General features: G+C 66.5%; 210 protein-coding genes, 4 pseudogenes and 3 riboswitches (2 of these 217 cut by a window edge). Of the genes and pseudogenes, 56 read left to right on the forward strand and 158 right to left on the reverse strand.

The window, feature by feature from the left end; genetic code table 11:
- From QZM35_RS11415 to QZM35_RS11470, 12 genes are all read right to left on the reverse strand, one after another.
- Positions 1–131, reverse strand: partial view of a hypothetical protein gene (locus tag QZM35_RS11415; RefSeq protein WP_006497261.1) — the 5' portion only. The gene continues 82 nt to the left of window position 1, outside the view; 131 of the gene's 213 nt are visible here — the first part of the coding sequence; the start codon lies at positions 129–131; its stop codon lies off the left edge, out of view.
- A gap of 290 nt (positions 132–421) precedes the next feature.
- On the reverse strand, positions 422–859 hold the full coding sequence (locus tag QZM35_RS11420) for a hypothetical protein (RefSeq protein WP_089425443.1): 438 nt from the start codon (positions 857–859) through the stop codon (positions 422–424).
- A 122-nt stretch (positions 860–981) separates the two neighbouring features.
- Positions 982–1,914 carry an ABC transporter permease gene (locus tag QZM35_RS11425; RefSeq protein ID WP_089425442.1) on the reverse strand — a complete coding sequence of 311 codons (933 nt, stop codon included), beginning with the start codon at positions 1,912–1,914 and terminating at the stop codon, positions 982–984.
- On the reverse strand, positions 1,914–2,786 hold the full coding sequence (locus tag QZM35_RS11430; RefSeq protein WP_089431089.1) for an ABC transporter permease: 873 nt from the start codon (positions 2,784–2,786) through the stop codon (positions 1,914–1,916). Before QZM35_RS11430 ends, QZM35_RS11425 begins: the two co-directional genes overlap by 1 nt.
- 37 nt (positions 2,787–2,823) lie before the next feature.
- Entirely contained in the window at positions 2,824–3,909 is a 1,086-nt protein-coding gene (locus QZM35_RS11435) for an ABC transporter ATP-binding protein (RefSeq protein ID WP_089425440.1), read from the reverse strand.
- A gap of 49 nt (positions 3,910–3,958) precedes the next feature.
- Positions 3,959–5,125 carry an ABC transporter substrate-binding protein gene (locus QZM35_RS11440; RefSeq protein WP_089425439.1) on the reverse strand — a complete coding sequence of 389 codons (1,167 nt, stop codon included), beginning with the start codon at positions 5,123–5,125 and terminating at the stop codon, positions 3,959–3,961.
- Between the two features lie 317 nt (positions 5,126–5,442).
- The gene (locus tag QZM35_RS11445; protein WP_174972885.1) at positions 5,443–6,018 is read right to left on the reverse strand and encodes an alpha/beta hydrolase; all 576 of its coding nucleotides are present in this window, start codon (positions 6,016–6,018) and stop codon (positions 5,443–5,445) included.
- Positions 6,015–7,343 carry an MFS transporter gene (locus tag QZM35_RS11450; RefSeq protein ID WP_174972887.1) on the reverse strand — a complete coding sequence of 443 codons (1,329 nt, stop codon included), beginning with the start codon at positions 7,341–7,343 and terminating at the stop codon, positions 6,015–6,017. Before QZM35_RS11450 ends, QZM35_RS11445 begins: the two co-directional genes overlap by 4 nt.
- A gap of 160 nt (positions 7,344–7,503) precedes the next feature.
- Entirely contained in the window at positions 7,504–8,559 is a 1,056-nt protein-coding gene (locus tag QZM35_RS11455) for a 3-keto-5-aminohexanoate cleavage protein (protein ID WP_089431087.1), read from the reverse strand.
- 120 nt (positions 8,560–8,679) lie between these two features.
- Positions 8,680–9,528 (reverse strand): TauD/TfdA family dioxygenase, encoded by an 849-nt coding sequence (locus QZM35_RS11460; protein ID WP_089425435.1) that lies wholly within the window; start codon positions 9,526–9,528, stop codon positions 8,680–8,682.
- A 10-nt stretch (positions 9,529–9,538) separates the two neighbouring features.
- Positions 9,539–10,519: a quinone oxidoreductase gene (locus tag QZM35_RS11465; protein WP_089431086.1), complete on the reverse strand. Its 981-nt coding sequence runs from the start codon at positions 10,517–10,519 to the stop codon at positions 9,539–9,541.
- An 18-nt stretch (positions 10,520–10,537) separates the two neighbouring features.
- Complete coding sequence (locus QZM35_RS11470) at positions 10,538–11,485, reverse strand: universal stress protein (RefSeq protein WP_301775928.1); 948 nt, start codon at positions 11,483–11,485, stop codon at positions 10,538–10,540.
- Positions 11,486–11,728: 243 nt separating this feature from the next.
- Here QZM35_RS11470 and QZM35_RS11475 point away from each other — a divergent pair, with 243 nt between their 5' ends.
- The 3 genes from QZM35_RS11475 to QZM35_RS11485 all read left to right on the forward strand — a co-directional run bounded on the left by QZM35_RS11475 (position 11,729) and on the right by QZM35_RS11485 (position 16,666).
- On the forward strand, positions 11,729–14,431 hold the full coding sequence (locus QZM35_RS11475) for a LuxR C-terminal-related transcriptional regulator (protein ID WP_301775929.1): 2,703 nt from the start codon (positions 11,729–11,731) through the stop codon (positions 14,429–14,431).
- Positions 14,432–14,654: 223 nt separating this feature from the next.
- Positions 14,655–15,779: a porin gene (locus QZM35_RS11480; RefSeq protein WP_089425431.1), complete on the forward strand. Its 1,125-nt coding sequence runs from the start codon at positions 14,655–14,657 to the stop codon at positions 15,777–15,779.
- A 182-nt stretch (positions 15,780–15,961) separates the two neighbouring features.
- The gene (locus QZM35_RS11485; protein ID WP_089425430.1) at positions 15,962–16,666 is read left to right on the forward strand and encodes a glutathione binding-like protein; all 705 of its coding nucleotides are present in this window, start codon (positions 15,962–15,964) and stop codon (positions 16,664–16,666) included.
- 179 nt (positions 16,667–16,845) lie between these two features.
- Here QZM35_RS11485 and QZM35_RS11490 read toward each other — a convergent pair whose 3' ends face one another.
- Positions 16,846–17,763, reverse strand: coding sequence for a LysR family transcriptional regulator (locus QZM35_RS11490; RefSeq protein ID WP_089425428.1), 918 nt, complete (start codon positions 17,761–17,763; stop codon positions 16,846–16,848).
- A gap of 139 nt (positions 17,764–17,902) precedes the next feature.
- On the opposite strand from QZM35_RS11490, the gene QZM35_RS11495 reads away from it, so the two are divergent.
- Entirely contained in the window at positions 17,903–18,667 is a 765-nt protein-coding gene (locus tag QZM35_RS11495; RefSeq protein WP_089425427.1) for an SDR family NAD(P)-dependent oxidoreductase, read from the forward strand.
- 80 nt (positions 18,668–18,747) lie between these two features.
- Positions 18,748–19,455 carry a pirin family protein gene (locus QZM35_RS11500; RefSeq protein WP_089431083.1) on the forward strand — a complete coding sequence of 236 codons (708 nt, stop codon included), beginning with the start codon at positions 18,748–18,750 and terminating at the stop codon, positions 19,453–19,455.
- Between the two features lie 217 nt (positions 19,456–19,672).
- Here the strand turns inward: QZM35_RS11500 and QZM35_RS11505 are convergent, their stop codons facing one another.
- Complete coding sequence (locus QZM35_RS11505; protein ID WP_089425425.1) at positions 19,673–20,188, reverse strand: MarR family winged helix-turn-helix transcriptional regulator; 516 nt, start codon at positions 20,186–20,188, stop codon at positions 19,673–19,675.
- A gap of 131 nt (positions 20,189–20,319) precedes the next feature.
- Here QZM35_RS11505 and QZM35_RS11510 point away from each other — a divergent pair, with 131 nt between their 5' ends.
- Positions 20,320–21,498, forward strand: a complete 1,179-nt coding sequence (locus QZM35_RS11510) for an MFS transporter (RefSeq protein ID WP_301775930.1) — start codon at positions 20,320–20,322, stop codon at positions 21,496–21,498.
- Positions 21,499–21,718: 220 nt separating this feature from the next.
- Here QZM35_RS11510 and cobM read toward each other — a convergent pair whose 3' ends face one another.
- From cobM to QZM35_RS11535, 5 genes are all read right to left on the reverse strand, one after another.
- Entirely contained in the window at positions 21,719–22,447 is a 729-nt protein-coding gene (gene cobM, locus QZM35_RS11515; protein WP_301775931.1) for a precorrin-4 C(11)-methyltransferase, read from the reverse strand.
- 43 nt (positions 22,448–22,490) lie between these two features.
- Entirely contained in the window at positions 22,491–23,222 is a 732-nt protein-coding gene (locus tag QZM35_RS11520) for a cobalt-precorrin-6A reductase (protein ID WP_301775932.1), read from the reverse strand.
- Positions 23,219–24,307 (reverse strand): cobalt-precorrin-5B (C(1))-methyltransferase, encoded by a 1,089-nt coding sequence (locus QZM35_RS11525; RefSeq protein WP_301775933.1) that lies wholly within the window; start codon positions 24,305–24,307, stop codon positions 23,219–23,221. The genes QZM35_RS11520 and QZM35_RS11525 overlap by 4 nt, the downstream gene beginning before the upstream one ends.
- The gene (gene cbiE / locus QZM35_RS11530; protein ID WP_301775934.1) at positions 24,307–25,560 is read right to left on the reverse strand and encodes a precorrin-6y C5,15-methyltransferase (decarboxylating) subunit CbiE; all 1,254 of its coding nucleotides are present in this window, start codon (positions 25,558–25,560) and stop codon (positions 24,307–24,309) included. The genes QZM35_RS11525 and cbiE overlap by 1 nt, the downstream gene beginning before the upstream one ends.
- A gap of 141 nt (positions 25,561–25,701) precedes the next feature.
- Positions 25,702–25,998, reverse strand: coding sequence for a hypothetical protein (locus tag QZM35_RS11535; RefSeq protein ID WP_144025191.1), 297 nt, complete (start codon positions 25,996–25,998; stop codon positions 25,702–25,704).
- 142 nt (positions 25,999–26,140) lie between these two features.
- Positions 26,141–26,332, forward strand: a riboswitch (cobalamin riboswitch).
- A gap of 106 nt (positions 26,333–26,438) precedes the next feature.
- Here QZM35_RS11535 and cobG point away from each other — a divergent pair.
- Genes cobG through cobJ form a run of 4 tightly spaced genes read left to right on the forward strand, consistent with a single transcriptional unit; the run spans position 26,439 to position 30,859 of the window.
- Positions 26,439–27,803 (forward strand): precorrin-3B synthase, encoded by a 1,365-nt coding sequence (gene cobG, locus QZM35_RS11540; protein WP_301776058.1) that lies wholly within the window; start codon positions 26,439–26,441, stop codon positions 27,801–27,803.
- A complete protein-coding gene (locus QZM35_RS11545; protein WP_046545711.1) occupies positions 27,796–28,422 on the forward strand; it encodes a precorrin-8X methylmutase in 627 nt (208 codons plus the stop codon). Before cobG ends, QZM35_RS11545 begins: the two co-directional genes overlap by 8 nt.
- On the forward strand, positions 28,419–29,153 hold the full coding sequence (locus QZM35_RS11550; protein WP_301775935.1) for a precorrin-2 C(20)-methyltransferase: 735 nt from the start codon (positions 28,419–28,421) through the stop codon (positions 29,151–29,153). The genes QZM35_RS11545 and QZM35_RS11550 overlap by 4 nt, the downstream gene beginning before the upstream one ends.
- Complete coding sequence (gene cobJ / locus QZM35_RS11555) at positions 29,150–30,859, forward strand: precorrin-3B C(17)-methyltransferase (protein WP_301775936.1); 1,710 nt, start codon at positions 29,150–29,152, stop codon at positions 30,857–30,859. Before QZM35_RS11550 ends, cobJ begins: the two co-directional genes overlap by 4 nt.
- A 6-nt stretch (positions 30,860–30,865) precedes the next feature.
- Here the strand turns inward: cobJ and QZM35_RS11560 are convergent, their stop codons facing one another.
- The gene (locus tag QZM35_RS11560) at positions 30,866–32,074 is read right to left on the reverse strand and encodes an MFS transporter (RefSeq protein ID WP_089431077.1); all 1,209 of its coding nucleotides are present in this window, start codon (positions 32,072–32,074) and stop codon (positions 30,866–30,868) included.
- A 94-nt stretch (positions 32,075–32,168) separates the two neighbouring features.
- Here QZM35_RS11560 and QZM35_RS11565 point away from each other — a divergent pair, with 94 nt between their 5' ends.
- Positions 32,169–33,071 carry a LysR substrate-binding domain-containing protein gene (locus tag QZM35_RS11565; RefSeq protein ID WP_301775937.1) on the forward strand — a complete coding sequence of 301 codons (903 nt, stop codon included), beginning with the start codon at positions 32,169–32,171 and terminating at the stop codon, positions 33,069–33,071.
- Between the two features lie 250 nt (positions 33,072–33,321).
- A complete protein-coding gene (locus tag QZM35_RS11570) occupies positions 33,322–34,677 on the forward strand; it encodes a chitinase (protein ID WP_301775938.1) in 1,356 nt (451 codons plus the stop codon).
- Positions 34,678–34,793: 116 nt separating this feature from the next.
- On the opposite strand, the gene QZM35_RS11575 is transcribed toward QZM35_RS11570, so the two are convergent.
- The 4 genes from QZM35_RS11575 to QZM35_RS11590 form a co-directional block, all read right to left on the reverse strand.
- Positions 34,794–35,537: an IclR family transcriptional regulator gene (locus tag QZM35_RS11575; RefSeq protein WP_301775939.1), complete on the reverse strand. Its 744-nt coding sequence runs from the start codon at positions 35,535–35,537 to the stop codon at positions 34,794–34,796.
- A 60-nt stretch (positions 35,538–35,597) separates the two neighbouring features.
- Positions 35,598–36,764 (reverse strand): acyl-CoA dehydrogenase family protein, encoded by a 1,167-nt coding sequence (locus QZM35_RS11580; RefSeq protein WP_089425411.1) that lies wholly within the window; start codon positions 36,762–36,764, stop codon positions 35,598–35,600.
- A 142-nt stretch (positions 36,765–36,906) separates the two neighbouring features.
- Complete coding sequence (locus QZM35_RS11585) at positions 36,907–38,208, reverse strand: CitMHS family transporter (protein WP_089425410.1); 1,302 nt, start codon at positions 38,206–38,208, stop codon at positions 36,907–36,909.
- A 106-nt stretch (positions 38,209–38,314) separates the two neighbouring features.
- Positions 38,315–39,493: a CaiB/BaiF CoA-transferase family protein gene (locus tag QZM35_RS11590; RefSeq protein WP_301775940.1), complete on the reverse strand. Its 1,179-nt coding sequence runs from the start codon at positions 39,491–39,493 to the stop codon at positions 38,315–38,317.
- A 274-nt stretch (positions 39,494–39,767) separates the two neighbouring features.
- Between QZM35_RS11590 and QZM35_RS11595 the strand changes: the two genes are divergently transcribed.
- Together QZM35_RS11595 and QZM35_RS11600 are read left to right on the forward strand one after the other, a co-directional pair.
- Positions 39,768–40,028, forward strand: a complete 261-nt coding sequence (locus QZM35_RS11595) for a hypothetical protein (protein ID WP_089425408.1) — start codon at positions 39,768–39,770, stop codon at positions 40,026–40,028.
- 150 nt (positions 40,029–40,178) lie between these two features.
- On the forward strand, positions 40,179–40,601 hold the full coding sequence (locus tag QZM35_RS11600) for an NUDIX hydrolase (protein WP_089431072.1): 423 nt from the start codon (positions 40,179–40,181) through the stop codon (positions 40,599–40,601).
- A gap of 21 nt (positions 40,602–40,622) precedes the next feature.
- On the opposite strand, the gene QZM35_RS11605 is transcribed toward QZM35_RS11600, so the two are convergent.
- From QZM35_RS11605 to cobW, 7 genes are all read right to left on the reverse strand, one after another.
- Entirely contained in the window at positions 40,623–40,949 is a 327-nt protein-coding gene (locus QZM35_RS11605) for a low molecular weight protein tyrosine phosphatase family protein (protein WP_089431071.1), read from the reverse strand.
- 31 nt (positions 40,950–40,980) lie between these two features.
- Positions 40,981–41,553, reverse strand: coding sequence for a DUF1993 family protein (locus QZM35_RS11610; protein WP_089425405.1), 573 nt, complete (start codon positions 41,551–41,553; stop codon positions 40,981–40,983).
- A 174-nt stretch (positions 41,554–41,727) separates the two neighbouring features.
- Entirely contained in the window at positions 41,728–42,180 is a 453-nt protein-coding gene (locus QZM35_RS11615) for a YaiI/YqxD family protein (protein WP_089425404.1), read from the reverse strand.
- A gap of 61 nt (positions 42,181–42,241) precedes the next feature.
- Positions 42,242–42,850, reverse strand: a complete 609-nt coding sequence (locus QZM35_RS11620) for a VWA domain-containing protein (RefSeq protein ID WP_089425403.1) — start codon at positions 42,848–42,850, stop codon at positions 42,242–42,244.
- 68 nt (positions 42,851–42,918) lie between these two features.
- Positions 42,919–44,004 carry an ATP-binding protein gene (locus QZM35_RS11625; protein WP_089431069.1) on the reverse strand — a complete coding sequence of 362 codons (1,086 nt, stop codon included), beginning with the start codon at positions 44,002–44,004 and terminating at the stop codon, positions 42,919–42,921.
- A complete protein-coding gene (cobN, locus tag QZM35_RS11630) occupies positions 44,001–47,810 on the reverse strand; it encodes a cobaltochelatase subunit CobN (RefSeq protein ID WP_301775941.1) in 3,810 nt (1,269 codons plus the stop codon). Before cobN ends, QZM35_RS11625 begins: the two co-directional genes overlap by 4 nt.
- 6 nt (positions 47,811–47,816) lie before the next feature.
- Entirely contained in the window at positions 47,817–48,905 is a 1,089-nt protein-coding gene (gene cobW / locus QZM35_RS11635) for a cobalamin biosynthesis protein CobW (RefSeq protein WP_089431067.1), read from the reverse strand.
- 328 nt (positions 48,906–49,233) lie between these two features.
- Positions 49,234–49,501, reverse strand: a riboswitch (cobalamin riboswitch).
- Positions 49,502–49,614: 113 nt separating this feature from the next.
- A riboswitch (cobalamin riboswitch) is annotated at positions 49,615–49,852 on the forward strand.
- A gap of 169 nt (positions 49,853–50,021) precedes the next feature.
- On the opposite strand from cobW, the gene cobA reads away from it, so the two are divergent.
- Genes cobA through QZM35_RS11655 form a run of 4 tightly spaced genes read left to right on the forward strand, consistent with a single transcriptional unit; the run spans position 50,022 to position 53,092 of the window.
- On the forward strand, positions 50,022–50,771 hold the full coding sequence (cobA, locus tag QZM35_RS11640; protein ID WP_089431066.1) for a uroporphyrinogen-III C-methyltransferase: 750 nt from the start codon (positions 50,022–50,024) through the stop codon (positions 50,769–50,771).
- Positions 50,768–51,145: a cobalamin biosynthesis protein gene (locus QZM35_RS11645; protein WP_301775942.1), complete on the forward strand. Its 378-nt coding sequence runs from the start codon at positions 50,768–50,770 to the stop codon at positions 51,143–51,145. Before cobA ends, QZM35_RS11645 begins: the two co-directional genes overlap by 4 nt.
- A gap of 37 nt (positions 51,146–51,182) precedes the next feature.
- The gene (gene cobO / locus QZM35_RS11650; RefSeq protein ID WP_089425397.1) at positions 51,183–51,785 is read left to right on the forward strand and encodes a cob(I)yrinic acid a,c-diamide adenosyltransferase; all 603 of its coding nucleotides are present in this window, start codon (positions 51,183–51,185) and stop codon (positions 51,783–51,785) included.
- A gap of 2 nt (positions 51,786–51,787) precedes the next feature.
- Positions 51,788–53,092, forward strand: a complete 1,305-nt coding sequence (locus QZM35_RS11655) for a cobyrinate a,c-diamide synthase (RefSeq protein ID WP_301775943.1) — start codon at positions 51,788–51,790, stop codon at positions 53,090–53,092.
- Between the two features lie 70 nt (positions 53,093–53,162).
- Here the strand turns inward: QZM35_RS11655 and QZM35_RS11660 are convergent, their stop codons facing one another.
- The 3 genes from QZM35_RS11660 to QZM35_RS11670 form a co-directional block, all read right to left on the reverse strand.
- Positions 53,163–53,462 carry a type II toxin-antitoxin system RelE/ParE family toxin gene (locus QZM35_RS11660; RefSeq protein ID WP_089425395.1) on the reverse strand — a complete coding sequence of 100 codons (300 nt, stop codon included), beginning with the start codon at positions 53,460–53,462 and terminating at the stop codon, positions 53,163–53,165.
- A complete protein-coding gene (locus QZM35_RS11665; protein WP_089425394.1) occupies positions 53,452–53,697 on the reverse strand; it encodes a type II toxin-antitoxin system ParD family antitoxin in 246 nt (81 codons plus the stop codon). The genes QZM35_RS11660 and QZM35_RS11665 overlap by 11 nt, the downstream gene beginning before the upstream one ends.
- A 116-nt stretch (positions 53,698–53,813) precedes the next feature.
- Entirely contained in the window at positions 53,814–54,977 is a 1,164-nt protein-coding gene (locus tag QZM35_RS11670; protein WP_089425393.1) for a M20 aminoacylase family protein, read from the reverse strand.
- 341 nt (positions 54,978–55,318) lie between these two features.
- Here QZM35_RS11670 and QZM35_RS11675 point away from each other — a divergent pair, with 341 nt between their 5' ends.
- The gene (locus QZM35_RS11675; protein WP_301775944.1) at positions 55,319–56,389 is read left to right on the forward strand and encodes a type IV toxin-antitoxin system AbiEi family antitoxin; all 1,071 of its coding nucleotides are present in this window, start codon (positions 55,319–55,321) and stop codon (positions 56,387–56,389) included.
- A complete protein-coding gene (locus tag QZM35_RS11680) occupies positions 56,358–57,263 on the forward strand; it encodes a nucleotidyl transferase AbiEii/AbiGii toxin family protein (protein ID WP_089425391.1) in 906 nt (301 codons plus the stop codon). Before QZM35_RS11675 ends, QZM35_RS11680 begins: the two co-directional genes overlap by 32 nt.
- A gap of 48 nt (positions 57,264–57,311) precedes the next feature.
- Here the strand turns inward: QZM35_RS11680 and QZM35_RS11685 are convergent, their stop codons facing one another.
- The 9 genes from QZM35_RS11685 to QZM35_RS11725 all read right to left on the reverse strand — a co-directional run bounded on the left by QZM35_RS11685 (position 57,312) and on the right by QZM35_RS11725 (position 79,557).
- Complete coding sequence (locus tag QZM35_RS11685; RefSeq protein WP_301775945.1) at positions 57,312–57,728, reverse strand: type II toxin-antitoxin system VapC family toxin; 417 nt, start codon at positions 57,726–57,728, stop codon at positions 57,312–57,314.
- Positions 57,725–57,991 carry a type II toxin-antitoxin system VapB family antitoxin gene (gene vapB / locus QZM35_RS11690; RefSeq protein WP_175239827.1) on the reverse strand — a complete coding sequence of 89 codons (267 nt, stop codon included), beginning with the start codon at positions 57,989–57,991 and terminating at the stop codon, positions 57,725–57,727. Before vapB ends, QZM35_RS11685 begins: the two co-directional genes overlap by 4 nt.
- A 234-nt stretch (positions 57,992–58,225) precedes the next feature.
- Positions 58,226–59,242: a GNAT family N-acetyltransferase gene (locus QZM35_RS11695; protein ID WP_301775946.1), complete on the reverse strand. Its 1,017-nt coding sequence runs from the start codon at positions 59,240–59,242 to the stop codon at positions 58,226–58,228.
- Positions 59,242–60,081: a formyltransferase family protein gene (locus QZM35_RS11700; RefSeq protein ID WP_089425922.1), complete on the reverse strand. Its 840-nt coding sequence runs from the start codon at positions 60,079–60,081 to the stop codon at positions 59,242–59,244. The genes QZM35_RS11695 and QZM35_RS11700 overlap by 1 nt, the downstream gene beginning before the upstream one ends.
- Before the next feature lie 86 nt (positions 60,082–60,167).
- On the reverse strand, positions 60,168–62,429 hold the full coding sequence (locus QZM35_RS11705) for a TonB-dependent siderophore receptor (protein WP_301775947.1): 2,262 nt from the start codon (positions 62,427–62,429) through the stop codon (positions 60,168–60,170).
- A 22-nt stretch (positions 62,430–62,451) separates the two neighbouring features.
- The gene (locus tag QZM35_RS11710; RefSeq protein ID WP_301775948.1) at positions 62,452–63,828 is read right to left on the reverse strand and encodes a lysine N(6)-hydroxylase/L-ornithine N(5)-oxygenase family protein; all 1,377 of its coding nucleotides are present in this window, start codon (positions 63,826–63,828) and stop codon (positions 62,452–62,454) included.
- A gap of 32 nt (positions 63,829–63,860) precedes the next feature.
- Complete coding sequence (locus QZM35_RS11715; protein WP_301775949.1) at positions 63,861–64,895, reverse strand: GNAT family N-acetyltransferase; 1,035 nt, start codon at positions 64,893–64,895, stop codon at positions 63,861–63,863.
- Positions 64,885–69,885 (reverse strand): non-ribosomal peptide synthetase, encoded by a 5,001-nt coding sequence (locus tag QZM35_RS11720; protein ID WP_301775950.1) that lies wholly within the window; start codon positions 69,883–69,885, stop codon positions 64,885–64,887. The genes QZM35_RS11715 and QZM35_RS11720 overlap by 11 nt, the downstream gene beginning before the upstream one ends.
- Positions 69,886–69,894: 9 nt before the next feature.
- Positions 69,895–79,557: a non-ribosomal peptide synthetase gene (locus tag QZM35_RS11725; RefSeq protein WP_301775951.1), complete on the reverse strand. Its 9,663-nt coding sequence runs from the start codon at positions 79,555–79,557 to the stop codon at positions 69,895–69,897.
- A gap of 274 nt (positions 79,558–79,831) precedes the next feature.
- Here QZM35_RS11725 and QZM35_RS11730 point away from each other — a divergent pair, with 274 nt between their 5' ends.
- A complete protein-coding gene (locus QZM35_RS11730) occupies positions 79,832–81,577 on the forward strand; it encodes a cyclic peptide export ABC transporter (RefSeq protein ID WP_089425385.1) in 1,746 nt (581 codons plus the stop codon).
- Positions 81,578–81,892: 315 nt separating this feature from the next.
- Here QZM35_RS11730 and QZM35_RS11735 read toward each other — a convergent pair whose 3' ends face one another.
- The 7 genes from QZM35_RS11735 to QZM35_RS11765 form a co-directional block, all read right to left on the reverse strand.
- Positions 81,893–82,930 (reverse strand): ABC transporter substrate-binding protein, encoded by a 1,038-nt coding sequence (locus QZM35_RS11735; protein ID WP_301775952.1) that lies wholly within the window; start codon positions 82,928–82,930, stop codon positions 81,893–81,895.
- The gene (gene fhuF / locus QZM35_RS11740; protein ID WP_089425383.1) at positions 82,927–83,730 is read right to left on the reverse strand and encodes a siderophore-iron reductase FhuF; all 804 of its coding nucleotides are present in this window, start codon (positions 83,728–83,730) and stop codon (positions 82,927–82,929) included. The genes QZM35_RS11735 and fhuF overlap by 4 nt, the downstream gene beginning before the upstream one ends.
- Complete coding sequence (fhuB, locus tag QZM35_RS11745; RefSeq protein WP_301775953.1) at positions 83,727–85,817, reverse strand: Fe(3+)-hydroxamate ABC transporter permease FhuB; 2,091 nt, start codon at positions 85,815–85,817, stop codon at positions 83,727–83,729. The genes fhuF and fhuB overlap by 4 nt, the downstream gene beginning before the upstream one ends.
- On the reverse strand, positions 85,814–86,662 hold the full coding sequence (locus QZM35_RS11750; protein ID WP_089431057.1) for an ABC transporter ATP-binding protein: 849 nt from the start codon (positions 86,660–86,662) through the stop codon (positions 85,814–85,816). The genes fhuB and QZM35_RS11750 overlap by 4 nt, the downstream gene beginning before the upstream one ends.
- Entirely contained in the window at positions 86,662–87,669 is a 1,008-nt protein-coding gene (locus tag QZM35_RS11755; protein WP_089425380.1) for a TauD/TfdA family dioxygenase, read from the reverse strand. The genes QZM35_RS11750 and QZM35_RS11755 overlap by 1 nt, the downstream gene beginning before the upstream one ends.
- A gap of 44 nt (positions 87,670–87,713) precedes the next feature.
- A complete protein-coding gene (locus tag QZM35_RS11760) occupies positions 87,714–87,956 on the reverse strand; it encodes an MbtH family NRPS accessory protein (RefSeq protein ID WP_301775954.1) in 243 nt (80 codons plus the stop codon).
- A gap of 86 nt (positions 87,957–88,042) precedes the next feature.
- Positions 88,043–88,699 carry an RNA polymerase factor sigma-70 gene (locus tag QZM35_RS11765; protein WP_089425379.1) on the reverse strand — a complete coding sequence of 219 codons (657 nt, stop codon included), beginning with the start codon at positions 88,697–88,699 and terminating at the stop codon, positions 88,043–88,045.
- Between the two features lie 320 nt (positions 88,700–89,019).
- On the opposite strand from QZM35_RS11765, the gene QZM35_RS11770 reads away from it, so the two are divergent.
- Both QZM35_RS11770 and QZM35_RS11775 read left to right on the forward strand, forming a co-directional pair.
- Complete coding sequence (locus tag QZM35_RS11770; RefSeq protein ID WP_046545673.1) at positions 89,020–89,259, forward strand: hypothetical protein; 240 nt, start codon at positions 89,020–89,022, stop codon at positions 89,257–89,259.
- A 47-nt stretch (positions 89,260–89,306) separates the two neighbouring features.
- Positions 89,307–89,444, forward strand: a complete 138-nt coding sequence (locus QZM35_RS11775; RefSeq protein ID WP_163008971.1) for an HHHH-motif protein — start codon at positions 89,307–89,309, stop codon at positions 89,442–89,444.
- Between the two features lie 65 nt (positions 89,445–89,509).
- Here the strand turns inward: QZM35_RS11775 and QZM35_RS11780 are convergent, their stop codons facing one another.
- The 8 genes from QZM35_RS11780 to QZM35_RS11815 form a co-directional block, all read right to left on the reverse strand.
- Positions 89,510–90,820, reverse strand: a complete 1,311-nt coding sequence (locus QZM35_RS11780) for a calcium-binding protein (RefSeq protein ID WP_254600238.1) — start codon at positions 90,818–90,820, stop codon at positions 89,510–89,512.
- A 114-nt stretch (positions 90,821–90,934) separates the two neighbouring features.
- Positions 90,935–91,960: a fimbrial protein gene (locus tag QZM35_RS11785; RefSeq protein ID WP_089425377.1), complete on the reverse strand. Its 1,026-nt coding sequence runs from the start codon at positions 91,958–91,960 to the stop codon at positions 90,935–90,937.
- A complete protein-coding gene (locus QZM35_RS11790) occupies positions 91,957–92,703 on the reverse strand; it encodes a molecular chaperone (protein ID WP_089425920.1) in 747 nt (248 codons plus the stop codon). The genes QZM35_RS11785 and QZM35_RS11790 overlap by 4 nt, the downstream gene beginning before the upstream one ends.
- A gap of 16 nt (positions 92,704–92,719) precedes the next feature.
- A complete protein-coding gene (locus QZM35_RS11795; protein WP_089425376.1) occupies positions 92,720–95,173 on the reverse strand; it encodes a fimbria/pilus outer membrane usher protein in 2,454 nt (817 codons plus the stop codon).
- Positions 95,174–95,291: 118 nt separating this feature from the next.
- A complete protein-coding gene (locus tag QZM35_RS11800) occupies positions 95,292–95,804 on the reverse strand; it encodes a fimbrial protein (protein ID WP_089425375.1) in 513 nt (170 codons plus the stop codon).
- A gap of 838 nt (positions 95,805–96,642) precedes the next feature.
- Positions 96,643–98,100 carry an efflux transporter outer membrane subunit gene (locus QZM35_RS11805; protein ID WP_301776059.1) on the reverse strand — a complete coding sequence of 486 codons (1,458 nt, stop codon included), beginning with the start codon at positions 98,098–98,100 and terminating at the stop codon, positions 96,643–96,645.
- Positions 98,100–101,237 carry a multidrug efflux RND transporter permease subunit gene (locus QZM35_RS11810; RefSeq protein WP_174974545.1) on the reverse strand — a complete coding sequence of 1,046 codons (3,138 nt, stop codon included), beginning with the start codon at positions 101,235–101,237 and terminating at the stop codon, positions 98,100–98,102. The genes QZM35_RS11805 and QZM35_RS11810 overlap by 1 nt, the downstream gene beginning before the upstream one ends.
- Before the next feature lie 20 nt (positions 101,238–101,257).
- Positions 101,258–102,457, reverse strand: a complete 1,200-nt coding sequence (locus QZM35_RS11815; protein WP_089461018.1) for a MexX/AxyX family multidrug efflux RND transporter periplasmic adaptor subunit — start codon at positions 102,455–102,457, stop codon at positions 101,258–101,260.
- 150 nt (positions 102,458–102,607) lie between these two features.
- Between QZM35_RS11815 and QZM35_RS11820 the strand changes: the two genes are divergently transcribed.
- On the forward strand, positions 102,608–103,255 hold the full coding sequence (locus tag QZM35_RS11820) for a TetR family transcriptional regulator (protein WP_089425370.1): 648 nt from the start codon (positions 102,608–102,610) through the stop codon (positions 103,253–103,255).
- 339 nt (positions 103,256–103,594) lie between these two features.
- Positions 103,595–104,863: a M23 family metallopeptidase gene (locus QZM35_RS11825; RefSeq protein WP_301775955.1), complete on the forward strand. Its 1,269-nt coding sequence runs from the start codon at positions 103,595–103,597 to the stop codon at positions 104,861–104,863.
- Positions 104,864–106,052: 1,189 nt separating this feature from the next.
- On the opposite strand, the gene QZM35_RS11830 is transcribed toward QZM35_RS11825, so the two are convergent.
- The 6 genes and pseudogenes from QZM35_RS11830 to QZM35_RS11855 all read right to left on the reverse strand — a co-directional run bounded on the left by QZM35_RS11830 (position 106,053) and on the right by QZM35_RS11855 (position 118,327).
- The gene (locus tag QZM35_RS11830; protein WP_174974551.1) at positions 106,053–107,810 is read right to left on the reverse strand and encodes a ShlB/FhaC/HecB family hemolysin secretion/activation protein; all 1,758 of its coding nucleotides are present in this window, start codon (positions 107,808–107,810) and stop codon (positions 106,053–106,055) included.
- Positions 107,807–108,175: a hypothetical protein gene (locus QZM35_RS11835; protein ID WP_174974553.1), complete on the reverse strand. Its 369-nt coding sequence runs from the start codon at positions 108,173–108,175 to the stop codon at positions 107,807–107,809. Before QZM35_RS11835 ends, QZM35_RS11830 begins: the two co-directional genes overlap by 4 nt.
- Positions 108,176–108,214: 39 nt before the next feature.
- Positions 108,215–108,461: pseudogene (locus QZM35_RS11840) on the reverse strand (ShlB/FhaC/HecB family hemolysin secretion/activation protein); the annotation flags it as partial.
- A gap of 30 nt (positions 108,462–108,491) precedes the next feature.
- Entirely contained in the window at positions 108,492–108,902 is a 411-nt protein-coding gene (locus tag QZM35_RS11845; protein ID WP_143329829.1) for a hypothetical protein, read from the reverse strand.
- A 62-nt stretch (positions 108,903–108,964) separates the two neighbouring features.
- On the reverse strand, positions 108,965–109,288 hold the full coding sequence (locus tag QZM35_RS11850; protein ID WP_089431048.1) for a DUF6572 domain-containing protein: 324 nt from the start codon (positions 109,286–109,288) through the stop codon (positions 108,965–108,967).
- Complete coding sequence (locus QZM35_RS11855; protein WP_301775956.1) at positions 109,289–118,327, reverse strand: hemagglutinin repeat-containing protein; 9,039 nt, start codon at positions 118,325–118,327, stop codon at positions 109,289–109,291. It lies immediately after the preceding gene.
- Between the two features lie 726 nt (positions 118,328–119,053).
- Between QZM35_RS11855 and QZM35_RS11860 the strand changes: the two genes are divergently transcribed.
- Positions 119,054–119,371, forward strand: coding sequence for a hypothetical protein (locus tag QZM35_RS11860; RefSeq protein ID WP_301776064.1), 318 nt, complete (start codon positions 119,054–119,056; stop codon positions 119,369–119,371).
- 97 nt (positions 119,372–119,468) lie between these two features.
- Here QZM35_RS11860 and QZM35_RS11865 read toward each other — a convergent pair whose 3' ends face one another.
- From QZM35_RS11865 to QZM35_RS11940, 16 genes and pseudogenes are all read right to left on the reverse strand, one after another.
- Complete coding sequence (locus tag QZM35_RS11865) at positions 119,469–120,194, reverse strand: amino acid ABC transporter permease (protein WP_174974555.1); 726 nt, start codon at positions 120,192–120,194, stop codon at positions 119,469–119,471.
- Between the two features lie 2 nt (positions 120,195–120,196).
- Positions 120,197–120,919 carry an amino acid ABC transporter permease gene (locus tag QZM35_RS11870; RefSeq protein ID WP_174974557.1) on the reverse strand — a complete coding sequence of 241 codons (723 nt, stop codon included), beginning with the start codon at positions 120,917–120,919 and terminating at the stop codon, positions 120,197–120,199.
- Between the two features lie 94 nt (positions 120,920–121,013).
- Positions 121,014–121,829, reverse strand: a complete 816-nt coding sequence (locus QZM35_RS11875) for an ABC transporter substrate-binding protein (RefSeq protein WP_301775957.1) — start codon at positions 121,827–121,829, stop codon at positions 121,014–121,016.
- A 179-nt stretch (positions 121,830–122,008) separates the two neighbouring features.
- Complete coding sequence (locus QZM35_RS11880) at positions 122,009–123,184, reverse strand: fimbrial protein (protein ID WP_089431043.1); 1,176 nt, start codon at positions 123,182–123,184, stop codon at positions 122,009–122,011.
- A 59-nt stretch (positions 123,185–123,243) separates the two neighbouring features.
- Positions 123,244–126,249 carry a GLUG motif-containing protein gene (locus QZM35_RS11885; RefSeq protein ID WP_301775958.1) on the reverse strand — a complete coding sequence of 1,002 codons (3,006 nt, stop codon included), beginning with the start codon at positions 126,247–126,249 and terminating at the stop codon, positions 123,244–123,246.
- Positions 126,250–126,327: 78 nt separating this feature from the next.
- A complete protein-coding gene (locus tag QZM35_RS11890; RefSeq protein ID WP_256976595.1) occupies positions 126,328–127,044 on the reverse strand; it encodes a molecular chaperone in 717 nt (238 codons plus the stop codon).
- A gap of 88 nt (positions 127,045–127,132) precedes the next feature.
- Positions 127,133–129,847: a fimbria/pilus outer membrane usher protein gene (locus QZM35_RS11895; protein ID WP_301775959.1), complete on the reverse strand. Its 2,715-nt coding sequence runs from the start codon at positions 129,845–129,847 to the stop codon at positions 127,133–127,135.
- Positions 129,848–129,935: 88 nt separating this feature from the next.
- Complete coding sequence (locus QZM35_RS11900; RefSeq protein WP_301775960.1) at positions 129,936–130,229, reverse strand: molecular chaperone; 294 nt, start codon at positions 130,227–130,229, stop codon at positions 129,936–129,938.
- The gene (locus QZM35_RS11905) at positions 130,195–130,656 is read right to left on the reverse strand and encodes a fimbria/pilus periplasmic chaperone (protein ID WP_301775961.1); all 462 of its coding nucleotides are present in this window, start codon (positions 130,654–130,656) and stop codon (positions 130,195–130,197) included. The genes QZM35_RS11900 and QZM35_RS11905 overlap by 35 nt, the downstream gene beginning before the upstream one ends.
- 60 nt (positions 130,657–130,716) lie before the next feature.
- Positions 130,717–131,391: a fimbrial protein gene (locus tag QZM35_RS11910; RefSeq protein ID WP_301775962.1), complete on the reverse strand. Its 675-nt coding sequence runs from the start codon at positions 131,389–131,391 to the stop codon at positions 130,717–130,719.
- A 592-nt stretch (positions 131,392–131,983) separates the two neighbouring features.
- Positions 131,984–132,253 (reverse strand): annotated as a pseudogene (locus QZM35_RS11915) (alpha/beta fold hydrolase); the annotation flags it as partial.
- Between the two features lie 271 nt (positions 132,254–132,524).
- On the reverse strand, positions 132,525–134,051 hold the full coding sequence (locus tag QZM35_RS11920; RefSeq protein ID WP_301775963.1) for an agmatine/peptidylarginine deiminase: 1,527 nt from the start codon (positions 134,049–134,051) through the stop codon (positions 132,525–132,527).
- Between the two features lie 150 nt (positions 134,052–134,201).
- Positions 134,202–135,314, reverse strand: coding sequence for an agmatine/peptidylarginine deiminase (locus QZM35_RS11925; protein ID WP_301775964.1), 1,113 nt, complete (start codon positions 135,312–135,314; stop codon positions 134,202–134,204).
- Positions 135,315–135,390: 76 nt separating this feature from the next.
- A complete protein-coding gene (locus QZM35_RS11930; RefSeq protein ID WP_301775965.1) occupies positions 135,391–136,503 on the reverse strand; it encodes a polyamine ABC transporter substrate-binding protein in 1,113 nt (370 codons plus the stop codon).
- 10 nt (positions 136,504–136,513) lie between these two features.
- Positions 136,514–137,428, reverse strand: a complete 915-nt coding sequence (gene aguB, locus QZM35_RS11935) for an N-carbamoylputrescine amidase (RefSeq protein WP_089431036.1) — start codon at positions 137,426–137,428, stop codon at positions 136,514–136,516.
- 46 nt (positions 137,429–137,474) lie between these two features.
- Positions 137,475–138,512 (reverse strand): agmatine/peptidylarginine deiminase, encoded by a 1,038-nt coding sequence (locus QZM35_RS11940; protein WP_301775966.1) that lies wholly within the window; start codon positions 138,510–138,512, stop codon positions 137,475–137,477.
- 101 nt (positions 138,513–138,613) lie between these two features.
- On the opposite strand from QZM35_RS11940, the gene QZM35_RS11945 reads away from it, so the two are divergent.
- The gene (locus QZM35_RS11945; protein ID WP_301775967.1) at positions 138,614–139,543 is read left to right on the forward strand and encodes a LysR family transcriptional regulator; all 930 of its coding nucleotides are present in this window, start codon (positions 138,614–138,616) and stop codon (positions 139,541–139,543) included.
- A gap of 85 nt (positions 139,544–139,628) precedes the next feature.
- Here QZM35_RS11945 and QZM35_RS11950 read toward each other — a convergent pair whose 3' ends face one another.
- The 4 genes from QZM35_RS11950 to QZM35_RS11965 all read right to left on the reverse strand — a co-directional run bounded on the left by QZM35_RS11950 (position 139,629) and on the right by QZM35_RS11965 (position 146,159).
- Positions 139,629–140,933: an MFS family transporter gene (locus tag QZM35_RS11950; RefSeq protein WP_089425357.1), complete on the reverse strand. Its 1,305-nt coding sequence runs from the start codon at positions 140,931–140,933 to the stop codon at positions 139,629–139,631.
- 233 nt (positions 140,934–141,166) lie between these two features.
- The gene (locus QZM35_RS11955; protein WP_089425356.1) at positions 141,167–142,846 is read right to left on the reverse strand and encodes a SpoVR family protein; all 1,680 of its coding nucleotides are present in this window, start codon (positions 142,844–142,846) and stop codon (positions 141,167–141,169) included.
- Entirely contained in the window at positions 142,843–144,111 is a 1,269-nt protein-coding gene (locus QZM35_RS11960; RefSeq protein WP_039358726.1) for a YeaH/YhbH family protein, read from the reverse strand. Before QZM35_RS11960 ends, QZM35_RS11955 begins: the two co-directional genes overlap by 4 nt.
- Before the next feature lie 125 nt (positions 144,112–144,236).
- Positions 144,237–146,159 (reverse strand): PrkA family serine protein kinase, encoded by a 1,923-nt coding sequence (locus QZM35_RS11965; RefSeq protein ID WP_011351905.1) that lies wholly within the window; start codon positions 146,157–146,159, stop codon positions 144,237–144,239.
- 376 nt (positions 146,160–146,535) lie between these two features.
- On the opposite strand from QZM35_RS11965, the gene QZM35_RS11970 reads away from it, so the two are divergent.
- Positions 146,536–146,694, forward strand: a complete 159-nt coding sequence (locus tag QZM35_RS11970) for a hypothetical protein (protein WP_174974573.1) — start codon at positions 146,536–146,538, stop codon at positions 146,692–146,694.
- 18 nt (positions 146,695–146,712) lie between these two features.
- Here the strand turns inward: QZM35_RS11970 and QZM35_RS11975 are convergent, their stop codons facing one another.
- The 12 genes from QZM35_RS11975 to QZM35_RS12030 all read right to left on the reverse strand — a co-directional run bounded on the left by QZM35_RS11975 (position 146,713) and on the right by QZM35_RS12030 (position 160,720).
- Positions 146,713–148,479 carry a methyl-accepting chemotaxis protein gene (locus QZM35_RS11975; RefSeq protein WP_301775968.1) on the reverse strand — a complete coding sequence of 589 codons (1,767 nt, stop codon included), beginning with the start codon at positions 148,477–148,479 and terminating at the stop codon, positions 146,713–146,715.
- Positions 148,480–148,756: 277 nt separating this feature from the next.
- Positions 148,757–149,686 (reverse strand): ribokinase, encoded by a 930-nt coding sequence (gene rbsK, locus QZM35_RS11980; protein ID WP_089425355.1) that lies wholly within the window; start codon positions 149,684–149,686, stop codon positions 148,757–148,759.
- Entirely contained in the window at positions 149,683–150,714 is a 1,032-nt protein-coding gene (locus tag QZM35_RS11985; protein WP_039358736.1) for a LacI family DNA-binding transcriptional regulator, read from the reverse strand. Before QZM35_RS11985 ends, rbsK begins: the two co-directional genes overlap by 4 nt.
- A 35-nt stretch (positions 150,715–150,749) precedes the next feature.
- Positions 150,750–151,769 carry an ABC transporter permease gene (locus QZM35_RS11990; protein WP_301775969.1) on the reverse strand — a complete coding sequence of 340 codons (1,020 nt, stop codon included), beginning with the start codon at positions 151,767–151,769 and terminating at the stop codon, positions 150,750–150,752.
- On the reverse strand, positions 151,766–153,379 hold the full coding sequence (locus QZM35_RS11995) for a sugar ABC transporter ATP-binding protein (RefSeq protein ID WP_301775970.1): 1,614 nt from the start codon (positions 153,377–153,379) through the stop codon (positions 151,766–151,768). Before QZM35_RS11995 ends, QZM35_RS11990 begins: the two co-directional genes overlap by 4 nt.
- Positions 153,380–153,524: 145 nt before the next feature.
- Positions 153,525–154,475: a sugar ABC transporter substrate-binding protein gene (locus QZM35_RS12000; RefSeq protein ID WP_089425352.1), complete on the reverse strand. Its 951-nt coding sequence runs from the start codon at positions 154,473–154,475 to the stop codon at positions 153,525–153,527.
- A 278-nt stretch (positions 154,476–154,753) separates the two neighbouring features.
- A complete protein-coding gene (locus QZM35_RS12005; RefSeq protein ID WP_301775971.1) occupies positions 154,754–155,140 on the reverse strand; it encodes a DUF805 domain-containing protein in 387 nt (128 codons plus the stop codon).
- A gap of 511 nt (positions 155,141–155,651) precedes the next feature.
- Complete coding sequence (locus QZM35_RS12010) at positions 155,652–156,578, reverse strand: CysB family HTH-type transcriptional regulator (RefSeq protein WP_006484201.1); 927 nt, start codon at positions 156,576–156,578, stop codon at positions 155,652–155,654.
- 75 nt (positions 156,579–156,653) lie between these two features.
- The gene (locus tag QZM35_RS12015) at positions 156,654–157,715 is read right to left on the reverse strand and encodes a sulfate/molybdate ABC transporter ATP-binding protein (protein WP_089431032.1); all 1,062 of its coding nucleotides are present in this window, start codon (positions 157,713–157,715) and stop codon (positions 156,654–156,656) included.
- A gap of 13 nt (positions 157,716–157,728) precedes the next feature.
- Positions 157,729–158,673 carry a sulfate ABC transporter permease subunit CysW gene (gene cysW, locus QZM35_RS12020; RefSeq protein ID WP_089425349.1) on the reverse strand — a complete coding sequence of 315 codons (945 nt, stop codon included), beginning with the start codon at positions 158,671–158,673 and terminating at the stop codon, positions 157,729–157,731.
- Positions 158,670–159,560 (reverse strand): sulfate ABC transporter permease subunit CysT, encoded by an 891-nt coding sequence (gene cysT / locus QZM35_RS12025; protein ID WP_089425348.1) that lies wholly within the window; start codon positions 159,558–159,560, stop codon positions 158,670–158,672. The genes cysW and cysT overlap by 4 nt, the downstream gene beginning before the upstream one ends.
- A gap of 122 nt (positions 159,561–159,682) precedes the next feature.
- Positions 159,683–160,720: a sulfate ABC transporter substrate-binding protein gene (locus tag QZM35_RS12030; protein ID WP_011351893.1), complete on the reverse strand. Its 1,038-nt coding sequence runs from the start codon at positions 160,718–160,720 to the stop codon at positions 159,683–159,685.
- A 264-nt stretch (positions 160,721–160,984) separates the two neighbouring features.
- On the opposite strand from QZM35_RS12030, the gene lexA reads away from it, so the two are divergent.
- Genes lexA through QZM35_RS12045 form a run of 3 tightly spaced genes read left to right on the forward strand, consistent with a single transcriptional unit; the run spans position 160,985 to position 162,734 of the window.
- The gene (lexA, locus tag QZM35_RS12035) at positions 160,985–161,632 is read left to right on the forward strand and encodes a transcriptional repressor LexA (RefSeq protein WP_089425347.1); all 648 of its coding nucleotides are present in this window, start codon (positions 160,985–160,987) and stop codon (positions 161,630–161,632) included.
- A gap of 26 nt (positions 161,633–161,658) precedes the next feature.
- A complete protein-coding gene (locus tag QZM35_RS12040) occupies positions 161,659–161,994 on the forward strand; it encodes a hypothetical protein (RefSeq protein WP_006476078.1) in 336 nt (111 codons plus the stop codon).
- Positions 161,995–162,023: 29 nt separating this feature from the next.
- A complete protein-coding gene (locus tag QZM35_RS12045; protein ID WP_301776060.1) occupies positions 162,024–162,734 on the forward strand; it encodes a DUF2939 domain-containing protein in 711 nt (236 codons plus the stop codon).
- 106 nt (positions 162,735–162,840) lie between these two features.
- Here the strand turns inward: QZM35_RS12045 and QZM35_RS12050 are convergent, their stop codons facing one another.
- Complete coding sequence (locus QZM35_RS12050) at positions 162,841–163,338, reverse strand: universal stress protein (RefSeq protein ID WP_039358765.1); 498 nt, start codon at positions 163,336–163,338, stop codon at positions 162,841–162,843.
- A gap of 336 nt (positions 163,339–163,674) precedes the next feature.
- Here QZM35_RS12050 and nodI point away from each other — a divergent pair, with 336 nt between their 5' ends.
- The gene (gene nodI / locus QZM35_RS12055) at positions 163,675–164,589 is read left to right on the forward strand and encodes a nodulation factor ABC transporter ATP-binding protein NodI (protein ID WP_244115410.1); all 915 of its coding nucleotides are present in this window, start codon (positions 163,675–163,677) and stop codon (positions 164,587–164,589) included.
- Between the two features lie 6 nt (positions 164,590–164,595).
- A complete protein-coding gene (locus QZM35_RS12060) occupies positions 164,596–165,429 on the forward strand; it encodes an ABC transporter permease (protein WP_089425344.1) in 834 nt (277 codons plus the stop codon).
- 36 nt (positions 165,430–165,465) lie between these two features.
- Here the strand turns inward: QZM35_RS12060 and QZM35_RS12065 are convergent, their stop codons facing one another.
- The 4 genes from QZM35_RS12065 to QZM35_RS12080 form a co-directional block, all read right to left on the reverse strand.
- Positions 165,466–165,888 carry a hypothetical protein gene (locus tag QZM35_RS12065; protein WP_021157006.1) on the reverse strand — a complete coding sequence of 141 codons (423 nt, stop codon included), beginning with the start codon at positions 165,886–165,888 and terminating at the stop codon, positions 165,466–165,468.
- Positions 165,889–165,989: 101 nt separating this feature from the next.
- On the reverse strand, positions 165,990–167,048 hold the full coding sequence (locus QZM35_RS12070) for a permease (protein WP_089472718.1): 1,059 nt from the start codon (positions 167,046–167,048) through the stop codon (positions 165,990–165,992).
- Positions 167,045–168,172 carry a tRNA 2-selenouridine(34) synthase MnmH gene (gene mnmH, locus QZM35_RS12075; RefSeq protein WP_089431028.1) on the reverse strand — a complete coding sequence of 376 codons (1,128 nt, stop codon included), beginning with the start codon at positions 168,170–168,172 and terminating at the stop codon, positions 167,045–167,047. The genes QZM35_RS12070 and mnmH overlap by 4 nt, the downstream gene beginning before the upstream one ends.
- Before the next feature lie 64 nt (positions 168,173–168,236).
- Positions 168,237–169,190: a LysR family transcriptional regulator gene (locus QZM35_RS12080; RefSeq protein WP_089425341.1), complete on the reverse strand. Its 954-nt coding sequence runs from the start codon at positions 169,188–169,190 to the stop codon at positions 168,237–168,239.
- A gap of 166 nt (positions 169,191–169,356) precedes the next feature.
- Here QZM35_RS12080 and QZM35_RS12085 point away from each other — a divergent pair, with 166 nt between their 5' ends.
- The gene (locus tag QZM35_RS12085; protein ID WP_174974592.1) at positions 169,357–170,778 is read left to right on the forward strand and encodes a M20 family metallopeptidase; all 1,422 of its coding nucleotides are present in this window, start codon (positions 169,357–169,359) and stop codon (positions 170,776–170,778) included.
- A 35-nt stretch (positions 170,779–170,813) separates the two neighbouring features.
- The gene (locus tag QZM35_RS12090) at positions 170,814–172,100 is read left to right on the forward strand and encodes an MFS transporter (protein ID WP_089431026.1); all 1,287 of its coding nucleotides are present in this window, start codon (positions 170,814–170,816) and stop codon (positions 172,098–172,100) included.
- 87 nt (positions 172,101–172,187) lie between these two features.
- On the opposite strand, the gene QZM35_RS12095 is transcribed toward QZM35_RS12090, so the two are convergent.
- Entirely contained in the window at positions 172,188–173,240 is a 1,053-nt protein-coding gene (locus tag QZM35_RS12095; RefSeq protein WP_124584208.1) for an NADP(H)-dependent aldo-keto reductase, read from the reverse strand.
- A 147-nt stretch (positions 173,241–173,387) separates the two neighbouring features.
- Positions 173,388–173,825 (reverse strand): PaaI family thioesterase, encoded by a 438-nt coding sequence (locus QZM35_RS12100; protein ID WP_039358790.1) that lies wholly within the window; start codon positions 173,823–173,825, stop codon positions 173,388–173,390.
- A gap of 178 nt (positions 173,826–174,003) precedes the next feature.
- Between QZM35_RS12100 and QZM35_RS12105 the strand changes: the two genes are divergently transcribed.
- Positions 174,004–174,492: a helix-turn-helix domain-containing protein gene (locus QZM35_RS12105; RefSeq protein WP_301775972.1), complete on the forward strand. Its 489-nt coding sequence runs from the start codon at positions 174,004–174,006 to the stop codon at positions 174,490–174,492.
- 344 nt (positions 174,493–174,836) lie between these two features.
- The gene (locus QZM35_RS12110; RefSeq protein WP_034201824.1) at positions 174,837–175,460 is read left to right on the forward strand and encodes a phospholipase D family protein; all 624 of its coding nucleotides are present in this window, start codon (positions 174,837–174,839) and stop codon (positions 175,458–175,460) included.
- A 106-nt stretch (positions 175,461–175,566) separates the two neighbouring features.
- Here QZM35_RS12110 and QZM35_RS12115 read toward each other — a convergent pair whose 3' ends face one another.
- Positions 175,567–175,785, reverse strand: coding sequence for a hypothetical protein (locus QZM35_RS12115; RefSeq protein WP_089431024.1), 219 nt, complete (start codon positions 175,783–175,785; stop codon positions 175,567–175,569).
- A gap of 264 nt (positions 175,786–176,049) precedes the next feature.
- On the opposite strand from QZM35_RS12115, the gene QZM35_RS12120 reads away from it, so the two are divergent.
- Positions 176,050–177,021 carry a diguanylate cyclase gene (locus tag QZM35_RS12120; protein WP_089425335.1) on the forward strand — a complete coding sequence of 324 codons (972 nt, stop codon included), beginning with the start codon at positions 176,050–176,052 and terminating at the stop codon, positions 177,019–177,021.
- 74 nt (positions 177,022–177,095) lie between these two features.
- On the opposite strand, the gene QZM35_RS12125 is transcribed toward QZM35_RS12120, so the two are convergent.
- From QZM35_RS12125 to QZM35_RS12145, 5 genes and pseudogenes are all read right to left on the reverse strand, one after another.
- Positions 177,096–177,569, reverse strand: a complete 474-nt coding sequence (locus tag QZM35_RS12125) for a VOC family protein (RefSeq protein ID WP_301775973.1) — start codon at positions 177,567–177,569, stop codon at positions 177,096–177,098.
- A 162-nt stretch (positions 177,570–177,731) separates the two neighbouring features.
- A pseudogene (locus QZM35_RS12130) lies at positions 177,732–178,277 on the reverse strand (aspartyl-tRNA synthetase).
- 178 nt (positions 178,278–178,455) lie between these two features.
- Positions 178,456–178,698, reverse strand: coding sequence for a hypothetical protein (locus tag QZM35_RS38150; protein ID WP_367620782.1), 243 nt, complete (start codon positions 178,696–178,698; stop codon positions 178,456–178,458).
- 207 nt (positions 178,699–178,905) lie between these two features.
- Complete coding sequence (locus QZM35_RS12140) at positions 178,906–179,214, reverse strand: phosphatidylserine/phosphatidylglycerophosphate/cardiolipin synthase (RefSeq protein ID WP_046546333.1); 309 nt, start codon at positions 179,212–179,214, stop codon at positions 178,906–178,908.
- Positions 179,215–179,260: 46 nt separating this feature from the next.
- Positions 179,261–179,644, reverse strand: a complete 384-nt coding sequence (locus tag QZM35_RS12145) for a VOC family protein (protein ID WP_301775976.1) — start codon at positions 179,642–179,644, stop codon at positions 179,261–179,263.
- A gap of 86 nt (positions 179,645–179,730) precedes the next feature.
- On the opposite strand from QZM35_RS12145, the gene QZM35_RS12150 reads away from it, so the two are divergent.
- Positions 179,731–180,474 carry a DUF695 domain-containing protein gene (locus tag QZM35_RS12150; protein WP_301775977.1) on the forward strand — a complete coding sequence of 248 codons (744 nt, stop codon included), beginning with the start codon at positions 179,731–179,733 and terminating at the stop codon, positions 180,472–180,474.
- 430 nt (positions 180,475–180,904) lie between these two features.
- On the opposite strand, the gene QZM35_RS12155 is transcribed toward QZM35_RS12150, so the two are convergent.
- Positions 180,905–181,462, reverse strand: a complete 558-nt coding sequence (locus QZM35_RS12155; protein ID WP_301775978.1) for a hypothetical protein — start codon at positions 181,460–181,462, stop codon at positions 180,905–180,907.
- 278 nt (positions 181,463–181,740) lie between these two features.
- The gene (locus QZM35_RS12160; protein WP_174974600.1) at positions 181,741–182,136 is read right to left on the reverse strand and encodes a hypothetical protein; all 396 of its coding nucleotides are present in this window, start codon (positions 182,134–182,136) and stop codon (positions 181,741–181,743) included.
- A 324-nt stretch (positions 182,137–182,460) separates the two neighbouring features.
- On the opposite strand from QZM35_RS12160, the gene QZM35_RS12165 reads away from it, so the two are divergent.
- Complete coding sequence (locus tag QZM35_RS12165; RefSeq protein ID WP_089425330.1) at positions 182,461–182,925, forward strand: hypothetical protein; 465 nt, start codon at positions 182,461–182,463, stop codon at positions 182,923–182,925.
- A gap of 75 nt (positions 182,926–183,000) precedes the next feature.
- Here QZM35_RS12165 and QZM35_RS12170 read toward each other — a convergent pair.
- Positions 183,001–183,249 (reverse strand): annotated as a pseudogene (locus QZM35_RS12170) (GNAT family N-acetyltransferase); the annotation flags it as partial.
- Positions 183,250–183,886: 637 nt separating this feature from the next.
- On the opposite strand from QZM35_RS12170, the gene QZM35_RS12175 reads away from it, so the two are divergent.
- Positions 183,887–184,405 (forward strand): VUT family protein, encoded by a 519-nt coding sequence (locus QZM35_RS12175; protein WP_089425329.1) that lies wholly within the window; start codon positions 183,887–183,889, stop codon positions 184,403–184,405.
- 122 nt (positions 184,406–184,527) lie between these two features.
- Here the strand turns inward: QZM35_RS12175 and QZM35_RS12180 are convergent, their stop codons facing one another.
- On the reverse strand, positions 184,528–185,415 hold the full coding sequence (locus tag QZM35_RS12180; protein WP_174974602.1) for a phosphatase PAP2 family protein: 888 nt from the start codon (positions 185,413–185,415) through the stop codon (positions 184,528–184,530).
- Positions 185,416–186,015: 600 nt separating this feature from the next.
- Here QZM35_RS12180 and QZM35_RS12185 point away from each other — a divergent pair.
- Positions 186,016–186,285 carry a hypothetical protein gene (locus tag QZM35_RS12185; RefSeq protein ID WP_301775980.1) on the forward strand — a complete coding sequence of 90 codons (270 nt, stop codon included), beginning with the start codon at positions 186,016–186,018 and terminating at the stop codon, positions 186,283–186,285.
- A gap of 841 nt (positions 186,286–187,126) precedes the next feature.
- Here the strand turns inward: QZM35_RS12185 and QZM35_RS12190 are convergent.
- The 3 genes from QZM35_RS12190 to QZM35_RS12200 all read right to left on the reverse strand — a co-directional run bounded on the left by QZM35_RS12190 (position 187,127) and on the right by QZM35_RS12200 (position 190,007).
- On the reverse strand, positions 187,127–187,819 hold the full coding sequence (locus QZM35_RS12190) for a hypothetical protein (protein WP_301775981.1): 693 nt from the start codon (positions 187,817–187,819) through the stop codon (positions 187,127–187,129).
- Between the two features lie 27 nt (positions 187,820–187,846).
- Positions 187,847–189,115 carry an AAA family ATPase gene (locus QZM35_RS12195; protein WP_301775982.1) on the reverse strand — a complete coding sequence of 423 codons (1,269 nt, stop codon included), beginning with the start codon at positions 189,113–189,115 and terminating at the stop codon, positions 187,847–187,849.
- Between the two features lie 205 nt (positions 189,116–189,320).
- Positions 189,321–190,007 carry an SOS response-associated peptidase gene (locus tag QZM35_RS12200; RefSeq protein WP_301775983.1) on the reverse strand — a complete coding sequence of 229 codons (687 nt, stop codon included), beginning with the start codon at positions 190,005–190,007 and terminating at the stop codon, positions 189,321–189,323.
- An 81-nt stretch (positions 190,008–190,088) separates the two neighbouring features.
- On the opposite strand from QZM35_RS12200, the gene QZM35_RS12205 reads away from it, so the two are divergent.
- On the forward strand, positions 190,089–190,544 hold the full coding sequence (locus QZM35_RS12205; RefSeq protein ID WP_301775984.1) for a hypothetical protein: 456 nt from the start codon (positions 190,089–190,091) through the stop codon (positions 190,542–190,544).
- Positions 190,545–190,559: 15 nt separating this feature from the next.
- Here the strand turns inward: QZM35_RS12205 and QZM35_RS12210 are convergent, their stop codons facing one another.
- From QZM35_RS12210 to QZM35_RS12225, 4 genes are read right to left on the reverse strand one after another with little or no spacing between them, the layout of a single operon-like run.
- The gene (locus tag QZM35_RS12210) at positions 190,560–191,042 is read right to left on the reverse strand and encodes a DUF2514 family protein (RefSeq protein WP_301775985.1); all 483 of its coding nucleotides are present in this window, start codon (positions 191,040–191,042) and stop codon (positions 190,560–190,562) included.
- Complete coding sequence (locus QZM35_RS12215) at positions 191,039–191,587, reverse strand: hypothetical protein (protein WP_301775986.1); 549 nt, start codon at positions 191,585–191,587, stop codon at positions 191,039–191,041. Before QZM35_RS12215 ends, QZM35_RS12210 begins: the two co-directional genes overlap by 4 nt.
- Positions 191,584–192,081: a lysozyme gene (locus QZM35_RS12220; RefSeq protein ID WP_301775987.1), complete on the reverse strand. Its 498-nt coding sequence runs from the start codon at positions 192,079–192,081 to the stop codon at positions 191,584–191,586. Before QZM35_RS12220 ends, QZM35_RS12215 begins: the two co-directional genes overlap by 4 nt.
- Positions 192,074–192,256: a hypothetical protein gene (locus tag QZM35_RS12225; protein ID WP_006495243.1), complete on the reverse strand. Its 183-nt coding sequence runs from the start codon at positions 192,254–192,256 to the stop codon at positions 192,074–192,076. Before QZM35_RS12225 ends, QZM35_RS12220 begins: the two co-directional genes overlap by 8 nt.
- Positions 192,257–192,382: 126 nt before the next feature.
- Between QZM35_RS12225 and QZM35_RS12230 the strand changes: the two genes are divergently transcribed.
- Positions 192,383–193,489, forward strand: coding sequence for an acyltransferase (locus QZM35_RS12230; RefSeq protein ID WP_301775988.1), 1,107 nt, complete (start codon positions 192,383–192,385; stop codon positions 193,487–193,489).
- On the opposite strand, the gene QZM35_RS12235 is transcribed toward QZM35_RS12230, so the two are convergent.
- The 6 genes from QZM35_RS12235 to QZM35_RS12260 form a co-directional block, all read right to left on the reverse strand.
- A complete protein-coding gene (locus QZM35_RS12235) occupies positions 193,486–193,686 on the reverse strand; it encodes a hypothetical protein (RefSeq protein WP_301775989.1) in 201 nt (66 codons plus the stop codon). The two genes, QZM35_RS12230 and QZM35_RS12235, sit on opposite strands and share 4 nt — an antisense overlap.
- A 2-nt stretch (positions 193,687–193,688) precedes the next feature.
- Positions 193,689–195,923, reverse strand: a complete 2,235-nt coding sequence (locus QZM35_RS12240; RefSeq protein ID WP_301775990.1) for a hypothetical protein — start codon at positions 195,921–195,923, stop codon at positions 193,689–193,691.
- 61 nt (positions 195,924–195,984) lie between these two features.
- Positions 195,985–196,647, reverse strand: a complete 663-nt coding sequence (locus QZM35_RS12245) for a DUF2612 domain-containing protein (RefSeq protein ID WP_301775991.1) — start codon at positions 196,645–196,647, stop codon at positions 195,985–195,987.
- Positions 196,647–197,828, reverse strand: a complete 1,182-nt coding sequence (locus tag QZM35_RS12250; RefSeq protein ID WP_301775992.1) for a baseplate J/gp47 family protein — start codon at positions 197,826–197,828, stop codon at positions 196,647–196,649. Before QZM35_RS12250 ends, QZM35_RS12245 begins: the two co-directional genes overlap by 1 nt.
- Positions 197,825–198,178 carry a hypothetical protein gene (locus QZM35_RS12255; protein WP_301775993.1) on the reverse strand — a complete coding sequence of 118 codons (354 nt, stop codon included), beginning with the start codon at positions 198,176–198,178 and terminating at the stop codon, positions 197,825–197,827. Before QZM35_RS12255 ends, QZM35_RS12250 begins: the two co-directional genes overlap by 4 nt.
- Before the next feature lie 7 nt (positions 198,179–198,185).
- Positions 198,186–198,935, reverse strand: coding sequence for a Gp138 family membrane-puncturing spike protein (locus QZM35_RS12260; RefSeq protein WP_301775994.1), 750 nt, complete (start codon positions 198,933–198,935; stop codon positions 198,186–198,188).
- A 3-nt stretch (positions 198,936–198,938) separates the two neighbouring features.
- Between QZM35_RS12260 and QZM35_RS12265 the strand changes: the two genes are divergently transcribed.
- Positions 198,939–199,316: a hypothetical protein gene (locus QZM35_RS12265; protein WP_301775995.1), complete on the forward strand. Its 378-nt coding sequence runs from the start codon at positions 198,939–198,941 to the stop codon at positions 199,314–199,316.
- On the opposite strand, the gene QZM35_RS12270 is transcribed toward QZM35_RS12265, so the two are convergent.
- The 7 genes from QZM35_RS12270 to QZM35_RS12300 all read right to left on the reverse strand — a co-directional run bounded on the left by QZM35_RS12270 (position 199,313) and on the right by QZM35_RS12300 (position 206,100).
- Positions 199,313–200,281 (reverse strand): hypothetical protein, encoded by a 969-nt coding sequence (locus QZM35_RS12270; protein ID WP_301775996.1) that lies wholly within the window; start codon positions 200,279–200,281, stop codon positions 199,313–199,315. The genes QZM35_RS12265 and QZM35_RS12270 overlap by 4 nt on opposite strands.
- Positions 200,278–200,595: a hypothetical protein gene (locus QZM35_RS12275; protein WP_089472924.1), complete on the reverse strand. Its 318-nt coding sequence runs from the start codon at positions 200,593–200,595 to the stop codon at positions 200,278–200,280. Before QZM35_RS12275 ends, QZM35_RS12270 begins: the two co-directional genes overlap by 4 nt.
- Complete coding sequence (locus tag QZM35_RS12280) at positions 200,595–201,170, reverse strand: phage baseplate protein (RefSeq protein ID WP_089472925.1); 576 nt, start codon at positions 201,168–201,170, stop codon at positions 200,595–200,597. Before QZM35_RS12280 ends, QZM35_RS12275 begins: the two co-directional genes overlap by 1 nt.
- On the reverse strand, positions 201,167–203,419 hold the full coding sequence (locus QZM35_RS12285; RefSeq protein WP_301775997.1) for a mannosyl-glycoprotein endo-beta-N-acetylglucosamidase: 2,253 nt from the start codon (positions 203,417–203,419) through the stop codon (positions 201,167–201,169). The genes QZM35_RS12280 and QZM35_RS12285 overlap by 4 nt, the downstream gene beginning before the upstream one ends.
- A gap of 183 nt (positions 203,420–203,602) precedes the next feature.
- Positions 203,603–204,166 (reverse strand): phage tail assembly chaperone, encoded by a 564-nt coding sequence (locus QZM35_RS12290; RefSeq protein ID WP_301775998.1) that lies wholly within the window; start codon positions 204,164–204,166, stop codon positions 203,603–203,605.
- A gap of 2 nt (positions 204,167–204,168) precedes the next feature.
- A complete protein-coding gene (locus tag QZM35_RS12295; protein ID WP_089472927.1) occupies positions 204,169–204,609 on the reverse strand; it encodes a phage protein in 441 nt (146 codons plus the stop codon).
- 15 nt (positions 204,610–204,624) lie between these two features.
- Entirely contained in the window at positions 204,625–206,100 is a 1,476-nt protein-coding gene (locus QZM35_RS12300) for a DUF3383 domain-containing protein (protein WP_301775999.1), read from the reverse strand.
- Between the two features lie 202 nt (positions 206,101–206,302).
- Here QZM35_RS12300 and QZM35_RS12305 point away from each other — a divergent pair, with 202 nt between their 5' ends.
- On the forward strand, positions 206,303–206,776 hold the full coding sequence (locus tag QZM35_RS12305; RefSeq protein ID WP_301776000.1) for a hypothetical protein: 474 nt from the start codon (positions 206,303–206,305) through the stop codon (positions 206,774–206,776).
- Between the two features lie 40 nt (positions 206,777–206,816).
- Here QZM35_RS12305 and QZM35_RS12310 read toward each other — a convergent pair whose 3' ends face one another.
- The 14 genes from QZM35_RS12310 to QZM35_RS12375 form a co-directional block, all read right to left on the reverse strand.
- Positions 206,817–207,362 (reverse strand): hypothetical protein, encoded by a 546-nt coding sequence (locus QZM35_RS12310; protein ID WP_301776001.1) that lies wholly within the window; start codon positions 207,360–207,362, stop codon positions 206,817–206,819.
- On the reverse strand, positions 207,359–207,736 hold the full coding sequence (locus QZM35_RS12315) for a hypothetical protein (RefSeq protein WP_367620783.1): 378 nt from the start codon (positions 207,734–207,736) through the stop codon (positions 207,359–207,361). Before QZM35_RS12315 ends, QZM35_RS12310 begins: the two co-directional genes overlap by 4 nt.
- Before the next feature lie 61 nt (positions 207,737–207,797).
- Positions 207,798–208,277 (reverse strand): hypothetical protein, encoded by a 480-nt coding sequence (locus QZM35_RS12320; RefSeq protein WP_089472932.1) that lies wholly within the window; start codon positions 208,275–208,277, stop codon positions 207,798–207,800.
- A gap of 28 nt (positions 208,278–208,305) precedes the next feature.
- Positions 208,306–208,689, reverse strand: coding sequence for a DUF4054 domain-containing protein (locus QZM35_RS12325; protein ID WP_089472933.1), 384 nt, complete (start codon positions 208,687–208,689; stop codon positions 208,306–208,308).
- Positions 208,690–208,752: 63 nt separating this feature from the next.
- Positions 208,753–209,226 (reverse strand): hypothetical protein, encoded by a 474-nt coding sequence (locus QZM35_RS12330; RefSeq protein ID WP_301776003.1) that lies wholly within the window; start codon positions 209,224–209,226, stop codon positions 208,753–208,755.
- 1 nt (position 209,227) lies between these two features.
- Positions 209,228–210,319 carry a DUF2184 domain-containing protein gene (locus QZM35_RS12335; protein ID WP_206136320.1) on the reverse strand — a complete coding sequence of 364 codons (1,092 nt, stop codon included), beginning with the start codon at positions 210,317–210,319 and terminating at the stop codon, positions 209,228–209,230.
- Positions 210,320–210,388: 69 nt separating this feature from the next.
- Complete coding sequence (locus tag QZM35_RS12340; protein ID WP_059584227.1) at positions 210,389–210,895, reverse strand: hypothetical protein; 507 nt, start codon at positions 210,893–210,895, stop codon at positions 210,389–210,391.
- Between the two features lie 10 nt (positions 210,896–210,905).
- The gene (locus QZM35_RS12345) at positions 210,906–212,279 is read right to left on the reverse strand and encodes a DUF2213 domain-containing protein (RefSeq protein ID WP_301776004.1); all 1,374 of its coding nucleotides are present in this window, start codon (positions 212,277–212,279) and stop codon (positions 210,906–210,908) included.
- Between the two features lie 247 nt (positions 212,280–212,526).
- The gene (locus tag QZM35_RS12350; protein WP_301776005.1) at positions 212,527–213,048 is read right to left on the reverse strand and encodes a hypothetical protein; all 522 of its coding nucleotides are present in this window, start codon (positions 213,046–213,048) and stop codon (positions 212,527–212,529) included.
- 80 nt (positions 213,049–213,128) lie between these two features.
- Positions 213,129–213,884, reverse strand: coding sequence for a phage minor head protein (locus QZM35_RS12355; RefSeq protein WP_301776006.1), 756 nt, complete (start codon positions 213,882–213,884; stop codon positions 213,129–213,131).
- Positions 213,881–215,347: a DUF1073 domain-containing protein gene (locus tag QZM35_RS12360; RefSeq protein WP_301776007.1), complete on the reverse strand. Its 1,467-nt coding sequence runs from the start codon at positions 215,345–215,347 to the stop codon at positions 213,881–213,883. Before QZM35_RS12360 ends, QZM35_RS12355 begins: the two co-directional genes overlap by 4 nt.
- A gap of 20 nt (positions 215,348–215,367) precedes the next feature.
- Positions 215,368–216,921: a phage terminase large subunit gene (gene terL, locus QZM35_RS12365; protein WP_301776008.1), complete on the reverse strand. Its 1,554-nt coding sequence runs from the start codon at positions 216,919–216,921 to the stop codon at positions 215,368–215,370.
- Positions 216,872–217,351 carry a DUF2280 domain-containing protein gene (locus QZM35_RS12370; protein WP_301776009.1) on the reverse strand — a complete coding sequence of 160 codons (480 nt, stop codon included), beginning with the start codon at positions 217,349–217,351 and terminating at the stop codon, positions 216,872–216,874. Before QZM35_RS12370 ends, terL begins: the two co-directional genes overlap by 50 nt.
- Before the next feature lie 20 nt (positions 217,352–217,371).
- Positions 217,372–218,028, reverse strand: coding sequence for a putative metallopeptidase (locus QZM35_RS12375; protein WP_301776061.1), 657 nt, complete (start codon positions 218,026–218,028; stop codon positions 217,372–217,374).
- A 91-nt stretch (positions 218,029–218,119) separates the two neighbouring features.
- On the opposite strand from QZM35_RS12375, the gene QZM35_RS12380 reads away from it, so the two are divergent.
- Entirely contained in the window at positions 218,120–218,380 is a 261-nt protein-coding gene (locus tag QZM35_RS12380) for a hypothetical protein (RefSeq protein WP_301776010.1), read from the forward strand.
- A 276-nt stretch (positions 218,381–218,656) separates the two neighbouring features.
- Here QZM35_RS12380 and QZM35_RS12385 read toward each other — a convergent pair whose 3' ends face one another.
- Genes QZM35_RS12385 through QZM35_RS12415 form a run of 7 tightly spaced genes read right to left on the reverse strand, consistent with a single transcriptional unit; the run spans position 218,657 to position 223,012 of the window.
- A complete protein-coding gene (locus QZM35_RS12385; RefSeq protein ID WP_301776011.1) occupies positions 218,657–219,250 on the reverse strand; it encodes a DNA-binding protein in 594 nt (197 codons plus the stop codon).
- Positions 219,247–219,573: a hypothetical protein gene (locus QZM35_RS12390; protein ID WP_301776012.1), complete on the reverse strand. Its 327-nt coding sequence runs from the start codon at positions 219,571–219,573 to the stop codon at positions 219,247–219,249. The genes QZM35_RS12385 and QZM35_RS12390 overlap by 4 nt, the downstream gene beginning before the upstream one ends.
- Before the next feature lie 11 nt (positions 219,574–219,584).
- Entirely contained in the window at positions 219,585–220,055 is a 471-nt protein-coding gene (locus QZM35_RS12395; protein ID WP_301776013.1) for a RusA family crossover junction endodeoxyribonuclease, read from the reverse strand.
- Positions 220,052–220,312, reverse strand: coding sequence for a hypothetical protein (locus tag QZM35_RS12400; RefSeq protein WP_301776014.1), 261 nt, complete (start codon positions 220,310–220,312; stop codon positions 220,052–220,054). Before QZM35_RS12400 ends, QZM35_RS12395 begins: the two co-directional genes overlap by 4 nt.
- Entirely contained in the window at positions 220,309–221,643 is a 1,335-nt protein-coding gene (locus QZM35_RS12405; protein WP_301776015.1) for a hypothetical protein, read from the reverse strand. Before QZM35_RS12405 ends, QZM35_RS12400 begins: the two co-directional genes overlap by 4 nt.
- Positions 221,640–222,110, reverse strand: a complete 471-nt coding sequence (locus tag QZM35_RS12410) for an XF1762 family protein (RefSeq protein WP_301776016.1) — start codon at positions 222,108–222,110, stop codon at positions 221,640–221,642. Before QZM35_RS12410 ends, QZM35_RS12405 begins: the two co-directional genes overlap by 4 nt.
- Positions 222,107–223,012 carry a hypothetical protein gene (locus QZM35_RS12415; protein WP_301776017.1) on the reverse strand — a complete coding sequence of 302 codons (906 nt, stop codon included), beginning with the start codon at positions 223,010–223,012 and terminating at the stop codon, positions 222,107–222,109. The genes QZM35_RS12410 and QZM35_RS12415 overlap by 4 nt, the downstream gene beginning before the upstream one ends.
- 65 nt (positions 223,013–223,077) lie before the next feature.
- Between QZM35_RS12415 and QZM35_RS12420 the strand changes: the two genes are divergently transcribed.
- Positions 223,078–223,563: a hypothetical protein gene (locus QZM35_RS12420; RefSeq protein WP_301776018.1), complete on the forward strand. Its 486-nt coding sequence runs from the start codon at positions 223,078–223,080 to the stop codon at positions 223,561–223,563.
- A gap of 2 nt (positions 223,564–223,565) precedes the next feature.
- On the opposite strand, the gene QZM35_RS12425 is transcribed toward QZM35_RS12420, so the two are convergent.
- From QZM35_RS12425 to QZM35_RS12440, 4 genes are all read right to left on the reverse strand, one after another.
- Positions 223,566–223,730, reverse strand: coding sequence for a hypothetical protein (locus tag QZM35_RS12425; RefSeq protein WP_301776019.1), 165 nt, complete (start codon positions 223,728–223,730; stop codon positions 223,566–223,568).
- Positions 223,724–223,945 carry a hypothetical protein gene (locus tag QZM35_RS12430; RefSeq protein ID WP_301776020.1) on the reverse strand — a complete coding sequence of 74 codons (222 nt, stop codon included), beginning with the start codon at positions 223,943–223,945 and terminating at the stop codon, positions 223,724–223,726. The genes QZM35_RS12425 and QZM35_RS12430 overlap by 7 nt, the downstream gene beginning before the upstream one ends.
- Positions 223,942–224,316, reverse strand: coding sequence for a hypothetical protein (locus QZM35_RS12435; protein WP_089472952.1), 375 nt, complete (start codon positions 224,314–224,316; stop codon positions 223,942–223,944). The genes QZM35_RS12430 and QZM35_RS12435 overlap by 4 nt, the downstream gene beginning before the upstream one ends.
- A gap of 117 nt (positions 224,317–224,433) precedes the next feature.
- Positions 224,434–224,745, reverse strand: a complete 312-nt coding sequence (locus QZM35_RS12440; protein ID WP_301776021.1) for a YdaS family helix-turn-helix protein — start codon at positions 224,743–224,745, stop codon at positions 224,434–224,436.
- Between the two features lie 84 nt (positions 224,746–224,829).
- Here QZM35_RS12440 and QZM35_RS12445 point away from each other — a divergent pair, with 84 nt between their 5' ends.
- From QZM35_RS12445 to QZM35_RS12480, 8 genes are all read left to right on the forward strand, one after another.
- Positions 224,830–225,174 carry a helix-turn-helix domain-containing protein gene (locus QZM35_RS12445; protein ID WP_301776022.1) on the forward strand — a complete coding sequence of 115 codons (345 nt, stop codon included), beginning with the start codon at positions 224,830–224,832 and terminating at the stop codon, positions 225,172–225,174.
- A 1,143-nt stretch (positions 225,175–226,317) separates the two neighbouring features.
- Positions 226,318–226,536: a hypothetical protein gene (locus QZM35_RS12450; RefSeq protein WP_301776023.1), complete on the forward strand. Its 219-nt coding sequence runs from the start codon at positions 226,318–226,320 to the stop codon at positions 226,534–226,536.
- A gap of 137 nt (positions 226,537–226,673) precedes the next feature.
- A complete protein-coding gene (locus QZM35_RS12455) occupies positions 226,674–227,102 on the forward strand; it encodes a hypothetical protein (RefSeq protein ID WP_301776024.1) in 429 nt (142 codons plus the stop codon).
- A gap of 48 nt (positions 227,103–227,150) precedes the next feature.
- Positions 227,151–227,480: a hypothetical protein gene (locus QZM35_RS12460; RefSeq protein ID WP_301776025.1), complete on the forward strand. Its 330-nt coding sequence runs from the start codon at positions 227,151–227,153 to the stop codon at positions 227,478–227,480.
- On the forward strand, positions 227,477–227,722 hold the full coding sequence (locus QZM35_RS12465; protein WP_301776026.1) for a hypothetical protein: 246 nt from the start codon (positions 227,477–227,479) through the stop codon (positions 227,720–227,722). Before QZM35_RS12460 ends, QZM35_RS12465 begins: the two co-directional genes overlap by 4 nt.
- Positions 227,722–227,898 carry a hypothetical protein gene (locus QZM35_RS12470; RefSeq protein ID WP_301776027.1) on the forward strand — a complete coding sequence of 59 codons (177 nt, stop codon included), beginning with the start codon at positions 227,722–227,724 and terminating at the stop codon, positions 227,896–227,898. Before QZM35_RS12465 ends, QZM35_RS12470 begins: the two co-directional genes overlap by 1 nt.
- The gene (locus tag QZM35_RS12475) at positions 227,895–228,269 is read left to right on the forward strand and encodes a hypothetical protein (RefSeq protein WP_301776028.1); all 375 of its coding nucleotides are present in this window, start codon (positions 227,895–227,897) and stop codon (positions 228,267–228,269) included. The genes QZM35_RS12470 and QZM35_RS12475 overlap by 4 nt, the downstream gene beginning before the upstream one ends.
- Positions 228,266–228,379: the 5' portion of a hypothetical protein gene (locus tag QZM35_RS12480; protein WP_272545673.1), read on the forward strand. 54 nt of this gene lie beyond the right edge of the window; 114 of the gene's 168 nt are visible here — the first part of the coding sequence; it begins with the start codon at positions 228,266–228,268; the stop codon falls past the right edge of the window. Before QZM35_RS12475 ends, QZM35_RS12480 begins: the two co-directional genes overlap by 4 nt.

The following is a 228,379-nucleotide window of genomic DNA, read 5'->3' on the forward strand; positions in this document are numbered from 1 at the left end:
GCTTCGCCTTCGTGCAGCGCGATCTTGATCTCGGGGTGACGCTCGTACGCGAGGAAGGCCGAGCACACGACGGCGGACATCACGACGAGGGAAAACACAAATTTTTCAAGGGTTTGGAAACGTTCAGGCATGGTTCGACCTATCTCTTAGGCCGTGATTATATCTCGAAATAAGGGTTTTCCCTATAACGTGGCCCACATACCGAGGATGCGTTCGGTCTTTGGGGTCAGGTGTTCGCACCCCTTTTCAGTGAATCGGTGTCGAACGCGGGTCGCGCCGGTCGAATGGCGCCACCCCGCCGGCCGTGGTCGCGCCTGCACGGGGCGATGGTCATCGATGGCTTGAAGAAACGGGACGATCGCGGCCCGCAAGGACGAAGTCGCATGCCCGCGGAATCCGGGCGCGCCGTGCCGCCGGCGCGTCACTGCGGCGCCGACGCGCCGCTCGCCGCATTGCCCGGCCACGCCTTGCCGATTTCGTCGACCAGCGACTTCGCGGTGCCGGTTACGATCGCGGCGTCGACGCCGGACGTCTGCCACGCGCCGTCGGCGGCCTGCACGAAGGTCAGGTTCGCGCGCGAAGGCTTGTAGTCGGCATTGCGCCACGTGACCACGACGTCGCACGAGTAGGTGCGATCGCCGAGCTTCTTGCAGTCGCCGTCGGGCTTCGCCGACACGACATCGGCCGAGACGGGCAGCGGCTGGCCGAACAGCGCGTTCAGGCCGCCGTGGTTTTCCGCCTCGAGCGCGCGGCGCACGGCGGCGTCGACGTCGCTCGACCCGGGGCCGTCGTGGAGCAGGTTGCAGGCAGCCAGCAGCGTCGATGCACCGGCGAGTGTCAGCAGCGTGTGGAACTTCATGGATATCCGTTATCGGGGGAACGCCGCGTAGTCTGCAACGTCCGCGCGCGGTGCGCGGTATCCATTTGTAACCAATTGCACGGAGGCGCGAGCGGCATCGCGTGCCCGTGCGTCGCCCTCGCCTATTGCCGCTCCTGCTTCACGCGGCTGACGAGCTGCGTCGGGCTCACGAACTGCAGCGCGATCACGACCCACACGAGCGTGATGGCCATGTAGATCATCGCCATCGCGTCGATCGACTGCGGCGCGCGCACGCCGGTCGAGAACACCGCGTAATACAGCGCGACGACGAGCGTCTGCGTGCTCGGCCCCGCGGTGAAGAAGGTCAGCTCGAACATCCCGATCGTGCGCACCAGCACGAGCAGCCCCGCCGCGAGCATGCCGGGCACCAGCAGCGGCAGCAGCACGTAGCGGAAATAGCGCCACGTGTTCGCGCCGAAGATGCGCGCGGCGGCTTCGAGATTCGGGTCGATCTGCTCGATGAACGGCGTCATCACGAGGATCACGAACGGCAGCGCCGGCACGAGGTTTGCGAGGATCACGCCCGGCAGCGTGCCCGCGAGCCCGACCTTGTACATCACGGTGGCCATCGGGATCCCGTACGTGACGGGCGGCACCATCAGCGGCAGCAGGAACACCAGCAGCGCGAAGCGCTTGCCGCGAAACTGCACGCGCGCAAGCGCATACGCGGCCGGCACGCCGAGCGCGATCGACAGCAGCACGACCGCGCCGACGACCTCGACGGTCACCCACAGCACGCTCGCGAGCTGGAAGTCCTCCCACGCCTTCGCGTACCAGTGCAGCGTGAAGCCCTGCGGCAGCGGCGTGCCGAACCAGCGGGTCGCGATCGAATTCACCGCGACGGTCGCGATCAGCAGCATCACGTTCAGCAGGAAGAACGCCATCAGCCCCCACACGAGCGCCTTCCACGCGCGGCCGGCGAGATTGCTTGTCATCTTCTGCGGTTTCCTCGCGTCGACGGGGCGCGCATCGGGCGCATCGGGCGTGTCGTGCTTCGGCGGCCAGGTGCGCGCGGCATGATTGTCGGTCGCCATCAGCCCTTGCCTCCCGTCACCGCGCCCGTATAGAAGAAGCGGCGCGCGCCGAGCATCGACGCGACCACCAGCAACTGCACGAAGCCCATCACGATCGCGATCGCCGATGCGAGCGAATAGTCGTAGCTCTCGAACGCGGCTTCCGCCGCCGCGATCGAGATCACGCGTGTGGGGCCGGCCGGCGCGCCGAGCAGCACGGCCGACGGGAACACCGAGAACGCCTGCACGAACGACAGGCACGCGGCCATCGTCAGCCCCGGCACGAGCAGCGGCAGGTAGATCTGCCGGAACTGCTGCCACGGGTTCGCGCCGAGCGTCGCCGCTGCGCGCGCGAGCGTCGGGTCGATGCCGCTGATGTACGACAGCATCAGCAGGAACGCGAACGGAAAGCCCGACACGATCAGCGACAGCAGCACGCCCCAGTAGTTGTGGGTGAGGCGCACTTCGTCGGTGTACAGGTGCAGCCCCTGCAGCGCCTGCGGGAACCAGCCGTTCGGCCCGAAATACGTGAGCATCCCGTCGGCGACGAGCACCGTGCCGAGCGTGACGGGAATCACGAGCAGCGTCGTGACGAACTTCTGGTACGGCGAGTGGCGGCGCAGCGCGAATGCGACGGGCACCGCGATGCCGACGTTGAGCAGCGTCGCCGGCACCGCGAGCTTCAGCGTGACGAGCACGGTCGGCCACATCGCCGCGTCGGTGAAGAACTGCACGTAGTTCGCGAGCGCGCCGCCGCCGTTCATCGGCTGGAACGACAGCACGAGGCCGTACGCGAACGGATAGATGAACAGCGCGACGATGAATGCGAGCGCGGGCGTGACGAGCCACGCTTTCGCGTCGCGCGGCGTGCCGCCGGATGCGACCGTGCTCATGCGGTCTCCCGGTATGACGGCGCGGCGGCCACGCCGCTCATGTCGGCGCTCCCGGGTAGACGAGCGTGCGTGACGGCGCAACGCGCAGCCGCAGCGGCTCGCCTTCCGTGAATTCGCCGGCGACGCGCGCCCAGATCGGGCCGAACGGCGTGACCGCGCGGATCAGCGAATCGCGGCCGCCGTACTCGACCGTTTCGACGGTCGAGTCGAACGCGTTCGTGTTGTCGCCCGCATCGTCTGCCCGCTCGATGTCGTCGGGGCGCAGCGCGACCACGACCTCCTTCGTATCGAAGCCGGCCATCGGCACGCCCGTGACGCGCACGCCACCGGCCGCGACGTTCACGTAATCGCCGGCCATCCCTTCGAGCGTGAACGGCAGCACGTTGCGATAACCCATGAAGCGCGCGACGTGCAGGTTGTGCGGGCGCGTGTAGACGTCCTTCGGCGTCGCGACCTGCTGCACGACGCCCTCCTTCATCACGACGATGCGGTCGGCCATCGACAGCGCTTCGTCCTGGTCGTGCGTCACGTAGATCGTTGCGCGTTCGAGCTGTGTGTGGATGCGGCGGATCTCGGCGCGCATCTCGATGCGCAGCTTCGTGTCGAGGTTCGACAGCGGCTCGTCCATCAGCACGAGCGGCGGCTCGATCACGATCGCGCGTGCGATCGCGACGCGCTGCTGCTGCCCGCCCGACAGTTGCCCGGGCAGCTTGCCCTCGTGGCCGACGAGCTGCACGAGTTCGAGCGCCTGCTGCGCGCGCCGCCGCGTTTCCTGCTTCGGCACGCCGCGCATCTTGAGGCCGAAGCCGACGTTGTCGAGCACCGACATGTGCGGAAACAGCGCGTAGTTCTGGAACACCATCCCGAAGCCGCGGCGCTCGGGCGGCAGCACGTCGATGCGCGTGTCGTCGAGCCAGATGCCGCCGCGCGTGAGCGGCTGCAGCCCCGCGATGCAGTTGAGCGCGGTCGACTTGCCGCAGCCCGACGGGCCGAGCAGCGCGATGAATTCGCCGCGCCGGATCTCGAGATCGAGACCGTTCAGCGCGGCGACCTGCGCGCCTTCCGCATTGGTGAAGCTGCGGCACACGCCATCGAGCCGCAGCCGTTCGAAACTGTGCTTCATTGCGCGAACTCCCTCGACGCGGGCGCCGCGGCGCCCGCCGGTTCCTGCGTCACTTCGACTTCTGCGATCCGATCTCGCGATCCCACTTCTGGAACGCGGCGACCATCGCCTGCGCGTTGAGCGGCTGCACGTGCGGGCGCTCCGCGAGCAGCTTCGCGTACTCGGGGCGGCCGAATTTCTTGATCACCTCCTGGCTGTGCGCGGGCGCCATCTCGAGCGTCACGCCCTTCACCGCCGGGCCCGGATAGAAGTAGCCGTCGTCGTAGGTCATCGCCTGTTGCGCCGGTTCGAGCAGGAAGTTCATCAGCTTGAACAGCACGTCGAGCTTTTCCTTCGGCACACCCTTCGGGATCACCATGTAGTGCGCGTCGTTGACCCACGTCATGTTGTCGAAGGCCTGGACCTTGAATTCCGCCGGCACGATGCCGAGGGCGCGCGGGTTGAGGTCCCAGCCGGTGACGGTCACGGTCATGTCGCGCGTGCCCTCGCCGAGTTCCTTCATCACCGCCGACGTGCCGCCCGGGTAGTACGGCACGCAGTCGTTCAGCGCCTTCAGGAACGCCCAGGTCTTGTCCCAGCCGTTGATCGGATCCTGCGGATTCTTGTCGCCGAGCACGTACGGCAGCCCCATCAGGAACGTGCGGCCGGGGCCCGAGTTCGCCGGGCGCGCATAGATCAGCTTGTTCGGGTGCGCCTTGCACCAGGCGAGCAGCTGATCGGGTGTCTTCGGCGGGTCGCTGACCTTCGCCGGGTTGTATTCGAGCAGCGGGCCGGCCGGCATGTAGGTGACTTCGAGGCCGTAGCCCTGCGCGAGATCCTGCATCTTGCGCGGGCCGGGCGCGTATTTGTCGAGTACGCCGGGGAGCGCGGCCGCGTCGTCGGGCAGCAGCTTCTGCCACAGGTTCTGCTCGATGCCGGCGGCCAGCGCGTCGGTGCCCGTCAGCACGAGGTCGATGTCGGCGCGCCCCGCCGCCTGCATCGCCTTGATCTTGCCCGGCAACTGCGGCGCGGGCGCGTTCGTGAACGTGACGTTCGAGACGAGGTTCGGGTTCTTGTCCTTGAAGGCTTCGATGGCCTTCTGCGTGAGCTGAAGGTTCCCCGCGACATCGACGATGTTCAGCGAGACGGGGGCGGCGACGGCGGCCGTGGCAGACAGCGTGAAACCCACGGCGAGTGCGATCCGGCGGACACGGCGAGCGATCGGGGTGGCGTTCATGTCTCCTCACTTCGGTCGGTGGATGGGACCTTTCTTTTCAGGAAATCATGACGGCGTTATACGATGTCGGTCAACAAAAAACCACGGCGCGCGGGGCGGGACTTTCCCTGACAAATACCTTCCGTTTGTTGACGATTTGGGTGCCGACCGATGCTGGGGCGTCGTGCCGGGTCGATTGTGCTGCGTGTTAAGACGTCGTATCTCGGCGAGCGGCGAAATGGAATCGGTTCGAGGTCGCATCGCGACCCGACGGTGACGGCGCGCGCGCCGGGCGCCCGGTCGGGCGCGGCGCGCGAAAGGCGGGAATATTCAGTCAGTCAGGCCGTGCCGAGAGCGGCCACTTCTTCGATCAACCGCTCTGCATCCCGCCACTCGCCATACCCCGACGCCGGGTTCAGGTGCCCGACCTCCCCCAGATCGACCAGCTTGCTGCCCCACCCTGCCGCCAGCGCCTCGACGCGTTCGAAACCCGCGAGCGGATCGTTGCGGCTCGCGGCGACGATGCTCGGAAACGGCAGCCGTCCGATCGGTATCGGCGTCCAGCCGTTCGCGGCGATCGCATCGGGCGCCGGATAACCGGCGGGCATCGGCGACTCGAGATCGGCCGGCGCCGCGAGCAGCGCGCCGTGGATCTGGCGCGTGGCCTGCCGTGCCCAGTGCACCGTGATCATCACGCCCGCGCTGTGCGCGACGAGGATCACCGGGCCGTCGATTTCGGCCAGCGCCGCATCGAGCGCCGCGACGCGTGCGGCGCGGCTCAGCTTGTCGGCTTCGAGCGGCGCGACGGCGCGTGCGTTCGGCAGGCGCCGTTCGAGGTGCGTCTGCCAGTGGTCTTCGACGTGATCGCGCAAGCCGGGCACGATCAGGATGGTGGGGGTGGTCGTCAGGGTCATGCAGTCTCCGAAACGTTCAGGAAAGGTGGGACGCGCGCGAGGTCGGACACATAGCTCGCTCGTCCGATGGCGAACAGCACGGCGGCCATGAGCGGCACGACGGGAATCCATTGCAGTGCGCCGACGAGCCCGGCGCGATCGGCGACCCACCCCGTCAGCAGCGGGCCCGGCGCCATGCCGAGCAGGTTGTTGGCGAGCGTGAGCGTCGCGAACGCCGACGCGTGGATCGCGGCCGGCGTCAGGTTCGCGACCATCGCGCCCGATGCACCGGACGCACCCGCGCCGACCAGCATCCCCGCGCAGATCAGCGCGAGCTGCAGCGGCCCGGGCGGCAGCCGGAACGCAATCGCGAGGCACACGCCCGTGAGGACGCAATACGCGATCGCGGTCAGCCACTTGCGCTTGCCGTCGGTCTTGCCGACGCGGTCGGTGACGATCCCGCAGCCGACCATCCCGACGCCCGCGAGCAGCACGAAGCCGGCCGCGAGCACCGCCGCGCGGTCGGGCGCCATCGCGTAGTAGCGGTTCAGGTAGCTCGGCAGCCACGCGAACAGCGCGCCCGGCACGAACAGGTGCAGCCCGCTGCCGAGGTACGCGCAGATCACCGAACGCGATGCGAACAGCCCCGACATCAGCGCGCGCACGTTGCCGCGCAGGTCGCGCGGCACGCCGGCGTCGCGCCGGCACGGTTCGATCCGATACGCGGCGAGCCGCCGTTCGGTCACGACGCAGCGATACGCGACGAGCAGCACGATGCCGAGCGCGGCCATCACGCCGAACGACCAGCGCCAGCCGAGATGCGCACCGACCAGCCCGCCGAGCGCCATCCCGAACACGGAGCCGAATGCGCCGCCGGCCATGAACGCGCCGGTCAGGGTCGCGCGCAGCCGTGCCGGAAAGATGCTGAGGATCAGCGCGACGCCGACGCTGCCGTACGCGGCTTCGCCGAGCCCGACGAGGCCGCGTGCGACGAGCATCTCCGCGTAGTTCGTCGACAGCGCGCAGCCGAGCGTCGCGATGCTCCACAACGCGGCCATCAGCACGATGCTGCGCACGCGCCCGAAGCGGTCGGCGAGTACCGACAGCGGGAACGTCAGCAACCCGACCAGCAGCGCGACGACGCCGGACAGCGAACCGAGCTGCGTGTCCGACAGCGCCCACGCGTGCTTGAGCAGCGGGAACACGGCATTGAGCACCTGCCGCGACATGTAGTCCGACAGCAGCAGGCCGACGGTCAGGCCGAACACGAGCCACGCATACGCGGGCGCGCGCCGGCCGGCGGCGGCGACGTCCTGCATCGACGGCTCGACTTGATGGATCAGCATGCGTGTCTCCTCCGGCGCCGGAGGTCGTGCTTCGGCGCGGCTTGCGTGGCACCGCTCCGTTGACCGGAGTCCGCTCCCGCGCGCTGCGCAGGGGTGGTGCCACGCCACAACGATCGGCGGGCGGCGGCCGTCACGGCCGCTTACCCGGGTGCGCGGCGCGTCAGGCGGCCCGCAGCGGCACGTTCACCTGGCCGGCGCGGCGGTTCGGCGCCATCCCGAGGTGCGCCAGCGTTTCGTCGATGCCGTCGTACTGCACGCCGATCCGGTAGATCGCCTTCGCCTCCTTGCCGGTGGCGATGTCGCGGCCGAGTTCGCGCGCGATCCGTGCGCACTGCTCGACCTGCTGCACCGACGTCATCCGGTTGCCCTTCTGGTCGATGATCGTGTCCTCGATCCCGCAGCGCGGATGCAGGCCCAGCGCCATCGCGACCGTGTTGATCGGCAGGACGTTCTTCATCAGCGATTCGAGCGTGATGCACGCGCCGTCCGGGCAGCGCCGCACGAATTCCATGAAGTTGTACGGATTCGGGCCGTCGAAGCCGCCGCCGATGCCGACCCACGTGACGTTCAGCGGGCCGCGATAGACGCCGCGGCGGATGATCCGCTCGAGCGTTTCCAGCGCGTGCATGCCGGTGAGCTGGAAATGCGGCTGGATGCCGGCCGCCTGCAGGCGGCGCAGGTGCTCGTCGACCCAGCCGGGGCCGGCCGGCACGGTCATCTCGCGGTACGCGTCCCAGTACGCGGCTTCGTTCAACGACGTGCCGGCGATGTCCTGGCGGTTCATCAGCTCGGTGATGTTCATCTGCACGGTGTTGATCGCGACCGTCACCTGGTCGGGCTTCGGCGTCAATTCGGCAAGCATGTGGCGCGTGTCGTCGGACAGCCATTTCGCGTCGGCGCCCTCGCCTTCCGGCGCGAACGAGATCGAGCCGCCCACCTGCAGGATCATGTCGGGCACCGCCTCGCGCAGCCGGCCGAGCAGTTCGTTGAACTTCGACAGGCGCTTGCTGCCCTTGCCGTCGAGTTCGCGCACGTGCAGGTGCAGCACCGTCGCGCCCGCGTTGTAGCAGTCGACGGCCTTCTGCACGTGCTCGTCCATCGTCACCGGAATGTCTTCCGGAAAATCGGCCGGCATCCATTCGGGGCCGTACGGCGCGACCGTGATGACCACCTTGTCCTGGTTTTCCGGGTGCAGCGAATCGTCGAGAAATTGCATGTCGTCCTCCAGTGGAAATCGTTGTATTGCGGGCGTACGGGCGTGCGTATCCCGCCGCGCCGGGCGGCGGGCCCGGCGCGTTGCATGGGGTTTCAGAGATGGGCTACGGTGTTGGCGGGCTCAGAACGGCACGTCGCCGACGATGCCCGCGCGCTCCATCTGGCGCACGCACGGCGGGTAGTCCATCACCGCGTAGTGCTGGGTGCTGCGGTTGTCCCAGATCGCGACGCTGTGCCTCTTCCAGCGCCAGCGCACCTGGTACTCGGGGATGTACGCCTGGCTGACCAGGTATTGCAGCAACTGGCCGGCGCCGGGATTCGCGTCCTGCCCGACCCGCACGCGCGCCGGCGTGTGGAAGTTGGTGAAATGCGTGGTGAACGCATTCACGTACAGCACTTTCTCGCCGGTTTCAGGATGCGTGCGCACGACCGGATGCTCGGCGTCCGGGTACTGCGCCTTCAGCGCGAGGCGCTTGTCGATCGGCATCGCCGCGCCGAAGCTCGCCTCGATGCTGTGGCGCGCGCGCAAGTCGTCGATCTGCTGCTTCACGTGTTCAGGCAGGCGCTCGTAGGCGAGCACCATGTTCGCCCACATCGTGTCGCCGCCAACCGGCGGACCGTCGATGCAGCGCAGTACGCAGCCGAACGGCGGCGCCACGCGCCAGCTCGCATCGCTGTGCCACGCATTCTCGTAGCGGTCGTTCGGCTGGTCGGGCGACTTGTAGATCCGCACGAGCCCCGGATGCTCGGGATCGCTGCCGGCCACCGGATGATCCTCGAGCTCGCCGAAGCGCCGCGCGAACGCGACATGCTCGGCGCGCGTGATGTCCTGGTCGCGCAGGAACAGCACGCGATGGCGAAGCAGCTGCACGCGGATCTCGGCGAACAGGCCGTCGTCGTGCACAGCGTCGGCGAGGCTCACATCCAGCAGTTCCGCGCCGATCGCGCAGGTCAGGGGTTCGACTCGCATGCGCGTCTCCTCAGACGATGAACACCGACGAACCGGTCGTCTTGCGCGATTCGAGATCGCGATGCGCCTGCGCGGCGTCCTGCAGCGCGTAGCGCTGGTTGATCTCGATCCGGATCCGGCCGGCCGCGACGTGCGCGAACAGTTCGCCGGCCAGGTCGTTCTTCTCGGCCGGATCGGCGATGTAGTCGGCCAGCGCCGGGCGCGTCAGGTATAGCGAGCCTTTCATCGCGAGGCGCTGCGGATCGAACGGCGGGATCGGGCCCGACGCGGTGCCGACGCATACCATCAGCCCGCGCCGCTTCAGCGAATCGAGTGAGCCTTCGAAGGTGTCCTTGCCGACGCTGTCGAACACGACGTCGACGCCCGCACCGTCCGTCAGCTCGCGCACGCGCTTCGCGACGTCCTCGCGGCTGTAGTCGATCGTGTGATCGCAACCGTGTGCGCGGGCGATTTCGGCCTTGTGCTCGCTGGAGACGGTGCCGATCACCTTGAGCCCGAGCAGCTTCGCCCATTGCGACACAATCAGCCCGACGCCGCCGGCGGCCGCGTGCAGCAGGATCGTGTCGCCCGGTGCGAACGCATGGATGCGGCGCAGCAGGTAGGCCGACGTCAGGCCGCGCATCGTCATCGCCGCGGCCGTTTCGCACGTGATGCCGGCCGGCAGCCGCACGAGCGGCGCGGCGGGAATCAGCCGTTCGGTGCTGTACGCGCCGAGCGTGTTCAGGAAGCCCGTGTAGGTCACGCGGTCGCCGACGGCGACGTTCGTCACGCCGGGGCCGACCGCTTCGACCACGCCGGCCGCCTCGACGCCGAGGCCGGCAGGCAGCGGCACCGGATACAGGCCGCTGCGGAAGTACGTGTCGGCGAAATTCAGGCCGACCGCGTCGTGGCGCAGGCGCACCTGGCCGGGGCCCGGGTCGCCGACGTCGACTTCCTCCCAGCGCAGGACCTCGGGGCCGCCGGTTTCGTGGAATCGCACTGCATGTGCCATGGTGTTCTCCGTAGGGTGTCAGTCGGATGCGCGCCGCGCATCGTCGGGTTCGTTCGGTTCGTTTGCGCGTGGCGGCGTCGCGGCTGCGCCGTCCGCCAGCGATTCATCTAGCTCTGCCCAGTCCGCGTCGCCGAGATAGCGCCGCGCGGCCGGGAAAATCACGCCTTCCATCCGTCCCATCTGCTCGAACGCGCCGTGCGCATAGCGGGCGAGCGCCGTGTCGAACGCGGCCGACGGCAGCCTTTCCGCGGCGATCCGCATGAGCGCATCGAGCGCTTGCGCGTCGCGCTGCCGCTGGCGGTCGAGTTCGTCCAGTTCGGCCGCGACGCACTCCGCACGGATGCGCAATGCCGCGAACAGGCGCGCTTCGGCGGCCGTGCCGACCCGGGCGTGCTGCAAGGCGGCGAGCGATGCCAGCGCCTCCTGCATATCGGCCGCTTGCCGCTGCGGCGCGTCCACGTTTGCGGGTACGCCGGTCGTCATCAACGCATGCAGCCACCCTTCGACCGCACGATGCGCATCGAGGCAACGCGCCATCACGCGCGCCTCGGCAGGCGTGCGCCGCGACGTGCACACGAGCACCGGCACGCCGCTCATCGCGAGCAGGTGCTGCCGTTGCGCGCAGGCCGCCGCATCGGCATCGTGCGGCAGCGCCGCGACGCCGATCAGGTCGCAGCCGAGTTCGGCCGCCAGCGCACCGGGCGCTGCGTCGCCGGCCCCCGGATGGCCGGCCCCCGGATGGCCGGCCCCCGCGATCGCATGAGACAACCCCTGTGCCCGCGCGGCGGCTTCCACTTTCGCACCGTGCTCCGGCAGCCGCGCTCCGGATAAACGCGAGTCCGGCGCGGCGCCGGTCAGCATGAACGTGACCCGGGCGCCGACCGCACGCGCCAGTTCGAGCGCATGGCCGATCGCGTCGATGCCGCCGGGCGAGCCGTCGACCGTCACGAGCAGATGGCGGTACATCGTGCCGCTCCGCTTATCCGGCGAGCGGCGCGCTGCGCCGCGTGCCGGTCGATACGATCTTCATGGGTGGGCTCCTCGTGGTGTTCGTCTTGCATCGGAACCCATGCTATCGACGCCGTGCCGGCGCGGCCCCACTCGTCGCGGGGGGGATTGACGCGCGAACGCGGTTCGGCCGATCCTTCCCCCCACACCCACCCCGGACGCTGGCCCCCACGGCACCGCCGGATTCCGACTGCTGCCCCGATGGCTCACCCACCCGATCGCGCCGACGCGCCTCCCACCGAACTGGTCCTGAAGACGACCGCGCCGCGCGTGCCGGCGCAGTTGCTGGCCCGCGCGCGGCTGAGCCTTGCCGCACCCGCTTTCGACGGCCGGCCGGTCACGCTGGTGCAGGCGCCGGCCGGTTACGGCAAGACGTCGCTGCTCGCGCAATGGCGTCGCGAAACCCTCGCGCTCGGTCGCGCGGTCGTGTGGCTGTCGGCCGACGAGCGCGACGATGCGGCGCGGCTGCTGCAAGGGCTCGTGCAGGCGGTGCGGACCGGTTGCGCGCGGCCCGGCTTCGGGCGCCTGATCCCGGTCGGCACGGCCGACGCGGCGCGCGCGCTGGAAGGCGTGACGGCGTGGCTGGCCGAGGTCGCGCAACTGTCGATCGATGCGCTGCTGATCGTCGACGATGCGGAGCGGTTGCCGCCCGCCGGCCTCGATGCGCTGACCTACGTGCTGCACAACGCGCCGCAAAACCTGCATGTCGTGGTTGCCGCGCGGCGCGGGCTCGATCACGTGGCCGGCGACCTGCTCGCCGGCGGGCAGTGCACGCTCGCGGGCCCGGACTGGCTGCGCTTCACGCTCGACGAGACGATCGCGCTGGTCGGCGGGCGCTTTGCGCAGCGGGTCGACGCCGACGCGTGCGCGCGGCTGTTCGAACGCGTCGACGGCTGGCCGCTCGGCCTGCAGCTCGCGATGGCCGCGATGGCGCGCTCGGCCGATCCGCGCCAGGCGGTCGACGCACTCGCCGCCCGCGTGGACGGCACGCGCGACCGGCTCGTCGAGCTGCTGCTCGCGAACCTGTCGGCCGACGACACTGTGTTCCTGACGCGCACGAGCGTCGCCGATCGCCTGCATCCGTCGCTGTGCGCCGCGTTGCTCGACGACGCAGGCGCACCCGACCGTCTCGCCCGACTCGCACGCGACACGCCGCTGTTCATTGCGTCGGACGATTCGGACTGGTGCCGGCTGCATCCGCTCGTGCGCGACACGCTGCGCGACCGCCTGGCCGCGGGCCCGGACACCGAGCGCAGCGCGCTGCATGCACGGGCGGCTGCCTGGCTCGACGCGCACGGGATGACCGAGGAAGCCGCGCGCCACGCGTATGCGGCCGGCCAGTTCGAGGTCGCGTACGCGCTCGCGCAGCGCTGCCTCGAGGATGCGATCAAGCAGGGCCGCATCAACGACGTGCTCGACTGGCTCGCGCTGCTGCCCGATGCGGAGCTCGACAAGCGCCCGACGCTGCGTGTCGCGGTGGCCTGGGCGCTGGCGCTCGGCGAGCGCCATGTCGAGGCGCAACGCCAGATCGCGGGCATCCTCGCGGACTCCGGCACGCCCGCGGCGATGCGCTACGAATGCGCGCTGATCCTCAGCGCGGCCGCGTATTACGCCGACGAAATCGACCGCTTCGTCGAGCTGTTCGAGCCGTGGGCCGACTTCACGCCGCCGGCGGCGACGTGGCTCGCGCAAATGCACGCGAACCGGCTGTCGGCGCGCGCGATCATCGTCGGCGAACCGGCGCAGGCGCGCCGCTTCCAGCACGCGGCGCCGCGCGGCGAGACGGCGGCCGGGTTCGGCTACGTCGCACGCTGGGGCGAGCTGATCACGGGCCTGAGCTACCTGCGCGAGGGCCAGGTGCGGCTGGCCGACGACGCGCTGTCTCCGGCGCTGGCGCGTGCGGAAGCCGATCTCGGGCGCCGCCATCCGCTCACCTGCATGCTCGCGGCGATGTGCGCGGCGCTCGCGTACGAGGCCGACCGTGTCGACCAGGCCGCCGCGCTGCTCGCGAACCGCCTCGATGTGCTCGAACATGCGGGCACGCCCGACACCGTGCTGCTCGGCTATCGCACCGCCGCGCGCATCGCGCTGCTGCGCGGCGTCGAGCACCGCGCGATCGACCTGCTCGAAGCGCTCGACGCGATGGGTGTCGCGCGCCGCCTGCCGCGCCTGTCGGTCGCGAGCCTCGCCGAACAGGTGCGCATTCATGCGGCGCGTTATCGCGAGGCGACCTGCCACGCGCTCGTCGAGCGGATCGATGCAATCGCCGCGGCCGAGTTTCCGTCGCACGGGCCGTTGTGGCGGCGCCCCGTCGTGCTGCTTCAGGCCACCGCGCACGCGGGTGCCGCGCTGGCCGCGCGCCGCTGGGACGACGCAAGCGCAGCGCTCGACGAAGCCGCCGTGCTGGCCCGCGAAATGAGCATGGGGCAGGCGCGCATCGAGATCATGGCGCTCAGCGCGTTCGCGCGCGAACAGTCGTGCGGCGGCGGCCGTGCGTTGCTCGACGAAGCGATGAACCTGGCCGACCTGTTCGGGCTGACGCGCACGCTCGCCGACGCGCATCCGGCCATCGCCGACTGGGCGCGCCGTGCCGGCGACGAAGCGGTCGCCGGCGCCGGCCCCGCGCGGCACGCGCTGCCGCAGCCACGCATCGTGCCGCCGGCCCCGCGCGTCGCGGCCAGCCCGCGCGCGGTGCCGAGCGTCGTGCTGACGCCCAAGGAGCGCGCGATTCTCGAGCTGCTTGCGCGCAACCTGTCGAACAAGGAGATCGCGGTGGCGCTGGCCGTTGGCGAGGAAACCGTGAAGTGGCACCTGAAGAACCTGTTCGGCAAGCTCGACGCCAGTTCGCGCAAGCATGCGGTGCGCCGCGCGCTGGTGCTCGGCCTGCTCGAAAGCGCGCCCTGACGTCGTAACGCCGGTTTCGCCAGTCGGGCGCATCGTCGCGCCCGCTTTCCTTCGATTCTCCGCAACCCTGCCCCCCGCGCATGGGGGGGAGCGGCCGCCCGCCGTTGCGTAGTCTTTCCGCACGGCTCAGGCGGGCGTCGCCTGTCACACCCTCCCGCTAGCCTCCCTGCTTCACCCGGACGGGCTCGACCCCGTCCGGTCCAATACGACCCTGGAGACTTCGATGAAGACGAAACTGGCCGCGCTCGCGGCGCTTGCCGGCTGTTCGGCGCTCGCGCATGCCCAATCCTCCGTCACGCTCTACGGCGTGATCGACTCGGGCCTGCTGTACCAGAGCACGTCGGCGGCGTCGTTCAGCCCGACCGCGCCGAATACCGGCAAGGTGTTTCGCATGAAGGACGGCGGCATCTACTCGAGCTTCTGGGGCATCAAGGGCAGCGAGGACATCGGCGGCGGCTACAAGGTCAACTTCAAGCTGCAGGGCTCGTTCGACAGCGGCAGCGGCAAGCTGCAGTTGAGCGACACGCCGGGCGCCGTCGCGATCTTCAACCAGGTCGCGTCGCTCGGCGTGTCGGGCCCGTTCGGCACGTTCACGGCCGGCCGCCAGATCGTGCCGATGATCTACGCGATGGCCGACACCGACGTGCGCAACGCGCAGTTCTTCGGCAGCGTGCTGATCGCGTGGCTCGGCCTGAACACGGCAGCCGGCTGGTCGGGGACGAGCACCAACGCAGCGATCGGCGCGCTGTACGACAGCAATGCGCTCGTCTACCAGTCGCCGACCTTCGCGGGTGCGTCGATCGCGCTCGAATACGCGCCGGGTGGCGTGGCCGGGCAGTTCCAGGGCGGCACGCGCGAGTCGGTCGTGCTCAGGTATGCGAACGACGGGCTGAACGCTTCGGCCGCCTACTACAACGGCCACGACACGAGCCCGGTGCCGGGCGTCGCGCCGACCGGCGTCGACAATAACCGTTTCATCTACGTCGGCGCGAAGTACACGATCCACGGTTTCTCGGTGTCGGCGTCGTACGGCAACGGCAGGAATCCGTCGCATGCGGACAAGGTGAACCTCGACATGCTGTCGGCCGGCATCGGCTATCGCTTCACGCCCGCGCTGCAGGTGACGTCCGCGGTGTATTACCTGAAGGATCGCAACGTCTCGACGAACAAGTCGACGGCGGTCGTGCTCGCGGCCGACTACAGCCTGTCGAAGCGGACGATGGTCTATGCGCAGGTCGGCCACGTGAACAACCGCGGCACGATGGACCAGATGCTCGTGTACGGGCAGCCGGTTGCGCCGGGCGTCGGCACGACGGCCGCGATGATCGGGCTGCGGCACACCTTCTGACGGTTGCCGGCGGCGCCTGACGATGCCGCGGCGGTCGCGCGTGGCCACCGCCTGCATCGATCCGCGGGATCGGCTACAGTGGGCGTTTTCGGCGCGCTCCGCCCTGCCGTCTCGTCATCGACCGTGGCGCGTGCGGCGGCAGGAACGGGGCGCGGATCCTTCACTTCGACGAGCGACCCTCCATGTCCGACCTGTCCGCCTTCCCGATCACGCAAAAGTGGCCGGCCCAGCATCCCGACCGTCTCCAGCTCTACTCGCTGCCGACGCCGAACGGCGTCAAGGTGTCGATCATGCTCGAGGAAACCGGCCTGCCGTACGAGCCGCACCTCGTGCGCTTCGACACGAACGACCAGCTGTCGCCCGCGTTCCTGTCGCTGAACCCGAACAACAAGATCCCGGCGATCATCGATCCGAACGGCCCGGACGGCAAGCCGCTGCCGCTGTTCGAATCGGGCGCGATCCTGATCTATCTCGCGGACAAGACGGGCCAGTTGATCCCGAAGGATCTCGCGGGCCGCTACGAGACGATCCAGTGGGTGATGTTCCAGATGGGCGGCATCGGGCCGATGTTCGGCCAGGTCGGGTTCTTCCACAAGTTCGCCGGCCGCGACTTCGAGGACAAGCGTCCGCGCGACCGCTACGTCGATGAGTCCAAGCGCCTGCTCGGCGTGCTCGACGCGCATCTCGCGAATCGCCAGTGGGTGATGGGCGATACCTACACGATCGCCGACATCGCGATCTTCCCGTGGGTGCGGAACCTCGTTGGCTTCTATGAAGCGGGTGATCTCGTGGGCTTCAGCGAATTCCGGAACGTCAAGCGGGTGCTCGACGCGTTCGTTGCGCGGCCGGCTGTCGAGCGTGGGCTGAATATTCCGGCACGGGGCTAAGAGGCTACGCGGGCGCACGTTGCGCGGGCCGCGATCTGAAAAACCCGCCGCATTGCGCGGCGGGTTTTTTATTTGAAGGTCTTCGCGAATTTTCCGGGAGCGCCGTGAAGAATGTCGTTGTTCGGCGCGGCGGCGAACGTCCGAGTTGCCGAGGTAGCGGTGCCAGTCACGCCAGCGCGTCACGTGGGCCACCGCCACGACGGATCGGACAGGTGTTCCGCAAAGTAATCGGACAGCGCCGCCACCTTGGCCGGACGGGCGCGCGCGGACGGCGTGACGAAGTAAAGGCCGCCCTTCGTCAACGACCAGTCGGTCAGGAGCGCTTCGAGGCGGCCATTGGCCAAATATTCGCCGGCGATGAATTCGGGCAGCTCTGCAATCGCGAGGCCATCGAGCAGCGTGGGCAGCAACGCATCGGCATTCGTCACGCGCAGCGGTCCGGTCGGCATGACCGGTTCCTCCTCACCCGCGTCGTTCGTGAACCGCCACACATCGCCGCGTGCGCGATACGCATAGGAAAGGCACGGCCGATCCACCAGTTCGCGCGGATGGGCGGGCCGTCCTTCCCGCTTCAGATACGCGGGCGACGCCACGACGAACTGGGTAACCGCGCACAGCCGGCGCGCGACCAGCGACGAATCCGGCAGCGCGGCGATGCGCAGCGCGGCGTCAAAACCGTCGGCGACCAGATCGACCGACGCATCGGAAAGATGCAAGTCGATCGACACCTCGGGATACGTGCGAAAGAAGCCGGGTAACAGTGGCGCAACCCAGCGCAGCCCGAACGACATCGGCACGGCGAGCCGCACCAATCCACGCGGCTGCGACGACATTTCGCGCGCGGCGTTTTCCGCCTCCTCGGCCCGACGATAGATCTCGCCGGCCGTCTCGCAAATGGTCCGGCCGAACTCGGTCAGCGCGAGCTGTCGCGACGTGCGATTGAAGAGCCGCGCACCCAGCCGGTCTTCCAGACGGGCGACGCCCCGCGAGACCGTCGCGACGGACACCCCCATCGCACGCGCCGCCGCCGCGAACGATCCTTCCTCGGCGACCTTCGCGAACATCGCGAGTCCTTCGAAATCCGGCAGCTTGGCCATCGCCCCTCATCTTTTCATTTATGCAACGTTAGGTTGCAATCAATTCTATTTCGAAATGATCGGGGCGTCGATATTCTCCTCACATCGCAGCACGCAACACCGAACGCAGTCCCACTTATCGAACGCAAGGAGAAGCAAAATGGCACGCAAACTCGACAGCAAGATCGCCCTCGTGACCGGCGCAACCAGCGGCATCGGCCTGGCCACCGCCCAACGTTTCGCGGCAGAAGGCGCGCACGTCTATCTCACCGGTCGCCGTCAGGCCGAACTCGATGCCGCCGTGAACGGGATCCAGGCCGCGGGCGGGAACGCGACCGGCGTCCGCGTCGACTCCACGAAGCTCGATGAACTCGACGCGTTGTACGCGCAGATCAAGGAAGAACAGGGGCGCCTCGACGTGCTGTTCGCGAACGCCGGCGGCGGTTCGATGCTGCCGCTCGGCGACATCACCGAAGAACACTACGACGACACCTTCGATCGCAACGTGAAGGGCGTGTTGTTCACGGTGCAAAAAGCGCTGCCGCTGCTCGCCGAAGGCGCATCGGTGATTCTCACCGGCTCGACCGCCGGCAGTGCCGGCACCGCTGCCTTCAGCGTGTATTCGGCGTCGAAGGCCGCGGTGCGCGCCTTCGCACGCAGCTGGATTCTCGACCTGAAGGACCGCCGCGTCCGCGTGAACACGATCAGCCCGGGGGCGACCCGCACGCCCGGCCTGCTCGACCTCGCCGGTGACGACGCCGCCCAGCGCCAGGGTCTCGCCGATTACCTGGCGGCCCAGATCCCGATGGGGCGCCTCGGCGAACCGGGCGAGATCGCGAGTGCCGCGCTGTTCCTCGCGTCGGACGACGCGAGCTTCGTGAACGGCGTCGAGCTGTTCGTCGATGGCGGCCAGCAGCAGATTTAAGCATTGCGCCGGGCGCGGATGCGATCGTCGATGATCGAGCCCGCGCCCGGCGCATACGCGCATTTGAACCCGGACCCCTCATGATCGAACATCGATCGTTTCAGTTGCTTGGCGCGACCCGCAGTGACCGGCGCGACACGCGGATGCATTTCCGCGTCGGCGCCTGCGGACGCCCCGATCACGGTTCGCTCGGCGCGCTCTACGCTTGGGACGACGAAGCGATCGCACCGCATGCCGCCTTTGGCCTAGACGCTCACCGGAACGTCGAGATCGTGACCTGGGTGCGCTCGGGCGCGATCACGTTCGAAGACGACGCGGGCAATCGCACGCGGCTGGTTGCCGATTCCATGCAGGTGATGCATGCCGGCGCCGCTATCCACCTTGCCGAGCGCAACGAGGAGAACGTCGCTGCGCGGCTGTTCCAGATCTGGCTGCATCCGCGCACGCCCGGCGGCACGCCGCGTTCGGCGACGCGAACCTGTTCGCGCGAATGTCGCGAAGGCCGCTTCGTCACGCTGGCGAGCGGCGATCCCGATGACGTGTGCGCGGGTGCGCTGCCCATCCACGCCGACGCGCGCGTGCGCATCGCGACGTTACGCCAGGGCACGACGGTGCATCACGTGTTGCCGGGGTCAGGCGTGGCGTATCTGGTTGCAGATCATGGCCGGCTCGATGTCGGCGAAGTCCGGCTCGCGCCGCGCGACGGGGTTGCCGTTCGCGACGAAGCGCGGCTCACGTTGGTGGCACGAGACGACACCGATGTCGTGATGGTCGAGCTTTTGCGGTAAGGGAGCCGTACCTTCGGGCTCGACCGCAACGACATGCTTCAATGGTTATGCGTCGTACGAAAAGCTCGGTTGGGTCGCTTTATGGGCCGTTTTGCGGTGAGGGGCAGACGTGGATCCGCGTGACGGGGTGTCCGCCACCGGGCGGCAAGCGGCGTCCACGTAAATCATGACGATTTTTTTGCCCGCCTCGTGCGTTCGCCTCACGCATGCTGCGGTGCTACTTCCCCTCCGCCCCTTTCGACGCCCCCTCTCCCAACCCCGCCAGCAACTTCCCCAGCAGTTCAGACAACTGCGCCTGCTCCGCATCCGACAATACGGCCAGCAACTCCCGCTGGTTGTCGATGTGCGCGACGACTGCCTCATCGATCAGCGCGCGGCCGGTCTCCGTCAGCGCGACGAGCGTGCCGCGCCCGTCGGCCGGGTTCGGCCGGCGCTCCACCCACCCGGCCTTCTGCAACCGGTCGATGCGCGCGGTCATCCCGCCCGACGACATCATCAGCGCGTCGTACAGCGCCGTCGGCGTCAGCGCGAACGGCGCTCCGCCGCGCCGCAGCGTGGCCAGCACGTCGAACTCACCCGGCTGCATCCCGTAGCGCGCGAACAGCGGATTGAGACGGTCGCGCGCGATCACGAGCGCCGCCTCCTGCAGGCGCCCCATCACCACCATCGACGACGCGTCGAGATCCGGACGCTCGGCGCGCCATTGCGCGAGCGCATGCGCGGCTCGATCCATTAACCCTCCTCGGCTCACTAGTTATCTTGACGTCGAGATAAATCAGCATTTATCTTGATGTCGAGATACTTTACATGAAAAGCGCGGCACCTCACCGGAGGGCGCCGCGCACCGATATCGAGGGCCTTGCAATGAATCGCTTCACTTCCCCCGGATGGCGGCTTGCCGCCATCGTCCTGGTCGGGCTGAACCTGCGGCCGGCGCTCGCCGCGGTCGGCCCGCTGCTCGACATGATCCAGCGCGCGACCGGCATCAGTGACGGCGCGGCGAGCCTGCTGACGACGGTCCCGATCCTGCTGATGGGCCTCGGCGCACTGAGTGCGCGGCGCCTGCAGCGCCTGACCGGCATCGCGGGCGGCGTCTGGCTCGGCGTCGCGTTGATCGGGCTCGCCTGCGTGTCGCGCATCGGCGCGCAGCACGCGTGGCTGCTGCTCGCGAGCGCCTGCTGCGCGGGCGTCGGGATCGCGATGGTGCAGGCGCTGCTGCCCGGCTTCGTGAAGGCGCATTTCGCGACGCGGATCGGCGGTGCGATGGGCGTCTACTCGACGTCGATCATGGGCGGCGCCGTGCTCGCGAGCGTCGTCGCGCCGTTCGCCGCGGCCCAGTGGGGCTGGCTCCCCGCGCTCGCGGGCTGGGCGCTGCCGGCCGGGGTGGCCGCGCTGGCGTGGCCGCTGGCCAGTCGCGGCGGCGACGCGCTCGCCGCCGGGCCGACGTCGGCGTCGAACGCGCAACCGTCGCGCTCGCCGCGCGCGTGGCGACTCGCGCTGTTCTTCGGCATCGCGACGGGCGCGTACACGCTCGTGCTCGCGTGGCTGCCGCCGTATTACATGCGGCTCGGCTGGTCGCCGACGGCGGCCGGCAGCCTGCTCGGCGGCGTGACGCTCGCGGAAGTCGTCGCGGGGCTGACGATCTCGGCGACGATCGACCGCCTGCCCGATCGCCGGCCCGCGCTGCATGCGGCGATCGCGTCGCTGTTCGTCGGCTTGCTGGTGATGCTGGCCGCACCCGAGGCGCTGGCGTTGCCGGCCGCGCTGCTGATGGGCGCGGGGATCGGCGCGCTGTTTCCGCTGTCGCTGATCGTCACCGTCGACCATGCGGCGACGCCGGCCGATGCCGCGTCGCTGACGGGGTTCGTGCAGGGCATCGGCTACCTGATCGCCGGGCTGTTTCCGTTCGCGGCGGGCATCGTGCGCCAGCACCTCGCGGATCTGACGCCCGCATGGATCGCGATGGCCTGCCTGTGTGTCGCGCTGTTCGCGCTGGCGGCGGGGTTTGCGCCGAAGCGGGTGCTGCACGCCGCGCGTGCGTAGCGCGTGTCCCGCGCAATGTTGCCCCGCCGCGATCGGACAGGGCTGTGGTCGTGCTCAACTGCTCAACCTGATCCCTGTCGTCGGCATCGCCGCGTCGATCCTGATCCTCGGCGAATCGGCGTCGCCGATCTGCTTCGTCGGGGGCGCGATCACGATCGGCGCGGCGCCCGACACGCCCCTGCGTGAACGCCGCACCGAACCCGGGCCGGCCCGCGCGTGCTCAGCCCGCGCTCGCGTACAGCGTCGAATCCGCGAACCCTTCGGCGTCCAGCACGCGCCCGATCAGGATCAGCGCGGTGCGCTCGATCTGCGTGCCCTGCACCTGGCCGACGATGTCGGCGAGCGTGCCGGTCACACGCTCTTCATCCGGCCAGCTCGCGCGATAGATCACCGCGACCGGGCAATCTGCGCCGTAATGCGGCAGCACTTCGTCGACGATGCGGGCGAGATGGCGCACGCCGAGATGGATCGCGAGCGTCGCGCGGTGCGCGGCGAGCGCGCCGAGCGCTTCGCCTTCCGGCATCGTCGTCTTGCCCGCGAAGCGCGTGAGGATCACCGTCTGCGCGACACCGGGCAGCGTCAGCTCGACGCCGAGCGTTGCCGCGCACGCGGCCGTGGCCGTGACGCCGGGTACGATTTCATACGGAATCCCGAGCGCTTTCAAGCGGCGAATCTGCTCGCCGATCGCACCGTACAGCGACGGGTCACCCGAATGCACGCGCGCGACGTCCTGCCCTTTCGTATGCGCGTCGGCGAGCAACGCGACGATGGCGTCGAGGTCGAGTTCGGCGGTATTGACGACCTGCTCCGCGCGATGGCCGTCGAGCACGGCCGCCGGCACGAGCGAACCCGCATACAGGATCACCGGGCACGTGCGCACGAGGCGCTGGCCCTTCACCGTGATCAGCTCCGGGTCGCCGGGGCCCGCGCCGATGAAATACACCGTCATCGAAAAATCTCCGTCAATTCATGGGGTGACCGGCCGCGCGGCGTCATGCGCGCGCGGCGGGATCGAGCGCGTCGATGAGCGCCGCGGCGGAATCGAACGCGCGGTCGGCGTCGGGTAGCGGCGGCCGGCGCAGCATCACGACCGGCAGCCTGCGTTCGCGCGCGACGTCGAGCTTGGCTTCCGTGGCCGCGCCGCCGCTGTTCTTGCTGACGACGACGTCGATGCCCATCAGCGCGAACAGCGCGCGCTCGCCGTCGAGCGTGAATGGCACGCGCGCGGCGACGATCTGCGCATGGGCATTGCCGGGATGCGCGTCGAGGCAGCGCACGAGCCAGAACTGGTGCGGCGGGATCGCGTCGAGATGCGCGAGCGGTTCGCGGCCGAGCGTGAACAGCGGCCGCCTGAACGGCGCGAGCGCGGCCTCGATGCCGGCCCAGTCGTCGACCATGCGCCAGTCATCGCCGGGTTGCGGCACCCACGGCGCGCGGCGCAGCGCCCACAGCGGCACGCCCGCTTCACGCGCAGCGGCTGCGGCATTCGCGCTGATTTGCGCCGCATACGGATGGGTCGCGTCGATCACGAGGCCGATGCCGGCGTCGTGCAGATACGCGGCCAGGCCGGCCGCGCCACCGAAGCCGCCGACGCGCACGTCGCAGCGCAGGTCGTCGGGCACCTTGCCGAGGCCGGCCAGGCTGTACACGTGGTGAGGACCGAGTGCACGCGCGATCTTCAGTGCGTCGCCGGTGCCGCCGAGCAGCAGGATGCGCACGCTCATCGCGCCTCCCCGACGAAGCGGCCCTGCCGGTCGATCGCGAACATCTCGACGGCGACCGACGGCGGCACGATGTCGCGCGCGACGCGCAACGCCTGTGCACAGACGAGATCGCCGAGCGGCACGCCGTCGGCGTGTGCGAGCTTCAATGCTTCCTGGCTCGTGTTCGCGGCGCGCATCGCGGCCTGCAGCGTGTCGCTTGCGCCCGCCTCGGCCGCCCACTGCGCGAGCAGCGGCAGGTCGATGCTCGAATGGCGGCTGTGCAGGTCGAGATGGCCGGCCGCGAGCTTGCTGAGCTTGCCGAAGCCGCCGCACATCGACAGCCGCGCGACCGGCGCGCGCCGCAGGTGCTTGAGCACCGCGCCCGCGAAATCGCCCATCTCGATCAGCGCCATGTCGGGCAGTTGATAGTGCGCGCGCATCGCGTCCTCGCTCGCGTTGCCGGTGCAGGCGGCAATGTGCGCGATGCCGTTCGCGCGGGCGACGTCGATGCCCTGGTGGATCGACGCGATATAGGCCGAACACGAGAACGGCCGCACGATGCCGGTCGTGCCGAGGATCGACAGGCCGCCGACAATGCCGAGGCGCGGGTTCATCGTCTTCAGCGCGAGCGCTTCGCCGCCTTCGACGCCGATCGTCACGTCGAAGCCGCCCGCATAGCCGTGCTCGGCCGCCAGCGCGTCCAGGTGCGTCGTCATCATCTGGCGCGGCACCGGGTTGATCGCCGGTTCGCCGACCGGCAGCGTCAGCCCCGCGCGCGTGACCGTGCCGACGCCCGGCCCCGCATGAAACCGCACGCCGGGCACCGCCGCGAGCGCGACGCGCGCGAAGATCAGCGCGCCGTGCGTGACGTCCGGATCGTCGCCGGCATCCTTGATCGTGCCGGCTTCCGCACCGTCGGCGGTCGCCCGGCAGAACTCGAGCCGCATCATCACGCGCTGCCCCTTCGGCAGCACGATCTCGACCGCGTCGTCCGCACTACCCGCGAGCAGCAGTCGCGCGGCGGCGAGCGACGTCGCGGTCGCGCAGCTGCCGGTCGTATAGCCGAAGCGTAGCGGCGCGGGCTGTTCGGGAGTCTCGTCGCGCATCACGCGTCCGTTGCGTTCGTCGTGGCCGGCGCTGCGGACGTGTCGGCCGCGTCGGGCTTGCGCACGTCGTACAGCGTGACCGGCAACGGTTGTCGCCACGTATCGAAGCGGCCGAGCGGCTCGGCGTGGGCGAGCGACACGCGCGTGAGCGTGCCGCCGTGCGCCTCGCGCCAGGCGGCGAGCGTCATCTCGCCCTGCAGCGTGACCGCGTTCGCGACCAGCCGGCCGCCGGGCTTCAGCGTTGCCCAGCACGCGTCGAGCACGCCGGGCGCGGTCGCCCCGCCGCCGATGAAGATCGCGTCGGGCGCGGCGAGCCCCGCGAGCGCGTCGGGCGCGCGGCCCGCGACGAGCTGCAGGCCCGGCACGCCGAGCGCGTCGCGGTTGTGCTCGATGAAGCGCTGCCGCTCCGCATGCGCTTCGATCGCGATCGCCTGGCATGACGGATGCGCGCGCATCCATTCGATGCCGATCGAGCCGCTGCCGGCGCCGACGTCCCACAGCAGCTCGCCGGGCGCGGGCGCGAGACGCCCGAGCGTCATCGCGCGCAGGTCGCGCTTGGTGAGCTGGCCGTCGTGACGGTACGCATCGTCGGGCAGGCCGGGCGTGAGCGCGCGGCGCGGCGCGTCGGGGCCGGCCTGGCAATCGAGCGCGACCAGGTTGAGCGCGGCCGTTTCGTCGATGCGCCAGTCCTGAGCGAGAGCGTCGAGACGGCGCTCGAGCGAGCCGCCCAGATGTTCGAGCACGCTGATGCGCGTCGGCCCGAAGCCGCGTGCGACGAGTTCGGCCGCGACGGCGGCCGGTGTGCGGCCGTCGGCGCTCAGCACGAACAGGCGGCGGCCGGGCAGCAGATGACGCGCGAGCGTCGCCAGCGGCCGGCCGACGAGCGAGACCGCGCCGACCTCCTGCAGCGCCCAGCCGAGGCGCGCGGCCGCGAGCGACAGCGACGACGGCGCGGGCAGTACGCGCCATTCGTCGGGGGAAAGCTGGCGCGCGAGCGTGGCGCCGACACCGAACAGCATCGGGTCGCCGCTGGCGAGCACGCAGACGGGCGACGCGCGCCGCGCCAGCACGCCCGCGAGGTCGAACGGCGACGGCCACGCTTCGCGCGCGGCCGGCAGCCGCGCGGGCAGCATGTCGAGATGCCGCTTCGCGCCGACGACGAGCGTCGCGTCGAGCAGTGCGCGACGCGCACTGCGCCCGAGCCCCGCGTAACCGTCGTCGCCGATGCCCACTACCGTCAGCCACGCCGTCATGCACCCTTCCCCATCGTTCGATTTCCTACCGTGTGTTGCGATGCGCGGCGGCTGGGCTGCCGCGCGTTGATTCGTTGACGATCCCGATCCGCTCCCGCGCCGTGCGTGTCGCCCGCCCGCCGGTGCGATACGGCGACGACGTCAGCCGAGCGGCACGCCGACGACAAACGTCAGCAAGGCCAGAACCATCCCGCCGATCGACGCGATCAGCAGCCAGCCGAGCAGCAGCCACATGAGCGAGCGTGCATCGGTTTTCCGGTACAGGAACGTGCCGCCCGCCGCGATCGGCACGCCGAGGCCGGCGAGCCCGACATTCTTCGGCCACTCGGCCGACGGCGCAAGCGGGATCAGTATGCACGCGAGCAGCATCCAGGCCGGGATGGCCAGCAGGCCCAGCGCGATGCCCATGCCGAACAGCTCCGTCCTGCCGAGTGTCATCGCGGATGCCGGCGGTCGCCGATCGGGTGTCGAGCCGCCAATCGTACCATTTGCGAGATAGCGCCAAACCGGCTGCGACCGCGCTGTGACGCGGTTGCGCGGCATATCGACAATGCCGGATCGTCTCGAAAATCGGGTATCCTACGGCCGTTCGTTCGCCGGTGCCCTTCGGGGCCGAAGAGGGAACACAGGGCGCGCCACGCGCCGCTGTGGCTGCCCCCGCAACTGTAGACAGCGAGCCGATCTCCCCCTCATGCCACTGGTTCCACCGGGAAGGCCGGGAGCCGGCGCCGACCTGTCAGCCAGGAGACCTGCCGGCCAGAAAGTGCGTGCGTGCCAGTCGGCGTCGGGCGGGGTGTACCGATGCGTTGGCCGCGGCCCGACACTGTCCCGGTACCCCGTTGAGCTCCGCCCCCGTTTCGATTCCTGCGTCGCCCGTCGTGCGCCCGTCGGCCTGCCCGGGGCTCGTGCGCGTGGTCGCGGCCGCCGACGGCGGGCTGTGCCGGATCAAGCTGCCGGGCGGCCGGCTCGATGCGCGCCAGGCGCGTGCGATCGCCGCCGCCGCGCGCGCCTTCGGCTCCGGCACGATCGACGCCACCAATCGCGCGAATCTCCAACTGCGCGGCATTCGTGACGGCGCGGCCGACGCGCTGACGCGTGCGTTGCTCGAAGCGGGTCTCGGCCCGCCCGTCGACGCCACCTCGAATGCAGACGCCGATGCAGCCGCGCTCGCCGCGAGCGACGACGTGCGCAACGTGCTGCTCAGCCCACTCGCCGGCCACGACCCTGCCGCGCTCGTCGACAGCCGCGCGCTTGCCGCGCCGCTCTTCGACATGCTGGCGCGCGAGCCCCGCCGCGGCGAGCTGTCGCCGAAATTCTCGATCCAGCTCGACGGCGGCGAATCGGTTGCGGCGCTCGATCATCCTCACGACATCTGGCTGGCCGCCCGGCGTCGCGGCGACGGCGCGGTGCGCGTCGCGGCCGGGCTGGCCGGTTGTCCGCCGGTCGCGCACGATGACCCACCCGCTTCTGTCGATGTCGCGCCCGATCAAGCTGCTGCGCTGGTCCGCGCGCTGCTGCTCGCGTTTCTCGATCTCGCACCGGCCGACGTCACGCGGATGCGCGCGCTGCTCGCAACATGCGGCGAACGCGCGCTGCTCGAACGCGCGCAGCACTACCTGCCCTTCCCGCTTGAAGCCGATCCGGCACTCGCCGGCTGGCGTCGCACGTGCACCGACCCGACGCTGCGTTTCGGCGTGCGCCCGTCGCTCGATGCGACGCGCTGCAACGTCGGCGCGCAATTCGTGCTCGGCCGACTCGATGCCACCCAACTGGAACGGCTCGCGGCGCTGGCCGAAACCGACGGCGACGGCACGCTGTCGATGACGCCATGGCAAGGCGTGTTCTTGCATGACGTCTCGCGCGAACGCGCACCGGCCACGCTCGATGCGCTCGCGTCGCTTGGCCTCGTCTGCGCGTCGTCGGACCCGCTGGCGACGCTCGTCGCGTGCACCGGCAGCGCGGGCTGCGCGAAAGCGCGCGCCGACACGAAGCACGACGCACGCGCGCTCGCCGCCCGCATCGGCCATGCAGTCGACGTGCACCTGACCGGCTGCGAACGCCACTGCGCGCTGCCGCATCCCGCGACGCACACGCTCGTCGCGGTGGCGCCCGCGCACTACGACCTTTACCGGCGCGACGCCGCCGCGGGCCTTGGCGCCCCGCTCGCGCGCCATCTGACGATTGACCAGGCCGCGGCCCGACTGACGGGCGCGCGGCACAGCCAGGACACCACCGATGCTTGACTACATTCGCGACGGGCAGGAAATCTACCGCCAGTCGTTCGCGACGATCCGCGCCGAGGCCGACCTGTCGCAGGTTCCGCCCGACCTCGAGAAACTCGCGGTGCGCGTGATCCATGCGTGCGGGATGGTCGACGTCGTCTACGACCTGCGCTTCTCGGCCGGCGCCGGCACGGCGGGCCGCACGGCGCTCGCCGCCGGCGCGCCGATCCTGTGCGATGCGCGGATGGTCGCCGAAGGCATTACGCGTGCGCGGCTGCCTGCCGACAACCGCGTGATCTGCACGCTCGGCGAGCCCGAGGTGCCCGATCTCGCGCGGCATCTCGGCAACACGCGTTCGGCCGCCGCGCTCGAGCTGTGGCGTCCGCATCTCGCGGGCAGCGTCGTCGTGATCGGCAATGCGCCGACCGCGCTGTTCCACCTGCTCGACATGATCGACGCCGGTGCGCCGCGCCCCGCGCTGATCCTCGGTTTCCCGGTCGGCTTCATCGGCGCGGCCGAATCGAAGGCGCTGCTCGATGCCGACAGCCGCGGCGTGCCGTACGTCGCCCTGCTCGGCCGGCGCGGCGGCAGCGCGATGGCGGCGGCAGCGGTCAACGCGCTCGCGACGGAGGTCGAATGACGACCGCGCGCGGACGCCTGTTCGGTGTCGGTGTCGGCCCCGGCGATCCCGAACTGATGACGATCAAGGCGCTGCGCGTGCTGCAGGCCGCGCACGTGGTCGCGTATTTCGTCGCGAAGGGCAAGAAAGGCAATGCGTACGGCATCGTCGAAGCGCACCTCCAGGACGCGCAGACGCAGCTGCCGCTCGTCTATCCGGTGACGACCGAGGCCTTGCCGCCGCCGCTGTGCTACGAGACGGTGATCGCCGACTTCTACGACACGGCCGCCGAGGTCGTTGCCGCGCACCTCGACGCGGGGCGCGACGTCGCGGTGATCTGCGAAGGCGACCCGTTCTTCTACGGCTCGTACATGTACCTGCACGACCGCCTCGCGCCGCGCTACGACACCGAGGTGATTCCGGGCGTGTGCGCGATGCTCGGGGGCACCGCGGTGCTCGGCCAACCGCTCGTCTATCGCAACCAGAGCCTGTCGGTGCTGTCGGGCGTGCTGCCCGAGCATGAACTGCGCGAGCGGCTCGCGCGGGCCGACGCGGCCGTCGTGATGAAGCTCGGGCGCAATTTCGACAAGGTGCGGCGCGTGCTCGACGAGCTGGGGCTCGCGAAGCGCGCGCTGTATGTCGAGCGCGCGACGATGGCGAGCCAGCGCATCGTGCCGCTCGACGAAGTCGACCCGATGGCGTCGCCGTATTTCTCGCTGCTCGTCGTGCCGGGGGAAAAATGGCAAGGATGACCACGCTGCCCGCGATCGTGATTCTCGGCGCGGGCGCGCTCGATACCGCGCGGCGCATCCAGGCGCGTTATCCGGGTGCGCTCGTGCATGGCCTCGCATCGCGTGTCGCGGCCGACGTGCCGTTCGACGATCTCGGCGCGCATCTGCGTGAACTCTATGCGCGCGGTGTGCCGATCGTCGCGCTGTGCGCGGCCGGCATCGTGATCCGCTGCATCGCCCCCGCGCTCGCCGACAAGGGCATCGAGCCGCCCGTGCTCGCGGTGGCGGAAGACGGCTCGGCGGTCGTGCCGCTGCTCGGCGGGCTGACGGGTGTCAACGTGATCGCGCGGGAAATCGCCGCATGCGTCGGCGTCGCGCCGGCGATCACGACGAGCGGCGAACTGCGCTTCGGCGCGTGCGTGCTCAATCCGCCGGAAGGCTATGCGCTTGCCGATCTCGGCCAGGGCAAGCGCTTCGTCTCCGATCTGCTCGCGGGCGCGTCGACGCGCATCGACGGCGCGGCGCCGTGGCTCGACGATGTTGCGCTGCCGCGCGACGAAGCCGCCGCGCATGCGATCCGCGTGACCCCCGACGCATGGCGCGGTACGCGCGACGAACTCGTGATTCATCCGCGCAGCGTCGTGGTCGGCGTCGATGCGCGGGCTATCCACGCGGATGAAGTGCTTGCCGCACGCATTGATGCAGCACTCGATTCGCAAGGTCTCGCGCGGCTGGCGCTCGCCGCGATCGTTGCGCCCGCATCGGCAATCGGTGATGGCGTACTGGAAGAAGCGGCGCAAACGCTCGACGTGCCGCTGCGCTTCGTAGATGCCGACGCTGACGCGACAGATGATGCGGCCACCCTGCTCGGCCGCGCGTTGCGCGTCGCGCACACGCTGCGCGCCCCGACGAACGGCATCGCATGCGCGGTCGCGTCGCATCCGGTCGATCCCGCCACGCTCGGCCGTGCACGCGGCCGACTGACGGTGCTCGGCCTCGGCCCGGGCGGCGCCGAGTGGCTCACGCCGGCCGCGCGCGCCGCGCTCGAGGACGCGACCGACATCCTCGGCTACACGACCTACGTGAACATGGCCGGCCCGTTCCGCGCCGACCAGCGCGTGCACGGCACCGACAATCGCGAGGAGATGCAGCGCGCGCGCCATGCGTTCGAGCTTGCAGCCGAAGGCCGGCGCGTCGCGGTCGTGTCGTCGGGCGATCCGGGCGTGTTCGCGATGGCCGCGGCCGTGCTCGAAGCGCTCGACGAAGCGCGCGATCCGCACTGGGCCGCGGTCGACCTGCGCGTGGAGCCCGGCATCTCGGCGTCGCTCGCGACCGCCGCGCAGGCCGGTGCGCCGCTCGGTCACGACTTCTGCGCGATTTCGCTGTCGGACAACCTGAAGCCGTGGGACGTGATCGAGACGCGCCTGCGGCACGCGGCGCAGGCCGATCTGGTGATGGCGTTCTACAACCCGATCTCGCGTGCACGGCCGTGGCAGCTCGATCGTGCACTCGATGCCGTGCGCGCGCACCGCAGCGCCGAGACGGTGGTCGTGCTCGGCCGCGACATCGGCCGGCCGGGCGCGACGCTCACGACGACGACGCTCGGCGCGTTGCGCAGCGACCAGGTCGACATGCGCACGATGGTGATCGTCGGCTCGTCGACGACGCGGCGCCTCGCAATCGGCAACGCACGCGAGTGGGTCTATACGCCGCGCTGGTATCGCTGAACCCGGTCAGCGCGTCGGCGTGACGCCGCGTGCGTCGGCCTGCGCGGTGCCGGCTGTGCCGTCGGCGCGCCAGAACCGGTACACGAGCACGCCGACGATCGCTTGCGTCGCGACCACGAACGCGACGCAGCCGGCCCATCCCCACCGATGCCAGCCGGGCACCGGCAGGATCGAGCCGAGGCTGCCGCCGAAGTAATAGCAGGACAGGTAGATGCCGATCGCCGTCGAGCGCGCGCTCGACGCCGCCTGCGAGATGAACGTGTTGGCCGACGCCTGTTCGACGAACACGGCGGTCGAGCTGAGCGCGAGGCCGGCCAGGATCACCGGCACGTGGTTGGACAGCGTGAGCAGCGCCCCGCCGATCGCGAGCGCGGCCGCGGCAAGCCCCGGCGCGCGCGGGCCGCGATGCCGCGCGAGGCGCCCTGCCAGCGGGGTCACGACCACCGCCACCAGAAACACCGCGTAGATCGCGCCGATCCCGACCGTGCCGAAGTTGAACGGCGCGCGGGCCAGGCGCAGGCCGACGAACGTGAACGTCGCGACCTGCGACGCGAGCACGCATGCGCCGATCGCGAACGATGCAAGCAGCGGGCCGCGCGTGACGATGCGCCAGGACGGCCCCGCGCCGCTATCCGCAACGTGCTCGACGCGCCGCGCGATCGCGCCGGACGCCGGCAGGCTCGCGTAGATCGCGACGCCCGTGACGAGACACAGCGCCGCGACGACGTCGAGCGCATGCCGCCAGCCCCAGATCGACGTCATCAGGTTGGTCGCGAAGCGGCCGGCGAAACCGCCGAGCGTCGTGCCGGCGACGAACAGCGCGCTGATCTCGGCGGAGGTGCCGCGATCGAAGCGCTCGGCGATATAGGCGATCGACAGCGCGAAAATGAAGGGCATGACGAGACCGGCTGCAAAGCGCGCGCCGAGGAACGACGTGAAACCGCCCGCCTGCGCGGACCACACGACCGGCAGCGCGACGGCCACCGCCGCGAGCGAGATCGCGACGCGCCGCTCGATGCGCGCGGCCAGCATGCCGACGAACGGCGCGATAATGGCGACGGCCGTCGTGGTGGCGCTCACGCCCTGCCCCGCGCGCTCCGCGCTGACACCGAAGGTGGCCGCGAGTTCGTGCAGGATGCCCTGCGTCGAATACAGATTGAGAAACGCGGCGAAGCCGCAGAGAAAGAACGCGATGCGCGTGGTCCTGTCGTTCATCGGAGCGGCCTGGTCGTCGATACCGACAGTCTGACGAGCGCGCCGCGTGCACGCCAATACCGTTTTCATCGCGATTGATACCGGAACGACAACAATGCTCGACCTGCGCCGCCTCCGCTATTTCGTGGTCGTCGCCGACGAACTGCACTTCGGCCGCGCGGCGTTGCGCCTGCGGGTCGCGCAGCCGCCGCTGACGCGCCATATCGCTGCACTCGAAAGCGAGCTCGGCGTCCGGCTGTTCGAGCGTTCGACGCGCGCGGTGCGGCTGACGCCGGAAGGCGCCGCGTTCCTCGACCATGCGCGCCACGTCGTCAGCGCGGCCGCCGAGGCCGAGGCGAGCGCGCGCAAGATCGCGCAGGGCGTTGCCGGGCGAATCGTGATCGGCTATGCGAGCTCGATCCCGATGTCCGACACGTTCCCGGACGTCATCCGCGTCGCGAGCCGGACGATGCCCGACGTCGAGCTGGCGTTCCGCGAGGCGGCGACCGCGAGCCAGCGCCAGCAGATCGCGGACGGCACGATGGACATCGGTTTCGGCTGGGCATGGCACGGTGCGCCCGGCGTGCCGGTGGCATCGCTCGTCGTGTCGCGCGAACCGCTCGTCGCGGCCGTGCCGGCCGGCGATCCGCTCGCGAGCCGTGCGAGCGTCGACGTCGCGGCGCTTGCGCACGCAACCTTCGTCACCTTTCCGCCCGGTTACGGCTCGGCATTGACCGCGGCACTGGACGACCTGCGCGCGCAAGCCGGATTCACGCCGCGGATCGGCGCGACCGCCGCACAGATCACGACGCTCGTGTCGCTGGTGGCCGCCGAACGCGGCATCGCGATCGTGCCGGGTTTCACGGCCACGCTGCCGCGTCCGGGCGTCGTCTACGTGCCGCTCGCCGGCACGCGCGCGGTCGAGCAGATCGTGTCGTGGAACGAGCCGTTCGCGTCGGCGTGCGTCGAGCGCTTCGTCGCACTGGCGCGCTCGCTCGTGCAGCCGCCATCGGCTTGAAGTGCGACGAGCGACACGCGTCGGGCCTCTCCCGGTCGATCGGAAAAATCACCCGTGTCACGCATTCAGGAACTGTGTCGAATCGGCAAGATCGTTACGTATCGGGAATCAAATAACAAAAAGAACTCCTGACTATTCACTATTCGACGCGAATCCTCCAAGATGAGCACGCCGTCGGCCGGGCATGCCCGGTCGCCCGACCGGCGGCGATACGCGGGCCAGCGTATCCCTCTTCCACTTGGAGAACACAATGAACAACAATGTGTTGCCGCGTTTCATCCCGCGCGCACTTGCAGCGGGTTGCCTGCTTGCCGTGGCGAGCGTGTCCCAGGGCGCCGGCGTCTATGCGCCCTACGTCGACGTGACGCTCTATCCGACGCCGCTCGTCGACCAGATCGGCGTCCGGCAAGGCATCCAGCAGTTCACGCTCGCGTTCGTGGTCGCGGGCAACGGCTGTGTGCCGTCATGGGGCGGCGTGCAGCCGATCGGCAACGGCGCGAGCGGCGGCCTGCTGACCGCGCTGTCGACGTCGATCGCGAGCTATCGCGCGAAAGGCGGCGAAGTCGCCGTGTCGTTCGGCGGTGCGAACGGCACGCCGCTGATGCAGGCGTGCTCGACGGTTCCCGCGCTGGCGAGCGCGTACCAGACCGTGATCGACACGTACGGCCTCACGCACGTCGACTTCGACATCGAAGGTGCGTCGCAAACGGACACGGCCGCGGTCGCACGCAACTTCCAGGCGGTCACGCAGCTGCAGGCGAGCTATGCGGCGAAAGGCAAGCCGCTGCACGTCACGCTGACGCTGCCGACGATGCCGACCGGGCTCACGCAGGACGGCCTGAACGTCGTCAACGCGGCGATCTCGAACAAGACCGCGTTCGATGCGGTGAACGTGATGGCGATGGACTACGGCCCCGCGAACCTCGACATGGGCGCGGCCGCGATCAGTGCCGCGCAGGCGCTGTATTCGCAACTCGATACGGCCTTCAAGTCGGCCGGCCAGCCCAAGACCAACGCGCAGCTCTGGCAGATGGTCGGCGTCACGCCGATGATCGGCGTGAACGACGTGCAAGGCGAAACCTTCACGCTCGCGAATGCGCAAAGCGTGCTGAACGCGGCGGTCAGCAACGGCTACGGCTTCTTCGGCAACTGGTCGGTCGGCCGCGACCAGGCGTGCCCGTCGGGCGGCACATATGCGTCGCCGACCTGCTCGGGCGTCGCGCAGCAGCCGTACGCGTTCGCGACGATCTTCAAGCGGCTCGACGGCAAGTGGGGCACGGGCGTCACGCAGGATCCGAACTACGGCGGCGGCTCGGACGGCGGCACGCCGCAACCGGGCGCGCCCTGGGCGGCCGGCCAGGTCTATACGGCCGGCGCGACGGTCACCTACCAGGGCACGACGTACCAGGCGCAATGGTGGACGCAGGGCGACGTGCCCGGCCAGGCCGCCGTGTGGAAAGTGGTCGGCGGCGGCACGCCCACGTGGTCGGCCACCACCGCGTATTCGGGCGGCACCTGCGTGATGTACCAGGGCGCGAAATACTGTGCGAAATGGTGGACGCAAGGCGACAACCCGAGTGCGGGCGGCGTGTGGGTGAAGTCGTGATGCGGCGCAGCGGCCGGCGCTAGGCGCGAGGCCTGCGCATCCGGGGCCGTTCACGGCGATCGCCCGCTACCGGATCGCCGGCGGACGGCCCGCTGGGCGGCGCGCCCTGCCCGCTTTCAGTCGCGCGCGTGCTCGGCCAGCAGCCTGGCCTTCGCGTCGACGAGCAGCGCCGCATGCGTGTCGCGATGCTGGCGAATCCGCTCGGTCGGCCCGACCACCGACAGCCCGTACCAGTCGCCGTCGAGCGTCAACGCAACCGCGATCGCCGACAGCTCGGGCGCGCTCTCGCCGAAGTTCTCGGCCCAGCCGAGTTCGCGAAACCAGGCGGTTTGCGCGACGAGCGCGGGTAGATCCTCCACCGTCGCATCGGTGAAGCGCTCGAACGGCAACTGCGCGCCGAGCGCCTGCTGTGCGTCGCCGGCCAGTTCCGCGAAGATCGCCTTGCCGATCGAATTCGCATGCAGCGGGCGCAGTTCGCCCGGCGCGCGCGTATAGCGGATCGCCTGCTCCGACTCGACGACGTCGAGATACGTGACCGCTACACCCTGGATCTTGCCGAGCACGGCCGTCTCGCGGCTCGCGTCGCGCAGCGCGACGAGATGCGGATGGACGATGTCGACGACCGGGTCGGTCGCGTCGATCGCGGCGGCGATCGTCTGCAGGCGGCGCGTCGGGTAGTAGCCGCCGCGCTTGCGCACTTCGTACAGGTAGCCGCGGCTCACGAGCGTGCGCGCCATCGCGAGGCAGCTCGACGCCGGCACATTGAGCAGGCGCGCGAGTTCGGTGAGCGGCAGCGGCCGCCGTTCGGCGGCGAACAGCTCGAACAGGTCGAGCGTGCGGGCAACGAGTTTGACGTCCATGACGAGTGCTTGAATCGGAACGGGAAACCGCGCACCGGGCCGGCTGCCGGGTCGGACCGGTCAGTACGACTTCGGCAGCCCGAGCACCTTCTCCGCGATGTAGCACAGGATCAGTTGCGGACTCACGGGCGCGAGCCTTGGAATCATACACTCGCGCAGGTAGCGCTCGACATGGTATTCCTTCGCATAGCCCATCCCGCCGTGCGTCGCGACCGCCGTCTGGCAGGCCTGGAACGCGGCTTCCGCGCCGAGGTATTTCGCGGCGTTGGCCTCGGCGCCGCACGACTGCCCCGCGTCGTAGCGCGTCGCCGCCTTCATCACCATCAGCCACGCGGCCTCGAGCTGCATCCACGCCTGCGCGAGCGGATGCTGGATCGACTGGTTCTGCCCGATCGGCCGGCCGAACACGACACGCTCGCACGCGTACTGCGTCGCGCGCCGCAGCGCGGCCTGCCCGAGCCCGATCGCCTCCGCGGCGATCAGGATCCGTTCGGGATTCAGCCCGTGCAGCAGGTAGCGGAAGCCGTCGCCTTCGTTGCCGATCAGGTCGCCTTCCGGCACGCGCAGGTTGTCGATGAACAGCATGTTCGAATCGACCGCCTTGCGGCCCATCTTCTCGATCTCGCGCACCTCGACGCGCGAGCGGTCGAGGTCGGTATAGAACAGGCTCAGCCCGTCGGTCGGCTTCGCGACCTGGTCGAGCGGCGTCGTGCGCGCGATGATCAGCATCTTGTTCGCGACCTGCGCGGTCGAGATCCAGATCTTGCGCCCGCTCAGCACGTAATGGTCGCCGTCGCGGCGCGCCTGCGTGGTCAGGTGCGTGGTGTCGAGGCCCGCATCGGGTTCCGTCACCGCGAAGCACGCCTTGTCGCGCCCGGCGATCAGCGGCGGCAGGAAGCGCGCCTTCTGCGCGTCGGTGCCGAACACCTGCACCGGATTCAGCCCGAAGATGTTCATGTGGACGGCCGACGCGCCGGACAGGCCGGCGCCCGAGGCGCTGATCGTGCGCATCATCAGCGCGGCCTCGGTCATCCCGAGCCCGGCGCCGCCATGGGCCGGGTCCATCGCGATGCCGAGCCAGCCGGCCTCGGCGAGCGCCGCGTGGAAATCGGCCGGAAACCCGCCCGCGCGATCGCGTTCGAGCCAGTAATCGTCGCCGAAGCGCGCGCATATTTTCTCGATCGCGCTTTCGATCGCGCGCTGGTCATCGGTCAGGTCGAACTGCATGGCATGCACTCCTGGAAAAGGCCAAGCGGCTACGCCGCTTTCAAGAAGGAAAACGCCCGGCGGCGTCGAGGCTTCCACTCCGACGCGCGTCCCCTTGCGGGATCGCCCGGCGGGTTGGCACGAAGCGGCAGGTCTCGCACGCTCACAACGGAAACACGCCCACGATCACGGCGGCGAACACCATCAGCACGGTGGCGGCGAACAGGAACGGAATCGTGAATTTCTGGTGCTCGGCCAGCTCGACGCCGGTCAGGCCGACGATCAGGAACGTCGCGGGGGTGAGCGGGCTCACCGGAAAGCCCGTCGTCATCTGGCCAAGCAGCGCGGCCTGCGCCATCTGGATCGGCGGCACGCCGAGCAGCTTCGCGCTTTCCGCGAGCACCGGCAGCACGCCGAAGTAGAACGAATCGGGGTCGAACAGCAGGCTGAGCGGCATCGACAGCAGCCCGAGCACGAACGGCATGTGGCGCGCATGCTCGACCGGCACGTGCGCGACGACCACGTCCGCCATCGCCTTCAGCATCCCGGTGCCGGACATGATGCCGGTGAATGCGCCGGCCGCGAGCAGCACGCTCGCCATCATCAGCGCGGCCTTGGCATGCGCGTCGATCCGCTCGCGCTGGGCCTGCACGTCCGGGTAGTTGATCACGAGCGCGGCGACCGTGCCGAGCATGAACATCACCATCGGGTCGACGATGCCCGCCACGAGCGTGACGAGCACGACGAGCGTCAGCACGAGATTGATCCGGAAGCGCTCCGGCCGGCGCAATGCGCGCTCGTCGTCGGTCAGCGCCCGCGGCGCGATCGCGAGCGACGCCGCGCCGGCACGATCGAGCCCGAGCCGCTTTGCCTCGCGCACGCCGAGCACGTAGGCGGTGCCGAACACGAACACGAGCCCGACGATCTGCACCGGAATCATCGGCATGAAGATCGCCGAGCCGGGAATGTGCAGCGCCGCCGATGCGCGCAGCATCGGCCCGACCCACGGCAGGAAATTGACGCCGGCCGCCATCGACGCGACGCACGCGAGGATGCGGCGATCCATCCCGAGCCGCGTATAGAGCGGCATCATCGCGGGCAGCGTGACGAGAAACGTGACGGCGCCCGAGCCGTCGAGATGGATCAGCAGCGCGAGCAGCGCCGAGCCCATCACGATACGCGGCGGATGGCAGCCGATCACGCGCAGCACGCCCGCGATGATCGGATCGAGCATCCCGGCGTCGGTGAGGATTCCGAAAAAAAGAATCGCAAAAACGAACATCCCGGCGATCGGGCCGATGTTCTGTACGCCGTGCACGATGAACTTGCCGGTCGCGAGCCCGAACCCGGCCGCGAGCGACGCGGCCACCGGCACGACGATCAGCGCGACGAGCGGCGATAGCCGCTTCGTGATGATCAGGCCGAACAGCGCGACGATGGCGATCGCGCCGATCCATGCAAGCATGATGCGTCTCCTCTTCAGCCGGTGCGCGCGTCGTCGCCCGGCGTGGTGTTCGAGTGGCCGTGCGGCGCCGTCGGGCGCGCGACACGGCCGGCGGCCGCGATGCGGGTCAGTCCCGGCGTGTGTCGTGGTCGCGGTCTTCAGTGTTGGGCTCGGCGTCGGCAAACACCTGCGCCGCGTGTTCGTTCAGCGCGGGCGGCGGTCGCCGGTACGTGGCCGGCGTGCGGCCGAGCTTGATCGGCGACGCGATGCCTCGATGCCGGCCCAGCTCGACCTTCATCTGCCGATGCGCGACATGCGGATGGTCGAGCGCCGCATCGAGCCCGAGCACCGGCGCGCACGGCACGCCGCGCCGCATCAGTTGCTCGGCGAGCGCCGCGCCGTCGTGTCCGGCCAACGCCGTTTCGAGCAGCGTGCGCAGCGCGGCGCGGTTCGCGCTGCGCGCGCGGTTGTCCGCGAAACGCGGATCGTCGAGCCAGTCGCGCGTGCCGAGCACGTCGCACAAGCCCGCGAACTGCCCGTTGTTTCCGACCGCCAGAAAGATGTCGACGCTCGCCGTCGGAAAGCTGTCGTACGGCGTGATGTTCGGATGCGCGTTGCCGGTGCGCACGGGTGCTTTCCCAGAATGGAAGAAGTTCGGCGTATGCGGATGCAGGATCGACAGCGCGCAGTCGAACAGCGTCGATTCGACGAACTGGCCGCGGCCGCTCGTGTCGCGCTCGCGCAGCGCCATCAGCACGCCGAGCGCCGCGTTCAGCCCGGTGACGAGATCGACGATCGGCACGCCGACCCGCAGCGGCGCGCCGCCGGCTTCGCCATTGACGCTCATCAACCCCGCGAGGGCCTGCACGGCCGCGTCGTAGCCGGGCAGCCCGCCCAGCGGGCCGTCCGCGCCGAAGCCCGACACGCGGCAATGGACGAGGCGCGGAAACCGCGCATGCAGCGCGTCGAAGCCGAGCCCCCAGCGCTCCATCGTGCCGATCTTGAAGTTCTCGACGATCGCGTCCGCATGTTCGAGCAGGCCGAGCAGCCGCTCGCGGTCGGCCGGTTGCGTCAGGTCGAGCGCGATACCGAGCTTGTTGCGGTTCACGCCGAGGAAGTACGACGCGGTATCGCCGTCGAACGGCGGGCCCCAGGTGCGCGTCTCGTCGCCGGACGGCGGTTCGACCTTGATCACCTCCGCGCCGTGGTCGGCCAGGATCTGCGTCGCATACGGGCCACCCAGCACCCGCGACAGATCGATGATGCGCAATCCCGCCAGCGCGCCCTGCTGCTCGTGTTCCGCCATGCGTCCCGCTCCTGGTTCCGTTGATCGGCCTGCCGGTCCCGGTAGGCCGGCGCTTGGGCGCGGCCGTCCGGATTCGACGAATAATTCTTGTATGTGAATTTATATTCACACTCAGGAAATTCGTTGTCAACCCCGGCGGCACCCTGAGGCGAAGCGAAAGACGCCGCCGTGCGCAAGTCGGGGCGACACCGAACCCGGGCCGGTTGCGGTGGCATCCCGCCTTTCGTTAAGCTGGCGGGCAATCTTCATCTCAAAAAAATCGGACGGATCATTCATGAAACGGATGCTGCTGGCGGCCTTCATGCTGGCGTCGACGCTGGGCGTCGGACATGCGCAAACCCAGACGTTCCACTTCGGCGAAGGACAGACCGGGATGCCGGGGGGAGCGCCGCAGTCGTCCTCACCGACCGCCCGGCCCGCGCCCGCGCGCCGGCACGTCACGCCGCCGCCGTCCCACCATCGGCGGGCTGTTCACAAGCGCCGCCAGCCGCGTCACGTGAAGCCCGCGCGCAGCGGCATCTATACGCACGCGTGACTCGGCGTTTGCCCCGCGAAGGCGTGCATGGAACTGTCATGAACGGCCGCTAAGATCGGTACGGCGGCCTCTACGCCGTTGCGGCCGGCTGGCGGGTCGCGCGCCGCCGACATGCATTTCCTCCACGATTCAGCACCTGTTTGACCGAACATGCGTACCGGGCCGGACACTCTCGCCGTCATCAAGGAACGCGCCACGATCGTGTGCCGTCAGCGCAGCAGCGTGCTGCTGGTCGCCCGCACCGCATCGCGCTGGTCGCTGCCGGGCGGCACGATCCGGCGTGGCGAGACGCCGCTCGATGCTGCACTGCGGGAGCTTGCCGAGGAAACGCGGCTGGAGGGGCTCGCGCTCGACTACGCGGTGCAGTTCGGCGGGCTGACGAAGCTCCATCATGTGTTCGTGGCCGACGTGCCGGCACACCTGACGCCGCGCGCGAGCAACGAGATCGCCCGCTGCAAGTGGTTCACCGTCGACCGGCTCGACACGCTGCGTGCGAGCGTGCCGACGCGCAAGATCATCGAGCTGCTGCGTCTCGACTGTTTCTCGGCGATCGCAAGCGGCCGGCTGCGCTGACGTCGATAGCGCTCCCGCCGGTCATGCGCGCAGCAACGGGCCGGCCTTGCGTTCGAGCAACGTGACGAGTTCCGGCTGCATGTAGGCGTACCGGTCGGGAATATCGAGGCACACGATCTTCTTGTCCCGCAGATGCGCACCGAATTGCGCTGCCAGCCGCGCCTTGTGCGCACGCTCCATCACGAATACGACATCGGCCCAGTCGAGCTGCTCGGCGGACACGCGCGTGTCCGCATCGGGCGCGAGGCCCGCGGAGTCGGTTTCGACGCCCGGCCACGCGGCGAACACCGCTTCGGCCGTCGGGCTGCGCAGCCGGTTGCGGCTGCAGAGGAAGAGTGCCCGCGTCATGTCGCTTCGCGGTTGCCTGGCGCCTGCCTGCTCACCCTTGCGGAATCGTGCCCGGCCGGACGTACGCGAGCATGTGCGGCACGTAGTCGGCCTTGCCGAGTTCGACGCCGTGGTGGCGCAGGATTGCGTACGCGGTGATCGCGTGGAAATAGAACTGCGGCAGCGCCCAGTCGCGCGCGTACTGCTCGCCCGTCATGTCGAATGCGATCCCGTTCGGCATGTCGAGCGCGATCGGCCGCGCGGCACCGCCATCGAGCGCATCCGGCGCGAGGTCGCCGAGAAACGTGAGCGTGCCGGCGATGATCGCCTGCGCATCGGCGAGCGTGCCGGGCTGCGCATCCGCATGCCATCCCGCCTCGCGCAATGCGAGCAGTGCGGCCGGCAGCGGTTCGCCGCGCAGCCGGTGGATGGGCTCCATCGCCTGGAAGCACGAGAAGCGCACCTGTGCCGCGAGCGGATACATGTCGGGCGCCAGCTTCAGCGACATCGCCGCGTCGGGCGCGTCGCCCGCGGCCTGGCGGTGTGCGGCAGCCTTGTCGAGCCACGCGGACTGCGCGCGCAGCATCTGGGAGAAGGTCGGAACGAGAAGTTGAGTCGGTGACACGCGTGCGCTCCTATGCTGTGTTGTGGTTTGCGCCACGATAGCAGCGTAGGGACAAACCTGCATCCTCGCAGCAGCGATGCGCGCGATTGAATGCGGATTCGGTGATATAGCGCATGGCGCGCAGGTGTCGCCCCGCGCAGGGCGATCACGACACGCGGCGGCCGCGACACAACCTCAAGGCTTGCCCTGTCGCGCCAGGAACCGGTCGAACTGCGCGGCAAACGCCTTGCCGTCGCGTGCGCTGAACGGCGCCGGCCCGCCCGTGTCGATGCCCGCGCTGCGCAACTGATCCATCATCGCGCGCGTCGACAGGCGTTCCTCGATGTTCTCGCGGCTGAACCAGTTGCCGCGCGGGTCGAGCGCATGCGCGCCCTTGTCGAGCACGGCGGCGGCCAGCGGAATGTCGGCGGTGATCACGAGGTCGCCCGCTTCCACCAGCTCGACGATGCGCGCGTCGGCCACGTCGAAGCCGGCCGGCACCTGCACCGCCTTGATGAACGGCGATGGCGGCGTGCGCAGAAACTGGTTCGCGACCAGCGTCACGCAGATTTCGGCACGACGCGCGGCGCGAAACAGCATGTCCTTGATGACGGCGGGACACGCGTCGGCATCGACCAGTACTTGCATGGCGGGTTGTTCCAATGGGTTGAAGCAGAAACGGCGATCATAGCGTACCGCCGGCCGGCCATCAGCCGGCGCGGCCCGTGCACAGCGCGTCGGCCGTCACCCACTGCGCGCCCCACGCCGCGGCCAGCCGCGCGCCCTGCCCGATCCGCACGGCCGCATCGTCGAAGTCGACGAACACGACGTGATCGGCCGCCGCGGGTTTCGCGGGCGTCTCGCGCGTGCGGCCGTCGGACAGCACCCACAGCCAGCGCTGCTTGGCCGGCGCGCGCCGCGCCGCGCGTGCGAGCATTTGCGCGGCGGCCGCGATGCCGTCCGCGAGCGGCGTGCCGCCGCCGCCTTCGACCGGTTCGAGCCAGCGCGCATTCCACCAGCGCGGCACGGCCGGGCCGAAGCGGCGCACGGCGCCATGGCCGCCGAAACAGATCAGCGCGGTTTCGACACGGTCGCGCGCGGCCTGGTCGAAATACGCGACGATCAGCCCCTTCGCCAGTGCGAGCCGCTCGTGCGACAGCATCGACGCCGAGCAGTCGAGCACGAAGCAATGCAGTGCGTGCGGCGTGCCGGCGCGTTGGCGAAAGCGCAGATGGTCGCGCTGCAGCGGGCCGCCGCGCTTCGCGGCGAGCGTCGCCGGCCACGCCACGGCCGTGCCGGCGCGCACCGTGCCCGGCACGCGCGCGGCTGCGCCTGATTGCCATCGAGGACCGCGAACAGTGTTCGCGGCGGCGCCGGCTCGATGGCTCAGCGTTTTTTTAGCGGCAGCGGCACCACGCCTTTCACGTCGCGCAGCCCGGCCGGCTCGGGCGGCAGGTAGCCCCAGTCGCCCTGGGATGCCGTGGCATCGTTCTTCGTCACATCGGACGAATCGTCGGGGCGACCGCGCGTGTCAGGTGCATTGGGCGCAGAGCGACCGTCGCGTTCGTCGTTGGGTTGCTGCGCGCCGGACGACGGCGGCGGCCCCGCGTGGCGCCGATGCCGCAGCACCGCGTCGGCCACCCGCTCGACATGCGACACCGTCACCGCGTCGGCGTGCTCCAGCGCGGCGAGCGCACGCGCCGCGCGCAGCATCACGAGATCGGCGCGCAGCCCGTCGACGGCCGCGTCGATGCACAGCGCGCTGACGCGCGCATGAACCGTATCGTCGAAATCGAGCGCCGCGAGCCGTGCGCGTGCCGCGTGAATCCGGTCGCCGAGTGCGCGTTGCGCGGATGCATGACGTGCGCGGAATGCATCGGAATCAAGATCGAATGCAAGCCGCGCCTTCACGATCCGCTCGCGCTGCGCGGCGTCGAAGCAGTTCTCCAGCTCGACCATCAACCCGAAGCGGTCGAGCAGTTGCGGACGCAGCTCGCCCTCCTCCGGATTCATCGTACCGATCAGCACGAAGCGCGCATCGTGCGCGTGCGACACGCCATCGCGCTCGACGATGTTCACGCCGCTCGCGGCGACGTCGAGCAGCGTGTCGACGAGCCCGTCGGCGAGCAGGTTCACTTCGTCGACGTACAGCACGCCGAGATGCGCCCGTGCAAGCAGGCCCGGCCGGAAGCGCACGCCGTTTTCAGCGAGTGCATGCGCGAGATCGAGCGTACCCGTCACCTGCTCGTCGCTCGCCGACAGCGGCAGCGTGACGAACTGCCCTTCGGGCAACAGCTCCGCCAGGCCGCGCGCCGCGGTCGATTTCGCGGTGCCGCGCGGCCCGCTCACGAGCACGCCGCCGAGCGACGGGTCGATCGCGGCGAGCAGCAGCGCCTGCTGCAATGCGTCCTGCGCGACGAGCGCCGCAAACGGAAAAACCGCGCGGGCGCGGTGCGTCGTCGGATCGGTCATCGCCGTCCCCCTTCCTGGAGTTGTTCGCTCGCGAGCCAGACCGCTTCGATCCGTTCGCGATAGTCGCCCGACTGCTGCCACAGGCCGCGCTGCATCGCCTCGACGAAGCGTTCGCAGATGCCGTGCAGCGCCTTCGGATTGTGCCGTTCGAGGAACGCGCGGGTGGCGTCGTCGAACAGGTACGCGTCGGCGACGAGCGCGTATTGATGGTCGGACAGCACGCGCGCGGTCGCGTCATAGCCGTACAGGTAGTCGACCGTCGCGGCCAGCTCGGCCGCGCCCTTGTAGCCATGACGCTTCACGCCGTCGAGCCATTTCGGGTTGACGACCCGCGAGCGGATCACGCGCGCAATTTCCTCGCGCAGCGTGCGCATCTTCGGCGCGACCGGGTTCGCGTGGTCGCCGTGGTAGATGCTCGGCTGCTGCCCGGACAGGTGCCGCACGGCCGCCGTCATCCCGCCCTGGAACTGGTAATAGTCGTTCGAATCGAGGATGTCGTGCTCGCGGCTGTCCTGGTTCTGCACGACGACGTCGATCGTCGCGAGCCGCTCGCCGAACACGTCGGCCGCCGCATCGCCCGCGCTGTTCTGTGCGTACGCATGGCCACCCCACTGGCGGTAGGCATCGGCGAGATCGGCGTCGGTCTGCCAGCGGCGCTGGTCGATCAGGTCCTGCAGGCCCGCGCCGTAGCTGCCCGGCCGCGCGCCGAATACGCGCCAGCCGGCACGGCGCCGCGCTTCGTCCGGCGGCACGCCCTGCGCGACCCATTTCTCGCGTTCGCGCTCGATGCGCGCGCGGACCGGGTTCAGTGCCTCGGGTTCGTCGAGCGCGGCCACCGCCTGCACGGCCGCGTCGAACAGGTGCATCAGGTTCGGAAACGCGTCGCGGAAGAAGCCCGACACGCGCAGCGTCACGTCGATGCGCGGCCGGTCGAAGATCTCGATCGGCAGGATCTCGAAGTCGGTCACGCGATGGCTGCCGTGCGCCCATTTCGGCCGCACGCCGAGCAGCGCGAACGCCTGCGCGATGTCGTCGCCGCCCGTGCGCATCGTCGCCGTGCCCCAGACGGACAGGCCGATCGCGCGCGGATAGTCGCCGTGATCCTGCAGATGGCGCTCGATCAGTTGCTGCGCGGATTTCAGGCCGAGCGACCACGCGGCCTGCGTCGGCACCGCGCGTGTATCGACCGAATAGAAATTGCGGCCGGTCGGCAGTACGTCCGGGCGGCCGCGCGACGGCGACCCGCTCGGCCCCGGTGGCACGAAGCGGCCATCGAGCCCGCGCAGCAGCTGGCGCATTTCCTCGCCGCCGCACGCGTCGAGCGCGGGCAGCAGCGTCGCGCGGACTCGCGCGATCACGGCGAGCGTGTGCGGCCAGTCGCCGGGCGGTGTCGCGTCGTTGCCCGTTCCGCCGCCGTCCGCTGCGCACAGCCCGTCGAGCCATTGCTGCGCGAGCCGTTCAAGCCGCTCGCGCGTATCGCCCGCGTGGCGCCACGGCGATGCATCGAGCGCCTGCAGGATCGCCGGTCGTGGGCCAACCCACGGCGCGGCCCAATCGGCCACGAGCGGATCGAAGTCGTCGCCGAGTGCGAGATCGCGCGCCAGCGCACCAATTAACCCGGCGCGCGCACCCTTGCCGTCGCCCACCGGAAAGCGCGCAAGCGCGAGCAGCGTATCGCGCCGCTGGCGCTCGGCCGGCGACACGCCGAACACGTGCAGCCCGTCGCGGATCTGCGCTTCCTTCAGTTCGCATAGCCACGCGTCGACGCGCGTGAGCAGCGCATCCTCGTCGCCCGTATCGCGCGGCGGCGACACGCTCAGTTCGTCGTGCAGCCGATGCTCGGCGATCGTCGCGAGGATCGTCTTGCGCAGCAGCTTCGCGCGCCGCGCATCGACCATCAGTGCTTCGTAGTATTCGTCGACCTGCCGTTCGAGATCCTGCAGCGGGCCGTAGTTTTCCGCGCGCGTGAGCGGCGGCATCAGGTGATCGATGATCACGGCCTGCGCGCGGCGCTTCGCCTGGCTGCCCTCGCCCGGATCGTTGACGATGAACGGATACAGGTGCGGCAGCGGCCCGAGCGTCAGGTCCGGCCAGCACGCGTCGGACAGCGCGACGCTCTTGCCCGGCAGCCATTCGAGGTTGCCGTGCTTGCCGAGGTGGATGACCGCGTCGATGCGGTACGCATCGCGCAGCCAGAAATAGAACGCGAGATACGCGTGCGGCGGCACGAGATCCGCGTCGTGGTAACTCGCGTAGTCGTTCTCGCCGCGCGAGCGCGACGGCTGGATGCCGACGAACACGTTGCCCGCGCGCCAGCCGGCGATCGTGAAACGGCCTTGCCGCAGCGTCGGGTCGGCTTCGGGCGCGCCCCAGCGTTCGTTCAGCGCGTCGCGCACGGCCGTCGGCAGCCGCGCGAAACGCGCGACGTAGTCCGCCAGCGGGAAGCTCTGGAATGCGGGGCGCAACGCATGCACGGCCGCGTCGTTGGTCACGCCTTCGGTGAGCCGCGCGATCAGCGCGTCGCCGTCGGGCGGCAGGTCGGCCACCGCGTAGCCCGCGTCGCGCAGCGCCGCGAGCACGCGCAGCGCGGACGCCGGCGTGTCGAGCCCGACCCCGTTGCCGATCCGCCCTTCGCTTTGCGGATAGTTCGCGAGAATCAGCGCGACGCGCTTGTCGGCGTTATCGAGCGTGCGCAGCCGGCACCAGCCGCGCGCAAGCGCCGCGACGAACGCGATCCGCTCGGCATCCGGCTGGTAGCGCACGACGTCGACCTCGGTGTGCGGGCAGCGGTACGCGAGCCCCTTGAAGCTCACCGCACGCGTGACGATGCGGCCGTCGACCTCGGGCAGCGCGATGTGCATCGCGATGTCGCGCGCATGCAGGCCCTGGTTGTCGGCCACCCACGCGTCGCGATTGCCTCCGGACAGGATCACCTGCAGTACCGGCGCGTCGCCGGCGAGCACGTCGTGCTCGGGGCTGTCGATCGCACCCGCCGCGAATGCGGTCGTGTTCAGCACGAGCGCGACGCCGTGCGTGTCGCAGAGCTGCGTGATGACTTCGCGGCTCACCGCGTCCTTCAGCGACGTGACCGCGATCGGCAGCGGATTCAGCCCTTCGTTGATGAGCGCGTCGGCCAGCGCGTCGAACACGGCCGTGTTCGCGGCCTGCCAGTGCGCGCGATAGAACAGGATCGCGACGACGGGCGCGCCGGGCGTCCAGCGCGGCCGCCAGTCGTCGACGCTCGCGCGGTCGCGCGCCGGGTGATACAGCGCGGCGGCCGGCAGCGGGCGCGGCAATTCGGGTTCGTCGCCGAAGCCGAGCGTGTGGAAGGCGATGCTGCGTAGCAGCGCCTCGGCGTTGTGCACGCCGCCTTCACGCAGGTAGCGCCACCACAGCCGGCACAGGTCGGGCGCGACGGTGCTTTTCGCGACGAGGTTCGGGTCTTCCTGCAGGTCGCCCGAGAACATCGCGAGCTGCTGCCCGCGCTTCGACGCGAGCGACACGGCCTGCTCGATCCCGTACGGCCAGTACGCCTCGCCGCCGAGATGATCGATCACGACCGACTTCGCGTGCTGCAGCACGTCGTCTACATAGAAGTCGACCGACGCCGGCTGCCGCAGGAACGTGACGTTCGCGAGCCGCACGCTCGGGAAGCCGGCCGGCAGATGCGGCACGACGCTCGCGAGCAGCGACAGCGTCGTGTCGGCCGAGCTCAGGATCACGATGTCGGCCGGTTGCTGGTCGATCCGGACGACGCCCTGCGTATCGTCGACGAAACCGCCCGGCGTGGTGCGCAGCAGATGCATCGTGCGTTACGCCTGTTGCGGCTCGGCCGCGCACGCGGCATCGAACGCGCGTTGCAGCGCGGCCGCGTCGAGATCCTCGCCGATCAGCACGAAGCGGCTCGCGCGCGTTTCGCCGTCCTGCCAGCGACGGTCGAAATAGCTGTCGAAGCGGCGGCCGACGCCCTGGATCACGAGCCGCATCGGCGCGCCGGGCAGCGCGGCGAAGCCTTTTGCGCGGTAGATCGTGTGCGCTTCGACGACGCGCTGCAGCGCGGCGATCGTCGCTTCGCGCGTGCCGGCGTCGCCCGACACGACCACCGAGTCGAAATCGTCGTGATGGTGATCGTGATCGCCGTCGTCGGCCGAGCCGTGATGGTCGTGACGCAGGTGGATCGTTTCTTCGGATGCCGATTCGAGGCCGAGCAGCATCGCGAGATCGAGCTCGCCGCGCGTCGCGCGCACGATCTTCACCTGCGACGGGATTTCTTCGCGGATCGCGGTTTCGATCTGCGCGAACTCGGCGTCGCCGACGAGATCGGCCTTGTTCACGATCACGAGGTCGGCGGACGACAGCTGATCGGCGAACAGCTCGTGCAGCGGCGATTCGTGGTCGAGGTTCGGATCGGCGCGGCGCTGCGCGTCGACGGCCTGCGGGTTTTCCGCGAACTGGCCGCTGGCGGCAGCCGGCCCGTCGACCACGGTCACGACCGCATCGACCGTGAAGCTGTTGCGGATCGTCGGCCAGTTGAACGCCTGCACGAGCGGCTTCGGCAGGGCGAGGCCGGACGTCTCGATCAGCACGTGGTCGATGTCCGCGCGGCGCTCGACGAGCGCTTCCATCACCGGATAGAACTCTTCCTGCACGGTGCAGCACAGGCAGCCGTTCGCGAGTTCGTACAGCTGGCCCGCCGCTTCGCCCTGCGCGCCGTCGGCATCCTCGCAGCCGATGCCGCAGCCCTTGAGGATTTCGCCGTCGATGCCGAGCTCGCCGAATTCGTTGACGATCACCGCGATGCGGCGGCCTTCGGCGTGCTGCAGGATGTGGCGCATCAGCGTCGTCTTGCCGCTGCCGAGAAAGCCCGTGACGATCGTGACGGGAAGCTTGCGTAGGGTCATGGTAGGTCCTGTGTCGAAAATGGAATCAGCCCGGGATCGTCGCGTCGAGGGCGGCGTGGCAGTTCATCGGGTGGATCGCGGGCATGCCGCCGCGCGATCCGCACGGACAGTCGCGGGACGGGCGGGACGACGAATCGGACATGGTGCTTCCTTGCGAACGGTCGACATCGTGAATGCCAACACGGCTGCCGCCGGCCCGCTCGCGCTGCCTGCCATTCGCCACGCCGGCCGGTGCGGGTTCGCGCGGGGACGGATCGGTGGAGGAAGCGGGCAATACGCGGGCGTCGGGCCGGCTGCGGCCGTGGACGATGCGCCGCCTCCCCGCGGCGCTGAACCCCAACGTTTCGGCCGGTATCCGGGCTGACGAACACGCCGCTTCGCCTTCCCGGATGCGCGCGGCATCCAGTGGCGGTCGTCCGCATGCGCGCGGCATGCGGCGAAGCGGCGTTGCGTGGCGCTTCTCGCGCGACGCGTTCGCTTACCGTTGCGGGGGCAGCACAGGTTGGCTCGACTGCGGCGCAGGCAGGCTCCCTGTTTCCCGTTTAACTGCGCGCACCGGAGCGGCGCGCGCGAGCACCAAAACGCGTGCGAGTGTAGGCGGCGGTGCGGGGAGCGTCAAGGCGGAGCGGGCCGCCGGGCCCGGTTCCGGATGGCCGCCGCGTGTGGCCGGAAGCCGTGCGCGGCGGTTCGCGCGGGGGAGTCGCTGTGCTATCGTAGCGCCGCGTTCGGTGCCCGCATGCGCATTCCGCGCGTGCAGTTAAACGGGAAACAGGAGGCGGACCCCCGCCCGGCCTGTGCTGTCCCCGCAACGGTACACCGCCCGCGCGACGCGCTTCCCCGCGCACGCGCCCAGGCCGCCCACGATGCCACTGCCCGTCAGCCGGGCGGGAAGGCTGCGGCCTGGCAAGCGGCCAGCCCGGATACCGGCCGACGCAAGGGGCGAGCCCGATGCTTGCCGAACGCCCGATCCGCGGGGGACGGATGAGGTGCGCTTTCCGCCCGCGTCCGCGCGGGCTTCGTTCGATCCGTCATGGCTTACCTGTCCGCTGGCCGCCGCCGTGCCGCCCGCCTGCCCTTTTCCACTGTGACGACATGGCGCGCGCCGTGCCGCGCCCGATGAGCCGCGCCTGGCTCGTCGGCGCCGGCCCCGGCGACGCCGACCTGCTGACGCTCAAGGCCGTCCACGCGATCGGCGCGGCGGACGTGCTGCTCGTCGACGATCTCGTGAATCCCGACGTGCTGCGCCATGCGCGCGCCGATGCGCACATCGAGCACGTCGGCAAGCGCGGCGGTCATGCCTCGACGCCGCAGGAGACGATCGTCGCCGCGATGCTCGCGCATCTGCGCGCGGGGCGCAGCGTCGCGCGGCTCAAGGGCGGCGATCCGTTCGTGTTCGGCCGCGGCGGCGAGGAGCTGGCCGCGCTCGGCGCGGCGGGATTCCCGGTCGAGGTCGTGAACGGCGTCACCGCGGGCATCGCCGCGCCGGCCGCAATCGGCATCCCGGTCACGCAGCGCGGCGACGCGCAGGGCGTGATCTTCGTCACGGGCCACGGCGCGGGTGCCGACGAACCCGACTGGCGCGCGCTCGCGGCCACGCGCATGACGATCGTCATCTACATGGGCATCCGCCGGCTCGACGCGATTGCCACCGCGCTGCGCGATGGCGGCCTGCCCGGCGCGACGCCGTGCGCGGCGATCGAGCATGCGACGCGCGCCGAACAACGCCACGTGCTCGCGACGCTCGACACGCTCGTCGAACGCATCGGCACGACCGGCATCGGTTCGCCGGCGATCATCGTGATCGGCCGCGTCGCGGCGTTCGCCGACGATCCCGCGGTACGGGCCGCGCTCGGCGGCGGCGCATGATGCGTGTCGCACTCGGCATCGGTTTTCGTGCGGGCGTGACGGCCGCGCAACTCGATGCCGCGATCCGCGCGGCGCTGATGCCGTACCCGGCCGCCGAACCCGCGCTCGTGGCCACGCTCGCCGACAAGGCGTGTGCCCGCGCGCTGCGCACGCTCTGCGCGCGACGCGGCTGGCCGCTCGTCGCGTTTGACGTGGCGCAACTCGCGAGCCGCCCGGAACTGGCCGCGAGCGGCCCGTCGGCTGCCGCGCTCGCCCGCTTCGGCGTCGCGGGCGTGGCCGAGCCGTGCGCGCAGCTCGCGGCGCCGCGCGGCCGGCTGCTGGGCCCCAAATCCATCCGGGACGGCGTGACGGTCGCATTCGCCGGCCCGCTCTGAACCTTTTGTTTCGCTTTCTTTCGACAGGACGAATCCGATGAAAACCGACGCTGAATCCCATCAACGGATGACCGAACGCCGCCGTGCCGGCCACGAGAAGAAGCAGGCCGCCGCCGTCAACGAAAAGGGCCTGCTGATCGTCAACACCGGCAACGGCAAGGGCAAGAGCACGGCCGCGTTCGGCATGGCCGTGCGCGTGCTCGGCCACGGCATGCGGCTCGGTGTCGTGCAGTTCATCAAGGGCGCGCTGCACACGTCCGAGCGCGACTTCCTCGGCGCGGTGGCCGAATGCGACTTCGTGACGATGGGCGACGGCTATACGTGGAACACGCAGAACCGCGACGCCGACATCGCGACCGCGCGCAAGGGCTGGGACGAGGCGCGCCGGATGATCGAGAGCGGCGATTACCGGATGGTGATCCTCGACGAGCTGAACACGGTGCTGAAGTACGAATACCTGCCGCTCGACGAAGTGCTCGCGACGCTGACTGCGCGGCCCGAGTCGGTGCACGTCGTCGTGACCGGGCGGCATGCGCCCGATGCGCTGATCGACGCGGCCGACCTCGTTACCGAAATGCGGCTCGTCAAGCATCCGTACAAGGAGCAAGGCGTGAAGGCGCAGCGCGGCGTGGAGTTCTGAGCATGCCCGCCTGCCCCGCGTTGTTCGTCAGTGCGCCCGCGTCGGGCCAGGGCAAGACGTCGGTGACGGCCGGCCTCGCGCGGCTGCACCGCCGGCTCGGCCGGCGCGTGCGCGTGTTCAAGACCGGGCCCGATTTTCTCGATCCGATGCTGCTGGCGCGCGCGAGCGGCGCGCCCGTGCATGCGCTCGACCTCGGGATGGTCGGCGAGGCCGGCTGCCGCGCGCTGCTGGCCGACGCCGCGCGCGACGCGGACCTGATCCTGATCGAAGGCGTGATGGGGCTGTTCGACGGCACGCCGAGCAGCGCCGACCTCGCGGCCGCGTTCGGCGTGCCGGTCGTCGCGGTGATTTCGGCGAAGTCGATGGCGCAGACCTTCGCGGCGATCGCGTTCGGGCTCGCGCGGTTCCGGCCGGGGCTGCCGTTTCACGGCGTGCTGGCCAACCGCGTCGGGTCGGCCCGGCATGCGGAACTGCTGCAACAGGCGTTGCCCGGCGACCTGCGCTGGCTCGGGCACGTGCCGGCCGATGCGGGCATCGCGCTGCCGGAGCGGCATCTCGGCCTGCATCAGCCGGGCGACATCGACGATCTCGACGCGCGGCTCGATCGCGCGGCCGACGTGCTCGCGCAAACGGCGCTTGCCGAGTTGCCGCCGGCTGTGGCGTTCGCGGAACCGGACGCCACGGCGCCGCTGCCACGTGCGCTCGCCGGCAAGCGGATCGCGGTGGCGCGCGATGCGGCTTTTTCGTTCACTTATCCGGCGAATCTCGCGTTGCTCGACACGCTCGGTGCGCAGGTGCGATTCTTTTCGCCGCTCGCCGACGAACCCGTGCCGGACGACTGCGACGCACTGTTCCTGCCGGGCGGCTATCCGGAATTGCATGCGGCGGCACTCGCGGCGAATGCCGCGACCGCGCGGTCGATTCGTGCGCACGCAGCGGCTGGCCGGCCGATCGTCGCGGAATGCGGGGGGATGGTGTATCTGTGTGAATCGCTGACCGATGTGGACGGCGTGACGACGCCGATGCTTGGGCTGTTGCCGGGTCACGCGACGATGCAGCGCCGGTTCGCGGCGCTCGGCATGCGGCAGCTCGACACGCGCAGCGGGACGATGCGGGGGCATACGTTCCATTATTCGCGGCTCGCGACGCCGCTGGAACCGGTCGCGCATGCCGCGCGTCCCGATGGCGCGCCGGGCTACGGCGAAGCCGTCTATTGTCGCGATGCGATCGTCGCGACGTACATGCACATGTACTGGCCGTCGAATCCGGATGCGGTCGTGGCGTTGTTCAGCGGGGAAGCGTTCTAGATTCGGGATCGCACGAGTCATACCGGGATTGCATGCCCCGTCGCAACGATCACACGCCTGCCTTGTGCGATTACAAATGTTGTTCGATGTCCATGCGTTGATGCAGGACCCGAATCACATCGATCGTGTATTCCGTTTCACGATAGAACACGACGTGGGAGCCCACGGCGTACCGGAAATATCCATCGCGAACAATGCAAGTCCGGCCGACCTTTTCACCGCGCGCCAGCGCTTCCATGGTTCCGATCAGATCGCGATGGTAAAGGTCGGCTTGCTTGAGTGACCAACGCCCGACGGTATAGCGCCAAATGTCTTCGAGATCGAGTTCGGCCAGCGGTGTGAGCTGAAGCTGTCTGCCTTTAACCGCCATGCGTCGCCCGCATCCGGGCCAGGAAGGCCTCGTTGTCGAATGGTTGGGGTGTTCCCGATGCCTCACCAGCCTTCAACGCTTCCTGCAATGCGCGCACCTGCGTTTCATGTGATTCGAGAAGTCGCAAGCCAGCTCGTACGACATCGCTCGCGGAACTGTATCGTCCCGACTGGACTTGAGCGTCGACGAATTCGGCAAAGTGGTCGCCCAGGGAAACGGATGTGTTTCGCGACATGAGTCACCTCCTGTTTCAATGCGGCCATCATATACCAAAGTTTGGTACTTCAGGCACTCGGCCGCTGCGGCAACGTTGCCGAGGTCCAGCCTCGCGCCGCCTGTGCCGTTCCCTGATCACACCAGGAACGTCTCCGCCAGCTTCACCCAGTACGACGCGCCAGTCGGTAGCGCCGCGTCGTTGAAGTCGTAGCCGGGGTTGTGCACCATGCAGCCGCCCTCCCCGTCGCCGTTACCGATGATCAGGTAGCAGCCCGGCCGCTTCTCGAGCAGGAACGCGAAATCCTCGCTGCCGGTGAGCGGCACCATCCCGTCGATCAGGTTCGCATCGCCCACCCACTCGCGGGCGACGTTGCGCGCGAACGCGGTCATTTCCGCATCGTTGACGAGCACCGGGTAGCGGCGCTGGTAGTCGATCGTCGCGGTCGCGCCGAACACGGCCGCCTGCGCATGCACGACTTCCTTGATGCGCGTCTCGAGCAGGTCGCGCACCTCCGGCTTCAGCGCGCGCACCGACAGGCGCATCTGCGCGCGATCGGGAATCACGTTCGGCGCTTCGCCCGCGTGGATCGCGCCGACCGTGACGATCGCCATGTCGAGCGGCGACACGTTGCGCGACACGATCGTCTGCAGCGCGATGACGATCTGCGCGCAGACGACCACCGAATCGACCGCCTTGTGCGGCACCGCGCCGTGGCCGCCCCGGCCCTGCACGTCGACGATCACCGTATCCGACGACGCCATGAACGACCCCGGCAGGAACCCGAACTTGCCCGTCGGGAAACCGGGCATGTTGTGCATCGCGAAGATCGCGTCACACGGGAACAGCTCGAACAGCCCTTCGTCGAGCATTTTCTTCGCGCCGCCGAGCCCTTCCTCGGCCGGCTGGAAAATCAGGTTCAGCGTGCCGGAGAAACGGCGCTCGCGCGCCAGATGCTTCGCGGCCGCGAGCAGCATCGCCGTGTGGCCGTCGTGGCCGCATGCGTGCATCTTGCCGGCGATCCTGCTCTCGTACGGCAGGCCCGTGGCCTCGTGGATCGGCAGTGCGTCCATGTCGGCGCGCAGGCCGAGACGCTGGGCGCCGCTGCCGACCTTCAACTGCGCGACGACGCCCGTGCCGCCCAGCCCGCGATGCACCGTGTAGCCCCACGACTGCAGTTGCTCCGCGACGAGGTCGCTCGTCGCGAATTCCTCGAAACCGAGCTCGGGGTGGGCGTGGATGCGGTGCCGGATCTCGATCATTTCGTCGGCGAGGCTTGCGGGAATCACGCTGTGCGTCACGGTGTCGTCTCCTGTCCTGTGGGGAATATGCAGGCAAGGATAGTGGGTTCGACGGCAACCGGGCAGATGGAAAGTCGTCGCGGTAGCAACCGGCGGTTGCCATATTCAGCATGATGCGCGGCACGCGCAAGCCGGCCGTCCGGACGACTGCCGCGCGGAAGCCGAACGCGCAAAACTGTGTGCCACCCATCGATTTCTTGCGCATGAGGGCCCCGGTGACTATCGTTCAGAATCAAAAAATAGTTCCGATACATCAATATCTTGGGAATTCTTGTTCACTTTTTGACGCTTGTACATTTTTTGTGTACGCTGATAAAAAGGTGAACAAGCGATTCCCTTTGATGCCCGTGAACACTTCCCTCCCCGTGTCGGAACAGCACGTGCTCGACGAAGCCTGCGCCGCGTTCGAAAGCGCGACCCGGCGCTTTCGTGCCCGGCCCGTGCGTGTGCCGGCCGCCTGCGAGGCGCGCGCCGACGCCATGATCCGCTTCGACGTTGCCGGGCAGGCATTCGAGATGCCGGTCGTCATCAGCCTGCGCGTCGAATCGCTGGCGGGCGCACTCGCGGAATTGCGCCGCCGCGGCGACACCGCAGCGCCCGGCGAACGGCCGCTGATGCTGGTCGCACCGTATCTTTCGGCGGAACTGGCCGCCGGCCTGACCGACCAGGGCATCCCGTTTCTCGATACCGCCGGCAACGCATGCCTGATCGAACCGGAGGCGACCGTGATGATCGCGGGCCGGCCGAAGCCCGCACGCACACCGCGCCGACAGGCGTCGCGCGCGACGACGCCGAAGGGGCTGGCCGTGATGTTCGCACTCGCGACACAGCCGGGCCTGGTCGAGCAACCGTATCGGGCGATCGCCGCTGCATCGGACGTCGCACTCGGTACGGTCAATCTCGCGATGGACGACCTGATCGCGCGTGGCCTCGTCGGGCAACGCCGCAACGGCGAGCGCCTGATGCCCGACTGGCCGCGCTTCGTGCACGAATGGGTCGCGCTCTATCCGAGCCGCTTGCGCGCGAAACTGCCGAGCCGCCGGTTTGCCAGCCTCGCGCCCGACTGGTGGCGCGGCGTAGATTTCGCGGCATTCGATGCGCGATTCGGCGGCGAGCCGGCAGCCGACCTGCTGACGCACGGCCTGAAACCCGCCTCGATCACCGTCTATACGCACGGCACCGCGTCGAACCGGCTGCTGCTTCAGGGCCGCCTGCGTCCGGACGAGCGCGGCGATGTCGAGATCGTCGAAGCGTTCTGGCCGCGGTCCGCGGAGCTTGCCTGGCGCGAGCAGGAAGTACCGGTCGTACCGCCGCTGCTGATCTACGCGGATCTCGTCGCGTCCGGCGACAGCCGCAATCTTTCCATCGCCGATCGCATCCATGACCGATACCTCGCCCAACCGCCCGCTTGAGGTCGACGCACGCCGGCCGCTGGAGCCCGCGGCGGTCGCGTTGCTGCAGGCCGTCGGCTCGGCCTGCGCGCGCCTCGACACGGCGTTCGTGGTCGCCGGCGCCACCGCGCGCGACATCCTGATGTGGCACGTGCACGGCATCCGGCCGGTGCGCGCGACGCGAGATGTCGACGTCGCAGTGTGCGCGGTGAGCTGGCCGTTTCACGCGCAACTCGTCGAGGCACTTGTCGCGACCGGGCAGTTCACGCGCGCACCGAAACAGCAGCAGAAACTGCTGTTCGACAGCGGCGCGCACGGTTTTCGCACGGAGCTGGATCTCGTGCCGTTCGGGCCGCTCGAAACGCCTCCGGGCGAAATCGCATGGCCGCCCGACGGTGAATTCGTGCTGAACGTGCTCGGGTTTCAGGAAGCCGTGGACACCGCACAGCCTGTGTCGATCGATGCGCGCACCGTGGTACCGGTGGCCAGCCTGCCGGCACTGGCGCTGCTGAAGCTGCTCGCCTGGAAGGACCGGCGTGCGCGCCAGAACAGCGATGCGTACGACCTGCTGTTCCTGCTGCGGAATTTTCACGACGCGGGCAATCGCGAACGTATCTGGGATGCCGCGCCGGACCTGCTCGAGATCCACGCGTTCCAGCCGGGACTCGCCGCTGCCGCGCTGCTCGCGCGAGAGGCGAAACGCATCGCTTCGCCGCAAACGCGTGACGCGATCCGTGCGCTGTTGTCGGACGAAGCAACTTATGCCGTGCTCGGCCAGGATCTGCTGGCACGTGCCTTTGCGCTGTTACCCGGTGAATTCAGCGATGACGCCGACCGGTATCTCGACGCATTCCGCAACGCCTTTCTCGCAGATGAACCCGCGTCGCGCGCTTGACGCGCCGATGCGCAACAGCCGAGCGATCGAACAGATCCCGAACGGCGCTCACGCCGCCCAGTCTTCGAGCGACAACCCGGCGACACGACCGAACTCGCGGCTGTTGTGCGTGACGAGCACCGCGCCGGCCGCGATCGCATGGCCGGCGATCGACGCGTCGTTCGCGCCGATCGGCGTGCCGCGCACGGCGAGATCGGCACGAATCTCGGCCATTGCATCGACGGCCGCCGTGTCCCACGACAGCACGCCGTCCAGCCGCGAAACAAAGGCCGTCACGAGTTCCGCATGCTTCGGCGACGCCTTCCTGCCGACCGCGCCGAACCGCATTTCGGCATAGGTGATTGCCGAGACGACGATCCGGTGCTGCGCATTGACGCACGATTGCAGCCGCGACAGCACCACGGGCGGCCGCTCGCGCATGATGAACGAACAGATGTTCGTATCGAGCATGTAGAGCGTGGTCACTGGCCGGACTCCGTCGGTGCGGCGCCACCGCCATCGGACAGGTCGAAGCGGCCGGACTCGATGACGGCCGGGCGTTCGGCGAGGAAGTCGGCGTCGGCCGGCGGTTCGCTCGCGAACGAGAGCCACGTGGGCCGCACCGGCCGCAGCAGCAGCGTGTCGCCTTCGCGGCGGATCTCGAGTTCCGTCACCCCCTCGAACTCCATGTCCTTCGGGATGCGGATGGCCTGGTTACAGGCGTTCTTGAAAATGGAAACGGTGCGCATGAGCCACTCCATGGGAGTACGATGCGTCCATTCTGGGCATATGCCGGCATATGTCAATGCGGGCGCGCGCAAACCGAATGTCGCGCCCCATGCTGTCGCGGATGTTTTTGCCATGTCGCGGGCCTGTCGTCGATGAGGAGAGCGATCCATCCTTCACGACGCAGGCCGCGCGGTCCATATCCCGGACGGCCGATGCCCGCGCGCCACCTCGCGCCGCACCGCACCCCCGCGCCGTCACGGCAATTTGAAAGTGTCGAAGAATGTATCGCGCTCGATCACGGTGAGCGCCGCGCGCTTGTGCGGGAAGTCGAACTCCTTCAGCGTGTAGAACCCGAGCCGGTGCATGTACGCGATGTGCCGCACGTGATCGACGCGCGGCTCGCCCACGAGCCGCTGCGTGCGCGGTTCGTCGACGAACATGTAGTGCAGCACCCCGCTCCACCACGCATGCAGCTTGCCGGCGCTCTGGAAGCGCGAATCGCCGATCAGCAGATGCAGCCCGCGGTCGTAGTCGTGCGCGTCGTAGAACGGCGCGAGACGGTCCTCCTTCGCCCAGTAGAACTCGAAATAGCCGAACGGCGTGTCGTCGAAATAGCCGATCATCGGGTGCATGTGCGGATCGGCGAGCCGCTCGGCGAGATACGCCGCGTGCTCGTCGCGCGTGCCGCGCTGGTTCCAGAAGTGCGCGACGCGATCGAGGTTCATCCAGCCGCTGAACAGGTCCGCGTGCGCGTCGACATCGACGGTGCGCAGGCTGAACGTCATCCCGACCTGCGGCATGGTGCGTGCGTAGATCTCGCCGGCCGGCGACGGCGGCCGCACCGGGTGGCGGTGGCCGTTCGTGATCACATGGCGCAGCGGCATGCCACCCGACGCGGGCGCCTTCAGCCACGGCCGCGGGTTCTGCCAGAACGTCGCACGCGATACGGTGAAGCGCAGCGCGTCGCCGGCAACCTGCGCGCCGTCGATCACGCCCTCGCGCACCGCGCGCGCGACGTACGCCGCCACGGCGGCCGCGTCGGCGTCGCCGAGCGGCACCGTGATCGTCGCCGCGTCGTAGCGCGTGTCGGTGTTGAACAGCGCGACGAACGCCGCGAGCAGTTCGTCCGGCGAGTCGTCGGGCCGCCACGCGTCGAGCGTATGCTCGGCGACGGCCATCGCCTGCCCGTGTGCGGCGCCGTCGAGCGCGGCGGCCACTTCACCTTCGACGGCGTCCGCGGCGCCGGCCGGTTTCGTCAACGTGTCTTCCATCACAGTGCTCCCGCGTCGTGGCGGTCGGCGAGGACGTGCAGCCCCCGCTCGAGTGCCGGAAACAGGCTGCGCTGGAAGTTGTTCCAGCGCAGTTCGAGAATCGTGTCGTCCGGCGCGATCGGCGTGTCGAGCACGTCGCAGATCACCTCGCCGGAATCGATGCCGTTGTCGACGTAGTGAAACGACGCGCCCGTCATCATCACGGGCTCGACGGACGACGTCGTGCCGTTCGACCAGTCGACCCGTTCGCCGCGCGCGCCGTGCAGCGCGTCGAGCGTCGCCCATGCGCCGCGCCGCTGGTACGGCGAGCCGTCGGCCGTGATGCCCGGGTGGATGTTGGCGATGCGCCGGTGAAAGCGCGCGCCGGGCCGCACGAGTTCGTCGAGGATCACGAGCAGCCCGTCGAGCACGACGACGTCGGCGTCGAGTTCGAGCAGGCGCTCGAGCAGGCGGCGCTCGAACGCCTGTTTGCCAGCCACGCGCTCGCGCGCGTCGCGCGGCAGCCGCCGGTACGTCGACGCAATCGTGCAGAACAGTTCGTCGACCGGACGGCCCTGCACCGTCAACCCTTCCGGCAGGATCCACGGGCGGCCCGGCGTGCGGGCGAAACCGTAGTCGGCGACTTTCGCGCGGTCGGCCGGCGAACCGTCGTCGTCGTCGACGATCACGCCCTTGAGCGTGTAACGCTCGCCGAGCGGCGAGTCGTTCAGGCGTTCGACGAGATATTCGAGCGGCGCCTTCATGTAGCGCGTGCCGCCCCGATAAGCGACCGGCTGGCCGGCACGATCGGCCGCGCCGTTGCGCAGCGACTGGATGTAGACGAGATTTTTCTTCGGCATGGATGCGTCGTGGAAAAGCGGACGAAGGCGCCGCGGCCCGCCCGCGCCGGCCGCGAGGGCCGGCCGGCGGGCCGCGGCGCGCATCGTCACCAGTTGTATTTCGCGGTCGCGATCACGGTACGGTCGGTGCCGAACACACAGACGTTCGCCGACTGGCAACCGCTGATGTAGTGACGGTTGGCCAGGTTCGTTCCGTTCACGGCGAAGCGCCAGTTACGCGTGTCGTAGTGCACGCCCGCGTCGAACAGCGTGACGCTCGATACCGTCAGCGAGTTGTCGGCCCCACCGGCCGACGCGCTCTGGTAGCGCACGCCGCCGCCCAGGCCGAAGCCCGCGAGCGGCCCCGTGTGCCACGTCCAGTCGGTCCACAGCGACGCCATCTGGCGCGGACGCGGAATGTCGACCGGCCAGTTGTTCAGCGACACGTCGTTGGCCTTCACGTTCTTCACGTCCTGATACACGTACGAGGCAATCACCGACAGGTTGCGCGTGACCTTGCCGGTCGCGCTCAGCTCGATCCCGCGCGAACGCACCTCGCCCGTCTGCACCGACTTCGTGCCGGTATTGTCCTGGCTCGGCAGCGCCGGCGTGAGCACGTTGGTCTGGTTGATCTGGTAGATCGCCGCGTTCAGCATCAGGTTCTTGCCGGGCGGCTGCCAGCGCAGGCCGGCTTCGATCTGCTTGCCGCGGGTCGGCTGCGGCAACCCGCCGCCAACCAGGTTCACGCCGATCAGCGGATTGAACGACGTCGCGTAGCTGACGTACGGCGACAGCCCGTAATCGCCCTGGTACGTGAGGCCGACACGGCCGGTGAACGCCGTGACGTCCGCCTTCGTCGACGTGCCGGCCGCACGGTCGTCCATCCGCATGTTGACCCAGTCCTCGCGGCCGCCGAGCGTCAGCGTCCAGCGGTTCCACTTGATCTGGTCCTGCGCGTACAGGCCGAACGTGTTCATCGTCGTGTACGTGTTGGTGCGGAACGTCGAGTCCGGCGTGAACACCGCCTTCGTGACAGGCAGGTAGACCGGGTTGTAGATGTTCAGCGGCGGCGCGGCGGCGAGCCATTCGCTGTCGGTCGCGGTCTGGCGGTTGTACTGGAAGCCGAGCAGCAGCGTGTGCTGGAGCGGGCCCGTCGCGAAGCGGCCTTCGAGGTTGTTGTCGATGTCGAAGCGGCTGTAGTTCATCTGGAACACACCGGCCCAGCGCGACACGTCGGTCGTGCTGCCGTCGACGAAGCCGTTGCCGAATACCGAGCCGTTGTCGAGCGACAGGTGCATCAGGCGCGTGTTCTGGCGGAACGTCCACGCCGGCGTCAGGTTCCGCTCGAACTGATAGCCGACCGACCACTGCTTCTTGCGGTAGTAGTTGAAGTTCGGATCGCCTTCGTACACGTCCTTGTTGATCTGACCGTTCGGGTTCGGCAGCACCGTGCCCGCCGCGGGCAGGAAGTTCGACGAGATGTCGCCCCAGTCCTGCAGATAGGTGGCCGACAGCGTCAGCGACGTATCCGCGTTCGGACGCCAGCGGAACGACGGCGCGAGCGCAACGCGCTGGTCGTTGTTCGGGCCGGTCAGCGCGTTGCCGTCGCGTGCGACGCCGACGAAGCGGTACGCGTATTTGCCGTCCGGGTCGAGCTTGTCGCCGACGTCGATCATGAACTGCTTGCGCGCGTAGTTGCCGATCTGCACGCCGGCCTCGCGCACGCGCTCGCCGTCAGCGAGCTTGGTCTGCACGTCCACGATCGCGCCGGGGTCGCCCGCGCCGTACAGCACCGACGTCGGCCCGCGCAGCACGCTGATGCTGTCGATCATGTACGGATCGACGCGCCAGCTCGCGAGGTTGATCGTGTTCGGCACCTGCAGCCCGTTCACGTACGCGGTCGGTGTGAAGCCGCGCAGCGCCGCGTACCAGTCGGAACGGTTGTCCGAGCCGTACGACGAGAAGCCCGGCACGTAGCGCAGGGCCGCGTTCACGTCAGTCGCGCCGGTCATCTCGATCTGCTGCGCGGTGACGACGTTGATCGTCTGCGGGATCTCGTTGATCGACGTACTGGTCTTCGTGCCGGTGCGGCTGCGCTTCGCGACGAGCCCGACCGTGCCGTCTCCTTCCGAGGCCGCGTTGACGTTGATCGTCGGCAGCGTGCCGGTCGACGCACTGGCCGACGCACTCGCGGCCGCACCGTTCTGCGCACTGCTGGCCGACGCCGCCGCGCCTGCGTTCACGGCCGGCGCCGTCTGGGCCTGTGCGTGCCCTGCCGCCGCCCCGAACGCCACGCTCGCCGCGGCTGCGATCGCACGCAAACGCGTGCCTGTTGCCCACTCCATCTTTCTCTGCTCCAGTTTTTTCATGCGGTCTCCGACCGCGCCTTTGTCAAAGAGCGAAAGCCATCCGGCTCGCGCTCGCCCCGTTTTCCTGTCGTTTTTCCTGTGTTGCCCGGGCCGCGCCTTCTTCATGGGCGGGTGCGATCCCGTCTTCGAGCGACGCGCAGATTTCGTCCGCGCGGCGCGCCAGTACCGACAGCAGCGTGTCGGACAGGCCGTGGCTGTCTTCGCAGCAGCCTTGCAGGTAGATGCGCGGCGCGAAGTGCGCGGGCGTCGCGAGCAGGTAGTCGCGCGTGACGTCGCCGCGGGCGAGCGCGTCGCCCAGGTGCGGCGCGAGCCCGTCGAGCAGCGCCGAATGCGTGTCGCGGCGGTAGCCGGTGGCCAGCACGAGCGCGTCGAAGCGCTCGACGCGCGTGTCGCCGCTCATCCGGTCGCGCAGCGTCAGCTCGATGCGGCCGTCGGCGGTGCGCACCGCGGCCTCGATCGCGCTGTTCGCGCGCAGCGCATGACGCGGCGTGCCGTTGATGCGCTGCAGGTACAGCATTTCGTAGATCTGTTCGATCAGCGGCCGGTCGACCACCGCGTAGTTCGTGTCGCGATAGCGCTCGAGCAGCGCGCGGCGCGCGTCGTGCGGCTGCGCATAAACGACATCGGTGAACTCGGGGCTGAAGATCTCGTTGACGAACGGGCTGTCGTCCGCCGGCTTCAAGGCGCCTGCGCGCATCACGAGGCTCGCGTCGACGTGCGGGAAGCGGCGCGCGAGATCGATGAACACCTCGGCCGCGCTCTGCCCCGCGCCGATCACCGCGACGCGGCGGCGCTCGCCGTCCGGCGATGCGACGAGCCGGTCGATGTCGGTCAGGTACGACGACGAGTGGATCACGCGGTCGCGGCCGAGCGCGGCGAACGCGTCCGGGATCGCCGGCGTGCCGCCGACGCCGACCGACAGCGCACGCGTGACGCGCTGGCGCTCGTGGCCGGCGGCGTCGCGCGACAGCACGCGCAGTGCGTCGATCTGCTCGCCGTCGCCGTGCACGGGTTCGATCGCGAGGACGGTCTCGCTGTAGTGGACGCTATCGTCGAACGCGTCGGCCACCCAGCTCAGGTAGTCGTGGAATTCGACGCGGGTCGGATAGAAGTTCTTCAGGTTGACGAATTCGTTCAGCCGGCCGCGTTCGAACAGATAGTTGATGAACGTGTAGCGGCTTGTCGGATCGCGCATCGTGACGAGATCCTTCAGAAACGAGATCTGCATCCGGCAGTCGTCGAGCAGCATGCCGCGATGCCAGCCGAATTCAGGCTGGCGCTCGATGAAGCAATGGGCGAGCGGGCGCGCCGCGCGCCGTTCCTCGAGGCGGATGGCCAGCGCCAGATTCGACGGCCCGAAGCCGACGCCGATCAGGTCGAATACGGTTTCTCTCTGCATGTCTCAGCTCCCTTGTCGGTGAATCCGGCGCGTCAGACGTGACGGCCGGAGAAGAACGTCTCGCGCAGCGTGCGCATCCACAGCGGCTGCGCGTCGGCCAGCGCGAGACGGCGCTGCCGCGCGAAGCCGTGCCGCGCGAGGTGGTCGGCAACCCGCGCGTGGCCGGCCGGAACGGCACAGCCGACCGCTTCGGTACGCGGGTCGTCGAGAAACAGGTAATGCACGACGGACGGCAGCCAGCCCGCCACGCACTGCGGGCCGCGCCAGCGCGACTCGCCGACCAGCATCCGCAGCCCGCGGTCGTAGTCGCGCGCCGCGACGTGCGGCGCGAGCGCGTCTTCCTTCAGCCAGTACGCCTCGACATACGCGAACGGTTCGCCGTCGAAGCAGCCGACCAGCGGAATCACGTGCGGATCGGTGTCGGGCGCGGTGCCTTGCGGGCCGTCCGCGCCGGGCTGCGTGCCCGGCCAGCCGTCGCGCACGCGCGGTTCGTCGAACCAATGCGCGAGGCGTTCGGCATCCTCGGCCGGCTGCCAGCCGCGCAGCGTGAAGCGCACGCCGAGCGCCGGCAGGTCGCGCGCGTAGACCTCGCCGCGCGGCGCGGGCGGCCGGCGCGGATGACGGCGGCCGTCGGTGAACATCGGCAACGTCGCGCACGGCAGATGCGCGCCGACGCGCCACAGATCGGCCTGCTGCGCCCAGCCTTCACGCATGCAGCGGCCGCCGTCGGCGAGCACGCCGCTCGCGCGCAGCGCATCGAGCGCGACCGCCGGCCACGCGGCCGGGTCGAGCCGGATCGCGGCGTGGCGCGCGCTGTCCGAAAACGCCGCGGCCAGTGCGGCCAGCAGCGCACGCCGCTGGTCGGCCGCTGCCGCGCGATGGTTGTAAGCGACGAGGCGTAGCGCGCCGTCGTCGCCGAGTTGTGCGCGCAGCAACTGCGCGCCGATGCCGTCGCCCTGCGCGACGCGGATCTCCGCGCCGTCGCGCACGGCGAACAGGCCGTCCGCGAATGCGAGGCGGTAGGTATCGAGCATCGTGAATCCGTCCGGACGCACTTCAGCCAGCATGGCGCGCCTCCTGTCCCGTTTCCGCGTGCGCATCGAGCCGCGCGCCGAGTGCCGTGAGCGTCGGCGACGCGAACACGTCGGCGACCGTCAGCGTGTGGCCGGCGCGGCTGGCCGCGTCGACGAAGCGCACGACGTCGAACGACGTCGCGCCGGCTTCGAACAGGTCGGCGTCAGGTTCGGGCGCGGCCGTCGCGAACGTGTCGGACCACAGCGCCGCGAGCACGGCCGCCGCATGCGGTGCACGTGAAAGCGTTGCGGCGCATGCATGGCTTTCGGTCCGCGCGCGATGCGACGCCTGCTCGACGACAAGCTTGTCGGGCGCACCGAGCACCGCCTCCGACGCGCCGGCGAAGCGCGCGACTTCGTCGTGATAGAGCTCGACGAGCGCATCGACGAAGCCGCTATCGAGCAGTTCGTCCGCATACGAGAACGCGGCGCTCACGCGGCCGTCCGGATGCTCGACGACGTCCAGCTCCAGCGTAAATACGACGCGATGGCGCACGTCGTCGAATCCGGCCAGCGCCAGGCCGGCCCAGTCGCGTGTCGCGGCACCGGTCGGGCGCAGGTAGTTGAACATCACCTGGAACAGCGGATTGGCCTGCGCGGCACGCGGCGCGCGCAGCGCCGCGACGACGTCCGCGAACGGCACGTCCGCATGCGCGTAGGCTGCGAGCGCCGTGTCGCGCACTTGTGCGAGCACGTCCGCACGACGCGCGGCCGGGTCGAGCCGCGTGCGCACGACGACCGAGTTGATGAAGAGGCCGAGCGCATCGCGGGCCGCATCGCCCGTCAGCTCGCGCGTCGACGCGAGCACGCCGACCGGCTGGTCGGCCGCGCCCGTCGCGCGGAACAGCGCGGTGTTGAGCGCCGCGTGCAGCAGCATCGGCAGCGTCGCGTGCGCGGCCGACGCGGTGTCGCGTGCGGCGCGGATCAGCGCGCCGTCGAATTCGAACGCGATGCGGGCCGCGCGCCATTGCGGCACGGCCGGCGCGTCCGCGCGCTGCGGCAGCACGCGCGCCGGCAGGTCGGCCAGCGCGTCACGCCAGTAGGCGACGCGGGCCGGATGGCACGGTGCGGGCAGCACGAGCGGTTGGGCGGACTGTTGGACGACCTCATCGGCCGGCACGGCGCCGGCGCCGCCCTGCACGCGGGCAACATAGCGCGCACGAACCGCATCGAGCCACAGCTCGATCGATTCGCCATCCGACACGATGTGATGAATCGTCACCGACAGCACGTGGTCTTCCGCATCCAGACGCAGCACGCGCGCACGCCACAGCGGCGCATCGGCAGCGAGGTCGAACGGTGCGAGTGCATCCTCGTCGGTCAGCGCTGCGGCGCGGGCGAGCACATCGGCTTGCGCGGACAGGTCAATCACCGGCAGTTCGACAGAAGCATGGGCATCGATCCGCTGGCCCGGCAGTGCGCCGTCACGTGCCACGAGCCGCGCGCGCAGCGCCGGATGCTCGACGGTGACATCCGCGAACGCGGCACGCAGCGCATCGACGTCGAGCGGGCCACGCACCCGCAGCGCGACCGGAATGTTGTACGCGGCGCTGTCCGGCTGTGCGCGCCACAGGAACCACAGGCCGAGCTGCGCCGGCGACAGCGGCCACACGCCGTGTGCATCCGGTTTGGCGACGGCCACGCCCGGCGCTGCCGCGCCGACATGCGCGGCGCGCGGCGCATCGGCCACCTGCAACGCATACTGCGCGAGCACCGGCGCTTCGAACAGCGCGCGCACCGGCACGTCGCGGCCGAGCCGTTCGGCCACGCGTGTCGCGACGCGCACGGCGGCGAGCGAATGGCCGCCGAGATCGAAGAAGTGATCGCCGCGGCCCACGCGCTCGAGATTCAGCACGTCGCACCAGATCGCCGCGAGCGCGGCTTCGTCGCCGTCGTGCGGCGCTTCGTACGCGCGTTCGACGCGTACCGGCGCCGGCAGCCGTGCGCGATCGACCTTGCTGTTCGCGTTGCGCGGCAGCGCGTCGAGCACGATCAGCTGCGCGGGCACCATGTAGTCGGGCAGCGTGCGGCGCAGGAGCGCGTCGAGCGTCGCGGCTTCCACCGGCCGCGCGGCCGCCTGTGCGTCGGCGGTCAGTTCGACATACGCAACGAGCTGCGCCAGTGCGCCCTGCCCGTGCACGACCGCGCAGGCTTCGCGCACCGCGTCGTGCGCGGCAAGCTGCGCCTCGATCTCGCCGAGTTCGATGCGCAGCCCGCGCAGCTTCACCTGGTGGTCGACGCGGCCGATGAAGTCGAACACGCCATCCGCGCGACGCCGCACGAGGTCGCCGGTGCGGTACAGGCGCGCGCCCGGCGCGCCGTACGGATCGGGCACGAAGCGCTCGGCCGTCAACGACGGGCGGTCGAGATAACCGCGCGCGACGCCGATCCCCTCGCCGCCCAGGTACAGTTCGCCGATCACGCCGACCGGCAGCGGATGCAGCCGTTCGTCGAGCACGTGCGCGGTGCGCGCGCCGACCAGCGTGCCGATCGGCAGGTATGCGGCGTCGCCGAGCTTCGCGAGATCGTCGCCGGGTCGGAACATCCACAGCGTCGGCGTGATGACCGTCTCGGTCGGGCCGTAGCCGTTGACCACGCGCACGTTCGGCAGCGCGCGGCGCAGCATCGCGAACGCCTCGCGCGACGTCGCCTCGCCGCCGACCGTCAGCGAACGCAGCGTCGGCGGTGCGCCATGCGCGAGCGCCCATTCGGCGAGCTGCGCGGCGCAGCCGGGCGGCACGTAGGTCATCGTCACGCCGTCGCGGACCATCATCGCGCAGGTCTGCGCGGGCGGCCACAGCACGTCGGCCGTCACCGACACGGCCGCGCCCGACATGTATTGCGAAAACCAGCCTTCGTGCGCGCCGTCGAAGTTGACCGACTGGAACAGCAGGAACACGTCGTTCTCGCTGGCGCCGTAGCGTTCGGCGATCGCCGCGCAATGCAGCGCGAACGACGCATGATCGACGATCACGCCCTTCGGCTTGCCGGTCGAGCCCGACGTGTAGATCGCATAGGCCGCGTGACCCGGCAGCACGTCCGGCAGCACGACGTGCGCGGCTTCGTCGAGGGCGTCGATTTCATCCGCGCGCCACACGCGCAGATCCGGCAGCTCGGGCAGCGACGCGGCGCTCGCGCGGTCGGTCAGCACGTGCGCGATGTTCGCGTCGCCGACGATCTGCGCGAGCCGTTCGCGCGGATGCGCGGGATCGAGCGGCACGAACGCGGCGCCCGACTTCAGCACCGCGATCAGCGCGACGAGCAGGTCAACCGAGCGCTGCAGCGCGACGCCGACGCGCATTTCCGGGCGGACGCCGGCCGCGACCAGATGGCGCGCCAGGCGTGCCGCGCGCGCGTCGACTTCACCGCGCGTCAACGCGCGATCGATGTCGGCCACGCCGCGTGCGTCGGGCCGTGCCTGAGCATGCGAGGCGATGCGGGCATGCACGGGCACGAATGGTTCGGCTTCGGTCGCGCCCGCCGGGGCGTTCCATGCGAAGAGTTGCGCGCGCTCATCGGCGGGCAGCCAGTCGAGATCGCCGATCGGCATGTCCGGGCGTGCGAGCGCATCGGTCAGCAGCGTGACGAAGCGCGCGGCCAATCGGGCGATCGCGTCCGCCTCGAACAGGTCGAGCGCGTAGATGAAGGCGGCGTCGAACGTGCCGTCCGGCGTCGCTTCGACCGACAGCGTCAGGTCGAATTTCGCGGACGGCGTGCCCGACGGCAGCAACGCGGCGGCTGCCGCGCCGAGCGCCGGCAGCGCGCGGCGCTCGCCGTACGCGGCCATCACCTGGAACAGCGGATGATGGCTCGCGCTGCGCGGCACGCCGAGCGCATCGACCACCTGCTCGAACGGCACGTCCTGGTGCATCTGCGCGTCGACGAGCGCACGCTGTGTGCGCGCGACCAGCGACGAGAAATCGCCATGCGCGGGCACGTCGACGTCGATCGCCAGCGTGTTGACGAAGAAGCCGATCAGGCCGGCGACCTCCGCGCGTTCGCGGTTCGCGGCCGGCACGCCGACGCAGATCCGCGCGTCGCCGGTCGCGCGCGCCAGCAGCGCATCGAGCGCGGCGAGCAGCACCGCGAACGGCGTGGCGCCCGATGCGGCCGCGAATGCGCGCAGTTGCGCACCGACGCGCGCGTCGAGCGAAAACACATGGCGTGCGCCGCGCGCACTGCGGCGTGCGGGTCGTGCCGTCGCACCCGGCAGCGCCAGCACGCCGCGTTGCGGATCGAGCCGTTCGCGCCAGAACGCGAGCTGGCGGTCGCGTTCGCCAGCGTCGAGCCAGCGGCGCTGCCACAGCGCGTAATCGGCGTACTGGATCGGCAGCGGCGCGAGCGGCACCGGCTCGCCCGACGCATAGGCGCGGTAGAACGACGCAAGCTCGAACAGCATCACACCCGACGACCAGCCGTCCGACACGATGTGATGCACGGTCAGCGCGAGCCAGTGATGCGTCGCATCGAAGCGCACCAGATGCGCGCGGACGAGCGGCGCCACGCCGAGATCGAACGGCTCGGCTTCGTCGGCCGTCGCGACGGTTTCCGCGCGCGCCATGCGCTGCGTATCCGGCAGCGCTTCGAGATCGGTTTCACGCCATGGGCAGCGCAACGGTGCGTGGATCGTTTGCGCGACGCCGTCCTGCGCTTCGTCGAAGGTCGTGCGCAGCGCCTCGTGGCGCGCGATCAGCGCATCGCACGCAAGACGCAGCGCATGCGCGTCGAGCGGGCCCGTCAGTGCCAGGCGCTCGGTGATGTGATACGCATCGGGCGCATCGATCAGCCGCGCGTGCAGCCACAGCCGCGTCTGCGCGAACGACGCCGGCACGCGGTCGCTGCGTGGGGTGCGCGGCGGGATCGGCAGCACGCGGAAGTCGATGCCGGCCGCGCCGAGCTTGTCGATGAAGACTGCGCGCTGCGCGTCCGGCAGTTGCGCGAAACGCGTCGCGAGCGCGAGCCAGTCGGGTTGAACCTTCGTCATCCGTCGTCCTTATTGGGTTTCCAGTTCGCCGAGCAGCGCATCGATCGCGCTCGCCGCATCGGTCGCGCCGCGGGCCGCGCAGGCCGCGTCGATCGCCTCCGCGCAGCGCGCCAGCGTGCGCGTGTCGAACAGCGTGCGCAGCGGCAACGCGAGCCCCCAGTGCAGGTTCGCCTGCGCATGGGCCTGCGTCGCGAGCAGCGAATGGCCGCCGAGCAGAAAGAAATCGCCGTCGCGGCCGATCGCGTCCACGTGCAGCACGCGTTGCCAGATCCCGGCGAGCGCGCGTTCGGTGTCGGTCGCCAGCTCGACTTCCGCCACTGCTTCGCGCACCGGCGCGGGCAGCGCATGACGGTCGCACTTGCCGTTCGGCGTCACGGGCAACGCATCGAGTTCGATCAGTTGCGACGGCACCATGTAGGCCGGCAACTGCGCGCGCAGCGTGTCGAGCAGCGCCGCCCGGTCGAGCGGGCCCGCGTCGCCGCGTGCGACATAGCCGATCAGTTGCTCGTCGCGCACGATCACGACCGCGTCGTTCACGCCGGGCGCCGCGCGCAGCAGCGCCTCGATTTCGCCCGGCTCGATCCGCTGGCCGCGCAGCTTCACCTGCGTGTCGACGCGGCCGAGATAGTCGAGCGCACCGTCGGCACGCCGGCGTGCGAGGTCGCCCGTGCGGTACATGCGCGCGCCCGGCACGAGCGGATCGGGCACGAAGCGCTCGGCGGTCAGCGCCGGACGGCCGAGATAGCCGCGCGCAAGGCCCGCACCCGCGAGATACAGTTCGCCGGTCGCGCCGGCCGGCACCGGCTGCCATGCCGCGTCGAGCACGTGCAGTTGCAGGTTCGCGATCGGATGGCCGATCGGCACCGCGGCCGCATGCGCGTCGTCGGGGCCGCAGGTCCAGTGCGACACGTCGATGGCCGCTTCGGTCGGCCCGTACAGGTTCACGAGCGTCGCGTTCGGCAGCAGCCGCGCGATCTTCGCGACGAGTTCAGGCGCGAGCGCCTCGCCGCTCGCGACGATCAGGCGCACGCTGTCGCACTGTGCGGCGGCCGAGAAATCGTCGAGATACGCGGCGAACGCGGCGAGCATCGACGGCACGAAGTGCAGCACCGTCACGCCGTGCGCATGGATCGCGGCCGCGAGACGCGCCGGATCGCGATGGTCGCCGGGCGCGGCGATCGCGAGCTTCGCGCCGATCGCCAGCGGCCATACGAATTCCCACACCGACACGTCGAAGCCGAACGGCGTCTTGTGCAGCACGACGTCGTCGCGCGTCAGCCCGTAGGCGTGCTGCATCCACGCGATCCGGTTCGCGAGCGCGCCGTGCGTGTTGCCCGCGCCCTTCGGCTTGCCGGTCGAACCGGACGTGTAGATCAGGTACGCGAGCTGGGCGTTGTCGCTCGTGGCGGTCACCTCGGCAGCGTCGCTTTCGGCTTCGTCGGCGAGCAGGTCCGCTACCGTCAGCAGCTGCGTCGTGACGCCCTCGCCAAGCGCGGCCTCGACCTGCTCGCGCAGATGGGCCTGCGTGATCGCGACGGCCGGCCGCGCGTCGCGCAGCATGTAGGCGATGCGCTCGGCCGGATAGTCGGGATCGATCGGGAGGTAAGCCGCGCCGGCCTTCAGCACGCCGACCAGCGCCATCACCATGTCGAACGAGCGCTCGACGCACAGCGCGACCGGCGTGTCGGGCTGCACGCCGCGCCGGCGCAGCGCCGCCGCGATGCGTGACGTGCTGACGTCGAGTTCGCGATAGGTCGCGCGATGCACGCCGCCGTGAACGTCCGCGTATTCGAGCGCGATCGCGTCGGGCGTCGCCCGTGCCGCCTCGGCGAATTGCAGGTGCAGCGGCTGTTGCTGCGACGCCGGCCATGCTTGGGTAGTGTCTTGCGCCCGCGCCAGTGCGTCACGGGTGGCTTCGTCGGCGATCGATAGCGTGCCGAGCAGCGCATCCGGCGTGCGGGCCAGTGCATCGAGGGCGCACACGAACGCGCGGTGCCACGTTTCAACCTGCCGCGCGTCGATGCGCGCGGTGTCGTAGCCGTAGTCGATCGTCAGTTCGGCACCGCTTTCGATCACGAGCGTCAGCGCGAAATCGGTCGCTTCGATGCTGCGCACGTCGCTCAATGCCAGCGCACGCGGATCGGCGTCGCGCGCCGTGTCGTCGACCGGGTAGTTCTCGAACACGACCAGCGTGTCGAACAGTGCGCCGCCCGCGCCGCGCGCCCAGCGCTGGATGTCGGCGAGCGGCGTGTGCGCGTGCTCGGCGGCGGCCGCGTTCTCGCGTTGCAGCGTTTGCAGCCAGTCGGCCGCGCGTTGCTGCGGCGTGGGCGCCGTGATCACCGGCAGCGTGTTGATGAAGAGACCGAGCACCGAATCGACGTCGGCGAGTGCATCGGGGCGGCCCGCGACGGTCGCGCCGAACGCGACGGCCGGCTGGTGCGTCATCCGCTGCAGCGCGAGCGCCCACGCGCCCTGCACCAGCGTGTTGACCGTCAGCTTCAGTGCGCGCGCCGTCTGCGCGACACGCGTCAGCGTGTCGGCATCGAGCGTCGCGCGCCACGTGACCATGTCGGCATCCGCGCGGTCGGCCGTGCGTTCCGCGATCAGCGTCGGTGCGTCGAGGCGTGCGAGGCGTTCGGTCCAGAAACGTTCGTCGGCGTCGCGGTCGCGCGTGCCGAGCCACGCGATGAAGTCGCGATAACGCAGCGCCGCGCGGCTCGCGAACGGCGACACGGCATCCGGGTCGCGATAGTCGCGCAGCACGTCGGCGAGCAGGCGCGCGGTGCTCCAGCCGTCGAGCAGCACGTGGTGACGCGTCCACACGACGCGCCAGGCGTCGTCGCTCACACGGATCAGCGTGAGCCGCATCAGCGGCGGCTCGCGCCAGTCGAAGCCGCGTGCGCGATCGGCGGCAAGCCATGCGTCGAAATCGGCATCGAAGGTGTCGCCGCGGGTGCGCCAGTCGAGCTGTTCGACCGGCATTTGCGCGTGGCGATGCACGCACTGCAGCGGCGCGGCTTCGTCCGGCATTACGCTCGTGCGCAGGATGTCGTGGCGTGCGATCGACGCGTCGAACGCGGCCGCGAACCGGTCGGCGTCCAGTGCTGCCGCGGTCGCGACGAGCTGGTTCACGTAGCTGGCATGACCGGGGGCGAACAGCGCATGGAACAGGATGCCCTGCTGCATCGGCGACAACGGGTAGACGTCGTCGATCGTGCGCCAGTCGAGCGGCGTGCGCTCGATCGCGGCCTGCGTGAGGCCGGCGGCCTGCGCGAGCGGGAAATCGCCCGGCGTCGCGCCACCGCCGCGCTGCGCGACGCGCGACGCGCACGCGTCGACGAGTTCGCGCAGCGCCGACGCGAAGCGTTCGGCGAATGCGTCGATCGTCGCGCGCTCGAATTGCGGTGCGCCGTAGACCCAGTGCACTTTCAGCGTGCGTGCGCCGTCGCGATCCGTGTCGAGATACGCGTGGATCGCGAGCGTATTGCCGAGCGGCCCCTGTAGATCGCGCTCCACGCCGGTGCCGCCGAAGCGCGGCACGAGCGTGGCGTCGCGCGGCGCGTCGAACTGGCCGAGATAGTTGAAGGTGACGCGCGGACGCGGCACGGCGGCCAGCGCCGCACGCGTCGCCGCATCGCCGTAGTGCGCGAGCACACCGAAACCGAGCCCCTTGTGCGGCACCGCACGCAGCGTGTCCTTGACCGCGCACAGCGTGTCACCTGCCGTGGCCGCGACCGGCAGCGTCACCGGGTAATGGCTCGTCAGCCAGCCGATCGTGCGGCTGGCATCCACGTCGTCGAACAGCGCCTCGCGACCGTGCCCTTCCAGTTCGACACGGCACGATGCGGCACCGCTCACGCCGGCCAGCGCCAGCGCGAGCGCCGCGCCCAGCAGTTCGATCGTCTGCGTGCGATAGGCCGCGTGCGCATCGGTCAGCGCCGCGCGGGTCAAGGCCGCGTCGATCGTCTGCACGACGACGGCCGCATCGGCGTTCGTCGCCGCTGCGTCGGGATGATCGGACGCGATGTCGTCGCCTTGCGCCATGTCGGCCCAGTAAGCGGCTTCGGCCGCGAACGGCGATGCCGGTTCCGTTGCCGCACGGGCAAGCCGTGCCGCCCATGCATCCGCGCGCAGGCCCGGCTGCGACAGTCGAACCGGCGCGCGTTCGCATGCGGCGCGATAGGCCGTGTCGAGGTCGTCGAGCAGGATGCGCCACGACACGCCATCGACGATCACGTGGTGAATCGCGAGATACAGCTGCGTCGAGCCGTCCGGCAAGCGCGCTGCGCAGGCGCAGGCAAGCGGCCCGCGGCTGAGGTCGAGACGGCGCTGCAACGCGTCGAAACGTGCGAGCGCGTCGGTTGCGTCGCGGGCGGCGACTTCGACGAACGGCAGCGCGTCGTACGGCTTCGCCGCATCGCTGGCGTGCCACGTGCCGTCCGCGTCGCGCGCGAAACGCTGGCGGAACGCGTCGTGATGCGTCAGCAATGCGTCGAACGCGCGCGCGAATGCCTCCGCGTCGAACGGCCCGCGCACGTCGAACGCAACCGACTGGTTCCAGTGGCCCGGATGCGGGATGTCCAGCGCGAAGAAGCGCTGCTGTGCGGGCGTCAGGACCTTGGCTGCTATCGGCGCGCAGGCAGAGGCTGCGACGGCAGGCTGCGCCGGAGCGGCAGTCACGGCTTCCGTCTTCGCGACACGCGCGAGTTCGGCGACCGTCGGGCCGTCGAACAGCTGCTTCGGCGTGAAGCGCACACCACGCTTGCGCGCGCGGGCGATCACCTGCAGCACGAGAATCGAATCGCCGCCGAACTCGAAGAAGTTGTCGTCACGGCCGACCTTCGGCGCTTTCAGTACGGCCTGCCAGACTTCGGCGAGCACCGTTTCGACCGCGCCCTGCGGTGCATCGCCAGCGACAGTCACGACCGGGGCGACCGCCAGTTCACGCAACGCCGCGCGATCGATCTTCCCGTTCGCGGTCACCGGCAGGCGCGCGAGTGCCACGAATTGCGCCGGCACCATGTAGTCGGGCAGCTTCGCGGCAAGCGCCGCACGCACGGCAGCCTCGTCGAAGGTCGCGCCATCGTGCATCACGACGAACGTCGCGAGCCGCAGGCGGCCGTCGTGTTCGATCGCGAGCGTCTCGGCCTGCGCGACCGGGCCGGCCGCGCGCACCGCCGCACTCACCTCGCCCGGTTCGACGCGATAGCCGCGAATCTTCACCTGATCGTCGATACGGCCGAGGAACGCGAGGCGGCCGTCCGCGCGCAAGCGCACGCGGTCACCCGTGCGATACAGCCGCGCACCGGGCGTGAACGGATCGGGTACGAAGCGCTCGGCGGTCTGCGCCGGACGCCCCAGGTAGCCGCGCGCGACGCCCGGCCCGCCCAGGTACAGCTCGCCCGTCGCACCGGCCGGCACGCACGCGCCGAACGCGTCGAGCACCAGCGCGCGCGCATTCGGCAGCGGCAGGCCGAGCGGCACGCCGCTCGCCGGATTGCGCGCATCGGCAGCGATCGACGCCGTGTCGCAGGCGATCGCGCCGACGGTCGCTTCGGTCGGCCCGTAGTGGTTGATCACGCGGCAGGCAGGCGCCAGCGCGGCCAGGCGCGCGACGAGCGCCCACGTGAGCGTTTCGCCGCCCGTCACGAGCGCGTGGCGCGGCAGCACGTCGGCCGGCACACGTGCGTCGAGCAGCGCCTGCAGGTGGCTCGGCACGATCTTCAGCACGCCGACGTCACGGTGGCGCATCTCTTCGGCGAACAGGTCGGGATCGAACGCGCATGCGGCGGGCAGCAGGTGCAGCGTGCGGCCCGCGCACAGCGCGCCGAACAGCGTCGTATGGCCAAGGTCGGCCGCGACGGTCGACACCATCGCGAACGACGCGTCCGGTGCGAACGCGAGTTCGTCGAGCATCCCCTGCACGTAGTCGGCCAGCGCGCCGTGCGACACGACGACGCCCTTCGGCGTGCCGGTCGAGCCCGACGTATAGATCAGGTACGCGCCCTGCTCCGGATGCGGTGCGATGCGCACGCCGGTGGCGTGTGCGAGCGTCGCGTCCTGCGCGAGCGCGTCGACGTCGAGCGGCTGTGCGTCGATGCCGGCAGGCCATGCGGCCGGGTCCGCGACGAGCGCCCAGCGCGCGCCGCAGTCGTCTGCCGCGGCAGCGAGGCGCGCTGCCGGCTGCGCGGGATCGAGCAACACGGCGAGCGCACCGGCCTTCAGCGCGCCGAGCAGGCCGACGACGAAGCGCGCCGAGCGTTCGATGCAGACGATGACGGACGCTTCGGCGGCCACGCCGCGCTGGGTCAGCGCGCGGGCGATCCGGTTCGACGCATCGTCGAGTTCGGCGAATGTCAGCGACGCCGACGCATCGGCGAGCGCGATGCGGTGCGGATACGCGGCCGCCTGCCGCGCGAACGCGGCGACGATGTCCGCATGTTCGACGCGCAGCGCACGGCCGTCGCGCGGCTGGCGCGAAGCGGCCGCTGCGTCGCACGGCAATACCGCCGTCGTTTGGTGCGGATCGCGCGCGGCCGCACCGACGAGCGCCGCGTAGCTGTCGAGCCACGCCCGCGCGGTGTCGGCGTCGATGCAGTCGGTCGCATAGGCCGCGACCAGTTCGATGCCATTCGCATCGTCGGTGAAATCCACGGCGAAATCGAAGCGTGCGGCGAGGTCGGGCCCCGGCGTGGCAACAGCCGTCGCGCCCGGCAGCACGCTGTCGTGCCGCGCGTCGAACTGTTGCGCGAATTTCACGCGCAGCCATTCGTCGCCGCGCTTGACCGGCGGCTTCACCGCATCGACGACCCGCTCGAACGGCACGTCCTGATGCGCGACCGCATCGAGCGCCGCCTTGCGCGTCGCATCGACGAGTGCACGGAACGGCAGCGTCGGCGCCACTTGCACACGCAGCGCGACCGTATTCAGGAACAGCCCGAGCAGCGCGCGCGTTTCCGGGCGCTGGCGATGCGCGACCGGCACCGCGACGACGACGTCCGTTGCGCCGGTCAGGCGCGACAGCCATGCGTCGAGCCCGGCCAACAGCACCGTGAAGACCGTTGCCTGCGCGTCGCGCGCGAGTTGCCGCACGTCGGCCGCGACCGCGTCGGGCAGCCGCACCAACACGCGCGCGCCTTGCAGCGTGCGTGTGGCGCCCGGCTGACGATCGACCGGCAGCGCGAGCGGGCCCGGCACGTCGCGCAACGCGCCGCGCCAGTAGTCGAGCTGGCGCTCGCCCTCGCCGCCGGCCAGCATGTCGCGCTGCCAGTCCGCGTAGTCGGCGTACTGGATCGGCAGGTCGGGCAGCGACGGCTCGCGGCCTTCGGCATACGCGCGATAGGCGGCCGACAGTTCGTCGAACGCGCAGCGCGAGCTCCAGCCGTCGGTAATCGCGTGATGGGCGGTCAGCAGCAGGCGGTGACGGTCGTCGGTGAGTGCAACCAGCGTCGCGCGCAGCAGCGGGCCGCGTGCGAGGTCGAACGGCTCGGCCGCCTCGCGCTCGGCGAGACGGGCGGCTTGTGCGTCCCGCGCGGCGGGCGGCTGGTCGCGCAGGTCGATGTCGGCGATCGACACCGGCAAATGGGCGTGGATCCGCTGCATCACGACGCCGTCGTCGTTGTCGACGAGTGTCGTGCGCCAGGCTTCGTGGCGGCCGATCACGTGATCGAGCGCGCGCTGCAGCGCCGCGCGATCGAGCGTGCCGTCGATCGTCCAGTGTGCGGCGATGTGATACGCGGCGCTTGCATCGCGCGTTTGCGCGAGTACCCAGAAACGTTGCTGGGCGAGCGATGCAGCGCGGTCGACATGCGGTGCGGTGGACACGGCCGCATCGGCCGGTACACGGCGTGCGGAAATCGTGGCGAGCGGCTCGCCGGTTTCGCGCTCCGCACGATCGACCGCGTCGGCCAGTTCGACGAGCGCCGGATCGGCGAACAGGGTGTCGAGCCGCAGGTTCACGCGTACCGAGGCACGGATCGTGGCCTGCAACTGCATCGCGGCGAGCGAATCGGCGCCCAGCGCGAAGAAACGGTCGTCACGCGACGGCGTGACGTCGAGGCCGAGCAGCGTCTGCCAGAGGCACGCGAGTTGCTGTTCGGTCGGCGTGCGCGGTGCGTCGCCGCTGCCTTGCGCGGTATCGCGCGCGGCGGCAATCGTCTCGCGCAGCGCGGCACGGTCGATCTTGCCGTTCAGCGTATACGGCAGCGCATCGCACCGCACGAACCGGTGCGGCTGCCAGGCGGCCGGCAGTTGCGCGGCCACATGCGCTTTCAGCGCCGCATCGTCGGCCGCCGCACGCAGCGCGACGCATGCGATCAGCCGCGTCGGCCCGTTGCCGGTTTCAGCGACCACGGCCGCGTCGGCCACGGCCGGATGCGAGCGCAGGCACGCGGCGATTTCAGCGGGCTCCACACGCACGCCGCGCACCTGAACCTGGTCGTCGAGGCGGCCAAGGTAATCGAATGCGCCGTCGTCGCGCAGCCGTGCGAGGTCGCCGGTGCGGTACACGCGCGCACCGGGTGCGCCGTCCGCATCGGGAATGAAGCGTTCGGCCGTCAGCGCCGGGCGGCCGTGATAGCCGCGCGCGACGCAGACGCCGCCCAGCAGCAGCTCACCCACGCCATCGGCCTCGCCGCCATCGACACGCGCGACGCGCGGCCCGATCACGCGGCCGATCGGCAACGACGCATACGCATCGTCGGCGGCCAGCACGGGCGTCTCGCCCGGCTCGACCGGCCACAGCATCGGCGAGATCACGGCCTCGGTCGGCCCGTAGCCGTTGATCAGGCGTACCGACGGGAACGTGCCGCGCACGAATTCGAACGCCTGCTGCGGCAGCGCTTCGCCGCCGAACGCGAGCACGCGCAGGGCCGGCGGTACGCCGTCGCGCGCGGCCACCGCCGCGAATTCGCGCAGGTACGCGGGCGGGAACGCGGCCACGTTGACCGATTCGTTCACCATCAGCGCATGCGCGGCATCCGGCGCGAACGGCTGCGGCGGCGCCACGACGATGCTGGCGCCGGTCGCGAGCGGCGCGAGCCAGCATTCGTGCGCGGCGTCGAAATTGACCGATGCGAAATGCAGCAGGCGGTCGCCGGCCTCGATCGGCAGCGCGGCCGCGAGCGCGTCGCAGTGCGCGGCGAGCGGCCCGTGTTCGACGACGACCGCCTTCGGCGTGCCGGTCGAACCCGACGTATAGATCATGTAGGCGGCCGCACGCGGGTGGACGGGCACTGCTTCGTCATCCGCAACGATCTCCTGCCCGTGCGCCGCGCCGCCGGCCGCGTCAAACGTGTGGTCGAACGGCGTGCCGAGCGCCGCGCGGCCGGCCGCGTCGACGATCCCGTGCCGCAACTGCGCATCCTGGACGATCCAGTCGAGGCGCGCGGCCGGATGACGCGGATCGAGCGGCACGAACACGCCGCCCGCCTTCAGCACGGCCAGCAGCGCGACGAACAGGTCGCCCGAGCGCTCGACGCACACGCCCACCCGCACTTCCGCGCCGACGCCGGCCGCGCGCAGTTGCCGGGCCAGTCGCGACGCCCGCGCGTCGAGCGCGCCTCGCGACAGGCGCAAGTCATTCTGGAAAGGGACCGCGATGGCGGGTGCGTCGGGCGCGACGCGCGCCAGTTCGCGGATTCGGTGATGCAGCGCAGTCGGGAAACTCGTCATGTGCGTGAAGTCCTTCGGTCCGGCCGCTTCGGCCAAGTCTCGGGGCCGCTTGGGGGCGGCTTCACTGGTGTGACGAACGGCGCGGCCGATTTTTTACCGTTTTGTGCGCAAAGCGCGTGCGGACGCTTTTTTTGAACGGGCCGCTAAATATTTGCGCGGCCCGTTCGTCTATCAGGGAGGAAAGCCGGAACGGGGCCCCCGCCTCGCCCGCCGCTTTCGCGTCAGTTTTACCGTTTCCGCGTTTTCGCTTGCCTTCCCTTTACCGACGTTGCCGATGACAGCCGCCCACGAGCCTTCTTCCCCGCCGTCCCTCGACGCTTCCCCCGGCCGCCCCGCGGCGCGCCTGATCCTTGCGCTGTTGCGCGAAAGCCGCGTGTCGCTCGCGCTGGCGCTCACCGCGTGCGTGCTGAACGGCGTCGCGAGCGTGCTGCTCGTCGCGACGCTGAACCGCGCGCTCTCGCAGCCGGGCGCGGCCGACGCGTCGCTCGCGTGGCGCTTCGCGCTGTGCGCGGTGATCGCACTCGTCACGCGGATCGTGTCCGGCACGCTGTTTGCCCGCCTGTCGCAGGACACGATGGCGCGGCTGCGCGTGCATCTCGCGCGGCGCGTCGGCGCGGCCGAGCTGCGCGACATCGAGCGGATCGGCGCGGCGCCCGTGCAGTCGGTGCTGACCGACGACGCCACCAACGTGTCGATGCTGTTCTTCGCGCTGCCGAACCTGGTCATGCACGGCTCGATCGTGTTCGGCTGCCTCGGCTATCTCGCGTGGCTGTCGTGGCCGGTGTGCCTGCTCGCGCTGGCCGCGATCATCGCCGGCTCGCTCGGCTATCACACCGGCGACCGCCGCGCGATCGCGGCGCTCGAAGCGGCCGGCCAGGCGCAGGATCGCCTGTTCGGCTATCTCGGCTCGCTGTTTTCCGGCGCGAAGGAGCTGAAGCTGCACGATGAACGCGCCCGCCAGTTCGTCGACGGCCAGCTCGGCGCCGCGATCGGCGAAGTGCGCGATCACCGCCGCCGAGCGTTCAGTGCGTATGCGGTCGGGGTTGGCTGGATCATCTTCCTGTTCTACGTGTTCCTCGGCATCGCGTCGTTCTGGCCGCAGCTCGGCGTGCATGCCGATCCGGCCGCGGCCGCCGGCTACGTCGTCGTGTTCCTGTTCATGCTCGTGCCGCTCGACGGGCTGCTGAACAACCTGCCGACCGTCAACGCGGCCCGCGTGTCGCTCACCCGGATCGAAGGCGTGATGGCCGAATTCGGTGCGCTGCGCACGGTGCCGCCCGCGTCCGACGCCCCCGACGTGCCGCCGGCCGGCGCCGTCACGCTGCGCGGCGTCACGCATGCGTACTTCCACGAACGCGACGAACGGATGTTCAGCATCGGGCCGATCAACCTGACGATCCAGCCGGGCGAGCTCGTGTTCATCGTCGGCGGCAACGGCAGCGGCAAGACGACGCTCGCGAAGGTGCTGACGGGCCTCTACGAACCCGAGGAAGGCACGATCGAGGTTGACGGCCGCACGATCGGCTGGCGCGAGCGCGCCGCGTACCGGCAGCGCTTCAGTGCGGTGTTCAACGATTTCCACCTGTTCGATGCGTTGCTCGGCATCGTCGACCCCGATGATCCGTCCCGCGCGCAGGCCGATGCACGCGCGAACGCGCTGGTCGCGAAGCTCGCGCTCGATCACAAGGTGAAGGTGGTCGACGGCGCGTTCTCGACCCGCGCGCTGTCGACCGGGCAGCGCAAGCGGCTCGCGCTCGTCGTCGCGTACCTGGAGGATCGGCCGTTCTACCTGTTCGACGAATGGGCGGCCGACCAGGACCCGTCGTTCAAGGCCGTGTTCTACGAGCAACTGCTGCCCGAGCTGCGTGCGCGCGGCAAGGCCGTGATCGTGATCACGCACGACGACCGCTACTTCGATCTCGCCGACCGCTTGTTGAAGCTGGACAACGGGCGCATCGTCAGCGATACGACGCCGGCGCGGTCTCGCGCGCAGGATGGTGTCGATGCGCTGAGCGCGTAACACGGCAAGTCGATGAAAAAAACGCCGACGCGCTGCCATGGCAGTGCGTCGGTGATTTTCGTTTCAGGAAGCAATGTGGCCGGCGCGTCGCGCGACCGCAGAACGCCCTGGGGCGATTCACCGCGCGTCCCGCGCACATGCAGCGGCCGCCGTCGGCGAGTATGCCACCCGACCGAAGCGCATCACATCGAGCGCGACCGCCGGCCACGCGACCGGGTCGACCCGGATCGCCGCGCGGCGCGCGCAGGCCGACCGCAACGCCCTGCCCGTCCAAGTCGAAGCGGCGTCATCCGCCGATCGAGGAGCGCCGCGCACTCAACGCACGGCCGGCAGCTTCAGCATCGTGTCGGTCATCACGTCGGCCAGCTTCAGCGCCGACATCGGGCCGCCAAACCCCCAGATATTGCGTTCGATGAGCGCGATCCGGTGTTCCTTCATCGCGGGAACGAAGCGCCACACCGGCGAATCGAGTTTCGCGGATAGCGGCACGTCCATCCCCGACGCGGTCACGAACAGCACGGCCAGCTCGCGCTGCCTGAGTAAATCGGCCGACGTCACGTACAGCGTGCCTTCCCGCGTCGGCTTCTTCGGCCACGGATCGAGCCCGAGCGCCCGCGCGAGCCCCGCTGACGTGCTGTTGCCGGTATAGGCCCAGTAGCGGTCGGGCAAGCCGAGATCCTGCAGCAGCGCGACGCGCTCGCCCTTGCGGCCCGCGGCCGCGAGCCGCGCCGCATTGCGTGCGATGCCCGCATCGAGCTGCGCATCGACCGCCTGCGCGCGCGCGTCGCGCCCTGTCACCGCACCGATCGTCCGGAAGATCTGCCGCATCCAGTCGAGCTGCGTGACCGGCACGCCGCCATCGGACACATTCGGGCTGAACTGGAACAGGATCGTCGGTGCGATCCGGTCGAGCGCGTCGAAGATCGGCGCATGGCGAAAACCGACGCCGATGATCAGGTCGGGCTTGACCGCCGCAATTGCTTCGAGGCCCGGCTCCTGGCGCGACCCGATGTCGGTCACGTTCGCGAGCCGGTCGCTTTGGTATCCGAGCCAGCCCGGATAGAACGCGGTATCGGCCATCCCGACCGGCACGAGGTCGAGCGCGATCACGCTTTCCGCGAACATGAAGTCGAGCGCGACCACGCGCTGCGGGCGCACCGGCATCATCGTGCTCGCCTGCGACACGACGGGGTTACCGGCCAGCGACACCGCCCCCGGCGCACGCGCGCCCTGCTCGCGATGGGCATCGAGGGGCGCGGCAACCGCGCCGGACGATGCGGCAAACGCACCGCAGCACGCGGCGCCGAGCGCCGCGAGTGCGCCGAGCGCGTGCCGGCGGCCGGCGTCCATCACCGGATCGCGTCCTGCCCGGCCAGCGCCGCGTCGTCCATCGTCAGTAGCAGGGGGCAGCTTCCACACAGTTGCGTTTCTCCAGGAATTTCATAGCGCAGGCAGCACACGCGGCGCGCGCGAAACGGCGTCGGCAGCAGCGCCGAGCGCGGCACGGTATCGCGCACGGGCACGCGCAGCGGATTCGGCTCGCCGTGCACGCAGCGCGAGCCGAACAGCCAGTCCGCATCGCGGACGGGATCGGCCGCGCATGGCAGCGCACGATACGTATCGAGCAGATAGTCGAGCAGGTTGCCCGCGTTGCTCCACAGCACGCGCGGCGTGACGCGGCCCATTGCCGCGAGCAGGTCGATCACCGCGCCGAGATGCGCGACGAGCCCCGCATAGCGGGGCGCCGGGTCGTCGCACGGCGCGCCGAGCGCATCGTGCGGGACGTACAGCGCGGCGGGCATCCCGTCGTCGAGCGCGACGAATGTGCGCTCGGGCGACATGTCGAGCGGCCGGCCGAGCGTCAGCGCGGCGACGACGCCGGCCGGCGCCGCGCGACCGAAATAGTATTTGCTCCATTGCGACATCAGCGCGCGTGCATGCTGCGCCGGATCGCCGCCGTAATGGCCGACCATCGCGTCGAGGATTGCCTCGCGGTGATCGGGCAGCGTGCTGACGGGTACGACGATCCGGCCCGGCGCATCGTGCGCGTCGTCCGGCATGCCGAGCCAGACGACGTCGAGGTGTTCGGCGAACGGTTCGGGCGCGAACGCCGAGAAGCGCGTGGCGCGCGCGCCGTCGAGCGCGGGCGTCATCGCCCTGCGCGCCGGGCGCGGCGCCCCTCGAGGGTCAGCAGCCCGAGCAGGTACGGCGCGCCGATCAGCGCGGTCAGCACGCCGGCCGGCACTTCGCGCGGCGCGACGACCGTACGCGCCGCGAGATCCGCCGCGCCGAGGATCAGCGCGCCGCACGCGGCCGCGAGCCACAGCCGCGTCCGGTGCCGGCGCGCGCCGAGCATCGTCGCGACGTGCGGCGCCATCAACCCGATGAAACCGACCGGCCCGACCGCCGCGACGGCCGCGCACGCGGCGAGCGTCGCGATCGTCAGTGCGAGCGGCCGGAGTGCCGCCACCGGCAGGCCGAGCGCGGCGGCCTGGTCGTCGCCGAGCGCGAGCATGTCGAGCGGTTTCGCGAGCCATGCGAACACGGGCACCGCGAGCACGCACCACGGCAGCAGCATCGACACTTCGCCCCAGCTCCGCCCATAGGTACCGCCGACGAGCCATACGACGAAGCGCGCGGGCTGCACGCTTTCCTGCGTGATCAGCCATTGCGCGAGCGTGGTCCACAGCGCGCCGATCACGATGCCCGTCAGCGCCACCGCGAGCGGCGCATAGCGATGCCGGTGATTCAACGCGAGCGTGACCGCGAGCGACAGCCCGCCGCCGATCAGCGCGGCCGCCGCGAGCGTCACATGACCCATCAGCGGCCACGTCGACAACGCGAACAGCGTGACGAGCCCCGCGCCCTGCGTGACGCCGAGCACTTCGGGGCCCGCGAGCGGATTGCGCACGACGCTTTGCATCGCGACGCCGCTCACCGCCAGCAACGCGCCGGCAAGCAGCGCGCACAACAGGCGCGGCATGCGCAGGTCGATCAGCATCCGCGCGAGCGCATCGTGGCCGGACAGCGCAGCGGACCAGCGCGCGATCGACAGCCACTCGGGGCCGGCCGACACGCCGACGAACACGATCAGCACGCCCGCCGCGACGAACAGGGCCGTGCGCAGCGGCCAGCCGAGCCGTTCGAGCCAGCCGACGAGCCGCGTCGAACCGCTGCCCGACGCGCGTTCGGCATCCGCGTGCAGCACGCCCGACCACGCGGCACCGCGCCGGATCATCGCGAGCATCAGCGGTGTGCCGACCAGCGCGATCGCGACGCCGGTCGACAGCGTCGCGTCGAGACCCGACGCGAGCACCGCACTGTCGGTGACGAGCACGAGCGCACCGCCCGCGAGCGCCGACAGCGGCACCAGCACGCCGAGCCGCGCGGCGCGCGCGCCGCGCACCTGGCGCAGCAGGTTCGGCGCGACGAGGCCGACATACGACAGCGGGCCCGCGATACTGACCGCCACGCTCGTGAACGCGACCGCGACGATCGTCGCGGCGAGCCGCGTCGCGTCGACGCGCACGCCGGCCGCCGCCGCCGCATCGTCGCCGAGCGTGAGCGGATTCAGCGGCCGGATCACGAACGGCAACGCGACGAGCGGCACGACGAGCCAGCGCGCGGCGAGCGCGAGGCCCGTCGCGCCCGGCTGGTAGAGGCTGCCGTTGGTCCACAGCGCGGCGCCCGCGATGTTCTGCTCGAAGAACGCGAGCACGAGCGTCGACAGCGCCGCGAACAGCAGCATGCACACGCTGCCGGCGAGCACGAGGCGCAACGGCGTCGCGCGCCAGCCGCCGGCCGCGACGATCGCGCAGCCGGCCGCGGCCAGCCCGCAGACGAACAACAGCGGCACCGATGCGACACCCGCCAGCGCCGGCACGAGCATCGCCGCGAGCAGGCCGAGCTGGGCGCCGCCCGTCACGCCGAGCAGGTCGGGCGACGCGAGCGGATTGCGCGTGAGCGACTGGAACAGCGCGCCCGCGATGCCGAGGCAGCCGCCCGCGACGAGCGCGGCCGCGACGCGCGGCAGGTTGAGGTCGAACAGGAACACGTGCGCGAGCGCGGCGGCATCGCTGCCGGGCACGGCGCTCCACCACACGCGCAGATCGGGCGCGACGCGCAGCACCGCGAGCAGCGCGATCAACGTGACGAGGCCGAACGCGATCGCGCCGGCCCGGCCCGACGCCGTGCCCTTCCCCGCCGCCGCGAGGCGCTTGCGCATCGCGAACGTCGTCATACGGCGAGATCCCGATCGAAGACGCCGGCCGCCTGCGGCGCGCCGTCGGTCGTCGGCCCGTAGGCCGGCACGCACATCGGCGCGCCCGTCTGCGGATGCGAAAGCTTCAGCATCTCGACGCCGAACGCCGCGCGCAGCCGCGCCGGATCGAGCATCGCGTCGGGCGTGCCCTGCGCGACGAGGCGGCCCGCGCGCATCAGCACGATCTCGTCGCTGTACGCGGCCGCCTGGTTCAGGTCGTGCAGCACCCACACGATCGTCAGCCCGCGCGTGCGGTTCAGCGTGCGCAGCGCATCGAGGATGTCGAGCTGGTGATGGATGTCGAGATAGGTCGTCGGTTCGTCGAGCAGCACGATCGGCGCCTGCTGCGCGAGCGCCATCGCGATCCACGCGCGCTGGCGCTCGCCACCCGACAGCGCGCCGACGTCACGGTCCGCGTCGCCCGCGAGGCCGCTCGTCTCGAGCGCCTCGTCGATCGCCGCGTGATCGGCCCGCGACAGGCCGCGCAGGAAGCCGCCGTACGCATAGCGCCCGTACGCGACGAGCTCGCGCACGGTGAGGCCCGATGGAATCTGGTTGAACTGCGCGAGCATCGTCAGCTCGCGCGCGAGCGCGCGACGGCGAAACGCCGCGAGCGGCTGGCCGTTGACTTCGACATGGCCGGCACGTGCGGGCTGCAGGCCCGCGAGCGTGCGCAGCAGCGTGCTCTTGCCGCAGCCGTTCGGTCCGCACAGCGCGGTTACGCGGCCGGCCGCGATCGACAGGTCCAGCCCGTCGATCACGACATGGTCGCGATACCCTACCGACAGCCCGCGCGCGGCAAGCGCGGCGGTACTACGCGTCATCAATCCTCCGTTCGGCCGCGCGGGACCGTATAACTCTGCGCCATCGCGACGACGACCTTGCGCGGCCCCTCGAACGGGTCGCGCGCATGCGCGGTCAGCATGTTGTCGAGCATCAGCACGTCGCCCGTGCGCCACGGGAACACGATGCGCTGCTGGTCGAGCACGCCGCGGATCTCCGCGAGCGCGTCGGCTTCGAGCGGTTCGCCGTCGCCGTAATACACGTTGCGCGGCACGTTCTCGAGCCCGACCGCGTCGACGAGCGCTTCCTGCATGTCGTCGTCGAGCGCCGACAGGTGAAACAGGTTCGCCTGGTTGAACCACACGCGGTCACCCGTGCGCGGATGCCGCGCGACGGCCTGGCAGCGTTCGCGGGTGCGCAGCAGCAGCTCGCCGTCGTCGTCGGTGCGCCATGCGCATTCGATGCCGCGCGCCGCGCACATCCGCTCGACTTCGGCCGGCTCGTCGGTGCCGAACGACTGCTGCCACGGCAGGTCGAGCCCCTGCCCGAAATTGCGCACGTACAGCAGTTCACGTTTCTCGAAACGCGCAATCAACGCCGGATCGAGCGCGCGATAGACGGCGCGGCTGTCCGCGATCGGCGTCGCACCGCCCTTCGGCGCGGCGAGCGCGCAGTGGAACCAGATCCGCAGCGGCCATTCGCGCGTATACGACTGCTCGTTGTGCAGCGGAATCGCGCGGTGCGGCGGGTATTCGGTCGACGTGTAGACCGCGCCCTCGACCTGGCTGCGCGGCGTCGATGCGTATTCATAGCCGATCAGCGGATCGCCGAACGACGCCGCGAACTGCTGGAACGCGTCGATCGACGGCACGTGAAAACCCGTGAACAGCACGCCGCCCGCCCGTTCGAGCGTGTCGGCCGCGATCTCGCGCGCCAGCGGCGCGACGTCGTCGATCGACATGCCGTCACTGCCGCGCGGCGACACGACGGTGGGCAGCCCCGGCTCGATACGCAGGTCGTCGAGCGTCGGCAACGAAAGCAGGGTCATGCAACGTCCTCTTCAGGTGGCGCGCCGGATCACGGCGCAGCGGGTCACGACGCGCGCGATGCGCGCTCGCCGTCCATCGCGCGGCGCAGGCTCGCGGGGCGCATGTCGGTCCAGACGGTCTCGATGTGCGCGAGACAGTCGGCTTTCGGGCCGCTCACGCCGATCTCGCGCCAGCCGGCCGGCACGGGCCGGAACGTCGGCCAGATCGAATACTGTTCTTCGTCGTTGATGACGACCGCGTAGACGAGGTCATCGGTGTCGGCGGAAGGCGTCGTGGCTTGCGTCATGATCGGAAATCGCTGAGGCGGTTGAAGGTGGCGAAGCGGCGGTTTCGGCCGCTCCTGACTGATAGACGTTTGGCCGGCGCGGTTTTTTACCGGCGCCGTGCGCGGCCGCCCAGGAACACCGGGCACGCGACGCCGCGATGGCACGCGTCGAGGCATTCCGCGCAGTGGCGCTCCGCGTCGCGCACCATGAAATGCACGAGCGTCTGCGACACGTTCAGCGCGCGCGCCGCGGTCTGCAGCGTCTCCTCGCGCAGCCGCACCATCTCGAACGCCGCGCGGCTGCGCGCCGGCAGGTCGTCGAGCGCCGCCCACACGCGCCGCAGCGTGTCGCGCGTCAGCAGCGCGGCTTCCGGCGTCGGCTCGGGCGACGGCACGTCGAAGCCGTCGTCCTCTTCCGTGTGATAGACGTTCTCGAGGCTTTGCCGGCGGCACGCATCGATCGACGCATTGCGCACCATCCGCGTCACGTACGCGACCGGTTGGCGCACCGCGTCCTGGTTCGGAAATTCGACGAGCTTCACGAACACGTCGTGCACGACGTCCTCGGCGCGGCTCGCACAGCCGACGAAGCCGCGCGCGACATTGACGAGCATCGCCCGATGCGAGATCAGCACGTCCAGCAACGCACCCTGCGCACGGGGCTCCGCGGTGCGGCGCGCACGCGGCGGCCGGTCGGGATAACTGCCGAGGAACGGGTTTGCCGCTGCCGCCGCCGGTCGGTCGAGCACTTCCGCCATCGCCATCGATCTGCTCCGTCAAATTCCGAGATAGCGAAATTTAACGTAAACGCAAATCATTCTCAATACGATTACGAAATGACCCTTTCGGTTGTCAGGATTTGTCTGAACAATCGGCGGAATCGTTGGCGGGGCAGATGGGACGCATGCCGCCGGTCGTGGCAGGCGGCATCGACGTGTCTGTCCGGCGGATACGGCTGCCGCTGCTTTCACGGGGTTCCGACGAAACGCCTGGGGCGTCGTGTCATGCGCGGTAGCAACTTCTTACCACGTGAAATTTTGAGGGCCCGTACGATCGACGTGCCGTTTCCCCAGGGAGAACAAACATGAAATCCATCGTGCTATCCGCTGTCATGCTGGGCGCGCTGTCGAGCGTGATGCTCACCGGATGCGTCGCCTATCCGGGCCCGGCCGAAGTCACGATCGGCTGGCATGGCGATCGTTACTGGGACGGAAATCGCTACTGGGAGCGCCGCGACTGGGAGGCTCAGCATCGCGGCGGCCATGACGACCGCCGCGACGATCGCCGGGACGACCATCGCGACGATCAGCGGCCGCAGTGGTAACGCGCCGCCGCTCCCGTGACCCACTATTCAACGACAGGACCTCAAACATGAAGACGCTACTCAAGACCCTGACCGTCGCGGCGCTCGCCGCCGCCGTGCTCGTGCCGGCGATCGCCGAAGCCCATCCGCACCGCGTGTGTCACTTCGAGCATCACCATCACAAGGTTTGCCGCTGGGTGCGGTAAACGACACAAGGCGTCGGGGAACCGGCGCCTTGCTTCATCGCTTTACCTGATTGCGACCGTGATCGCTAGCGTGCGGCCGGCAGCAGCCGGCATTGCACCAGCCGCGCCGGGGTGACCGGCATGCGGCAGACATCTCGCTGCATCGCGGCGTTCGGCTTTGCCGCCAGCATGCGTGACATCGCCTTCGGCTGCGACGCCCGTACGCGCGATGCGTCCGCACCCGGGCTCGCCGGCCGCAATGCGCGCAGCGTCGCCGCATCGATGTGCACTTGCCAGAATTGCGGCCTCCCGTCGGGGTCGTCTTCGCGATAGCCCTGCCCCGTGATGGTCTGCCCATCAGGGCTCACGCCGATCACGCGGCTCAGATTCAGCGTGCCGGCCGACAGGCCGGCCGCTTCGAGCAACGCAACGAGGCTGCGCATGCCGCTTTGCGGCGTCCAGACGAAGACACGCGCGACACCGGTCTGCTCGTTGCTCGAGCCACCGATGACAATCTGCCCGTCCATACTGATCGACAACGCGTAGCTGCTGTCATCGCCTTCGAGAAAACCGAGCCGCTGGATGCTGTCGCCGCCGTTCGTCCACAGCACGGCTTCCGAATCGAGCCGTTGTCCATCCGGCGTGTCCACGAGAGTGCCGAGCGAGCCGGCGATCGTCCGTTCGTCTTCGGTCACGCCACGGGCCATATCCATTCTGGCCGCGCCCGCGTTGATCGTCGGCAACAGTCGTTCGCCGGTTCGTTCTGTCCAAAGGAGCGCGCGCGAACCATACACGCCGTCGACATTGCCGGCGAACCCGGTTGCAGCATTCCCGGACGAGGTCATCGCGAGCAGTTGCACGAGATAGTCGCCGCCCGGCGGCAACTCGCGGAAACCCCTCGGCTGGTCCCACATGAACCGTGCATTCCGGCCGCCTGTCGTCGTAAAACTGCCCGCCATCCTCGTGCCGGCGAGGTTCGCAACGTCGACCCTTGCGCCCCGGCCGGCCGTATCCGGAACGAGTTTCTGTGTGCGACCGTCGCCGGGCCATCGCACCGCCCATCGATCGAGGTTGCTGCTGTCCGCCTGGCGCGCGCTGATCGAGCCGCCGATTACCTGCCCATCGGCCGACACCGTCTGTGCCTGCGAGTCATAGGCGTTCGCCGGCGCGGCCAGCCGCTGCCAGCCCGTCGCGGCCGACCAAGAGAAGGCCATCGAGCCACCGGGCTGCGCTTCGCTCCAGTAGGAACCAATGATCGTCTTGCCGTCCGCACTGACGGCATTGCCGTTGTACTGCACGTCGCGCGGCCCGCCCAGGTCTCCAATCACCGTCAGCGAATAACCGCCGGCCGATACCGTCTGCGCGTGAACCGCGCTCATTGCCGACACGGCCAGCACGGCCGCGACGACACTGCGTCTCGGATGCATCCCCTTCTCCTCCGTCCGTACATCAATGAAAATTCAGTGCACGCAGCATGTTGCGCGGCGCACGCCGCTCACACCGCACCACGCTCAATACAGGAAAATCCGGATCGTGGCGGCTGCGTCAAACGGCCCGATCTTCGGTGGTCCGAACGACTTGAGCACCGCATCGAGCATCACGGTCTGATTCGCAACGTTGGCCGCAAACTGCGTGAGCGTGAACTGCTTGTTGAACTCGATCGCCTTGCCCTGACTATCCTCGAGGCCGATCCCGAAATTGCTGTTCGCTGCCGGCACCAGCAAACCGTTCTGTACGGTGCCCTTGGTCGCCTCGAAATAGCCGTCGACGCGAATCGGGATGCTGCATTTCTTCGTCAGCGACAACGAGAACCGCCGGCGCGGCACGGCCGGCAGGAAGCCATTGCCGGACGCCTGCACCTGACCGAAATTGACGATGCCGGGCTCGGGCGTCACCAGCACGTCGACGAGGCACGGTGTCGGCTTCAGGCGCGACAACCCGCTCAGCCGGTACTGAAAACTCGATCGGGCCGCGTTGAGGCCGTATTTGCCGTCGAACTGGAAGACCGCATAGATATCGTTCGGCGGCTGCATCCATTGACCCTTCTTGCGCACCACCACCTGATAGGTAATGCTGAGTGGCACCTTCTCGCAGCGCCCCCATGCAAAGTCCCGGGGCGAACACGGACCCACTTCGGTGGTGGTTTCCACGCGCGCGCCCAGCCCGCTACCCAGGCCGAAATAGTCCCGGCCACCATAGCGAATGCCGATTTCCAGTCCCCATGCGGCGGGATCCTGCATTCTCGGGTTCGCGTAGAAGTAAACCTTCTCGGAAAAGGCCAGTGCGTCCCCGCCGTAGTCCTTGTAGCAGTACCCCGTCGTCGTGCGCGGCGGCGATACCCAGATCACGTACCCGTCCTGCGCGTCCGTCGGATACGATGCGACGCCGCCGATCGGCTCGGTAAGCGAATCCGCGCCGCCGTCGCTCAGGCAGCGCAGCGCCCATGCCGGCTGCACCACCGCGATCAGCATCGCGAGCACGACCCAGCGCAGCCATGCCGCGAGCGGCGACAGGCGTTGTCTTGCGCCCCCGCTCATTTCTTCACGCTCTTGCAAGCCCCTGCCTCACACGCATACTCCACCGCCACCTGGCCACCGTAATCATCGACATGCGTGACGAACAGCGTCGACGGCGTCGCGGCCTTGAACGGCACGTCCGTCCTGCTCATCGGGCTCACCATCACCGGCTCCAGCGGCACGGGCGTCTTCTGCGCCCCCGAAGCCAGGTTGACGATCGTGATGTGATACGGCGTCGGATTGTCGAACACGAGCGTGTGCGCGGCCGAGTCGACCCGCAACGTCATCGGCAACGTCCAGTCCTCGTCACGCGCCGGCTGCACGGCCTTCGGGCGGTAGAACAGCTTCATCTGCGTATGCAGCGCGATCTGCAACGTGTTCGGCGTATCCGTCTTCGGCGGCACTTCGCGGATGTTCAGGTAGAACACCGTTTCGCGATCGGCCGGCAGCTCGGTGCCCGGCAGCTTCGCGATCCGCAGCACGTTGCGCTCGTTCGCCTCAACGCGCTGCAGCGGCGGCACGACCATCAGCGGCGACGTGATCTTGTTGCCCTTCGCGTCCTCGAGCCACGACTGCACGAGATACGGGTACGTCGCGCTCTTGTTGGTGATCGTGACGATCGCGGCCTGTTCGCCTTCGTTGAAGATCACGCGCGTGCGATCGGGCACGATCGCCGCCTGCGCGGCGCCTGCGAACAGCGCGCCGGCGGTCGCGAGCACGCACCATGCGCGCCGCGGAAAGGAAAGGGAGAAGGAATGTTTCATCGCGGGATCCGTGAATTCATCGTTCGACCCGTGCGGCCGCTGCATGCGACTCGCCGGGCGTCTGGCACGTCACCGGAATCGGCGTGCCTTCGAGTTGGAGCTGGTTCGGCAGCGTGTCGATCGTGCAGAGCGTGCGTTCGCCCGCACGCACCGCCAGCGTGGATTTCGGCTGAACCTGGGTCAGGAACGCCGCACCGCCCTCGCCGACGATGCCGAGTTCCTTGCCGTTCGCCACGTCCTGCACCGATGCACCGAACGGCAGCGGCTTGCCGGCCGGGTCGGTCAGCGTCAGGTACAGGTTGCTGCCGCGCGCGGCGGCAAACTTCACGAAGCCGATCGCGCCGTCGGTCAGCACCATGCGCTGGATCGGGTTCGTCACCTGCACTTCGAGCGGCAGCTTCTCGACGTTGACGGTCGCGTCGTACACGTTGTACGGCGAGATGCCGTCGAGCACCGCATAGCCGCGCGAATCGGTGTGCGAGAGCGTGCCGGACAGCGGCACGTCGGGCACGCCGTCGGTCGACACCAGCAGGCGCGTGTCGCCCGCATTGCCGTTCGCGTGCGCCGACACGCCGTATTGCGTCGCGACGAACGAACCGTCGACTTCGAGCGATGCCGCCGCATACGCATTGGCGAGCGTCGACGCCTGCGCGGTCAGCTGATACGCGGACGAGCGCTGGCGGTAGCTCGCGTTCGCCGATGCACGCCCGTCGGTCGCACCCGCGTTGACCTGGTAGGTACGGCCGTCCGGATCGTCGTAGATGTAGCCCGCGTTCACGCTCGTGCTGCCGCTGCCCGTCGTCAGGTTCGACGTGACGGTGTGACGGCCGCCGATCGGCAACGTCGCGGTGACCGAGACCTGGTTGCCGCTTGCACCGGCGCTCTGCGTGCGGAACGCCGACACGCTCACGTTCAGGTTGCGCAGCGTGCCGATCGAGAACGCCCGCGTGAGCGTGAGGCCGACGCGCTGCTCGTTCGCGCGTTCCCAGTAGGTCGTCTGGTCGTACGAGAAATAGGTCGAGGTATCGCCGAAACGCTTCGACAGCGTCGCCGAGTAGCGCTGCTTGCTGTTGGCGAGGCCGTACGCGGTCGGGTCGCCCGAGAACTGCGCGAAGTTCGTGTATTCGCGTTCGGAGAAGCGATAACCGAAGAAGCGCACGTCGGCATCGAGCCCGTCGAAGTGCTTCGAATAGTTGATGCGGTACGAGTTGCCGTTGCGCGTCGCGCCGTTCCACCACAGCTTCGCCCGCGCATGCGTGACGTCGGCCGACAGCGCGCCGAACGCGCCGAAATCGCGGCCCAGGCCGAGCGCGATCGACGTATAACCCGACGCGGCGATGAAGCCGCCGTACGCCGTGACGTCGAACGGCAGACCGTAGGCGATTTCACCAAAGCCGAAGAACGGCGTGATGCCGGCGCCGCCGAACTGGCGCGGCTTGCCGACGGCGGCCTTGTAGCGCAATTGCCCGGCGCGCGCGAGGAACGGCACGGCGGCCGTCGTCACCTGGAAGCGCTGCACGCTGCCGTCCTCTTCCTCGACCGCGACGTCGAGCGTGCCCTGCACGCTCGTATTGATGTTCTGCAGCGCGAAGGCGCCCGGCGACACGCGCGTCACGTACAACACGCGGCCTGCCTGCGACACGGTCACGGTCGCGTTGGTGCGCGCGACACCCGAGATCAGCGGCGCATAGCCGCGCAACGAAGGCGGCAGCATGCGATCGTCGCTGCGGATCGACGCGCCCGTCAACGCGAACGTGTCGAAGATGTCGGAAGTCAGGTAGTCGTCGCCGAACGTCACCGTCGACTGGATCGACGGCAACGCACGAAATGCGTAAAGCCGGCTGAAGCGGAACGTGCGGTCCGCGTAGGCCGTATTGCCCACGTTCGATTGCGCCTGGTAGTCGCCGCGAAAGCGCCATGCATCCCAGTTCGCGCCCACCGTCCCGTAGGCCTGGATCGAATTCGTCTGGCGGCCGCCCGTCCCGAAGTTGCGGTTCGTGTTCGCGATCACGCGATAGTCGAGCATCGCACCCGGAATCCCTTCGGACCAGCGCGACGGCGGCAGGTAGGTCGAATCGGTGAACTCGAGCGCGGCCTGCGGAATCGTGATCTTGAGCCGCCCGTCGCTTTTCACGTAGCGCACGGTCGCGCCCTCGATCGCGCCGAGGTCGACGCAACGTCCGCCCTGGAAGCGCGGCAGGTCCTTCAGGAGCGACGGCTTCAGCCCGAACTGCGCGACGAGTTCCGGCGGCAGGCACGGCTTGCCCGCCCCTGATGTATCGACGGCGATGAATTCGATCGCCTGCAGCCCGTAGAACAGGTCGTTGACCTGCACGTCGAGCATGTACTCGCCCGGCAGCGTGAAGTCCGCCTGCGAGAACTGCGACAGATCGACGTTGTTCGAACCGTCGATGTTCAGGAACGACGAATTGAATTCCGTCGCATGGCTCTGGCTGCCGACCACCAGCACGGAGACGCAAAGGAAGGAATGTCTGATTCGCACGCGGCGCTACCGGAAGTCCAGGAAGGGAGAAAAGGAGGAAAAGCGAACGAGGAAGGGTGCGCGCACCCTTCCCCGGCACGGCGGCTTACTGGTAGCGAACCGTGAAGTTCGCGACGCCTTCGGCGGTACCCGGCGTCACGCCGGCTGCGGTCGCTTCGTACATCGCAGCGAAGCGCGCGATGTTCGTGCCGTTCTGCAGCACGGTCGGCGCCTTTTGCTCGGCGCCGTTGTCGAGGTATTCACCCGACGCTGCCTGCAGGCGGATACCGACGTTGGTCGCCGAACCGATCGTCGCGAGCAGCTTCGGCTGGCCTGCGCTCGACGTGCCCGTGAACGTGAAGTACGCGTTCTGCGCGACGCTCGTGTCGCAGTCGGTCAGCTTGATGTCGAAGTTGGTCGGCGTGGACTTGTCGCCAGCCTGCTTGAACACGTTGGTCGGCACCTTGCCGAGGTTCACGGTCTGGTTGACCGAGCCCGAATCGATGCCGCATGCGCCCGCGACGATCTCGCCCGTGAAGTTGATCGTGCCGGTGCCCGCTGCGAAGGCCGAGGTCGACAGGGCCGCGAGTGCGACAGCGGTCAGGATGGATTTTTTCATGACGTTTCCCGTAAGGACTGCAAATGGAGTAGTTGACGTGGCGGACACAAACGGCAGCGCATGGTGGCTTCCGTCCGACACGAGGCGGCATTATCGAGATAATCGTGAAAGTTTTCTGTAAATCATTGTCAAATGCATCTGACAATGTCCGATTTACCCCTCTAAATCCACACTCTTTCCTGGCGATTTACAATCCTTCAACTTTTATCCGCAGTCCTTTTTTATTTTCCGGAAGCAATTGAAGATTAAGGAAATTTTCGATCGATAGCCGGAGCCGCCCCGCTCCACCTTGCTGGGATTGACTTCCGCGAAATCATCGTCGGAAAGGACAAAGCATTGTCCAATGCCGCCATCGTTGCAGAACGACAACGGCAATATCAAATCATTTTCAACAAACAGGAAATTAAACCGCGATTCAATCAATTCAATTTTTTCGCGCAAACGATTGCGGCAAGAATACAAACGTTTTACTGCGACACTTTGCCGCTCTCATTATTTCCAATATATTGATTAATTCGACCGTCAATTCCTGATCGTAAATCACATGCATGAGCGGTCGCCGGAACCCGTCGTCCGGTCCGTATCGCGGCAGCGCAGGAAGGAAAAATGGCCCGCACACGTTTGCGCGGAATCGCGACACGAGCGGTCGCACGACGAGGGCTGCCCCGGAACGCGCACGTGCGCGTTCCGGCAGGATGAAAACGTCCTGGCCAGCCTGTCAGTGAGGGGGAAGATATCGCCGGAACAGCGGTATGGATCGAAGAAAGCGGCAGCGGCACGTCGAAGCGTACCGCCGCCGTCATGCCGCCCGACGCGTTGTCGCGTCAGGCGACAGGCATCACGCGGATGCCGCGGCCTCCGCCGACGCCGGCGACCAGCCGCCGCCGAGCGCGCGATACAGCGTGATCGCATTCGCGAGCCTGAGTTGCTTGAGGCGGATCAGCTCCTGCCCCGACTCGTACGTGCTGCGCTGCGCGTCGAGCAGTTCCAGATACGTCGCGACACCGCCCGCGTAACGGCGCTCGGCGAGCTTCAATCGCGCACCGTCGGCCGCATACACGTCCTGTTGCGCGGCAAGCTGGCGATCGATCCAGTCGCGCGCGGCGAATGCATCGGCCACTTCGCGGAATGCGGTCTGCACCGTCTTCTCGTAATCGGCGACCGCGATGTGCTTGCGCGCGTTCGCGACGTCGAGGTTCGCCTGATTGCGGCCGCCCGCGAAGATCGGCAGCGTGAGGCGCGGCGCGAACGTCCACACGCTCGTGCCGCCGGCGAACAGGCTCGAGAACGCATCGCTGACCGAGCCGTAGTCGCTCGTCAGCGTGATGCGCGGGAAGAACGCCGCGCGCGCGGCGCCGATCTGCGCATTGGCGGCCTTGAGCCGTGCCTCTGCCTGCCGGATGTCCGGCCGCCGTTCGAGCAGCGCACTCGGTGCGCCGGGCGCGACGGGCGCGATCGACAGTGCGTCGAGCGCAGTGGTGTCATCCGGCACGTTGCGCGCGAAGTCGCCCGCGAGCAACTGCAGCGCCCGCACGGACTGCGCATGCTCGCGCTCCAGCGCGGCCTGCGACGCGCGCGCGGATGCCACCAGCATCTCGGCCGAGCGCAGCTCGATCGCGTCGCTCGTGCCGGCCGCATAACGCCGCTGCGTGAGCGCGGCCATGCGTTGGCGCGCATCCAGCGTGCGCTGCGCCAGCGCGAGTTGCTCGTGCAGCGAGCGCTCCGACACATACGCGCCGGCCACGTCGGCGATCACGCCGATGCGTACCGTGCGTTGCGCGTTGGCCGTCGCGAAATATTCGGCGAGCGCCGCGTCCGACAGGCTGCGCACGCGGCCGAACAGGTCGAGCTCGTACGCGCTGACGCCGACGCCCGCGCGATACAACCCGCTGATCGCGCTCTCGCGCACGACCGGGTCGTACTGGCGCGTACGGTCATAGCCCAGGTTCGCATCGACCGACGGCATCCGGTCCGCGCGCTGCACGCCGTACAGCGCGCGCGCTTCCTCGAGGCGGCCGGCCGCGACCCGCAGGTCGCGGTTGTTCGCGAGCGCCGCGTCGATCCACGCCTGCAGCGCGGCATCGGTAAAGTAGCTGCGCCAGTCGTCGAGCAGCGCGGCGTCGGCGGGCGACACCTCGGCCGCGGGCGCGGCACTGCCGTCGACCGGCGTATAAGTCGCCGGCACCGGCGCCGCCGGCCGCTCGTAACGCGGCGCGAGCGTGCAGCCGGCCAGCGCGAGCGCGGCGGCCAGCGCAACCTGGGCCCGCAGCGCGGCGCGTGCATTGAGCGCAAACATCATTGAGAACCCTCCATCGTCGCCGGCTGGGCCCCGCCGCGCCGGCGCGGGCCGACGTCGAACAGGCGGCCGACGATCACGAAAAACAGCGGGACGAGGAACACCGCGAGCACGGTCGCCGTGATCACGCCGCCCAGCACGCCGGTGCCGATCGCCATCTGCGCGCCGGACGCGGCGCCCGACGCGAACGCGAGCGGCAGCACGCCGACACCGAACGCGAGCGACGTCATCACGATCGGCCGCAGCCGCAGGCGCGCGGCCTCGAGCGCCGCGTCGACGAGCGACATGCGCTGCGCGACCAGGTCCTTCGCGACTTCGACGATCAGAATGGCGTTCTTCGCGGACAACCCGATCGTCGCGATCAGCCCCACCTTGAAGTAGATGTCGTTCGGCATCATCCGCAGCGTGACGCCGAGCACCGCGCCGATCACGCCGAGCGGCACGACCAGCATCACCGCGAACGGAATCGACCAGCTCTCGTAGAGCGCCGCGAGCGCGAGGAACACGACGAGCACCGACAGCGCGAACAGCATCGGCGCCTGCGCCCCCGACAGTCGCTCCTCGAACGACTGCCCCGACCACGAGAAGCCGGTGCCGGCCGGCAGCTTCCCGGCGAGCCGCTCGATCGCGGTCATCGCCTCGCCGCTGCTGTGGCCTGCCGCGGCCGAGCCGTTGATCGTGAACGACGGAAAGCCGTTGTAGCGCGTGAGCTGCGGCGGCCCGAGCGTCCAGTGCAGCGTCGCGAACGCCGCGAGCGGCACCATCTCGCCGCGCGTGTTGCGCACGCGCAGCTTCTTCACGTCGTCCGGATCGAGCCGGTGCAGCCCGTCGGCCTGAACGATCACGCGCCGCACCTGCGTGCCGTGCATGAAGTCGCCGATATAGTCGGAGCCGAACATCACCGCGAGCGTCGTGTTGATCTCGTCCATCGACACGCCGAGCGCGGACGCCTTCGCGCGATCGATGTCGAGCTTCAGCTGCGGCGCGTCCTGCGTGCCGGCGAACATCAGGTCGGTCAACGCCGGATCCTTGCGGCCCGTCTCGAGCAACTGCTCGCGCGCGGCGCTGAACGTCGCGTAGTCGAGCCCGCCGCGGTTCTGCAGCCGGAAGTCGAAGCCGCTCGACGAACCGAGATCGGGCAGCGCCGGCGAGTTCATCGCGAACACCGTCGTGTTCGGCGTGCTCGCGAAGCGCTCGTTGATGCGCGCGATGATCGCCTGCACGTGCGCGTCTTCGTTCTTGCGCTCCTTCCAGTTCTTCAGCGTGACGTAGATCATCCCGCCGTTCGGGCCTTCACCGTACAGGTTGAAGCCGCCGAGCGCGTACGTGAACGCGATCGGCTCATCGCGGCGGATGGCCGACTCGACTTCCCGCACGCTCTGCATCGTTTCCGCGAGCGGCGTGCCTTGCGGCCGGATCACCATCACCATGAAGTTGCCCTGGTCCTCGTCCGGCAGGAACGCGGTCGGCAGTTGCGTGAGCATCAGTGCCGCCGCGCCGGTCAGTGCACCGTAGACGACGAGCCAGCGCACCGGCTTCTTCAGCATCGCGCCGACGCGCGTCGCATAGCGCTGCGTCGCGTTCGCGACGAAGCGGTTGAACCAGCCGAAGAAGCCGCGCTTCTCGTGATGGTCGCCCGACACGGGCTTGAGCAGCGTCGCGCACAGCGCGGGCGTCAGCGACAGCGCAAGGAAGGCCGAGAAGCCGATCGACACCGCGAGCGACAGCGCGAACTGCCGGTAGATGTTGCCCACCGCGCCGCCGAAGAACGCCATCGGCAGGAACACCGACGTCAGCACCACGGTGATCCCGATGATCGCGCCGCTGATCTGCTTCATCGCCTTGACGGTCGCGTCGTAAGGCCCGAGCCGCTCCTCGACCATCAGCCGCTCGACGTTCTCGACCACGACGATCGCATCGTCGACGAGGATGCCGATCGCGAGCACCATCCCGAACATCGTCAGCACGTTGATCGAGAAACCGGCCGCATACATCACGCCGAACGTGCCCGCGAGCGCGACCGGCACGACGAGCGTCGGGATCAGCGTCGCACGCAGGTTCTGCATGAACAGGAACATCACGAGGAACACGAGCACGCCGGCCTCGATCAGCGTCGTGACGACCTTGTTCATCGATACGCGCACGAACGACGACGTCTCGAACGGGATCTGGTACTTCACGCCCGGCGGGAAATACGCGGACAGCTCGTCCATCGTCGCGCGCACGCGCTTCTCGGTGGAGACCGCGTTCGAGCCCGGCGCGAGCTTGATGCCCATCCCGGTCGCGACCTTGCCGTTCACGTACGACGGATAGTTGTAGTCGTTGCCGCCGAACTCGATGCGTGCGACGTCGCGCAGGTAAAGCGCGGCGCCGTCGGCCTGCGTGCGCAGCGCGATCGCGCCGAAATCGGCCGGCGTCTTCAGCGGCGCATCGGCGAGCACGGTCGCCGCGATCGGCGCGCTTTCCGGCACCGCGGCGCGGCCGATATCGCCGATCGTCACGCGCGCGTTGTGCGCACGCACGGCCGATGCGATATCCGACGCGGTGAGGCCGTGACCGGCCATCTTCACCGGGTCGGGCCAGATCCGCATCGCGTACTCGGTGCCCCAGACCTGCACCTTGCCGACGCCCTCGACGCGACGCAGCGCCTGCACGACGTTCGCCGACGCATATTCGCCGAGCTGCACGGCGGTCATCCGCCCGTCGTCGGACGTCAGCGACACCACGAGCTGGATGTTGTCGGCGGCTTTCTCGACCTGGATGCCGTCGCGTCGCACCGGTTCCGGCAGCCGCGCCTCGACCGTCTTCAGCCGGTTCTGCACTTCGACGGCCGCGAGATCGGCGTTCACCCCCTGCTTGAACGTCAGGTACAGCGACGCCATCCCGGCGCTGCTGGTGGCCGACGTGTACATCAGCCCCGGCGCGCCGTTCATTTCGCGCTCGATCAGCGCGGTCACCGATTCCTCGACGACCTGCGCGGACGCGCCCGGGTACGTCGCATAGAGGCTGACGACGGGCGGTGCGATGTCCGGGTACTGCGCAACGGGCAGCGCGCGGATCGCGAATGCGCCGCCCAGCATGATGAAAATTGCGATCACCCACGCGAAGACGGGGCGATCGATGAAGAAACGTGCCATGGTGGTGTGGTGTTGACCAGTCAGGTTTGACGGGCGGCCGCCTGCGAAGCGGCCGCTGCCGGCACTGCCTTCGACGGCGGCGCCTGCTCGACGGGCTTGACGTCCGTGTCGGGCGCGAACTGCGCGGCGTTGTCGACGATCACGCGCTCGCCGCCCGCGAGGCCGCGCGTGATGCGCCAGTCATGGCCGCTCATCTGGTCGGCCGTGACCTCGACGTCCTTGACCTTGCCGTTCGTGCCGACGACCCGCACCGACGTGCGGTCGGCCGTGCGCAGCAGCGCATCGCGCGGCACGAGGATCGCCCGCTGGTCGACCGCCGTGTCGAGCGCGATCCGCACATACGCGCCCGGCAGCAGCTCGCGCTCCGGATTCGGGAACAGCGCGCGCATCGCGACGGTGTCGGTGGTCGGATCGACCGCGAGATCGCTGAACAGCAGCTTGCCCTTCAGCGGATACGCGGTGCCGTCGGCGCGCAGCAGCGTCACCGCGATGTCGTGCTGCGCGATGCCCGTCGCCCGCCCGCTCTTCACCGCGCGGCGCAGCGCGTCGACGTCGGCGGCCGGCTGCGAGAAGTTCACGTAGATCGGATCGAGCTGCTCGACGGTCGTGAGCGGCGTCGCCTGGTCCTGGCCGACGAGCGCGCCTTCGGTCACGAGCGCGCGCCGGGCGCGGCCCGCGATCGGCGCGGTGACGGTCGCATAGTCCAGCTGCAACTGCGCCCGCGCGAGTTCCGCCTTCGCGGAAGCGACGTCGGCCTTCGCCTGCGTGTCGGCCGCGACGGCCTCGGTGTGGTCGCGCTCGCTCACCGCACGGTCGCGCACGAGATCGTCGTAACGGCGGCGCTTGTCGCTCGCCGCGAGCGCGGCGGCCTGCGCCTTCGCGAGCGCGCCCTGCGCGGCGTCGCGCGCGGCCTTCAGCGGTGCGGGATCGATGCGGAACAGCACCGCGCCCTGCTTCACTTCCTGGCCTTCCTCGTAGGTGCGCGCGGTCACGATGCCCGCGACCCGCGCACGCACCTCCGCCTGCCGGTACGCGTCGAGCCGGCCCGGCAATTCGACGGTCATCGGCACGGCCGTCGGGCGCACCGTCACGACCGTCGCCTGTTTCGCGGCCTCCGGCGCCGCGTCCTTGTCGCCCTTTCCACATCCGGCCAGGGCCAGCACGGCCGCCAGCGCGAACGGCGCCAGTCGGTGGCGCAACAGGGAGCGATTGTTATTCATGTGTGACCTCGGATCGTTCGCCACCGATAAAATGCGGCGGCTCAGGGTGGCCGATTATAATCAGTCGCGACTGATTAAATACACGCCGTTTCAATCTGACCGTCACACTGTCTCAATAAAACGACAGCGAACTGTAAGGAATTTCAGGACATGGCTCGCAAGACCCGCGAAGAATCGCTCGCCATCAAGCACCGGATCCTCGACGCCGCCGAGCTCGTGCTGCTCGAGAAAGGCGTGGCGCAAACCGCGATGGCGGACCTCGCCGAGGCCGCCGGGATGTCGCGGGGCGCCGTCTATGGCCACTACCGCAATAAGATGGAAGTGTGTCTCGCGATGTGCGACCGCGCGTTCGCGCGCACGTCGGAAGGCTTCGACGCGGGCGAAGGGCTGCCCCCGCTCGCCACGCTGCGGCGCGCCGCGTCGCACTATCTGCAGGAATGCGGCGAGCCGGGCCCGATGCAGCGCGTGCTCGTGATCCTCTATACGAAGTGCGAGCAGAGCGAGGAGAACGGCGCGCTGCAGCGGCGCCGCATGCTGCTCGAATTGCAGATGCTGCGGATCACGAAGGCGCTGCTGCGCCGCGCGATCGCGGCCGGCGAAGTCGCCGCCGATCTCGACGTGCACCTGGCCGCCGTCTATCTCGTGTCGTTGCTCGAAGGCGTGTTCGCGTCGATGATCTGGACCAACCGGCTGCGCGGCAACCTGTGGAACGACGCCGAGGCCATGCTCGACGCCGGCTTCGACACCGTGCGAACGTCCGCCGCGCTGCGAAGCCGCGCGCACAAATTGCCGGACTGACGGAATTTGTCGTAATAAATGCTGATTTAACCCGATTTACCGCACTGCGAAACGAATGAGCTGACCCCCCTTTAAAATTTTTAACGTTTCGCGGAACATCGGTAGACTGACGCTGTCATCTTTCTTTAGCGTCTTCGTGATAACCGGGTACGACCCGGCATGCACGCCGCCGTTCGAAGCGGGTCCCCCCGCGCGTTGGGTCGAACGGAAACGATACAGGCCCCTGGCGGGGCCTGTTTTGTTGCACGCCCGCCGCCCGCCCCGTCGCTGCCCGACGGATGTGCCGCCGGTGGACCCTGCCCACACCCCCTTTGAACCGCTTTCCTGGATGTGGACACCTTGGTCAAGTCTGCCGCTACCCCTGATGCTTTCGCGCCCGGCCGCGCGCAGCGCATTGCGCGCGCGCTCGTGCCGGCCGCCGTGCTCGGCGCCCTCGCCGCACTCGGCCTCGCCGCGCTGCCGGCCGTGTCGCAACTGCCGGGCGCCGTCGATTCGGGCACGGCCGCGCTGCCGCAGCGCGTGCTGTCCGACACGCCGTTTCCCACCGCGCAGCATTTCGTGACGAGCGAGCTCGCCCGCACGATCGGCGAGCGCAACGATGCCGGCGAACGCAACGACCGCAGCCAGCAGCCGGGGCTGTTCGCGCCGCTCAGCGCGCACCGCAACGAGATGCTCGGCTACGCGAACCTGTTCCAGTTCGCGGCCCCTGAAAACCAGCACGGGATGCGCGCGGGCGACATCGAACTCACGCTGTCCGATACGCTGAACCATCTCGACGTGCCGCCCGAGGTGCGCATCCAGCTCGGCGATCTCGTCAGCGGCAAGGTCGCGATGCGGGCGAGCGCGCAGCGCGGCGACTACTACCGCGTCGCATTCAATATGAGCGACGGCACGCCGCGCCTCACCGCGCTCGAACTGCGCGTCGCCGGCCGCACGTTCGGCGCGATCTGGTTCCGCGCGCCGGGCGCCGAGCACGGCGCGTACTACGCGCTCGACGGCTCGCCGCTCGAAGCCGCCGCCTTCACGATGCCGGTCAAGTGGACACGCATCAGCTCGTTCTTCGGCGAACGCATTCACCCGCTGTCGCAGGCGATGGCGTTCCACACGGGCGTCGATCTCGCCGCGCCGAGCGGCACGCCCGTCGATGCGGCGGCTGACGGCGTCGTCTCGTTCGTCGGTACCGATCCAGGCGGCTACGGCCGCTACGTGATCGTCGATCACGCCGATGGTTACTCGACCTACTACGCGCATCTGTCCGCGTTCGCGCATGGCCTCAAGACGGGCGAGACCGTGAAGCAGGGTCAGCGCATCGGCTCGGTCGGGATGACGGGCGCCGCGACGGGCCCGCACCTGCACTTCGAGGTGCGCGTCGCGAACAATCCGGTCGATCCGCTCGTCACGCTCGCGAGCGCGCAGACGACGCTGTCCGACATGCAGCTCACCGCCTTCCGCCAGGAAGCGGCGCAATGGCGCTTCCGTCTCGCGTCGATCCGTACGGCACCGTTCGCGTTCGCGCAGAACGACGGGCCGCTGTGGGGCGATTTCGCGACCGGCCCGTCGACGCTGCGTTCGGTGTTCGATACGCACTACTCGGCGGAAAGAAGCTGACTCCGAGGTACGATCCTGGTTGCAGAAGAGCGCACGGTCAAAATGCTCCGCCGCTCTTCTCTACGCCGTCAGCTGGTTACGGGCTTAAACCAATGTTCTGGCGCAAGGGCCAACCACACCTGCGCCCGATACTGCCGATAGCTTGCACTACCTCTCACGGTCATAGCGCCGGCGCAATGCCGGATCTCGTGTGATTCGCAACCGAAAACAGTTCGGGCACCACGCGCCACGATTGACCACCGTGTTAGGCATTGAGTCCCACACATGTCCGTGTGCGCACTGCCATGTCAATTTGACTCGATTGCCGTGATATTCGGTACTCAAGCATCGGCCACCGCGCTCCGCAGCAATTGCCTGCATGTCCTCTATCGTTCGGCGCTTCGCAAGATTGGCGCAATGCCAACACCACGCCCCGCCGAGCACCAAATGTCCCCACGTCGCCCATTCATGTCCACGTGCGCATCTAAATCGGTACTTCGAATTTGTTAAGTGATACTCCGTCGAAAGAAGCTGTCCACCACGTAACTTCGCTGCGGCCTGCAATCGCTCGAGCCCCTTCGGATCGCGTTGCTGTTCTCCGCGCTTGATTCGAGCACAGTTCGGACACCATCCGCCGTCGACGATTCGGTAAGCCACAGCTTTCCATCGATGGCCTTCGGCACACTCCCATTCGTAATGCATGGCGATACCGTTATACGTGTCAGTCAGACAACGACCGCCGCGCTCCGTCGCCGCCTCGTGAAGACGTTCCAACCCATCCGAATGTAGGAGACAGGAAGCCAAGTCGTATTTGGCACACCGTGGACAGCCATGGCCATCTAGAATCTTGCGTGCTTCAGCTGTCCATTCGTGTCCAGCACGACAAGTGAAGTGTTGCCGCGCCGTTTGACCGAGATAGGTTCCCTCATGACACACAAAACCGCGTTCACTCAGTAGCTCCTGAAAGCGGTGCTGCACGCGCACTTGTTCGCACTGGAGGCAAGTTATCGTGCCTCGCATCGCGACGGTGCCTATGCGCGTGAAGTCATGGCCCGACTCGCAGCGGAATTCATAGTGGGATTTCAACCCTCGCCATTCGAGCGTCAGAAGCGTAAGCCCCTGTTCGACGGCAATTTCGACCAGACGGGCATACGCAACATCGGGCTTGCGACGTGTACGTACAGCAGAAGTACCTTGGCTCATTGCGTCTTCAGAACTGAGCAGTCACCTGAAAACCGAGCGTCACGCGCGCGGTTGGAAAACCGGACGGCTTGTAGACAGGCGTACCCGCGAAGAGATCGTAGCCGTATCCGCCGAACCGAGTCGCGACACTGCCCTTGACGCCAATCACTGCGCCAGCGAGCTGCGTGCCGACCAAGGCAACCGGCTCTGGCCCCCAGACCCGACCGTAGTCGAGACCGGCATAGGCCGCAAGCCCGGTCTGCGCGATGGGGACCTGCAATTCGTTGCGCCAGTAAAACCCGCGCGATCCCGCCAGCAGCGTTTCACCGTCGAATCCCCGCACGGTATAACGGCTGCCAATCGTGACGCTATCGAGGTATGAAACCGTATTGCCGGTGTACTGACCATGAAAGGTCGTCACATATTTGAACGGCTGCGTACCGATCGCGAACGGTATCGACAGATTCGCATCGAACACGACCATCTTGAATCTGTAAGTCTGTCCACCCTCTGCCGCGAACATGCTGTCGGTAGAGCCGAGCCACCCCAAGCCCTGACGATAGGCAAGCGAGCCGTCGAACTGCGACGAGCCGAAATAGTGCCGGTCGTTCAGCCCGAACTCGAGAAAGGTCGCGTTCTGGTGCGACGACGGTATCGTCGTGCCTTCGATGTAGCTGTCGCCAAAGCGGCGCGTCAGGCGAACCTGCGCACCGAACACATCGTTCCGGCTGCGCGTCAGCACACGATTGAGCTTGAAGTCGACCGTCTTCATGTTGCCGCTCGCAACGAACGTCTGGTTCACGGCCGCGAGCGGTTGAAAGTACGTGCTGGTATAGGCCGACAGGGTGCCGGTCCAGTAGCCCCAAGGAACCGAGTAGAACGCGTTCCAACCGTGCGAGCCGAAGCGCTTGTCGCCGAATTCTAGGTCTTGGTTGAACCCGACGTTGAAGATGTCGTTCAGGCCCAGCGGGTTGTCGATGCCAAGCGACACATTGCCTTGCAGTTTGCCGGTCGCGCGCGTACCGGAATTGTCGATGGACGCAACAACGGTCCATGGTTTGCTGCGCTTCACGTCGAGCACGACGTCGCTTTCGCCGGGCGTATCTCCGGGTGCAATCCTCATTGACACATCCTGACTTGAGACGCGCTTCATCTGCTCAAGCCCTTGTTCGATGTCGCGCAGGTTCAACACTTCGCCGTCGCGCGTCGGGAACGCGGTCTTCCACGTTCCGCGCAACTTCTCGTCCTCGAAACGCACGTGCCGGATGACGCCCGGAATCAGGGCAAGCTTCAATGTGCCGGTGGACAAATCCTGCTCGGGCACGAGTACGCGGGTCGTGATGTAGCCGCGTGCGAGGATGGCCTGCGACACCCCTTTGACGATCAGGTCGACACCTTGCTTGCCGACGCATTGGCCGGCGTAGTGCGCGAGCCAGTCGCGCGCAAAGGCGAAGCGATCCATCGGCAAGGCGGATGCGCCCTGCATTTTCGCGGCGGCCGGTAACGAATCGGGCACGTCGAGCGCGAAGCGGTCGATTCGAAAGCATGGTGATTCGGTCGGCAGTACCGGATAGGCTTCCGGGCGCGGCACGTCCGAGCGCACGCCCGGCGCCTGCACGGCGGCATCGCGCTGCTGGGCGTCGCGGCGCTGTTGCACCTGCTGGTTCTTCTCGGCATTCGCGCGGGCAGCGGCGGCCTGGTCGCTCGGAGTGGGGGTCTGTTGCGCCTGCGCAGAGAATGTGACCAACGCCGACAATGGCACGATCGACAACCGCTTAATAGTCATGATTGATGCCATATTGCCCAATCTTTTAAGTATGCTCTCGACATATTCCCAAGCTGCGCTTCCATACGCATCAGAAGGGCACCATCTCTGTTTGCTTGCGCGTATAGAGACTCCAATAGACCCGTTGCAACGAATGTCTTCAGATCAACGTTCTCTGCCCTCATGCCACGCTCGATAATATCGAAGATATACATCCGGTCCTCGGGTGAATATTCATCGAATTTTTCTGCGACACTCTTCCCTAGCTTTCCGAATAGGAGTGTTGTAGGAATGTCTTCCCCCCAATCCTCGACAGCTTCATCTCTAGCCAGCCGAAGAAATTCGATTTTCGTCAAATCGGCAACAAAATCTTTCCATGTACTCATCGCTTTCCCTTCAATGCATTCTGGAGGTCTCTCAGTACGTTGATCGATTCGGAAGCACGGCGTCTCAGTCGCATACGGGGTAAGCTTCTGGACGTGACACATCGGAGCGCACGCCCGGCGCTTGCACGGTGGCGTCGCGTTGCTGGGCGTCACGGCGCTGTTGCGCCTGCTGACTCTGCTCAGCGTTCGCACGGGCGGCGGCCTGGTCGTTCGGAGTGGGGACCTGTTGTGCCCGTGCGGCGAACGGGCTGAAGACGATAAGTGACCAAAACGCAAACCTCCTCATAATTTCCCTTTTAAGATTGGTCACTTCTGGTCAAGAATATTTTTTATTAACTTCAACGAGCAATTTTTCCTTGAATTCATCAGAAGAAAATTCATGCCCGGAACATAGATATCCCGCATCGTCGTAAATTTTCCCGCCTGTCACCAACGAGATTGCAGAAACAACAATAGCCGAAAACAATGCATCCCCCCGACTCTCGATCGAGCATGCGTAGGGATAGTCATTAACGATTCGCTGCCCCGGTGGCCATTCTATTACGTTGATCCAACACCATTCGTTTTCCCGCCGCCCCTGTGCGTATAGGGCTTTGCTGGAATCTCCGTAATTTCTCGACGTAATGATTGGACTTGACCGCCCAAGCTCCGGAAAATAAATTTCAATGCTCCTCGCCAATTGACCATCAGTGAGACGCTTTTTCATATCTACCAAGGAACTTTTCATTTGCGTCCTCCTGGCGGAGCGGCGACCGTAGCCTTTATCAAATTAACCTGGCCACCCCAAGCTCACCCAACTTGACATGACAAATCAAATCCCGCCTCGCGAATAACCGCTCTCGCCTTCTCAAAAAAATCGATTGCAACCGGCGACAGCGGATATTTTGCAAGCAATTCAATCTCGCACCGACAATCGCGCGCGTTCGGAAAGTGCTGATATAACTCACCACCCTCAATAAAGCTCAAATATGTGTTGATTTTCTCCTGAAGAAGAAGAAGATGTTCACCTTCTGGCGCCGACCATTCCAAATGATCGGAAATCCCGAGTTTGGCGATTTTATTGGAGGGATCAACCCCAATCAAATCAACAACATTCGTTTCGAGAATAGACATTCAATTTCCCTTTTCCTTGCCCGACGGCTGAGCGCCACTGTCTGGGCGAACAATATCGACCTTCATTGGCGGTATTATAGTCCCACCGGGGAACCCCGGCTTTCCCTTCCCAACCACTACCGCACCATCGGTTTCGATTTGAGGAAAGGCTTTAGCTTGATTTTTTGTCAGCGGCGCAGTTTCTGACGATTTACATTCAACACACCCGATTGTGCCACTTGAATCTTTTGTCACAATATCGAGTCGGGTTCGTGTGCCATCGGTTGTCTTCAGAGTAACTTGCTGCCCAACTTCTGGAAATTGGTTCCGATAAGACGCTGCTTTAGAATTTTCAAACGCATCTCCTGCAGCCTTGTTCGCAGTAATCGTACTTCCTTTTTTTCCGCCGGCCAACGCACCCGCCACAGACGTAAACGGCACAACAGTCAGTCCATCCTCTTGGCGTTGTGTCAGATTGACTTGACCGACCATCGCGCGCCGCTTATCAAGATCCTTCTTAAGCTCCGCGATTTCTTTCTGATCCTCGCCTCGGTTCTTATCTTCGCTGGCATTGTAAAGCTCGACGTTCGATGCGGCGGCTGCCCCGGCGCTGCCGCCAACGAGTGCACCACCAACCGTCGCGGCCACGTTCGCGGCGATATTGCCAACCAACGACGAGCCGGTCGCGTCGCCGACCGATTGGCTGACCTTCTCTGCCTGGTTCGCCAGTAGCGACGACGTGCCCGCGCCCGCTGCGCCCCCGAACGCCGTGAGCGCGCTACCGCCGCCGAGGCCGCCAATCAACGCACCGCCGCCCATCTGCAATGCCGCCCGCGACGCCCCGCCCTCATCCCAGCTCTTCGCCTGATCGATGTACGACTGCATCGCATCGAGATCGCCGCGCTCGGACGCCGCCTTTGCCGCTTCGATCGCATCCTTGCGCTTGTTGTCCGCATACAGGCCGATCCCCTGCGACACCGTCTGCCCGGCCGCCTGCGCCGCATTCATCGTGTCGGCCTGTTGCGACAGCGTTTTCTGAACGTCGGGCGTCTTCGAAACGGTCCCGTTCAGATTCGTCGCATCGCGGTTCAGGTTCGCGAGATCCTGAGTCTGCTCGCCCGGCTTCGTGATATTGATCGTGCCGACACTCACCGCACTCTTCGTCGTCGCGCTCTGGTCGCCGCTGTCGTTCTGGAACACCATCGGCGTGACGCCGCCCGAACCCGATACCGACGACGGGCCGACTGCCTTGGTGCTCGGCCCGACCGACGCCCCTGCGCTGAAGCCCGCGCTGTTCGCGCTGTAGTGAGAGTGGTTCTCGATGTCGCTCGTCGTCAGCGTGCCGGTCGTCAGGCTGTTTTTCGACGGATTGGCCGTGCTGGCGATATACGCGCCCTTGAGGTCGGTGCTGCCCTTCACGGTCACGTCGAACCCGCCAGCACCGGCCTGAATGCCCGCCTGTTCGTTCACGCCCGCATAGTTGCCGTCCGCGTGGCCGTTCTGCGCGCTGAAACTCCCGCCGACGCCGCCCGCCTGACTGATCGTGAAGCCACCACCCGCGCTCGACTGATGCGCGGCGCTCACGGTCGTATCCTGAACGCTCGCCACGTTCAGGTTGCCGCCCACGTCGGCCACGACCTTGTTCGCGTTCACGTTCGCACCGATCACGTTCGTGTCGCCGCCGCTCACAATGATCGCCGTCTGGCTCGCGTTGATGTGCGTGTTGTTCTGGATCGCTGCATCCGAATTTCCGTCGCCATGCGCACGCTGCATCGACGCGGACACGCCGATTCCGTTCGTGCCGATCGACACGCCGACGCTCGAACCCGACGACGAGTTCGAACTCTGCGTCTTGTCCGTATCGGTCGTGTTGACGAGGTTGACCTGGTTGTTTGCAATCAGCGCCACGTTGGCCGCGTTCACGTTCGAACCGGCGATCGTGATGTTGCCGTCCTTCGACGTGCCGTTGCCCGTCGCAACCAGTTTCGCGTTCCCACCCGCATTGATGCTGGAACCACGCTGAATCGTCTGGTCTTCGGACGATTGCATCGAACTATGGCTCGAACCGACGCTGACCTGCACGCCGATGCTCGGGGCCTGCGTCCCCTTCGCGCCGTTCAACAGATCCTTGGCCCCCATACCGCCGAATGCCACGTCACCGGCCGCCGCGATGCTGTGAAGCGCCGACGCACGGCCGTTGTCGTCCTTCGCGGACTGGCGCGCGGCCTGCGTCTCGCTGATCGCGTTGTTGATTGCATCGCCCACCGAGCCTGACAGGCCGACCGTCAGCCCGCTCTTGCTCGTCTGCTGCTGTTGCGCTTGATGCGTGGTGTCGGTGGCCGAATCGATCACGATATTCGCGGCCGTTCCGGTCATGTCCTTGCCCGCGACCAGATCGCTGCCTTGCACGTGCAGCGTATTGTTCGCGTGCACCGACAGATTGCCGTCGACCGAACCAACCGTACTGGCATTGTTCGTGACGCTCGACGATTGATTCTGCTGCGCGAGCTTGCTGTTGCCGACCGAGAACGACAGGCCGCCGCCCGACATCAGGCCCGAGTGCTGCTCCTGGTAGGTGGTCGACGACTGGCGGGTGTCCTGTGAGGTCGTGATATTCACGTCGTGCGCGGCGTTGAGCGCGACATCGTGCGTGCCGACAACCGTACTGCCCTGGACATTGATGTCCTTGCCGCTGCCGATCGACACACCGTCCGCCGAGATCAGGCTGCCGCTTGCCACGGTGCTGGTCGCGTCCTGACTGCTGGCGATTTTCGTGCCGCTCACGACGCCGCTGCGACTATGCGTCTCGCGCGAGTTGTACACGTGCGTTTCTGTCGCGGCCCCGATATTCACATCGCCGGCCGCCAGCAGGTTCGCATCGCCCTTGTTCAAGTCGATCGTGCTGCCGATGACATTGATGTCCTTGCCCGACACCACATTGAGCGTATCGCCGCCCTTGACGGTCGTGCCCGTCAGCGCCTGATCCGATCCATGCCGGGTTTCCGCATAGCTGCGATTGCCTTGGTCGCCCGAGCTGTTCGCATTGATGGTCGACGTGACGCTCGCCGCACCGAAGGTCACGTTGCCCTTGGCCGCAACCGTGCCGCCCTGCCCGAAGTCGAGTTGCGCACCTTGTGCCGTCAGATCGCCGCCCACACCAATGGCCGACTTGCCGCCCACGTTCACGGTGCTGCCGGTCGCGCTGTTGAGGTCCGTATCCGACACGCCGTTCGCACGCTGCACGACCTTATGCTCGCCGGTCTGCTGCACGCCGAGGTTCCAGTTCCCGCCAACATCCGCGCTCAGGTTCCCGCCGACGTTCAGGTTCCCAGCGTTCTGCTGGAAGTCGCCGCCGGTCTTGATCGACGCGTCGCCGGCCACGTTCAGGGTCGCGGCCGGCCCAAGCGTCGTCTTGTCGCTCGTCGCGCCGTCGCGGCTGACCTGGTGTGTGGTCTGCGTCGCGGTATCCAGAATCAGCTTGTTGCCCGCGTTCAGGTCGAGGCTACCGGCCTTCACATTGGCCGAGGTGAGGTCCACGTTGCCCGTCGTATCGAGCGACATCAGCCCGCCGCTTTGCAGCGCGCCGAATGCGTTGTCGATCTGCTTGCCTTGAAGCGCGAGCGTCGTGTCCGCCTTCACGGTGCCGCTGTTCGTGAAGACCTGCGTGTTCTTCAAATCGATATTGCCGGCCGTGATCAGCGGACCGTTCGCGTTCTGCTGATCAGCCTTCGCAAGATACACGACCGGTACCAATACCTGCTGGCCGCCGACCGTCTCGGTCTGCATGATGATCACGTTGGTCGTGAGCGCGGCCACCTGCTGCGGCGACAAGCTCATGCCGAGCGGCAAGTTCAGCGACTTCGACAATTCAGCGCCCGCCAGCATCAGCGACTGATACATGCCCTGAAGGTCCGTATACGGCCCCAATACCGCCTTGCCCGTCAGTTGCGTGACCTGGTTGCGCACGAGCTGCTGCTCGTAGAACCCGTCACCGAGACGCTTTTCTGTCGTCAGCGGATTCACGCCGATCTGGTTCAGGTAATAGTCGCTCGACAGGAAATTATTCATGCGAGTGAACGCGGGGTTCGTCTCGATGAGGTACGTCGGGTTCGGTGCCGGATTCGGCCGGTACAGCCCGCCTTGCGGGATCGTCAGGTTGTTCAGCACGTTGACGGCCGTCGCGCTGGCGATCACCGGATCAATCCAGGTGGGCGTATCGCCCTTGATCGCGGATCCTCCCGATTGCGTACCGCTCGCGTTGCCGCTGACTGTGCCGATCGTCAGCCCCGGCACGGCCTGACCGGGCAGCAGGCCGAGCGACGGAATGGTCGCATTGGCCGCCGTGTTGTTCACGCTAACCCCATTGCCCGAGATCGTGCGGTTCGCTCCCCAGGTCGAGCGATAGTCGGGCAGACCGAATTTCCTCACGTCGGCAGGCGCGGCCTGCGTATAGCCCCCCGGCCCGCCGACGAACGGCTTATCGCCGAACGGCAAGGTCCAGTTGTGTTCGGTATTGTCGTAGTTGTTGTAGTGATAGTAGCCGGAATACACGACGGTCACGCCCGGTGCTTGCTGGCCCGTCGCGCCCCAACCATCCATGTCGAGACTCACGGGCTGCTTGAGGTTGCCGACTGCCGTCACGCTGCTCCAGTAGTTTTGGAACGTCTTAACCGTCGACACATCAAGATCGCCACCGGACGCGATCTGCGCGCCCGGACTCAGCTTCGTCACGGTGTTGGCGGTCGCCTTACCGTCGTAGGTCGTGTACTGATAACCGCTGTTCCACTGACCGCCGTTCGGCGGTACCGTGAAAACGCCACCCGGCTGCAATTTGAGCGCGGCGATGATCGGAGCGGGATCGTAATCCGGGTAATTCGGATCGTGGAACAGGTTGATCCAGTGCACGTCCTGACCGCTACAGGCCGCGATGTAGTAGGCGGCGCACCCCGACATGCTGATGCCGAGCTGTTGAAGCAGCGCCGGATCGACCTGATTCGTGTTGCCCGAGGTCTGCATCACGCGCCGCATGTTCGTGACCTTGTCGGCGTGCAATTCCATCGAACTACCCGATTGGATCGCCGCCGACGAATTGTTGATCAACGCCGCGTTCGTGTAGTTGCCGTTCGCATCCTTGCCGCCCGCCAAAGCCACTTTGCCGAGCCCGAAGATCGTCGTGGTGGGCATCGAGTCGCCCAACGTCGTGTCGTCGCGGTTCTCGATGTCGTGCGCGAGAATTTCCAGCAGACCCGACGTGTCCGATGCGCCGATCAGCGCGACAGGGCCGAGGTTCGACACCGTTCCGCTTGCCTGGATGGCGACACTGCCGCCGACCATCGCACCATAGTTCGTCAGGTCGCCCGAATGCGTACTGAGCAAGCTGCCGGCCGTGATCGCCCCCGTGTTGACGATGTTGCCGGCGTTGACCGTCAGGTTGTTGACCGATTGCAGGTTCGCGCTGTTCGTGAACGTGCCCGGCAACGTGAAGGTCAGGTCGTGACCGATGTTGAACTGCGTCTGTGGCGTGGCCGTAAAGTTGCCTTGCAGGTTGATCGTCGCGTCGTGCGTCGCGCTATATGCGCCGCCGCCAAGCAGCGTCGAAGCCGCTATCGTCAGGTCGCGAGTCGAGCTGATCGAACCGTTGGCGTTCGAGATCGCGCCCGTCGTCGCGACATCCACGTCGCCGGTCGAGTTCGCGACGTTGCCTATTTGCGCGCCGGAATTGTCAACCGTATCGCCTTTGACATGGAGCGATCCGCCCATCAACTGGCCGCCCTGCGTGTTCGAGATCGAGGTCGCGCCAATCGTCACATCGCCTTGCCCTGTCATCTGCCCCATGCCGGCGACACCGCCCGCATGGCTGTTCACGATCTGGCTGCCGCCCTGCACGTTCATCGCGCCGCTGCCGAAGTCGTGCACCACGCCGTCGGTATTGTCGATCGACGCGGCCTGAATCGACAGCGTGCTGGCGTCACCCGTCTGGCCGGCTTCGATGTGCCCCTGCTGATTCGACAATGCGCCGCCGCTTATCAACGACAGATTTGCGTTCGAGCGCATCAGGCCCTGAGCGTTGTTCACCGCTCCGGCAATCGTGGTCGCCAGACCCAGTTTCGCCGCGATGACGCCGCTACCATTGTCCAGACTACCGGCCTTCACGATGGCCTGTCCGTTGGTACCGATCGTGCCGCCGATATTGTTTAAGGCGCCCGCGCCGTTGCCGGGCGTGACGGTTAGCGTGCCGGTCCCGCCGTGCGTGATGGCGCCGTGCGAATTCTCCAGAACGGCCGGCGCAAGCGTCAGGTCCGTGCTGTTGGTCTGGATGACACCGCCATTCGAATTGTCGAGCGAGCCGGAAATAGCAAGCGTGGTCGGCCCGCTCTGCCATTGCGAAATGCGGCCGCCCTGGTTTTTCAGGTTCGCGGCCGTCAGCGAGAGCTGATTGCTTTCGATGTCGCCATTCTGGCTGTTGTCCACGAGTCCGGCGATGGTTGCCGTGAGCGTGGGCGAAACGATTTTGCCGCCGAGGTTCGACAGCGAGCCGCTATGAATCGTTGTGGTCGCCGTCTTCGAACCAAGTTCGCCACCATCGTTGACCAGTGCACCGCCCACGGTCACGTCGACGTTGGCGTTCGACGTGAGCTTGCCGCTCATATTCGTGATCGAGTCGGCCGCATTGACGCTCAGGCCCGTTTGGCCGGCGGCGGAACCGGCCGAGTTATCGATCGTCTTGCCCTGCAGGACGGTTCGGCCATTGCTGGCGATGGTGCCGGCTTTGTTGCTGACCGTGCCCGAAGCGTTGCCGACCGTCAGCGTGCCTGTGCCGACGTGCGTGATCGCGCCGCCGTTGTCGTTGATCAGGACGGCGGGTGTGAGCGACAGATCCGTGCTGCGCGTCTGGATCAGACCGTTGTTCGAGTTGTCGAGCGTGTCGGTAATCGCGACCGTCATCGGGCCGGTGCCAGTCTGCGTGACCGTACCGCCGTGGTTCAGCAGAGTCGAGCCGTTCAGCGAGACCGTCGCCGCATTGACCGTGCCTTGAGAGTTGTCCAGCGTCGTGCCGTTCAACACGACGATTTGGCCTTCAACTCGGCCGTTGGCATTCGCAAAATGATTGCCGGCGTCGACTGTCGCAGTCTGCCCGGCGTGCAGGATACCGTTGCCGTTGTCGACGCTCTGGCCGATCACGTGCAGGATTGCGTCGGCCGACGCCGAGCCGCTGTTCGTGACGGTGTTGCCCTGTACGGTCACATCACCCTTGCCGCCGATGACGCCGCCCGGGTCCCCGCTCACGTTCGTGCCGGCTGCATTCGTGATCGCGCCGGTTGCCGTTACCGACAAGCCGTCTGCGTTCAGGGAAATCAGCCGGCCAGCGCTATTGTCGATCGACGCGCCAGCAATCGTTTGCTTGCCCGCGCTCTGAATCAGCCCGGCGTTGTTCAGGATCGCGCTCCCGCGCACGTCGGCCGTGCTTTGGGAACTCAGCATGCCGCTTTGGTTCGACACGTTGCCAGCCATCTGCACCGACAGCGGCCCTTGCGAATTGGCGCGACCGCCCTGATTCGACAGGTTGCCGCCGCCGATGGTCATGCCCGCGCCGCTGGACAGATTGCCCCGATCATTAATGACCGTGCCGCTCGCCTGCGCGTTCACGGCACCCTTGGCGCTGGCAGTTGAGCCGGCCAGATTCACATCGCCCGCCGTCGCAGTCAACGCGAGGTTGCCGTTCGCGGCCGTCGCGCTGTTCGACAGATCGACGCCGTTGCCGGTGAAGGTCGCGTTGCCGCCCGCGCTGTTGGTGCCCGTCGCGGTGAGCTGTCCCGCGCTCGTCACACTCAGATCGCCGTTCGCGCCAACCGTGCTGTCGGCGTTGATGCCCGCGCCGAGCGTGCCCGCTGAATTGAGGCTGCCGACGTTGGCCGTCAGGTTCTGCTGCGCCGTGAGTGCCCCAGTGTTGGTCAGGTCGGCCGCGCCCGTGTTGACCGTGACCGATTGCTTTCCATACGTGACGCCGCTGTTCTGGATGCCGCCCGAAGCCGACAGCCACATATTGCCGGTCGCATTGGTCTGGCCTGACAGCACGAGCCGGCCGTTCGCTTGCAGTGTCAGGTCGCCCGCCTGTGCGGCGATGTCGCCAGCATTAGCAACACCGACCCCATTTTCTGAGGAGACCAAAAACACTCTATTCGCGTACATGCCGCCGAGCTGACTGACATCGATCGCAATGGACGGCGCTGCGCCGTTGCCCGCGATCGGCGTCGCGTTCAGCGTGGCGTAGTCGATCTGATTCGATCCAGCGACCACGTTCAGGGTCTTCGCGTACGCCTTCGCGTTAATCTGGACGGCGCGGGCCAACAAATCCACCTGATCGACATTCGCTGTGTCGAGCCCCGCGCCGACGACCGAAATCAAGCCCTGGTTGACGTTGAAACCCGTGAGCGACCCATCAGGCCCAAAGTTCGGATTGCCGGTGGTCAGCGTGGCTCTGCTCGTATTCAGGAAGCCGCCGCCATCCACGACCAGCCCCGCCTGATTCGCGATCACGAGCTGCGCCGCTGCGCCGCCGATTTCCACTTTGCCGCGAATGAAGCTCGGGTTGTTGCTGTTGACCTGGTTGACGATCAGACGCGCCGCATCGCCAGCCTGGAAATTGGGATTGCCGCCGATTATGCCGCCCAGTTGAGTCTGGACGTTAACCGGGGAGTTGTTGAGAATAATCCCGGGCTTGGGTACGTCGAACTGGTTGTACGTGTTCATCGACACGCCCGACGAGCCGGGGCGATTGATGTTCACCTGTTGAAGTCCGTTCTGTGTCTGGATCACGGACGGCGCATGCGCGCCGCCCGCAACAACTTGGGCATTGGCCCATATCGGCATCACGCCGGCCGCAACCAGTACCGCGAGTGCCACCTGACGAAGCGCGAATCTTGCGAATGCGGGCGGCGAGAGAATGGCGAAACCAATTTCACCCTGCACTGCGTTACCTGATGCACTTGCGGTTTCTTCCACCGCAACCAACATACCGCGCACACGGCTGAATACCAGCCGATAATGGTTTTTATTCATGATCTTGGTCTACTCGCGATTCATCCGATCCGCTCTCACGGGCCTCGAACATCGCACGGAATCTAATAGAACAGCGTCAACAAGTGTCAAGCGTTGCCGAGAATCAACGACCCGGTGACCTCTTCACATTCGTATTAGCGACGAGCGCGCCAATAGGCAATCGCAGCTGCGCAGACTAAACAGCGCAACCGGTTGGTCGTCAATATCGACGTCTTGGTTACGCAATTCTCGCGAATATTACCTCCCCCATCATCTCAAAAATCCCTGGCAGAATTGCGAGGCGCAATCGGCGCACGATCGGCAATTGACTTTCTTTCAACGAAATATCATCTTCCTCGGCACGGCCATATACGGCCGCTCCGCCGATGCGCTCCCGCACCGACGCACTCCGCTCAGGCGTTTCCGTGGTCTCTGATCCCCCTACCTTTGTGCAGAACACGCTGGGCCTCGCGCTCGTCGCAATGTTCACGGGGAGTTTCCAATTGCTCGCCACCGAGGACCGGCCGACACGCAGGCACGCTCCTGTCGCTCGCTCACTGACTCGCGGCACACCATTTCATGTTCCGTCGACGTCGACGAATTCGATCAATTGGAGTCGCTCGAGCCGTATCCCGACCACGCCGTTCACGCCACGCATGAAGGCTGCACCGAATCGAGCAATAGCTATCCGTCATTCGGCCGGCGCGAAGAACCCGCCTACGCGTCCGCTCGGAGGCTCGCCACGCCTTGCACGATGCGATTGAATCGTTGATGGACGAGCCGGCCAAGACCGCGGCGCCGTTGTCGCCCAATCCGGCGATCCGCTATCCACGTTGGCAGTCCTTGCCCATCGACACGCGCAATCGCGTCCGCAAGGTCAGCAGCACAGTCGGCAGCGTCGACGGAGGGACAGGCGGCATGGCCGCCACCCTCGCCGGGGCCGAGACCGGCTCAGTCGTCGCTCCGATGGGCACCCTGTTCGGTGTGCATTCGACACTGAACTACGTTAGTCCCATGACGTTCGAGAAAAACTGGGCCGCCGCACAGGAACGAGAGGCGGCCTGATTTTCTCGGCTATGGGATTCGTGGAACGGAGGCAAGGTCACTCGGATCGGCATGCGGCCGGTAATCAGATCTCTTGTAACTGCCTATCGCGATTACATCATCGCAAGGATTTGATCCGTTCGACCGCCGTGCTCGCGACACGCCGCTCCCGCCGCCCCCGCGACAGCAGCCAGCGTGCCGCGCCGTCGAGCGACGTGCACAGCACCAGATAGATCAGCGCGACGAACAGGAAGATCGGCGCCGGATACACCATCAGCCGGTTGTTCACCTGCGTCGCGACGAACGACAGCTCCGGCACGCCGACGATATACGCGAGCGACGTGTCCTTCACGAGCGCGACCCACTGGTTGACGAACGACGGCGTCATGATGCGGATCGCCTGCGGCAGCAGCACGTAGCGCACCGTCTGCCAGCGCGTGAGCCCGAGCGACAGCCCGGCCTGCCATTGCCCGTCGCCGGCCGCGACGATGCCCGCATGCACCGCGTGCGCGAGATACGCGCCGCCGATCAGCGCGAGCGCGCACACGACCGTCGCGAGCCCCGGCACGTCCATGTGCAGCAGCATGGGCATCAGGAAGTAGGTCCAGAAAATCAGCATCAGCACCGGAATCGCGCGGAAAAAGCCGATGAACGCGAGCAGCAGCACGCGCACGGGGCCGCGCGCGAGCGCCATCGCAACGCCGAGCGCGATGCCGAGCACGGCCGACGCGGCGGCCGACGCGATCGCGAGCAGCAGCGACAGCGCGGCGCCGCCGAGCGGCCCTTCCGGGAACGCGCCGACGAGCAGGTACGGCAGATTGGCGAACAGCAGCGAAAGATCCATCGTCAGCGCCCCGCTCCCAGCCGGTCGCGCCATTGCGTGGCCGCATACGCGCCCGCTTCGATCGCGGCCACCGCCGCGACGTACAGTACGGTTGCCACGCCGAAGGCGGCGAACGTCTTGAACGTCTCGGTCTCGACCTGCCGCGATGCATACGACAGCTCGGCCACGCCGATCGCCATCGCGAGCGACGAGTTCTTCACGAGATTCATGTATTGGCCGAACAGCGGCGGCAACGCGATGCGCACCGCCTGCGGCAGCACCACGTAACGCAGCGACTGCATCGGCGTGAGGCCGAGCGCGGCCGCCGCATCGTGCTGCGCGCGCCGCACGCCGCGCAGGCCGGCTTCGCACTCCTCGGCAACGAACGCGGCGGTATAGGCGCTCAGCCCGACCCAGCCCGCGACGAATTCGAACGACGGCCACGCGAGCGTGAACGGGCCGATGCTCAACGCATGACGCGCGTTCAGCCACGCGATCCATGGTTCGGGCAGCAGCGACGCGACACCGAAATACCAGAACAGCAACTGCACGAGCAGCGGCGTGTTGCGGAACGTGACGACATACGCGGCCGCCATCGTGCGCGGCGCCGTGCCGCGCGCATGGCGCATGACCGCGAGCAACAGCCCGCCGGCGGTCGCGACGACGGCCGACGCGGCCGCGAGGCCGAGCGTCAGCAGGAAGCCCTGCCAGAGCCAGGACAGGTATTTGGGAGCCAACCCGAGCATGCTGTGTTGCGGGCGCGAAGCGCGCGATCGGAAGAAAACGAAAAGCGCCGCGCGGCCGATGCTTTGGCCAGTCGCGGCGCGCGTGCGATGCGGATCAGGTCTTGTCGCCGATCCGGAAGATGCGCGTGAGCGGCGTCTTCGTCGTCGGCCCGAACCATGCGTCGTAAATCTGCACGGCGCGGCCGTTCGCCTCGAGCCCCTTCAGCGTGTCGTTGACGAAGCCGAGCAGGCGCGTCTCGCCCTTCGGCACGCCGACGCCCATGTAGTCGTTCGAGATCGTGAACGCCGGGATCTCGTAGTTCTGCTTGTCCGGCACGTTCGCGAGCAGTCCGATCAGCTTCGGGCCGTCCTGCGTGATTGCCTGCACGTTGCCGGCGCGCAGCGCGGCGAACGCGAACGGCGTGTCGTCGTACGCGACGATCGTCGCCTTCGGGAATTTCTCGCGCAGCGTGATCTCGTTGGTCGTGCCCTTGTCGGCGCCGACGCGCAGCGCGTTCAACTGGTCGGGCGATTTCAGCACGCCCTTCTTCGCGAGAAACTGCTGGCCCGACGAGAAATACGGAATGCTGAAATCGACCTGCTTCGCGCGCTCTTCGGTAATCGTGAAGTTCGCGAGCACGAGATCGACCTTGCCGGACGTCAGGAACGGAAGGCGGTTCGCCGGATTGGTCGGCTGGAGCTGCAGCTTCACGCCAAGCTTGTCGGCGAGTGCCTTCGCATAGTCGACGTCGAGGCCGACGATGTGATTGCTTTTGCTGTCGACATAGCCGAACGGCGGGTTGCTGTCGAACGTCGCGACGCGCAGCACACCGGCCTTCTTGATGTCGTCGAGACGGTCCGCATGCGCGACGGTGCCTGCGGTGATGAGCGCGGCTCCGACGAGCCACGTAGCGAGCGTGTGGAATTTCATGAGCACGACCTGATTTGTTATGAAGGCCGCCGCGGATCGCGCGGCGGCCCGGTTCGAGAAATATCGCAGCTCAGTGTTGCCGCGAAGCCGCTAACGTACCAGCGCATACCGCGAATCCGAACCAACAAATGGTGCTTTGCTCAGCGGGTTTCGTGATGAGGCCGGGCCGTGCGCCGCCTTCACGGAAACGTAAACGAAAATTCCGCGCCGCCGCCCGCATAGCCGGGCGCCAGCTCCGCATCCGCCCCGGTACGGATGTACTGCGCGCGCAGCGGCATCACGGCCATGTCGCCCGTGCGCTGCATCGGATACTCGATCGCCGCACCCGGCTCGCCGTACGCGATCCGCTCGCCGGTCAACCCGTTCGTCATCACGATGTTGAACCCGCGCGCGACCGTCTGGCCCGCCGGCGCGCTCAGTTGCAGCAGCGTCTTGTCCGGATTCGGCTGCGCAGCCTTGTCGCGGAAGCTGATCGACGGCTTTGCCGACGCCGCGCACTGGCTGAGCGCGATATCGAAACCGACCGGCCTCGACGTCGCGTTCAGGCTGGGAAATCGATTGATCGCGAAATTGCCGAGCGTCACCGGCACGATCCAGTTCGACGTGATCTCGCAGCGGTTCGGCACATGAATCTCGCACTCGCTGCCGATGCACACGTTGCCGACGCCGACAAAGGCCTTCATCTGCTTGCACAGATTGGGCGGCGTCGTCGACTCCGGCACCGTCACCGGGCTGCCGATCGACGCAACGCCTTTCGGGAAGTCGATCGCATAAATCGCGACGGTCGGATTGCCCGGCAGGTTCTTGACGACCAGCTTGCCCTGCGGCAACTGCGAAACCGGCTTGTCGAGTACCAGAAACTGCCGGAAGCGCATCATCCGCAAGTCGGCACCACCTGCGTTCGAGCGAATGAGGTCGTGCTTCGCGGTCACCATCGGATCCGCACCTTGCTGCAGCGTACGCTCGACGTCGTCGCCGGACACGCCGGCCCATTTGAAGCCGATGCCGTTGACGTTCGTCTGCGCGACGCCATTCGCGACGATACTGCCCGACGCCCAATGTGCCGCAGTCACGAGTTCGTGCGCCGTCGGCGCCGTGCCGTACTTGAACGAGACCATGAGCGAAACGGTGCGTTGATACAGGATTGAATTTTGCGGTGTCGTACTCGTCAGCGGCGTCATCATGCGCCAAGGTGACGCCTCGATGTTGCTGAAACTGCAATCCAGCGCCGTTGCGCCACTGCTGCCTTGCGCCATGACGTGCGTGCCGAATGCCAGCACCAGGTATCCCGCCATCGCGAGGCGATGCATCGCCCGGCCCACTCGCCCCGGCCTGCGCCCTTGAATCGTCTTCATGCTGCCCTACCTTTGTATCGGCGGCGGGCGCCGGTCATGCTCGCCCGCCGCCTGTTGCATTACTCGATCACACCCAGATTGAGGCCGGCGATCTTCTGCAGCCCAGCCTCGCCGGATGCGATGCTGTTGCGGAAAATGCCGCGGTTGATGCCGACGAGGCCGCCGAAGGTCTGGGTCGACGATCCGTTGACCCGCCCGTTCGCGGCAGAGCGCTCGACAAGCCCCGCGTTCAGGCCGATCAGGCCGCCGAGCGTCGCGTAACACCCGGCGCCGACCGTCCCAGATGCCGACGCATCGCGCACCGCGCCGAGGTTTTCGCCGGCAAAGCCGCCCACCGTGCTCGACGAACCGCCCATCACGTTGCCGGTTGCCGACGCGGCCTCGATCGTGCCGGACGTCGCGTTGGTGCCGGCGAAACCGCCCACCGACGCACCAGCCCCGGCGGACACGTCGCCGCTCGCATCGACGTTGCTCAGTTCGGCCGCGTTGGTGCCGACGAAGCCGCCCGTCTTGCTGTAGTTACCGCCCGTCGTCTTGCCGCGCGCGACCGCATGAGCAATCCGGCCGCCGAGATGACTGCCGACGAAGCCGCCATTGCTGCCCTGACCGCCGCTCACCGTACCGTGCGCTTCCGCCATGTCGATGAATGCATTCGCGCCGAGGTTGATGCCGACGAAACCCCCCGTCGAACCGGTCGACGCGCTTGCGACGCCGCCCAGCGCCTTGCTGTCGGTCACCGTGCCCTGGTTCAGCCCGACAAAGCCGCCGATCGCTTGCGCATATCGGCCGTCGACGAATCCGCTTGCGCTCGACTTGACGATCTTGCCGGTATTGAGGCCGACGAGCCCGCCCGCCGTACCGCCCGAGCCGCCTGTCACACGCCCCAGCGCGGCCGAGTCGTCGATCGTGCCGAGCAGGTTCGCGCCCACGAGCCCGCCGACGTTCACGCCGGCAATATTGGCGCCCGATGTGGTCCCGCGACTCGTCGACCTCAGAATGTCGCCGCCCCGGTTCACACCGACGAGACCACCGATCGAGGCGAGATTCGATGCGCCGCCGAATACGGTCGCGTTGGACTCGCTGTCGGACACGATCCCGGCAAGCTGATCGACGCGGTTCTCGCCGACCAGACCGCCAACGGCATACGACATGCTGTTGCCCGACACGGATCCGGCAAACGACGCCTGGGAAATCTCGCCGCTGTTGATGCCGACCAGCCCGCCCAGTGCATTGCTGCGGTTGGCGCCCGCACTCATCTGCATGCCCGTCGCGGTCACGTTCGAGATCTTGCCGGCGTTTTCGCCGACCAGCCCGCCGATGGACACCGGACCGACGCCCGACGCGGCGCTGACGCGCAACGACTTCAGGTTGAGGTTGGCAAGGGTGCCCGTGTTGCGGCCGAACAGCCCCGCGTACGGATCGCTGCTCGTGATGGTGAGGTTGCTGATCGTGTTGCCGAGGCCGTCGAACACGCCGGAGAACGACGCGCCCGAACCGATGGTCTTGAACGTGGTGCACGAATAATAGGAACAGTAACCGGCGATGTTGTTGCCGAGTACGTACAGACCGTCGAGATTCGTATTGACGGCCTGCAGCTGCTGCAGGTTCTGGATCACGGTATAGCGATAGCCGTTCGACTCGAAGCCGGCCCCGGCCCCCGACAGCGTCACGGCCGCGCCGCCCGAGAGCAACTGCGCGACACCGTAGTCGAGCGTCAGCAGCGCATTCGTGCCGGTCAGCGCGATCGGCGCCGCGATCCGCACGTTCTTCCGTGCGTCGATGGCCACGCGCGCATTCGCGCCGGTTGCCCGCAGCGCACCGTTGACCGACACGTCGCCCTGCCGGCTGGCCAGCGTCAACCGGTTGCCACTGGCCCAGGTCACCGGCCCGTCGACCGACGTCCGGCCGCGTTCGGCGACCAGCTCGACATCGGTGGTCGCGAGATTGCGCGACAGCGTGTCGGCCACGATCGTCCCGGCCTGGTTCGCGCCTGCCGTGACCGACACGTCGGACGACGCGATGCGCCAGTTGCCGCCGCGACCGTTGGTCGCGCGCGTATCGACCATCGCACCGAGCGCCACCTTCACGTCGGCACCGCGCGTGACGACCGTGCCGCCGTTGCCCGGCGTCGTCGCGCTCGCGTTCAGCACGCCCGCGACGTTGACGGTGCCGGCGTCGTAACCGTCCAGCGAGATCCGGCCTGCCGTATTCCTGAGCGTGCGCGCCTCGATCGTGCCCTGGTTGTTGACCACCGTGCGCAGCACCGTATCGGCGGTCTTCGCGCTCATCAGCACCTGCCCGCCATCGGCTTTCAGCAACTGCTCGTTGCTGACCAGCGCGTTGACGATTCCCTGGTCGATCTGCACGCTGAGCAGCTTGCTGCCGTCGAAGTTCAGCGTGGCGTCGCTGCCCGCCGCCAGCGCGACGGTACCCATCTGTGCCTGAACGATCCCCCTGTTGAATACTCTTGCGCCGAGCAGCGCGATCGAGCCGCCTTCGCTCGCCACGAGATTGCCTGCGTTCTGCACTTCGCTCGGAGACTGGCCGGAGAACCGGAAGCGGCCTGCTTCGAAGTCTTCGTTCTTGATATCCAGCGTCGTCGCCACCAGGCCGCCGACATTGACCTGCGCGCCCTTGCCGAACAGGATGCCGTTCGGATTGACGAGGAACACGCGGCCGTTTGCGTCGATGTTGCCGTAGATCGCGCTGCCGTCCTGGCTGACGACCCGGTTCAGCGCGATCGACGTCACGGACGGCTGGTTGAACGTGACGCGCTGCCCCTTGTCGACGTTGAACGACTGCCAGTCCGTCACCAGCTTGTCGGTGTGCTGGTTGACCGACATCTGCTGCCCGTTGTCGTAGCGCAGAATGTCGGCCTTCCCGGACACGATGTTCTCGCCCGTCGGCAGCGCATGCACGGACGTCGCCGCGCTACCCGCAAGCAGTGTCGCCACCGCGACGACGCGCGCGCGCATCGTGGACTTGCCGTGCCGGCGTACCCGTTCGCCGACTGCCTGCCAAACGCCCTGCCTGGCGTTCCATACCAAAGCGTATGTCTTGTTCATGCTCGTTTTCCTTGTTGTGGTTGAAACCCTGTCGATGCCCCGACAGGACGGGTACTGCAAGCACTGACGGTCCGTCGGTCACGGCGGCGCGAACCGCGCCCGGTATTCGTTCGATGTGCCGCTATCGTCGACGGCGTCGAACACGATCTCGGCGTCCCCTTTCCCGTCGAGCTGCGTGCCGGCCGGAATCTCGGCCCGACCGAACGGCGCGACGTCCACCGCGCGGCTCGCCGACAAGACGGGTTCGCCGTTCAGCAGCACGCGCGTCAGCGTCACGTAGTACGGTGTGGGATTGGTGGCGACGATCGTGGCAGCAGCCTGCCGGTTCGCGCGCGTCCAAGTCAGTGCATTTGGCGCACGATCCGGATCGCCGGCCAGGCCGGGTGGTCGATACAGGAGCTTCATGCGCAGCCGGTAAGCGATGCGCAGGGTGTTGTCGTGCGTCGGCACGGCCGGCGGCACTTCGAGCACATTGATCCAGAAACAGGATTCCCGGTCAGTCGGCAAATCGCCGCCGATGGACTGCACGCGAATCGCCAGCGGCCGAGCCGGATCGAGTCGCACGAGCGGCGGCGTCACGACGAACGGCACGCGCAGGCGGTCGGGATCGGCATTCGCGTCGCCCACGTCGAGCCACGCCTGAACCAGGATCGGCTCAGCGCCACCGTTGCGCGCGAGGATCGTCAGCGCACGCGCATCGCCGGGATAGACGAAGCGGGTGCCGACCACGGACAGCGCCGCGTGGCCGGTGACTGCGCCGACGCTCGCCGCGCAAGCCACCACCGCCGCGCGCACGATCCTCCCGGCGCGGGTCGCGGCGAGGGCTCGGCACGACGATCGGATAACCACCGGTGCGGGAAGGAAATCGTGACCGTGCATCGAACTATTGCCCCTCGCCACGGCCTGGAGCGAGCGGCGCCGTCACGGGGATCGCACGGCAGACGCGCGTCAGCGTCACGTAGCCGCGCGCGGTCCGCTCCTGCGGCGACACCGAGTAGTCGATCACGCACTGCTGATCAGCACGCGTGCCCCATTCGACGCGAATTTGCCCGTCGTCGTCGGCGCTGCGCGCCAGCAGGAGACTGCCCTGCCCGACCGCGCCCAGCATGGCGCCGGTGCGGGCATCGAGCGCACGCGCCGCGAACGGCAACGGCCGGCCGTCCTCGGTCTGCGCGTCGATCAGCAGCGCGCGCGCCTTCAGCGTGTCGTACGACAGCATGACGACCGATCCCGAGCGCGGCGCGACGCTGCGCGATGTCGTCTTGAGTTCGACATCGTCCGGAATATCCTTCGGATCGAGGTCGACCTGGTTGAGCTGATACGGTGTGAGGCTCGGCACGATCGCGTAGCCGAACCGGTTGACGCGTGCGTTCGTGTTCGCCACCAGGGCGCCGCGCGCGTGCGGCGCGTGCACGACGCCGATCGTCTCGCTCAGGGTTGGCGCGAGCGTCAGGCCGCCCGGGTGCAGCACCACGGCGCCCGCCGCGTTCGCCGACGCCTGCTGATAGTCGCGCCCGAGGCCGATGTTCGCCGACACCGACGCAACCGGCAGTTGGTAGCCCACGCCGAAACTGCCCGACGACGCGCGGTTGTTGCCGTCGTAGCTCGACGACAGCGAGTACGATCCATCGCTGCGCTCGCCGAAACGCCCGGCCAGGCTCGCCGTGGCGCTCGTGCCGTTGCTGCTGTCACGCGTCATCAGCGTGCTGAAGATCGGCGCGCGCCGCGAGTCGCGTCCGAGCGGAATCGAAACGTTCACGCTGACGAGCGTGCTGCCCGCCCCGCCGCCGGACGACGCGTAACGGGTGGACAGGTTGCGCACGCGCTGCACCGACGCCGTCACGGTCGCATCGCGCCATTGCGTGCTGTAGCCGAGCGTGAAGCTGAGCGATTGCCCGCCTCCCGCCCAGTAGCTGAGCGCCGATCCGTTCGCGTAGACGCTGCCCGATCGCCCGATCTGCTGACTCACGTTGAGATCGACCCGATTGCGCAGCCGCGCGAATGCCTCGGCGCCCACGCGCTGATCGCTCCGGCCGTTCAGTACTAACGCATCGCGCAGGCCGAGATAGCCCTTGGTCGAGTAGCGATACGCGAGCAGCGAAAAGTTCGTGCCGCTATTCGGCAGGTTCTTGCTGTAAGACACGCGAATACTCGAACCGCTCAGGCGCTCGCTGCCTGGCGGCTGGGTTCGCGCGATCGTGACGTCCGCGGCGAAGCCGCCGATCGGCGTATTGAGCCCGACGCCCATCAGTACCGACTGGTAGCGGTTTGCAAACGCGGCGCCGCCATAGGCCGTCAGTGCATTGTTGACGCCGCGTTGCACCGTGAACTGGCCGACGTACTGCGTGCCGATGTCGCCGCCGAGCTCGATCGCCCGGCCCGCCATCACGCTGAACCGTGTGCGGCCGGGACGCAGCAGCTGGACCGTCGTCGCGAACGGCACCACGAAGCTGCGTGTCTCGCCGTTGGCCTCGGTCACTGTCACGTTCAGATCGCCGCCGTAGCTCATCGCCTGCAGGTTGTCGATCGCGAACGGCCCCGGCGCGACCGTCGTCTCGTGAACGAGATAGCCGCGTTGATGGATCGTCACCTTGGCATTCGACTGTGCGACGCCACGCACGACCGGCGCGTAGTAGCGCTGCTCGTCGGGAAGCATCCGGTCGTCACTGTCGATCTGTACACCGCGGAACGACACGGCGTCGAACAGCGCGCCGCTGGTCGAACTTTCACCGGCCAGCAGTTGCGCGTGCCAGTCGGGCAAATCGGTTTGCGCGTAGATGTAGCCGCGCTGATAACGGGCACCCCCGCGCTGCGACCACGTGAGGTTGCCGTTGTGGCGAATCCGGAACCGCCCGGCGCTGGCCGCCATCGAGAGCCCCGTGTAGAGCTGCGAGGATTCGTAGCCGCCCGAACGCGTCGAAAATACACTGGCGTTGTAGCTCAGCAGCGCGGCCGGCACACCGTTCGTCCAGTTCGCCGGATCGACGTAGCTACTTTGACTGGCGACGCGCATGTAGAACTGCGGCACCGTCAGATACAGCTTCTGCTCCGCCGCGTCGAACGACAATGCGGCCCCCGGTACGTAGCGGGAAGGTGTGTCGCAGATCAACCCGTCGGGCAGCGGATTCGGCGGCTGGCTGCCGTCCTGGCCCCGTGCGCTCCGCTCGAGGTCGACACCGGCGCGCTGCAACAACAGCCGGTCGTAGCAAGGCTGCACGTCATCGCGCGCATCGTGGCGGAACGTGATCTCTTCCACGCCGCGCCACTGCCCGTTGACGATCAGGTCTGCACGATGCTGCCCCGGCACGACGGCGTTCGGACGTTCGAACGGCGTCGTATCGATCGGCCCGCTGTCGGGGCCGTGCATCAGCATCGAATCGTCGAAATGCGTCTTGCCGGTTGCCGGCGATGCGCCGGTGGTCTCGCGGCGCGCGTCGTCCCGCACGACCGTGTCGACGGTATCCGCGACGGCATTCGCCCCCGACGCCATCGCGACCGACGCAAATACCGAAGCGACTGCCAGCAGGCACGGCCGCTTCGGCAGCCGCGGGGCGAGGTCCGGCGCGCATGAATAATAAAAACCTGCTGAACTGCGCATGTGGATACATTAATTTCGCATACCGAATCGATAATGCGGATCGGTATGCCGGGTCGTGCCTGCTGGATGCGTTGCGTGAAAAAACTGCTCAGTCGGTCAGTTTCTTTGTTATCGTGCTGCGGCCGCCGTAGTCGTCGATGGTCATGTAGCGCACGGTCGTCGGGCGTTGCGACGGCATGACGCCCGGCAACGGAAAGCGCTGGGCACCGAACGGCTCGACCATCCCGCCACCGGCCTCGACGAAAGCGCCGCCAACCTCGCCCTCGACCTTGCCGAACGACACGTAATACGGCGTCGGATTGGACACCTCGAGCGCGACCGGGTGCCTGCCCGCATGCGCCGCACCGTCAGCCACCTTCCAGACCAGCTTGTTCTCCGCCATCCCGACGTCGTTCGCCAGCGCCGAGGCGCCGGTAGAACAATTTGATACGGGTTCGGAAGGCAAAGCGCAGTTGGTTGTCCGCGTCTTGCTGCACCGTCGGCACCTCGAGCACATTCAGCCAGAACACCGATTCGCGATCGGTGGGCAGCGACGCCTGCATGTTCGTGATGCGCAATACGGCGCCCCGCCCGGCTTCGACGCGCACCAGTGTCGGCGCAACGACGAACGGCGTGCGCATCTTCTCGGGCGGAACGTCGACGCGACCATCGTCGATCCAGCTCTGCGCGAGCACCGGTTCCGTACCGGAATTTTCCATCCGGACCGTCACGTCGCGAGCCCGCTCGGGAAAGATCACGCGGGTACCGTTCAGCAGTAGAGCCGCCTGCGCCAGCGTGGCGCAGGCAGCCCACGCCACGACACCGGCCACGACTCTTGGATAAGGAATCCGAATTGACAATGTCATGACGTGTAATGGGAACGAGACCGATCAGTGATAAGCGAGTATGTACCGGATGAACGAGTTACCGGAACCGGTCTTGATGCCAGCCGGCAAGGCCGTCGACACGTATGCCGCCTTGTAGGTCAGGGTCGCGGTGTTGTTCGCGACGGTCGCGATCTGCGGGTCGGTCTGCGGCGTGCCGAGCATGATCTTGCCGTTCTTGGTGTTACCCGCGTCCTTGATCTGGATTTCGATCCCCTCCGCCGGCTTGGTGCCGATGAGCTTCAGGTTGCCGGTCGACGGGTTGATGTTGACCGACACCGGATCGAATTCCATCACGACCTTCGTGCCGTTGGTACAGCCCGTATTGCCGCCGATCTTGACACTGAACTCGACGTCATTCGACGTCTTGCCGATCACGTCGAACATGGCCGGGTTGATGCGATCGCCAAGTTGTACCTCTTGCCGATTGCTGGAGCCAGGTGCCTGGCCGTTGACGTTGCAGGTCACGTCGGAGATGCTGCCGTAGAAGGCCAGCTCGCCGTCGAACGCGTGGGCAAGCGACGGTACCAGCGCAGCGCTGGCGATGCCTGCTGCAACGCAACCCCGAAGCAAGTTCATTTTCATCTTTGGAATTCCTCTCAAATGAATGATTTTTCGAAAACAGTCCGATCGACTCAGGAATTTCCGGAGGAGCTCAAATTCCCGAAATAAAGATCGCATCGCGCCCTCTCGAATAAATGAATTTTTATCCCGAAAAACGACGACATCGCAATTCTATTGGCCCGTAAATTTTTCTCAAATAGTACGAGTAAGAAATATGAACTCCTTTTATCCTCCCCTCGGGTGACGACGATCGCGACCGGCAGGCCTGGTTCATCGAACTTGAGCTGCAAGCAGGATGCACGTACCACTGGCGATTCGGTATCGCGCATCGTACAGACTCCTGGAAATTAACAATTGATTGGATTATTTCTAATCCAAATGGCCATGTGAACCAGATAATATTGACAACCCGCCATTTATCAGCGTTAAAAATAAGAAAAGTCCGATCCCCGCTTTCGAACATGAGTGGGCCGCGCAAGATCGCGCATCGACATGTTGCTCGGGTTTTCGAATTCGACTTCTCGTCACGGCGTCGCATTTCACCGAGAACGCGGGAAGTCAAATCGCACACGAACCGGCTGCATGCGACGCCGCTTGCGGACAGGAAACTGTTGGCGTATGGAAGGGGTGAAGACCCGTCGCTTCGCGACGAGATGCGCGTTGCCGCACAGGCCCGGAGCGCGGCACCGCGCCGTGTCCTGCCGCTACATCACCCGACGAGCGCGGTCGCCGCCTCGTCGATCAATGCTGCGACCGCCACCGGCTTCGACACGAGCGACGCATGGCTTGCATCGAGCGTGATGACCTTGCGCGCGTCCATCCGCGCCGACATCCGCTGCTGGTTCTCCGGCGCGATCATCCGGTCTTCGCTCGAGATCTGGTACCACGACGGTTTCACGCGCCAGGCCGGCGCGTGAATGGTGTCCGCGAAGGTGCTCGCCCCCGGCGCCTTCTGCGTGACGGCCGTCACGAGCGCTTCTCTTCTTGACATGGCATGTCATCAAACCGTCACCGGCCCGGCCGATCAGGACCGTCGCGCGGACATGCAGCAGCCAGCACAGGCGAGCCGACGGGCGCGACCAATTCCGCCGAGACCGGCGTGAGACGCAGCGCACCAAAAAAGACGCCCGCTGCAAGCAGCGGGCGCGAATCCCAGTCAAGGAGGTGTCACACGAACTACAGGCCCAGATTAAGGAATTCGCCCGTCCTGGACAACGAATCGATTTCAATATCGATATGACGGGATTCGCTCACGCCGGCACCTCCCGCGTCGAGCAGTGGATGCCGCCGCCGCCCGACGCGATGCCGAGGATGTCGACCTGCACGATCGACCGGTTCCCCGCATACGGCCGGATCGCGGCAACTGCAGCCGCATCTGCCGCCGCGTCGTTGAACTTCGGCATGACGATCGCACCGTTGCAGGCGTAGAAATTGATATAGCCGGCCGCGAAATTCGTCATCTGCCGGTCGGTCAGGCTGGTGCCGGCCGACGTGCCGAAATTGACCGGCGGCACCAGCTCGACGATCTGCAGCGGCCGGCCGTTCGCATCGGTCTGGCCGGCGAGCCGTTGCCGGTTCGCGTCCGTCAATGCGCGCTCGCCGGTCGAATTCGACGCGTCGTAACAGCACGCGACCACGCCGGGCGCGAGAAAGCGCGCGTAGAAGTCGACGTGCCCGTTCGTGATGTCGGTCTCGCCGGCCGGGGTCGCCGCGCCGCCGGCGCCGCCCGCGCCGCTGCCGCGCGGATAGGTCGCCGTACCGGGCAGCCAGATGATCTTCCGCACGCCGAGCGTGCGCTGCAGTTCGGCGAGCACCGTGTCTTTCGCCGTCGGCAGCAGCGTCGCATTCGCGATCACGCCGTTCGGGATGTCGAACAGCTGCGGATTCCGGTTCACGTGCAGCACGGACGATTCGGTGAGGATCGCCGTCGCGTCGCCGTCGAATTCGATCGCGCCGCCTTCGAGCGTCAGCGTGCTGCGGATCAGGTTTGCGCCTTTCCGCTGCGCCATCCAGTCCGCCATCGCGTTGTCGCGGCTGAACGGCTGGAAGAACTTGCCCGCCTTCGACCGGTTGCTCGCGGCCGCGACTTCCGGCGGGACCGTCGCGCCCGGGCTCATGCCGGCGCCGTCGGTATTCGCGTTGCCCCAGCCGTTGAAATTGAAGCCGACCGCATTCAGCGCATCGCCGTTCGTCGTATCCCTGACGAACAGGCACCCCGTGTCGCGCACCCAGAAATCGTTGAAGCCGTCGGCGAGCGGCACGAGGTTGATCCCGCCGGCTCCCGCGGCGCGTGCCGCATAGCGCGCGTGCAGGTCGGGGTTCGCGACGCTCGCGGTCGCGAGCAGCGCGCGGGCCGTGTCGAGATCGGCCGGCAGCACCAGCATGTCGACCGGTTCGGTCGCGCCGATCGCTTTCGCGACGTCCATCAAGTCGGCCCGCACGCGGTCGATGCCGGCATCCGTGCTTTGCGGCGTGACGGGCCTCCAGATGCCATCCGCGCCGGACGCGAAAGCCATGTAGGTCGACGCGTGCGGCGCATCTTCGGCCGGCAGCCTGTACTTGACCTGCCGCGTCGACGGCGTCGTGCCAGATGTCGTGCCTGGCGACGTGGAAGCCGCGCCGGATGCACCATCGCCACCGCCACCGCAAGCGGTCAGGCTGCCCAGCAGCGGCACGCCGAGAAAGGCGGCCGAATATCGGATGAAGCCGCGCCGGCCGTTATCGGGTGTGCGCTGCATGCGCTTGCCGGTGCTCGCATGGGTACGTCGTTTCGTCATGTTTCAACTCCTTTGTGCGGTCGGCGCGCACGCGTGCACGCCGGCTTCCGTCTCGCAAGACGGACTCCGCATTGTTTTCAGTAGTCCGGAATGAACTGCTGCCTGCTACGGTCGTACGGGCCGGTCACACATGCCGGCCCGCGGCCGTGCTCAGGCCGGCTGCTGTTGCGTCGTGCAGTGGATGCCGCCGCCGCCCGCGGCGATGCCGTCGATGTTCAGCTGGATGATCTCGCGCCCCGGAAACAGGTCGACGAGCGTGTCGCGCGTATTGCGGTCGGCGCGGCTGTCGCCGAACGCCGGCGCGATCACCGCGCGGTTGCACACGTAGAAGTTGATGTAGCCGGCCGCGAACTCATCGTTCTCGTATTGATGCCGGACGGACTTCGGCCCCGGCAGCACGACGACCTTCAACGGGCGGCCCTTTGCATCGGTGGATTTCCGCAGGATCTCCAGATGCTGCCGCGTCACCGCGTGGTCGTATGAAGACGGATCGGTATCGAGCCCGGCCACCACCACACCCGGGCTCGTGAAGCGCGCATAGAAGTCGGTATGCCCGTCGGTGATGTCCTTGCCCGCGATGCCCGGCAACCAGATGATCTTCTTCAGCCCCAGCAGCCGGCTCAGCTCCGCCTCGCACTGTGCCTGGCTGACGCCCGGATTGCGGTTGCGGTTGAGCACGCAGCTGCGCGTGATGATCGCCGTGCCCTCGCCGTCCACCTCGATGCCGCCGCCTTCGAGCACCAGCCGCGTGTCGAGCAGCCGCGCACCGGCGCGCTCCGCCACGAACGGCGCGACTTCCGCGTCCTGGTCGTGCTCCTGCTTGTTGCCCCAGCCGTTGAAATTGAAGCTCACGCCGCCGAGCTGGCCCGACGCGTTCTTCACGAACACGGGCCCCGTGTCGCGCATCCACAGATCGTCGACCGGGTGCTGGACGAGCTCGACCGATGAACCGCACAGCCGCGATGCGATCGCATAGTCCTGCTCGCGCACCAGCATCTTGAGCGGCTCGTGCGCGGCGATCGCCTTCGCGATCGCGGCCAGGTTCGCGCGCGCAACGGGCAACAGCCGCGCGCCCCAGATGTCCTCGCTCGGGCCGAACGCCATCCAGGTCGCCGTGTGCGGCGCGCCCTCGTCCGGCATGTGCCAGGTTGCGCCCTGCTGCGCGTGCGCGGCGCGGCCGAGCACCCCCCCGAGCGCGCCGGCGGCCAGCGCCGCCCCCGATACGGACAGGCCGCGTTGCAACAGTTGACGTCTCGTTGTCATGGCATTCCTCTTTCGCTTGCCGGTTGCTTCGTTTGCTTCGGTTGTTTCAATCGTTCGGCGGCTTCGTGATGCGCGGTCACGGCCGCGCCGTCTTGAAACCGAGCCAGGTCCGGCCTTCCACACGCATCGCGGCCGGCGATTCGGCGATCGGCGTGAACAGCGTGCGCCGCGTCGCCTCGTCCGGATAAATGCCGGGATCGCGTACCAGCGCCGGGTCCATCAGCTTCAGCGCGCCCTGGTTCGCATTCGCGTAGCGCGTCGAATTCGAGATCCTCGCGATCACGTCCGGACGCAGGATGTAGTTGATGAACGCATGCGCGTTGTCCGGATGCTTCGCGGAGGCCGGGATGACCATCGCGTCGAACCACATCAGGGTGCCGATCCGCGGAATGTCGTACACGACGTCGCGTTTCGGATCGCGCGCCTTCGCCTTCTGCGCGACCAGGTTGATCGCGCCGGAGAAGCCGACCGTCACGCACAGCTCGCCGTCGATCAACTCGTTGGCATCGGACGAATTGACGAACTCGCGGATGAACGGCCGGATCTTCATCAGCATCGCCTGCGCGGCCGCATAGTCCTGCGCGGACGGGTGCATCGGATCGCGGCCGACATAGCGCAGCGCCAGCGGCAGCACGGTGCTCGCGGAATCCTGCAGGCCCAGCCCGCACTTCGCGGCGACGCGCGCCGCGATCTCCGGCTTGAACAGCAGGTCGAGGCTGTCGGCCGGCATGTCCTTGCCGAGGATCGCGCGCACCCTGGCGCGGTCGTAGCCGACGCCCACGGTGCCCCACATGTACGGCACGCCATACTGGTTGCCCGGATCGGATTGCGCCATCTGCTTCAGCAGCGACGGATCGAGATACTTCAGGTTCGGCAGCCGGTTCTTGTCGAGCTTGCGAAACACGCCGGCCTGGATCTGCTTGGCCATGAAGTCGTTGGTCGGCCACACGAGGTCGTAGCCGCTGTTGCCGGTCAGCAGCTTCGACTGCAGCGTCTCGTCGCTGTCGTACGCGTCGTAGCGCACCTTGATGCCGGTTTCCTTCTCGAAGCCGGCCAGCGTATCCGGCGCGAAGTAATTGCTCCAGTTGTACAGGTTCAGCACCTTCTCTTCGTCGGCGCGGGCCGTGCCGGCCAGCACGCACAGCGCGAGGCCCGGCACCACGAAGCGCAACCCTCCTTTCCGTTTCATCGGGCCTCCCTCATCGATAACACGACGACACGCCGTCGCTGGTCAGCAACGTGCGGTACATCTCCGGGCGGCGATCGCGGAAAAAGCCCCACGATTGCCGGTCGGCGCGAATCGCGTCGAGATCGAACGTGTGTACGAGCACGGCTTCATCGGTGCGGTTCGCCTCGGCCCGCTTCTCGCCGGTGTGATCCGCGATGAAACTCGACCCGTAGAACACGCCCGTGAGCCCCTGCTGCGCCGGATTGCCGTTGCCGAAGCCGACTTCGCGGCCGATCCGGTTCGCGGCCACGACCGGCACCATGTTGGCGGCCGCGTGGCCCTGCATCGTGCGCTGCCAGTGGCCGGACGAATCGAACGCACTGCTGAACGGCTCCGAGCCGATGATGGTCGGAAAGCACAGGATCTCGGCGCCCATCAGCGCGAGGCTACGCGCCGTCTCCGGATACCACTGGTCCCAGCAGATGCCGATGCCGATCCGGCCGAAGCGCGTGTCCCACACCTTGAAGCCGGTGTCGCCCGGCGTGAAATAGAACTTCTCCGTATAGCCCGGCCCGTCCGGGATATGCGTCTTGCGATAGACGCCGAGCACGCGCCCGTCCGCGTCCGCGACGGCAATCGAGTTGTACGCGGCATTGCCCGCACGCTCGAAGAAGCCGATCGGCAGCACGACGCCGAGCTCGCCGGCCAGCGCCGCGAAACGGGCGATCTGCGCGTTGCCTTCGAACGGCTGCGCGAGTTCGAGATGACGCACGTTCTGGTCGAGGCAGAAATACGGCATCGCGAACAGCTCCGGGCACAGCACGAGATTCGCGCCCTGTGCGGCGGCCGCGCGGATCAGGCGCTCCGCGGTGGCCATGTTGTCTTCGAGATTCCAGCTGCCCGACGCCATCTGGACGGCGGCGACGGTAATGTGTTTGGACGGCATTGCGATTGCTCCTCGGTCGAACCGGAAACCGCTGACGAAACGTCGCTCAGTTCGCGACGCACGGCTGCTGCTGCGTCGAGCAGTGGATGCTGCCGCCGCCGACCGACAACGTCGGGATCGGCAGCATCTCCACGTTGCGCCCGGGAAACGCGCGACCGAATGCCTCGCGCGCGGCCTGATCCTGCTCGACGCCGAACGCGGACACGATCACCGCGCCGTTCACCAGAATGTAGTTCGCGTAGCAATCGCAGTAGCGCTCGGAGCCGAAGCGTTCGGTGACGATCGGCGACGGCAGGTCGAGCAGCTCGAAGCGACGCCCCGCCGCGTCGGTCGCCAGCTCCAGCGCGCGACGGTTTTCCCGCATCACGTGAAAATAGTCGCCCTGCTCCGGCAGCGCGGTCTGGCACAGCATCCGGCCGGGTGCGATGAACGACGCGATGCCGTCCACGTGCCCGTTCGTCTCCACTTCGTCGGGATTGCCCGGCAGCCAGATGATCTTCTCGACGCCCAGCATGCGGCGCAGCTCAGTTTCGATTTCCGCGCGGCTCAGGTGCGGATTGCGATTCGGATGCAGCAGGCAGCTCTCGGTGGTGACCAGCGTGCCCTGCCCATCGACGTAGAACGCGCCGCCCTCCAGCACCAGGTGCGAATTGAAGATCTCGGCGCCGGCCGCGCGGGCGATGTCCTGCCCGGCCTGCTGGCAGCCGTCGTACGGCTGGTACTTCTCGCCCCAGCAGTTGAAGCGGAACACGGCCGCGCCCAGCCCGCGCTGTTCGCTCACCAGGAAGACCGGCCCGCAGTCGCGCAGCCAGTTGTCCTCGGCCGCGACCGGCAGCACGTCGACGCTCGCGCCGACCATCTCGCGCGCGGCGTCGGCCTGGCTGTGGTGCGCGGTCACCACGCAGCGCTGGTAGCGGGCGATCGTCCGCGCAACCAGCGCGAATTCGCGGCACACCTGCGCGTAGTGGCTCCCCCACAGATCCTCGCGATCGTGGAGAACCGGCCATCCGAGCCACGTGGCATCCATGGATTCCCATTCCGCGGGCATCCGGTAACCGCGCTGGCGAGCATCAAAGCGACCCATCGTTCAGCCTCCGTTGTGATTGATGGCCGATTGTGCGTCAGGTTAAACTTGATGAATATTGATATTTCTTGGCCGAATCAATCAATCTGCCTCATACCTCGATGCAACGCGTTCCTTCCTTGAAACTGCTGACCGGCTTCGAAGCCGCGGCCCGATTGGGTAATTTCTCGCGCGCGGCCGACGAGCTGCACCTGTCGCAATCGGCGATCAGCCATCAGATCCAGCAGCTCGAAGCGCAACTCGGTCAGCCGCTGTTCCGCCGGCGCGGCCGCGGCGTCGAACTGACCATCGCCGGCGAGGTCCTGCAGCGCAGCGTGCAGCGCGCGATGGACACGTTGCGCGGCGGCCTCGACCGCATCGCGACCTACCTGAACCCGGGGCTCGTCGTGCTCGTGTGTCCCGCGCCGTTGCTGCACGGCTGGCTGCAGCCGCGCCTCGAGCAGTTGCAGCACGCGCTGCCCGACCTGTGCCCGCTGCTGTCGACCGACGAAACCGCGCGCTACGTCGACGAGATCGACGTCGACATGACGATCGGCACGCGGCCGATGCTGCAGCCCGGCCTGCTCGATATCCCGTTCATGCGGGACGAATGGGTGACGGTGTGCGCGACGCCGCTGGCGGAACAACTAGAACGCGTGCCGCGCGACGCGCACCCGCAGCACGCGGGCGTCATCTGTCTCGAAGCCAGCCTGACCGACGAGCGTCTCGCGACGGTGTTTCGCGAGCAGCTGTCGGCATTCCGGATGCATGCGATCTACGACGACCAGCGGCTCGTGCTGGACGCCGTGCTGCGCGGCCGCGGCATCGCGTGCCTGCCGCGCCTCGTCGCGCAGGCAGGCATCGACCAGCGCACGCTGACCGTGCTCGCCGATTACCCGCGCCTGCCCGGCACCACGTGGTGGCTGTCGCGCATGGAAGGCCCGTCGCGCTCGCCGATCGTCGAGCGGATGTTCGAATGGCTGGTCGAGCAAGGCAGCCTGTCGAGCGCATCCGATCCGGCGCCCGACCACGCGACGCCTCCGCCCGCGTAATCGCATGCCGCAAAAAAACGTCCCGCCGGATGGCGGGACGTTCGTCATGATGCGAATGCGCTCGATGCGCACACTGCGCAGCCGATCACGGCTCGTGACGCAGATACCCCTCCTTGCTCGGATCGCGCATCCGCCACGACACGAGCAGCGAGATCGCGCACAGCACGGTCACGTACCAGTAGAAGGTTTCCTCGCTGCCGATCGACTTGAACCACAGCGCGACGTACTCGGCGGAACCGCCGAAGATCGCGTTCGCGACCGCATATGACAGGCCGACGCCCATCGCGCGCACTTCCGGCGGGAACATCTCGGCCTTGATCAGCCCGCTGATCGACGTGTAGAAGCTGACGATCGCGAGCGCGACGGTGATCAGCACGAATGCGGCCACCGGGCTCGTCACGTCCTTCAGCGCATGCATCAGCGGCACCGTGCCGATCACCGCGAACGAACCGAACAGGATCATCGACGTGCGGCGGCCGATCTTGTCGGACAGCGCGCCGAACACCGGCTGCATCAGCATGTAGACGAGCAGCGCGACGGTCATCACGTTGCTGGCCGTCTTCGCATGCATGCCGGCCGTGTTCACGAGGTACTTCTGCATGTACGTCGTGAACGTGTAGAAGATCAGCGAGCCGCCGGCCGTGAAGCCGACCACCGTGAAGAACGCGCCCTTGTGCTGCCACACGCCGCGAATCGTGCCCGCGTTTTTCTTGTCGCGCGATGCGGTCGTCGACGTCTCGTCGAGCGACTTGCGCAGGTACAGCGAGATCAGCGCGGCCGCCGCGCCGACCACGAACGGAATGCGCCAGCCCCACGCCTTCAGTTCGTCGGCCGACAGCGTCTGCTGCAGGATCACGAGCACGAGCAGCGCGCACAGCTGGCCGCCGATCAGCGTCACGTACTGGAACGACGCGAAGAAGCCGCGACGGCCCTTCAGCGCCACCTCGCTCATGTAGGTCGCGCTCGTGCCGTATTCGCCGCCCACCGACAGCCCCTGGAACAGCCGCGCGATCAGCAGCAGCGCCGGCGCGAGCGCGCCGATCTGCGCATAGGTCGGCAGCACCGCGATCACGAGCGAGCCGCCGCACATCATCAGCACCGAGATCATCATCGCGTTGCGGCGGCCGTGGCGGTCGGCGATGCGGCCGAACAGCCAGCCGCCGATCGGGCGCATCAGGAAGCCGGCCGCGAACACACCGGCCGTGTTCAGCAGCTGCGTCGTCGTGTTGCCGCTCGGGAAGAATGCCGGCGCGAAGTACAGCGCGCAGAACGAGTAGATGTAGAAGTCGAACCACTCGACGAGGTTGCCCGACGAGGCGCCGACGATGGCGAACACGCGCCGCCGGGTGTCATGCGCGGACAGCGCAGCTTGGTCGGTCTGGACGTCCATGGATTGGTCAGTTCCTTTTAGTGCTTTCTGGGCGAGACGGCTGGGGGCCGCCGCGTGCGATCGTACGTGGCACCGGTTCCGGCGCACGGCGCTATGGAATTTTAGCGAAATGTAAAGTAACGGGCTCTCCGGGTTCGTCCGGATGTAGAAAATTTTTCTCCTGCCACGCGTTCGTCATATGAAAACGCCAGCCGCAAGGCTGGCGTCCGATGCAAACTTTCTGCTGGCGACGTTCAGATCCGCACCTCCGGCGGCACGTAGCGGCACTCGTAGCGCTTGCGCACGGTGCCGGCCTCGTCGACGCTTTCCAGGAACACGTCGAATTGCCAGAGCCGCGCCATGTGCTTGAGCACCTCGTCGCTGTCGTTCGACAGGTGGCGGTTGTCGGTCATGAAGTGGCGCAGCGTGAGACTGCGATCCCCGCGCGTATTCACCGCCCACACCTGGATGTTCGGCTCGCGGTGATGGATGTCGTACTGCCGCGACAGCGCCTGCCTCACGTACTGGTAGCCCGAATCGTCGTGGATCGCCGACACCTCGAGCGAATCGCGCATGTCGTCGTCGAGCACCGAGAAGAGCCGCATGTCGCGGATCAGGCTCGGCGACAGGTACTGCGCGATGAAGCTCTCGTCCTTGAAGTTGCGCATTGCGTAGTGCATCGCCGGCAGCCACGGGGTGCCCGCGATCTCCGGAAACCACTTGTAGTCCTCTTCCGTCGGCGCTTCGCAGATCCGCCGGATGTCGCTCATCATCGAGAAGCCGAGCGCATACGGGTTGATCCCGCTGTAGTACGGCTTCGTGACGGGCGGCTGGTAGACCACGTTACTGTGCGAGTGCAGGAATTCCATCATGAAGCTGTCTTCCAGCTTCCCCTGGTTGTACAGCGTGTTCAGCAGCGTGTAGTGCCAGAACGTCGCCCAGCCTTCGTTCATCACCTGCGTCTGCCGCTGAGGGTAGAAATACTGGCCGATCTTGCGCACGATGCGGATCACTTCCCGCTCCCACGGCTCGAGCAGCGGTGCATTCTTCTCCGCGAAATACAGCAGGTTCTCCTGCGGCTCGGGCGGATAGCGGTCTTCCTGCTCTTCCATCAGCTCGGGCTTCTTGCCCGGCAGCGTGCGCCACAGTTCATTCACCTGCGACTGCAGGTACGCCTCGCGCTCGCGCCGCAGCGCGGCTTCCTTCGACAGCGAAGGCTTCTGCGGCCGCTTGTACCGGTCGACGCCGTAGTTCATCAGCGCATGGCACGAATCGAGCAGTTCCTCGACGCGATCGAGGCCGTAGCGCTCCTCGCATTCCGCGACGTAGTTCTTCGCGTACACGAGATAGTCGATGATCGCGTGCGCGTCGGTCCACAGCCGGAACAGGTAATTGCCCTTGAAGAACGAGTTGTGCCCGTACGCCGCGTGCGCGATGACGAGCGCCTGCATCGTCATCGTGTTCTCTTCCATCAGGTACGCGATGCACGGGTTCGAGTTGATGACGATTTCGTACGCGAGCCCCATCTGGCCGCGACGGTAGCTCTTCTCGGTCGACAGGAAATGCTTGCCGAACGACCAGTGACGGTAGTTGACGGGCATCCCGACCGACGCATACGCGTCCATCATCTGCTCGGCGCTGATCAGTTCGAGCTGGATCGGGTAGATATCGAGCTCGTATTGTTCGGCAACCTGCGAGATGTGCGTGTCGTATTCCTCGAGCAGTTCGAACGTCCAGTCGGACGGGCACGGCAGCGGCTTGCGTTCGGCAACGTTCATACGCGCTTCCTTTCGCCCGGAGCCGGGCAAGTCGGCGGCCGGCGGCGGTGGTTCGGCCTGTCCGCGTTGCTGCGATGCGGCAGGGCCGGCCGTGTCGTCGCCGGAAGGGCGCGGCGCATAGCCGCGCGACTCGTTGTGCAGATGGCGGGTCGTCATGACATTTCCACCTGCTTTTCGAACAATTCGCGAAACACCGGGTAGATGTCGGCAGCCGATTCCACTTTTTTCATCGCGAGGTGCGGCTGAGACAAGGCCAGTTGCGCGTATTCCAGCCACAGGTTCTGCTCTTCCGGCGCGACCTGGATATACGCGAAGTAACGCGTCTTCGTGAGGATATCCTCTTCCAGGATTTTGCGACACTTGGGCGAATCGTCAGTCCAGTTGTCGCCGTCGGACGCCTGCGCGCCGTAGATGTTCCACTCGGTCGGCGAGTAGCGCTCGTTCATCACCTTGCGCATCAGCTCGAGCGCGCTCGACACCACCGTGCCGCCGCTCTCGGTCGAATGGAAGAAGGTGTCCTCGTCGACTTCCTCGGCTCGCGTGTGGTGACGGATGAACACGACCTCGATGCGCTCGTAGTTCCGCTTGAGGAACAGGTAAAGCAGGATGAAGAAGCGCTTCGACAGATCCTTGCGCTGCTCGTCCATCGAGCCCGACACGTCCATCAGGCAGAACATCACGGCCTGGCTCGACGGTTGCGGCTGCTTCACGCGGTTGATGTAGCGCAGGTCGAACGGATCGATGAACGGAATCCGCCAGATGCGCCCCTTCAGGTGATGGATCTCGGCCTCGAGCACCGCGATCTCCGCGCGCCGGTCTTCCGGATCGCTCTTCATCGCCTCGAGCTGCGCCTCGAGTTCGCGCAGCTCGTTGACGAGCGGCGAGCCGAGCGCGATGCGACGCCCGAGCGCGCTGCGCAGCGAACGCACGACGTCGATGTTGTTCGGCGTGCCTTCCGCCGACCAGCCCGCGCGCACGTTCTTCCAGCTCGGCACCGTCAGCAGGTGCGTCTTCACGAGGCGCGGCAGTTCGAGATCGTCGAAGAAGTACTGCATGAACTCGTCGCGCGACAACTCGAACACGAAGTCGTCCTGCCCTTCGCCCTCGTTGCTCGCCTGACTGCCTCCGCCGCCCGAGCCACCCTGCGGACGCGGGATCTTGTCGCCGCGCACGTAGTCCTCGTTGCCGGGGTGCACGTATTCACGACGTCCGCCAGGGGCGTGCCGAAAATTCGGCTCCGCGATGTCCTTGCGCGGAATCGTGATGCTTTGCGTGCTCTGGATATCCTTGATGCTACGGTCGCGCACCGCGTCGGACACGGCACGACGAATGTAGTTCTTGACGCGACGCAGAAAGCGTTCGCGGTTGGCGATACTCTTGTTCTTGCCGGCCAGCCTGCGGTCGATGATTTGATGAAGCACTCCCGGTCTCCCGCTCGAAAGTCGATATGCCGGGACGCTCGCCGCACATGCCGTCTCCCGTCATGCGGGCGGCGTCTCTGAAAACACCCGTACGGCGACGCCGTACGGGCGCGGTACCGCGCGCGTCATGACGACTTGCGCACGCGCAGGTACCAGTCGCAAAGCAGCCTCACCTGCTTCGGCGTATAGCCCTTCGCGACCATCCGGTTCACAAAGTCCTCATGCTTGCGCTGCTCCTCCGCCGAACCCTTGGCGTTGAACGAAATCACCGGCAACAGTTCCTCGGTGTTCGAGAACATCTTCTTCTCGATCACGACGCGCAACTTCTCGTAGCTCGTCCACACGGGGTTCTTGCCGGCATTCGCCGCCCGCGCACGCAACACGAAGTTCACGATCTCGTTGCGGTAATCCTTCGGATTACTGATGCCGGCCGGCTTCTCGATCTTCTCCAGCTCCGCGTTCAGCGCGGCGCGGTCGAAGCTCTCGCCCGTGTCGTGATCGCGGAATTCCTGATCCTGGATCCAGAAGTCCGCATACGTGACGTAGCGGTCGAAGATGTTCTGGCCGTACTCCGAATACGACTCGAGGTACGCCGTCTGGATCTCCTTGCCGATGAATTCTGCGTAGCGCGACGCGAGCACGTCCTTCACGAAGGACAGGTACTTCTGCTCGGTTTCCGGCGGGAACTGCTCGCGTTCGATCTGCTGTTCGAGCACGTACATCAGGTGCACGGGGTTGGCCGCGACCTCGCTCGAATCGAAGTTGAACACGCGCGACAGGATCTTGAACGCAAAGCGTGTCGACACGCCCGTCATCCCTTCGTCCACGCCCGCGTAGTCGCGGTATTCCTGGTACGACTTCGCCTTCGGATCGGTGTCCTTCAGGTTTTCGCCGTCATACACCTGCATCTTCGAGAACAGGCTCGAATTCTCCGGCTCGTGCAGGCGCGACAGCACCGAGAACTGCGACATCATCTTCAGCGTGCCCGGCGCGCAGACGGCTTCGGCCAGCGACGAGTTGCGGATCAGCTTCTCGTAGATCTTGGTCTCTTCCGACACGCGCAGGCAGTACGGCACCTTCACGACGAAGATCCGGTCGAGCAGTGCCTCGTTGTTGCGGTTGTTGCGGAACGCCTTCCACTCCGACTCGTTCGAGTGCGCGAGGATGATCCCATCGAACGGAATCGCGCCGAAGCCCTCGGTGCCCTTGAAGTTGCCTTCCTGCGTGGCGGTGAGCAGCGGGTGCAGCACCTTGATCGGCGCCTTGAACATTTCGACGAACTCGAGCAGCCCCTGGTTCGCCAGGCACAGGCCGCCCGAGTAGCTGTACGCGTCGGCGTCGTCCTGCGCGTACTGTTCGAGCTTGCGGATATCGACCTTGCCGACCAGCGACGAGATGTCCTGATTGTTCTCGTCACCCGGCTCCGTCTTCGCGATGCCGACCTGCCGCAGGATCGACGGATAGCGGCGCACCACGCGGAACTGGCGGATGTCGCCGTTGTATTCGTGCAGCCGCTTGACGGCCCACGGACTCAGGATGTTCTTCAGGTAGCGGCGCGGAATGCCGTACTGTTCCTCGAGGATCGGACCGTCTTCGTCGTAGTCGAACAGCCCGAGCGGCGATTCGTTGACGGGCGAACCCTTCAGCGAATAGAACGGCACGCGCTCCATCAGTTGCTTCAGACGCTCGGCGATCGACGACTTGCCGCCGCCCACCGGGCCAAGCAGATAGAGGATCTGCTTCTTCTCTTCGAGCCCTTGCGCAGCGTGGCGGAAATAGGCGACCACCTGCTCGATCACCTCCTCCATTCCGTAGAACTCACGGAATGCGGGATAGACCTTGATGACCTTGTTCGCAAAGATTCGCGACAGGCGCGGGTCGTTGCGGGTATCGATGTGTTCAGGTTCCCCGATTGCTTCCAGCATGCGTTCACCAGCCGTCGCGTACGCGGATGGATCGTTCTTGCAGAGCGCGAGATACTCCTCCAGCGAGAGCTCTTCCTCTCGCGTTTTTTCGAAGCGGTTCGCGAAGCTGCTGTAAATATCCATGCTACCTCCCTCGCCTGAGTCTGAAGACGTGCCTGCCTTCGTACGACTGCGCAGAAGCAAGCGCGTTCGAATTCATCCTAAACCCTTTCTTATTTTTTTTCACGAACTCTTCGTATGAAGTTCGTCATTCTCGACAACACCGCTTGGACAACACATTTCGTCGTTTTACAATCGACCTCCCGAGCCGCAGAAACTGCATCCGGCGCGTCTCGTCGAACAACGGAACGTCTTGTGTGTTGGACACCGCCGACGTCGTCGCTTCTCCCCTTCATCCCTATACGTTCGAGCGGTCGTTTTCGACGACACGTTGCGCGCGCCGTTACAAATTTTTTTCGCAGCGCCCTTACGGAAATACCCGTACGACGGATGCGGGAACATGACGCACCACCTGCGCACGCATCCTTCGATGCACGTTTCACCCGGCATGCGACGTGGCACGCTCGTCATTCATGCCGGTCGCCTGTCACATTTCTTCCGTCGCGGAAACGACGACGCCCGCATGTCGCGGGCGTCGTTCGTCACCAAATGGGGATAGATGCGCGGCGCGCGCGAATCAGAAGGTTTCCCAATCGTCCGCGTCGGCGGTAGCGGCCGCTTGCGCGGGTGCTGCAGAAGCCGCGACAGGCCGGCGTACCGGCGCCGCTGCGGCGACGCGTTTCGGGGGTGCGTCGCGCTCGTCGCGCGCAGCAGCCTGGACGGGCACCGCCACCGTTGCGGCGGCCGCACGCGGCGCGTGACGCACGGCAACCGGTGCCGCGACACCCGGGCGAGCCTCGTCTTCATTGAGCTGGAAGACCGCTGCCGTTTCACGCAGGCGCCCGGCCTGTTCGTCGAGCGATTGCGCGGCAGCCGCGGCTTCCTCGACGAGCGCCGCATTCTGCTGCGTGACCTCGTCCATCTGCGCGACCGCGCGCGCCACCTGGTCGATCCCGCCGCTCTGCTCCTCGGACGCCGCCGCGATCTCGCCCATGATGTCCGTCACGCGCTGCACCGCACTGATCACGTCGCTCATCGTGCGCCCTGCTTCGTCGACCAGCGTGGAACCCGAGCGAATGCGCTCCACCGATGCGTCGATCAGCACCTTGATCTCCTTGGCCGCGGTCGACGAACGCTGGGCCAGGCTGCGCACCTCGCCCGCGACGACCGCGAAACCGCGGCCTTCCTCGCCCGCCCGCGCCGCTTCGACTGCGGCATTCAGCGCAAGAATGTTGGTCTGGAACGCGATTCCCTCGATGATCGCGATGATGTCCGCGATCTTGGCCGAGCTGTCGTTGATCTCGCTCATCGTGCCGACCACCTGCCCGACCACCGTATTGCCCTTGTTTGCAATCTCCGACGCGTTCGCGGCCAGCGAACTCGCCTGGCGTGCATTGTCCGCGTTCTGCTTCACGGTGCTGGTCAGCTGCTCCATGCTCGACGCGGTTTCCTGCAGCGCCGCGGCCTGTTCCTCGGTGCGCGACGACAGGTCGATGTTACCGGCCGCGATCTGGCGCGCCGCGGTCGCGATCGACTCGCTGCCGCCGCGCACGGTGCGCACCGTGTCGACGAGCCCGCGCTGCATCTTGCCGAGGCCTTCGAGAAGCTGGCCCATCTCGTCACGGCGATCCACGACGATCGGCCGGCGCAGGTCGCCGGCGGCAATCGCGTCGAAATGCGCGAGCGCGTCGGCAATCGGACGGCCGATCGCGCGGCTCAACGTCAGCCACGACACCACCGCGGCGGCAAGGCCGGCCGCCAGCGCGGCGATCGCCAGCACGCGCACCGTGTCGAACGCCGATTCCGCACGGTCGAAGCCGGCTTGCGCATCGGTGAACTGGAAGTTGCGCAGCGCCTCGCTCGCCACCGAGAGGTCGTTGTAGCTCGCCTGGAGCTGCTTCGCGCCTTCGCCGATCCGGTCGGCCTGATTCGCTCCGATCACGCTCGCGAACGCGTCACACGCGTGCTGCAACGCCTGCCGCTTCGCGGCGACGTCCTGTGCGAGCCGGTCTTCCTCCGGGCCGCGCGGCAACGCGAGGTATTTCTGCCACCACGTGTCGGACTGCGCGCGCATCGCGCGGCTTCGTTCCACGGCCGCCGCCGAGTCCGGCGTGCCGGCCAGCAGCGCCCCACGGTCGAGCGCAAGGCGTTCGCGCGCGGCGTAGATCTCGGCCACCGAAACGTCGACCGCGCTGGGCATCTGGTTCGTGAAAACGTCGCGCGTCGTGTCGTTCGCGCGCGTCATGCCGTACACGCCAAGCGCACCGATCACCCCCAGGAGCACCGCCAGAAACGCCATCGTGAAACCGATGCGCGCACGAATCGTCAGGTTTTTGAACACCATCATCCTTCCTGTGTTGCGTCGTGATGGACGGGACGGGCCCGTCGCGTCGAAGCATTGCTTCACTTGGTGCATTTACGACCATGCACCGCACAACTTGATGGTGTTTCCGCTATTTTTTCGAATTATTCGTCTGTTTATTACAAACAGCTAAATGAATAATGCGTGTTTCAGCGTGTTTTGGAAGCCAGGGATGGGCGGCGCTCCGCTGCCGGCGCGCGTCGCAGGTGGGCGGCCGGCCGTCGTTTGCAACGTACCGGCCGAGATGCTTGATCAGGCCCTATTCGGCCAGTTCGGCCAGCGTGGGAATCGACGGCTGCGCGCCCGCTCGGGTGACCGACAGTGCCGCGGCGCGTTGCGCGAAGCGGATGGCCGTATCGACGTCCGCGCCGGCCGCGAGCCGTGCGGAAAAGCCGCCGATGAAGGTATCGCCGGCCGCCGTCGTGTCGACGGCCTGCACGGCAGGCGCCGGATAATGCCGCGCCGCGCCATCGGCCGTCAGCGCCAGCACGCCGCGCGCGCCGAGCGTCACCAGCACGTTGCGCGCGCCGCCTGCCTGCAGCACGCGCGCGGCGGCTTCCGCCTCCGCCGGGTCGCGCACCGGCAGTGCGGTCAGCGCGGCGGCCTCGACCTCGTTCGGGATCAGGTAATCGACGAGCGGCAGCCAGCCGTCCGGCAGCGGTGCGACAGCCGGAGCCGGATTGAGCACCACGGTGCGGCCGAGCCGCCGCCCGGCCGACAGCGCCGCGAACACCGCGTCCGGCGGCGTCTCGAGCTGGCAGATCAGCACGTCGGCCGACGCCAGTGCGGCCTCGTGCCGGGCGACCGTCTCGGTCGTGACCTCGCCGTTGCCGCCCGCGACGATCACGATCGCGTTCTGGCTCGCATCGTCGACGACGATCAGCGCGACGCCGGTCGACGCCGACGCGCTCGTCGCGAGCCCCGCACAGTCGATCCCCTCGGCTTCGAGCCCCGTGCGCAGGGCCGTGCCGTGCGCATCCGCGCCGACGCAGCCGATCATCGCGACCTGCGCGCCGAGCCGGGCGGCCGCGACGGCCTGGTTGCCGCCCTTGCCGCCCGCCGCCTGCGCGAACGCATGACCGGCGAGCGTTTCGCCCGGCAGCGGCAGGCGCGGCGCGCGCACGACGAGATCCATGTTGAGGCTGCCGACCACCGTCACGCGGCCGGTGCCTGCCGCGGGCGCCGTCATGCGCGACCGCCGGAGGCCGGCGGCTCGCGATAGACCGCCGTCGATTCGCGCAGCACGAGGCGCGGCGACACGACGCGGCGGCGGCTCGGCACGGCGGTCGAGCCGCCGCCGATGCGCTCGATCAGCGTCTGCGCGGCCATTTCGCCGAGCGCGCGCACCGACTGGCCGACCGTCGACAGGGCCGGATACGTGTAGCGGGAGAATTCGATGTCGTCGAACCCGATGATCGAACAGTCGTCGGGCACGCGCATGCCGCGCTCGGCCGCCGCGCGCAGCGCGCCGACGCCCATCAGGTCGTTGCCCGCGAAGATCGCGCTCGGCCGCACCGATTCGAACAGCCGCGACGCCGCGTGATAACCGCCGAGGCACGAGAAGTCGCTTTCCGCGATCGCGCCCGGCACGATGTCGACCCCGCGCTCGGCCATCGCGCGGATGAAGCCATGCACGCGCATGGCGCTGACCGCCGTGTCGGTCGGCCCCGTGATGCAGCCGATCTTCGCGTGCCCGAGCTCGAGCAGGTGACGCGTCGCCAGGTACGCACCGCGCTCGTGGTCGATCTGCACGAGGTCGGCCGCGAGCCCCTCGATGTTGCGGTCGACGACGACGAGCGGCGCGTGGATATCCGCGAGCGTCTGAGCGAGCACCGCATCCTCGCCGGCCGATGCGACGATCAGCCCGTCGATGCGCTTTTCCTGCAGCACGCGCAGGTAGTTGCGCTGCTTGACGGGATCGTCGTCCGAGTTGCAGAAGAACACGCAATAGCCATTGGCCGCACACTGGTCCTCGATCCCGCGCGCAAGCTCGGCGAAGTACGGATTCGTGCTGTTCGGCACGACAAGGCCGATGGTCGCCGTCGCACGCGCCTTCAACGAGCGCGCCACGGCCGACGGCACGTAATTCAGCTCGCGGATTGCGCCCTCGACCTTCGCACGCACATCCGCGGACACCGGCCGCGAATTGTTCACCACGTGCGAGACGGTCGTAAACGACACGCCCGCCATGGCCGCCACATCCTTGATCGTCGCCATTTCCCGTTTCTCTCTGGTCTGTTCTGTCTGTCTTTCTACCGCACGCGGGTGCGCCGGCTGCGATACGTATCGAGCACGACCGCCACCACGATCACCGCGCCGGTGATGATCCGTTTCGTCGGCTCGTTCGCACCGATCTGCGCCAGCCCCGCGGCCAGCACGGAGATGATCAACACGCCGAAGAACGTGCTGATCACCGAGCCGCGCCCGCCCATCAGGCTCGTGCCGCCGATCACGACGGCGGCAATCACCTGCAGTTCGAGACCGACGCCCGCATTCGGGTCGGCCGCCTCGAGCCGCGAAATCTGGAACAACGACGCCAGCCCTGCGAGGGCGCCCATCAATGCGAATACGAGAATTTTATACGGCCTCGGGTTAACCCCTGCAAGTCGGACCGCTTCTTCGTTCGTGCCGATCCCGACGAGATAGCGTCCGAACACGGTGCGCGTCAGCACGAACTGGGCCGCGATCATCACCGCGACCGCGATCAGGAACGCCGGCGAGATGCCGAGCGTGATCGGGTTCGACAGGAAATCAAACGCGTCGCCGATGTAGGCCGTGCGCGAATTCGTCAGCTGGTATGCGAGGCCGCGCGCGGCCTCCAGCACGCCGAGCGACACGATGAACGACGGGATCCGCCAGCCGACGGTAACCGCGCCGGTCAGCGCACCCGTCGCGGTCGCGACCGCGATGCCGATCAGCGCGGCCGGCGGCGGCCCCCACTGCCATTTCAGCGCGGCGACGCTGACCATCGACGCGGCGAGCGCGAGCACCGAGCCGACCGACAGGTCGATCCCGGCGATGATCAGCACGAAGGTCATCCCGACCGACATCACGACGAGATCGGGAATCTGGTTCGCGATCGTGCTGAACGTATCGTAGGTCAGGAAATGCGAGCTCAGCACCGAAAACAGCGCAATCATCGCGGCGAGCGCACCGGCGAGCCCGAGGTAGTTCGACAGGCCGAGCCGCGTGCCGGACAGCGTGCGCGCACGGCGCCCCGTCACGTCCTGCTGCGCGCCTGCGTCGGTCGGGGTTACGGGAGGCTGGGTCATTGCGGTCGTCCTGTATTCGAAGTGCCGGGAGCAGCGCCTTGCGCCTGCCCCGCGTCCGGATGCTGCGCGCCGCCCGGCGGCGTCTCGCGGCCGAAGCCGGCGAACGCCGCGGCCAGCAGCGCATCCTGGGTCCAGTTGCCGCGCTCGAACACGGCGGTCATGCGCCCGGCCGACATCACGCCAATCCGGTCGCAGATCAGCATCAGCTCGCGCAGGTCGCTCGACACGACGACGAGCGCGCGGCCTTCGCGCGCGAGCGCGCCCATCAAAGTGTAGATCTCGAACTTTGCGCCGACGTCGATCCCGCGCGTCGGCTCGTCGAACAGCAGCACGCCCATGTCGCGTGCGAGCCAGCGGCCGATCACGACCTTCTGCTGGTTGCCGCCCGACAGCTCGCCGACCGCCTGCGTCGCGCCGTGCGCGCGGATCCGCAGCGCGTCGATCTGCTGCTCGGCAAGCGCCGTTTCGCGCGCGCCGTCGACGATCCCGCCGCGCGCGAGCCGGTCGAGCTGGCCGAGCGACACGTTCGCGGTGATCGACTGCGTCAGCAGCAGCCCTTCGCCCTTGCGATCCTCGGTGATCAGCGCGATGCCCTGCTTCACCGCCTCGACGGGCGAACCGATCCGCACCGACTTCGGCGGCTGGCCGATCGCGATCGTCCCCGCGTCCGGCGCATCCGCACCGTAGATCAGCCGCAACAGCTCGGTGCGCCCTGCACCGATCAACCCCGAGATGCCGAAGATCTCGCCCGCGCGCACCTCGAGCGACACGTCGCGCACCGCTGTCCCGCGGCTGAGGCCCGACACGACGAGCCGCGGTGCGCCGATATGACGCTCGCCGAGATCGATGTGCTCGCCGATCTCGCGCCCGACCATCAGCGTGACCAGCCCGTCGGACGTCGTCGCCGCCATGTCGCCCGCATGGACGAGCCGGCCGTCGCGCAGCACCGCGACGCGCTCGGCGACCCGTGCGAGTTCCTCGAGCCGGTGCGAGATGTAGACGATCGCGACGCCGCGCGCCTTCAGCCGGTCGATCTGCTCGAACAGCAGCTCGACTTCACGCGCGGTCAGCATCGCGGTCGGTTCGTCGAGAATCAGCACACGGCAGTCGCCGATCAGGTTGCGTGCGATCTCGACCATCTGCTGGTGGCCGATGCCGAGCGCGCCGACCGGCGTATCGGGATCGACCGCGTCGAGCCCGACCTGCGCCATCGCGGCCCGCGCATCGTCGCGCAGCCGCGCGCGATCGATGATCCCGAAGCGCCGCGGCAGGCGGTTCAGGAACAGGTTTTCGGCGACCGTCAGTGTCGGCAGCAGGTTCAGCTCCTGCATCACCATGCGCACGCCGAGTGCCTCGGCCTGCGTCCGGCTCGCCGGCGCATACGGCATGCCGCCGAGCTGCATCGTGCCGGCGGTCGGCTCGACGAGCCCGCCGATGATCTTCGACAGCGTGCTCTTGCCGGCGCCGTTCTCGCCCGTCAACGCAAGCGCGTGGCCCGCTTCGAGCGTCAGCGTGACGTCGGCGAGCACGGGTTCGGCATAGGTCTTGCCGATGCCGGAGACGGACAGCACGGGAGCGGCTGCGCGGGAGGGTTGGAAAGTCGGGTCCATCGCGATCCTGGTTGCGGCCGCGCGCACGCGGCGCGCGGGTGTGACGCTCACAAGTGCATGTGCATGCAGTGGCCGTGATCGCGCTCACCCCGGATAACGGCCGCCGCGCCCGATTCTTGAGGGCGGCGGCCGCATCGGGGCCGCGTCACTTCGTCACGAGATCCACCGGCGTCTCGACCACGCCCGACATGTCGGCCTGCTTGCGATGCTCCGCAATCGCCTTGAGCGCCGTGTCGATACCGAACACGGCCTGCTTCGCCGCGTACTGATCGGCGGTCGCGAGCACGCGGCCGTCCTTCAGCATCGGCTTGATCGCGTTGATGTTGTCGTAGCCGACCACGAGCACCTTGCCCTGCTTGCCGGCCGCGCGCACGGCCGACACGGCGCCGATCGCCATGTTGTCGTTGCCGCACAGCAGCGCCTTCAGGTTCGGGTATTCGTTGAGCATCGCGGCGGCGACCGCATTGCCCTTGTCGATCTCCCATTCGCCGGACTGCACCGACACGACCTTCATCCCGCCCGCCTTCATCGCGTCCTGGAAGCCGGCCGTGCGCTGCTGCGCATTGGTCGTCGTCGACACGCCTTCGACGATGCCGACCTGGTCGCCCGCCTTCAGCCGCTTCGCGAGGTAATCGCCGATCTTGCGCGCGCCCTTGCGGTTGTCCGGGCCGACGAACGGCACGTTCAGGTTCTTCGATTTCAGCACGTCGGGATCGAGCCGGTTGTCGATGTTCACGACGACGATGCCGGCGTCGACCGCCTTCTTCACGACCGGCACGAGCGCCTTCGAATCGGCCGGCGCGAGCACGATCGCGTCGACCTTCGACACGATCATCTGCTCGACGATGCGGATCTGGTTCGCGGTGTCGGTTTCGTCCTTGATGCCGTTGGTGATCAGGTCGAACTGGCCCGCGTTGTGTTTCTGGTATTCCTTCGCGCCCGTTTCCATCGTCAGGAAGAACTCGTTGGCGAGCGACTTCATCACGAGCGCAACCTTCGGCTTGGCTGCCGATTGCGCGTGGACGGCCGGTGCGGCGGCGACCGCGACGGCGGCGAGCGCGGCGGTCAGGAAGCGACGGCGAAAGAGGACATTCATACTCATCTCCTGGCGACCGGCCCCTAAGGGCCGGACTATTGTTTGACTGTTGTTTTAATGTGAGCAAACGTTTGCGCCACACTACCCGGGCAATGGCCATCGATGCTGCTGTCGGTACCACGGAATGGAAGCGAGGCAGACGGCCGACTGCCTGGCGCGTGCTGTCGTTTACGCGCCGCCGCCGGCGGGACGCCGGCGGAGTGAAGGCTATGCTGTACCGATTCGCGTCGGTGTGCAACCTGTCTGATCAATATTTAAGGGTTTATTCGGAGCGCGAGTCACGCCGGGCCCCGCGGCGCCGGTTCGTCTTCACCGGCCGACGGCGGCTCGCCGAAGCGGTTTGCATGCGGCGTGCCGGCGATGAAGCCGTTCATCACGAACAACGCGAGCGCGCCGACGATCGGCACGAACAGCAGCAGCATCCACCATCCCGACTTGTCGATGTCGTGCAGCCGCTTCACGCCGACCGCAATCGACGACCACACCGCGACGACCGCGATGACGACGGCCACCAGCATCACCAGCGGCGGCAGATCGTCTTCCGGCGCACCGCGGGAACCCGCATCGAAAATCGCGCTGACCACCGTGGAAACCAGCGCGTAGATCCACCACGGCAGGCGCCCGATCCGGCCTTCGAACGAAAAGAGAAGCCATTTCAGATTCATTGTTTACCTCTTCGTCACGCGTGTTGCGTGCTGCGCGGTAGGTCTCCGAGCGTGCCGGGACCGGCGATCCATGTGCGTTGTTTCTTGAAGGCGGACGGGCTGCCGGCTTTGCCTTTCGCACTTCGTTCCGGTGTTGCGCGTTGCATCGCTGGTGCGATCCGGCCGGCAGGATGGCGACCAACGGACGGCCCGAGCGCACGTCACCCGGCATTCACGCGCATTGAATCACATTTGCCGGCCAATGGATCGCTCGATATGGCAGATGGCCGAACCCGAAACGAGGCGTACACGCGCACCCTCTTGTTCTTGTCGTTGGGTCGGCAAGCGAATACATGTCGTTCGCCGCGCGCGGCGAAGAATCGGACGGAAACCGCGATGGCGGCCGATGATACGGTGAGTCGAATCACCCAGGCAGCGGCAAATCGCCTGCCGCTGCCCAATACATGACAACCCGCGCCGGTATGTCGCGCCATCCGCGGTGAGCGCGCGGATGACGCGCGACGCGCTGCCGTCAAACGGCTTCGCGCAACAGCCCCGCGATTTCCGCTTCGTTCAGATGCGGCGCGAACATCTCGATCAGCCGGTACGCATACGCGCGCAGGAACGCGCCCTTGCGCAGCCCGACCCGCGTCGTGCTCGCTTCGAACAGGTGCTGCGTATCGAGCGCGACGAGCCCCGTGTCGCGCTGCGGATCGTAGGCCATCGCCGCGACCACGCCGATCCCCATGCCGAGCTCGACATAGGTCTTGATCACGTCCGCGTCGATCGCGGTCAGCACGACGTCGGGCACGGCGCCCGCCTGCGTAAACGCCTGGTCGATGTGCGAGCGGCCCGTGAAGTCCTGGTCGTACGTGATGATCGGGTACTCGGCGATTTCCTCGAGCGTCAGGTTCTCGCGGCCGACGAGCGGATGGCCCTTCGGCACGACGACCGTGTGGTGCCACGAATAGCACGGGAACGTGACGATGTCCGGATAGCGGTCGAGCGCTTCGGTCGAAATGCCGAGATCGGCCTCGCCGTTCAAAATCATCTGCGCGATCTGCTGCGGGCTGCCCTGGCGCAGCGCGAGATGCACCTTCGGGAACACGTCGGTGAACTGGCGGATCACCTTCGGCAGCGCGTAGCGCGCCTGCGTGTGCGTCGTCGCGACGACGAGGTGGCCGCTGTCCTGGTCGGCGAACTGGCGCGCGACGCGGCGCAGGTTCTCGGCGTCGAGCAGCATCCGCTCGATCAGCTGGTGCACGGCCTTGCCGGGCTCCGTGAGCCCCGTCAGCCGCTTGCCGCGCCGGATGAAGATGTCGACGCCCAGCTCATCCTCGAGATCCTTGATCTGCTTCGACACGCCCGACTGCGACGTGTACAGCACGTTCGCGACTTCCGTCAGGTTCATGTTCTGGCGCACCGCTTCGCGCACGAACCGCAATTGCTGAAAATTCATGGGTATGCCTCTTAGGCTGTCGTTGTTTGATTGTCGATTCCGAGCGTATCCCGCCCCCTGCCCTGCATTTTCTCGTCAACGCGCGGGAAACACACGCACCGCGCGCGGCACCGCCGTCGCACCGTCGCCGACCTGCAGCGACAGCGCCCGCCATGCATCGCGATCGAGTTCGGCCTCGAGCGCGCCACCCGCGCGCGCCTCGAGCTCCACGCGCACCGAGCCGCCCAGCGGGATCACGCGGCGCACGTCCACCGCGATGCCGTCGCGGTGCCCGGCTTCGCCAACCGGCCACAGCTGCAGGTCGTGCGGGCGCACATAGGCGTTCGCGGGGCCCGCGAAATCGGCGTCGACCTCGATCGGCGCGGCCGCCCCCTCGGCGACGAAGCCACGCCCGGCGACCGTGCCCGGCAACCGGTTGGCCGCGCCGAGGAATTCGTAGACGAATGCGCTCTGCGGATGATCGTAGACGTCCTGCGGGCTGCCGACCTGCTCGACGTGGCCGCGGTTCAGCACGACGATGCGGTCCGCGACTTCCAGCGCCTCCTCCTGGTCGTGCGTGACGAAGATCGTCGAGATGTGCAGGTCGTCGTGCAGACGACGCAGCCAGCCGCGCAGCTCCTTGCGGACCTTCGCGTCGAGCGCGCCGAACGGCTCGTCGAGCAGCAGCACCTTCGGCTCGACCGCGAGCGCCCGGGCGAGCGCGATACGCTGGCGCTGGCCGCCCGACAGCTCGGACGGATAGCGCTGCGCGAGCCAGTCGAGCTGCACGAGCTTGAGCAGTTCGTGCACCTTCTCGCGGATCGCGGCTTCCGACGGCCGCTCGCGGCGCGGCTTCACGCGCAGCCCGAATGCGACGTTCTCGAACACCGTCATGTGGCGGAACAGCGCGTAGTGCTGGAACACGAAACCGACCTGGCGGTCGCGTGCACCGACCGATGCCACGTCGAGCCCCTGCAGCACGACCTGGCCGGCATCCGCGTGCTCGAGGCCCGCGATCACGCGCAGCAGCGTGGTCTTGCCGCAGCCGGACGGCCCGAGCAGCGCGACCAGCTCGCCCGGCGGGAAGTCGAGCGATACGTTGTCGAGCGCCGTGAAATCGCCGAAGCGCTTCTGAAGGTTACGGACGGTGATACCCATTCTGGTTGCCTCTTTACGATTTCGACGAAACGGCGCCGACGGGGCCGGCATGTGCGGGAACGGCGTCGTGCGCGTCGGCCAGTTCGGCCGCCAGATGACGCTCGGCGATCAGCTTCAGCGCGAGCGTGACGAGCGCGAGCAGCGCCAGCACCGACGCCACCGCGAACGCCGCCGCGAAGTTGTATTCGTTGTACAGGATCTCCACGTGCAGCGGCATCGTGTCGGTCACGCCGCGGATGTGGCCGGACACGACCGACACCGCGCCGAACTCGCCCATCGCGCGCGCATTGCACAGGATCACGCCGTACAGCAGGCCCCACCTCACGTTCGGCAGCGTCACGCGACGGAAGATCTGCCAGCCCGACGCGCCGAGCACGCGCGCGGCTTCTTCCTCGTCGGTGCCTTGCGCCTGCATCAGCGGAATCAGCTCGCGCGCGACGAACGGGAACGTGACGAAGATCGTCGCGAGCACGATGCCCGGCACCGCGAAAATGATCTGCACGTCGTGATCCTGCAGCCACGGCCCGAACCAGCCCTGCGCGCCGAACAGCAGCACGTACACGAGGCCCGAGATCACCGGCGACACCGAGAACGGCAGGTCGATCAGCGTCGTCAGCAGCGCCTTGCCGCGGAATTCGAACTTCGCGATCGCCCACGATGCGCACACGCCGAACACGAGGTTCAACGGCACCGCGATCACGGCGACGGTCAGTGTCAGCTTGATCGCCGACCACGCATCGGGATCGGCCAGCGATTCGAAATAGAAGCCGACGCCCTTGCGCAGCGCCTCGACGAACACCGCGGCGAGCGGCACGACGAGGAAAAACGCGAGGAACGCCAGCGCGATGCCCGTGAGCAGCCAGCGCACGACGCGCGACTCGCTGACGGGGTCGAGCCGCTTCGTGGCACGCGCGGCCGGCGACGGGGTTTTCAGCACGACGGTGGCCTCCTGGCTCATTGCTGGCCTCCTGCTGCTACGGCGACGGTGGCGGGCGCCGGGCCGCTCGCGCCCTTGCTCGTACGACGCTGCAGATACCACTGCAGCGTGTTGATCAGCAGCAGCATCAGGAACGACACGACCAGCATCACGACCGCCAGCGCGGTCGCGCCCGCGTAGTCGTACTGCTCGAGCTTGGTGATGATGAGCAGCGACGTGATCTCGGATTTCATCGGCACGTTGCCGGCGATGAAGATCACCGAGCCGTATTCGCCGAGCGCACGTGCGAACGCGAGCGCGAAACCGGTGAGGAGCGCCGGCAGCACGGCCGGCAGCACGACGCGGCGGAACGTCAGCCAGCGCGACGCGCCGAGGCATGCGGCGGCCTCCTCCTGCTCGCGCTCGAAATCCTCGAGCACCGGCTGCACCGTGCGCACGACGAACGGCAGCCCGATGAAGGTCAGCGCGACCAGCACGCCGGCCGGCGTGAACGCGATCTTGATGCCGAGCGGCGCGAGATACTGGCCGACCCAGCCGTTGGTCGCGTAAACGGCCGCGAGCGAAATGCCGGCGACCGACGTCGGGAGCGCAAACGGCAAATCGACGACCGCATCGACGAGGCGCTTGAACGGAAACGTGTAGCGCACCAGAACCCAGGCGACAAGAAAGCCGAACACGGCGTTGATCAGCGCGCCGCCGAGCGCGGCGGAGAACGTCAGCCGGTACGACGCGAGCACGCGCGGCGACGTGACGGCGGTGACGAACTGGTCCCACGACAGCGTCGCGGTCTTCAGGAACGTGGCGGCGAGCGGTATCAGCACCACGAGGCTCAAATAGGCCACCGTGATGCCTAGCGTCACGCCGAAACCGGGCAGCGCGCTCGGCTTGCGAAAGGTGTACGTCGTCATCGGATGCTCTTGCTGGGTCGATGCTGCTCATGGGTCCGACGCAAACGCCGGCGCAGTGAATCGCGCCGGCGGCCCGTCGGGGATGCGGCGCGCTATCGTGGCGCGCCGCTGTCGTTATGGCGTTACTGCGGCTTGTAGATCGAATCGAACACGCCGCCGTCCGCAAAATGCGTCTTCTGCGCATTCGTCCAGCCGCCGAAGGTATCGTCGACCGTGTACAGCTTCAGCTTCGGGAACTGCTTCGTCAGCTCCGCCGGCACGTTCTTCGAACGCGGCCGGTAGTAGTTGCGCGCCGCGATCTCCTGGCCCTGCGGGCTGTACAGGAAGTTCAGGTACGCATCGGCCAGCTTGCGCGTGCCCTTCTTGTCGACCACCTTGTCCACCACCGCGACGGGCGGCTCGGCCAGGATGCTCACCGACGGCACGACGATCTCGAACTTGTCGGTGCCGAATTCCTTGACCGACAGGAATGCCTCGTTTTCCCATGCGATCAGCACGTCGCCGATCCCGCGCTGCACGAAGCTCGTGGTCGCGCCGCGCGCGCCCGAATCGAGCACGCCTGCGTTCTTGTAGAGCTTCGTGACGAATTCCTTCGCCGTCTGCTCGTTGCCGCCCGGCTTGTGCACCGCATACGCCCATGCGGCCAGGTAGTTCCAGCGCGCGCCGCCCGACGTCTTCGGATTCGGCGTGACGATCGAGATGCCCGGCTTGGTCAGGTCGTCCCAGTCCTTGATCCCCTTCGGATTGCCCTTGCGCACCAGGAACACGATCGTCGACGTGTACGGCGACGCGTTGTCGGGCAGGCGCTTCTGCCAGTCCTTGTTGACGAGCCCCTTGTTCGCGAGCGCATCGATGTCGTACGCAAGCGCCAGCGTGACGACGTCGGCCTGCAGGCCGTCGAGCACCGAGCGCGCCTGCGCGCCCGAACCGCCGTGCGACTGCTTGAAGTTGACGGTCTCGCCCGTCTTCGCCTTCCACTCCTTGCCGAACGCCTGGTTGAAGTCCTGATACAGCTCGCGCGTCGGGTCGTACGACACGTTCAGGAAGGTCGTATCGGCCTGTGCGTGCGTCGCGACGCCCAGCGCCGCCGCCGCGCCCAGCGCGAGTGTTGCGATCAGGCGGCCCACTCCGCCCACCAGCCCCGTATTGCGCTTGCCCATCCTTGGTTCTCCAGTGTTGTCGGTATTGCGATGTCGGGCCAGTCTAACGAACGGGTTACATGATTAAAAATAATCGTTCCTTATTTTTTAATACTCAAAAGTGCTAACGCAGACGGGATGGATGGTTGTGGCAGATGAACCGGCGTCCGGGCGTCGTGAAATCGCGTCGGAACCGGCGCGATCGCGTCGAACCTCACGTAACACTTGAAATTCTCGAACTACTGTATAAAAATACAGCTCACTGTCTATCCATACAGTTGAGCCATGACCAAACTCACCGCCCGTCAGCAGCAAGTGTTCGACTTGATCCGTCGCGCGATCGAGCGCTCCGGATTCCCGCCCACCCGTGCCGAGATCGCGGCCGAACTGGGCTTCAGTTCGCCGAATGCGGCCGAGGAGCACCTGCGCGCACTCGCGCGCAAGGGTGTGATCGAGCTGGCCGCCGGCGCGTCGCGCGGCATCCGCCTGCTCGGCATCGACGATGCCCCGCACCAGTTCACGTTGCCGCACGCCGCCCTGATGCAGTTGTCGCTGCCGCTCGTCGGCCGCGTCGCGGCCGGTAGCCCGATCCTTGCGCAGGAGCACATCTCGCAGCATTACGCGTGCGATCCCGCGCTGTTCTCCAGCAAGCCCGATTACCTGCTGAAAGTGCGCGGCCTGTCGATGCGCGACGCCGGCATCCTCGACGGCGACCTCCTCGCCGTGCAGAAGCGCACGGAAGCGAAGGACGGCCAGATCATCGTCGCGCGTCTCGGCGACGACGTCACGGTCAAGCGCCTGATGCGCCGGCCGGGCGGTCTCGAACTGATCGCGGAGAACCCCGATTACGAAAACATCTTCGTCAAGGCCGGCAGCGCGGAGTTCGCGCTGGAAGGCATCGCCGTCGGGCTGATTCGCTCGGGCGAACTCTGACATTCCGTCTCGCTGAGGAGAACATCATGGAACGCCTTGCCCGTCTGCTGCCTTTCCGTCAATTCGGCCGCCTGCGTCACCTGCGCGGCCGCACGCCCTGCGCACCGCTGTCCGCGGCGGCGCCTGTGCAAGAAGAAGTCGCAGTCGAACGGCAGGCGTCCCTGCTGCCGTCGGCGCTCCCCGCTTTCGCGCGGGTATCGCTGAACGCCGGCCTGAATCACGCCGAACCCGCGCGCCGTGCACCGGTGCGCGTCTATCACGGCCGTTCGCGCCTGATCATGGTCGGCACGATCGATGCCGTATGCCGGATGATCGATCGCTGCATCGCAGAGGAACGATCGGCCACGCCCGGCGGTCTCTGATTGCGGAACATCCCCGCACCGGAGGCAACGTGACCGGATCTTCGGGCCGCGCATGGCGGCTCAAGCCCCTTCTGATCGTCGTGCTGGCCGTCGCCATCGTTACGGCGATCGGCTATGCCTACGCATCGCCGTACGTCGCGCTCGGTCGCCTGAAATCGGCGATCGATGCGCGCGATGCACAGGCCATCAGTGAATATGTCGATTTCCCGTCGCTGCGCATCAGCCTGAAGCAGCAGGTCACGGAAGAGTTGATGCGCCGGATCGACGCGGTGAAGAAGAACAATCCGTTCGCGGTGATCGGTGCGCTGATCGGGTCGGCACTGATCGGCCCGCTGGTCGATGCGTACGCGACCCCGGAAGGCGTAGCCGCGCTGATGAGCGGATTGCCACCGCGTGGCAATCCAGGAGAGCGCCCACCCGAATGGTCGAATCTGCCGCCAGGCAGCAATACGCCGGCGGCGCCGGCGGCCAATCCGGCTCCACCGGCAAGCGCAGCCGCTCCGGGTAGCAACACGGCCTCTACGGCTGCGTCATCGGCACCACCCGCCGCTGCCGCACCGGCCAGCCCGGTCGATGCAACGCATGTGCCGCACCAGCAGCAAACCAGCGCCGGTTACCGGAATATCGATGAATTCGTCGTGACCTACCAGCGCAGTGCCGACGGCACGCGCTATGCGGCGATATTCCACCGCTTCGGCCTGTTCTCGTGGAAGTTGTCCGCGATCGACCTACACGCTTGAGCGGTCTTGAGTGGCCGCGGTCAGCGCCCACCCCACGGACGTGGCACGACGCCCGACCGGCGCGATTCGCCGGTCAGGCAGTCATCGAATCATCCGAATCATTGGATCATTTGCCGTTCGCCGTGGCCGCTTCACGCTCCCGCGCGATTTCTTCCTTCTGCTCCTGCGCCGACGAACACGCAACCAGAATGCTGCAGTTCACGCGATCGAGCAGTTGCGTGTTGCCCGACCCCATCCACCATCTGGACAACCCGCTACGGCACCGATGGCCAACGACGACGAGGTCGGCCTTCAGCTCCGTCGCAAGATTCGCGATTTCGTCGATCGGATAGCCGAACGCGAAATGGCCTTCGGCCTGCACGCCGCGCTCGCGCAGCCAGTTCACCCCTTCCTGCAGGATTTCACGCGCGGTTTCCTCGAACCGGCCACATGCGACGTCGGTCAGCAAACCCGCGCTCTGTGCAATGCTCGAGCGCATGTCGACCACCGACAGCAAATGCGTCTCGGCCTTCAGGTCCATCGCGAGATTGGCGCCGCAACGCAGTGCCTTGCGTCCTTCGAGCGTGCCGTCGTAACACAGCAAAATCTTGTTGTAGCTAGCCATGAAACCTCCCTGTCACAACACCGAGCCTACGCATTCATCATGGTGCGCCGCAATTCAGGACGCAAGGGATGGAAAACGCTGATTCGCCCCGCTCGGCTCGTGCGCGATGATGCAGTGCACGATCGGTGCGACCATGCATCGCATCGTGCAGGCATGCCCTGAAGAGACGCAGCCGATGCACTAGAATGGCCCGTTCGTACTCCAGCGGGCCATCAGGCGCCGGCGTCGTGCGCTTCGGTCATGCCCGTGTGACACGCAATCGTCCGATCGGTTCGTCAACCGGCCACGCATCCGGCAGCGGAACGCTTCCGCGCCGCCTACAACGACAACATGCCCATGTCCGTTGCACCGATCGATTTCCGGAACGTCGAGAAGCACTATGGCGACAAGCTCGTCGTCAACGGCCTGTCCTTCACCGTCCAGGCCGGCGAATGCTACGGCCTGCTCGGGCCGAACGGCGCCGGCAAGACCACCACGCTGAAAATGCTGCTCGGCCTCACGCATCCCGATGCAGGCACCATTTCGCTCTGCGGCGAACCGGTTCCATCGCGTGCGCGGCATGCGCGCCAGCGCGTCGGGGTCGTCCCGCAGTTCGACAATCTCGACCCCGACTTCACCGTGCGCGAGAACCTGCTCGTCTTCAGCCGCTACTTCGGCATGTCGGCGCAGGCCGCGCACGCGCTCGTGAAGCCGCTGCTCGAATTCGCGAAGCTCGAGAACAAGGCCGATGCGAAGGTCGGCGAGCTGTCGGGCGGCATGAAGCGCCGCCTGACGCTCGCGCGCGCGCTCGTCAACGATCCGGACGTGCTGGTGCTCGACGAGCCGACGACGGGCCTCGACCCGCAGGCGCGTCACCTCATGTGGGAGCGGCTGCGCTCGCTGCTCGCGCGCGGCAAGACGATCCTGATCACCACGCACTTCATGGAAGAAGCCGAGCGCCTGTGCGACCGCCTGTGCGTGATCGAGGAAGGCCGCAAGATCGCCGAAGGCGCGCCGCACGCGCTGATCGAATCGGAGATCGGCTGCGACGTGATCGAGATCTACGGGCCCGATCCGGCCACGCTGCGTGACGAGCTGTCGGCGTTCGCGAAGCACACCGAGATCAGCGGCGAGACGCTGTTCTGCTACGTGAGCGATCCGGAACCGCTGAGCGCGCGACTCAAGGGTCGCACGGGGTTGCGCTATCTGCATCGCCCGGCCAATCTTGAAGATGTGTTCCTGCGGCTCACCGGCCGCGAAATGCAGGACTGATCGATCATGGATGTCCGCAACTATTCGACCGCCGCACCGTCGGCACCGCCGCGCGTGTCGCGCTTCGCGATTGCGATGCCCGCGAACGCGACCAACTGGATCGCCGTCTGGCGGCGCAACTATCTCGTCTGGCGCAAGCTCGCGCTCGCGTCGATGTTCGGCAATCTTGCCGATCCGATGATCTATCTGTTCGGGCTGGGGTTCGGGCTCGGGCTGATGCTCGGCCATGTCGACGGCGTGTCGTATATCGCGTTCCTCGCGGCCGGCACGGTCGGGTCGAGCGTGATGATGTCCGCGAGCTTCGAGTCGATGTATTCGGGGTTCTCGCGCATGCACGTGCAGCGCACGTGGGAAGCGATCATGCATACGCCGCTCGCGCTCGGCGACATCGTGCTCGGCGAGATCGTTTGGGGAGCCAGCAAGGCGATGCTGTCGGGGGCCGCGATCATGCTCGTCGCGGGGGCGCTCGGCTATGCGCAGTTTCCGTCGATGCTCGCGGCGCTGCCCGTGATCGTGCTCGCAGGCCTCGCGTTTGCCAGCATCGCGATGATCGTCACGGCGCTCGCGCCGTCCTATGATTTCTTCATGTTTTATCAGACGCTCGTGCTGACGCCGATGCTGCTGCTGTCGGGCGTGTTCTTCCCGATCACGCAGTTGCCGCCGATCGCGCAACACGCGGCGCAGGCGCTGCCGCTCGCGAATGCCGTCGAACTGATCCGGCCCGCGATGCTCGGCCGGCCGGCAACCGACGTCGCGCTGCATGTCGCGGTGCTCGCCGGTTACGCGGTCGGCGGATTCCTGCTGTCCGCGTGGCTGTTCCGGCGGCGGATGATGCGCTGACGGCCGGCGCACGGGCGCCGGCTTCCTGCGACGACCTTACTCGTCGTCGTCGCTCCACGGGATCTCGACGTCGGTCAGGAACGCGACGGTCGCGAGCGGGCCGCCTTCCTGGCGGCCGAGCTTGCCGTCCGCGCGATGCCATTCGACGCGAAACTGCGTGCCCGGATCGTCGGCCAGCAGATAGACCGTGCGCAGCTCTTCCTTGTCGGCTTCGTCCACCGGGCCGTCGAACGACACCAGCATCTTCTGCGGCCACAGGCCGTTGACCGGATCGTAGATGCGATCGCCTTGCGGAATGTCGATGCTGGCCTCGACGCCGATCGTTGCGGAGGCCTCGATGATCATCGTGCCGAGTGCGTTCAGCACGGCAGTCGCCCGCGCGGAATTGGCCTGGCGGATCGCGAGATCGCCGCGCGTCAGCGCCTTTTCGAGTCGAGGATGGATCTTCGGTTGGGTCATGCGTTTTCCTGTTTGCTTCTTGTAAATGGCGCCGCACGCGTGAAACGGCGGCGCCGGATGAATACGACGATTGCGCGCTGCTGGCGCGCCGCCTGCGCGCGTCAGAACCCGAGCGCGACCGCGAGCAGGCCGCTCGCGATCCCGAACACGACGACGAGCGTCGCGACGATGGCCAGCATGTAAGGCTTGAACGAACGCGCGAGCATCGCGAGCGACGGCACGCTGATCGGCGGCAACGTCATCAGCAGCGCGGCGGCCGGGCCAACGCCCATGCCGAGCGACAGCATCGCCTGGATGATCGGCACCTCGCCGGCCGTCGGGATCACGAACAGCATGCCCGCGACCGCGAATGCAATGATCCAGCCGAGATGATTGCCGATGTCCGGGCCGATATGCGGGAACAGCCATGCGCGCGCGGCGCCGAGCAGCAGCACGAGCACGATGTATTCGGGCACGAGCCGCACGGCCATGCGCGCGAGCAGCTTCATCCAGCGGACGAACGGATTGCCGGCCGCGGCCTGCTCGGCCGCCAGCGCGGCGAGCTGCGCATCGTCGATGCTGCGGTCTTCAGGGCGTGCGATGCGGTTCAGCAGATAGCCGATCCCGAACACCATCGCGATGCCGAGCACGAGGCGCAGCGCACTCCAGTGCCAGCCGAGCACGAAGCCCATGAACACCAGCGCCGCCGGGTTCAGCACCGTGTTGCCGAGCCAGAACGCGACCGCACCGCCCGGCGATGCATGGCGCGCACGCAGCCCCGCGACGACCGGCGCCGCACAGCACGTGCACATCATGCCGGGCAGCGACAGCAGGCCGCCCGCGGCGACGCTGCCGAAGCCGGTGCGGCCGAGCACGCGCGCGACCCAGTGCGCGGGCAGCAGCGCCTGCACGGCCGAACCGAGCAGCAGGCCCAGCACCATTGCCTGCCAGATCGCCTTGCCGTACGCCCACGCGTAGTCGAGCGCGGCCTTCAGCGACGGCTCGGGCGCGGTCGCCGACGTGCCCATCAGGATCGACTGGCCGATCGAATGGTGCTCGGCGGCCACGAACGCCTTGTTGTAGTACGGAAACCATTTCACATAGAACAGTCCCGCGACCGCGATCAGCAGGAAGGTCATCCAGCCGAGGGCCGGATTGGGTTGGGTGCGTGTGGTCGTCATCGTGTGGTGGTCGATTGGTTTTGGTCAGTTTCGAATGTCGCGCCTGCAGCAAACGCGGCCGATGCGGGTAGCCCGGCCTGTGCGAGCTGGGCCAGCAGCGCACGCGCCTGCTCGCGCCCATCGGCGGCGTTGGGCCGGAACGTGAACGTCAGCGCCCGGTTCGGCTTGTTGTATGCCGCGCGGTAGGTCCGTGCGTAGGCCGGATCGTAATGCTTGTCGATCAGTTCGGTGAACAGTTCGGCCCGCGCGTCCGCATCGATCAGCGCCTTCCAGTGCGTCACCTGCTCGCGGCTGTGCAGGCCGATCAGCCGATTGAGCTGCGCCTTGAACGTATCCGGTTCGTCGAACAGGTGAGCGTAGTCGTCGAGGAGAAATGCGATGCGCTCGTCATGCGCCGCGTCGACATGCACCCACGGCCCTGCGTGAAACGCTTCGATCAACGCGATCGGCAACTGCACGAGCCCGATCCGGCGGCTTTCCGACTCGACGAACACCGGCCATTCGGGGTCGAAACGTCCGAGTGTTTCGACGAGCCCCGAATCGAACCCCTTCTGCGCCGGCTGAGGCTTGCCCGGCAGCGCGCCGAGCAGCGAACCGCGATGGCACGCGAGCGCCTCGAGATCGAGCGTCTGCGCGCCCACGTCGCGCAGCGCGTTCAGCAGGCGCGTCTTGCCGCAGCCCGTATGGCCGACGAGCGCGATGTAGCGAAAGCGCGTCGGCAGCGAGTCGAGCGTCGCGCACACCGACTGGCGGTATGCCTTGTAGCCGCCGTCGAGCTGGCGCGCCTTCCAGCCGATCAGGTTGAACCAGGTCGTCATCGAGCCCGAGCGCTTGCCGCCGCGCCAGCAATAGATCAGCGGCCGCCAGTTGCGCGGACGGTCGGCGAACGTCGTGTCGAGATGGCGCGCGATGTTGCGCGCGACCATCGCCGCGCCGACCCGGGTCGCCTCGTACGGCGACACCTGGCGGTACATCGTACCGACGAGCACGCGCTCCTCGTTGCTGAGCACGGGCGCGTTCAGCGCGCCGGGAATATGGTCCTCGGCGAACTCGAGCGGCGTGCGCACGTCGATGATCTCGTCGAACTCGCCGGCGCGATCGAGGGTGACAATCAGGTTCTTCAATTTGGCGTCGAACGGGGGCGATGCGGCTCGATGAGCCGCATGGGCACGGAAGGCGGATTGACGATTATCTCACGGGCCGGCGTCTCGGGCCGCGCGCGGCAGTTGGCGGCGCCGACGCGGCCTGCATCGCATCGATCAGATGGTCGCGGAACGCGCGAACCGACGCGGGCAGGTCACGCCCCGCCATCGTCTGCACCTGGATGCTGCGCTCGCGCAGCTGCGGGTTCGTCACGGGCACGACGACGAAGCCGTCCGCGGCGCAGCGGTCACGCACCGACAGCAGCCCCGTGAACATCACCGCGCCCGTGCGGCGCGCGTAACCGTACATCGCCGCCGTGTTGTTGCTCGTCAGTTCGGGCTCGAGCAGCAGCCCGTCGAGCGCGCACGCGATGTCGATCAGCTGGCGCACCGTCGTGCCGGCCTCGGGCAGCACGTGCGGGTGACGCGCGACATCGGCGAGCGACACGGCTTCCCGCGTCGCGAGCGGATGGTCGTGCCGCACCAGCGCGAAGATCGGCGCGCGCTCGGAGTGGTCGACGCGCACGCCCTTCTCCGGCGCGAGGCTGAAGCTCAACGCGATGTCCACATCGCCATCGCGAACACGCCGCGTCGCGTCCGCCGGTGACACCACCCATACGGAGAAATCGACACCCGGATGGCGCGCCTTGAAGCTGGCCAGCGTGCCGGGCAGGAAATCGATCGCGAACCCTTCCGAGCACGCGATCTTCAGCAGGCTGCCGTGCAGCGCGTCGAGCCCGCCGATGTCCTTCATCACGTGCTCGGCCTCCAGCAGGCTGCGCTGCGCGAACGCCAGCAGCCGCTCGCCGGCCTCCGACAACGCCATTCCGCGCGGCCGGCGCTCGAACAGCGGTGCGCCGAGCTCGTTCTCCAGTTTCGCGATCTGGCGGCTGATCGCCGATACGGCCACGTGCAGCCGCGCGGACGCGTCGCTGATCGAGCCGGTGCGCGCCACCTCGACGAAATACCGCAACGCCAGGCCATGCAGGAAAGCCGCCATCGCTCTGTCTCCGCCCGGCTGCCGGGCTTGCCGCTTTGCCTTTTCGGCAAAGAAAGGTTCGAAATTCGATCATTGTGACAAAAAAAACGGCTTCCTAGAATCGATCGCATTTCACGCTGCATGCCCGATCCGGCGCGTGCAGCGAAGCCGTCAGAGGAGACCCGACTTGAGCCGTACCGCCGCCATCCAGCACGCGCTGAACCAGTTCGAATCCGGTGCGTTCTTCACGACCCTGAGCCGCCGCGTCGGCCTGCGCACCGAAAGCCAGGAGAGCGGCAATGAAGCCGCGTTGCGCGCCTACCTGACCGACGAGATCGCCCCCGAAGCCGCGCGCCTCGGCTTCACGTCGCGGATCGTCGACAATCCCGTCGACGGCGGCGGCCCGTTCCTGCTCGCCTCGCGCCACGAAGACGACGCGCTGCCGACCGTGCTGATCTACGGCCACGGCGACGTCGTGCGCGGCTACGACGCGCAGTGGCGCGCGCCGCTGTCGCCGTGGACGCTGACGGCCGACGGCGACCGCTGGTACGGCCGCGGCAGCGCCGACAACAAGGGCCAGCACACCATCAACCTGGCCGCGCTGGCGAGCGTGCTCGACGCGCGCGGCGGCCGGCTCGGCTTCAACGCGAAGCTGCTGATCGAAATGGGCGAGGAAACGGGTTCGCCGGGCCTCGACGCACTGTGCCGCCAGGAACGCGACGCGCTCGCGGCCGACGTGCTGATCGCATCCGACGGCCCGCGCATCGCCGCCGCGCGCCCGACGGTATTCCTCGGCTCGCGCGGCTCGGTCAATTTCAAGCTGAGCCTGCGCGCCCGTGACGGCGCGCATCACTCCGGCAACTGGGGCGGGCTGCTGCGCAATCCGGCGATCGTGCTCGCCCATGCGCTCGCGAGCCTCGTCGACGCGCGCGGTGCGATTCGCGTCGCGGGGCTGCGTCCGCCGCCGATCCCGGCGGCCGTGCGCGATGCGCTCGCCGACCTCTCCGTCGGCGGCGGCCCCGGCGATCCGGCGCTCGACGCCGACTGGGGCGAGCCCGGCCTCACCGCGCCCGAGCGCGTGTTCGGCTGGAACACGTTCGAGATCCTCGCGTTCAAGGCCGGCAACCCCGAGCACCCCGTCAACGCGATCCCGCCCGCCGCGTACGCGCACTGCCAGTTGCGCTTCGTCGTCGGCACCGACTGGCAAGCGCTGCACGCGCATCTGCGCACGCACCTCGATGCACACGGCTTCGCCGACATCGAGATCGACGTCGAACGCGGCGCGCCGGCGACGCGCGTGCCGCCGGACGATCCGTGGGTGCGCTGGGCCGTCGCGTCGCTGGCGCGGACCACCGGCAAGAAGCCCGCGATCCTGCCGAATCTCGGCGGCACGCTGCCGAACGAAGTGTTCGCCGACACGCTCGGGTTGCCGACGCTGTGGGTGCCGCACTCGTACCCGGCGTGCTCGCAGCACGCACCGGACGAGCACCTGCTCGCGAGCGTCGTCAGCGAGGGGCTGCAGATGATGGCCGGCCTCTTCTGGGATCTCGGCGACGACGCACCGACCGCTCGCCGCACGGCGCCCGCCGCGGCCGACGCCGCCCTGTAACGCGCTTCGCCCCTTTCACGGGACCTGCACACACGATGAATACGACCACCCTGACCTCGCAGGAAGCCGCCCGCCCCAGCGCCGCGAAGATCCGGCGCATCATCTTCGCGGCGTCGATCGGCAACGCGCTCGAATGGTTCGACCTGATCGTCTACGGCTTCTTCGCGGTGACGATCGCCAAGCTGTTCTTCCCCGCCACCAGCGAAGCGACGTCGCTGATGCTGACGCTCGGCACGTTCGGGCTGTCCTACCTGATCCGGCCGATCGGCGGCTTCGTGCTCGGCGCGTACGCGGATCGCGCGGGCCGCAAGGCGTCGCTGCTGCTGTCGATCGCGATGATGATGGCCGGCACGCTGCTGATCGCACTGATGCCGACCTACGCGTCGATCGGCCTGCTCGCGCCGCTCGGGATCATGCTGTCGCGGCTGATGCAGGGCTTTTCCGCGGGCGGCGAATTCGCGAGCTCGACCGCGTTCCTCGTCGAGCATGCACCGCAGCGGCGCGGTTTCATGTCGAGCTGGCAGTTCGCGAGCCAGGGCCTCGCGACGCTGCTCGCATCGGGCTTCGGCGCGTTGCTGACCTCCACGCTGACGACCGCGCAACTCGAAAGCTGGGGCTGGCGCGTGCCGTTCCTGTTCGGGCTCGCGATCGGCCCGGTCGGGCTGTATATCCGCCGCTACGTCGACGAGGGCGTCGAGTTCAAGACGCAGGCACGCTCGGAAGCGCCGGTGCGCGAGCTGTTCGCGGAACAAAAGGTGCGGGTGCTGCTGTCGATCGGCGCGCTCGTGATCTCGACCGCGATCAACTACATGATCCTGTACATGCCGACTTACGCGATCAAGCAGCTCGGCCTGCCCGCCTCGACGGGCTTCGCTGCCACGCTCGCGACCGGCTTCGTGCTCACGCTCGTCACGCCGGTCGTCGGCCACCTGTCCGATCGTACCGGGCGGATCCGCATGATGGCGGTCGCGGCGGTCATGATGCTCGTCACCGTGTACCCGACGTTCGCGTGGCTCACGCGTCACGCGTCGTTCGCGACGATGCTCGCCGCCCTGGTCTGGATCGGTGCGCTGAAGGCGATGTACTGCGGCGCGCTGCCGGCGCTGATGGCCGAGCTGTTCCCGTCGCAAACCCGCGCAACGGGGCTCGCGGTCAGCTACAACACGGGTGTCACGCTGTTCGGCGGCTTCGCGCCGTTCGTCATCACCTGGCTGATCAGCGCGACCGGCAACCGGCTGTCGCCGGCGCTCTACCTGATGGGGTGCGCGCTGCTGAGCCTCGCCGCGCTGTTCGTCGCGCGCACGCGGCTCAAGATGCGATAACGGAACGACCGATGGCGCAGCGATGCGCCGCCGGTGCGGCCCGTCGCGGCATCGCTGCCGCGCGGGCCGGGCGCCACCTGCTTCAGGTCAAGGCGCCGGGTTCGGCTGCAGTTCGTGCAGCGCGTCGATCTCGGCGAGGATCTCGTCGGACAGCTTCACGTCGACGCTGCCGATGTTCTCCTTCAACTGCTCGAGCGACGTCGCCCCGATCAGGTTGCTGCGCGTGAACGGCCGGCTGTTGACGAACGCCAGCGCGAGCTGCGCGGGCGACAGCCCGTGACGCCGCGCGAGCGCGACATAGCGCGACGTCGCCTCGACGGCCTGCGGCTTGCTGTAACGCTGGAAGCGTTCGAACAACGTGATGCGGGCGCCGGCCGGACGCGCACCGTTCTCGTACTTGCCGGACAGCCAGCCGAACGCGAGCGGCGAATACGCGAGCAGGCCGACGCCATCGCGATGCGTGAATTCCGACAGCCCGTTCTCGAACGTGCGGTTCAGCAGGCTGTACGGATTCTGGATGCTCGCGATGCGCGGCAGCCCGAGCTTCTCGGCCGCGCGCAGGAACTGCGCGACGCCCCACGGCGTTTCATTCGACACGCCGATCGCACGCACCTTGCCGGCCTTCACGAATTCCGCGAGCACGCCGAGGGTTTCCTCGATCGGCACCGTATAGGCGTCGTCGACCCACGGATAGGCGGGACGGCCGAACGTCGTCGTGCTGCGATCGGGCCAGTGCAGCTGGTAGAGATCGACGTAGTCGGTCTGCAGGCGCTTGAGGCTGCCGTCGAGCGCTTCGGTCAGGTTCTTGCGGTCGAACTGGTTCCCTTCGCCGCGAATATGGCGCGGATTGTGCGGCTGCCGCGCCGGCCCCGCGATTTTCGTCGCGAGCACGATGCGCTCGCGCTGCGCGCGATGCTGCGCGAGCCAGGTGCCGATGTACGCCTCGGTGCGCCCCTGCGTATCGGGTTTCGGCGGCACCGGATACATCTCCGCGGCATCGATCAGCGTGACGCCCTGCCCGATCGCGTAGTCGATCTGCTCATGCGCATCGCGCTCCGAATTCTGCTCGCCCCACGTCATCGTGCCCAGGCCGATCAGGCTGACCTCGATGCCCGAATCGCCAAGTGTGCGGTATTCCATGCTGTTCCTGTCGCGTCGGTGGAAAGCAGGAACGCTATCACATTGAAGCGACTGCTTCAGACAGGCGCCGCCTACGCTTACAGGCGGCCTTCGGCGCCGGCAACGAGGTTCACGCGCCGGCCCGGATGATGGTGCTCCCGCCCGCCGTCACTGCGGCCGCTGGATGAAACAGGTTGCCGACGCATGCGCGACGATCTTGTCGTCCGCGGTCTTCAGCGTGCCCTCCGCGACGCCCAGCGAACGCGACAGGTGGATCACGCGCCCTTCCGCGACCAGGTCGACGTCGCGCGGCACGGGCCGCAGCATCTTCACATGCAGATCGACCGTGCCGTAGCCGACGCCCGCATCCAACATCGAATGCACCGCGCAGCCGGTGACCGAATCGAGCACCGTCGCGGCGAACCCGCCGTGCACGCCACCGAGCGGATTCAGGTGCCGGCCGTCCGCCCGCGCCGAAAACTTCACATAACCGAGCTCGACGTCGAGCGGACGCATCGGGATCGTCTCGGAAATCGACGCGAGCGGCGCATCGCCCGATACCGCCGCGCGCAACAGATCGAGACCAGACAGGGAAAGCGGGTTCATCGGGTTGTCTCCGGGTTGAAAGCGCGTCGCCGCGCGAGTAAGTTCTAAATTGGAACTTATTATTGGCAACGACGGCGCCCGTTGTCAACGTGGCCGGGCCCGTTGCAACCGAAGACGGGTTCTATAATCGAACCCGCTATTTCGCCGAACCGCCGCAAAGGATGCAAGAGACTCGACGATGAAATGGGATGACATCGGCACGCTGAACTGTTCGGTCGCGCGCACGCTCGCCGTGCTCGGCGACCGCTGGACCATGCTGATCCTCCGCAACGCGTTCCTCGGCTGCCGCCGCTTCGACGCGTTCCAGGCCCAGCTTGGCATCACGCGTCATGTGCTGGCCGAGCGGCTCGCGCGACTCGTTGACGAAGGCGTGCTGGTCAAGCGCGCGTACCAGCAGCGGCCGCCGCGGTTCGAATACCGGCTGACGGACAAGGGCCTCGACCTCTACCCGACCCTGCTCGCGCTGACGGCGTGGGGCGACCGCTGGAAAGACGACGGCCAGGGGCCGCCGGTGCAGTTGCGTCACCGCACTTGCGGCCAGCTGATGCATGCGGTCACCGTATGCTCCGCGTGCGGCGAACCGCTCGACGCACGCGACGTGCAGCCGGAGCGTGGCCCCGGGTGGATTGCAGCCGAGGCGGCCGGGGCGCCCGCGGACGAGAATTGATGCAGCGTCGTGCATCCATGAATGAACGCGTAACGCACACGGATCGTTAGTCGCACTCGCGCTGCTGTTGCGTGCCGCGTCGAACCCGCCCGGCTGCACGCGCGCAGGGCTTGCATGCATGCCGCGATTCCCCCACCACCGCACGCGCAATCGCGCGCTGCTTTCGGCTCCATCCGCTGATCAAACCGATCACGCGCTCGGATCCCGCACAACGCAACTTTGCGTCACCGTCTCGGCCGTCGCGGTCATCGCGATGCGTCATCCCGTCTCATCCACACGTGACCGGGCCGCCACGTCTGCGTTACACTCACGGCCCGCTGTCTCGAAATTGTTCGCTGTCCAAGATGTTGTCGCGCAATCGCCTCGCCGCTGCCTGTCTCGCCGCCTCCCTGCTCGCCACTCCGTTCGCCGCCTTCGGCAAGACGCAAAGTGAATCGCTGCTTCAGCAGGCGATCGACCTCGTGTCGCGTTGGCTGCCGGCCCCCACTCACGAAGCACCCGCGACACAGGTCGTCGAATCGGCATTTTCGCCCGACGGCGGTGCCGAAGCGCTCGTGCTGAAAGCAATCGGCGCCGCGCGCAGCTCGATCCGCGTCGCCGCCTATTCGTTCACGTCGCCGCCTGTCACGCGCGCACTGCTCGCCGCCAAGCGACGCGGCGTGAATGTCGCGGTGGTCGTCGACGACAAGGGCAATCGCGCAAAAAGCAGCAAGCAGGCGCTGAACCTGCTCGTCAACGCAGGTATCCCGACGCGCACGATCGACGCCTACGCGATCCATCACGACAAGTACCTCGTGATCGACGCCGAACACGTCGAAACGGGCTCGTTCAACTACAGCGCATCGGCGGCCAGCCGCAATTCCGAGAACGTCGTCGTGGTGTGGAACAACCCGCAACTCGCGTCGCGCTATCTCACGCACTGGCAAAGCCGCTTCGACCAGGGCACGCCGTACCGCTCCAGCTATTGAGGCAGGCCGCGCGGCGCTTGCCCCGTGTTCGATCCGCCGTGTTGCAGATGATCGGCTAGCGCGGCGCGAAACTCAATTCCGCCGAATGGCCAGCGCGCCGCCGCACTCAATGGATGTCGGGCGTCCGCCCGGTCGCCGCACCGGCCTGCGTCGTCGGCGCACAGCGATTCGCGTGTCCGCTCGCGCCGCTTGCCGAAGACGTCGGCAAACCGCCGGGCAGCGCGCTGCTCACGCAAACGACGCCGAATGCCAGCGTGTTCTGGACCATCGGATAAAGAAGATACAGCGCAAACGCGAGATAGCCCGCGTACAGGAATCGAACCATGGTGCGATGGGAAGCGATGAACGAATGGACTCGACCTGTTTACGGCACTGCGCCGGGCACCTTGAGGTATCGCGCCTCCGATTGAGCATCGGGGCAAAACGCGGGCCCATGGCGCCTGCTTCGCACCCGATCTGCATCGATTCGCGCCGGGCCGAAACCACCGGCCGGAGGATTCGTAACGTGGCGATGCGCCGAACAATGCGCGATACTGTCCGACTTACGATCCCGTAACCGGCCTCGCAGCCGGGACAAAAGGCAAGGCCCATGCAAATCGCACCGAAACCGGCCGACGAGGCGGCCCGGCTCGATACGCTTCATTCGCTCTCGATCCTCGACACGCCACCCGAAGAGCGCTTCGATCGCCTGACGCGTCTCGCACGCAGGCTGTTCGACGTACCGATCGCGCTCGTCAGCCTCGTCGACGCCGATCGCCAGTGGTTCAAGAGCCATGCCGGGCTCGACGTCAAGCAAACGTCGCGCGACGTGTCGTTCTGCGCCCATGCGCTGCTCGAGGGCAATACGATGGTGATCCAGGATGCGCTGAACGACAATCGCTTCCACGACAATCCGCTCGTCACCGGCGCGCCCGGCATCCGCTTCTACGCCGGTCGACCGCTCACGGCGCCGAACGGCGCACCCATCGGCACGCTGTGCCTGATCGACACGCGGCCGCGCTCGCTCGAACCCGACGAACTCGCGCTGCTCGGCGATCTCGCCCACATGACCGAGCGCGAGATCGCCGCGCTGCATTTCGCGACCACCGACGAGCTCACGCAACTGACCAACCGGCGCGGCTTCGAGATTCTCGCCCGCCACGTGCTGAGCCTGTGCGATCGCCTCGACCGTCACGCGGTGCTGCTGTTCTTCGACCTGAACGATTTCAAGTCGATCAACGACCGCTTCGGCCACGCCGAAGGCGACCACGCGCTCAAGGCCTTCGCCGACACGCTGACGGGCGCACTGCGCGACAGCGACGTGGTCGCACGGCTTGGCGGCGACGAGTTCGTCGTGCTGCTGAGTGCCACCGATCCGGCCGACGTTGCCGAGCCGGTCGAACGCGTGACGCAGGCGCTCGCGCTGCGCAACGCGGCCGACGCACGCGGCTATGACATCCGGTTCAGTGTCGGCCACGTCGACTACGATCCCGCACACCATCGCGACGTGGCCGACCTGCTCGCATCGGCCGATCAACGGATGTACGAGGACAAGCAGCGCGGCAAGACGGCCGGCACGTAAGCGCGGGCGGACCGGGCGCAGGCGCCTGCCGCCGCCCTGCCGCCCCGCCGCTCAACTGGGGTTGCCTGGTTGCGTCAGCTTCCGCACGGCGGCGCGCTGACCATGGCCTCCGCGATCTGCTCGGGCGTCAGGTCGCGCTGATGTGTCGCGAGCGACCAGCGATGGCCGAACGGATCCTCGACCTGTCCGTAGCGATCGCCCCAGAACATGTCGGCAGCCGGAATCGTGACCGTCGCGCCGGCCGCGACCGCCTTCGCGATCGCCGCGTCGGTGTCCGGCACGTACAGGTGCAGGCACACCGGCGTGCCTTTCAGTGCCTTCGGCCCGAGTGCGCCGTGCTCGGGCATTTCATCCACCAGCATCAGTGTCGAATCGCCAATCACGAGGCACGCGTGCGCGAGCCGGCCGTCGGGCATCGCCAGGCGAAACTGTTCGCTCGCATTGAACGCGCGCTTGTAGAAATCGATGGCTGCGGTTGCGCCGGCGCAGATCAGGTGCGGCGTCAGCGTGCGCATCCCTTCCGGGATCGGTTTGACGGACGTGGACATGGGTGTCGCTCCTTCGGGCGGTTGTCGTATCGGAATCGGGACGGACGCGCGATGCGCACGCCTCCGATGCTACGACGGACGAACCCGGCGGAAATCGACACGGCGGCGGACATTTTTTTGTTTTCCCGGGGATCGGCGCACACGGGTTCCCCGCACCGGGCGTCATCGGCCCGTCAGGTCGGCCTCGTTGTCCCGTACGCCGAACTGCCGGCGGCATGCCTCCAGCAATCCGGCCACCGCATCGAGCGGCAGATCGGCAAACCGGGCGATCGGCAGCATCACGCCACCCGGTACCTTGTTGCGCGATGAAAGCGCCGAGAACTGGTAGCCGATGTAGCGATTTCCGGCAACGCTGATGATCCGGAATTCGGTGACGTCACGCCATCGCGTGACGGGTTGCTCGCGCAAAGCCCCGATCAGCCTGAAGCCCGTCTCGTCGACCTGCAGCGCCATCCTGCGCCGCGACGACACGAAGAAGGCGGCCCCCGCCAGCGCCAGCAACACGGCCAGTGCCGCCACCGGCCAAAGCGCCGGCGCGGCCGCTTAACCGCACAGGCTCGCCACGGCCAGCACCGCGCACGCGATCGCCCTTCCTTTCAGGCTCCGGCCGTCGACCGCCAGCGTCACCGGCAACCGGCCGACGACGGCTCCCGCGTCGGGATCGACGTGCCAGCCGGAGGAATCGGTGGTTTCGCTTTCGTCGTTCATCGCGCAATCGCTCACATCGAAGGCAACCCGCTCATCGAGGCCGGGCACCCGATCGACGCGCCGAGACAGGCGGTCTATCGCCGGAAAATGGTCGGGATCGACGACGGTGAGCATCGACGCACGACAACGCGCCTTCGTCCGCGCGGAACGGGCCACGCTCCGTCGGCATCGGTCATGTTCAGTTGCACACCTTGACGGTACCGTTGGTCGTGCATTGACCAGTGGCCCAGTGGCTCTGCCCTGCCAGATGAGGTGCCTGGCCGACGCCACGGATCGGCTCGGACGGCGACGATGCCGGAACGGCCGCGGCAACCGACGCGGTGTCGGGCGACGGTAGCGGAGACGGCTCGGGCGCGGCCTGGCAAGCCGACAATGTCAGACAAAGAGCGGATGCCAACAGGGCGATGAGCGGTCTGGACATGATCTCGTACGCGTTTGCGATGTTCGCTTCCGGTAAAACGGGCTGGCTCAAGATCACGTGCCCGTCAGACCGTTCGGCGCAACCGCCAATGCAGCATGACGGTCATCCAATACTACTCCTCGCGATCGACGTCGCGCGAGCGGCCATTCGGCCAGGTGCCGCCCTCCATGCGGCGGCACGCGCTATCGCTGACGCATGCCGCGCCGGTCAGATTTGCGGCAGGTCGCGCAAAGTACGCGACTCGTTCGTTGCATCGATGTCGAGCTCGATGCCTTCCGATGCATCGCGATACAGCACGCGCTTCAGCCGGGGCCCGATCGCGGTGGCGTCCGATGCCGAGAAGATTGCGCGGACATCGTTTCCGGACGCGAGTGCGCGCGCCACGTCCGCCACCGGCGCTTCGCTGGGCGTCGCCGCCCACGACCGGTCAGCCGGATTCACGGCCGCCCAGCGCACGTGCGTCACGCGCGCGCTGAGCGGATCGATTCGCACGCCATTCACCGCAAACATCGACATCGGCATCTCCTTCGAATTTTTTGCGGCTCGCCGTACCGATACGCGGTCACGGACGGCCCCAGATCTCGCAGACGTTTCCCGCCGGATCCGCCACGGAAATCGCGATCGTGCCGTCGCCGTAGTCCCATTCGTTCAGGATACTGACGCGACACGACTCAAGTCGCGCAACGGCTTCCGACACGTGCGCCACTTCGATCGCCAGCGCAATGCCATGGCCGGTCGGACGAAACTCAGGGTACGGAAACTTGCCACCGCTACCCGTATGGATGGTCAACGTCGCCCCGTTCACGACAAAGCGATGCCACGGATTCCCCGCAGCCGACACGCCTTCGACATGCACGGGCAGCGCGAGCGCCAACCGATAGAAACCCACCACCGCCCGGAAGCGATCGTCTTCGACCGGCACCAGGATGCCCAGACTCGCGATCATGCGCGCTTCTCCGGCCCACGTGATTTTCGATGATACATTGGGACGCTTTACCACCGTCAACAGACAATCGTGCACGGGAGAAACACATGACCGACGCCTGGGGAACCTTCCCTGCCAGAATGGGCGACCATCAGGCTTTCATCAGCTTCAACCACAGCTTTGCGGAAATCGCCGAGGGCGATCCGCGCACGTCGCTGCTCAGCGTGCGCGTCCCCTTTGCGCATCCGACACCGGAAGGCCTGCCGAGCGGCGACGAATTCGCCGACCTCGCAACGATCGAGGATCTGCTCGACGCCACGATGACCGCGAAAGGCGGCATGCAGGTGGGCCGCATCACCGTCGACGGCCACCGGGATTTCCTTTTCTACGTGCCGTTCGACGCAGAGGCAGCGGCGGAGATCGTCGACGCGCTGGCCGATCAGACGACTTACGCGCTGCAGTACGCGCACCAGGACGATCCGGACAAGGAAGCGTACTGGCAGACGCTCTACCCGACCGATGACGACTGGCTGATCATGCGCGACATGCGCGTGCTGGATGAATTGCGGAAGAAAGGTGACGCCAGCGACGTAAGCCGGCGCGTGATGCACTGGGCGTACTTCCCCGACCCGAGCGACGCGCATCAGTTCGCGGACTGGGCCGAGTCGAAAGGCTATCCGGTCGAATCGGTGGCGCCCACCGAGGACGGCAAGTCGGCGGTCCGGTTTTCACATGAAGGCACCATGGCGCTGGCCGACATCACGCGCCATACGATCGCGATCAACCACGAAGTGCGTGCACTCGGCGGGGATTACGACGGATGGGAAACCAGCGTCGAACAGGCTGGCTGAGCGGGTCGACCTGCCCGCTGTGCGACACGTGATGCAACGCATCCGGCGCAAAAAATATCCCGGCGGCATGCTTGCGCGCCGCCGGGACCAAGGCATCACCGGCCGAAACCGGTGATGGGCCTGAGGGTTCGCCCAGGCACGAGGAAAGCGATTCGTGCGGATCAGGCGAACGGATGCCGGGGTGCGCAATCGATGCGCTCACGCCGCCCGCCGGACGCCTGTCCGGTTCCGTCGACGCAGCCTTCCCGCGTCGCACGGGCAAAAAGCCCCCGCTCCTGCGCGAGCGAGCGGGGAAACGGTTGACCGGGCCGGGGAAGAACGGTCAACCGACCAAATTGTGAGCGTGGGCCGCGCAACGATCTGTGCGGCAACTCACCATTTGGTGACAATGCCGCAGCAATTGGTTCGCCCGCGTGCCGCGCGGATCGCGTCACGGTTCGAGCGCAACGCCCGCGACCGGCGCGAGCATCACCACGATGATGGGCGACAGCACCACGGCCCCGATCATCATCACGCCGTCGGCCGCGAGCGTGACAGGCGTCGCGAGCACGCGCACGGCCTTGCCCGCCGTCGTGATGCGATCGGTGACCGGGATCTTGTACGAATGCGCAAACGACGACCATGTCTTGCCTTGCGCAAAACCATCGGCGAGATAGCGCGATCCGGCCAGTTCACCCTTCATCCCCAGATCCCAGTCTCCGAGCTTCGTGAAGCCGTCCTTCAGCGCACGATTCCAGTCCTCATTGGTCATGTCATCGCGATGGAGCCGCAGCGAGAAATCGCCCGAAATCTTGCTGCCCTGCGCGACGAACCCAGATAGCGACGCCTCGATCGATTTCCGGTAAGGCGATGCCAGCACCGCGCCGAGATGCTCCGGCATCTCGAAGATGTAGTGATATTTCTTGCCGAGCACGACGAATTTCTTGCCGTCCTCGCTGACGAGGAATCGGTCGACTGTCTCTTCGTAATGGCCGTCTTCGAACAGCATGGCAGTGCAGCCTGTCAGGCCGGCAGCGACAACGATCGCGCCAGCCGTCAACAGCGTTCTTCTTTTCATGTCTGGAGTTTTATTTTGTTTTAATTCAATTGGATATTTTCAGTCCGGGCCCAGTCTCCGGTAAGTCGCAGGTGTTGTCAAAGCAGGTTTATTCTATTTTTCCGATCGACACGATTCTGGTTTCATTTTCTTGCATCGATTTTTTCGAAACTGCATTTTGCGAACGCCGTGACTCGCGTCATGACAACCAGGTTTCGTCATCGTGACGGTCAGCTGAAAAGCCATTCTGCGACCATCTCTATCCAGTCGAGTTCGCCCGCGATATCGATGACGGTTTCGCCGACGATTTCGGCAGTCGATGTGGTCGATACGCCCGTCGCCACCGCCCCGGCAGCAACCGCGTTCGCCTTCGCCATTTCGACCGGCGCGCCAGATCTTGGATCGGCCAGCCGCTCCAGCCAGTCGACGATGTTGGCACGCGCATCCTCTTCATCGACGAAATCATGCCGCTCGAGAAAGCGATCGAACACGATCCACGCAAGCGTCTTGCTTCGCGAATCGGATTCGAGATGCCAGTCGACCACACCTGTCCGCCCGGACACCCTGATTTCGAGCCTCGCGGTGAAACAGTAATCGAGGTACTCGATTTCAAGTTTCGACGACATGGTTTTCTCCGGCCAATCTGCCAGTTCTGTACTTACGATGAGCAGCGCCTCGGACTCCCCGACACTGTATGAATCTTCGATGAAATTCGCGCGGTGCATCATGTCCGCGAGCAGTATCGCGATATTCTCGTGACCTGTCGATATCGATCGCCGACACATGACCGCATGCGATTGCCCCACCCTTCCTCTCCGCGCTTTTGCTCGCGGTTGAGGTTCTGCCGCGAATCGCTCCGATTTCCTATTTCGGGTATTGTCCTGCCTCGCCGCCGCAATCGCGCTGCTAAACTGGAATCAATAAGGCCGCTTGCGACATCAGAGGAAACAATGGCACTCGCCCACGCACAGGAAAATGGCGTAGAAGTCTGGGTTATCCAGCTTCCCGGGCACACACCCTATGCCTATACGCACCTCAAGCGGGTGTTCTCGTCTGACGATACGCGCCATCGGGTCGTGACGATCGACCTGACGAAACTGCTGGCATGTGCCGACCGAGACACGACGGACTACGTGTTGCCGTCCGTTCTGTACTGGGCTCCTGGAAAAGCCGCGGGCATTCGCGAATTCCTCGATCCTGAACAGGACAGGATTGCGGACATGCCGTACATCACGTTTCGCGAGACGAGAACGCGAACGCTGCTCGGCATCCCCGGCCTGTCGAAGGTCGGCGTCGCGTCGTTCCGCAACGGCCAGCATCGCGCACGCTATCTGGCCTATGCAGGCGCAACGACCCTGCCCGTCGAGGTGCACGAGACGGAAGCCGATTTGCTCATGCGGTATTGCGGCGAGTAGCGACGGAGTCCGCTCGGCTTTCGCCCGGCGACGGCCGCGCATCGTGCGACCGTTCGCTCGAATGTCGCCAGGCCGCTACGCCTGTATCGCATAGATCCGGTCGGTGACCTCCGTCTGGCCGATGCGGCTCGTCTCGATGCCCGCCAGTTGCCATCCGTTGTGTTCATAGAAACCGATCGCGCGTTCGTTGTCCTCCAGCACCTTCAGGTGAACCTTGTCCACGCCAATCGTGCGCGCCCAGGCACGAACGGCTTCGATCATGCGCTTGCCCGTGCCGCTTCCGTGATGCGAAGGATGGACGTGCAGGCAGTCGAGCAACAGGCCAGGCACCTGGTCGTGACGTCCGCCAGCGCTCGTCTTCTTCACGCCTGACGCGATCGCGTCAGCGCCTGCTCGCCGGGCGTCGCTGCAACTCGTTGCCCGTGCAACGGGATGCAGGCAAAAAAAATCCCGACACCATCATTGGTCGTCGGGATCGAACGGCCCTGCAAAGCATGAGGGCACGAGGAAGCCGACACATTACACCAATGTAAGACTGTTGCGCGCCGTCGGTTCACGCCAAGTCCCTGTCCCATTCCGCCATTCATGCGCAAAGCGCGGCCGTAAACGAAAAAAGCCTGCTCACGCGGAACGCGAGCAGGCAAGAAAACGGATCAGCATTCGAGGCACGAGGGCTGTCCATGGAAGATAACGGCACGGGGCGCAAGAACCTTAGCTGGGACAGGAAACTCGCAACATCATGTCGGCGGGATACGGCCATCCAATCCCGTGTCGAAGATCCATTGATGAAAACCGGCGACCCGGTGACGATATCCTGTCGCCCGCAACGCTGGCCGACCGCGAGCCGTGCGAAGCTCCACCCGGCTCGCTCGTAGCAAAGCACCACTCCGTTCAATCGGCCATGTATGGCAAACTTCGGCTCCGAATCGACGCAGCGCGCACTCTTCATTGCAGGGGAATCATGTACGTCTTGATCTATATCGCAGCAGTCGCTGTCGCGAACCTGATGGTCGCTCATTTCGGACCAGCTGCTACACCGATCATTGCGTTCTTTCTGATCGGACTCGATCTCGCGATTCGAGACCGACTCCATCTGGACTGGCGCGGCCGCGCGCTTTGGTCAAGGATGCTTGCGTTGATCGCGGCCGCTGGCGTTGTCAGTTACGCGCTCAATCCGGCTGCCAAGGAAATCGCCCTCGCGTCTCTCGTGGCGTTCGGTTCGGCGGCCGTAGCAAGTGCAATCGTGTTCCAACTCGCACGTCGCTTTCCGATACTGGCGCGCGCCAACGGTGCGAACGTCGCGGGTGCTGCTGTCGACTCCATCGTCTTTCCGCTGATTGCGTTCGGGGCAGTGTTTCCGACGATCGCCGCATTGCAGTTCGTCGCAAAGGTCGCGGGTGGCGCTTTGTGGTCGTGGGTGGTTTTTCGAAACACTCGAACGGTTCAGGCGGGGATCGCGAGCAATGTGGTTGATCGGTGACGACGAGTTCTGTCCAGATATCGCTGACTACGCTTTGATGGAAGAAGAAATTCGACGCGCAGATACCAGCCCGTGTCAGCTTCAGCGCGTGGAGTAAGCATGCAGACGGTGGAAAGGTTGATTCAGCGTCCCGTCAGGAGCGGTCGCCGCGCGATTTCATATCCCAAGAACCAGCGACGCACCAGCCATATCGTGACGATGCCCACGATCACGCCGGCACCGATATCTGCCAGGTAATGGCCACCAACCGAGAACGTCGATACCAGCATGACCGAATTGAGCGCGAGCGCGACGGGAAAAATGAAGCGAAGATTACGTGTGACGTAGATCAACATTACCGCGACGACTGCATGAAATGACGGTAACGAAACGATTCCCTGCATCGCCATGGGATTCATCACGATGGGCGCCCCACTTCTCGCACTGAAATAATCGGAAAGGTGAGACGCCGGCCCGGAATCGCTAATACCGAAGTACGGGAATGCACTCGCCGCCGGATACCACGTCGAAATCGCAACGACGAATATCAGCGAAATCACGAATATCAGCATCATCTCGCAAAGCTCTTGCTTTCGGCGCAACAGTCCGAATAAAAAGCACAACAGAACCATCTGATATGAAATGGTTTTATATGCAAACACAAGTACTTGCTGAATAACCTCGTAACGCACGACCCATTGGTAGCTTTTCAGCCAATCGAATCCGAATGATTGCTCCCATGCCAGAAGCGCATCCTGGATCTCGGGACGGTTGACGGCTGCCCCGATATACGTCGCAATCACTGCCGCCTGCGCATTCATCGTGACGGTCCGAAAGCAAAGGACCGAGAGCGCGATATCCCGACAACGAAGTTTTTCGGCAATTTCCCGATAGCGCGGGATACGTCCGATGCCGACCAAGACACCGCAGATCAGTAGCGTCATGCCGCACGTCTCGACCGATTGCGGATACCACTCGTGAATGAGGGACAGCCCAAATCGGCCCATGGTCGCGAAATCGACAGCAAACATGACACCCGTCAGTATCCAAGCAATTGCAAACGCCCCCAATACTCTCGTTCTCATATTTTCCCCGGCCATGCTTTTTATTGACGGTGTGTCCGTCCTGTCAGCACATATTCAATCACGCCCGGCAAAAAAATACACTGGGCGTTTGTCATAGGCCAGCCAAATCAGTCATCGCGGGAACGGCACTCGTAGCGGAGGCGGTTGCGGTATATCCAACGTTGAAGGGGCGTTTCCGCGTCTCGACCACCTTGCGTCGATCGAAGGCACTCGTCTAGCCGGTCGACACTCGCACCACTGTTACCCCGTTCGAGCTATCGAGCGCGACGTGCATCGCCTCGCGCCTGCTATCCAGGGAAGGAATCGAAGGGAGCGCCCAAGTGCGCGATCCGCGAAATCGCCCTGCGTTCGAATGCTCCGCTCGCCTGAAACCGCAAGATCGAATGCCTCGACCTCGCGCAACCGCAAGGCCGGTCACATTCGCGTGAAGCGCGCAATGCAGCGCCGGAAGATGCGCCGCAAGGTAATTGAGCAGTTCGAGATCACGCCGGCGCTTGCGGCACGCACTACACGCGCGACGGATTCAAGGGATGCCGAGGGAAGTTGATGAGCGAAACGATCGAGGCGAAGGTCATTGCCGGTCGATTCGCATTCCATGACTTGCGCGCATATTACGCCCCGACATCAGAGCGAGCGCGGCGCCCTGCCCGACCTGCATGCGAACCCGGCGACAACCGGACGGTGTACGACCGAAACAAAATCGGAAAGCGCTTGGAATTCCATTTTGTGGAATGCCAAAACAAAAACGGCACTGTCTTTTGGGACAGTGCCGTTTTTAACAACTTGATACTGCTTGGAATTCTGTGGGGTGGCTGATGGGACTCGAACCCACGACGACAGGAATCACAATCCTTAACCATTTCCTATATATTTCAATAGGTTGCCGTGAGACTTTGGAATATGCACGGTCGCGAGCACATTATGTCGCCTAGGGCTTTGTCTACATCTTCCACAAATCTTGACCACCTCTCAGCCAAACTGGGATGACTCGAGCAGTTGGCGCCGGAGGCTCGAGATCCATCCTGTGCGTAATCTCGTCGAACATTGAGCTTGCGCCTTGGCCCTTGAGGATCATGACGCCCTTGCGGCCCGCCCCCCCTTCAAGTGGGCTGGAGAAAGAACTGGGGATAGTTCGGACGATGCAAAAAGAAAAAGCCCGGCATCTACCGGGCTTTTCTTGGGAATCGGCTTACGGAGCCACACTCACACTTGCGTTCAGATGAACCACAATTGTCGCTTTCACAACAATACTAACCATGGCGAATTGAACCATGTACTTCAGAGTAGATTTCTTCATATTGAATTCTCCAAGTTAATTTATTGCACGGACATATCGAAATTAATTGCGATATGTTTTGGAGCCTTCTTATGAACTACTCGCTGCTTCTTACTACCGAACTTCCTTTTTTGCTGAACTACGCTGTGACAACGGCTCTTCTGCTTGTCGCAACGTACCGCCGCATGTTGAGTGCTTACTGCACCGGGGTCACTCTCCGTAAGCCGATTCTTGGAATTGGTGGACCGAGGATGTCGAGCTGGCGGCAACTCGACATCCGTAGCAGCGAATTTACAGAATTAATATCGCCACGTCAAGTACTCGCCATCACTCAACTTAAGCAAGATAAAAATCAACCAACTTTTCGCCCATCAGGAATACCTAAGCCGCTTTGGCTTCAATATTCGCCTTTATCTCCAACACCCTCTCTCGAAATGCGGAGAACGACGCCGATTTCGCCTTTAGGGAATTAATATGCATTCCTTCACGAACAGCTGAGGCAATCCTAGGACCATCACTTTCTGAATAGTCGGCGGTTGGCTTGTCTTTGGGTCGTGGACGTAACTCGCCTCGCAGCGTCTCTTTTGCGTTAACGATGAGGCCAACCTCCTGACCAGTTCGAGTCAGACGTCGCCATCTTGCATTAACACTAGCGACTGCATCAGGCCAAAGATACCACCAGGATTCAAACTCCCATGCGGGAGTTACTGCACATGCCAATGGAACGCCGGCAGCTGTCAATTCGCGCTCAATTTGCTTGCTGAGAGGCTCATGCGCGGGTTCCACGGCATCGCAATCTTGGTGTGCCATAACCGCGACAACATCTAGCGTGACGTTGGATGCCTTAACAACATCAGCCACCGCGTGTGCATTCTTTCGATGCTCCGCTTCATTCTTTCCCTTTTGAAGAATCAGGGGCGCTCTGCGCGGTTTGATTGCGGGAACTTCTGGCCAAATTGCCTCGACCAAATGCCGAACACACTCGCGATCATTGTCGTCTTCTCCGAACACAAGAATGGCGCGCGGGAGCACCTTCTGCGCACGCTTTCCTTGCTTTCCTTGCTTTCCAGCCACATTGGTCCCCGTTGAAACTTATTCTAATTAAGATAGTCCACCACCGAGCGCCCCAGAAAACCACAACTCTCCGGGGAGGAGATCTGTCTGCTCAACCATCTCGGCGACATCTCGCGAGTCGATAACCGGAATGAGCGATCCACCGTTCTCTAAGTCTCGTTCGCAGACAATCAATTCCGATGGTTTCAAGCGATTTACGAGCGCAGGTGAATGAGTAGCAACGAGCAATTGCGTTCTGGAAGAAGCAGCGCGCATACGCTCGACAATGATGTCTAGCGCATGTGGATGCAGACCGTGATCAATCTCCTCCACACAAGTCAGCATTGGCGGATCGGGGTCATGAAGCATGGCTAGCAGAGCCACGGCACGAACGGTCCCAAATGAAGCCTCAGAAAATGGAGTCGTCCCTGGCAGCCCGCGCTCTTCGATTTCAATAACGGTGCCTTCGCTAGATCCTAGCCCCTTCTCCTTCACTATCAATCGTTTGATATTGGGAGATACACGAGACAAGTCTCGCTCAATCGCTTCGAATATTTCACGATGTTGCTTGTCAAGGTAAGCAAGAAATGTCGCAACGTTGCTAGCATTGCTTGCCAAGACAACACGGTCGCTCTCCAGTGCGTGGTCGTCGCTAATACTAACCGGCTGCGGTTTCCTTGCCTCGCTAACGTCGACTTCAAATACGCGGAAACTTTCGAAGAGGGCGGCTACTTGACCAACTTGTGTTGCGCCCTCTTTTGGGGACAAGCGTCGAAGTGTGGACAATGCGGCCGACTGCTTGGACATGGCCAGCTTTTTGGATTCACTCCCATCGCCCTTCATAAACTCGTTAATTGCTACGGATTCCCCGCTAACAGTAATTCGACGACCGCGTCCACTCGTGCGTTTAAATACGAATTCCTCTTCTCGCGCCGTATAACGCACCGTATCGCTTTCACCATTCTTTGAATGGCGTCGCATCCGTACCGCCGCCTCCCAAAAAGACAACGTATACTTGTCCGGCGCTTGCTCCGACGCATATTGAGTGACCATAGCCTCAACCGTCAGAGTAACGCGATGAGCGCCCCCCCTCTTCAACGGTGCGCCACGGAAACGGACGTTGTCGAACCCTCCGTGTCGTGAGATAGCTGGAACCAAGTCAAGACGGGCTGTATCTCCCAGAAATTCGATGACTCTCAGCAGATTTGTTTTCCCTGCACCATTGGGACCGACGAGAACGCTGAGATCTTGCAGTTGCACATTGACCTCGTGCAGACTCTTGAAGTTCTTGGCAGATATGGAAAGTAGTCGCCGCATTGAGATCTTTTAAGCTTACAGTCACTTCGAATAGATGCCGACATGTTCCATCCAGCGGCACCGCAGGTCCGCGGGATTCTACACGGACTAGGTCCTCTCGTACGAAACCCAACGGGTTCCGGTCCATCCGCCCAACATCTGGTGCGTAATTTAACATCTCCCGCTGTTCGGTCTATAAATCCTTGAGGAACCAGTCCGCGTGCGCCTATGTCGTGCTCAGCCTCGCGGGCTCTGCAGCCATTTCATCAGCCGGATATAGCTGAAGCATCGCCCGCGCGGCTTCGACGTTCGACGTCGTCAGCCATTCCTCCCAGTCCTCCGGCCGCAGGATCACGACAGCCCGCTTTTCGTCGCCCGGCTTGTGCATGCGCGAAAAGATCGGGTGCCCCTCACCGTTGACCGTGATCATGGACATCGTATGATGCTCCGCGCTGTCCGGGCCGGCCAGAGTCCGCCAGATGCCCGCGACGCACAGCGGCCGCCAGCCGACCAGCCCAATCCGGTGCCAAACGTTCTTCCCCGTCTCATAGCACGGCTCGTAGATCCAGTCGGCCGGGATCAGGCAGCGACGGCCGGCGCGCCAGGCTGGTCCGTACAGAGGTGATTTCCCGAGATTGTCGTCGCGCACGTTCATGGTGCTGCGCATCATTGGAGGTTTCCGGCCCTGCTCTTTCGCCTTCTCGATGTTGGCTTTCTGCAGCGCGCTCGGCCAGAAGCCGAATCCGGCCACCAATGGCCTGAGCTTTCCGTCGATGTTCGCGACGATCGGCCCGAGATAGTCCGGATAGACCTCCGGCTTCCATGGGAAGTCCCGGTACAGGTCGCTGAAAGGTTGAATCCTCAGTTCGCGGATCTCGTAGTCCTCATGCGGCGCGCGGTATCTGGTGCACATCGGCCGTCCCCTATTTTTAAGCTTGACGCGCCCATCTTACCCCGCGATACACTGTATATCCATACAGTCTTATGTCGCATCATGAAACCGCGCTGGGCCTATACCTGGGAGTACACGGATCTCGAATCGGGCGAGCGCCGGCGCACGTACGTTCCGGTGACGGCCGGAGAATTCCAGCAACTCACAGGGCAGTTCCTTGACGAGTGCGATGCGCACCCGCTTGAGGAAACGAAAGTGGATCGCAACGTTGTTCGACTCGTCGACCCGAACGTCAAGCGCCTGCCAAAGATGCCGAAATTTGACGCGCCGAATGATACTGAGCTGCGCGAGCTATGGCACACGCATCGAGATCCCGAGATCAGGCGCCTCATCCTCGAGATCGTCGCGCTCCGGAAGTCGCTCCAAGCGATCATGGACTGGTGGGAGTGCACCGAGCGATCGACGAAGGACCGAGGCGAGTTGGACGGCTCGTTCGGGCCATTCAGGAAGCTGTTCCATCTACTGCGCGAGGAAATGCGCCGCGCACGGATTATGTGACCGGCTCAAGCAGCGCTATTTCACAGTCGCCGTCAGCGCGTCGTAGTCGCGCTCGCACTGCTGGCCGGCGATGCGGGCACGGTCAGCGTACTCTGCCAGCTCGCCCGCGCGCTGGTCAGCGCGGCCGAGCACGTCGGCAAGCAGATCGAGGGCGTCGCCGGTTGCCGGGCTTCCGGTGGCAACGGCGGGATGGCGGGCGGCGGCGACGAGCTGGTCGACGCGCTGCTGCAGGCTGCCAGCGGCAGCGCGAGCAGCAAAAGCATCGCCAAGTGCCGCCGTTCGTTGTTTGTTCGCATCGTTTGCGATCTCCGATTGGGCCGCAGTGCGGCGTTGTTCCTCGGCGCGCGCGGCGTCCACTGCCTTCGCTTGAACCTTCGCGGCGTCAGCCTTCATGTCCGCGATCTCTCGCGCGCTGATCAGGTGCTCGCCGTACACGCCGGCCGCTGCGCCGAGTAGCGCGGCCAGTAGATACGGCCAAGCGGATTTCAGGAAGATCATTTCAGCTCCTTCGCGTGCAACTGCTTCAACTCGTCCGGCGAGTAGACGAAGTCCGGCAGCAGGAACGCCTGCACGCTCCAGACCGGATCGCTTTCCTCGTGCCGGCCGTGATCCTTACCCCGGTGATGGAGTGCGCACAGCAGCAGTTGGTTGTAGGTCGAGTCGACGAATGCCTCCGGCCGGGTCGGGTCGAACGCCTCCCAGTCGAAGCCCTGCGTCAACCGGATCACGTCCCAGACCGGGTGCTGGCACGGGATCGGCACGATGCGCCGTAGCTTGTGGCTGAACATCGTGTCGATCTGGTTCAGCGCGACGCCGCGGATCCACTTCCAGTCGATCGCGTGCGAGAACGCCCACTCGAAGAACCGGTGGTGCGACTCGACAGCCTGGTCGTCGCCGCATACCGCGCAGACGTAGCCGCCGGCCGCCTTCATCGCGTGCTTGCTCGCGCGGAATGTCGGCGACTCGGTCCGCGGCTCGTGGTCCGGATAGAACACGTCCTCGGACAACGTCCGCCGCGTTTCGTGAGTCTTCGTGGTCGTCATAGGCCGCGCTCGCAAAGTGCACGCTCTTCAGCGCGCCGTTTCACCAGACCCGGCAGTACGCGGCCGCCGGCGGTTACCCACTGCGGCCGCCCGTTGTCGGCCTCGTTCAACGCGCGGCACGCCCCCTTCCAGTCGCCGGCGTTGAACCGCTTCGCCGTCGTGCTACCGCAGTACGCGCCCGTGCCGACGTTGTAGGCGAAGCTCACAGCGGCCGCGAGCTGGTACGTGTGCCCCTTCAAGACCGGCGTGCACTTCAACACCGGTTCGGCGTGCTCGATGAGCCGTTGCTCGAGGCGCGCGCGGCACTCCTCCGGCGTGAAGCGCTGGCCGGCGCGCACGTCCTTCGTGTCGCCGTTGCACGCCGTGATGATCCCGATCGGGTCCGGCCGCGCGACCAGCTCGAGCCCCTCGAATTTCGGGACGATGGAAAAAAGAAGGGCTGCCGCAGCAGCCCCCACAACACCCGCGAGTGTCTTCTTCGGTACGTTAGCCATCGAGCAATGCCCTCTTCCCTTTGTTCTTGACCAGGTAGTACGCCTGCAGCCCGATGTACGCGATCGTCGCGACGGCTACCCACCAGTTGATGTCGTGGCCGGTCAGCCACAGCCAGAAGTTGCTTCCCACCGCCGGCGCTGCCTTTGCTGCGCTCACCGCGAGATCGTTCTTCATCGAGTCCCCGAAATGAAAAAGCCGCCCGAGGCGGCTGGTACTAGTCTCTTCATACACTGACGATCACAACGCCCTAAAACCCATCTCGGATACAATCCGGCAAATTCGACACAGGGCCATAGCGAGATGAACAGAAACGAACGGCTGCACGAACTGGACAGCCTCAGGGGATTAGCCGCAATCGGCGTGATCGCCTGGCACTACACAAACCATTTTCAAGCGTCGCCGTTCCCTGTCCTGATGGCCCCGTTCTACGGCCATGGGCTCCTACTCGTCGATTTTTTCTTCGTGCTTTCCGGCTTCGTGCTCGCTCGAACCTACTGGACCGATCGGCGCTCGTCGAATTTTTCCTCGAACTTTCGCGACCGGATCGCGCGCTTGTATCCGCTGCACATCGCCATGCTCTGCCTCGTGGCGATATTGCAATGGGTACTGGTGCATCGACTCAACTCGTCTCCGTTCATCTACACAATCAACGGCAAACGCGAATTCGTTCTCAATCTCTTGCTCCTCAACAGAACCGGGCTGGAACGAGGCTTTTCGTTCAATGCGCCGTCGTGGTCGATCTCAGCAGAATTCGTTGTAAACGTGGTTTTCTTAGCCGTCATCACCCTCCGGAGAAAGGCATCGATCGCACTCTTGGTCGCGGGATTCGGGATCGCGGTCGCTGCCATATCGCACAACGGCCTAATGAGTAACGCAAAATTCTTCGGCTTGAGTAACGACATCTTCAGGGCAACGTTCGGATTCTGTATCGGTGTCGGACTACTTCGCGTTAACACCACGCTCGACAGCATCTCGATTCCGAAAGTTGCCTACGACGCCCTCGCCCTTGCGTCAATTGCAAGCTTCCTTCTCTACTGTTCCAGCGCCAGATTTTCGAGCACTCTCGACCTTGCAGTTACGCTGATTTGCTTCCCTACGCTGATTGTTGGAGCAATGAGGGGGAGCGCCGTCAACAAGCTGCTGAAACTCCCGCCCCTCGTTTTTCTCGGCACCATCTCATACTCGATATATCTGGTGCACTTTCCGTTGCAACTTGCCACCCATGTCTTCAGCGTCGCATCCGGTCACGCGTTGCCGTATAGCAGTCGCATCTTTTTCGTTGGCTTTGTGGCGGCAACCATCGTGCTCTCGTGGATGACCTACCGCACGATCGAACTCCCCGGCAAGAGCTTGATGAGAAGAGTTTTGGGCTGCCGTAGCCAAGCCACGGCGCCCCAGCAAGGCTAGACAGATGCCTCGGCCTCGGTCGGAGGCGGAAGACCGCACTGCGCTCCTCCTGCCTTCGCATAGAACGTCGCCCATCGCTTGTCATCCGTATCGACAGTACCGAAATTTTCATACTGATCGGAATCCTGCGGACTGTCGAAATACGAAATGATCGTGGACTCGGTCGAGTCGGAAAACTGCACATTGAGTGTCGTCATGGTTAGAAGCTATACCCAGAGATCATGAAACTGCCGCTGTTGAACGTGCCGCCGCCGATGGTAGAGGCCCAATAGAGCGTCTGAGCTGTCAGGACCGGGACGTCTCGGAACATGCTGACGTACGTATAGATGTTCGTACTCGCGTTGGCCGTCGCGAATTGCTGATCCCCCAAACCTGTCGAATCAGAGGCCACGCTAGTGGCTGCGTTAAATGCCGGCTGCGATGACGACGAAGCTTGGCACGTCACCTGAAGCCACCCTGAGCACGAAACCGCATTCTTCGGGATGATCGACGACACCGAGACAGCCGCGAATTCGGGCACTTGGCTGGTTGACGTCGCCGCCGTCGTGCGCTGGAAATCAAGCCGCCTGTCTCGCTGAAGCGCTTTGATGAACTGTCCGCTGCCATTTGTCGGCCACACGCTAACCAGTGAGCTCGCCGTGTAGCCGGCCGGCATGCTCCCCGCGCTGTAGACGCTAGACGCAACCGAGCCCGTGCAGTTAGTCGCCAGCAGCGCCGATGTGCCCGTCGTGGGGTTGTAGATGGCGTACAGCGCAACGTAACCGGACGCCGGAGCGCTGCCGGTATCCATGCCACCTGCACCGGTCGCCGCGAGATTGATCGTCTTGTTGAAGTTCGCAAGACGGATCGGGGCACCGCCGAGTGCCGTCTCAACGACAATTTCGTCCGCCGTGAACGCCGCGCTCGCGCTCGCCGAGGCGACGGACATTTGAGCGTTGCGTGTGGTGCCGACCACACCGCCCACTCCGTTCGCGAAAGAGGTTGTCGCGAGCCTCGTGCTGTTGTCGCCGGCGGCTGGAGTCGTGCCGAGAACAGTCGTGTAGCTGGACAGGTACCACGCGCCGCCGTTGCTGACGAACTGAGCTTGCTCGCCTGCGTTCAGGCCGAGCGTATTCGCAGTCACTCCGAACTGATTGTTGATGCTCTCCGATGCATTGCCCTTGACGGTCATGCCGATCGGCGTGCCGATCGTGATCGTCGCGCCGTTGGGAACACCGGCCACCGGCGGCAATGTAAGCGTGATGCCGGCGCCGTATGCCCAAATGAATGCCCCCACGTGACCGCCGTTCAATGATGACGTAGTGGCAATACCTTGGATGCTGGAATACGACTCGCCGGCCTGTTTTACGAAGGCCGTCGTTGCGATCCTGGAGCTATTGTCTCCGGCGGCAGCCGTCGTTCCAAATTGGCTGAACAACTCTCCCGCCACATCCCACTTTATGCTGCTTTCGTTAATCAGCTCGAAGAAGCCGAAAACACCGACCGGGAAAGTGTAGGTGTCGGCCCCGCTAGTAGGCACGTTCATTTGCCCGGTTTTATTCGCCGCAAGAACGGAAGCAATCGGCCCTGCATACTTGAATACACGGATTGCGGATCCGCCGGGAAAGGCTGTGGCATCCGGCAACGTCAACGTGCCGTTGCCGTCCCAAGTAATCATTGCCCCAACGTCAATGGCACTTAGAGTAGCGTTGCCAACATATCCTCGTGCAGACCGGTAATTACCGAGAGCTCGCTGCGTGAATGCAGTCGTCGCGAGCTTCGTCGAGTTGTCGAACTGCGCAGCGGTTGTCGCCTTTGGCGTCGGGGAATAATTGCAGATCACTACCCAATTGCCGTCGCTGGCCAGCTTCACCACTGCGTTTTGATCGATCTGGAGCGTCGTCGCCGAGTTTCCCTGATCGTAGATGTTAGCTGACGGCGTGGCGAGAGTGACAACACCATTGCTCACGTTAGAGAACGTGAGAGACAAATTCGTGGCGGACGGATTCGGGAGCGTGATCGTATAGCCGCCCACGCCAGCACACTCAATCCAAGACCCACTCGCGGCGTTGGTGATTGACGTGGCGCCGTAAACAACTTGGCGCGCCTGGAAGTTACCGTTCGCCTGCTGAACGAAGGCGGTCGTTGCAAGCTTCGTGCTGCTATCGAACTGCGGAGCCGTGATCCCCGCTGCATTGATCGCTGACTGCAGGTTAGCCAGAAGCGTCGCGATCGTACCGTCATCGACCGAGTTCTGGCCGGAGAAGTTCGCCGTGAATTGCGCAAGTACGGCAGCCATGATCGAGCTCTGGCGCCACACCTTGTTGAGTTGAGCCGACAGCGCCGTACCAGACTGAAAACCTCCCAACCGAGCCGCGAGTGCGGCGTAAGTCGCCTGATCGATAACGTTCGGGGAACTGCCCCCACCGAACACGAGAAAGTCGTTGGTTGCCATCAATGCTCCGAGCATAAAAAAAAGCCACCCGAAGGTGGCTTGCAGACAATGCGATTGGTGGTTAAACGGGCCTGCTCCAGGCTCCGACGTCGAACCCGGCCACGAGCTGATTGCTCATGTCGAATCCGAACAGAGGTGATCCGTCGACGGTCGTCACGATCGTGTAGTTGACGCGAACGCCTTCGGGCTTCAGGGGGATGTAACCGCCGGAGAGAAGCGCAAGGAACGTGGCCGGCGGAACTTTGCCGGCAATGCCGATCGTCATCGACATGTCCTGGTGATCTTCGATGAAGACGTGCGTGTCCGCGTCGAAGATGCTGTTCAAGATCGCCGCGCTTTGCTCGAGCGTCCCGTCCCAGTGATTCGCGCCGATCTTCGCGCGGATGACCAGCCGGTAGGTGTCGTCGTCCAGCACGGTCAGCCCGGTATCAGGATCGAACGGCCCCTTCCAGGTACCTTGATCGAAGCCGAGGCCCGCGATGTCGAACGAGAAGTAGATCCCGGTCAGCGGCGTGCGGATCTTCCGCGACACGCCGACCCACACCCCAATCGTGTCGAGCTGGTCACCTACCGCGACGTCCAAGTCGAATTTTCCAGGCATGCTCTCGATCAGGTTCATCTGGTCGACGAGCGGCTGCACCAGTGTCGACACCACCGCCATGAACCGCGGTTTGTCGCTGTGCTCGGACGTGATCAGCGCGGCGTATTCGGTCAGGTCAGCCATCAGGTCACCACCAACGTCACGTTCGCCGGCGTGCACGACGCAGCCTCGTTGAACAGCAGCGCGACATCCGGAGTTCCGGCGCCACGCGGCCCAGCGAGCGTCAGCCCAGACAGCTTGAACGTCACCCCACCGCCGACGCTGTTCGCCGCGGTCAGGGCGTCACCCCATTCGACGCTGCCAGATAGGCCGCCGCCGATCTGCACGCCGTTGATGTAGTCCGACACAGCCTGCTGAATCTGCTGGCCCGCCTGGCTGGTGTAGCCGGTGAGCGCTTTGATCGTGACGGTGGCGCCAGTCGGAGCACCAACCGGCCGGAAGAAGTTGATCGTGATCGGTCGGCCGTAGATGTCCGTGACGACAATCGAGGTCGTGCCGAACGTTCCAGCTCCTGGCGTCTTCTTCGCTGCGATCGCATTCGCGATCGCCGTCGCATCGCCACCCTCGACGACGAGCGAAATCGAGTGCGACGGGATGCCGTTGGCGTCGGTCGAGCTCGTGTCATTTTCATAGGCGACGTATCGCGTGACGCCGGGAACGTTCGCCACCGCGCCGATGATGCCGTCGAGCACGGTGAGCGATGGCAGCGCCGTCGAAACCGTCTGCCGCTGGCGCAGCGCTGCGTCGGATTCGACGGGCGCACCCTCGGCGGCATCCGCCGGGTTCGTCACCGACTGCCAGCCGAGCGCCGGCGTCGCGATCTGGTTGATCGTGCCCGCGCGCGCGGATACGTCGCCGATGTTCGCGCATGTAGCCGTCACCGTGATCGTCCCGCTCGGCGGGATCGTCACCGTGGCCGGCAGCAGCCACTGCACGCCGTTCGCGTCCTTCGCCGCTCCGTTTGTGATCGACTTGCCAGCCTGCCCGACCAGTACCAGGTCGGCGCTCGAATACGACGCGACCTTCCGCGCAATGCCGTTGATCTTGACGTTGCTCGACAGCGCGTCGCCCTGCGCTGTCGCCGGGCTGAACGACCGGTAGATCGCGATCGCAACCGAGTTGACATCGTTAATCGCCTTCGCGAACACGCCGAGCAGCTGGCCGTCCTGGCTGTCCGGTTCCAGGTACGTGTCTGCGCCGTAGATAGAGCGGTACTGGTCCTGCAGGAACGCGAACACATCCGCGTACGTCGGCGCGGTGATGCCGTTCGCGTCGATAGTGGGTGCGAGAGTCGTGATAGTCACAATGTCGCCTGTACCGTGGTGGTGCCGTAGATGGTGTTGATCGTCGCGGTGACGGTCAGCACACGCGTCTCCGGATCGGCTGTGCTCGAATAGCTCGTCAGCTCAGTCACGCCTTGCGTGCCGAGGATGCACTGGCGGATTGCCGCGTCGTACTTGCCGCTCGTGTACTTGCCGAGCACGTCGGTGTCCCACGGCATGCCAGCCGTCTTGTCCAGGAACCATTCGCCGCGCAGCAGGCGCAGGCGTGTCAACACAGCCTGCGCGACCGTCTCGGGAGTATTCACGAGGAAGTCGGCCGCGCCCCCGCCGAAGACGTAGTCGCCTTCAGCATCGAGTTTTCGGTATCGCATGGGAATCTCAGTTGACCGGGCCGGTGTTGCCGCCCTGCGGATCGGAGTGCGTGTGCATGTCGTCGACGCGCTTGCCGTTCGCCGTGATCTGGCCGATCACGTTCAAGATACCGTTGAACACCGCGGCGGCACCGCTCGCAGCGCTACCGACCATGCCCCCGACGAACGTCAGCAGACCGGTGATCGTCACGGCAGCCGAGAACGTAGACAGCGGCGCGACGACGTCGAAGCCGCCGGGTGCAACGATCTTGACCTTCTGCAGCGTCGGGTTCAGGTCGATGTAAGTCGCGCCGTCGTCGCTGCGCAGCTGTGTCGAGCTGCCGCTGACGCCGGCAAGCGCACGCGGCCGCGATCGAAAGCCGAGCAGCACGAACCCGTCCGACAGGTCGTGCATGCGCAACTCGGCCTGCTCCTGCACGCCGCCCGACTGCCACCAGGCGTCTATGCAACGGGAGGCGAACACGACGAGGCACTCGTCGCCCGGCGCCACAGGGAACGTCAACGTACAATTTCCGCCGGCCGGGAACTGAACCGGGCAGTCGACCAGCAGCGGCAGCGCGACGCTCTGGATCGTGCCGTCGATGCCACGCACCTGTGCCTTGATGGCCAGCTGTACGCTGCACGTCGGCGGCCGATCGGCGGCGCTTTCGAACGACTGGATAATGCCGGGCAATGCCGTCCAGATGCCCGCGCGCACGCCGTCGAACGCTTCACGCAGGGCGACCTCCGGGTCGCCTACCCTTTCACGTCGATCCATGGGATGAAAATGAAAAAACTGCTGTTGACCGTTGCGCTGCTCGCGCCACTCGCCGCCGTCGCTGACGACGCCTACGTCTATCCGTTCGCCGGCATGAAGGTCGGCGTGACCGTCGAGAACGAATTCCCGACCATCCTGTACACGACGAAGAAGTGCGACCTGCCGATCACAAACGCGAAGAACATGCGGCGCTACGAGTCCTACCGCGGTGTGTGGGACATCGGCTGCTGGGGCGAGACGATCGACGGCGATGCCGTGATCATCGTGCCGAAGATGCCGACGAAGTCGATGCCGCTCAATGTGCTCGCGCGCGCAGATGTGAAGCGCAACGGCGATAGCACGACGATGACCATCAAGGCCCTGCCGACGTATGGTCGCTAGCCGTACCTCTTGATAACGTCGGCGGCCGGGACAGCCGCCTTATCCTTGAACGAATCGGGCAGCACCGTGACATCAGCCGCGAGGCAAATCACGCTCGTGTACCACTCTTCGCCGCGCGTGTCCCCGCTCACCTCCGCGAGCATCACGTAGTAGAAGCCGTCATCCTGCAGCTTCGCCTGCATCTCGATCCGCGCGTTCTCGGCCTGCTGGCCGACGTTCAGGCTGTACTCGTACTGCTGGATGCTCGCGTTGTCCAGCCAGATCAGCCGGCCGATCTTCACGCTCGGGTTCAGCAGCATCTTCACCTCGATGCCGTTCGCCGTTTGCTGCGGCAGGCCCACCATGCCGGTCGCCGACGTGATCACCGGGATGTCACCCGGCATGTACGCCGTCTCCGGCACCATCACCACCTTGCCGTCCTGGATGCTCCAGACCGTCTGGGTGGTCTTCGCGATCCCGCGCAGGAAGTCGCGCGCCATCCCGAACATCACTTTCCCGCGCGGAAGCGGATTCGATGTCACCTGCGGCATATAGCCGAGCGACACGCCGTACGGGTTCATAGCTGCCGTGGCCACGGACACGTGGTCGGTCGCGACCGACCCGGCCGCGAGCGTCGTGTTGACCACTGCGAAGTTGTACGCGGAGTCGCCGTCCGCCGCGGTGATGTCGAGGAACGTGTCGGTCTGGCTCTCGCGCCCGCGGCGCACCTGCTTGATCTGGCCGTCGAAGATGATCCCGTAGTTGCCCTCGTATCCGGCCTGCAGCACGACGCGCGTGAACTCCTTCTGCGCGCGCCGCGCCGTCGTCGCGGACACGTTGTAGACGCGAATGCGCGCCGAGTTCGGTGTTTGCAGGTCACCTCGTTGCACGCGGAATACGATCCGGAGTTCGGACAGGTCGAGTGCCTCCCCGCTGTCGAAGCCGATAATCAACGAGACCTTCCGGCCGAACTGCTGAACGCTCATTGGTCCGTCACCCAGAAAACATGCGACCCGATGCCGAGATCCTCGTAAGTCGGAACGTCGTCCGGATCAGCAGCACCCTGCACCCACAGCCGCCCTTGGAACCCCAAATGCTTGTACTGGCCGAGTAGGTCGATGCCCGTCACCAGCGGGATGCCGGACACCAGCGGGTTGTCCGAGGCGTCCGCGATGTCCAGCACCCATCCCGCGCCTCCCACCTTGCGGTACTGGACAGTCAGGCGATAGTCGGTCCCGCTCAGCGTCACGGTGAAGCGCTCCGGCCGCGGAGAAAACGGAATCTCGAAGAAGCTCGGCATCACATACTCCCCGGCGGCACTGCACCGCCCGGTGCTGGCGTCGCCGGCATGGCGGCCTTCGTGCCACCGTTGCCGGTCTCGGCCGTTGATGCCGGATCTGCCTGGTCCTCGCGCGGCGGCAACTTCGTCACCTGCGTCGATACGATGCGGATCTGCTTGAGCGTCGCCGTAAGGATCAGCGCGCTCGACGTCTTCTCGTCAGTGGTTAGCCGCAGCCCCTGCAGAAGCATGTTCTGGTAGGTTCTGCGGCTCGTCGTGACGTCGAACGGCGTGCGCGACTGCTGCAAGGCGAGCAGCTGCGAGTAGATCGCGTTGACGTACTGCGCCGATGGCAGGCCGCCGCCGTCAAACGTCGCCTCGGCAGCGCCGAGCAGCGCCTCGTAGTCTGCGTTGCTCCAGCCACAGCGCATCGAAACGTCCGGCTGGCGCTTGAACGCGTGATCGGTGATCTGCGCGCCTTGCTCGACCGGATGCTCGGTGATCGTGAGCTCGTCGTTGTAGACCTCCTCGATCGCGACCTGCACCGTGATGCTGCCGATCTTCTTCGGCGAGATCATGATCATGTCGAGGATCATGCAACTACTCCCTGAAGGTTTCGAACCAGGTCGGAATTCACCGCGCGTTGCTCACGCTCGACTGCGCGGCCCGCCGCGGACGGGTCACCCGCACCATTCACGTGAATCTGTGTGGTCTGGTTCACCTCGACCTTGTTCGTAGTCGCCGACGCAGTCGCCGCTTGTGCCATCGCAGCTGCCGGAGGCTGATAGGTCGCGCGAGTGTTGCGTAGCGCAGCTTCCATCTCGGCGGCGGAAATGCTCGCGCGATTGTTGCCCTTGCCAGCGTAGTAGCTGCGGCCGGTATCCGGGTCAGCCACGCTAGCCCACTCGCGCGACGCCGCGCGCAACGCCGCACGCAAGTCATCGCTACGTCCTTCGACATAATCGGAGATTGCCCGGCGCTTATTGCGCACAAGGTACTGTTCGAAGATCCGGTCCTGCAACTTCCGATCGAATATCTCGGACCCGTTCAGTTTCAACCCGCGCGCGGCCTCGGCCAGCGTGCTACTGATGATCTGGTAGCGGCCCGCTGCATTGAACTGCCCCGCGCGCTGCGCGGCCATCACCTGCGCCAGGGTCATGCCTTCGAGATTCTCGGTACCGGCTCGGTAACCGCCACGCGCGCCGCGGTTCACGCTGTTGTAATCGCCTTCGCCGCGCGCAATCAACTTGCCGAACGCCGTGTCGGCGAGCTGGCCGAGCCGACCGGCAAGACCGTTTTCTGCAGGCGCCGCAACTCGCTCGATCCGCGCCGCCGGCGGCGACTGCGGCGTCGGTTTTGAAGGGCTGGACTTTTCCGAATTCGGTACGGATGCCTTTTCGCGAGACTGCGCCGGTGCTGAAGCCGGAACCGGCGGGCCTGACGGAGCCGATGCCACCGGCGATGCCACTGCCGGTGCCACCGCCACCGCCGGTGCCGGTGCCGGAGCTGATGCCTGGGCCGGTGCCGGTGCCCCCGACGATGCCCGGCCGGGATTCGGTCCCTGCGCATCGGATGGCGCCAGAGTCGTTGGTTGCTCAGTTCGAGGCGGTGTTAGCTTTGCGCCGCCACCGTCCTTCACGCTGTCGATTTCCTCCTGCGTGTAGCCGCCGGTCGAGTCGAGGCCGCGCCGATCCTTCAGCGTGAGGATGTCCCACAACGAGCGGAAGCGGCCACCCGACAATTTGGTGATCAGGCCGTCGATCTGATCACGCACGCCGTCTCCGATTTTCCAACCGAGGAATGCGGCACCGACGGCGGCCGCGCTCGACGCGAGGGCCGCAAGCTCTACACCCATCGCCGAAAGCAGACCTGTTGCGCCGCTTGCGGCTGCGCCACCCGCGCGGAGTGCCCCGACAATCTTCCAGATACCACCTACGATCTTGAACACGCCCAGGCCCTTCAGCGCCAGGCCGAGCAGCAGGATCTTCGTTGACCAGCCGTCGGTGCCACGATCGAGCTCGACGAACTTGTCCGCAAGCCATGCCAGCGGCGGCCCCATCGCTGCGGCCGCCTTCACGACCGCGTTGGCGACATCGGTGATCCGGTTGGCGATCTCATCGCCGTGCTCGTCCATCCAACGCTGGAACCGTTCGAGCTGCGGCCCGATCTTCTGCAGCATCGCGCCCTCGACGCGGATGCCGAGGTTCTCGAACGACGTGCCGAGCCCGCGCAGCTGCGTCATGAAACGGTGCGAGTCGTCGGCCGCCTTGTCGAGGCCGGTCGACTTCGACATCTCGCGATACTGCGCCAGTAGCTTCTCGAAGTCCCCGTTACGCATCGCGAGCATCAGGTTCTCGTCGATGCCGAGAATGTTGCCGTACTGGCTGGCAAGCCACGTCGGCTTGTTCGCCAGCGACTTCCCGAGGTCCGACATGATGTCAACCGTGTCGCGCAGCTCGCCGTTCGCGTTGCGCGTCTGCACGCCGAGCGTCGAGAGGTAGCCTTCGCCGGCCGGATTGTTGCGCAGGAAACGCGCGAGGTTCTCGATCGTGCCGGTGGCCGCCTCCGCCGAGACGCCCATGTTCCGCGCGGCGAACTCGAAGCCGCGCAGGTTGGTCGCCGACGCGCCGGTGCGCTGCGACACGAAATACAGGCGCTCGAGTTTCGACGCGAATGCCGCAACGCCAGCGCTCACCGTGAGCGCGGCGCCAGACACCGTGGCGATCAGCTGCTTGACGCCCTTCGTCGTGCCTTCGACGCCTTCCTTGAAGTTCTTCAGGCCCTTCTCGTCGACCTTGAAGCCGAGCGCGACCAGGAACTCGCGGATGACGACCGAATCAGCCATTTTCTCTTTCCATCTTGCGGCGGAACGCCGCTTCGTTGTCCGCCCGGACGGCGAGTGAATCATTCATGAGCGCGATGTCGGCCAAGCCGAGCGCTCCGTCGAGCAGCGACTCGTACCGGCACATCTGGGCGTGCACCGGTGCGAGCAGCCAGTCCTCGCCGCCGGGCAGCGTGCGAATCCAGCCTACGTCGCCGCCGGGCTGCTCGCTTGGCTGGTAAGCAGCCCGCTGATAAAAGGGCCGAGGTTCGCCACCACGACGCGCACAACGAGCGGCAGCATCACGTCGATGCCGATGTCGTCGAACATCGACGTCTTCTGCGCGGCTGACCAGATCTTCGCCCAGCCGGGCCCCTGCCAGCGCTCGACAACGGACAGACACGTGCCGAAGACGTATTCGGCGTCCTCGTCCTTCAGGCCGGCCAGCGCGTCGGCGAACGGCTGCAGCACAGGTGCGATCGCGTCGACCAGCGAGAGCAGCTCGCGTGAGTGGTCGGCCTCGGTTGCCGGCGATGCCGTGCCCAGAGGTTCCCCGCCGCCGACGTCTTCGGCGAGCGCTGCGAGCGCAGCGTTCGTGCGCGCCTGCTCGCGCACGACGTCGGCCTGCTCGAGCTCGGCGTAGAACTTCATCAGCACGGGGATCATCGGCGGGATGATCGGCGCGATGCGCCGCGACACGTGGAACTGCTGCATCGCGCTCAGCTTGCCGATCGCGTACCGCACGCCGTTCAGTTGGACTTCGGTCGTCATGCTCAGTACGTCCCGAGGATGTTGTCGATCTTGATTGCGTCGAAAACCCATTCGACGATGTCGCCGTCCTTCGCGTACTTCAGGTCCGGCGCCTTCTTGAACGCGCAACTGCGCGCGGTCGTCACGTCGCCGGCAGCCGTCTGCCGAACCTCGATCAGGTTCTTGCCCCACAGTCGGCTGTCGAGCGACTGCGCGTCGTACAGCGCCATCAACTTCGCATTGATCGGCGCGGTCTTCAGGTAGCGCAGCGTGACCTGACCGGACTTGTCGGCATGCAGGCTGTGCATGCCTTCCCCGTCCGAGCCGATCGTCATCGTGTTTTTGTCGCCCGCGCGCACGATCGTGATCCCTTCTTCCGCGGTCGCTTCGCCGTAGCCGAGGGAGAACGCACCGCCGGGGCCGACGATGGTCGACGCGACGTCCTGAAAGCTGTAAGTCGTCATGTTGTGTTGCCCCTATTAGCGGTTGACGTTGACGAGAATGTCAACGCTGTGGATCGCGCCGGCTTCCTTAGCCGCGACCTGGAACGTGACCGACTTGCGCGCCTCGCGGTCGGCCTGCGACTGCGTGGCGATCGGCGGCGCATAGACGTAGTAGCCCTGCGCCAGTGTGTCGCCCTGATTCAGCGCGCCGAAGCCGGCCGAGTTCCAGACGCCCGGTGCGAGATAGCCATTGTTCACGCCAGCCTCGCAGGCCGACGAGATCGTCGCCGCGATTTGCGCGTTGCCGCCATCGGTCTGCGGGATCTTCGTGGGGCTCTGGTACAGCAGGTTGTAGACGTCCGTCTCGATGCGGTTGCGGAACCAGATCGCGTTGTAGACGGAGTCGGCAAACAGACCGCTCGGCGTCACACCGTACTGGATGATCGACGTGTCGTTGCTGTAGTTGACGAATACGTTGCAGTTCTTCGCCTGCAGCGTATTCGCCTGCGTGCTGGTCAGCTGCTCGGCGGCGACGCTCGGCTCTTGCTTGAACATGAGCGTGATCGTCGTGTTGTTGCCATTGAAGTTCACCGTCAGCAGCCGGCCGAGCAGCGACGACACGGCGTACGGCGTCGCGCTCGAGTACTGCACGATCGAGTACTTCAGCTTCAGCGCCTGCAGCTTGCTTGCGATGTCGGTCGACACGGTCGAATCGAGCACCTGCGGGTTCTGCGTCGTGATGCCGTAGATATGGCGCTGATCTGCCTCGATGAGCGTTGCGACCGCGATGTGCTGCGTGTCGGTGATCGACGCGTCAGCGAAGTCGAGGCCGAGGAACTGGTTCGCGAAGCGGTCGAGGAACACCGCAGCAGCGTCGACCGGCTGCTCCGGTGCAATACCGGCCGCCGGCGTACCGGCGAGGCTGCTGGTCAGGCCGAGCATGGACGAGACGTCCGTGCCGCTGCCCGGCGCAGTCGCGTAGCCGACCGTCGAGCTGGTGCCGGACGTGCTCGACGTCACCACGAACTGCGAGCCATTCCACACGATCGTCGCGCCGGTCAGCTTCGCGTTGATCACCGTCGCAACGCCGTTCAGGTTCGTTTGCGCCGAGAAATCGAGCGCGGTGACCGTCTTCGCCGTGCCGTCGATCGAGATGTTGAATGCGCCCGTCGTGATCGCCTTCCAGGCAGTCATATCTTGCTGCGCGGTCGACAGCACGCCGCCGCGAAGCGAGCCGGACGTCGCCGTCTTCGCCCACCGGCCGATCATCAGCTGTTGAGGTTGCGGCGTCTGGTTGAAGTACAGAGCCGCGGCGTAATACTCCGGCGTGTTCGTGCCGAAGTCGGCCGTCACCTCGGCGATTCCGCCATACGATCGGGCACGCTCGTTGGTGTCGATGATTGCGGACGGGCCGAGAATCAGCCCGGTGTTCATATTCGCACCCTGGGCCGCGAGCGCGGCCAGGTTGATCGTCACGTTGATAAGACGCGACACAGGGAGACCAGTTGCCATAAGTAGCCCCAAAAAAAGAAAAGCCGCATTTAAGCGGCTAAGTAAAAAAAGATCCGGAAATATGCACTCGGAATCAACAGCGAGTGTGAATGGTCTTCGTCATCGAGCATCCCCAATTTTGGGGATGCCCACGATCATATTTCTCTGACAAGATCGCCTTCGCGCACGCCAACTGGTATGCGTTGACCACAAGGAGACCATGATGGGCAACTCTGCCGCAGCAAAGGAACATGTTTTCTGGGCAATTTGGCATGAGGGCGTAGAGATTTACTACACGCCCGCCGAACATTGGCTTAAGAGGGATGCCGATCCGATAATGCAGATCGTCCGTCCAATTGCGCGTTTGCGCGAAGAAATCATGTACAAGCAAACGCACAACGATACGGCAAGAAATTTGATAGCCGGTCTAAACGATGACGAATTAATGTCGATTATCGATAAAGCGGCCCATGAAATCCCCACACTTCGCCTTGGTGGAGATACTTTGGCCGGCCATTTCCGGTGGGTGTGCTTCCATGAGGGATGGCTGCCCGAATTCCGGCAATGGAATGCTGATCGACTGTATCGGTCAATCCGAGGCAAGTACCATGAAATGGAAGATCACAATACCGACGCCCGTAACCTCTTGGCCGCGGTCGACAACAGGTTCATCAAAGCACTGATTGACAACTTATAAGCAGTTGCCAGAGAGATCGATACGTCACGACTCGCCCCCCTCACCGTCGCGTGAAATCTGCCGACACGATGTTCAGAACGGCATACGTCCGGGTGATCTTGCGGCGCAGCGTCACGGTAATGTCGTAGCGCCGCACCCACTGCTGGTTGACCAGGTCGGGCGCTGCGCGAATCGGGCCGACGCTGACGAACGCCATGTCGTGCAGTTGAAGCTGCTCGCGGTTCTGCGGAATCGCGAGCCCATCAGTAAGCCGCTGCACGTAGCCCTTCGCGCGCGGGCCGTAGAACGTGCACATCACGTCGACGTCCTGATGCCGGATGTACGTGTCGTGCCCATCGCCGGTGCCGTCGTGCTGGATCGCCGGCCCGGCGTCCGGCTCCTGCTCCTGCACGCCGAAAGCGCACCAGTCGACGGACGGCTCCGGTTGCTTCGGCACGGTTGGCTGCCAGCGCGGCCGCACGAGGTCGGGCGGCAGCACCGCGATGCCCGCGATCAGGTCATGGACCAGATCGTCGAGGGCATCGTCCTCGGCCGGCGGCGCATCGACGGCTGGCGCCAGGTAGCCGCCGGTCGAGCTGTCGTTCATGAGGTCCCCGCGAGAGGCTTGATGTCGCACGTCGCGCAGACGAAGCCGCGGCCGAAGTGCGAGTAGTTGTTCACGTTGACGACGGTGTACGTGGTGCCGTCCCAGATCACCTCGTCGGCGTCGCCACCCACGGCGCCGTCGCGCAGCCGGAAAGGCGTGTGCAGAGTGATCGAACCGATGATTCGGCTGCCGTCCGCGTTGCGGTGCAGGATGTCGCCCTTGTCGCTCGTCACGACGGCCGAGAACGGCGTCGATGCCGCGGTGTTCTGCGCGCGGCCGTGGCCGTCGACTGTCTGCGTCATGCGATTGCAGATCAGGCCCATGTCCATGAAATCCGGATCGAGCAGAACGTCGGTGACGTCGAGGAAAGCCATAGCGCGGACACCAACGAAAAAGGGCCGCACGCGGCGGCCCTTGGAGCGGAAAAACTGGAAGCTACTTCTTGCGAACCACGTACGTAATCGCGTTGCGATACTGGCCCGTGTCGACCAGCGTGTTCTCCCGCGTGACGCCGCGGCGCCGGCGCGCGGCCAGCGTCGATTCAGCCAATTCGGGAGCGACGTTGCTGTTGACCTTCGCGCGCACCGAGTTCTGCGCCGCGATACCGGCCATGCTGAGCCGGCGCTGGACCTGTTCGAGGTCGCCATCGAGCGCAGCTTCGACGCCCTTCTGCAACTGCGGCTCGAACTTCGGCCGCGCGTCCTGAACTCCCGGCACCAGATGCGGGCGCGCCGGGATGTTGTTCGCCGGCGATCCGTTCTCCATGATGTAGCCGATCTCGGCGTTGCTGAGCGGCGAACCTTCGTCCTTCCGGCCGGCGGTGCTGTCGGGCACGCCGACGAGCACCTCCTTCTGCACGAGCCCGCTGATCGACTTCAGCACCTCGTCGAGGCGGTCAATTTTCATGCTGCCCATGGGATTCTCCCGACGGGCTGCGGCAGCGTTACAGCTGAATGCCGCCCGAGCCCATCATCAGCGCGAGGCTGAGATAGCGGACGCCGTACATCGTGGCGTTCCAGAAGCCGCCGTCCTTGATGGCGACGGCCTCGGTGTTGTAGCTGGCGCTGACCTTGTCGACGGCCTTCGACGACTGCGGCCCCGTCACCTGCCCAGGCACGCCGCCGACTGCCGCCGTCTTCTGATCCTTCAAAGCCAACGCGAGATGATGCGCGGTGACCAGCGCGACACCCAGATCGGTCAGCTCGCCCCACCGGTCCGCGTTGACGAGCGACACCGCGACGGTCATCCAGAACTGGACGAGGGAGTCGGGGTAAGTCGTCGTGTCGTTGAACTCGGGAAACGATTGTCGGAACTGGGCGATGTCCACATGCCACCTTACCAAAATGCGGATTCCCGGCGCGCGCCAGCACGGCGCGGCGCCGGTAGGCCATTATGCCTTCTTCCCGCCGCCGGACTTCTGGGTCGCGCCGTCGGCCGCGCCGTCCTTCGCCGCCGCCGCGGCATCCTTCTGGGCTGCCTCGAAGGCCGCGACCCGCGCGGCAAGATCCTGCTCGCCCGCCGCGACCGCCGCTTCGCGCGTATCGAGCGCCGCCGCACGATCGTCCAGGCCCTTGCCGAAGGTATCGAGCTCGGCACGCAGCTTGTCGAGGCGGTCCGACTCGGCCTGGAGATCGGCCTTCGCTCCAGCCAGCGCCGCAGCTTGGTTCGCCGCGCCGGCTTGCGAGTCACCGGCGTCGCCGGATTTCTCCGGCAGCGGGCCGGTGTGTGCCTTCGCGTACCAGTGCTCGGCAATGAAGTCCTCGACCTCCTGCACACCGGCCTCGACCCGGCGCACGACTTCCTCCCCCTCGTGGAGCAGCCGGATCGTGAACGCCGTCAGGACGTTGATCTTCGTCGTCGCCATGTCAGATCCCGTCCCGGTAAGCGGCCGTCGTGCCGTAGCGCCATTCGACGCGGCCGATACGCGACCAGTAGGTAGTGATCTGGAACAGCGAGCGGTACTCGAGCGGCGTGCGCTGCAGGTCCGTCATCGGGAACTGGACGTACTTCTTGTCGCTGTTGTACGCGACCATCCGGTCGACGGTGTTGAGCTGCCCCTGCGTGCCGCCCGCGCCGGCGCCGATCAGCCACTTCAGCTCGAGGATTTCGAGCGGCGTGCCTTGCTGCGTGCAGATGTTGTTCTCGAGCAGGTAAGTCAGGATCGACTTGCTGCCAGCCGTGCTGATCAGGCGCGACGCGACGCCGCCAAGCGTGGCCGGCGGCAGCATCAGGCGGTTCGGCTTCACCTTCCAGCCCGAGGCTTGCCACGCCGACGTCAGGATCTCGTTGACGTCCTTCAGGATCTCGTCCGGCGTCTTCGTGTTCCACTGCGGCGTGCCGGCCGCGCCGTTCGCGACGTTCGAAACGCTCCCGACCGCGCCGATCGAGTTCACCAGGCCGGTGAAGCTCATCTGCGGATCGCCGTAGTAGACGATCTGGTCGAGGTCCATGTTGCGCTTCATGTTCATCGCCTCGACCTTCTGCGAGTCGATCGGCATGCCGAGCTGCTGAGACTTGACCAGCTCGGGCACCGTGTACTTGACCTCGGCACCCCAGAGCAGCATCGGCTGTGCGGTCTTGCCGATGTCGACCGACGGGCCTGCCAGCGCGTTGCCCTCGTTCGAGATCCAGTTCAGACCGTTCGGGTTGATACCGCCGCTCATCCCGAAGGCCGAGTTCGTGAACGACGCGACTTCGTCGGCCGCCGACACGTCGCTGCGGATGTAGATGTCGCGCGACCAGGTGTACTCGACGAGCGGCTCGTTGAGCGTCTGGTCGAGGCGTTCGAGCTGGCCGACGAGGAATGCGCCGGTCGAGTCGATCGTCTGGCGATCGTAGGTGTACTGCTGGTCCTGCGTACGCGCGCGGATCAGCCGGCGCGTCGCGTCCGCGACGGCCGCCGACATCGGGATCGACGCCCCGGCCCGGCGCAGGTGCTTCAGTTCGGACATGTCCATGTAATGGCTCCAGAAATGCAAAAGCCCCGCGATTGCGGGGCTTCGGGTGAAGCGCTGTTCAGCGCCGGATCAGATGTTGACGGCGATTTCGACGATGCCGTATGCGTCGGCCGGGCCGGTGAAGTACCAGTTCGCCGGCATCGCGACAGTATTCGTGCCGTCGGCTGCCGCTTCGAAACCGCCGAGCGGCTTGCCGGCGGCCGCTGCCGCGACGCGCACGTACACCGTACCGTTCTTCGTGGCCGGCGCGGTGCCGCCGAGCGCGACGTTCTCGTAGCCGCGCTTCAGAATGTCGGTCACGCCGCTCGTCGGCGGCGTCGACGTCCCGAGCGGATCCGTGCCGTTGCCCTGGATCGGATACGCGCGCAGGTTCACGCCGTACACGAGCGCCGCCGTGTCGGCCGCGTTGTTGATCGGCTGAATCTTGCCGTTCACCATCTTCACGGGAACGCCAAACGCCGTCGGCGGTGCCGCCGGGTCGATCAGCTGCGTCTCGATCGTGGCGACTTCGGCGCGCTGGAGGTCACCGGCAAAGCCTGCCGGCATGCGATATTGATAAGCTTGCAACGAGGGCATGTCGGCTCCTTTACTTGCGGACCTTCCAGAATTCCGCGTGGATTGCGTTGATGTCTTTCCGATCGGTCTGAGCGGAATCGTTCGTCCGGCGCTGCGTGACGCCGGAGTTCTTGCTGCGCACGACCTCCGACGCTGCGTTGAAGAACGCTGCGACGGAATCGCAGGTCATGCTGGCGACGTTCGCGCCGCCGACCACCGACTTGACCAGTTCGGCGTTCTCGTTGTCCAGCGCGGCCCGCAGCGCGCGGCGGCGCAGCACGCAGATAGCGTCGACCGTCTTCTTGCGGATCGCCTTCGCATCGAACGTCGGCAGCCGCACGCCCGGCGCGAGGATTTCGGCGCGCGAGAGCGCGTCCTGAAACTGTTCGCGCAGCGCGGTGCTGTCGCCCGTACGCGCGCCGCTCTTGTCGTCGCCGCCACCCTCGCCGGCGCCGCCGTTGTCCGTCGTTCCGGTACCGAGCAGGTCTTCGTCATCGTCGTCCGCGTCGCCCGTCTGCGTGCCGCCGCCTTCGAGCTTCGTCACACGGTCGGCCAGCGCGTCGATCTTGCCGTTGGTGGCTTGGATCGCATCGAGCACCTGCTTGAGCGGATCGCCTTCGCCACCGGCTGCCGCGTCGTCGCCCGTCACGCCGCCGGAGCCGGCCTTCGGATCAGCACCGGTGCCGGGCATGTGGATGTGAATCTGGGGCTGGCCGTCGCCACCCTCGCCGCCTTCGTCGCCGGTCATCTCGCTCGCGACCTTCTCGAACGCTTCGGAATCGCGCGTCATGAACGCCTTGCGCAACGCGTCGACGAACTTGGAGCCTTTCTTGGTTGCCATGCTGGTATCTCCTGTCGGGAGTAGGTTGGAACTGCTATCCCCGATCGAACACACGGGGCCACAGCGGGCGCTTTTCACGAGGGCGACGTGGTTGCCCACGATCACCACCTGTCGCGCCCGCCCAGGCGCAATCTGTTCGTAGTCGGCGTCGTAGCCGTTGCTGACCTGGTCAAGCGCATCAGGGCCGTCGCTCTGCACGCGGCGGATCGCCTCGGCGTCTTTGATCAGCAGGTCAGCCAACATAAGGTCCGACTGAGCGCCCTCGCCTCGCCGCACATTGCGCACGTCGCCGCGCGACACCGACATGTAGTTCTCCGGCGTCACGAAATCCGGCGGATGGTCGATCGTGATCGGCTTGCCTTCAAAGCTGGCGAGAGTCTCGGGGCTGAACAGCACGTCGGCCGTGCGCTCGGCGACGATGACGCCGTCCTTCGCCTCGATCTCCGGGAGCTCGAAGTACGCATAGTCCTGCGCGCCGACGCGCGCGATCGGCACGGCCTCGCAGAGCAGGAAACCCTCCGGTGTAATCGACCGCCGCTCGCCGAGCCGCTCGGTCGCGTACACACCCGACGCAGTAATGCCATCACGCGTATGCGCGCGAGCGCGCGCGGCACCAGTACCGCAGCTGCAGGCGTGGTCCGCCGTGGGAATTCGAATGGTCCGCATCTGGAACGAAATTTGAAGTAAGTCGATGATTCGGCAGGGATTCCGCAAGTCTTTAGGACTTGGCTATAATGCGGATTGGGACGGTCGCCGGAGGTGAGCCGACTGCCGAAAGGCAGGGGGTGCCTTATTTAAACGACGACTGGCCCTATTCCCCTTCCCGCACCAGGCCCTGGTTGTAATACCGGTGGCCGTCGTAGAACACCTTCACCGTGATCACCGCCCGATAGCTCTTGCCGTCAAGCTTGAGCGGGGCTGAGTACGTCTCGACCGCCTTGACGTTCGGATCGCCGCGCTTATCCGGTTGCGTGTCGATCAGCCGAGCGTTCGTCAGAAGGTCGGGCAACGCGGGGATGGAGCGCAGCACCTCATCGTGGCCGGTCGCGACGGTGTGCCTGATCCCGCCGTTCGTCACTTCGATCTGGTTGCCTGTCGCCGCATTCTTGAACTTCTTCCCAGCGAACTGCTTGCCGTAGGCGATGGCCTTCTGGCGCAGTTCCTTCATGCTGGTGAAGTCGCCAAGCTCGTCGCCTTTCAGCGTCGTAGGGCCGGCCGCAACTGCACCTGCGGCACCTCCCGATCCGAACTGGCCGTTCGCGGAGCGCGGGTGCTTCGATTCCTCCCACGACGTGTCATACGTGTGGAAGTAGATATGCAGATGCTTTGCCATGGGCCTGTCGGGTCATGCGGGCTCGGCCCGGCAACTACTCAAAACGAAGGCCAACGACCGGCCTCTCTCATCTCGCAACATCAAGCCGACGGCAAAACCACTTCCGCCCAGCATCGGCAGTTGTAGATGCAGCCCGGATGCGCCCGCGCGCCGGTCCGCTTATCCGCGATCGGCGGCTTGTCCCATGTGAAAAACTTGCCTTCCAGCTCGCGATGGTCCTCGCGGACGTCCGAGTCGCCGGACGTCCGCCAGAAGTAACCGGGGCTTCCGACGTCGAGGGCACGCGCCTCGGTGAGCGTCGCGGCCGTGCGACTGACCTCGGTTCTCGCGATCGTGTCGGCCCGGCTTTTCGCTACCTGCCCCGACTCCTGAATCGCCTTCGAGATCTGCGCAGCACGCGTGCCGTCGACGATTCCCTCGAGCGTCAATCGATGCACCCGCTCGGCCGCGTCGAGCGGGATGGACGTGATCAGGCGCACCTGTTCGGACAGGAGAGCGCGCATCGTCTCGCCGGTGGCCGCGCCGCGGATCTCGTCGCGCAGCGCGCGCGACATGTCGGCGGCCTGCTTCATCCACATCTGCTCGTCGCGCCGATTCAGGTCGGCGATCATCCGCGCCGCGGTCGCCTCGGCCCACGGTGCGAGCGCCTCGGCGTACCGCCGCAACAGTTCCTCGATCGTCGGCGCATACGACGCGTCATCGGCCGGAAAGCCGTTCACGAGCACACCGACCTGATGGGCGATCTTTCGCAGCTGGCCGCCGTACTGCCGCTCGGCACCGCTCAATCGCACGGGGTTCTTGCGCCGGTCGCGCTTTCGATCGAGGGTGAGGATCATCGACGTCGGAAAAGCCTGCGAAGCAGAGAGTCGTTCGTGCGCGCGGCCGCGCCCGGTGTCGGGCCGAGCGGAAGCGTGGGGTCAATTCCAGGCGGATCCTCTCCCTCTTCGTCGCGCTCGGCCTGCTCGATCGCTTCGTCCGGGATGTCGCCAAACATGCCAGTGTCGGGCGACGACGCCTTCAGCTCGCGCATGCCCTGGCTGCGCGGAATCAGGTCGGCGTCAACCGCCTTCGTCACCGAATCGACTGTCTTGTTGCCGATCTCCGCCTTCTCGGCGGCCGACATCTCCTGCAGCGGGTTGAACTCGTACGAGAAGTCTTCGGGCAACGGCTGCCCGATCTCCGACCGGCACATCACGTCGAGCAGCCCGTGCAGCGGGTTGCGCAGCCGACGCTCCTGCCGCGTGTGCACCTTCTCGTGGTACAGCAGGCGCGATCCTTCACCGGTGTCACTCAGGCCGGCCGGCTGCTGGCCGAACAGGCGATCGAGCGGGATGCCGGTCGCGCCGCTGAGCTGCATCGCGAACTGCAGCAAGACGTCGGACAGCCCGCTGAATGCGTACTGGTGCGTCTCGAACTTGTCGGTCGCGTCGATGAGTGTGAGGCCCTCATTCGACTGCCCGAGCCTGATCATCTCGACCTGCTTCAGCAGGCCGTTGAGCGCCGGGCCGCCGGCCGCGATGATCTCGCGCAGCTTCTCGACGCTGAGCGTGCGCAGGTGCGCCTTGTAGACGAGCTGTCCAGCGCCGACCGTAGCGCTGTCGAATGCGATGAGCCGATCCCACATCGGCTCGAGGATCGACAAACCCCAGCCGTTCTCGCTGATGCGCTGGTAGAACGGCAGTGCTTCGCCGTCCATTCGCAGCACGCGTGAGTGGTGAATGCGCCCCTGCGGCAACCCGATCGCCGTCGGCAGCACATCGTAGAACTTCGGCATGCCGAGGTCGGGACCGAACTCGGTCACGACTTCGCCGACCGGCGGCGCAACCATCCAGCGGTCGAGCACGAGCAGGCCCTTGAACTGGCCTTTCCCGATGGTCTCCCGCCGAAGCTGCTGCGACATGTCCTGGCCGTCGATCAGCATCACGGCGATCGCGCCGCCGTACAGCTGCGCCCACTTGCCGGTATCGCAGAGCTGGTCCCAGATCGCCTTGCGCGTCAGCGCCGTCTCCATCTTCGACACGTCGGTCGGATCGAGCCCGGACATCTCGATGCCCTTGCGGGTCATGTCCTCCGGGATCGCGTCCACCGCGGCGCGCACGATCCACGATCCGCGATACGCCGCTTCCAGCCAGACGCGGTTGCGGCTCTGGTACGTCAGCGTGTACTGCGCCGCCGACGCCTGGTTGTCGGCACCCCAGCCCAGCCGTGCTTCGAAGTTGGCGAACGAGTCGACCGTGCGGTGGGCGTGCGTTGCCGCCGGCGCGCGCGGCGGCCGGGTCTGTTGCTTCCGTTTCGACATTCCGGGAAATCCTGTCGTACTCAACCGGCAAGCCGCTCCCAGACCGACAGGTCTTTCGCGCCTCCCAGCATGTCGTTGATTGCGTCGACCATCGGATCGATCTGGTCGTCGTGCATGTGCGTGTCGTCAGCCGTGAACGAGTCGCACTCGGTCAAGAAGTCGCTGACCCATGGGGCATCCAGCGGGACGCCGACGTTGCCGGAGTCGATATGGCTCACGACGTCCATCACGCGCGTCAGCTTGTCCTTCACGCGCTCGATGCCCTCGATCGGGATACCGCCCTCGGCCTGAATGTCCTGAATCAGCCCGGTACCGCTGGACTTGTCTTCGACCTTCATCTGGCGCAGCACCGGTGCGCCCGGGTCGTCCGCGCCGATGGCCGCGTGCTTGTTCCAGAAGTCGATCGCGCGGCGCTTCAGCTCGGGCGCCTTCCACTTCCCGCGCACCAGGTCAATCAGGTACAGGCGGTTGTCGTACCCGAGGCCCCAGCACTCGAACACGCTGTAGTCGTTCCGCTCGGCGGTCTTCTGCGCCGTGTCCGCGAAGATCTTCCGGTACTGGAGCTGCGGCAGCGCGCCATAGCGCAGGAACTTGCCGCTTTGGATGATCCCGCCGCCCAACGGCGACGGCCGCTGCATGTACTGGCCGTTGAAGACGTACGCGTCGGCCTTCTCGGACGCGAGCAGCTCCTGCAGCGGTTCCTTGTACGGCCAATAGCTGTACCGCCCGTCCGCGTCTCGCTCGTCGCACTCGACGCGGTCGCGGATGTGCGCCGGCAGCTTCGCGACGTACTGGTCCGTGATCAGTGCCGGAATCTCGATGAATTCCCAGTCGCCCGGCAGCTTGCCGGACTTGATGAAGCCCGTCGGGTCTTCCTCGGCGAGCCGCTGCATGATCACGATGATCGGCGTGTCGGGATTCGCCTTCCGGCTCTTCACCGTCGACAGCAACTTGCGGTTCGCCTTGTCGCGCGCCGTCTTGCTGTATGCGTCGTCGACCTTCAGCGGGTCGTCGATGATGATCGCGCCCTGCCAGCCCTCGGTCATATGCCCGGCTCGGAAGCCGGTGATCTGGCCGCCAAGCGAAACGGCGTACACGCCGCCGGCCTTGCGGCCGTCGATCATCACGTTCCAGCGCTTCTTCGACTTCGCGTCGTCTGCGATCGGGAGCGGCCACAGCGCCTGAAACTCGCCGGACTCGACGATGTCGCGCGCGGTCTCGCTGTTCAGCAGCGCGAGGTCGTCCGAGTAGCTGATGTGTAGGAATCGCGCGCGCGGGTTCAGCGCGAGGCCGCGCGCGATCAGGTTGATCGCGACCAGCTCGGTCTTCGACGAGCCAGGCGGCACGTTGATGACGACGTTCTTCAGCGTGCCGTCGATCACGCGCTGCACCGTGTCGGCGATCAGCACGTGGTGCCAGTTGACGCGGAACTTGATCGCCTGCCGGTGCTTGAAGAAGTACCGGCTGAAAAACAGGTGGTCCCGCTCGCACTTCGCCTTCAGAACGGCCCGCTCGATGGCGGGGTCAATACTCGTCTTCGAGCTTGGCGACGGCGGCTGCGACCTGGCTTTCATCGACGACGACCGTCCTGTTCTCGATCGGGCCGCCGTTCTCCCCAGTGTGTTCGAGGCGGCGCCGATTCGTGTAGGCGTCGCCGGATTCCTTCGCAGCCTGTTCGAGCAGCTGCGCCATCAGCGGCAAGTTGTTGCGTCGCTCCGCTTCCGCGACGGCACGGTCGAGCGCGCGCAGGCGCACCGCGCGGTGCGATACACCAATGCGCGACGTGTCGTTGAGGAACTCCTCGCGCGTGCGCTCGAAGATCTCGCGGTACTTCTTGCTGAGCGCCGAACCAGCGCGCTTCGTCGGGTCATACCGCTCGCACTGCTGCGGCGATACCTCGACGCTGAACTCCTCGCGCACGGCCTTCGCGGCGCGCGACGGCGTGTCGAAACAGGCGAGCGCCTGCGTGACGAACACCTTGATCGGTTCAGGAAGTGCTGCCATGGAGGAAAACGTTCAGGTTGCTATGCGGCCCGCAGGATGCAGGTGCCGCAGGCCCAGGCAATGTCGGCGTGGCCGACCTCCGGCGCGCGCTGGGCTGCGGCGACGAACTTCGCGGTATCTCCCGCGCCGCCGGCCACACCGTAGCGCCGGACGATGCCGACGAATTCCTCGACGTCGTGCCCGCGGATGCCGAGCTTCGGCAGGCCGTCTTTCGTGAAGGCCGGCGCGCCGAACGAGTCAGCGTGCTGACCGATGTGATACAGCTCGTGCTCGACGAGCGCGCACCACTGCAGATCGTTGCATTCGCGCGCGTAGTGCGCGTCGAGCGTGATCAGAAACGCCGGCACGTGGCCGAACCATTCGCAGAGTTGCTGTTCCTGCCTGGCGCGCTGCCAACCGCCGGCGCGGATCATCACCTCTTCGCACTGGCCGACAACGCGCCGCATCTGGCGCACGTTCTCGACGGCCGCCCAGAGATACGCGACGTCAGCGCCGATCAGGTGCGCGTGATCCGGGTTGTGCAGTGGCGCGCCTTCGCGCAGCAGTGTCTCGCTTACCCACTCGGCGACGCCGTCGGCCGGCACGATATGTCGGATCCAGTTCGAGTCGTCGAAGAGGATGTCGGGTGGCGCAGGACGAGAGCCTTCCCCACGACCGCGGACTTGCAGTTTTGTCATAATGACTTTCTGCGCTCCCGCGCCGATCGCATGCACGGCGGTCAGCCGAGCGCACCATTGCGCTACGACCAACAATTCACGGGAGAATTAAATGAAGCGAAATCCATCCCTGCTCCTAGGCATCCTCATCGCATTGGAGGACAGCCCGTACGAGGAACTCGCCACCATCGACCTTAAGGAGACGTTGAAGGAGACATCGGAGTCGGACTACACCATGTCTGAAGTCCTGCATCATATTCACCTTCTCGGCGATCGCGGTCTCGTAGATTCGAGCAGTAACAGGCATCGCCTCACGGACGCGGGCCATGACCATCTGGAAGCCGCCCGTCAAAAGGGCCGAGTGAGCCTGTAACGCAGTACCGATCTCCGCAACAAAAAGCCCGCTGGCTTGTCGGCTCAGCGGGCTCGATATGTCTGGTGCCAGCAGGGCGGCGGAAACCCGACTGCACCTTTCGGCGCGCTGGCTGATCACCTCGCTGCGTCCTCCCCGCCGGCGCAGCTAAGGCCGAGTCCAGTATAGCGCGGCGCCAAGGCAACAAAAAAGCCCGCTTTCGCGGGCTTCGTTGCTTCGGACGCACGTATGACGTGTATCGAATATGGCGGATTATTGTGTGCCAAACACACATTGTCAAGCAGTCGATCGTTCCTGCAGCAATCCGAGCTCGCTGAACCGTCGTTCGATCACTGACCACGCGAGCCCCTCGACGCCCGCCTCGCCGGTCTTCTTATCCCCCTCGATCCACTTCCGCACCGCGGCGTTGTGCTTGCTGACGGTGTTCACGTGCGCTTCGCAGTCGTGCGCGATGTCGACCAAGTCGCACTTCACCCCGAACAGGCGCTCGATGATCGCGCGCCGCACGCGGTAATGCGAGAAGCCCGAGCAATAGGCGGCGGACGCCCGAATCAACCAGCCGATCGCCGCCTGCCACTCGATATTCGGCGTCCGGCCGCTGCAGCACGCAGCACCGCACGAGCACGGCAAGTCATGCGGCGCCGCGCGCGCGACGATCACCGAGAGGTGCAGCTCGGGCAATTCCCAAAGGTGCCGGCGAATCTCCCCTGCCTGGCCGGCACCGTCGAGGCCCACCAGCCCCATTCCGGTACCGATCGACTCGCCGCGCAGACGCTTCGCCATCATCGTCTCGCCGTACTGCTGCCCCGAGTAGCAGAGCGCAAAGCGCACGGCGTCGAACGCCGACTTGAACTCGACGACGTCGCTCATCGTGCACCTCGCGTCGTCATCGCCAGCGCCTGCCGCGTGTTGAGCTCGAGCATGTAACCCGTCAGGTTGCTCGTGAAGTCCGGACGGATGCGCGTGTCGACGTGCGAGCCCGGCGAGCGGCTCGTGCCCGCGAGCGAGTACATGCGGCCGCGGCTCTCCGAATGGCAGTCGAGCCGCGCGAGCGCGACGTCGAGCGCCAGCAGCTGGCGCACCGACGACACGGGATGCTTTAACCGGCGAGCGAGGTCGTGCGCCGAATATCGGATGCCGGGCTTCATCACTCCGATCAGCCCGTTGATGGTGAGTTTGCTTTTTGCTTTCAAGGCCCCGCTCCTTATGCTGACTTCAAATTCAACTCGATCGCCTCGATCCGCACGCCCGGCGTGCGCGCGTAGCGCTTCGACACCCAGAGGTCGACGACCTGGCCGTCGTCGACGTACACCACCCCGTTCATGCCGTCCTTCAACGCCTTGACAACGTTGTCGGCGTCCGGCTTCTTCGTCGCGCCGATGGCGCCGGCGGCCGCTTCGCCCTGGCGCTTCATCGACCAGCTCGCCGGGATCGGCAGGCCGATGTGCACGATCAGCCGTATCGGGCCGGCGTACGGCGCGACGCTGCGCATCGCAGCGCGCGCGGCCATCTTCACGAGGTTCTCGTAGCGCTCGGTCTTCTCGGGCGTGTAGGCCGTGACGTGCGCGCCGCGGCGTGCGAACTTCGGGCGCCCCTTCGCAACCGGCGCACCGGGAATGACAAACTCGACGCGCTGCGCGATCGGCGACGCCGTGATGAGCGATTGCTGTGTCACGCGGTCACCTCGTCTTCCACGTCGTCCGTCACCGGCACGCCACTGATCGGGCGCAGCCACGCGTCCGGAATCCACCCGGTCTTGAGCTCGCACGGTCGAAACGTGACAACGTCCGTCGCCGGGATCGGCGTGGGCGCTTCGACGTACCAGCAAAAGCCGAGATGCAGGTAGTCGCCGTAAGGCGCCTTCACCTCGACGATGCGGTCGCGGGCTTCGCCGTGCGTGATCACGGCCATGTCGCCGACTTTGCAGTTCATCGCCCTTCCCCCATCAAAGCGCCGACCGAGACCGGGCCGGCAGTGTTGCGAAATGCGCGGTTGTGGTCGTCCCACCACGGGCCGTCGCCCGCGGCGTCGAAGACGCGCAGCTTGAAATCGAACGGAGGTTCGTCGCGGCCCTGCTCGATGCCGAGCGTGCCGCCGTGCTCGACGATGCCGGTCCATGAGCGCCACCAGTCGCCGACGGTGCGCGTCCCCGTCACAGGCTTCGCGGCGCGCGCGGCGAGCAGATCGCCGAGGATCAAGTCGAGCAACCCGGCGTTGAGCGGCTGCTCGGAGCACTCGCGCTCACGCCGCTTGCGGCCCGTGGCAATGGCTGCACGCAGGTCGTCGACCGTTACGCCGCGCCCGGGCCAGCTCGCCAACCGCGCGTCATCGGCGGCGAAGCCGACGCCCGACGAGCGAAGGATTTCGACGAAAGCGGCGGCGGCGATCGGCGGGTCGCTCGCTACTGCCTGTGCTGTGCCGCCGCCGCTTGCTGTGTTTACATGTTCTGTTCTATTCCGCTCCGCTCTGTTCAGAGCGTTTTCCGATGGAATTCCAGCGGAGTCGTTATCGCTTCCGCCGGAAAACTCACCACTTCCGCCGGAAGAGTCGTCGTTTCCACCGGAAAATCCGGAATTTCCGTCGGAGCAGTAATTTTTGCCATTCGACCTACCTTCAGCCGAGGTGCCGACTTGGCGACGCCCTGCCGGTCGCCCGTTTTTTCCGCTAGCTTCCGCCGGAGCGTGCCCGCTTTCCGCCGGAACTGGTTCCTTCTTCCGCCGGAATTCCACATCGTTTCCGCCGGAAGGATTGCTAAATTCCTCCGGAAAAAGATCGCGTTCCAGCGGACGACCCATGTCAATCCATGCGTCCAGCTCGGGTACTTCCAGCGGAGCAAGACCTCGCTCCGCCCTCGCCTTGTTCCGTTTCCGGATACGTTCGCCGAGCTTGTCGTGCGCGTGGCGATGCTTCGAGAACCACGCGGAGTTGACCTTTTCAGCGAGGACCGGGTGATACAGGCGCCCGTCGGTGCATTTGATCCAGCCGTGCAGCGCGCCGGCGCGCACGCCGTGCCACGTCGGATCGAGCTTGCCCTTGTGCCAGTAGCCCGCGCGCTTCGCGAGCCACTCGTCGTTATCGGGCATGCTGCCGGCGGGTACCTCGTGCCATGACACGCACCAGAGCAGCATCGCCGACCAGCACGCTTCGGGCGACTCGTCGTGCACGAGGTCGGAGCCGAGCAACCGCGGCACGTCAATCGGCATTTCGCGAAAGTTGCGCAGATCGCAGTCCGCTGGGGTGAGAGGATTCGGGAGGTCGTTCATTGGGCTTCCCACAACAATTTCTGCCCACGCAGACACGCGGCGGTGTCGATGCGCGGTCGCGCGGGCGTGTTCCAGTTGCCGCCGCCGCGCTCGCCAACGAGACGCCATCCGGCACCCCGCAAACTGGCGCCGCTCTCGGCGGACAACGTGTATGTGATGAGCTGCGCGTAACCGAGCGCACGGGCCGCACGCCATGCCGCACCGTAGAGCGCAGAGCACGCGTTACGCGTACTGTCCGTACAGCAGCGCGTCACCTCGAGCGTCCAGCCGTCGTCGTTGCCGCGTGCGACCGGGCGGCCGACGATTGCGACGCCGCGGATGCCTGTGCTGTCGTCTCGGCCCATCAACATCTCATCTGCGACAGCGATGCTGAACTTGTGGCCGACGACGGGCGAGTGGTGCCGGTGATGCTCAGCGACGAATGCGTTCGCCTCTTCGAGCGAAATTGGAATGATGACGAGGCTCACGCCACCTCCCGCGCGATGTGCGGCAGCGGCTCCGCAGCCGACTCGATCGCGACCTGAATGCGCTCGAGCTGCTGACGGAGCCGCTTGACCTCGGAATCGGCGCTGACCCGGCGCACGGCTTGCTTGCAGGCGCTGGCGATCTCCCAGGCGCCCGCGCTCGCCGGCAGCCCGAGCGCACGCGCGAGTTCGATGCGTGCGCTGTCGATCTGCGCTGCGTCGCGCTGCGCATTCTCCTTCGCACGATCGAGGATCAGGCGGCGCTCGTCTTCGGCTTCTTGCGCCAGCCCTTCCAGCCGCTCGGTGGCAACCTCGAGACGCCGTTCCGCGTGCAGCCGATCACGCACGGCATCCGCGACGATGTCGCCGAGCCGCTGTCGAATCTTCTTCTCGAGCGTCCACTCGTTATGGAGCCCGACCCGAAGCTGTTCGAGGTTCGAGTTCGCGAGCCGCGCCATGCCGTCGATGATCAGCTTCACCCACGCGTCACGCGGCAGGTTCTCCATGTTCTTCAACGTCGGCCCCTTCAGCGAGCGCCAACCGTCCGGCCCACGCACGATCAGGCCGCAGCCGGCCGGGATGTCTTCTTTCTTGAGCAGCCCGGCCGGCGCAGCGAAGATGACGCCTGCGGCGAAGCGCATGTAGGAGGTCCACTTCCCCGCCGTAACGTCACGACGGAAATCGGCGACGCTGATCTTGCATTCGTAGGCGACCGGCTGGAACCGCGCGAACGAGCACGGCACCGTGTAGACATCCGGCCGCGGCGAGCCGGCCGGCCCGAGCTGCATGTCGGTCCACACCAGGCGATCAGAAGCGCCGCGCAGGTGGGCGGCGAGATCCTTGGCGAGGTCATCGTGGGCCCATGTCATGCCGCCGTCTCCCGCCGAAAGCGACCCGTCGCGCATGAGCTAAGATTGGCGTGCCGCAAGTACGCGCGGCAACCAACAATGCGAGAGACCAGATGCCACTCATGACCGTGACCGCCGCAATTGCCGGCCTTAAGAACACCATTGATCTCGCGAAAGCCGCCATCGCAACGCGTGACGAATTGAAACTGGCCGAAATGCAGCAGTCGATCAATGACCGCGTGATTGATGTTCAGAATGCGGCGCTTGCCCTTCAGGAGAAGCAGTCGGCCGCACGTGATGAAATCGACCAACTGAAGGAGGAGCTCCGTAAGGCAAAAACGACACTCGCGGAGCTCGAACGGACGCAATCCGAGCGAGAAAAGTACGCGCTGCACGCCGTCAGCGAAGGCGCGCTCGTCTATGCGCTGAAGAGTGACTACGTCGATCAGGGTGTACCGTCCCATTTCCTCTGTCAGCCTTGCTTCGATGGCCCAGAAAAACGCAAGGTCATTCTCGAGTACACCCCAGGACAGAAAGCCGGCCAATACGTTATCCATCCACGCTGGTCGTGCCCGGTATGCAAGCATGGTGTCAACGAGCGCAAGTGACATTACGCTGCCTCCAGCACGTCATTTGCCGCGGCCCAGCCGCGCCCCCACTGCCGCGCAAAGCATGCGAGCGGGCCGCGCAGCGGGTTCTCGTGGAACGGGTCGCCGGCGCGCGCCGCGCGCCAGCCAGCACGGAATGCCGCACGCTCGAATAGTTCGGTCAGCACGAGCCGCCCTCCTTCGTGTTGTCGATCGGCGCCGCCTCGGGCCGGACGCGCTCGATCATCCAGAGCTGGTCCGGACGGAACGCGAGATAGTCCTGCGGGGGATCGCGGTAGATGAAGAGATGCTTTTCCTCGACGATGCCGAGGTAGTTCATGGGGCGCCCGAGCTTGACGGCGAAGGGCTTGCCGATGTCGCGCTGGCTGAGAGTCAGCGTCATGCCGCCGCCTGCCGCTGGCCGAATGCCTGCTGGACGAACTCGCCGATCGCCTGCTGGCTGAGCCGGCGATATTCGTCGATCGCCTTGCGCTCCTGGATGGCGAGCCACTGGCGCGGGTAGTCGCAGCCCGTGAACATGCAGAACAGGTGCAGCTTCGTCGCCGGAAACGGCCGACGGCCGGCGACCAGGTCGCCGAAGTGCGGATAGTGAATGTCGCAGTTGCGCGCGAGCGTCTTGCGATCGAAGCGCCGCAGCCCAAGCTCGAGTGCGTGCGCGAGGCAGTCCTCGAAGCTCATCGCTTCGATCTCCCCATCCGGCAGCGTCGCGGCCTGCACCCACGGCGCGAACATCCTGAATTCGGTCTGGTTCATACGAAAAATCAATCGTTACCCAGTTGATTACCCACTTGCTTACCCAGTTGGCGCCGGGGCGAAATAAAGGCCAGGACAAACACCTGGCCAGCTTTCAACTAATGCAAACCACTGAGATCATTCGAGGCGCGAATGAAGCGCGTCGCGCTGCCCGCCCTCCGACGTGCATGCGCCCATGCGCCTCGGGGTGGCGTCTTCTGCAGGATCAGGCCAGATCAGGTGCCAATCGGTGGGGCGAAAGTCCCTGTACGGGATGCCGACGGCGTTCCCGACGAGGACACAGTTCTCGGGTCTCATTGCATTGGGGGAATGCAGCCACTTGTGGATGTGCGGCTGCTTTTTGCCGATCAGGCGGGCAAGTGCGGACTGCGACCCAGCTTTTTGGATCGCTGCCTGCAGAGCCGGCACGGAGCAATTGGTCGGTTTCATGCGGCAATACTATAACCAAAGTTATTCATTCGCAAGAACTTTGGTTATTTGCCGGCTTACAACCTAGGTTATAGGATGCCCGCTATGGAAAATCCTGAATTCGGGCGCCGGGCAAGGGAACGTCGCGAGGCACTGGGCCTATCCCAGAAACATGTCGCAGAACTTGTCGGCGTGTCGCAGCCTGCGATTGCCAAGGTTGAAAGAGGCGGCAGCACCACGACCACGAATGGCTTCGCGCTCGCGCGCGCACTTCAAACCACACTGGAGTGGCTCGAATTCGGAGATCGGGCGCAGCCGATTCCGCCTGGCTATGATCGGCTCGACGAGATCGGCCGTGCCAAAGTCGAGGCGTACATCAGTGGGCTACTAGCCCACTCAGCTCCCCACCTTTCGTCAAATCAGGACGAAGACAGGCCGTTCGGCGACTGAATAGCCGCGCAACTTCAGGCAGCGGTTCCAGCGACGCATCCCAGAACGAAAACTCCCGCGTTACGACCGGCCGCTTCATCTGCCCAGTGAAACCGAACGCTGGATTCTCAAGCAGCACATCCCATCGACCATCCGCCCGCAGTCGCTGAATCGCCACGATTGTGCCGACCAACGCAGGGTTCCTGCTCGTCACCACCCTAGCCAAGTCCCCGGGCCTGCAGCGCAGGCGCGTCTTCGATTCTTCTTCCACTGGCGGCCCTCGTCTTCGGTTTGTCACAATACTGTATGCATGTACAGTAGTTTAGCCGTAGTTCCAGAAGACTTTCAACTGCCGTCAGCAGACGCTTAACAAACCGCTCGTTGTCGCGTTGTTACAAATTTCCACCTCGCACGATAACTTTGGTTGTTGACAGCTCGATAACCTTAGTTATAATTCGTCTCAGCTCGGCACCGACGCCGCGCCACCGCCCGAAGGCGGATCGCTCTCTAACAATCGAAGGAAAGCCGGGACCGCACTTGCGGAGCAACCGGCCGGCGCGATCTGCGTCGTGAGTCAGGACAGGCGCAGCGCGCTAGGCCGATGTTTGGCTACCGCTTGCAGGCTTGAACGGACCTGATGCAAGACAGCCAGCAACACGTGACCGATGGCGTCGTAATCGGCACAAACCTCGCGTGGCCCGGAGCCGGCAAGGCCGGGAGTAGCCGGGCGCGCGAGTGATGCAGCATCAATCCCGGCAAGCGCATTCAGCGAGTGCCTTTGCCGGGACTGGATGACCTCTTCGTCCAAGACGGTCCCCATAAATGTCCACGGACGGACGTTGTGCCGGCTTCGAGATAGTCGGATCGCAGAAGGCAGACGGGCGAAACCGTAGAGTGCGAGCAGCCGGCCAACGTGGCGCTGACGGCGTGGAAAGACACGCACTGACATACGAAAGTGCGCCCGGGTAGATGGACAGCCAACTCCATCGGTGAGCGCGACTCGCCAGCCCTGCGAGGGATAAACGAAGTGGGCCCGTCACCTCAGAAAGCGGGCTTGGCTAGCCGACGGAAGGTCAAGAGAACGGCCGGGATGCTAACCGGCGCCGGACAACGTAACCGGCAAATTTCGTGTTTGTCCACCAATTTACATTCAGGAGTCCTCTGATGGCATTCAAATTCAGTCTCGGTGAGCGGGTCGCGATCGCCGAAAGCGGCGAGTCTGGCTCAGTTCACGGCCGAGCCGAGTATTCCGAGGCAGCGAACAACTACTACGTTCGTTACGTCGCTGCCGACGGCCGTGCCGTGGAGTCATGGTGGAGCGAGGGCGCATTGACCTCTCTCGCAGATTCCGGTGACGCCGAAGGCGATACCTCCGACCTCTAATGAACCTGGCCGCTTCGGCGGCCACTTCAAGTTCAGTTCTGACCGGTGGCGGTTCTTCTTCCGAGGCGTCACCCGTGAGAGTTGCACTCGCAGCGTTGCAGTTCAAGACTGCAATTTGATTAGCAATCCTACTTTCAATGGAGGGCGCCATGCACACTCCTCGACCTCATCACAACAACGTCCGCACCCTGCCCGCCCGGATCGACCGACGCGCCGACCAGCTGCAGGCCGCGGCAGACGATGCCGCTCTGGCGCGCGACGAACGCAACGAAGCGATCGCTGACGCCATCACGTTCGACGTGCTGCCGTTCTCGACCGAGCAGGTCGCCGTGCTCGACGCGGCGCTGCGCCGCGGCTACATCGAGGACGTCTACGAGGTCTGGAACGTCTGCAAGGACGTGCTCGCCGCAGAGATAAAGCGTCGCGTCGCCGACGCCGATCTCGCCGGCGCCGCGCCGCGCTTCGAAAACGTCGGTTGCTCGCAATGCGGCCGCGGCTTCGGCCCGGGCAACGGCGGGTTCTCCCACTGCGCCGACCACATCGGACTTCGCGCACTCGACGACTGACCAACCGCTCGCGTTACGGCGGGCAATCACACCACACCGAGAGACCACATGGGACAGACCATTCACACTTCCGGGCCGTGGCAGGCATGCGAGCCCGGCGACTACCTCGACTACGACGGCAACTGCATCGTCGTACTCGGCGAAGACATACGCGTCTGCGTCGTGCTCGGGGCCAGCGACGAATCGAGGGCTACGGCTCAGCTCATTGCGGCTTCGCCCGATCTCGTCACCGCGTTGCGCCTGGTGGCATCGAAGACTGTGCTCACGTCCGGAATCCGCGCCGTTGTCGACGCGGCGCTCGGCAAAGCCGGCTATTCAGCGCCCGTGCCGGTCCCCGACCCTGTCCGTCATATCACCATCGCCGGAATCGATCGATGAGCAACCTAAAATCCCCTGCCCAATGCGGCGACCTCGCTGAAAAGCTGATCGCCGACTATGTACGCAACTGCGGCGCATACGGGAATCCGGATGCGCTCGCGAACGTGATGGAAATGCTGATCAGCAAGGCGGCGCTCGGCATCGCCATGGTCGGCAGCGAGGCGATCGCGCAACAGATCCTCACCCGGACGAAGCACAACGTGGCGACGTTTGCCGAGCGGAACCTACGGAGGAACCGGTGATGCGCTCGCCCCTCAACAGCTTACAGCCTGTATTTCGTGAATACAGGCAATCGCCTGTATCGCGCCTGCGCTACGTGATCGAGGGTTCGGCATGGGCCACCGCGTACGGCGTCGCGATCGGGTTCCTCTGGTACGGCGCACTGATCGCCGGCCCCTACTTGCGGAGCCTCGGATGAGCAGCCTGTTCTACGTCCAAGACAGCCGCGCATATGTCGGGAACGACATGCTTTGGTGGGCGGAGGCAGGCTACACAACAGATCTTTCGAAGGCGCGCTTGTTCACTCAAGAGCAGGCCCAGGCGCAGCACAACGCGCGCGAGACCGACATTCCGTGGCCCAAGGAATATATCGACGGCAAGACGCGAATCGTAGTCGACATGCAATACGTCAATCGCGCCGCCGCGCTGCGCAATAGCGGAATCACGTTGATCAAACCTGCGAAGCAACACGCTTTCCAGCTCAACTGCGTTGGATGCGGACGGTTCCTGAGGGACACCGATCGCTATTCACAGAACTGCCTGAACTGTGGCGCGGACAACCGACCATGACCCCCTTCGACCTCCTCGGCGCGCTGCTCGACCGGGTATTCGAATGGAATCCCATAGCTGGTTACCTTGTCGCGCTCGCGATCGCCGCGGTATGCACATTCGTGCTTGCC

The sequence above is a fragment of the Burkholderia sp. AU45274 genome (assembly GCF_030482505.1).
GTDB lineage: Bacteria > Pseudomonadota > Gammaproteobacteria > Burkholderiales > Burkholderiaceae > Burkholderia.

Coding starts and splice junctions, on each gene's coding strand:
- QZM35_RS12140 (WP_046546333.1), bottom strand. CDS start 179,214: ATGTCGATGTTTGCGGTGAATGGCGTGCGAATCGATCCGCTCAGCGCG.
- QZM35_RS11785 (WP_089425377.1), bottom strand. CDS start 91,960: ATGAGCGGGGGCGCAAGACAACGCCTGTCGCCGCTCGCGGCATGGCTG.
- QZM35_RS12175 (WP_089425329.1), top strand. CDS start 183,887: ATGTACGTCTTGATCTATATCGCAGCAGTCGCTGTCGCGAACCTGATG.
- QZM35_RS11725 (WP_301775951.1), bottom strand. CDS start 79,557: ATGACGAGTTTCCCGACTGCGCTGCATCACCGAATCCGCGAACTGGCG.
- QZM35_RS12310 (WP_301776001.1), bottom strand. CDS start 207,362: ATGAACGACAGCTCGACCGGCGGCTACCTGGCGCCAGCCGTCGATGCG.
- QZM35_RS12150 (WP_301775977.1), top strand. CDS start 179,731: ATGACCGACGCCTGGGGAACCTTCCCTGCCAGAATGGGCGACCATCAG.
- QZM35_RS11895 (WP_301775959.1), bottom strand. CDS start 129,847: ATGCGCAGTTCAGCAGGTTTTTATTATTCATGCGCGCCGGACCTCGCC.
- QZM35_RS12285 (WP_301775997.1), bottom strand. CDS start 203,419: ATGGCTGATTCGGTCGTCATCCGCGAGTTCCTGGTCGCGCTCGGCTTC.
- QZM35_RS11560 (WP_089431077.1), bottom strand. CDS start 32,074: ATGAACGACAGGACCACGCGCATCGCGTTCTTTCTCTGCGGCTTCGCC.
- QZM35_RS11790 (WP_089425920.1), bottom strand. CDS start 92,703: ATGAAACATTCCTTCTCCCTTTCCTTTCCGCGGCGCGCATGGTGCGTG.
- QZM35_RS12440 (WP_301776021.1), bottom strand. CDS start 224,745: ATGAAACCGACCAATTGCTCCGTGCCGGCTCTGCAGGCAGCGATCCAA.
- QZM35_RS11525 (WP_301775933.1), bottom strand. CDS start 24,307: ATGCGCGACGAGACTCCCGAACAGCCCGCGCCGCTACGCTTCGGCTAT.
- nodI (WP_244115410.1), top strand. CDS start 163,675: ATGTCCGTTGCACCGATCGATTTCCGGAACGTCGAGAAGCACTATGGC.
- QZM35_RS11435 (WP_089425440.1), bottom strand. CDS start 3,909: ATGAAGCACAGTTTCGAACGGCTGCGGCTCGATGGCGTGTGCCGCAGC.
- QZM35_RS12015 (WP_089431032.1), bottom strand. CDS start 157,715: ATGGGTATCACCGTCCGTAACCTTCAGAAGCGCTTCGGCGATTTCACG.
- QZM35_RS12455 (WP_301776024.1), top strand. CDS start 226,674: ATGGAGGGCGCCATGCACACTCCTCGACCTCATCACAACAACGTCCGC.
- QZM35_RS11585 (WP_089425410.1), bottom strand. CDS start 38,208: ATGCTTGCATGGATCGGCGCGATCGCCATCGTCGCGCTGTTCGGCCTG.
- QZM35_RS11425 (WP_089425442.1), bottom strand. CDS start 1,914: ATGGCGACCGACAATCATGCCGCGCGCACCTGGCCGCCGAAGCACGAC.
- QZM35_RS11475 (WP_301775929.1), top strand. CDS start 11,729: ATGGCTCACCCACCCGATCGCGCCGACGCGCCTCCCACCGAACTGGTC.
- QZM35_RS12400 (WP_301776014.1), bottom strand. CDS start 220,312: ATGAACTGCAAAGTCGGCGACATGGCCGTGATCACGCACGGCGAAGCC.
- QZM35_RS12120 (WP_089425335.1), top strand. CDS start 176,050: ATGCAAATCGCACCGAAACCGGCCGACGAGGCGGCCCGGCTCGATACG.
- QZM35_RS11800 (WP_089425375.1), bottom strand. CDS start 95,804: ATGAAAAAATCCATCCTGACCGCTGTCGCACTCGCGGCCCTGTCGACC.
- QZM35_RS11480 (WP_089425431.1), top strand. CDS start 14,655: ATGAAGACGAAACTGGCCGCGCTCGCGGCGCTTGCCGGCTGTTCGGCG.
- cysW (WP_089425349.1), bottom strand. CDS start 158,673: ATGAGCCAGGAGGCCACCGTCGTGCTGAAAACCCCGTCGCCGGCCGCG.
- QZM35_RS12350 (WP_301776005.1), bottom strand. CDS start 213,048: ATGGCAAAGCATCTGCATATCTACTTCCACACGTATGACACGTCGTGG.
- QZM35_RS12450 (WP_301776023.1), top strand. CDS start 226,318: ATGGCATTCAAATTCAGTCTCGGTGAGCGGGTCGCGATCGCCGAAAGC.
- QZM35_RS12160 (WP_174974600.1), bottom strand. CDS start 182,136: ATGTCGTCGAAACTTGAAATCGAGTACCTCGATTACTGTTTCACCGCG.
- QZM35_RS11945 (WP_301775967.1), top strand. CDS start 138,614: ATGCAACGCGTTCCTTCCTTGAAACTGCTGACCGGCTTCGAAGCCGCG.
- QZM35_RS12315 (WP_367620783.1), bottom strand. CDS start 207,736: ATGGCTTTCCTCGACGTCACCGACGTTCTGCTCGATCCGGATTTCATG.
- QZM35_RS11510 (WP_301775930.1), top strand. CDS start 20,320: ATGAATCGCTTCACTTCCCCCGGATGGCGGCTTGCCGCCATCGTCCTG.
- QZM35_RS12430 (WP_301776020.1), bottom strand. CDS start 223,945: ATGACGCTGACTCTCAGCCAGCGCGACATCGGCAAGCCCTTCGCCGTC.
- QZM35_RS12230 (WP_301775988.1), top strand. CDS start 192,383: ATGAACAGAAACGAACGGCTGCACGAACTGGACAGCCTCAGGGGATTA.
- QZM35_RS12445 (WP_301776022.1), top strand. CDS start 224,830: ATGGAAAATCCTGAATTCGGGCGCCGGGCAAGGGAACGTCGCGAGGCA.
- QZM35_RS11455 (WP_089431087.1), bottom strand. CDS start 8,559: ATGCAATTTCTCGACGATTCGCTGCACCCGGAAAACCAGGACAAGGTG.
- QZM35_RS12200 (WP_301775983.1), bottom strand. CDS start 190,007: ATGTGCACCAGATACCGCGCGCCGCATGAGGACTACGAGATCCGCGAA.
- QZM35_RS11955 (WP_089425356.1), bottom strand. CDS start 142,846: ATGACGACCCGCCATCTGCACAACGAGTCGCGCGGCTATGCGCCGCGC.
- QZM35_RS12275 (WP_089472924.1), bottom strand. CDS start 200,595: ATGCCGAGCTTCTTCGAGATTCCGTTTTCTCCGCGGCCGGAGCGCTTC.
- QZM35_RS11490 (WP_089425428.1), bottom strand. CDS start 17,763: ATGGCCAAGCTGCCGGATTTCGAAGGACTCGCGATGTTCGCGAAGGTC.
- QZM35_RS12295 (WP_089472927.1), bottom strand. CDS start 204,609: ATGACGACTTACAGCTTTCAGGACGTCGCGTCGACCATCGTCGGCCCC.
- QZM35_RS11485 (WP_089425430.1), top strand. CDS start 15,962: ATGTCCGACCTGTCCGCCTTCCCGATCACGCAAAAGTGGCCGGCCCAG.
- rbsK (WP_089425355.1), bottom strand. CDS start 149,686: ATGACGGCGCCCGCGGCAGGCACCGGCCGCGTGACGGTGGTCGGCAGC.
- QZM35_RS12245 (WP_301775991.1), bottom strand. CDS start 196,647: ATGGCTGACCTGACCGAATACGCCGCGCTGATCACGTCCGAGCACAGC.
- QZM35_RS11700 (WP_089425922.1), bottom strand. CDS start 60,081: ATGCCGAAGAAAAATCTCGTCTACATCCAGTCGCTGCGCAACGGCGCG.
- QZM35_RS12205 (WP_301775984.1), top strand. CDS start 190,089: ATGAAACCGCGCTGGGCCTATACCTGGGAGTACACGGATCTCGAATCG.
- QZM35_RS12215 (WP_301775986.1), bottom strand. CDS start 191,587: ATGACGACCACGAAGACTCACGAAACGCGGCGGACGTTGTCCGAGGAC.
- QZM35_RS11770 (WP_046545673.1), top strand. CDS start 89,020: ATGAAATCCATCGTGCTATCCGCTGTCATGCTGGGCGCGCTGTCGAGC.
- QZM35_RS12270 (WP_301775996.1), bottom strand. CDS start 200,281: ATGAGCGTTCAGCAGTTCGGCCGGAAGGTCTCGTTGATTATCGGCTTC.
- QZM35_RS11440 (WP_089425439.1), bottom strand. CDS start 5,125: ATGAACGCCACCCCGATCGCTCGCCGTGTCCGCCGGATCGCACTCGCC.
- QZM35_RS11695 (WP_301775946.1), bottom strand. CDS start 59,242: ATGGAAGACACGTTGACGAAACCGGCCGGCGCCGCGGACGCCGTCGAA.
- QZM35_RS12115 (WP_089431024.1), bottom strand. CDS start 175,785: ATGGTTCGATTCCTGTACGCGGGCTATCTCGCGTTTGCGCTGTATCTT.
- QZM35_RS11705 (WP_301775947.1), bottom strand. CDS start 62,429: ATGAAAAAACTGGAGCAGAGAAAGATGGAGTGGGCAACAGGCACGCGT.
- QZM35_RS11575 (WP_301775939.1), bottom strand. CDS start 35,537: ATGGACGTCAAACTCGTTGCCCGCACGCTCGACCTGTTCGAGCTGTTC.
- QZM35_RS11420 (WP_089425443.1), bottom strand. CDS start 859: ATGAAGTTCCACACGCTGCTGACACTCGCCGGTGCATCGACGCTGCTG.
- QZM35_RS12415 (WP_301776017.1), bottom strand. CDS start 223,012: ATGCGCGACGGGTCGCTTTCGGCGGGAGACGGCGGCATGACATGGGCC.
- QZM35_RS12335 (WP_206136320.1), bottom strand. CDS start 210,319: ATGGACATGTCCGAACTGAAGCACCTGCGCCGGGCCGGGGCGTCGATC.
- QZM35_RS11520 (WP_301775932.1), bottom strand. CDS start 23,222: ATGAGCGTGCGCATCCTGCTGCTCGGCGGCACCGGCGACGCACTGAAG.
- QZM35_RS11535 (WP_144025191.1), bottom strand. CDS start 25,998: ATGACACTCGGCAGGACGGAGCTGTTCGGCATGGGCATCGCGCTGGGC.
- QZM35_RS12300 (WP_301775999.1), bottom strand. CDS start 206,100: ATGGCAACTGGTCTCCCTGTGTCGCGTCTTATCAACGTGACGATCAAC.
- QZM35_RS11660 (WP_089425395.1), bottom strand. CDS start 53,462: ATGGCGGTTAAAGGCAGACAGCTTCAGCTCACACCGCTGGCCGAACTC.
- QZM35_RS12105 (WP_301775972.1), top strand. CDS start 174,004: ATGAAATGGGATGACATCGGCACGCTGAACTGTTCGGTCGCGCGCACG.
- QZM35_RS12065 (WP_021157006.1), bottom strand. CDS start 165,888: ATGACCCAACCGAAGATCCATCCTCGACTCGAAAAGGCGCTGACGCGC.
- QZM35_RS11865 (WP_174974555.1), bottom strand. CDS start 120,194: ATGGATCTTTCGCTGCTGTTCGCCAATCTGCCGTACCTGCTCGTCGGC.
- QZM35_RS12110 (WP_034201824.1), top strand. CDS start 174,837: ATGTTGTCGCGCAATCGCCTCGCCGCTGCCTGTCTCGCCGCCTCCCTG.
- vapB (WP_175239827.1), bottom strand. CDS start 57,991: ATGCGCACCGTTTCCATTTTCAAGAACGCCTGTAACCAGGCCATCCGC.
- QZM35_RS12165 (WP_089425330.1), top strand. CDS start 182,461: ATGGCACTCGCCCACGCACAGGAAAATGGCGTAGAAGTCTGGGTTATC.
- fhuF (WP_089425383.1), bottom strand. CDS start 83,730: ATGACGCCCGCGCTCGACGGCGCGCGCGCCACGCGCTTCTCGGCGTTC.
- QZM35_RS11855 (WP_301775956.1), bottom strand. CDS start 118,327: ATGAATAAAAACCATTATCGGCTGGTATTCAGCCGTGTGCGCGGTATG.
- QZM35_RS12460 (WP_301776025.1), top strand. CDS start 227,151: ATGGGACAGACCATTCACACTTCCGGGCCGTGGCAGGCATGCGAGCCC.
- QZM35_RS12125 (WP_301775973.1), bottom strand. CDS start 177,569: ATGTCCACGTCCGTCAAACCGATCCCGGAAGGGATGCGCACGCTGACG.
- QZM35_RS12070 (WP_089472718.1), bottom strand. CDS start 167,048: ATGACGACCACACGCACCCAACCCAATCCGGCCCTCGGCTGGATGACC.
- QZM35_RS11900 (WP_301775960.1), bottom strand. CDS start 130,229: ATGGCGGAGAACAAGCTGGTCTGGAAGGTGGCTGACGGTGCGGCGCAT.
- QZM35_RS11910 (WP_301775962.1), bottom strand. CDS start 131,391: ATGCGATCTTTATTTCGGGAATTTGAGCTCCTCCGGAAATTCCTGAGT.
- QZM35_RS11495 (WP_089425427.1), top strand. CDS start 17,903: ATGGCACGCAAACTCGACAGCAAGATCGCCCTCGTGACCGGCGCAACC.
- QZM35_RS11430 (WP_089431089.1), bottom strand. CDS start 2,786: ATGAGCACGGTCGCATCCGGCGGCACGCCGCGCGACGCGAAAGCGTGG.
- QZM35_RS12385 (WP_301776011.1), bottom strand. CDS start 219,250: ATGAGCGACGTCGTCGAGTTCAAGTCGGCGTTCGACGCCGTGCGCTTT.
- QZM35_RS11565 (WP_301775937.1), top strand. CDS start 32,169: ATGCTCGACCTGCGCCGCCTCCGCTATTTCGTGGTCGTCGCCGACGAA.
- cobM (WP_301775931.1), bottom strand. CDS start 22,447: ATGACGGTGTATTTCATCGGCGCGGGCCCCGGCGACCCGGAGCTGATC.
- QZM35_RS11805 (WP_301776059.1), bottom strand. CDS start 98,100: ATGTTTGCGCTCAATGCACGCGCCGCGCTGCGGGCCCAGGTTGCGCTG.
- QZM35_RS12005 (WP_301775971.1), bottom strand. CDS start 155,140: ATGAATCTGAAATGGCTTCTCTTTTCGTTCGAAGGCCGGATCGGGCGC.
- QZM35_RS12185 (WP_301775980.1), top strand. CDS start 186,016: ATGAGCGAAACGATCGAGGCGAAGGTCATTGCCGGTCGATTCGCATTC.
- QZM35_RS11995 (WP_301775970.1), bottom strand. CDS start 153,379: ATGGACCCGACTTTCCAACCCTCCCGCGCAGCCGCTCCCGTGCTGTCC.
- QZM35_RS12340 (WP_059584227.1), bottom strand. CDS start 210,895: ATGCCCTCGTTGCAAGCTTATCAATATCGCATGCCGGCAGGCTTTGCC.
- QZM35_RS11570 (WP_301775938.1), top strand. CDS start 33,322: ATGAACAACAATGTGTTGCCGCGTTTCATCCCGCGCGCACTTGCAGCG.
- QZM35_RS11950 (WP_089425357.1), bottom strand. CDS start 140,933: ATGGACGTCCAGACCGACCAAGCTGCGCTGTCCGCGCATGACACCCGG.
- QZM35_RS12260 (WP_301775994.1), bottom strand. CDS start 198,935: ATGGATCGACGTGAAAGGGTAGGCGACCCGGAGGTCGCCCTGCGTGAA.
- QZM35_RS12355 (WP_301776006.1), bottom strand. CDS start 213,884: ATGATCCTCACCCTCGATCGAAAGCGCGACCGGCGCAAGAACCCCGTG.
- cobW (WP_089431067.1), bottom strand. CDS start 48,905: ATGACCCTACGCAAGCTTCCCGTCACGATCGTCACGGGCTTTCTCGGC.
- QZM35_RS11880 (WP_089431043.1), bottom strand. CDS start 123,184: ATGAAGACGATTCAAGGGCGCAGGCCGGGGCGAGTGGGCCGGGCGATG.
- QZM35_RS11645 (WP_301775942.1), top strand. CDS start 50,768: ATGATGCGTGTCGCACTCGGCATCGGTTTTCGTGCGGGCGTGACGGCC.
- QZM35_RS11820 (WP_089425370.1), top strand. CDS start 102,608: ATGGCTCGCAAGACCCGCGAAGAATCGCTCGCCATCAAGCACCGGATC.
- QZM35_RS12225 (WP_006495243.1), bottom strand. CDS start 192,256: ATGAAGAACGATCTCGCGGTGAGCGCAGCAAAGGCAGCGCCGGCGGTG.
- fhuB (WP_301775953.1), bottom strand. CDS start 85,817: ATGACGACGTTCGCGATGCGCAAGCGCCTCGCGGCGGCGGGGAAGGGC.
- QZM35_RS11505 (WP_089425425.1), bottom strand. CDS start 20,188: ATGGATCGAGCCGCGCATGCGCTCGCGCAATGGCGCGCCGAGCGTCCG.
- QZM35_RS11925 (WP_301775964.1), bottom strand. CDS start 135,314: ATGACAACGAGACGTCAACTGTTGCAACGCGGCCTGTCCGTATCGGGG.
- QZM35_RS12420 (WP_301776018.1), top strand. CDS start 223,078: ATGACCGTGACCGCCGCAATTGCCGGCCTTAAGAACACCATTGATCTC.
- QZM35_RS11815 (WP_089461018.1), bottom strand. CDS start 102,457: ATGAATAACAATCGCTCCCTGTTGCGCCACCGACTGGCGCCGTTCGCG.
- QZM35_RS12040 (WP_006476078.1), top strand. CDS start 161,659: ATGGAACGCCTTGCCCGTCTGCTGCCTTTCCGTCAATTCGGCCGCCTG.
- QZM35_RS11715 (WP_301775949.1), bottom strand. CDS start 64,895: ATGCTGGCTGAAGTGCGTCCGGACGGATTCACGATGCTCGATACCTAC.
- QZM35_RS12235 (WP_301775989.1), bottom strand. CDS start 193,686: ATGACGACACTCAATGTGCAGTTTTCCGACTCGACCGAGTCCACGATC.
- QZM35_RS11590 (WP_301775940.1), bottom strand. CDS start 39,493: ATGGCGGAACACGAGCAGCAGGGCGCGCTGGCGGGATTGCGCATCATC.
- QZM35_RS11850 (WP_089431048.1), bottom strand. CDS start 109,288: ATGTCTATTCTCGAAACGAATGTTGTTGATTTGATTGGGGTTGATCCC.
- QZM35_RS11445 (WP_174972885.1), bottom strand. CDS start 6,018: ATGACCCTGACGACCACCCCCACCATCCTGATCGTGCCCGGCTTGCGC.
- QZM35_RS12145 (WP_301775976.1), bottom strand. CDS start 179,644: ATGATCGCGAGTCTGGGCATCCTGGTGCCGGTCGAAGACGATCGCTTC.
- QZM35_RS12465 (WP_301776026.1), top strand. CDS start 227,477: ATGAGCAACCTAAAATCCCCTGCCCAATGCGGCGACCTCGCTGAAAAG.
- QZM35_RS12475 (WP_301776028.1), top strand. CDS start 227,895: ATGAGCAGCCTGTTCTACGTCCAAGACAGCCGCGCATATGTCGGGAAC.
- QZM35_RS12255 (WP_301775993.1), bottom strand. CDS start 198,178: ATGCGATACCGAAAACTCGATGCTGAAGGCGACTACGTCTTCGGCGGG.
- QZM35_RS12380 (WP_301776010.1), top strand. CDS start 218,120: ATGAAGCGAAATCCATCCCTGCTCCTAGGCATCCTCATCGCATTGGAG.
- QZM35_RS11760 (WP_301775954.1), bottom strand. CDS start 87,956: ATGACGCAAGCCACGACGCCTTCCGCCGACACCGATGACCTCGTCTAC.
- QZM35_RS11775 (WP_163008971.1), top strand. CDS start 89,307: ATGAAGACGCTACTCAAGACCCTGACCGTCGCGGCGCTCGCCGCCGCC.
- QZM35_RS12240 (WP_301775990.1), bottom strand. CDS start 195,923: ATGGCAACCAACGACTTTCTCGTGTTCGGTGGGGGCAGTTCCCCGAAC.
- QZM35_RS11875 (WP_301775957.1), bottom strand. CDS start 121,829: ATGAAATTCCACACGCTCGCTACGTGGCTCGTCGGAGCCGCGCTCATC.
- QZM35_RS12000 (WP_089425352.1), bottom strand. CDS start 154,475: ATGAATGTCCTCTTTCGCCGTCGCTTCCTGACCGCCGCGCTCGCCGCC.
- QZM35_RS11680 (WP_089425391.1), top strand. CDS start 56,358: ATGACCGATACCTCGCCCAACCGCCCGCTTGAGGTCGACGCACGCCGG.
- QZM35_RS11600 (WP_089431072.1), top strand. CDS start 40,179: ATGCGTACCGGGCCGGACACTCTCGCCGTCATCAAGGAACGCGCCACG.
- cobO (WP_089425397.1), top strand. CDS start 51,183: ATGAAAACCGACGCTGAATCCCATCAACGGATGACCGAACGCCGCCGT.
- QZM35_RS11580 (WP_089425411.1), bottom strand. CDS start 36,764: ATGCAGTTCGACCTGACCGATGACCAGCGCGCGATCGAAAGCGCGATC.
- QZM35_RS11750 (WP_089431057.1), bottom strand. CDS start 86,662: ATGACGCGTAGTACCGCCGCGCTTGCCGCGCGCGGGCTGTCGGTAGGG.
- QZM35_RS12060 (WP_089425344.1), top strand. CDS start 164,596: ATGGATGTCCGCAACTATTCGACCGCCGCACCGTCGGCACCGCCGCGC.
- QZM35_RS12320 (WP_089472932.1), bottom strand. CDS start 208,277: ATGGGCAGCATGAAAATTGACCGCCTCGACGAGGTGCTGAAGTCGATC.
- cobA (WP_089431066.1), top strand. CDS start 50,022: ATGAGCCGCGCCTGGCTCGTCGGCGCCGGCCCCGGCGACGCCGACCTG.
- cobN (WP_301775941.1), bottom strand. CDS start 47,810: ATGCATCTGCTGCGCACCACGCCGGGCGGTTTCGTCGACGATACGCAG.
- QZM35_RS12080 (WP_089425341.1), bottom strand. CDS start 169,190: ATGGCGGCTTTCCTGCATGGCCTGGCGTTGCGGTATTTCGTCGAGGTG.
- QZM35_RS11500 (WP_089431083.1), top strand. CDS start 18,748: ATGATCGAACATCGATCGTTTCAGTTGCTTGGCGCGACCCGCAGTGAC.
- QZM35_RS12330 (WP_301776003.1), bottom strand. CDS start 209,226: ATGGCGACGACGAAGATCAACGTCCTGACGGCGTTCACGATCCGGCTG.
- QZM35_RS11830 (WP_174974551.1), bottom strand. CDS start 107,810: ATGACTATTAAGCGGTTGTCGATCGTGCCATTGTCGGCGTTGGTCACA.
- QZM35_RS11975 (WP_301775968.1), bottom strand. CDS start 148,479: ATGGTGTTCAAAAACCTGACGATTCGTGCGCGCATCGGTTTCACGATG.
- QZM35_RS12220 (WP_301775987.1), bottom strand. CDS start 192,081: ATGGCTAACGTACCGAAGAAGACACTCGCGGGTGTTGTGGGGGCTGCT.
- QZM35_RS11665 (WP_089425394.1), bottom strand. CDS start 53,697: ATGTCGCGAAACACATCCGTTTCCCTGGGCGACCACTTTGCCGAATTC.
- QZM35_RS12100 (WP_039358790.1), bottom strand. CDS start 173,825: ATGAACCCGCTTTCCCTGTCTGGTCTCGATCTGTTGCGCGCGGCGGTA.
- QZM35_RS12405 (WP_301776015.1), bottom strand. CDS start 221,643: ATGAACGACCTCCCGAATCCTCTCACCCCAGCGGACTGCGATCTGCGC.
- QZM35_RS11595 (WP_089425408.1), top strand. CDS start 39,768: ATGAAACGGATGCTGCTGGCGGCCTTCATGCTGGCGTCGACGCTGGGC.
- QZM35_RS12155 (WP_301775978.1), bottom strand. CDS start 181,462: ATGCTGTTCGAAGACGGCCATTACGAAGAGACAGTCGACCGATTCCTC.
- QZM35_RS12090 (WP_089431026.1), top strand. CDS start 170,814: ATGAATACGACCACCCTGACCTCGCAGGAAGCCGCCCGCCCCAGCGCC.
- QZM35_RS12375 (WP_301776061.1), bottom strand. CDS start 218,028: ATGACAAAACTGCAAGTCCGCGGTCGTGGGGAAGGCTCTCGTCCTGCG.
- QZM35_RS11460 (WP_089425435.1), bottom strand. CDS start 9,528: ATGCGAGTCGAACCCCTGACCTGCGCGATCGGCGCGGAACTGCTGGAT.
- QZM35_RS11920 (WP_301775963.1), bottom strand. CDS start 134,051: ATGACGAAACGACGTACCCATGCGAGCACCGGCAAGCGCATGCAGCGC.
- QZM35_RS11870 (WP_174974557.1), bottom strand. CDS start 120,919: ATGCTCGGGTTGGCTCCCAAATACCTGTCCTGGCTCTGGCAGGGCTTC.
- QZM35_RS11470 (WP_301775928.1), bottom strand. CDS start 11,485: ATGTACCGCCATCTGCTCGTGACGGTCGACGGCTCGCCCGGCGGCATC.
- QZM35_RS12180 (WP_174974602.1), bottom strand. CDS start 185,415: ATGTTTGCTGTCGATTTCGCGACCATGGGCCGATTTGGGCTGTCCCTC.
- QZM35_RS11655 (WP_301775943.1), top strand. CDS start 51,788: ATGCCCGCCTGCCCCGCGTTGTTCGTCAGTGCGCCCGCGTCGGGCCAG.
- QZM35_RS11550 (WP_301775935.1), top strand. CDS start 28,419: ATGACGACCGCGCGCGGACGCCTGTTCGGTGTCGGTGTCGGCCCCGGC.
- cobJ (WP_301775936.1), top strand. CDS start 29,150: ATGACCACGCTGCCCGCGATCGTGATTCTCGGCGCGGGCGCGCTCGAT.
- QZM35_RS12030 (WP_011351893.1), bottom strand. CDS start 160,720: ATGGGCAAGCGCAATACGGGGCTGGTGGGCGGAGTGGGCCGCCTGATC.
- QZM35_RS11720 (WP_301775950.1), bottom strand. CDS start 69,885: ATGACGAAGGTTCAACCCGACTGGCTCGCGCTCGCGACGCGTTTCGCG.
- QZM35_RS12210 (WP_301775985.1), bottom strand. CDS start 191,042: ATGATCTTCCTGAAATCCGCTTGGCCGTATCTACTGGCCGCGCTACTC.
- QZM35_RS11835 (WP_174974553.1), bottom strand. CDS start 108,175: ATGAGTACATGGAAAGATTTTGTTGCCGATTTGACGAAAATCGAATTT.
- aguB (WP_089431036.1), bottom strand. CDS start 137,428: ATGCCGTCCAAACACATTACCGTCGCCGCCGTCCAGATGGCGTCGGGC.
- QZM35_RS11730 (WP_089425385.1), top strand. CDS start 79,832: ATGACAGCCGCCCACGAGCCTTCTTCCCCGCCGTCCCTCGACGCTTCC.
- QZM35_RS11450 (WP_174972887.1), bottom strand. CDS start 7,343: ATGCTGATCCATCAAGTCGAGCCGTCGATGCAGGACGTCGCCGCCGCC.
- QZM35_RS11765 (WP_089425379.1), bottom strand. CDS start 88,699: ATGGCGATGGCGGAAGTGCTCGACCGACCGGCGGCGGCAGCGGCAAAC.
- QZM35_RS11885 (WP_301775958.1), bottom strand. CDS start 126,249: ATGAACAAGACATACGCTTTGGTATGGAACGCCAGGCAGGGCGTTTGG.
- QZM35_RS11710 (WP_301775948.1), bottom strand. CDS start 63,828: ATGCAGAGAGAAACCGTATTCGACCTGATCGGCGTCGGCTTCGGGCCG.
- QZM35_RS11810 (WP_174974545.1), bottom strand. CDS start 101,237: ATGGCACGTTTCTTCATCGATCGCCCCGTCTTCGCGTGGGTGATCGCA.
- QZM35_RS11845 (WP_143329829.1), bottom strand. CDS start 108,902: ATGAAAAGTTCCTTGGTAGATATGAAAAAGCGTCTCACTGATGGTCAA.
- QZM35_RS11675 (WP_301775944.1), top strand. CDS start 55,319: ATGCCCGTGAACACTTCCCTCCCCGTGTCGGAACAGCACGTGCTCGAC.
- cysT (WP_089425348.1), bottom strand. CDS start 159,560: ATGACGACGTACACCTTTCGCAAGCCGAGCGCGCTGCCCGGTTTCGGC.
- QZM35_RS11970 (WP_174974573.1), top strand. CDS start 146,536: ATGACGCACCACCTGCGCACGCATCCTTCGATGCACGTTTCACCCGGC.
- lexA (WP_089425347.1), top strand. CDS start 160,985: ATGACCAAACTCACCGCCCGTCAGCAGCAAGTGTTCGACTTGATCCGT.
- QZM35_RS11615 (WP_089425404.1), bottom strand. CDS start 42,180: ATGCAAGTACTGGTCGATGCCGACGCGTGTCCCGCCGTCATCAAGGAC.
- QZM35_RS11930 (WP_301775965.1), bottom strand. CDS start 136,503: ATGAAACGGAAAGGAGGGTTGCGCTTCGTGGTGCCGGGCCTCGCGCTG.
- QZM35_RS11965 (WP_011351905.1), bottom strand. CDS start 146,159: ATGGATATTTACAGCAGCTTCGCGAACCGCTTCGAAAAAACGCGAGAG.
- QZM35_RS12470 (WP_301776027.1), top strand. CDS start 227,722: ATGCGCTCGCCCCTCAACAGCTTACAGCCTGTATTTCGTGAATACAGG.
- QZM35_RS11985 (WP_039358736.1), bottom strand. CDS start 150,714: ATGGCGACGATCAAGGATGTGGCGGCCATGGCGGGCGTGTCGTTTACG.
- QZM35_RS12360 (WP_301776007.1), bottom strand. CDS start 215,347: ATGTCGAAACGGAAGCAACAGACCCGGCCGCCGCGCGCGCCGGCGGCA.
- QZM35_RS11605 (WP_089431071.1), bottom strand. CDS start 40,949: ATGACGCGGGCACTCTTCCTCTGCAGCCGCAACCGGCTGCGCAGCCCG.
- terL (WP_301776008.1), bottom strand. CDS start 216,921: ATGAAAGCCAGGTCGCAGCCGCCGTCGCCAAGCTCGAAGACGAGTATT.
- QZM35_RS12050 (WP_039358765.1), bottom strand. CDS start 163,338: ATGGCTAGCTACAACAAGATTTTGCTGTGTTACGACGGCACGCTCGAA.
- QZM35_RS12010 (WP_006484201.1), bottom strand. CDS start 156,578: ATGAATTTTCAGCAATTGCGGTTCGTGCGCGAAGCGGTGCGCCAGAAC.
- QZM35_RS12095 (WP_124584208.1), bottom strand. CDS start 173,240: ATGGAATACCGCACACTTGGCGATTCGGGCATCGAGGTCAGCCTGATC.
- QZM35_RS12305 (WP_301776000.1), top strand. CDS start 206,303: ATGGGCAACTCTGCCGCAGCAAAGGAACATGTTTTCTGGGCAATTTGG.
- QZM35_RS38150 (WP_367620782.1), bottom strand. CDS start 178,698: ATGTCCAGACCGCTCATCGCCCTGTTGGCATCCGCTCTTTGTCTGACA.
- QZM35_RS12370 (WP_301776009.1), bottom strand. CDS start 217,351: ATGGCAGCACTTCCTGAACCGATCAAGGTGTTCGTCACGCAGGCGCTC.
- QZM35_RS11940 (WP_301775966.1), bottom strand. CDS start 138,512: ATGGGTCGCTTTGATGCTCGCCAGCGCGGTTACCGGATGCCCGCGGAA.
- cbiE (WP_301775934.1), bottom strand. CDS start 25,560: ATGACGGCGTGGCTGACGGTAGTGGGCATCGGCGACGACGGTTACGCG.
- QZM35_RS12435 (WP_089472952.1), bottom strand. CDS start 224,316: ATGAACCAGACCGAATTCAGGATGTTCGCGCCGTGGGTGCAGGCCGCG.
- QZM35_RS11465 (WP_089431086.1), bottom strand. CDS start 10,519: ATGGCACATGCAGTGCGATTCCACGAAACCGGCGGCCCCGAGGTCCTG.
- QZM35_RS12280 (WP_089472925.1), bottom strand. CDS start 201,170: ATGATCCTCGACATGATCATGATCTCGCCGAAGAAGATCGGCAGCATC.
- QZM35_RS11625 (WP_089431069.1), bottom strand. CDS start 44,004: ATGACCGATCCGACGACGCACCGCGCCCGCGCGGTTTTTCCGTTTGCG.
- QZM35_RS11755 (WP_089425380.1), bottom strand. CDS start 87,669: ATGACCCTGCTTTCGTTGCCGACGCTCGACGACCTGCGTATCGAGCCG.
- QZM35_RS12290 (WP_301775998.1), bottom strand. CDS start 204,166: ATGACGACCGAAGTCCAACTGAACGGCGTGCGGTACGCGATCGGCAAG.
- QZM35_RS12265 (WP_301775995.1), top strand. CDS start 198,939: ATGAAAATGAAAAAACTGCTGTTGACCGTTGCGCTGCTCGCGCCACTC.
- QZM35_RS11990 (WP_301775969.1), bottom strand. CDS start 151,769: ATGACCCAGCCTCCCGTAACCCCGACCGACGCAGGCGCGCAGCAGGAC.
- QZM35_RS12195 (WP_301775982.1), bottom strand. CDS start 189,115: ATGCGGCGACTACTTTCCATATCTGCCAAGAACTTCAAGAGTCTGCAC.
- QZM35_RS11545 (WP_046545711.1), top strand. CDS start 27,796: ATGCTTGACTACATTCGCGACGGGCAGGAAATCTACCGCCAGTCGTTC.